Genomic DNA, 230,686 nt, shown 5'->3' on the forward strand with positions numbered 1-230,686 from the left:
TAGGTTAAATCTTCTGCAAAAAGAACTAAAATCCAAGACCACCAAATAAACGGAATATCAAACAAATGAAAGGTGTTATATACTAAATAAAAAATAGCTAATACAAAGGTTTTGCCTATCAAACCGACCAAAACATTTCCTAAACCCATTGCAATGGAAGTAGTGGCATCTTTGTATTCATACTCTTTCATTTTAACTTTTACAGTTAAAATAATCTCTAAGATTACAGTGGCAACAAAAAAGGGGATTGCATAATGAATTAAGTTTGGGAATTCTGGTATTTGCATGTTTTAAATTGATATACACAAACTTAGTAAAAAATGTTTAGTTGCAAGCCTGTAACAGTTGATCTTTAATTTTATCAATTATCAATTATCAATTAACAATTAACAATTATCCATTCACCATCCGCAAATCTTTCAATTTTTTAATCATTTATTGTGTGCTGTTTTTCAATAAAAATTCTTACATTTGCAGCCTTAAAATAATTATAAAACAATTACTTATGAATCATTACGAAACTGTTTTCATTTTGAATCCCGTTTTATCTGATACTCAGATAAAGGAAACAGTACAAAAGTTTAATGACTATTTGGTTTCTAAAGGTGCCGAAATGATTTCAAAGGAAGATTGGGGCTTAAAAAAATTAGCGTATCCAATCCAAAAAAAGAAAAGTGGTTTTTACCACTTATTTGAATTCAAAATAGCTGGAGAAGAGATTTCTTCATTTGAACTTGAGTTTAGAAGAGATGATAGCGTTATGCGTTATTTAACTGTTAAATTAGATAAACATGCTGCTGCTTGGGCTGAAAAGAGAAGTGCACGTGTAAAATCTGCTAAAAAATAAGAGATATGTCATCTATAGACCAACAAGCAAAAGGAAATAAGCAGGGAGAAGTAAGATACTTAACTCCGCTTGACATTGAAACTAAAAAAGAAGCGAAATACTGTCGTTTTAAGAAAAACGGAATGAAGTACATCGATTATAAAGATGCTGACTTCTTAATGTATTTAGTAAATGAGCAAGGTAAAATTTTACCTAGACGTTTAACAGGAACATCATTAAAATATCAACGTAAAGTTGCACAAGCTATCAAACGTTCTCGTCATTTAGCTTTAATGCCATACGTTGGAGATATGTTAAAATAATAAAAGAAGAAGCATTATGGAATTAATATTAAAACAAGACGTAGAAAATGTAGGTTTTAAAGATGATGTTGTAACTGTAAAGAACGGTTATGGTAGAAACTTTTTAATCCCACAAGGACATGCAGTATTGGCGACTTCTTCTGCAAAAAAAGTATTAGCAGAAACGTTAAAGCAACGTGCTTTTAAAGAAGCTAAGATAATTGAAGACGCTACTAAAATAGCAGATACAATTAAAGGATTAGAAATTAAGATTACATCTAAAGTTGGTTCAGGAGACAAATTATTTGGTTCTGTAAACAATGCAGATGTTGCTGAAGCAATTGCAAAAGCAGGAACTGAAATAGACAGAAAGTTTATCAAAGTTGTTGGTGGATCAGTTAAAAGATTAGGTAAATACGAAGCATCTGTAAGATTACACAGAGCTGTAATTGCTGATATTACTTTTGACGTTGTAGCTGCAGAGTAAACAATCTTTTTAAGATATATAAAACCTATCAATTTATTTTGATAGGTTTTTTTATTTTTATATCATATCGAGCAGAGTCGATATATGTAACCTATTTAACTTTCTAACTCAAAATGAAATACAGACAACTTACCAAAGAACAATTTGAATCTTTACATGAAGAATTTGCGCTTTTTTTAGCAACACAAAGTATCGATGTAAAAGAATGGAATCAATTAAAAAAAGAAAAACCACAAGTTGCAGAAGAAGAAATGAATATTTTTTCTGATGTTGTTTGGGATGATGTGTTAACAAAGACAAACTATTTAGAACACTTTTCTAAGCAAAGTGTTAACTTGTTTAAATGTGATGCAGATAAAATTCATAGAATCTTTGTAAAAATAAATAAAGACATCAATCTTTTAGAACAAGAAGGTTTTGAATGGTTATTGTCAAATCCAACGGATGAAGCTGTTGAGTATTTTAACGGAACGAAAAAATATACATCAGAAAGAAATGTTGAACTTTTTGATTTGATCGAAAAAGGAAGCTCCATTTCTAAAGGAGAATTGTTTGAGTATTTTAATCAGTTACTTTCTAAGTAATTTTATCAATTTTTCTGTTCCAGAACTTGCAACATCTTTAATAACAGTAAGATTGTGATATTGATTTTCTGATATTGACGGTTTTGGGTCAATAAAATAAATAGGAATATTCGGTTTTGTATAATTGATTAAACTTGCTGCTGGATACACTTGCATTGAAGTTCCGACAATTACTAAAATATCGGCTTGTAAAGTGATTTCTGCTGCTTTTTCTAACAACGGAACCTCTTCTCCAAACCAAACAATATGTGGTCTTAATTGCGATTTTTCTTCACACAAATCACCCAAAACCAACTCTTTTTTCCAATTATAGATTAACCTAGAATTTTTAGTACTTCGTACTTTTAACAATTCGCCATGCAAATGAATGATGTTTGAACTTCCTGCTCGTTCGTGCAAATCATCTACATTTTGAGTGATGATAGTTAGGTTAAAATTTTGTTCTAATTTTTTTAAATTCAAATGCGCATTGTTGGGTTGTACAGAAAGTAATTTTTTTCTGCGTTGGTTGTAAAAATCTAGAACCAATGCTGGATTGCTGTAAAAACCTTGCAGAGAAGCAACTTCCATGATATCGTGCCCTTCCCACAATCCATCAGCATCTCTAAAGGTTTTAAGTCCGCTTTCTGCAGAAATTCCCGCGCCAGTTAGTACCACTACATTTTTCATCTAACATAAATTTTAAGCTAAAATATGATTTTTAAAATCATTGATTATTTTGTGTGAATTTTCCTTTCTTATAGGAATGATAAGTAAAATGTCCCCTCGAGCGGAGTCGAGAGGTTTTATAATATAGATTTCTCAACTTCACTTTGTTGCGTTCGAAATGACAAATCTAATGTCATTCCGACTGTAACGGAGGAATCTCAAATTAAATTTATCGATTAGGTCTGGAATAACAAATTATTTTATGAATATAATTCATGCGAACCGACAAAATATTTATAGTATGTTTGTATAAAGCATTTTTAAATCTATGATTGATATTGAGTTTTTAAATTATTTAGAAGATTTTGTAAGTGATAAACGTAAAGCAACGTTTCGTAAAGTTTTAGAAAATAGAACGAGACATTTTACGGTGGTTTTAGAAGATATTTATCAGCCACACAATTCTAGCGCAGTAATTAGAAGTTGCGATATTTTTGGAGTTCAAGATGTGCATGTCATTCAGAATAAATATTCGAGTAAAGTTTCACGTCATGTTGCTAAAGGTTCGCAAAAATGGTTGGATATTAAAAAATACAATCAGTCTGCAACAAACACACAAGATTGTTTGGATGCGTTAAGAAATGATGGTTATCAAATTATAGCAACAACGCCACATAACGATTCTTGCGTTTTACACGAATTTGACATCACAAAGAAATCGGCTTTTGTTTTTGGAGTAGAAAAAGAAGGCGTTTCTGAATATACGATGAATCAAGCAGACGGGTTTTTAAAAATTCCGATGGTTGGTTTTACTGAAAGTTTAAACATTTCTGTTGCTGCAGCTATTATTTTACAAGATGTTACTACAAAACTGAGAGCATCAGAAATCGATTGGAAATTATCTGAGAAAGAAAAAGAAACTTTATATGCAGGTTGGATTCAGAAATCTATAAAAAGTATTAAAAAGATTACGGAGCGTTATCAGAGTGAAGAAGAAAAGTAGTTTTATTAATTACTTATTTTAATAATAAGTTCCAAGACCTATTTTTAGTTTAATAATTTCTCCAGATTTCAATACAATTGAATCGCTAAAAGTAAAATATCCAAGATATGTACTTCTAATTTTATATTTTCCTGGTAATAAATTTTTAAATTTAAATACTCCTTTTTCTTTACTGAAACTATGATAATTGTTATTCTTATTTGATAGTTCTATATCTGCTCCTGGTAAACCAAAATTCTCATAAAGTTCATATACTCTTTCAGAAATATTAATTGTAATTGTGTCCATTAATCCAACTCTTTTCATTTTGAAATAATTTCCACTTTTATGATTAGAAATAGTTGCACAACTAAAAAAAAAGATAATTCCAAATAAAAATTGTATTGACTTTTTAATATTTCTCATATTATCTTTTTAAATTAACTTCATACAATTCAATCCATTGTTGTGCAGTCATTTTTCGCACCAATTCGCCAATCAAATCATACGGGATATCGTCCATTTTTTTAAAACGAATGCAACTTTTTCCCATATCTAATTTACGCTTGCAATGTTTTGGATATTCAGCAATAAACCACGCGTATATTTCTGGATCTGCATACAATCCCATATGATACAAAGCCACAAAGTTTTTTTGTGATGCAATATTTAGAAAAGGTAACGGCAAACTTGTATCGCAATGATATCCGCTTGGATATAAAGAATGCGGCACCACATAGCCTGGCATTTTATAATTAATTTCTTCTACAAATCCTTTTGGTAAATTTTGATTGATTACAGCTCTTAATTGGGTTAGAACTTCTTTACGTTCTTCGGGTAATTGGTTGATATAGTCATCAACAGTTTCAGCTTGGAATTGCATTCTATACTTTTTGTTCTAAAGTATAAAAAATGTTTTAAATGTTGATTGTTAGATTTAAACAACATCAAAAAATAATTTATGTATATTTATTGAGCATTTTAACTTAAAAGAATAGAAGATGAAAACCAAACTATTTACCAAGTTCTTTCTTGTTTTAACCTTATTAGCAACAACGCTTGTTGCTCAAGAAAAGGTTGATGAGAAAAAAGATTCAACAAAAGTAGCAACAAAAGAATTGCCACTCGAACCCGAAAGAAATTTAACCTTTAATACCCAACAAGGAACCTGGATGTCTTTAGATGTGCATCCCAACGGAAAAGAAATTATTTTCGATATGATGGGAGATTTGTATACTATTCCTATTTCTGGTGGAAAAGCAACAAGAATTACCCAAGGAATGGCGTATGATGTGCATCCAAGATATAGTCCAGACGGAAATTCTATTGTATTTATTTCTGATAAAAGTGGTTCTGATAACTTGTGGATTCGTGATTTAAAAACTGACGAAGAAACTCAATTGACAAAAGATAGCAATCAAAAACATTTTTCTGCAGATTGGAGTCCAGACGGAGATTATATTTTAGGAGTAAAAGGAAGAAGAAATATAAAACCTTATTTGTATCACAAAGATGGTGGTGCTGGAGCAAAATTAATTACTGCACCTGCAAATTTAAAAGTGATAGATCCTGCTTTTGGCGCTGATGGAAGGTTGATTTATTTTTCATCTAGACGTGGAGCTTGGAATTACAATGCGCAATTACCACAATATCAAATTATGACTTTTGATAGAAATGATGGATCTACAGAAACCATTACTTCTAGATATGGTTCCTCATTTACTCCGGTACTTTCTAAAGACGGAAATTGGTTGGTTTTTGGAAGTAGATTTGAAGATAAAACAGGGTTGATACTTCGTAATTTAAAAAACGGTGAAGAAAAATGGTTGGCATATCCAATTCAAAGAGACGATCAAGAATCTATGGCAACATTGGGTGTTTTACCAGGAATGGATTTTACGCCAGACAGTAAAAATTTAATCACTTCTTACGGTGGAAAGATCTATTCAATTTCTTTAGCATCCAACAAAGCAACTGAGATTCCGTTTAATGTTGATGTAAACATTGAGTTAGGGCCTATGGTTTCTTTTAAGTATCCAATAAGTGATGCTCCGGATGCCTTTGTTACTCAAATTAGAGATGCAGTTCCATCACCAGACGGAAAAATGTTAGCTTTTACAGCGTTAAACAGATTGTATGTGATGGATTTCCCAAATGGAAAACCAAAACGTTTGACAAAAAATGATTTTACAGAAGCACAACCAGCTTGGTCTCCAGATAGTAAAAATTTGGTTTTTACAACTTGGAAACATGGCGAAGGACATTTGTATAAAGTAAATGTTTCTGGTAGAACAAGAGTTCAAAAATTAACAAACGAATCTGGTTTTTATACCAAACCAGCTTGGTCTTATAATTCTGATAGAATTGCCTTCTTAAAAGGAAGTACACAAGGTTTTGAAGATGCTGTTGGCAATTCAAATCCTGTAAATGAAATTGCTTGGATTTCATCAAATGGTGGCGATATAACCGTAATTGATAGAAGAAAAGGAAGAGCAAATATTCATTTTGCTAAAATTAATGATAGAATTTATATGAACCACGGAAGTAAAGGTTTAATTTCTATGCGTTGGGATGGAACTGATGAAAAGGAACATTTAAAATTAACAGGAATTACCACATTTGGTTCTTCGGATGTTTTTGGTGAAGAACACGGAATTTTACCAAGTGAAGTAGAAGGTTGGAGAGAAAACAACAGAGCCTCAAGACCACAAGAAATTAGAATTTCTCCAGACGGAAGAAATGCGTTGGCAAAAATTAATAATGATATTTATTCGGTATTAATTCCAAAGATTGGAAAAACACCGTCAATTTCTTTAGCAAATGCAGATAAAGCTGCTTTTCCAGCTATTAAATTAACCATTATGGGAGGAGAATTTCCGGCTTGGTCTTCAGATAGTAAAAAAGTGCATTGGTCTTTAGGGGCAAGTCATTTTGTCTATGATTTAGAAAAAGGAAAAGCATTTAAAGATAATTTAGAAGCTGAAAAAAAGAAAAAAGAAAAAGAGAAAACGAAAGACAAGGCAAAGGATGATAAAAAAGACAAAAAGCCCAAAGAAACTCCGAAATTTAAAGCAGATGAATACCCTATAAAAGTTGGGTATAAAAAAGCAACTCCAAAAGGAACTATTTTACTAAAAGGAGGAAGAATAATTACCATGAATGGCAATGAGGTAATAGAAAATGGTGATGTTTTAATTGTTAATAATAGAATTCAGAAAGTTGGTGTATCAGGTAGTTTTACAGTTCCAAGAAAGGCAAAAATAATTGATGTTTCTGGAAAAACAATTACTCCAGGTTTTGTAGATACACATGCCCATATGTGGCCAAATTGGGGAGTTCATAAAAATCAAGTTTGGATTTATTCTGCAAATTTAGCTTATGGAGTAACAACAACTAGAGATCCACAAACAGCCACAACAGATGTTTTAACTTATGCTGATATGGTGGATGCTGGAATGATGCATGGGCCAAGAGTGTATAGTACAGGACCAGGACTTGGTTATTGGGCGTATAATATCAAAAGTTTAGAACATGCAAAAGATGTTTTAAAACAATACAGTGAATATTATGATACAAAATACATTAAAATGTATGTTGTTGGTAACAGACAACAGCGTCAGTGGGTAATAATGGCTTCAAAAGAATTAAAGTTAATGCCAACAACAGAAGGTTCTTTAGATTTTAAAATGAATATGACACAATTATTAGATGGTTATCCTGGGCATGAACATTCATTTCCTATTTATCCAATTTATAAAGATGTGATAGAAAGTACAGCATTTTCAAAAATGGCTGTTACTCCAACATTATTAGTTTCTTATGGTGGTCCTTGGGCAGAGAATTATTATTATTCTAGAGAGAATCCTTATCACGATTCAAAAATGCAATATTTTACCCCTTATGAAGAATTGGCAAGTAAATCTAGAAGAAGACCAGGTTGGTTCATGGACGAAGAACATGTGTTTCAAAAGCATGCTGAATTTATGAAAGACTTAGTAGAAGCTGATGGTTTAGCAGGAGTTGGAAGCCACGGTCAATTACAAGGACTTGGTTTTCATTGGGAGCTTTGGTCTGTTGCAAGTGGCGGAATGAAAAACTTAGATGCGTTAAAGGTAGCTACTATTCATGGAGCAAAAGCTTTAGGATTAGATACAGATTTAGGAACTATTCAAGAAGGAAAGGTTGCTGATATTTTAATTATGGATAAAAACCCGTTGGATAATTTAAGAAATACAAATACATTAAAATATGTCATTAAAAACGGTGTTTTATATGATGCAAATACATTAGATGAATTGGCACCAAAGAAAAAGAAAGCTCCGATTTTTCATTGGCAAATAAAAAAACCAGTTAATTTACCTGGAGTTAAAAATTAATCATTGATACAAAGCCTCAGATATCTGAGGCTTTTGTATTTTTAAACTGTTTTTGAAATCAATTATAATTATGGATAAAGTTGAACTATATATCACAAAAAAAGCAAAATGGGAACCAGAATTAGCGCTTCTTAGAAAAACACTTTTATCAACAAAGATGGAAGAAACCATTAAATGGGGAGCGCCAGTTTATACTTATAAAAGTAAAAATATTGTAGGACTAGCGGCTTTTAAAAATTATTGTGGTTTGTGGTTTTTTCAAGGTGGATTGTTAAAAGATACCCACAAAGTTTTAATGAATGCTCAAGAAGGAAAAACAAAAGCCATGTTGCAATGGCGCTTTTATACTTTAGATGAAATACATAGTGATCTAATTAAAGAGTACGTCTTAGAAGCAAAGCAAAATGTTGATGAAGGCAAAGAAATAAAACCGAACAGAGCAAAAAAAGAATTAATTATACCAGAAATTTTACAAAAAGCTTTAGACTCAAGCGAAGCATTTAAATCAAAATTTGAAACGTTTTCTTTAAGTTGTAAAAGGGAATATGCAGATTATATTTCTGAAGCTAAAAAAGAAACAACAAAACAAAATCGCATGGAAAAAATCATCCCGATGATATTGAACAAAGTAGGGTTGCACGATACCTACAAAAAAGGTTAGTTACTTAATTATTACTTTTTCAATTGTAGCGATAGAATCGCAACGTTTTATGTACAGTTGAATGTTTTTTAAATCGCCTTTTCCTGTTATAAGATATTCAGGGCACGGTTGTATTCTTGCTTTAGAAAAATCAACATCAGCATTTTTAAGAATGGTATTTACAGTTACAGAATCTAAATTGTTCTTTGTTAAAACTGCATGTGCATCTGGTGTATATACCTTTTCTCTGATTCGGATTGTTTTAAGCGTCCTAGCATCCATTCCGTAGTCAAAAGAAACCTTTTTTCCAGACCAAATAAAATAGACAACAACTCCTCCAAGAGAAAGTCCAATTAAATAATAAAAAACACGTTTAGGCCAATTCATTTGTAAGTATTTATCGAATGCAAAATTAGCGGTATTTTCTGAATTTATCTAAGAATTACTCTTTTCTTATTAAAGAAAAATTAGACGAATAGGTGGTTGGTTTTCCTTGATATAAAAAGGTAACTGTAAACCAATAATCTGTTGATGGTGCTTTGGTTCCGTTTTTATAATTTCCGTTCCAACCTTCGCCAGATGGTTTTATTTGAGTCACTAATTTTCCATATCGATCATAAATACTGACTAAAGCTTCTGGATGATTTTTTAAATCATAAATATTCCAGGTCTCATTTTGTCCATCATTGTTGGGCGTAAAAAAGGTTGAATGATTGATGACTTTAAATTCAACAATTACTGGATTACTACAAATTCCTGATGTATCTTTTATAGAAACAGTATGTATTCCGTAATCTAAATCGTGAAATAAATTACTTGATTGATAGGAGCCATTATCTATACTATAAAGATAACTTCCAAAACCTTCTTCAATAAAATCGATTCTAATATTTGCTGGTGCAGCAAAAGAACTCGTTAAAAAAGTAACTTTTGCTTCAGGGATTGATGCTTTTACAACAACTTCTGTTGGCTTATAATTACAATCTGCGCCAATATCTGGAGTAAGTTTTGTTGTTTCTACTGTGTACGTTCCTGCTTTAGTAGCTGAATGATTTGGTCCTGTACCAACCAATTGATTATCAAAAAACCAATCGACTCTAAAAATTGCGGGATCTAAACCAGATTGTAATAAAAATGGATCAGTTGTTTGTTTTGTTTTAGAATCAACACAGATAATTCCGCCTTCAATATGCAAATCTAACAAAGGATAAATGGTTAATTCGAATTGTGTTTCATCTGAACAATTTTCATTTCCAATGGCATTTGCGTGCACATAAATTGTTTGTGTACCAACATCTGTAATTGTATATTCTGATGGATTGATTAAATCTACTTTATTTGGCTGACGGTAATAATTAATGACATTTCCAGCCATGGTTAAATTGGGTAAGGTATAACTTCCGCAACTTTCTTCATTTGGATAAACTGGCAGCTGTGGAGTGGTAGAAATAGTAATTGAAAATCGATGCTCGTCGCTACAGAAAAAACGACTCCCATTTTCCATATACACATATACGTTTTGTGTTGTTGTAATTACATCACCAGCACCTAACTGTGTTCCTTGTCCGCCAGATTCTGTAAAATAATTTCCGTTTGTCAAAGCTGGAAGAACATAAGAGTCACAAGCCGCAACATCTGCAGGTTGATCAACTTCTACACCCAAAATAAAAATAGTAAAAAAAGCTTCGTTGTTACAAGCAGTTAAGTCATCATATTCGTTATAAATATAAATTTTTTGTGTTGCTGAAATAACATCTCCTGCAGATAACTGTGTTCCTGTTCCGCCAGATTGAGTAAAATACTTACCATTTGTAATTGTTGGTAAAGTATACGGATTACAACTAAAAACATCTGTAAAGCTATTTACTGGAGGCAACGGTCTAACTTCAACGGTAAAACTTGTTTCATTCGGACAATTTCCATCAAAATTATAAATATAAATTCTTTGCGTAGTAGTGATGACATCACCAGCATTTAATTGTGTTCCATTTCCACCAGATTGTGTAAAGTAATTTCCATTTGTTAGCGCAGGCAAACTCATAGGATTGTCTACACAAGTTATAAAATCTGTTAAAGAATCTACAGGAGGCAATGGGTTTACAGTGATAATTACAGGAATGTCATCTGCACAACCATTGTTTGTTGGTGCATAAAAATAAATGGTTTGCGAAGTTGTAATTATGTCTCCAGCTTCTAATTGAGTTCCTTGTCCGTCAGGTAGTGTAAAATACCCTCCTATTTTTTCATTCGGAATTGTATAACTGCCACAAGCAGATGTATCTTTATATAAACTTGTATCAATAATAGTTACAGTAAAAGAAGTTTCATTTGAACACGTATTTGCGTCCGTATTATAAATGTAAATTTTTTGTGTTGATGAAATTACATCGCCAGCATTTAACTGAGCACCTGTCCCGTTTGTTCCTGTAAAATAATTACCGTTAGTTAGCTTAGGTAACGTGTATGCTAAACAGGTTGTTATATCTGTTGATAAATCAACTAAAGGAAGTGGATGAATAATAATATTAAAAGGGATATCTGTACACTGTACAGCATCAAAATCTGAATAATAATAGATGGTTTGGTTTTTTGTGATTGTTGTTCCTGGAATGATGATTTCTCCTGTTCCGTTTGGACCATTTAGCTCAGTATAAAAAGAACCATACTCTAAAATTGGAACAATAAATTCGCCACAATATTCTGTGTCCATGGTAAACTCTTCTACAATGGTAATTGTAAACTGAGTCTGAATAGCACAACCATTTTCTTCGGCATAAATATATAATTGAGTGGTATTAGAAATGACATCACCAGCATGTAATTGCGTTCCTGTTCCGTTTGATCCTGTGAAATAATTCCCTGATGGTAAGCCCGTTAAAGTATAACTAGAACAAGCAAAAACATTTTTTAAATCAACAACAAATGGAATTGGATTTACTGTAACCGTAAAATCGGTAATATCAAAACAAGAAGTTGATGAGTTTTCTGCTAATCTTGCCCAAATATTAAAAGAAGTAAGGTTTGACGGGAAATTATACTGACTTGAATTTACAATGGCATTGGTGTTATTTTGAGCATCTTCTAAATTGGTAAAAAAGGAAATGGTATGAACTGCAGGATTTAATCCGTTTAAAATTTGCGCATTTACTTGTGAAGTTAAATCTACAGTTGAATTATCACAAACTGAAAAATCTGTTGGTTTTGTAGCAGTAATTGAATTGGTGTTTAATTGAAAACTAATTGTTTGTGTACAAGATTGTGCTGAGTTTGTGTTAGACACTCTTCCGTAAATTGTTGCACCTCCAGCACTTTGATACTTTGTTAATTGATTATTAGGAATCGGAATATTGTTATTTAAATCATTTGATGAGGCAAAATACTGCAAACTATATTTTGCCGGATCTAAACCTAAAGTGTTGATGTTGTTTTGTGTTAAATCAAAAACAGTAGCATCACCATTATCACATTCTACTAAATCTGGTGGATTTATAACAATTAATTCTGTAACCTCAATGCTATCAGAAATGACACAATTTGTGTTTTTATTGGTAACAAACAATTCATAAGTTCCAATTTCATTTGCATTTAAAGTTGGATCTGTAGCTCCAACAATTACAGCATTGTCTTTTTTCCATTCATAGGTATAATCAACTGTGTTTGAAAATTTTGAATCTAAGCTTACCGTTTCTCCAATACAAATTGCAATGTCATCACCCAAATCTAAAAAATTATTAAAACTACCTGCTTCAATAAAAATAGCAGAATCGTATTTTGAATCATTATAATCTCCAATGACCAATTTAATTTTATACGGATTGTTAGGCTTAATTGTTGCAGAAGCATTCATTAGAACTGTATTTCCACGCATATTAATTGCAGAAGTATTTGGATTGTTTACGTTATAGTTTCCAAACAACTGCGGATTTACAGAATTACACGAAGAATTGTATTGATTGTCTCTTATTTCTTTTACAGAAATAGGGTTTCCTGTTGCAGGAACTACAGCTAAGTTAATTTTTTCTCCAGTTACCAAATCGGTTAATATAAATGCAAAAACATCGCTAAAACCACATTGCCATTCGCCATATTCGTTTGATGAAAACAAAAAATTGAAACTAAAATTGGTTGAGGGTGGTACAAAATCAAATTCTAAAAAAGCAACATCTGTAATTGTAGATCCTTGTCCAGATTGACTACTGATTTGTTGTAAATCTGTATCTGAGTTTGTGTTTACTTGACTGTCTAAATTGGTGCCTGTATAATTTCCTTGCGTGTGGGTTGCAATTCCGCTTCTAATTAAAATTCCTTCAGGAATCGGAAAAGTAGAACCATTTTGATTAAAATAAGCAACAGATTTATTGGAAGAAATACCAATATTAGAAACTGCAGCACAAGAACTACCAATAAGTAAGTTTACCAAATCATTTGAAGTTCTAGAGTCATCAACCGTAATTGATTGTCCATAAAAAGGGAAAGAAAGACAAAAAAAGAAAAAGAAAACCAGGTATTTCTTTAGGTTCATATAGTAGTTTGGGTTAAAGAATTAACAGATTGATATCTCTAAAAGGTAAATTAAACCAATCTGCCACTGTTTTACTAGTTAAGATTCCGTGGTAAAAATACATTCCGTTTCGCAAACTTTTATCAAAACGCGCAGCATTTTCGAACCCACCTTCTTCGGCAATACTCAACAAATAAGGCGTAAAAATATTACTGATAGAAACCGACGCAGTTCTTGCATATCTAGACGGAATATTAGGAACACAATAATGTGTAACTCCGTGTGCTACAAAAGTTGGTTCGCTATGCGTTGTTACTTTTGAGGTTTCAAAACATCCGCCACAATCTATGCTTACATCAACAATTAAAGCGCCGTCTTTCATTTGCTCAACCATTTCTTCTGTCACCATAATTGGCGAACGGTTTTTTCCTCGAATGGCGCCAATAGCAATATCGCATCGCATTAACGCTTTAGACAAGGTTTTTGGTTGTATGGTTGATGTATAAATTGGTGTGTTTAAACAATGTTGTAATCTTCTTAATTTGGTAATCGAGTTGTCAAAAACTTTTACGCGAGCTCCTAATCCCAACGCAGAACGTGCAGCAAATTCGCCAACGGTTCCAGCACCAATAATAACAACATCAGTAGGAGGAACGCCGCCAATATTTCCTACTAAAAGTCCGTTTCCGTTATTACTGTTGCTTAGTAATTCTGCAGCAATCAACACAGAAGCAGTTCCTGCAATTTCGCTCAATGATTTTACAATCGGATAAAAACCATGTTCATCTTTTATATAATCAAAAGCAAAAGCGGTAATTCTTTTTTTAGCAAGAGTCTCGAAATATTTTTTTGATTGCGTTTTTAATTGCAATGCAGATAATAAAACACTTTGTGGTTTAATATATTCTATTTCTTGTAATGATGGCGGAGCAACTTTTAAGACAATAGTACAGCCAAAAGCTTCTTCTACATTATAGGCAATTTTTGCACCAGCTTCAGAATATTCACTATCGCTGAAGTTGGCTGCATTTCCTGCGCCTGTTTCTACAACAACTCGATGTCCGTGTGCAGTTAATGCAGCAACAGCATCTGGAGTTAAACATACACGTTTTTCTTCGAAATGTGTTTCTTTTGGTAAACCGATAAACAATTCTCCTTTATGCTTTTTAATTTCTAGCATTTCTTCTTGCGGAAGTAATTCTTCTTTGCTAAACGGAGAATATTGGCTCATATCTAATGTTTTAATTGAATATTTCGAAAGCCATTTTCTAAAACAGAAATATGTATTTCGGTAGACTCTAAAGGTAGTAAATTTTCGATATTCTGTGGCCATTCAATGAAACACCAAGCATCGGAGTAAAAATAATCTTCAATTCCGATATCGTAGGCTTCGTTTTCGTCTTCTATTCTGTAGAAATCAAAATGATACACAATCTCTGCATTTGCAGTGTGATATTCATTTACTAGCGAAAAAGTAGGTGAACTAGCAACATCTTCAATACCTAATTCTTTACAAATTTCTTTGATTAAAGTGGTTTTACCAGCGCCCATTTCTCCGTAAAAAAGTAGTGTTTTACTTTTTGATGTTGCAATGATTTCTTTTGCAATGGCATTCAGTTCAGAAATTGAATAGGTTTTGTTCATATCAACAAAAATAAATATTCTAAAATTTAAATTATGTTTATATTTAAAAAAATGTTTAATTAAGAAATAATAATATGACTTTTTATTAAATCATACCTGTGTCTGCGTGCCGCTCTAAAATTTAGTAATGGAGCAAAAGCAGGAATCCATACTAATCTTGTAAAATATCATCATACCAATCTTTTGATAAATCAAGCCATTGTATATTTTATTTTTCTATCATTTTTTTTAAGCTCATTTTCGGCCTTCAACCGGTTTCTATAGTGATATCATTTTCAAAGTATTAAAAGTCCTTAATTTCAAAATCAAATAAATTTAAGTTATATTACCTTCTTTTTAAGATTTTTTAAACTAATTTTAAAGCCTACCTGAACTTTTCTAAACTATGAATTATTATCAAATAAGCATTCTATTTTTACAAGGATTTTTTGTAGTCTTTGTAATACTTTTATTATTTCGACTTCGAAAAAAATTAGGACTAGGGGTTTTATTTGCTTGCTTGGGTTTATTTCAATTTGTACAAGTATTTCTATCGAGTAGTATTTATGTTTCAGTAACTAATAATTTTTATGTCTCACCAGGTTCTTCAATTTTTTTTACGGCAACTCTTTTTGCCTTACTAATCATTTATATAAAGGAAGATGCAAGTGAAACAAAAAAAGCAACCTTTGCTTTGTTTATTGCAAACATTCTTATGGCTATTATATTAAAAACATTAAGCTGGTATTTTAATAATTCATCAACACTAGACCTTTTAGAAGTTGCACCGCCAGTTTTATATACCAGTACCAAGGTTTTATTAGTTGGTACGGTGGCATTATTTTTAGATTCGTTGTTAATCATCATCATTTTTGAATTTATATCTAGGAAAGTACGCTTTTTATTCTTGCAAATTTGTATCACAATGTTGATTGTACAGTGTTTTGACACGCTGTTTTTTTCATTACTAGCTTTTTGGGGTAAAGAAGGTTTAAATACAATTATAGTATCTGCCCTTATATCTAAAAGTGTTTTTGTCCTCTTTTATAGCGTACTATTTTATCTGTATTTAAGATATTTTGATTTTACGGATAAAGAACTGGTTTTTATTAAAATAAAAGATGTATTTAAACCTTTAAGTTATAAGCAAAAATTTGATACTGCTATAGATGTTATTAAGAAAGCAGAAAAAAATAGGATTGAAGAATTAGAGTTTACGAACATAAAGATTCAAAACACTATAGAACTCTTAGAGAAAAAGGAAAATTCTATAAATGAAGCGAGTAAAATAGCTAAAATTGGCTTTTTAGAAGACGATTTAATAACTGGAAAACGAATTTGGTCTGAAAATTTGTATCAAATTTTTGGCTTTAAGCCTGAAGATAATGTGCCATCAGGAAAAGAAACCTTAGAACTTTTTGATGATGAATCTCGAAAAAAAGCTATAGAAGCTGGTTTGAAACTAGATTCAGAAGGGATTCCAATTGATATTGAGGTAAAAATGACCAACCTAAGAAAAGAAGAGATTTGGTTAAGACTTGTAGTTCATCCAGTATATAACAATCAAAATAAAATTGTTTCAAGAAGAGGTGTAGTTCAAGATATTACAAATTCTAAAAAAGCACAATTTGAGTTAGAAAACTCTAAGCAAAATCTGGAATCTACTTTAGAATTAGTAAGAGAAAATGAATACTCATTAAAAGAAGCCGGTAGAATGGCAAAAATTGGTTACTGGAGATATGATAAGTTAACAGATACCATTTTTTGGTCTGAGGCAATTCATCAAATATATGGTACAGACTTTAAGAAAGGTGTTCCAGACCTTGAAAGAATTCTAAGCGTTTTTAGTGATGAATCTAGAAATAAACTGATCACTTCAACCGTACTTCTTGCAAATGAAGGAATTCCGTTTGAGATCGAATTAGAAATGACTAATTTTAATAATGAGACTCGTTGGATACGAAATATAGGAGAAGCAGTTTATAACGATAAAAATGAAATTATAGGAAGAAGAGGAGTTTCGCAAGATATTACTGAGCAAAAGATTAAACAACACACTTTAGATTTTCAAACTGAAAGATTATATGAATTAAATAGCGCCTTAAATGAGGCTCAAAAATTAAGTCATGTTGGGAGTTGGAAATGGGATATGACAACAGATTCAGCCGAATGGTCTGATGAAATGTATAATATTTACGGAGTTGCTAAAGGAAGTTTTTATCCTTCAAACGAAAATGTTTCTAAAACTATTTTGCCCGAAGATTTATATAAAATGGAACAAGGAATTAATTCTTTGTTAACAAAGAAGAAGTTTGTTCCTTTTGAGTTTAGAATTAAGCGACCATCTGGAGAAATAAGAACCTTATATATTATGGCTCTTGAAAAAAAATCTAAAAAAAGCATCTTCGGAGTAACAAAAGATATTACTGAGCAAAAACAAATTGAAGAGAAAAATTTAATCATAACAGAAAGATATAAAAAACTATTTAACAACTCAACAGCTTCTATTTGGCAAGAAGATTTAAGCTTACTGATAGCAGAAATAGATGAACTTAGAAAGCTTAAAATACCAAATATTAGAATCTATTTAGAACAACATCCTAAAGTGTTATTTTCGCTTATTGATCAAATAAAGGTAAACAAAGTAAATGATACAACTTTAAAAATATTTAAAGCAAATAACCGTCAAGAGTTTTTTGAGAATCTTCAAAATGTATTTGGACCTGGATCAAGTAAAGTATTTGCAAAGTTTATAGAAGCGATATGGAATAATAAGAAAACATTTACTTCAGAAATAAATTATAAAACCCTTAAAGGAGAGGAGTTTGCAGCAGTAATTTCAATTCCAATTCCTCAATCTGCAATAGAACAAAAAACAGTACCAGTTAGTAGTCAAAGTATTCAAAGTATTAAAGCTGCAGAAATTGCCAAAAAAGAATCTTTAGACAAATTAAAAGAAGCGCAGAAATTAGCAAAAATAGGAAGCTGGGTTCTAGCTCCTTCAACGCAAGAAGTAGAATGGTCAGAAGAAACATTTCATATTTTTGGTTTTGAACCAAAGAAGGGTGTGCCCGATTTTGAAACTCAGATTAAAATAATTCATCCAGAAGACAAAGAGCTGGTACTTAATTCTATTCTTCAAGAAAAACCTTTTGAAATTGAACATAGAATTATTCAACCTGATGGTGTCGAAAAATGGATTAGATCTATATGCAAACCTGTTTTAGGAGATGATGGGGAAGTGATTAATTTATCTGGAACTTGCCAAGATATTACTTTGCAAAAAAGAGCAGTAGATAAAATTAAAAAAGCAGATGAAATGTATCGTATATTGACAGATAATTCTAACGACCTTATTTGTTTGCAAGAACCAAATAGTTCGTTTATATATATCAGCCCATCTGTAAAGTCATTGTTGGGTTATGAACAAGCAGATTTTTTAGGTAAGAAAGTTTTTAGTATTGTTCATAAGGACGATATTCAATTGCTAAAAAATGCAATGGAGCAAAAGGTGTTTAAAGGTGTGGATACAAGAGTGTATTCTTTTAGAGTTCGTCATAAAGAAGGACATTTTGTTTGGTTAGAATTTTCATCATCACCAGTTTATAAAGAAGGAAAAATCAGCTATTTTGTAACATCCGCAAGAGATATTACAGAAGGGGTTTTAGCAAAGCAAGAGATACAAGAATACCAAACATCACTTCAAAAAATGACTACCGAATTGACTTTGATTGAAGAAAAGCAGAAAAAAGAAATTGCATTAAACATACACGATCATTTAAGCCAATCTTTAGTGATTTCTAAAATGAGAATTAATGAATTAAAGAAAAACTCAGAATTAAAATCCATTGATGAAGACTTACTTTTTATTGAAAAAAATATTACTGAAGCATTAGAAAATAGTCGTAAGATTACCTACGAACTTTCTCCACCTGTTTTATATCAATTAGGTATTGTTGATGCATTAAATTGGTTGTTTGATGATGTAGAAAATACGCATAAAATTAAGTGTAAATTGAAGAGTAATGAAAGCAATATTAAATTAAGTGATGTAAAATCTATTTTATTATATAGATGTATACAAGAATTGATAAAAAATACTGTAAAATACGCCAAAGCATCTTTGATAACGTTACAACTTGATAAGAATCAACTTGGCATTACCATTCTTCTTACCGATAATGGAGTTGGGTTCAATACGTCAATTTTAAATAATAATAAAAGTTACTCAGGCTCTGGTTTTGGGTTATTTACAGTACAAGAACGAATTCAAAACATTCAAGGAGAATTTACGATACAATCAAAAATAAACAAAGGAACCTCTGTAACTATATTTATTCCTGAATAACGTGTGTAAATATTGTTTTTTTAATGTTGAAGAATATTATTTCGCTTCATAAACTGCACACGGAATAATCATTTCTTCTAAAGAAATTCCGCCATGTTGATAGGTGTTTTTAAAATACTTTACATAATGATTGTAATTGTTCTGATACGCTAAAAACAAATCTTTTTTTGCAAAAATAAACGAGCTATTCATTGCCGTTGTTGGTAAGAAGATATCTTTTGGACTGCGGACAGCATATACATCTTTTTCATTATAACTTAAGCTTCTACCTGTTTTGTAACGCAGATTAGAACTTGCATTTTTATCTCCAATTACTTTGGTAGGATTTTTACAATTAATCGTTCCGTGATCTGTAGTAATAATTAGTTTCTGTCCCAATTTTTGTGCTTTCTGAAGAATGTCTAACAGAGGCGAATTCCGGAACCAACTTTCTGTTAACGATCGATAGGCTTTGTCATCACCTGCCAATTCTTTAATCACTTCCATTTCTGTTTTAGCATGAGAAATCATATCGACAAAATTATAGACAATTACCGTTAAATCGTTTTGCTTGGTTGCGTTGTAATTGTCTGCCAATTCTTTTCCGTTTTTAAGATTGGTAATCTTGTAAAATTCGTGCTGTATTGGTAAGTTTAATCGTTTTATCTGTGCTGATAAAAATTCATTTTCGTACAAGTTTTTTCCACCTTCGTCCGTGTCGTTTTTCCAAAACTCTGGATACATTTTTTCCATTTCAGAAGGCATCATTCCTGAAAATATTGCGTTTCTAGAATATTGTGTTGCTGTTGGTAAAATGCTAAAAAACGAATGTTCTTTTTCTTTCTTAAAATGATTGTTAATGTACGGTTCTAAAATTCTAAATTGATCTAAACGAAGATTGTCAATAACCACTAATAAGGTTCCGTTTTCTGAAGTTTTTAATTCAGGAAACACCACATCTTTTAATAAGGTATGCGAAAAAATGGGTTTGTCATCTGACGTTAAAAAGTCTTCGTAATTCTTTTTGATGAATTTAAAAAACAAAGAATTCGCTTCGTTTTTCTGACTTTCTAAAATACCTAACATTCCGGCGTCGTTAATGTTTTCTAATTCTAATTCCCAATGAACCAACTTTTTATAAATATCAATCCACTCTTCGCACGAATTTACCATGGCTAATTCCATCGAAATTTTTCGAAACTCTTGTTGGTAATTCGAAGTGGTTTTATCAGAAATTAATTTAGAATGATCTAAGTTCTTTTTTAAACTCAGTAAAATCTGATTCGGATTTACAGGTTTTATCAAATAATCAGCAATTTTAGAACCAATGGCTTCTTCCATAATATATTCTTCCTCGCTTTTAGTAATCATTACTACCGGAAGATTTTGTTGCTTTTGTTTGATTTCTGCCAAGGTTTCTAAACCTGTAATTCCTGGCATGTTTTCGTCTAAAAAAACAATATCAAAATTTTGTTCATCAACCAAATCAATCGCATCAGCACCATTGGTACATTTGGTTACATTGTAATTTTTATTTTCTAAAAATAGAATATGAGGTTTTAATAAATCTATCTCATCATCAACCCATAAAATTTCTATTTTTCTCATATGATTTGTTTTTAATAATTGCTAAAATACTTGAATTTGTACTTCTTTTTTTAAGTTCGCTGTTAAATAAAAGTGAATGCTTTTTAGAATTTTATTTCCTTGCAACTAAATATCAATAACAATAGTATATTTGCAGAACAAAATTGTACAGCTTGAAAACTTCAAAAACCAACAAACTCAAAATATTGAACGACCCAATTTACGGTTTTATTACAATTCCGAATAGTTTAATTTTTGATATTATAGAGCATCCTTACTTTCAGCGTTTAAGACGTGTAACGCAAATGGGGTTTTCTAATTTAGTGTATCCAGGCGCAAATCATACGCGTTTTCATCATGCCATTGGTTGTATGCATTTAATGCAAAAAGCAGTGCGAGTTTTGCGTTTTAAAGAAATAGAAATTTCTGAGGATGAAGCCAATGCGTTGTACATCGCAATTTTGTTGCACGATATTGGTCATGGCGCTTTTTCTCATGCATTAGAACATAGTATTGTAAACGGAATTTCTCACGAAGAGATTTCGTTGAAATTTATGAAAAAACTCAACGAAGAATTTGGCGGGAAACTATGTTTGGCAATCGAAATTTTTGAAGGAAAATACAAAAGACGATTTTTCAATCAATTAATATCAAGTCAGTTAGATATTGATCGTTTAGATTATTTAAAAAGAGATAGTTTTTATACAGGCGTTAAGGAAGGAAACATTAGCTCTGATCGGTTAATTGCCATGATGACTGTTTTTAATAACGAATTGGTGATAGAAAAAAAAGGAATTTATTCTGTAGAAAACTTTTTAATTGCTCGCCGTTTGATGTATTGGCAAGTGTATTTGCACAAAACAGGCTTGGTTGCAGAAAATATGTTGGTTAAAATTTTGCAGCGCGCTAAAGAATTAGCGACCCAAAATGTTGCATTACCAGCAACCAAAACAATGCAGTATTTTTTATACAATCAAATTACCAAAGAGAACTTTACAGATGAAACTTTAGCTGTTTTTTCTAAATTAGATGATTATGATGTGTTGTCGGCCATCAAAGAATGGACGAATCATTCTGACAAAGTTTTATCAGAACTGTCTAATATGATTATGAATCGTAATTTGTTAAAAATCAACATTCAAGATCAAAAATTTACAAAAGAAAAAGTAGATAAACAGGTTGAAAAACTGATTTCAAAATTTACTATTGAACCAGAATTTACACATTATTTTGTTTTTGAAGGAACGGTAAGCAATCAAGCATACAACACTAGTAATCCAATAAAAATATTGTCAAAAAATAACAAAACTGTTGATATTGCTTCCGCATCAGATCAATTAAATTTACAAGCACTTACAAAACCAGTAGAAAAATTTTACTTGTGTTATCCTAAGAAAATGTAATTAGCCAAATCCTAAGAAATTTCATACTTTTGCAGATAATGAATTTTACAGCGCAACAAATAGCGGAAATTTTAGAAGGAGACATCGTTGGAAACCCAAATGCTGAAGTCTCTAAACTATCTAAAATTGAAGAAGGAGAAAAAGGTAGCCTTACTTTTTTATCCAATCCAAAATACAATCCATATTTATATACAACAAAAGCTTCTATTACAATTGTTAATAAAAGTTTTTTTCCGGAAAAGGAAACAGAAACCACTTTGATAAAAGTTGAAGATGCATATTCTGCTTTTTCTAAAGTGTTGGAGTTTTACAATGAAGTAAAAAATAACAAAACAGGTAGAGAACAACCTCATTTTATTTCTTCTACAGCAGTAATTGGTTCTAACGAATATATTGGAGCGTTTGCTTATATCGGAGAAAATGTTACAATTGGAGAAAATGTAAAAATTTATCCAAATGTATACATAGGAGATAATGTTGTTGTAGGAAATAATTGCATCCTTTTTTCGGGTGTAAAAATATATTCAGAAAGTCAGATTGGTAACAATTGTGTTATTCATTCTGGAGTTATTATTGGTTCAGACGGATTTGGATTTGCGCCAAATAAAGAAGGCTCTTATAATAAAGTTCCACAAACCGGAAATGTTATTATAGAAGATAATGTTGATATTGGTTCTGCAACCACAATTGATAGAGCTACTTTAGGTTCAACCATTATAAGAAAAGGTGTAAAATTAGACAATCAAATACAAATTGCACATAATGTAGAAATAGGTGAGAATACAGTTATTGCTGCTCAAACAGGAGTTTCAGGTTCTACCAAAATTGGAAAAAATTGTATGATTGGTGGACAAGTTGGTGTTGCAGGTCATATTAAAATTGGAGATAACGTAAAAATTGGTGCTCAATCTGGAGTTACCAAAAACATAAAAGGTAATATCGCTGTTATGGGAACTCCAGCATTTGAATTTTCAAAATTCAATAAATCATATGTTTATTTTAGAAAATTACCAGATTTGGTAAAAACAATACATAATTTAGAAAAAAATATAAACACTCAAAGTGAATAATGATGAGTAACAACCAAAAAACAATAAAAAACGAAGTTAGCCTTTCTGGTGTAGGATTACATACGGGAAATACTGTAAATATGACTTTTAAACCTGCACCAATAAATCATGGTTATGCATTTGCGCGAGTAGATTTAGAAGGCGAGCCCATAATTGCAGCTAAAGCAGAGTTTGTAGTAAATACACAAAGAGGAACTAACCTTGAAAAAAACGGCGTTCAAATTCAGACTTCAGAACATGTGTTAGCAGCTGCTGTTGGTTTAGGAATTGATAACTTATTAATAGAAATTGATGCATCAGAACCTCCAATTATGGATGGATCATCAAAGTTCTTTGTAGAAGCGCTAGAAAAAGCAGGAATAGAAGAACAAGATGCTGCAATAAAAGAATATATCGTTAAAGATATTATTTCTTATAGAGATGAAGTATCTGGAAGCGAAATTATTTTAATGCCTTCAGATAAATATGAAATCACTACAATGGTTGATTTTGGGACTAAAATTTTAGGAACTCAGAATGCTACATTACAACATATTTCAGATTTTAAAGAAGAAATTGCTGCTGCAAGAACCTTCAGTTTTTTACATGAAATTGAAATGCTGTTAGAAAATGATTTAATAAAAGGAGGCGATTTAAACAATGCAATTGTATATGTAGATAAAGAATTATCTGCAGAAACAATGGGTAGGTTAAAAAAAGCTTTTAAGAAAGAAGACATCGCTGTGCAATCTAACGGTATTTTAGACAATTTAAATTTGCATTGGGCAAATGAAGCTGCTCGACATAAACTATTAGATGTAATTGGAGATCTAGCTTTAACAGGAATTAGAATTAGAGGAAAAGTTATTGCAAACAAACCAGGACATTTAGTGAATACACAATTTGCTAAAAAATTGTCTAAAATTATTAAAGCAGAAAAAAGAAATAACGTACCACAGATTGATTTAAATCAACCTCCATTAATGGATATCCATCAAATAATGGACATCCTTCCTCATAGACCACCTTTTTTATTGATTGATAGAATTTTAGAACTTTCTGATAAGCATGTAGTTGGAATGAAGAATGTAACAATGAATGAAAATTTCTTTGTTGGACATTTCCCTGGAGCACCAGTAATGCCAGGAGTTTTACAGGTTGAGGCGATGGCGCAATGTGGTGGAGTTTTAGTGTTAAGTACGGTTCCAGATCCAGAGAATTATTTGACTTATTTCATGAAAATGGATAATGTTAAATTTAAACAAAAAGTATTGCCAGGAGATACATTAATATTTAAATGTGAATTAATTTCGCCTATAAGAAGAGGTATTTGTCATATGCAAGCATATGGTTACGCAAACGGAAAGTTAGTAGTAGAAGCAGAGTTAATGGCGCAAATAGCAAAAAAATAACAACATGAATCAACCTTTAGCATACATACATCCACAGGCAAAAATTGCAAGAAATGTAGTTGTAGAACCATTTACAACAATTAATAATGATGTAGAAATTGGCTCAGGAACATGGATAGGCTCTAATGTAACCATCATGGAAGGAGCAAGAATTGGAAAAAATTGTAGAATTTTTCCTGGATCTGTTATTTCAGCAATACCACAAGATCTTAAATTTGAAGGCGAAGATTCTTTAACAGTAATTGGAGACAATTCTACAATTAGAGAATGTGTAACTATAAATAGAGGAACAAACGACAGAGGTAAAACAGTTGTTGGAGATAATTGTTTAATTATGGCAGCTGCACATATTGCTCATGATTGTATTGTTGGTAACAATGCAATTATTGTAAATGGTGTTTTATTAGGCGGACATGTAGTTGTTGGAGAATATGCCGTTTTAGGTGGTTTATCTGCAATACATCAATTTATTCAAATTGGAGATCATGCAATGATTTCTGGTGGTTCTTTAGTTAGAAAAGACGTTCCACCTTATACAAAAGCAGCAAAAGAACCACTGTCTTATGTCGGAATTAATTCTGTCGGATTAAGAAGAAGAGGTTTTCCTTCATCAAAAATTAAAGAGATTCAAGATATTTACAGAATCTTATATCAAAAAAATTACAATACTACGCAAGCTATCGAAATTATCGAGGCTGAAATGGAAGCAACACCAGAAAGAGACGAAATAATGCTGTTCATAAAAAACTCTCAAAGAGGAATTATGAAAGGGTATACTGCAGGATAAATAATACTAAAAAAAAATATAAATGGCAACAACATCAGATATTAGAAACGGATTATGCATTAGATACAATAATGATATTTATAAAATAATTGAATTTTTACATGTAAAACCAGGTAAAGGTCCAGCATTTGTAAGAACCAAATTAAAAAGTGTAACCAACGGAAAAACCATCGACAATACATTTCCTGCAGGAAGAAAAATAGACGATGTTCGTGTAGAAACACATAAGTTTCAATTTTTATATCATGATGGAGAGTTTTATCACTTTATGAATGAACAAGATTATTCTCAGATTCGTTTATTAGAAGCTGCCCTTGATAACCCAGGGTTAATGAAAGAAGGAGAAATCGTTACCATTATTATCAATTCAGAAGATAATATGCCACTTTCTGTAGAAATGCCAGCTAGTGTAATTCTAGAAGTTACACATACAGAGCCAGGAGTTAAAGGAAACACAGCAACGAATGCAACAAAACCTGCAACAGTTGAAACAGGTGCAATTGTAAATGTACCTTTATTTATAAATGAAGGAGATAAAATCAAGATAGAAACAACAAAAGGATCATATCAAGAGCGTATCAAAGAATAATAACTACAAGCATTAAGCTTTGAACCTAGGCATATTGTTAAAATCAAACAGCCAAATACAAAAAATGAAATTCAACAAACCGCAAACTTTACAACAAATTGCTTCGCTTTTGGAAGTTGATTTTGTAGGAGATAAAAATTTTGAAATCCTTGGAATTAATGAAATTCACGTTGTAGAAAAAGGTGACATTGTTTTTGTTGACCATCCAAAGTATTATGATAAAGCATTAAAATCTGCTGCTACCATTGTTTTAATTAACAAAAGAGTAGATTGCCCTGATGGGAAGGCACTATTAATTTCTGAGGACCCTTTTCGTGATTTTAACAAAATAACAAATCATTTTAATCCTTTTATTGCATCAAAAGTTAGTATTTCTGGTTCAGCAATAATTGGAAAGAATACCATAATTCAACCAAATGCATTTATTGGGAACAACGTGCAAATTGGGGATAATTGTATCATTCACCCAAATGTAACAATTTATGATAATTGTGTTATTGGAAACAATGTAACGATACATGCAAATACGGTTTTGGGCTCTGATGCTTTTTATTATAAAAATAGAGAAACTGGTTTTGACAAATTACTTTCGGGTGGTCGTGTTGTTTTAGAAGATAATGTAGATTTAGGGGCTTCTTGTACTATTGACAAAGGAGTAACCGGAGATACAACTATTAAGAAAGGAACTAAGATAGATAATCACGTCCATATTGGCCACGATACAGTGATCGGCGAAAAATGTTTAATTGCTGCGCAAACAGGAATTGCAGGTTGTACAATTGTAGAAGATGAGGTAACTATTTGGGGGCAAGTTGGTGTAACTAGTGGAATTACAATTGAAAAAGGAACTGTTGTTATGGCCCAAACTGGGGTCACTAGGTCGTTAAAAAAGAATACATATTTCGGAACACCTCCTGTTGAATATCGCCAAAAATTGCGAGAAACGATTTACCTTAAGAATATCACAAACAATCAAAAAAAGTGATTCAAAATTCGTTGTATAACGATATAAAAAGAGTTATTTTTGTGTCGTCTAAAAACAATTGAATTTCAATTGAATATTTAACAAGAGAAAAAACATACAAATGAGCGTTTTAGTAAATAAAGATTCAAAAATTATAGTGCAAGGTTTTACTGGTAGCGAAGGAACTTTTCATGCCGGTCAAATGATTGATTACGGAACTAATGTAGTTGGAGGAGTTACTCCAGGTAAAGGTGGTCAAGAACATTTAGGAAGACCTGTTTTTAATACTGTTGCTGACTCTGTTGATAAAGCAGGAGCAGATACTTCAATTATTTTTGTGCCACCAGCTTTTGCTGCTGATGCAATCATGGAAGCTGCAGATGCAGGAATTAAAGTAATTATCTGTATTACAGAAGGAATTCCTACTGCTGATATGGTAAAAGTAAAAGCATATTTAGAAAATAAAGCATGTACATTAATTGGGCCAAACTGTCCAGGAGTTATTACTCCAGACGAAGCTAAAGTTGGTATTATGCCAGGTTTTATCTTTAAAAAAGGAAGGGTTGGAATTGTTTCTAAATCTGGGACATTAACGTATGAAGCAGCTGATCAAGTTGTAAAGCAAGGATATGGAATTACAACTGCTATTGGTATTGGTGGTGACCCAATTATTGGAACTACAACTAAAGAAGCTGTTGAGTTATTAATGAATGACCCTGAAACAGAAGCAATTGTAATGATTGGAGAAATTGGAGGAAATTTAGAAGCTGATGCTGCAAAGTGGATAAAAGCTGATGGAAATAGAAAACCTGTAGTAGGGTTTATTGCTGGACAAACAGCGCCTGCTGGAAGAACAATGGGGCACGCTGGTGCAATTGTTGGTGGAGCTGATGACACGGCGCAAGCAAAAATGAAAATTTTAGCTGAAAACGGAATTCATGTTGTTGAGTCTCCTGCAAAAATTGGAGAAATGGTTGCAAAGGTTTTAAAAAAATAAATTTAATTACATTACGTATTACATATCATATAAATTCCCGTTGATGCTGAGTAACTTTCAGTTTTACGGGAATTTTCCTTTTTAAAAGAATATAGTAATCTAAAATTTAAAAAAGATAAAGATTAGTATATTTGAATTTAGAATAGAAATCAAACAATATTAAAAAATGAAATTACTAGAAAATAAAACAGCCATAATTACTGGTGCAACAAGAGGAATTGGAAGAGGAATTGCAGTGATGTTTGCACAACAAGGAGCAAATGTTGCATTTACATACAGTTCTTCAGTGGACGCTGCGAATGCATTAGAAAACGAACTAAAAGCATTAGGTGTAAACGCAAAAGGATACCAATCAAATGCTGCTATTTTTGATGCTGCTCAAGAATTGGCTGCTGATGTTTTAAAAGAATTTGGAACCATCGATATTTTAGTAAACAATGCAGGAATTACAAAAGACAACTTGTTAATGCGCATTTCTGAAGCCGATTTTGATAAAGTAATTGAAGTAAACTTAAAATCTGTTTTCAATTTAACCAAAGCGGTAATTCGCCCGATGATGAAACAACGTAACGGTTCTATTATAAATATGAGTTCTGTAGTTGGTTTAAAAGGAAATGCCGGACAAGCAAATTATGCAGCTTCTAAAGCAGGAATAGTTGGGTTTTCTAAATCTGTCGCTTTAGAATTGGGCTCTAGAAATATTAGATCTAACGTAATTGCGCCAGGTTTTATAGAAACAGAAATGACAGGAAAATTAGACGAAGCAACAGTGCAAGGTTGGAGAGATGCCATTCCGTTAAAACGTGGCGGAACGCCAGACGATATTGCAAATGCGTGTGTGTTTTTAGCTTCTGATATGAGTGCTTACATTACCGGACAAACATTATCTGTTGATGGTGGAATGAACTAATAAGAGAGTATCGTAAATTATATAAAACCTGTAATTCTTGTGCTGAATTTATTTCAGCATCAGTTGCAGGTTTTCTTTTTTTAACAAGTTTTTTAAAAGGATAATTGTTAGATTTACGATTCATAATTATATTCTTGCAAACAACAACCATCATATATATTTTAGGAGCTATCCTTTTTAGTGTAGCCTTTTCTGGGTTGCTGTATTTTTACAAATCAAAAGCGTTTCAGAAAATAGATTATGTGCTGTTTTCGTTAAGAACAACAAGTATTTTCTTATTGTTGTTATTGTTGATAAATCCGTCAATAGCGCGACAAGAATTAATGAATGAAAAACCAATGCTGTCTGTTTTGGTTGATAATTCTTTATCCATACAGCATTTTAAAAGTGAAAAAATAGTTACCAATTTTGTGAATCAGATTAAGAACAATTCACAAATCAACAAAAAGTTTGAGGTACAGTTTTTTAAATTTGGAGAAGCAATTAGCATCTTAGATTCTTTATCATTTTTAGAAAGTCAAACCAATATTTACAAAGCAATCAGTAGGGTAGAAGCACTCAATAAAAACACGATTGCTCCAGTAATTTTAATTTCTGACGGAAATCAAACTACAGGAAATTCTTATCCGTTTATCAATACGAAAAAGAATATTTTTCCGTTGATTATTGGTGATACAATTGCTAAAAGTGATGTTAAAATTGCTCAAATCAACGTAAACAAATACAGTTATTTAAAAAATCGTTTTCCGGTAGAAGCACGAATTTTATATAATGGAAATAAAAATGTAAAAACACAGTTTACAATTCAACACAAAGGGAAAATTATTTATAGAAAAAACGTAGCGCTTTCTCCATCAAAAACGGTTGAAACCATTTCTACAACCATTGCATCAACAGAAGAAGGCGTTCAGTATTACAAAGCCTCTGTTGCAAAGATTGAAAATGAAGAAAATGTAGAGAATAATTCCAGTACCTTTTCTGTAGAAGTTTTAAATGAGCAAACAAAAATCTTGTTATTGACATCGGTTTTGCATCCAGATTTGGGAGCAATCAAAAAAGCAATTGAAACCAATAAACAACGTTCTGTAACAATTAGTTCTGTTAAAGATTTTAAAGGGAAATTGGCAGATTATCAATTGGTTATCTTGTATCAGCCAACGGTACAATTTGAAACTGTTTTCAATTCCATTCAAAAAGAAAAAGCAAATTATTTTGTAATAACGGGTTTAAATACCAATTGGAATTTCTTAAACGAAATGCAATCGAATTACTATAAAAATGCGACCAATCAATCAGAAGAATTTGGCGCAATTTTTAATAACGGATTTTTAACGTTTGGACAAAAAGAGATTGGTTTTGAATCTTTTTCGCCTTTAGAGAATGCTTTTGGAAGCATTAATATGACATCAAAATTTGATGCGTTGTTATTTCAAAATATTGCAGGATTTAAAACACAAACGCCTTTATTGGCAACTTTTGAAAGCGATTCGAATAAAAGTGCGGTGTTGTTTGGCGAAGGAATTTGGAAATGGAGAGCAGCAAGTTTTATCAATTCCGGTTCTTTTCAAGATTTTGATGAATTTTTGGCAAATATGGTTCAGTATTTGGCATCAACCAAAAAGCGAGAACGTTTGTCTTTAAAATACGATGCATTGCATCCAGCAAATACACCAATTGTAATAAATGCTTTTTATGTGGATAAAAATTATCAGTTTGATGCAAGAGCAAAACTGAATCTAAAACTCACAAATACTGCAACAAACGTTTCCCAAAATGTTCCTTTTTCTTTGTTAAACAATTCCTTTGAAGCAGTTTTAAACGAGTTGCCTTCTGGAGATTATCGTTTTGAAGTTACGGCGGAAAATCAGCCGATTCGTAAAACCGGACAATTTAAAATCACGACCTATCAAATAGAGGAGCAGTTTACGAATGCCAATCAAAAGGAATTAAAACTGTTGGCAAATAACACAGAAGGGAATGTGTATTATCCTTCAGAAAATCAACAAATAATCAATGATTTACTTGCTGATAAACGTTATGTAACCACTCAAAAAAGCACTATTATACATCAGCAATTGGTAGACTGGAAATTGATTTTAGCATTGAGTATTTTGTTTTTTACAATTGAATGGTTTATCAGAAAATACATTGGTGAAATTTAGTAATTATGATTGAGCATTTTTTTCAATGTCCGTATTGTTGGGAAAACATTTCTATGCTTTTAGATAGTAGTGTATCGCAACAAACCTACGTAGAAGACTGTGAAGTGTGTTGCAATCCAATTCAAATTACTCCAAATTTTGAAGCTGAAATATTAATCAGTTTTGAAGCAATAAATAGTGAACAATAGCATTGCAAATACTTATTATAAAATCTATAAATGCAATTGCAAACACTAGTTTTACCGAAGTAATAGCTCGAGATTTGTACAGCATTTAAAAAAGAATAATTTATGAGATTTCATACTAGAAAATGGATAAAACCAGAAGATTTAAACCCGAACGGAACGTTGTTTGGCGGACGTTTATTGCAGTGGATTGATGAAGAATTAGGGATTTATGCGATCATTCAACTAGAAATTCCCAGAACAGTTACCAAATTTATGTCAGAAATAGATTTTGTAAGTTCAGCAAAGCAAGGTGATATCATAGAAATTGGAATGCAAGTGTTGGCATTTGGAAACTCGTCGATTACTTTAAAATGTGCTGTCAGAAATAAATTAACACATAAAGTGATTATTGAAATTGATAAAATTGTAATGGTTTCTTTAGGTGAAAATGGAAAGCCTTTAAAGCATGGAAAAACTAAAGTAGAATATGTAAAAAATAGATTAAATATGTGATATTTTCTTTAAAATAGTACTATTTTTGTATTGTTAAAATAGAATGGAGCATTGAAAGAATTAAGTATTTTCTTATTAATTTTATTAATGTTTGTACCACCGGTACAAGCACATTTAGATGCAGTTATATTTACAGATACTGTAGAAAATCATCATGTAGATGTTTTAGGAGATTCTCATGAAAATGACCATCATAAAAATGATACAGAAGATAATGAAAATTCAAAACACCATCATCATTGTACTTCTTTAGGTTTTTCTAGTGCAATAATTACTCCTTTTAATACGTGTTGTAATTTAAAAGGAATTACACAAGTAAAAAAACCAAATCATTATTACCAAAAATCTTTTGCTTCTAATTATTTAGAGACACTTCTAGAGCCTCCACAAGTTTAATTTGTTACACCATAAATAAGTTAACCTGATTTTTTTAAAAAATTGGGAGAATTATGATGGCTTCATTTGAGCCATATAATTATTGTATCACGTAAAAACAAATTAAAATGTTAGATAGCATTATAAAATTTTCAATTAAAAATAAATTGATTATTGGTGTGTTTATCCTTGGATTAATTGGTTGGGGAATATACTCCGTTCAGCAATTACCAATAGACGCAGTACCAGATATCACCAATAATCAGGTGCAAATTATTACATCAGCACCATCACAATCTGCGCAAGATATAGAACGTTTAGTTACATTTCCAATAGAATTGACAATGGCAAGTATTCCTAATATAGAAGAAGTTCGTTCTTTTTCTAGGTTTGGATTAAGTGTTGTTACCGTTGTTTTTAAAGACAACGTAGATATTTATTGGGCAAGACAACAAATAAACGAACGCCTTGCGGAAGCTAAAAATCAAATTCCAGCTGGTGTAGGAACACCAACAATGGCTCCTTTAACTTCAGGATTAGGAGAGATTTATCAATATACAATATATGCAGACAAAGGTTTTGAAAGTCAGTTTTCTACCATGGAACTTCGTTCAATTCAAGACTGGATAGTACGCCGTCAATTATTAGGAATTGAAGGTGTTGCAGATGTAAGTAGCTTTGGGGGATTTTTAAAACAATATGAAGTAGCAATTGAACCCGATAAATTACAATCATTAAATGTTAGTATTAATGAGGTATTTGAAGCCTTGACAAAAAACAACCAAAATACAGGTGGGGCTTATATTGATAAAAACCCAAAAGCCTATTTTATTCGTAGTCAAGGATTGATACAAAAGTTAGATGATATAAAAAACATTGTTGTAAAAAGCACATTAAATGGAACTCCAATTTTAATAAAAGATATTGGTGTTGTTCAATTTGGAAGTGCTGTGCGTTATGGTGCGATGACTCGAAATGGAGAAGGAGAAACAGTAGGAGCTATTGTAATGATGCTAAAAGGGGCAAATTCTTCTAAAGTAATTCAAAAAGTAAAAGAACGTATTGCACAAATAGAAAAAAATTTACCAAAAGGCGTAATAATAAAGCCTTTTTTAGACAGAACAAAGTTGGTAGATAAAGCAATACATACAGTTTCAAAAAACTTAATAGAAGGTGCTTTAATAGTAATTTTTATATTGGTATTGTTCTTAGGTAACTTTAGGGCAGGATTAATTGTTGCTTCAGTGATTCCTTTGGCAATGTTATTTGCAATAAGTTTAATGAATCTATTTGGTGTTTCTGGAAATTTAATGAGCTTAGGAGCAATAGATTTTGGGATTATCGTAGATGGTTCTGTAATTATTGTAGAAGCAACATTGCATTATCTCGGATTAAAAAAATCTGGAATAAAGCTTAGTCAAAAACAAATGGATAAAGAAGTATATACTTCTGCATCAAAAATTAGAACTAGTGCAGCTTTCGGAGAAATTATCATTTTAATAGTGTACTTACCAATACTTGCTTTAGTAGGTGTTGAAGGGAAGATGTTTAGACCAATGGCAATTGCAGTAAGTTTTGCAATTTTAGGAGCTTTTATTTTGTCTTTAACCTATGTCCCAATGATGAGCGCATTGTTTTTAAATAAAAAAATGAAACATAAAAAGACGATTTCTGATAAGATAATTGACGCCATTCAGAATATATATTCTCCTGCTTTAAACTATGTGTTGGTAAACAAGAAAAAAGTAATTATAGGTTCTTTAATTATTTTTGGATTTAGTTTGTTTACATTTTCAACAATGGGTTCTGAATTTATTCCGTCTTTAGATGAAGGAGATTTTGCCGTTGAAACACGTGTTTCAACAGGTAGTTCTCTTTCTCATACAATAGAGTCTGTAAACAAAGCATCAAAAATTCTTTTAAAAGAGTTCCCAAACGAAATAAAAGAAATTGTAGGAAAAATAGGTTCTTCAGAAATACCAACAGACCCAATGCCTATAGAAGCGGCCGATTTAATGATTATATTAAAAGAGAGTGATCAATGGGTAAAAGCAGACACTAAAGATCAATTAGCAGAAAAAATGCAACAGCTATTAGATGAAACGATGGTTGGTGTAACTTTTGGGTTTCAACAACCCATTCAAATGCGTTTTAATGAGTTAATGACAGGCGCAAGGCAAGATGTTGTCTTGAAAGTTTATGGAGAGGATCTAGATAAACTAGTACAATATGGAAATCTAATAGCTACTTTGATACCTAATATTGATGGCGCAGAAGATTTGTATGTTGAGAAAATGACGGGATTAAAACAAATTGTAATTGATTATAAGCGTAGTCAATTGGCATTTTATGGTTTAAATGTTTCAGCAGTTAACACAACCATAAACGCTGCATTTGCAGGTCAAATTGCTGGTTCTGTTTATGAAGGAGAAAAACGGTTTGATTTAGTAGTAAGATTGGCAAACAAGAACAGAGAAAGTATAGAAGACATACGTAATCTGTACATTACAACTCCAAACGGAATTCAAATTCCGCTTACAAATGTCGCAGATGTAAGTTTTAAAACAGGACCGAATCAAATTCAAAGAGATGATGCAAAACGCAGAATAACAGTTGGGTTTAATGTTAGAGGTAGAGATGTTGCTAGTATTGTAAATGAATTGAAACAAAAAGTTGATGCAAATGTTCAATTTGATGCTGGTTATTATATTACGTATGGAGGAACTTTTAAGAACTTAGAAGAAGCAAGAACTAGATTATCTATTGCTGTCCCTGTAGCATTATTGCTAATTTTTTTATTATTGTACATTACCTTTAAATCAATAAAACAAAGTATCTTAATTTTTACAGCGATTCCGATGTCAGCAATTGGTGGAATTTTTGCGTTATGGTTAAGAGATATGCCATTTTCAATTTCAGCGGGAATTGGTTTTATAGCTTTGTTTGGTGTGGCTGTTTTAAACGGAATTGTATTAATTGCAGAATTTAATCGATTAAAAAAAGAGGGAGTTGCAAATAGTGTAGAAATTATTAAAAGAGGAACTTCTGTAAGATTACGTCCAGTAATATTAACTGCGCTAGTGGCTTCTTTAGGGTTTTTACCAATGGCTCTTTCTGGATCTGCTGGAGCAGAAGTTCAAAAGCCTTTAGCAACAGTTGTTATTGGAGGGTTGGTTTCTGCCACGCTTTTAACTTTGTTAATTTTACCTGTTTTGTATTCTTTATTTGAAACGATTAAAACTAAAAAAATAATGATTTCTAAAACAGCTACTATTATTGTGCTTCTATTTTGTTCTACTCTGATGTATTCTCAGGAATCAAATAAAAAATTGTCAGAAAAAGAAGTGGTTAACTTGGCAATTAAAAGCTCTGTAGCTTTCAAAAAGTCGAATTTAACTATTCTTAAAAGTGAATTTGGTATTGCTGAATCAATTGATTTAGCTCCTTTGGTAATTAAATTTCAAGATGTTGGAGTTGCAAATGGAGTCTCAGAAAAAGAATGGTCTGTACATCAAAACTTTGGATCTGTTTTATCTCATCTTCAAAATAGAAAATTAGCAAAAGTAAAAAGAGACTTTGCAAAAGCATCTAATAAGATTTCATTAAAAGAAACGATAAGAAATGCCAAAATTTTATATCAAAAATGGCATTATTTATATGCACTCATTTCTTTATTAGAAGAAGAACAATTAAATAGAAAGCAGGTAAATGATATAGCAAATAAGTTATATAAATCTGGTGAAATAGGGGGCTTAGAAAATGATTTAACGGCTTTAGAATCTTTAGGTGTTCAATCTCAAAAAAGTAAAATATATAAACAATTTTTGAACATTGAGAATGAGTTAAAAGAACTGTTACAAATTAATTATGGTATTGTGCCTATATCAAAATTGCCTAAAAGAAAAGAAGTATCACTAGAAAACAATGTAATTTCTACATCTTTTAAATCAGTAATTAATAAAAGCAATCAAATTGCTCAGAAAAAAATAGAGGTGGCAAAATCTTTTTATTTTCCTGAATTAACAGCTGGGTTAGTAAACAGAAAAACAGGAAATACTTCTGGTTTTACTGGCTTTAATATAGGATTAAATATACCGATTTCAATTTGGTCAAAAAGAGCTGTAATTAAAAAGCAACAAATCATTAAAGAAGAAGTTGCTTTTGAAAACACTTCAAAAATAGTAGCGTTGCATAATAATTTTGAAAGTTTAAGAACGCAGGTTACATATTTAAAAGAGGAACTAGAAAATGTAGAAAAAACTAAAAATATAGCTACAACATTTCTAAACAAACTAAAGGTAGCATATCAATCTGGAGAAATTGATGCGTATCAATATAGCCAAAGTTTTAGTGCTTATTTTCAAGTAATGCAAAATTATTTATCACTGATTAACAATTACAATCAAACAGTAATTGCTTACGAATTTTATACAAAAGAATAACAATGAAAAAATATATATACTTATTATTAGCTGTTGCAATCATCAGTTGTAATCCAAAATCTGAAACGAAATCAGATATAAAAGAAGTTGTACAAGAACAACAGAATAAAAACAAAATTCATTTAACAAAAGAGCAATTGGCAACAACAAAAATTAAAGTTGGCGACATACAAAAAATGAATATTAGAGATAAAGTGGCTGTTACTGGGACTATTGAGGTGCCGCCGCAAAGTAAGGTTACTATTTACGCACCCATGGAGGCGTTTGTATTTAAAACAAATTTATTGCCCGGAGATAAAGTAAAAAAAGGACAAATAGTTGCAACTTTAAAGCACCCAAATTTTATCAAATTACAATATGATTTTTTAAAGGCTGTTAATAAAAGTGCCGTTGCAAAAGCTGATTACGATAGAAAAAAGATGTTGTTAGTAAATGAAATAACTTCAAAAAAATCTTTTCAAATTGCTGAAGGAACATACAAATCAGCTAAAAGTCTGGTTGAAAGTTATTCTTCTCAATTAGCAATGATTGGGTTAAATTCTGAAACGGTTTTAAAGAACGGTATACAAGAATACATTTATGTAAAAACACCTATAGAAGGGTATGTTGTTGGCACTAATTTAAATCAAGGAAAGTTCTTATCTACAAATTCAGAAATGATGGAAATCATTGATACGGATCATATGCATGCAGAATTAAATGTTTTTGGTGCAGACATTACTAAGATTAAAAAAGGAAATGACTTCTTTTTTCAAACTTCGGGTGTTGATGTGAATTACCATGGATATATTAAATTAATTAGTCAAAAAGTAGATAATAAAACAAAAACGGTAAATGTTCATGGGCATTTTGAAGAGGATAAAGGCATCTTAAAATCAGGAATGTTTATCAATGCTCAAATACTTGTTGGAGGTAAAGAAGTATATTCGGTTCCAGAAAATGCAATTATAGAAATTGACGAACAACAATTTGTTTTTTTAGCAAAAAGTGATTTGGAATTTATTCCAATTAAGGTTACTACAGGAAATTCAGATAATAATTTTACAGAAATTAAAACGATTAAAGGAAATAAATTTAATGTTCATATTGTAACCGAAGGTGCTCATTTTTTAAAAGAGAAATGGTTGCAAATGACTGGAGGATCAGATGAAGGTCATGGACACTAAAAATTTTAAAGAGCGATTAATTTATTAATCGCTCTTAGTTTATTTTTTTTGCATCTTTTTATCATAAAAAATGTCATCTATCATATCAAATATTAATTATCAAAAACCATAAATAATGATTAAGAATATCATTTTGACCCTATTTTTTTTCGTGTTTGCTCAAACATTAATAGCACAAAACACAGTTACAGTAAAAGTAATTTCTAAAGACCATCAAGAAATAGTTGTCGGAGCGTCTGTATATATTAAAAACACCACCAAAGGAAGCACAACAAATCTAGAAGGAACTGCTACCATTAGTAATATTGAAAGCGGAAAACAAATACTAGTTATTTCTTTTATTGGTTTTGAAACTTTTGAAAAAGTATATACATTTCCTTTAGAAAACAATACCATAACAATTGAATTACATGAAGATGAATCTACTTTAGATACGGTTGAAATTTCATCTACAAGAAGTAAAAGAACCATTGCACAAATACCAACACGAGTAGAAGTCATTTCTGGTGAGGAATTGGGTGAAAAAGCCGTTATGAATTCTGCAAATATTGCTATGTTACTTAGAGAAAGTACAGGAATTCAAATGCAACAAACTTCTGCAAATTCTGCAAATCAAAGTATTAGAATTCAAGGATTAGACGGTAGATTTACACAATTATTAAAAGACGGTTTTCCTTTATTTGGTGGATTTTCTAGTGGGTTGAGTATCATGCAGATTCCGCCATTAGATTTAAAGCAAGTAGAAATAATTAAAGGAAGTTCATCTACATTATACGGAGCAGGCGCAATTGCTGGTTTGGTTAATTTAATTACAAAACAACCAAGATTTGAAAAAGAATTGATGTTTATGTTCGATAAAACTTCTAGAAACGGAAGCACAATTAATGCGTATTATAGTAAAAGGGATTCTATATTTGGAATGTCTTTCTACGGTTCTGGAAACTTACAAAAAGCAACCGATGTAAATGCTGATCACTTTACTGACATTCCAAAAGTGCAAAGCATTAATTTAAGCCCGGCATTTTATTATTATCCAAACGAAAAAGAAAAATGGAGGATTGGGCTAAATGCATTTTTTGAAGATAGAGTAGGTGGAGACATCGATGTAGTTAATGAAAACCCAAACCCGACTCAAAATTTTTTTGAAGAAAATATTTCAAGTAGATATGGAATGCAGATTACTTATAAAAATGAAATATCTGAAGATAAATCCTTTAGTTTTAAAAATAGTTTAAGCTATTTTAAAAGAGATTTAAAATTGGTTAATTATGAGTTTTTAGGACATCAATTTGCCACTTTTACAGAAGTTACTTATAATTTAAATAAAGATGAATCTGATTGGGTTTTTGGTGCTAATTTAATCACCGAAAAATTTACAGAAACTCCATTTTCTACTTTAGACAGAAGTTATGAGCAAAAAACTTTAGGTGGTTTTGCTCAATCTAGCTGGGATTTAGAAGAAAACATTACGCTAGAAACAGGTTTAAGAACAGATTATGTGAACGATTATGGATTGTTTTTTTTACCAAGAGCTTCGTTATTTGTAAAATACAACGAATCTGTGTCTTCTAGATTTGGTGGTGGATTTGGATATAAAATTCCAACTATTTTTACAGAAGAATCTGAAAAACTTGCATTTCAAAATGTATTGGCCATAAATCCAACAGATTTTAAAGCAGAAAATTCTTTTGGTGTAAACGCAGATGTTAATTATAAAACATCAATTTTAAATGATCATGTTTCGGTTTCTTTCAATCAATTATTCTTTTACACACGATTAAAAAACTCCTTATTACTAGAGCAACAAGGAAATGATTATGAGTTTGTTAATGCTTCATCTCCTTTAAATAGCTTTGGATTTGAAACAAATTTAAAATTAAAATACAAAGATTTTATACTCTTTACTAATTATGCTTTTAATAATGTTAGGATAAATAGTCAGCAAAAAGTATTAACTCCAAAACACAGTTTTGGTGGTGTTTTAATGTATGAAGTTCATGATAAATGGCGAATTGGATATGAAGCATATTATAAAAGTTCTCAGGTTAGAAACGACTTATCTACAACTCCAAATTTTTGGACAATGGGCTTAATGGCCATGAGAACTTATAATACAATAAGCTTGTATGCAAATTTTGAAAACTTTACCGATACAAAACAATCTAACTATGAATCTATGGTAAAAGCACCACATAACAATCCGTCTTTAACAGATTTATGGGCTCCAACAGACGGATTTGTATTTAATGCAGGACTATTGATAAAGTTGTAATTTTAGTATCTAGAAGCGTTGGTTTTTAGATGTTTATAAATAGCATAAAAAATGGGACATAACCACAAACACGGGCATCATCATACCACTGAAAATATAAAAACTGCTTTTTTCTTAAACTTAGCGTTTACGATTGTTGAAATTATTGGTGGGTTTTACACAAATAGTTTGGCCATTATGTCTGATGCTGTTCACGATTTAGGCGATAGCTTAAGTTTGGGAATGTCTTGGTATTTTCAAAAATTATCTAATAAAGGAGCAAATAAAAAATACACGTACGGTTACGGTAGGTTTTCTTTATTGGGAGCAATTATCAATTCTATTGTGCTAATTGTTGGTTCATTTTTTATCATATCAGCAGCAATTCCAAGAATTATACATCCAGAAGAAGCAGATGCAACCGGAATGATGTGGTTGGCAATCTTGGGTGTGATTGTAAATGGAGCAGCGGTTTTAAAATTAAAAAAAGGTTCTTCTATAAACGAACGGGTTGTATCTCTTCATTTACTAGAAGACGTTTTAGGGTGGGTAGCTGTACTTATTGCAAGTATAATCATGCAATTTTGGGATGTTCCTATTTTAGACTCAATTTTGTCTCTATTGATTGCTGGTTACGTTTTATTTAACGTGTACAAAAACATTAAAGATGCCTTTAAAATTATTTTACAAGGTGTGCCGAATGAAATTTCTTCGGACGAAATAATACAGCAAATCATTTTAAATATTGATGAAGTTGCAGAAGTTCATGATTGTCATATTTGGACTTTAGACGGAGAGTTTCATATTGCAACAATACACATAAAAATAAAAAGTAAAGGGTTTAGTTGGCAAAAATCAAAAGAAATAAAAGAACAAATAAAAAAACTATTGCACGATAATTTTAATTTAGAGCATGTAACCTTAGAATTAGAATCTATTTCAGAAGATTGTGCTTATAAAGATTGTAATTAAGCAGCTTTATTGTAAATTTGAAATAACTTAAAAAATAAAATTATGAGTAATCAACAATTAGATATTAAATTCCCAAAAGGCGGAATTTTCTTTATAGTAATTGCTGTTGTGGCAATTATTTTTATTTCTAAATCGGCAGTAACAATTGGACCTGGAGAAGGTGGAGTCTTATTTGAGCGTTTTGGGCAAGGTATTAACACTGAAAAAACATATTCAGAAGGTTTTCATGTTGTTGCTCCATGGAATAGAATGATTGTGCTAAAAGTGCGTCAGCAATCTATTTCTAATGAAATGAACGTACTTTCTGTTAACGGATTAGAAGTAAAAGTAAGTGGAACAATCTGGTATGAACCAGAATATGAAAGCTTAGGAAGCTTAATAAAAACAAAAGGAGAAGATTATGAAAGAGAAGTATTAGATCCTGCAATTAATGCTGCAGCAAGAAGTGTTTTTGGACGTTATACTCCAGAACAACTCTATTCTAGTAAGCGAGATGTGATTGAGCAAGAAATATTGGATGAAGTACGAACAGTATTAGAAAAACAATTCCTAAACGTTAAAAAGGTGTTGGTAGAAGATGTTAAATTACCACCAACAATTAGAATTGCTATCGAAACAAAATTAAAACAAGAACAAGAATCGTTAGAATACGAGTTTAGATTAGCAAAAGCGAAGAAAGAAGCAGAGCGTCAAAAAATTGATGCAGAAGGGAAAGCAATTGCAAATAAGATTCTAAGCGCATCTTTAACAGATAAAATTTTACAAGAAAAAGGTATTGATGCAACTCTTAAACTTTCAGAATCTCCAAACAGCAAAGTTATTGTAATTGGATCTGGAAAAAATGGATTGCCTATTATTCTTGGTAACCAATAAATATTTGCAAAGTTGTTCAAATAAACAATGCTTTTATATTTAATTATAAAAATCAGTCTTTTAAGGCTGATTTTTTTTTCTTAAAGATGTGTTAAATACCAATTTTACCTGTAACAAATCTAAAATCCTATCGTCATATAGATGTACATAATATTGAAACAAAACATTCAAAAATATAAAAATGACAACAAGTAATAGTTTAAAAGAAGAAAAAAAGAACCACCAAGTTAGCAGTATAAATTCTAAGAGAGTTTCTTGGAATAACAAAAGAAAATATAACTACAGATACATTACATCTGTATTTTAGTGAAAGTAATTAGTTAGTTTTTAATAGTTGATAAAAGGGTTGCAAATGTAAGTTTGCAACCCTTTTTGAATTCAATCCCTTTTTGTCAAAATTTTTATAGTAAAATTCTAAAATTTTAAAGAAATAATGATAAAAAATACGAATTATCAATTTGTTTAACAGATCAATAATTTCTTGCCATTTTGGTAAAGATTTGGTCTTTTTACAATCAAGCCTTAAATGAATTCAGTAAAAGAATAAGAAGTTGAGAATCAAAAATTTAAGTATTCCGTTGGTATTTCTTAAAGAGGTGTTAAAAACCAATTTTACCTGTAACGAATCAGGTTTTTTATCGTCATATAAGTGTAAGTAAATTGAAATAAAATAATCAAAAAAACAAATACAATGACAACTACCAATAGTTTAAAAGAAGAAAAAAAGAACCAATCAAGTAGTATAAATTCAAAGAGAGTTTCTTGGAATAGCAAAAGAAAATACAACTATAAATACATAACATCTGTATTTTAGTGAAAGTAATTAGTTAGTTTTTAATAGTTGATAAAAGGGTTGCAAATGTAAATTTGCAACCCTTTTTGAATTTTAGTTCTTTCTATTAGGTAAAACATCTCGTTCTATTTTCCCTTTTTTAATGGCTTTGTAATTTTCATAACAATCAAGCACAGCTTCTATCATTTGTAAATCACTTGCTTTTTTAATAAAGTAATCAGAATAATTACAATCTACCAACAACTTTCTCAGCTCTTCTTTATCCATTTGAAGATACTCCATCATTACTTCTCGGTCAAACTTTCCGCTAAGCATTTTTCGCAAATCATCCTCTTTTTTTAACTTTTGAAGTTTTTTTAACTGATTGGGTTTTTTTCCGAATAAATTATAGAGAAAGTCTACAGGCTGAAACAATGCTGCAACGGGAGAATTTAATGTTTGTGATGCTGATTTACCTACTTCGTATGTTTGTGGCAGACCATTAATATGAATTCTCGTAAAACGATCTTTAGGCACTTGTTTTACATCTACTTCTAAAACACCAATCAATTTGGTAGATTTAATAACTACTTCTTTAATCTCATTGGCTTTTTCTAATAAAGAAATTACCAACTCGTTTCCCTTTAATAAATCGTTTGTTACTTTTAATTTAATCGATTGAAATCCTAAGTAAGACACCAAGATAGTGTCGTTTGCTTTTGTGGTAATTTCAAAAAAACCTTTTTCATTGGTAATGGTACCAACAACTGAGTTTAAATTTAAAATATGTGCAGCGCTTAGAGCTTTGTTGTCTTCGGCGTTCACAATCTGACCTTTTAGTTTTGTATTTGTCTGTGAAAACCCTAAAAAAGAAATTCCAACAAATAATAGAAGTAGTATTTTTTTCTGCATGCTACAAAGTTAGCAATTAATCTATTTGGTAGAGTTAATTTTCTGTGAAATAACAAAGTAATTTGTGCACATAACAGGAGTCGAACCTGCACGTTCTTACGAACACAAGCCCCTCAAGCCTGCGCGTCTACCAATTCCGCCATATGTGCAATGTATTGAAACAAAAAAAGTTAAGCAATGCTTAACTTTTTTTTGTGACCGGGCTGGGGCTCGAACCCAGGACCCTCTCCTTAAAAGGGAGATGCTCTACCAACTGAGCTACCAGGTCATGCTTTATTTAAAGCGAGTGCAAATATACTATCTATTGTTTAAAAGATAAAAGAATTTTTATATAAATTTTATCGATATTTGTAATGTTTTAAAGATAGAAGATGAAAATAGTTTTATTAGGGTATATGGGAAGCGGAAAAACGACAATTGGTAAATTTCTGTCGGATAAATTAAATTCCTCTTTTATAGACTTAGATGCGTATATAGAAGAAAAAGAACAAATGTCTATTTCTCAGTTGTTTGCTACAAAAGGAGAAATTTATTTTAGAAAACAAGAAGGAATTTATTTAAAAGAAATATTGGGCTCTAAGTCTAATTCTATTTTAGCCTTGGGAGGAGGAACACCTTGTTACGGAACTAACATGCAAGAAATAAAGAATAGTAAAGCTACAAGTTTTTATTTAAAAGGCAGCATTCCTTTTTTAGCAGAAAGGTTAGAACATGGAAAAAAAACACGTCCGTTAATTGCTGATCTAAAAGATGAAGAGTTGCTAGAATATATCGGAAAGCATTTATTTGAAAGAGCTCCTTTTTATGAGCAGTCAGATTTTAAAATCCGTATAGACACTAAATCTATCGAAGAAATTTATTGTGATATTGCAGTACAATTACATTAAATAAGCAATTGCTTTGTTTTTGGTAAACTCTACCACTACGTGTTCTTGCAAGGTTGTTGAAAGCGAAATTCCTTTATAATCTGCTTTTACCGGATATTTTTTATGATTTCTATTAACTAAAACAGCTGTTTTAAATCGTTTCAACGGAACTTCTAAAAAATGTTTTATTCCGTAAATTAAAGTAGCGCCAGAATTTAAAACATCATCTACCAAAACCAACGGTTTATTTTTATAAACTTCACTCGGAATTGAAGTTTTGATTGGGTTTAGTAGTTTATTCTTATTGATACTTACTTCGCACATCGTAATTGTAATGTCACAAATTTTAGACAATTCTTTTTCTATTTCTTTCGCAAACAAAAAACCATTAGTAGTAATACCTGCTAAAACAATCTCTTTTTCGTTGCTATTGCTCTCTAAAATTTGATAAGCAATTCTTTTTGTTTTATGCTGAATTTGTTGCGATGTTAAAATGATGTTTTTTTCTACTGTCATTAGAGTAATTTATAAAACAAAGATATTAAAATTAACTTTCAGATGGAGTAGAAGCATCATCATAATATCCATCAATATCTCTTCTGTCTTTTTTTGTTGGTCTTCCAGTTCCTTTTTTACGATAATAATCTTTAGAGTATTTAAGCAATTCTGTTTTTTCAAATTCTTCTTTTGGAGTAACATCTTTTCGGTATAAATCAACCAGTTTTGCACCAACTCTATTGGTTGGAATATCTAAAACCTTCATTTTATAATTAATTTGATTCTTTCTAACACCAATTGACTCATTTCCGTACACTTCTTTAGAGGGTTTGCAATTTGCATCATCTATTTTAACATGTCCCTTTTTACAGGCTTCAGAAGCCATATTTCTTGTTTTAAAAACTCGAATACACCACAAATATTTGTCAATTCTCATATAAAAAGTTAAAATTTCATTATTCTCTTTTTACAAAGGTATGAAAATCGTAAATTGCACCCTTAAATTAAGTAGTTAGATGATAAAAATAAAAAACATATTAATAGTAGCAATTGCATCTATTTTAATATATGCCTGTAGTGCTAGTAATCCGTTTATAGATAATTTTGATCACGAAGCCCAAGCTTTGAAAGATAATGATACGTTGGTAAAATATCTATCAAATCATTATTACGATGCTGTTATCGATTCAATCAAACCAATTACAACGGGTAAAACAGCTTTAATTGATGATGCAAAGTTAAAAATTCAAGACATCACCTTTGATGAGATCGATTACAAACTGTATTACTATGTTGTAGAACAAGGTGTGCCAGATCCGGTAAAAGGAAATCCTACTATTATGGATTCTGTTTTAACGAAATACCAAGGAAGACAAATACTAGATTCTGGAGTATCAAGTGTGTTTGAAACACAAACATCTGCTGTATGGTTAACTTTAGATGCTGTAATTAAAGGATGGTCGCATGGTTTTACTCATTTTAAAGGAGGAAAAAACAGCACTACTAATGGACCAATTACATATGATAATACAGGAAAAGGATTTTTATTTATTCCCTCTGGTTTAGCGTATAGAAATTTAGATGGAGGAACAATTCTTCCAAACAGTTGTTTGGTTTTTAGAATTGAATTGTTAGATATTGTTGAAAATACAGATCATGATAATGATGGTTTAGCTTCTTACTTAGAAATTGTAGATGCTTCGGTAGAATCTGACCCAACAAAAGTTGATTCTGACGGTGATTTTGTTCCTAACTATAAAGATGCAGATGATGATAATGATGGTACACCAACGATAAAAGAAGATGCAAATAAAGATGGTGATCCTAGAAACGATTTTAGCGACCCTAACAATCCAACTTTACCAGATTATTTGAATCCAAAAATCAAATAAACAAAAATATAGAACACAAAAAAAGCTCCAGAATTTCTGGAGCTTTTTTTATATAATGATGTTCTTATTTATAACCTGATAGAAACACCAAATATAATTTGATTTGTTCTATTGTCTATAGTAACATTTGTAGTATTGTCTACAAAAATTGCCTCTGAGTCAGAAAAACCTCTTTCCCAACGTACATCAACTCCTAAAGCTCCTAACTCAATTCCAAAACCCATTTGCATTCCTACAGAGAACTTGTCAAATTCATCCGTTGATAAGTCAGAGAAAGTAAAATTATCATCAATAATGTATTGAAAAGAAGGTCCAATAAAAGCGTTTGCAAAGCCTAAAAATTTAGTTCCAATTAGTACAGGAACATCTAATTTTTTAAAATCGTAATCTGTATTTGTTCCTTTGTATAAATATTCACTTTTTACTTGAGTGTACACAATTTCAGGTCTTAAATACAGTCCCAAAACTGGTATTTTTCCACGAAACCAAAGTCCAGCATGAAATCCAGATTTAGATTTTGCTCCGTTTACAACATCATTTCCTGCGCTAGAAAAAGTTACATCGCCGTTATTGTTGTAGTTTACACCTCCTTTGATACCAAAGTTAAGTTGTGCATTTGTAGTTTGACTCAATCCGAAGGCCAAACACAGTATTAAAAGTATTTTTTTCATAATAATAGTTTAATTTCTTTTTATTAACGCATTTATAGCGATTCTGTTATTTTCTTGCGATTACTTTTTCTACAGCAGCTACAATAGATTTGTCTGTTAAGCCATATTTCTCCATCAATTGTGCTGGCGTTCCAGATTCTCCAAAACTATCGTTTACAGCAACAAATTCTTGCGGAGTAGGATTATTAGTTGCCAAACATCTTGCAACACTTTCTCCTAAACCACCATATTTATTATGCTCTTCTGCAGTTACTATACAACCTGTTTTTGCAACCGATTTTAAAATAGCTTCTTCATCCAACGGTTTAATCGTATGAATGTTGATCACTTCTGCACTAATTCCTTTTGCTTCTAATTGTTCCGATGCTTGTAATGCTTCCCAAACTAAATGACCTGTAGCAACAATCGTTACATCGGTACCTTCTGTTAACTGAATTGCTTTACCAATTACAAACTTCTCTTCTTTATAATCTGGCATAAAAATAGGCACTACTGGTCTTCCGAAACGTAAATAAACCGGACCTTCATGATCAGCAATTGCAATAGTTGCAGCTTTGGTTTGATTGTAATCACAGGTATTAATTACCGTCATTCCTGGCAACATTTTCATCAACCCAATATCTTCTAATATTTGATGTGTTGCGCCATCTTCACCTAAAGTTAATCCTGCGTGAGATGCACAAATCTTTACATTTTTATCAGAATACGCAATAGATTGACGAATTTGGTCGTACACTCTTCCGGTAGAAAAGTTGGCGAATGTTCCTGTAAAAGGGATTTTACCACCAATGGTTAACCCTGCAGCAATTCCCATCATGTTTGCTTCTGCAATTCCGATTTGGAAAAAACGTTCTGGATTTTCTTTAATAAACTGATTCATTTTTAAAGAACCAATTAAATCGGCACATAAAGCAACTACGTTAGGATTTGTTCTTCCTAACTCTGTTAAACCATCTCCAAATCCAGATCTGGTATCTTTCTTTTCTGTAAAAGTGTATTTTTTCATCAAAATATATTTGTTGTGTTTAGGCAAAAATAATAATAAAATAGTAGCAAATGCTTACAATTTCATCAATTCTTTATATAACTTTTGAACAGGTAACCCCATTACATTAAAATAACTTCCTTCTATTCTTTCGATACCAATAAAACCAATCCATTCTTGTATTCCGTAGCTTCCAGCTTTGTCATAGGGTTGGTTGTTTTCTATATAATATGTGATTTCTTCAAGTGTCAATTCTTTAAAATACACATTAGTAGTGTCATTAAAAATTGTTTGAAAGTTGTTTCCTTTTAAGCTAACAGAGGTAATTACTTGATGCATTTTGCCAGAAATTTCTTGCAGAATGCTAATCGCATCCTCTTTATCTTTTGGTTTTCCCAACGCTTTGTTATCAAGCCAAACAATGGTATCTGAAGTAATTAAAACATCCTGTTCTTTTAAATTGGTAAAGGGCTTCGATTTTAAATCAGCCAAATAATCGGTAATCTCTGTACCTTGTAATTCGGTTGGATAAACTTCTTCAACTTCTTTCAATTCAATAGTAAACAGAAGGTCTAAGTCTTTTAAAAATTGCTGTCTTCTGGGTGATTTAGAAGCCAATATAATGTTGTAGTTAGCTAGTTTTTCTTTAAGCATAGATTAAAATTTGATAAGCGCCATTGATAAAATTCCAAAAAACATGATTACCTTAACAAGCTCGCTAAGTAATTGAAAGTCTTTGGTGGTTTTAGAAGTAAATAATTTATACAAAAACCAAACAAATGGAAGAATGATAAAAAGAATTGTGTACCAAAATAACAGCGGAATGTGCAACAGTTCTTCTTTTAAAAGTAATAGCACCAATAAAAACACCAAGGAAGAAATTACAAGTGCAACATTCTTAGTTCGGTGTATGCCGATAAGAATAGGTAAGGTTTTCATTTTTAGCGCATAATCTCCTTTGATGTCTTCAATGTCTTTAATGATTTCTCGAATCAATGTCATAAAAAAAGCGAAGATAATATAGACAATAACAGCGATGGTTACCGATATTGAAGCAAAGAAATTAGCGATGGCTTCTAATAAATTAGAAGCTGTATTCGCGTTTTTTACTTCAAAAACAAACACAATACATATGGTAAGCGCCACTAAAAAAGCGGTTACAATATTTCCTATTATAGCGATTCTTTTCAACGATTTAGAATACCAAAACAATAAGATAATAGTACCAATAAAGAAGATTGAATAAGAAATGTTTCCTTTAAGATACGCAGCATACACCCCAAGAGCCAATCCTAAAATTGATAAAACGGAATAGAAGAGTAGTGCTTTTTTCTTAGAAATAGTGTTTCCAACAAAAACTTTCGTTGGTTTATTTATTTTATCGGCTTCAACATCAAAAACATCATTTATAATATATCCGCTAGCGGTAATGCAAAGAACGCTGATGGTTAATAGAATAAATTGAACATCAGAAATAGCGGAAGTAAAAGAATTGATAATTGCGTATTTTGTTAATACCATCGTTAATATAACCATGAGTAGGTTAGGGAAACGAATCAATTTTAAATACCCAATCATTTAAAAGTCTTTTTTAATACGCGCTAAATCACGTTTATTGTCTCGGTCTTTTAGCGTTTCTCTTTTATCGTGTAGCTTTTTACCTTTTGCCAAGGCAATGTTTAGTTTTGCCCATCCTTTATCGGTTAAAAACAACTTAAGCGGAACAATGGTAAGTCCGGTGTTTTTAACTTCTTTTTCTAATTTTTTTAGCTCACGTTTGTTTAAAAGGAGTCTTCGTTCGCTTTTCGGATTGTGATTGTAGAAATTACCATGCGAATATTCTTCAATAAACATATTAATTACAAACAATTCTCCACGATCATTAAACTCACAAAAACTTTCTGTAATTCGTGCTTTGCTTTCTCTGATAGATTTAATTTCTGTTCCTGTTAACTGAATTCCAGCTGTATAGGTGTCCAAGAATTCGTATTCGAAACGCGCTTTTTTATTTTGTATGTTTATTTTTTTCTGCATCAATCTGTACTAAAAATAATTTACTAATCTTAGCAAAGATACATTTTTGATTCAGAAATAGAAGTGTATTTTTGATTTGTAAAGATGTACTATCTTTATCGACTTAGAAAAACAAAAACCATGCGTACCTTTTTATTCTTATTGTTACTTGTATTTGCTTCTTGCAATCAAAAAGAAACTTCTCTTACCGCTCAACAAATTATTGATAAATCAATGATAGTAAGTGGTGCAGATAAAGTATTTAACTCACAAATTGCATTTACTTTTAGAGATAAAGAATACCTGGCACTTAGAAAAAAGAATGGAATCTTTAAACTGTTTAGAGCCTTTAAAGATGAAAAGTTAGGAATGGTTTCTGACGGTGTTTTAAACAATGGGTTTGAAAGACATGTAAATGGACATCTTTTTAAAGTGCCAGACTCTATGGCGGTAAAATACACAAGTTCTGTAAATTCTGTACACTACTTTTCTGTGTTGCCATACGGATTAAACGACAAAGCGGTAAGAAAGAAATTATTACAAGAAACCAGCATTAAAGAAACTCCTTATTATAAAGTGCAGATTACTTTTACTGAAGATGGTGGCGGAGAAGATTTTGAAGATGTCTTTATTTATTGGATTGATAAAACAACGTTTAAGATAGATTATTTAGCGTATAGCTTTCATGTAGATGGTGGCGGAATGCGTTTTAGAGAGGCAACCAATGAAAGGGTTGTAAACGGAATCCGATTTGTTGATTACAACAACTACAAAGCAAAAAATGCTTCAACTAAATTAGAAAATTTAGACAAAGCATTTGAGAATAATGGGTTGAATAAGCTTTCTGAAATCAATCTAGAAAACGTATCGGTTAAAATCTTAAACTAAGCACTTACATTGCTGTTAGATTTAGTAAAACGCTTTTGGTGCGATGAACCTGCTTGCTGGCAGGTCTAGAACTGTATCAATCAATCTTTAACAATACGCTTGTTGCACCATGTTTTGTAACCGTAACAATATACAAGTTGCTATTATTATCATCAGCAATTTCACCGTATTTCTTTTCGCCTAATATGGTATTTGCAAAAGCATTGGTTGTATTGCTATGTCCAACAATTAAAACGTTTTTCCCTTTGGTATTAAACTTAAAACCTTCATCATACATCTTTCTAGGATTGTACATGTATAAACGCAATCCGTTTTTTGTTGCTGTTGGCTGAGCAGTTTCTTTGGTTCTATTATAATTGGTGGTATACACCATGTCTATGTTTGCGGTAGACAAAACTTCTGCCCAACGCTTAGCACGATCTGCCCCTTTTATGGTTAAAAAAGGATCTTTATCGCCCTCAACAGCTCTGTTTTTTTCTGCATGACGGATTAAATAATACGTCGTAACAACGTCGTCTTTTTCTTGAGCAAAATTGGCGAATGTACCCATCGCAAAAACAATAAGTAATAAGTATTTTTTCATGTGATTCTATTTTATAACACGAATATACACAAAAAATAAAACTGAACTCTTTTTAGAAGTTCAGTTTTTAATAATTTAGATATCTTTTGATTTTTCCTGCTTTTTATAGTACTTATTTTTTACAGAATCCATTCTCTTAAATATTTTTTCTATTTCTTTTTGATGCTGCATAAAACTGTTGCTAAAAAAATCGTGTGTATAAAAATCATTCATTTTAAAGGGCGATGTATTAAAGAAACCATTAAAAAACAGCGAATCTAAGGGTTGATTAAACTGAGATTTAAAGTTTTTATGAAACTGATTGAAAATATTTTTTTCTAAAATAGAATCATTTTTAATGTTTGAATAAAAAGAAGTGTAGGTAGAGTCTACACGAATTAAATTTCCATACTTATCAAACTCTTTATTTACGGTAATGTTGGTTTGTGGCTTAATAGTATCTTTCTCTTGTAGATTTTTTTTGTTTTGAATTGTCTGACCTTGGCAACTATAAAAGGCAAAAGTCAATAGATAAATGCATATTTTTTTCATGACTTTAAGGTATTAATTACAATAGGCTGTTTTGTTACAAACAGCCTATTGATGTTACTAGGTAATATTATTTTACTTCTATTAATTGAATAGGCTTAGGTTTTGCTTCCTCTAATTTAGGAATGGTAATTTTAAGTTCTCCGCTTTTATAAATTGCTTCAATCTTATCTCTGTTTACAATTCCTTGTGGTAGCGTAAAGCTTCTTTTAAAAGACCTATAACTATATTCTTTTCTGGTGTAGTTTTCTTTAGTTTCTTCGTTGTTTACTGTTTTTTCCGAAGAAATGGTTAAAACATCATTGTCTAAATCAATTTTAAAATCTTTCTTCTCCATTCCTGGTACTGCTACATCTACAACAAACTCATCTTGTGTTTCTTTAATGTTTACTGCAGGCAATGTAGTATTTGTCTCAGAAAAATTGGTTGTAGACCAATCTCTAAATAAATCATTAAAAAGAGTTGGTACAAAAGGTGCATCGTTTCTTTTTGCTAACATAACTTTACAATTTAAATTAAACATTATTTTTAATATGTATACCTATTGCAAATAAAATACCAACTAAAAAAAGCTGACAAATTTTCAATAATTATTGAAAATTTGTCAGCTTAACTACTGATAGTTAGTGTTTAACCTTTTACCAAGTCACCTTGATTTCTAAAAACCAACTGCTCATCAAAAGCGTCTAGCAAAATCATGCTATCTGTGGTTACTTTGCCTGCTAAAATATCTTTTGATAACTGATTCAGCACTTCTTTTTGTATCACACGCTTTACAGGTCTTGCTCCAAATTCTGGTTGATACCCTTTATTCGCTAAATACGCAATGGCTTCATCGGTTGCATCTAAGGTAATTTCTTGCTTTGCAATGGTTTTCTTCACTAGATCCAATTGTAGTTTTACAATGGCTTGTATGTCTTTCTTTGTTAACGGAGTAAACATTACAATATCATCAATTCTATTGATAAACTCTGGTCGTACCGTTTGCTTTAACAAGCCTAACACTTCTATTTTTGCCAATTCTGTAACCGACTCAATATCTGCTTTCGGATCACTAAATTTATCCATAATAATCTGACTCCCCATATTAGAGGTCATGATAATAATCGTGTTTTTAAAATCGGCAATACGTCCTTTGTTATCCGTTAAGTGACCTTCATCCAATACTTGCAATAAGATATTAAAAGTATCTGGATGCGCTTTTTCAATCTCGTCTAACAACACCACAGAATACGGTTTTCTACGCACTGCTTCTGTCAATTGTCCGCCTTCATCATACCCAACATATCCCGGAGGTGCTCCAATCAATCTACTCACAGCATGACGCTCTTGGTATTCACTCATATCAATTCTGGTCATGGCGTTTTCATCATCAAACAAATAACTGGCCAATGTTTTTGCCAATTCTGTTTTTCCGACTCCTGTAGTTCCTAAGAACAAGAACGATCCAATCGGTTTATTCGGATTCTGCAATCCTGCTCTAGAACGTCTTACTGCATCAGAAACTGCTTCAATGGCTTCTTCTTGTCCAACTACACGTTTGTGCAATTCTGTTTCTAAGCGCAATAACTTTTCGCGTTCAGATTGTAGCATTTTGGTAACCGGTATACCAGTCCATTTTGCAACTACTTCGGCAATATCATCATAGGTTACTTCTTCCTTAATTAAGGTTGTATCCCCTTTTTCTGCTAGTGCAGCTTGTTGTGCTTCTAATTGTTCTTGCAATTCTTTAATGGTTCCGTATCTTATTTCTGCTACTTTACCATAATCGCCGTTACGTTCTGCCTTATCTGCTTCTAGCTTTGCATTTTCTATTGCTGTTTTAGCAGTCTGAATGCTTTCGACAACACTCTTTTCGCTTTGCCATTTGGCATTGATTTCGTTGCGTTCTTCTTTTAGGTTTGCCAAATCAGCATTAAGCGATTTTAATTTTACCTTGTCGTTTTCTCTTTTGATGGCTTCTAGCTCTATCTCTAGTTGCATTACTTTACGATCTAATACATCTAGTTCTTCTGGCTTTGAGTTGATTTCCATGCGCATTTTGGCAGCAGCTTCATCCATTAAATCGATTGCTTTATCTGGTAAAAAACGATTGGTAATATAGCGTTGCGATAGTTCTACCGCACCAATAATAGCATCATCTTTAATACGTACTTTATGGTGAGTTTCGTATTTCTCTTTAATTCCTCTTAAAATAGAAATGGCACTTTCTGTATCGGGCTCATTTACTTGTACTTTTTGAAAACGACGCTCTAAGGCTTTGTCTTTTTCAAAGTATTTTTGATATTCGTCTAGGGTAGTGGCACCAATGGCACGCAATTCGCCACGCGCCAATGCAGGCTTTAATATATTGGCTGCATCCATAGCGCCTTGTCCACCACCAGCACCAACCAACGTGTGTATTTCATCAATAAACAACACAATATCTCCGTCTGCATCTGTTACTTCTTTAATAACCGCTTTTAGGCGTTCTTCAAACTCTCCTTTGTATTTTGCTCCAGCAATTAAAGCTCCCATATCCAACGCAAAGATTTGCTTGTCTTTTAGGTTTTCTGGAATATCACCATCTATAATACGGTGCGCCAATCCTTCTGCAATGGCGGTTTTACCTGTACCAGGTTCTCCTACTAAAATTGGGTTGTTCTTGGTTCTACGAGATAAGATTTGCAACAAACGTCTTATTTCTTCATCTCTACCAATTACAGGGTCTAGCTTGCCATCGCGTGCTAACTGATTTAAGTTCTTCGCATATTTATTAAGCGAATTGTAGTTTTCTTCTGCACTTTGAGAGGTGACGCTTTCACCTTTACGAAGTTCCTTAATGGCCTCTTTCAATCCTTTTTCTGTAAGTCCTTGGTCTTTTAAAATCTGAGCAATGGTGCTTTTAGATTTAAAGATGGCCAAGATAATGTGTTCTATTGAAACATATTCATCTTTCATGCTTTTGGCAATAATAGCTGCCTCTGTTAAGCTTTTAGATGCTTCTCTAGATAATGTAATTTCACCACCTGTAACTTTAGGAAAACTCTCTAACTGCTTGCCTAACAATTGTGTGAGTAAGGCAACATTGCTATTTAGTTTTTTTAATAGAAAAGGCAATACGTTTTCATCCACTTCTATCAGGGCTTTAAAAAGGTGCTCATTTTCTATTTGTTGATGTCCATAACTTTGTGCAATCTGTTGCGCTTGTTGTATGGTTTCTTGTGACTTTATAGTATAATTATTAAAATTCATGGTATGTATGTTTAACTTTTTCAGTTACTTTGTGGCAAATTTAGTACCAATTGAAAATCAGTAAAATTATAAGCCATTTTGTCTATTAATCACTTGGTTTTACTGACTTTATGACCGATTAGAAAGGTTGATTGTAATTCCCCATAACAAAAAAACCAACTACATGAGCTTTTTAAAAAATATTTTTACTACCAACTCTGAAGAAAGTAAAGAAAAAATAAAAAAGAGTACACCTACTGTTCAGTGGATTCCTTTAACAACCATCGCACAGCTAGATGACCTACAGAAAATAGCTAAACAAGATACAGTGCTTATTTTTAAACACTCCACTCGGTGTATTATAAGTAGAATGGTATTAAGACAGTTAGAAAAGGTATTTGACGCCAAGGATGTTGTAGTGCATTTGTATTTTTTAGATTTATTAAATTATAGAGACCTTTCTAACGAAATTGCCGCTAAGTTTCAGGTACCGCACCAATCTCCGCAATTGCTTGTTCTTAAAGAGGGAGTTTTGGTAGGACATGCTTCGCATTATGATATTTTGGAGTTGGAGTACTAGGTTTGTGTTTGAAAAGTTTTAGAAGGAAAAAGGTGCAGTGTGAAAAACTAAAACTGAATAGCTAAAAGCAAGATTCAAGAGAGTTGTAAAGGTGAAAGAGACAAGAGACAAGAGACAAGAGACAAGAGACAAGAGAGTTGCTACTAAACCCTAACTACTAACTACTAAAAACTCAAAACTTATTTTAAAAATTGCAAAGGGACAAAGGCTCTAAGTAGCAATGTATATCAATCTTATTAATTTTAGCTACAATCTTAATCCATCTTACTTATAATTTCAGTAAGAATTTAAAAGGAATGAAATGGCTAAGTGACCAAAGAGTGCAATGGTCTGGATGCGATAGTGAAGTTTTTTTTTAGAATTCTATAATAAGACTAGATTTTTGGTTCTTGGAATTTATCTCGAACGTAGTTGAGAGGTCAGCATTGGAAAAGAAAAAGAACATAAATAATAAACTACTATCAATCTATACCTATTATTTCAGCAAGTTCAATAGCACACCCCCAAGCTACAGTAAACCCTGCACCACCATGGCCGTAATTATGAAAGATATTAGAGAAACCTTTATCAAACTCAAAACGAACAGCACTTCTTTTAGGTCTTAAACCTACAATTTCTTCGATGATCTCAGGTTCTTTTTGCGATAAGCCTTCTTGTAAAAGCCGATTGATAATTAAGTAAGTGTCGTTTATTTCAACATTGGTGTTCCAATCGTTTTCATAATCTGTACCTCCAATTACACAATCTTCACTACGATTAATAACGTAGCTTAATGCTCCTTTTTTAGTGGAATCTGCACAAGACGGAATCTCCATTTTTTTGCAACGCAATATTTGTCCACGCATAGGCTGTAAATCATCATCATTGCATAATTTTTTTGCACCTAAACCAGTGCAATTAATCACCAAGGAATTTACTGCAGATGCTTCTTGAAGACTCACAATCTTTTGTTCTTTAAAAATGCCACCATTTTCACTAAATCTATTGAACAAATACGGTAGATACAACAACGGTTCGGCTAGCGGAACGGTAGAAATAAATGCAGTTTCTATTCCTTTTGGTAATTCGGATACGAGTGCTTTTCTAACGGCATTTTTTGGTAACAGATGTGTCCATTCAGTATTACTGTCTTTGTTATACGCTGTAATAAAAGGAATAAAGGAAACACCATTTCCTGTAACAACATCTAACAGGTATTCTTTATAAGCAAGTGCAGCCCAATTGTTGGTTTTTTCTTTAGGATGTATTTCAAACGGAAACCAAATAGCACCCACTTTACTAGATAAAGTTTTATCAAAACGTTCCTTGGCAATTATGGTAACTTTAAACCCTTTTTCTTGTAGCTTAATGGCTGTGGTTATTCCTACAATACCACAACCAATTACTGTTACAGATTTCATAATTTTATTTCACTTTTTATACCTTTTCCAGGGAAAGTGTTTGTTTGCATTTTACCATTTTCAATAAGAATAGTGCCATTTACAATCACATAATCCATTCCTGATGATTTTACAAAACCATTGCTATAAGTGGCATTGTCTTTTACTTTAGTTACATCAAAAAGCAATACATCTGCATAACACCCTTTTTGAATTCTACCTCTTAATTTCATATCAGGAACTATATTTTCTAGCACTTTAGCTGGCATTAAAGTCATTTTATGGATTGCAGTATTAATACTTATTAATTTTTTTTCGTTCACATATTCTCTAATTGTTTTGCTAAAAGTACCGGATCCTCTTGGATGACCTGCTGGCGAATATCCTCCACCATCACTAGCAATCATAGATACGTTAGAAGCAATTACTTTATCTACCCAACTTTCTTTCATCATATGCACAATAACAGAACCACCTTGTTTTCTGTATTTTTCAAAAGTTTCTGCGGTTAAACGTTCGTTGGTTTTAACCCATTGTAAATCTTCATATGTACAACCTAACCTTTCTTGCCAACCTTCATTAAAAATTGCAGAGCCAATTTCGGTATTTCCTGCAGTGTAAGGATATAGTTCTGTTGTAATGGGAAATCCTAACGCTTGTGCTTTTTCTATTTCTTTCAAGCAAAAATCAATATCTTTTCTTGCCATGCTCGGTAGATGACAAATGTGTAATTGTGTTTTGTTTAGTATGGCATCAGAAATCACTTGCTGAAAAGCAATAGCGCCGCCCTCTCTGACATGAGAAAACACAGGGACTTTAATTTCTCCAGCAAAAGCATACACATCGGCAATTTCTTTTATAGAAGCGTTTGGTAAATAACCAACAGGAATTCCAATACCTATTGCTCCATTATGTAGAGCATTTTTTAGTTTGTTTCTAAGAATAGGAAACTTGCTTTCTGGTAGTTGTTGCTCTGCAACAGGATCTTTTAGTTCTCGGAAAATACTTCTATAAACTCGATCGTTGTTTGCAATTGTTTTGTTTCTGTACGCTAACTGACTTGCAGATGCACCATAATTTAATAAGGAATTTCCTTTTCTAGCTTGGTAAAATTGCGCTAAGGTATCTACACCAATTTCTAATTCTAATGCAGTAGTGACCCCATCAAAAGCTTGGTATTCGTTTTCTTTGTTGGTTTGTCCGTGTGCGTGTAAGTCTATAAAACCAGGAGATAGAATTTTACCTGTTCCATCTATCGTTTTAATTCCTATTAGCTTGTTGTTGCTTATTTCTACAATTTTATCACCAGAAATAGCCACGTTCAATATCTTATCTGTCTTGGTTTCGGGGTCAATAACTCGAGCATTTTCTATGACAATATCATAGGATGTTTTTTTGTTCGAATTACATGAAACAAGAGCAATTAGCATTGCTAAAAATAGATGTCTTTTTAAAATCATTGTTATTTTTTTATGGCTGTAAAGGTTCCGTTAGGTTGATGTAGCACTAAATTTAATTTACCACTGTTCTCTTTAAACTCTGCTTTGTATCCTGCTAATCCTTTGATTGAAAACACTGATTCTTTTATGGGGATCAACGTATATTCTGGCTGTCCGGGTATAGAAAGGGTTAAGTTTTTATTTTTAATAGCGATTTGTACCTCGGTTCCAGAGAGTAGATAACTACCTACATATTTGTTTAAGGTTTTTTTAGTAACGGTTACTTCTTCTAGGCTTCTTTTAAAAACGAGTGGTTTTAACGTAGGTTCTAATTTTAGTTTTACAGACTCGATGTCTCCTAAATCATTGGTTTGAAAGTTGAAATTAAACCCAAAACCGCCTGTAGTTACTTTGTTTTTTTTAACTGCATTTGGTTTGAAAATATCATAATGTACGTGTTTCAAATAGGCTTTTTCTCTTGTGAATTTTGCCCAAAGGGAATCGTTTTTCATTTCAATTTTAAAAGTTCCGTATCCTTTATGGTTATAACTTCCTGTATATTCTGTTAAGCTATGTATTGGTTTGGTGTTGGAAACTTTGTTTTCTTTTTCTTTCTTTTTGTTTCCTCTTAGTTGCCTTTTAGCTTGGTCTATTCTTTTTTGGTAATAGCCAACCCAATCGGTTTCTTTTAGGTTTAAAATTTCATCAGAAATGGCGTTTCTAATTAAAGTAGGTAATAAAGAACCATTTTGATTGGCGAGTACTACAACTCCAATTTTATCGGTAGGGAAAAAAGAAACATTTGCTGTAAATCCATCTATATTTCCGCCATGTTCTAATCTGTAATGCCCTTTGTAAGAAGACGTAAACCAGGCATATCCATAGCTATTTAAATGTTGATCTGGAAATTGTTTGTCAGCGATTCCGCCACCAACTAACATTAAAGGATTGATGGCCTTTTCAACATATTTTTTAGGTAAAACTTGGGAGTTGTTAAATTTTCCCTCATTTAACCAAATCTTTAGCCAGTTTGCCATTTCTTTTGCACTACTATTTATGCTTCCAGCAGGGCTAATTGCTGCAATATTGTAGTAAGGGGTTAATGTGTTGGTTTCAAAATTTTGTAATGAATACCCTTTAGAAATATTAGATTGTTTTTGTAGCTCTTCAATAGTTAAGTTTGAAGTCGACATCTGAAGTGGTTTAAAAAAACGTTCTCGAACATTGTCTTCCCAACTTTTCCCTGTTAATTTTTCTGTAATTAAACCTTGAGCCAAATACATGAAATTATTATAAAACCATTGCTGTCTTATTCCAGTAAATGGTTCTTGATATTTTATACGAGCCAAAAGGCTGTCTTTACTTTCAGAAGGAAATAGATACCAAGAAAAATCATGTCGAGGTAAACCTGTTCGGTGACTTATAATATCTAAAATGGTGATTTTATTGTTTAACTCATCGTTATAAAAATCTAATTTTGGTAAATATTTTCGAGGACTGTCTGTAAATTTTAGGCCTTTTTCTTTTTCCATAATACCAAGTAAACCTACAGTAAATGCTTTTGTAGTTGAGCCAATGGCAAATAAGGTGTTTTCGTCTGCTTTTAATTTTTTATCTAAATCTCTGTATCCAAATCCTTTGGAGTAGATAATTTTATTTCCTTTAACTATTGCAACTGAAAAACCTACAGTTTGAGTCGCTTTTTGTAATTCTTTGAGCTTTTTGTCAAGGCTTTTTTCATTAAGCTTAGTTTGTGCAAAAAAAGTTGTGCTCATAAAAAGAAGCAGGCAGGTAATGTATTTTGTTTGCATATTAAATTTGTTTTACTATAAAGTCCGGCTTGTTGCCAAGGTTTATGTACATGATTTAAGCACTAAATTTAGCAAATAAAATCCGAATGGAAAACCCAAATATTTTTGTAGATAGGCTAGTACAACGCATTAAATTTATAAACCAATCCTTGTTGTGTTACTATTCTTTAGGCTTTGTTATTTTGTTTTTCACCAATCTCATTACAAAGTAGATTGCAGTTATAAAGACAATAAAAAGAACTATTGAAACCACTTCCCCTTTTTTTAAACTGCTCAATAACCAAATAATAGATGCAATACCTATACTTGGAATTATCAATCCACCAGGGACTTTAAATGTTTCTTTAGAGATACTTTTTTTCTTCATTCTTAATTTTATAGTTGCCAAAATAACAAACAGGTAAATAAGAAGTATAGAAGCACTTGCCATTATTGCTAATTGTTTAAACCCGCTTGAAACAGAAAAAATAAATATCATTGCAGCCAAACAAATTATAGACCAATAAGGAGTCGCAAATTTTTGGTGTATTTTACTAAGAAATTTTGGAAATAACCCATCATTAGCACCTGCATATAATACGCGAGGTGTATTTAAAACAATGGAGCTTATCGTACCAAAGCACGAAACAGCAGCGGCAATCAATAGTATCGTACCACCAAAAGAACCCACAATTCTTTCTGCAACTGCTGCTAAAGGTGCGTCTTTAACCGATTCCATTTGTTGTCCGAGAATACCTTGTGTAATTATTTGCAATACCAAATACAAAATAATTACTGATGCACCACCAAACAAAATACCTAAAGGGATAGTTCGTTTCGGATTTTTGATTTCTCCACTTGTACCTAATGCTAATTCAAAACCGACAAAGGCAAAAAATAAAACAAGAGTTGTATTACCAAATGTATTAACTGTAGGTAAATGTTCCCATTGAAAATTATTTGGATTTACAAGACTGAAACCAAAGATAATAATACAAAACAATGGGAGTAATTTTATGATTGTAATCCCTTTTATAAAAGTAATACTTTGTTTTGCTCCACGAATATTTGTCAGCACTAAAGATAAGAGAATTACAAAATATAATGAACCGCGAATCCATAGATTTGCGAACACAGGAAAAAGTACAGCAAGAGAATCAGCAATCACATTCATTAGTGCTGCACCTGCTAAAATACTAAAGCCAAAAACAACCAACCAATTTACTATAAACCCCGCAAAATTACCAAATACAGCAACTACATAAGCATAACTACCTCCAGTATTTGTAATGCGTGTTCCTATCTCTGCATAACAAAGCATTATGGCTGCCATCATAATCCCACAAAATATATAAGCGAAAACACTAAATGCGCCTAGTTCTACACCTACAATTGCAGGTAAAGCAAAAATACCCGCACCAATAGTTATGTTTATAATATTAAGTGATAAGCCTGTTACACTTACCACACGTTTTAATTTTTTTTGATTATTGCTAATGGACATTTTTGTTGAGTTTTATTGCATAAATTAAGTAAGCCAAACCAAGAAGAAGAAGAGTTTATGATGAAGCATATATAGATTTAAGTTTTTAAAGATATTTTTATGTTTGAAGCTAAAAATACTATTATTAAACGAAATAGAAAGGAGGAGAGAAAAAATAATAACGATAAAGAGTTAATTTATATATTGTTCTCTTCCATTGATGAAAAGAACCAAAAATATAAACTTATTTTTAATTTTCTATAACCTTACAACGCGTTTCACGTTACCTGTCAGACTGCAAGCTATTTTGTATACTTCTCTATTTCACATATCTTGAATTATTACAAAAATCAGAAGCATGCAGGTTTTAAATCCAGAATATTAAATAAATGCTTTGTTTTTTTATATATTATCAAAAAGTTTTTTTATTTCGATAAAGATAGATTCCTGCTTTGGCAGGAATGACACTATGATATAAATAGGGTGGAGTATAAAAAAAGGACACTCATAGAGCATCCTTATTATATTGTTTCAATTTGTTGAACACATTACTTCTTAAACGGAATCGCAGGCAATACTTTACCAGTACATTCTCCAAAACCAATTCTACGTTCCTCGTTTTCACAATAAGCACGCATAATAACCGTATCATTATCATTGATAAATTTACGCTCAGAACCGTCGTTTAATTTAATAGGATTTTGACCACGCCAAGACAACTCTAGCATAGAACCATAACTGTCTTTTGTAGGGCCAGAAATAGTACCAGAACCCATCATGTCTCCAGCTTCTACCGGACAACCATTTACAGTATGATGCGCCAATTGTTGCACCATGGTCCAATACATATATTTAAAGTTAGAGTTGGCAACCACCGTTTCTTCTTTTCCTTCTGGTTTAATACCTACTTGCAATTTGATGTCGTAACTCTTCTTACCATCAATTTGTAAATATGGCAAAGGTTTGTGTACTTGCTTCGGATTATCAGTTCTAAAAGGCTCTAAAGCATCCAACGTAACAATCCAAGGAGAAATGGTAGAAGCAAAGTTCTTTCCTAAAAATGGACCTAAAGGTTGGTATTCCCAAGCTTGTATATCTCTTGCCGACCAGTCGTTAAACAAGACCATTCCGAAAATATATTCTTCTGCTTCTTCAATAGAAATACGATCTCCTAAGGTATTAGAATCTGTAGTGATAAACGCCATTTCTAGTTCGAAGTCTAATAATTTAGACGGTCCAAATCCCGGAGTATTGGTTCCTTCAGCAGGTTTCGATTGTCCGTAAGGTCTTCTAATAGGTGTACCAGACGGAATGATAGAAGAACTTCTACCATGATATCCAATAGGTACATGCAACCAGTTTGGCATTAAGGCATTTTCTGGATCACGGAATAAAGTACCTACATTAGTAGCATGTTCTTTGCTTGCATAGAAATCAGTATAATCACCAACTGTAACTGGCAATAACATTTCTACTTCCTCCATTCTAAAAATAATTTCTGCTTTGTGCTCTTTATGATCTCTTAAACCGCTTTTAGTAACGTCAAAGATGTCTGCAATTCTATTGCGCACCAAACGCCAAGTTTTGCGTCCGTCGGCAATAAAATCGTTTAAAGAATCTTGCAAAAAGATATCGTCTGTAAGCGGTATCCCATCAAAATATCCTAATTGATGCAAAGCACCTAAATCGATGGCGTAATCTCCAATTCGTGTTCCGATGGTAATAATATCATCTTTCGTTATAAATACCCCAAATGGGATGTTTTGTATTGGAAAATCTGAATCTTTAGAAACATGTAACCACGATTTTCTGTTGGGATTATTAGCCGTTAATTTCATCTGAATATATATAGTATTAGTTTTTAAACCAATGTTATTAAAATTTTATCAAATATAGCAGAAAGTTGTTAGTTGCAAAATGATTTTTACTACTTTTGATAATCTTTATTAAAACAAACAACAATGCAACTAGATAATCAAATTTTTGACCTAATTCAAGAAGAAAAAGAAAGACAACAAAATGGTTTGGAATTAATTGCTTCAGAAAACTTTGTAAGCGATCAAGTAATGCAAGCCCAAGGCTCAATTTTAACCAATAAATATGCAGAAGGATATCCTGGTAAACGTTATTACGGTGGATGTGAAATTGTAGATATTGTAGAACAAATTGCCATAGACAGAGCCAAAGAATTGTTTGGAGCAGAATATGTAAATGTGCAACCACACTCTGGTAGTCAAGCTAACACAGCAGTATTTGCTGCTTGTTTACAACCTGGTGATACTATTTTAGGATTCGATTTATCGCACGGCGGACATTTAACACACGGTTCTCCAGTAAACTTTTCTGGTAAATTGTACAATCCTGTTTTTTATGGAGTGGATAAAGAAACCGGAAGGATAGATTACAATCATATAGAAGCACAAGCTAAAAAGCACCAACCAAAGTTAATTATTGCGGGCGCTTCTGCCTATTCTAGAGATATGGACTTTGAGCGTTTTAGAAAAATTGCTGATAGTGTTGGAGCTATTTTAATGGCAGATATTTCACATCCTGCGGGATTGATTGCCAAAGGAATTTTAAACGACCCGTTACCACATTGTCATGTTGTTACAACTACAACACACAAAACATTACGTGGGCCAAGAGGAGGAATGATTCTAATTGGTAAAGATTTTGACAATCCGTTTGGAGAAACTTTAAAAAGTGGAAAACCTAAAAAGATGTCTACATTAATTAACTCGGCAGTGTTTCCTGGGAATCAAGGCGGACCGTTAGAACACGTTATTGCAGCCAAAGCAGTTGCATTTGGCGAAGCATTAACAGACGAGTTTTTAGAATACCAATTGCAAGTAAAAGAAAACGCAGCAGCAATGGCAGCAGCATTTGTTGCCAAAGGATATCATATTATCTCTGGAGGAACAGACAATCACATGATGTTGATTGACTTAAGAAACAAAAACATTTCTGGAAAAGATGCCGAAATAGCTTTAGGGAAAGCCGACATTACGGTAAACAAAAACATGGTGCCTTTTGATGATAAAAGCCCGTTTGTAACTTCAGGAATTAGAGTGGGTACACCAGCAGTTACCACAAGAGGTTTAAAAGCCGAAGACATGCAACAAGTTGTTGACTTTATAGATGAAGCCATTCAGAACCACGATAACGATGCCGCTTTAGCAGCAATCGGAGAACGCGTAGAAGAAATGATGTCTGCAAGACGTTTGTTTGTGATGTAAATGATAAGATTGTTTGGTCAATGTTTTGACATTGTTTGGTCAATGCAACCACATTGTCTCCTCGAGCATTAGCGAAATTAAAATACATTTTAATTGAAGGTAGCTAGTGCAACTAGTCGAGAGGTTATAGGTCTCGACTCCGCTCGACCTGACAATCTAATTTATATATAAAAGCAGCCAACTTTGGCTGCTTTTTTGTTTTTTAGTAAAGAACAATAGTTAGTTATATATTTATACTTTTAAAATCACACAACAATGGATACTTATTTAATTGCCACCATACTTATTTTTTTAGCTGCACTATTTGGGTATCTCAATGTCCGCTTTTTAAAACTGCCAAATACTATTGGCTTAATGATGATTACCATTGTATTTACTTTGGGTGTAATTGCATTTAGTTATTTAGATCCTACGTTGTTGAATTTTGAAAAAGAAATGATTTCTAAAATAGATTTTAGAGAATTGTTGTTAGAAGAAATGCTTAGTTTTTTGTTGTTTGCAGGCGCGTTACATACCAACTTTAACCAACTAAAGATACAACGTTGGCCCGTGCTTATGTTTTCTACTTTAGGTGTTTTAGCATCTACTTTTTTAGTAGGAATTAGCATGTATTACGTGTTGCAACTTGTTGGGATGCAAGTAGGTTTTATTTATTGTTTGCTCTTCGGAGCGTTGATTTCTCCAACAGACCCGATTGCGGTACTCGGAATTTTAAAGAAAGCAAATGTTCCTAAGAAACTAGAAACAAAGATAGTTGGCGAGTCTTTATTTAATGATGGCGTTGGAGTGGTAGTGTTCTTAACTATTTTTCAAATCGCTTCTTTTGGAGTAGATAAAATAGAAGTAGTAGATGTTTTACAACTCTTCGGAAAAGAAGTGTTGGGTGGAATCCTTTTGGGAGCTGTTTTAGGTTGGATTACGTACAGATTGTTAAGATCTATAAACGATTATGATATTGAAGTTATTATTACGGTTGCTGCTGTAATGGGCGGAACAGTAATTGCGCAGTATTTGCATTTATCGGCTCCTTTAGCCATGGTAACAGCTGGTTTAATTGTAGGAAATGATACTATTAGAAACGCTGCCATGTCAGAAACTACAGAACATTATGTAGATAAGTTTTGGGAATTATTAGATATTTTACTGAATGCTATTTTGTTTGTAATGATCGGAATGGAAATGCTTGTTTTAGTAGTAGAAGGAGATTATATTATTGCTGGATTGATTGCAATTCCGTTAATATTAGTATGTAGATTCTTATCCTTATTAATTCCGATTAACTTCTTTAGAAAGAAACTAGACTTTGTGCCAAACACCAACTTAATTATGACTTGGGGTGGTTTGCGTGGCGGAATCTCCATCGCTTTAGCTTTAGGATTGACCAATGAAATGCACAGAGATTTATTCTTGGTAATTACCTATATCGTTGTTATCTTCTCAATAATTGTTCAAGGATTAACTGTTGGAAAGTTGGTAAAGAAGTTGAAGGTTTAGTTACTCTTCCGTAGCTCTATCTAATAAGTTTTTGTTTAGATTTTTACTTGTTTTTGCACCCAGTACTTTTATGCGCTCTACTTTTGTGATTAAGTTTCCTTTTCCGGTGAGCTTTTTCATAGAAGTATCATAACTTCCTTGTACTGTTTTTAATTGATTTCCTACTTTGATTAAATCATCCGTAAGATTTACAAACTGGTCGTATAATTTACCTGCTTGCTCTGCAATTGCCAATACATTTTTCTTTTGATTCTCTTGTCGCCACATCGAAGAAACAGTACTTAAGGTTGCCAATAAGGTTGAGGTAGAAACCAATACCACATTTTTATCTAAAGCCTCTAAATACAAGTCGTTGCTGTTGTTTAAAGCTATCATTAAAGCAGGTTCTATAGGTACAAACATTAGTACATAATCTGGTGTGTTGATCTCGTACAAGCTGTCGTATTTTTTACTGCTTAGGTCTTTGATATGTTTTCTAAGACTTTCTAAATGTTTCTTTAAACTGTTATCTTTATCAGTATCTTCTTCAGCACTTGTGTAGGCTTCATACGCCGTTAACGATACTTTAGAATCGATAATTAAATGCCTATCATCTGGTAAGTTGATGATAAAATCGGGCTTTTTTAGTTTCCCTTCATCATCTCTGTATCCGCCTTGTGTTTCAAAATGAATTCCTTTGGTAAGATTTGCTTTCTCTAGCAACATTTCTAACTGTGTTTCTCCCCAATCACCTTGAACTTTAGAATCGCCTTTTAACGCTTTTGTTAGGTTGATGGCTTCTTTGCTCATTTGTAGATTTAAGTCTTTTAATCCACGCAATTGCTCTTTTAGTGCAGAATGCATTCCGATACTTTCTTTTTGAGATTCGGCTACTTTCTTTTCAAATCCATCTATTTTTTCTTTTAAAGGATTTAAAATGCCCTCAATACTTTCTTTATTTTGTTCTTTAAAGGTTTTTGAGTTATCCGTTAAGATTTTGTTTGCTAGGTTTTCAAACTCTTTGGTAAACTTTTCTTGTAGCTTTTCTACATCTTGTTTGTTGAGTTCTAATTTTTCTTTGAGATTGGCATTATCAGTTTTATTCTTGGTGTTTTCTATGGTTAAGTATTCTTTTTCATCTCTCAGTTTTTGCAACTCTTCTCGCAGCTGATTATTTAATTGCTGTTGCATTTTTAAGGCTTCATCATCAGGTTTTCTAGCAGCATTGCTATTGGTTGTTTTATAAAGATAAAATAGGGTTGCAGCTAAACCAATGAGCATCAGTATTTGTAAGGTAATTTCCATAACTTTTGATAGAATCTTTTAAAGATACTAAAATTAAGAGTTTTATATTTGTGTACATAATAATATGTGTTTTATTTGTAAACTTATTGACTCTCTATGATTTCAAAATTTATATTTAGTACTATTTTAGGTTGGAAATTAATCAACAACTTTCCGAAAGAACTTAAAAAATATGTAGTTATTGCTGCGCCACATACAAGTTGGCAAGATTTTCCGATCGGAATTTTAGCAAGAAATACAACAGGAGTCAAAATCAATTTTATAGGTAAAGACTCTTTGTTTAAAGGTCCGTTTGGCTTTATTTTTAGAAGTTTAGGAGGCGCACCAGTAGACAGGTCTAAAAGCAATAATTTGGTGGATGCCATTGTGCAAGTGTTTCAGTCTAAAGAAGAATTTAGATTGGCATTATCGCCAGAAGGAACAAGGCAAAAAATAGCAAAGTGGAAAACTGGTTTTTATTATATAGCCAAAGGGGCAAAAGTTCCTGTTGTTATGGCAACATTAGATTATAAAAACAAGCAAGTAAAGATCTCTGAACCGTATTATATTACAGAGGATATAGAAAAAGATTTCGCCTATTTTCAATCTTTCTTTAGTCCAGATATGGCAAAGAAACCGAAACAATATTAAATAAAAAAACCTGCTAATAAGCAGGTTTTTTTTTAGTCAATCTATATTTAATTATCCTTTATAAAAAGGCAATTTTACCACTTTTGCAGGAATTGCTTTTTTACGCACTTGAATATATATGTCTGTATCTAATTTCGAGTTTTCTTTGGTTACATACCCTAAACCGATTCCTTTTCCTAAAGACGGACTCATAGTACCAGAAGTTACAACGCCAATTGCATTTCCGTCTGCATCAACAATCTCGTAATCTTGTCTTGGAATTCCGCGTTCTAACAATTCAAAAGCAACCAATTTACGAGTTACACCATTTTCTTTTTGCGCTTTTAAAGCATCAGAGTTTACAAAGTCTTTTGTAAATTTTGTAATCCAACCCAAACCAGCTTCTAAAGGAGATGTGGTATCGTTGATGTCATTTCCGTACAAACAATAACCCATTTCTAAACGTAAGGTATCTCTAGCAGCTAAACCAATAGGTTTGATTCCGAAATCAGCACCAGCTTCAAAAACCTTGTTCCATAATTCTTCTGCATCTTCATTTTTAACATATACTTCAAATCCGCCAGAACCTGTATAACCAGTAGCAGAAATAATTACGTTGTCTAATCCTGCAAAATCTGCAATTTGAAACGTGTAAAACTGTATGGTTGATAAATCTACAGAAGTTAGAGATTGCATTGCTTCAACAGCTTTAGGACCTTGAATGGCTAATAAAGACCAGTCATCAGACTTGTTTGTCATGGTAACATTTAAGTCGTTATGAGCAGCAATCCAGTTCCAATCTTTTTCAATATTAGAGGCATTAACCACCAACATATATTCATTATCTGCAATCATGTAAATGATTAAATCATCTACAATACCGCCATCATTATTTGGCATACAGCTATATTGTGCTTTACCAGGTGTTAATTTTGAAGCATCATTTGTAGCAATTTTCTGAATTAAAGCCAGGGCATTTTCTCCTTTTAAAAAGAATTCTCCCATATGACTTACATCAAAAACGCCTACAGCTTTTCTAACCGTTTCGTGTTCTATGTTAATTCCTTCATAAGAAACTGGCATATTATAACCAGCAAAAGGAACGATTTTAGCGTTTAAAGCTTCGTGGATGTGAGTTAGCGCTGTGTTTTTCATTCTAATTGTGTCTATTTTGTTGTTTGTTAATTTTTTTGCTAATGTATTAAAAATGTAGAATTATAGTTCTATATAACAGCGAATAGTTTTTATATAATTCACTAATATTTTGTTAATATTACCTCTTTATTTTTATTCATATTATGAAATAACAGTACATTTGAGAGATCAACTTTAATAAATTATTTAAAATGCATACCAAAAAAACTCTAATAGCACTTTTGCTATTTACTACCACATTTAGTTTTTCTCAAGGAAAAGATTTGCCAAAAGATTTCTTATCAAGTACATTTCACAAAGAAAGAAGAGAAGCTTTACGTGCTAAAATGCCAAAAAACTCTGTTGCAGTTTTCTTTGCAAATCCAACTAGAAATAGAGCAAACGATGTAGATTATGTGTATCATCAAGATCCAAATTTCTATTATTTAACAGGGTATAGAGAACAAAACTCTGTATTGTTAATTTTTTCTGATGAACAACAATCAGAAAAAGGTTCTTATAACGAACTGTTTTACATCCAACGAAGAGATGCAAGAGCAGAAATGTGGAACGGCTATCGATTAGGTATTGAAGGAGTTCAGAAAACACTTGGTTTTAAAGATGTTTTTAATGGAGAAGATTTTGCCAATATTTCAGTTGATTTCTCAAAATTTGATAAAATCATTTTCGAAGACTTTAAAAATGATGTTAGAGATGATAAAAGAAACAAAGCAGATTTATATGATTTAATTGAGACGTTTAAAACGAAAATCTCTTATCAAACGTCTACAAGTAAAATTCCGGCTACAGACAAAAACATAAAATTAGCAACCAATATAGATGTTAAAGCATTGGGTGGCATAATGGCAACTTTACGAGAAGTTAAAACCAAAGAAGAATTGGTATTGCTTAAAAAAGCAGTGCGTATTTCTGCAATGGGACAAGTTGAAATTATGAAAGCAATGCATCCAAAAATGTCTGAAACAGAAGTACAAGGTATTCATGAATTTGTATATAAAAAATATGGAGCAGAATATGAAGGATATCCGTCAATAGTTGGAGCAGGAAATAATGGTTGTATTTTACATTATGGAGAAAACAATAAAATGAATCTGAATAACGATTTGGTTTTAATGGATTTAGGAGCAGAATATCGTGGCTATACAGCAGATGTTACGCGTACAATTCCTGCAAACGGAAAATTTTCTAAAGAACAAAAGTTGATTTACGATTTGGTATATGAAGCTCAAGAAGCTGGTATTGCTCAATATGTAATAGGAGGTAAGATTAGTACACCAGGACAAACGGCTCGTAAAATTATTAATGAAGGTTTGTACAAATTAGGAATCATAAAATCGGTTGATGCAAGACATTTATATTTTCCTCACGGAACATCGCATCATATTGGTTTAGATGTACATGATCCAGGAAATTACACCACTTTTGCAGAAAATATGGTGTTAACAATGGAACCAGGAATTTACATTCCAGAAGGAAGCGATTGTGATCCAAAATGGTGGGGAATTGGAGTTCGAATAGAAGATGACATTTTAGTAACTAAAAATGGTCCCGTTAATTTATCTGCTGATGCTCCAAGAAAATCTGATGAAATTGAAAAAATGATGAAGCAAAAAAGTATCTTCGCAACCTATACATTACCAGATTTAGATAAAGAATAATATGAGTGAAACTCAACCTAATAATCCGTTACACGGAATTAAACTTGCCGATATTTTAGAACATTTACACAACGAATATGGTTGGGAAGAAATGGGAGAACTAATCAATGTAAATTGTTTTCGAAACAATCCAACAATGAAATCGAGTTTAAAGTTTTTAAGAAGAACGCCTTGGGCTAGAGATAAAGTTGAGAAATTGTATTTAGACACTATTAGATAAAATATAAAAAAAACCTTACTAAATTTAGTGAGGTTTTTTTTATTGAATTTTTTCATATTTCAAACCACATCCTTCAATACAATCAAGAAATTTAGGTGTTAAAATAAGATTATTTCCATCATAAGAAATTTTAAATGAATATATAAGATTAGAGTTCAATGAACAAGAATTTGTTAACGTAAGTACATCATTTTCAAATGTATAGTACCCTTCTCTGCAATTTGTTTGGGTTTGTGTTCTTGTAAAAGTTAGATTTTCTGAAAACTCATAAACATAACCATTAGAAACAGAATTCCATGCAGGGTTAGTAACACCATCACTTCCAAAACTCTCTATTAATTTCCATTTACCAATAAAGGTTAATTCGTTTATTTCTTCATTTTTTGTGCAACTTACTAGAAGGAATATAAAAGAGACTAATACTATTTTTTTCATAACTGATTTTTTAAACTGAAGTGAATATAAGCATTATTCTTTAGAATACTCAAAACCAACTCTTTCGTCAGTGGTTTTCCATTGGCAATTTTTTTGATGTTTTCAAACGTAAACACAAAATCGCAACCGGTTTTGTATTCAGAACAACCGTAGGCCGTTTTGCCTTTTAAAACGGTTCCTTTGTTACATTTAGGGCAAGAAATGGTTTCTGTTTGAGAAGAAAGATCACTCGACTCCGCTCGAGATGACACATTGCTGTTAACGGTGCTTTTTTTAGCTTCTAGTTTGAAGTTGAAATTCTCATCAAAACGTATCAAGCCTTCAACTTTTCCTGAATCTGTTGTAAATCCTTTTAGGTTGGTAGTCGAGTTCTTTTCTAATAAACGAATGAGTTGATTTTCTGAAATCTTTTTCCCTAAGAATTCAAACGGCATTAAGAAATCACATGTTTTGTTGTATTCTGAACAACCAAAAGCGGTTGAGCCTTTTAAGAGTGTTCCTTTTTTACACTTTGGACAGGTTTTACCTGTGACTTCTTTCTTGTTTTTTGGTTTCTTTTTAGGAGATTTCTCGACTGTGCTCGAAATGACAGAAGATTCATGAGAGATTCTAATTTTAGAAGTATTAGACCGTACTTCATAAACCAATTCATCCACCATTTTTTTCATGTTGTTGATGAAAGTTCCAGCGTTGAATTCTCCGCGTTCAATTTCTTTCAATCGTTTTTCCCAACGTCCAGTTAACTCGGCAGATTTCAACAATTCATTATCTATTAAATCAATTAATTGAATTCCCGTTTGTGTTGGCAATACCAATTTCTTTTTACGTTCAATATATTTTCTTCGAAATAATGTTTCTATAATACTTGCTCTTGTTGATGGTCTTCCGATTCCGTTTTCTTTCATCAGCTCACGCATTTCATCGTCATCAACTTGTTTACCTGCAGTTTCCATTGCGCGTAGGAGAGAAGCTTCTGTAAAGTTTCTTGGTGGTTTAGTTTCTTTTTCTAAAAATGATGGTTCGTGAGCGCCCTTTTCTCCTTTTACAAAAGAAGGAAGCACAATACTATTTTTACTATCTGTTTTGTCATCTCGAGCGGAGTCGAGAGATCTAGTTTCGAAAACAAAACGCCATCCTTTAGAAATAATTTCTTTTCCTGTAGTTTTAAAAGGAACATCCGCAGCTTTTCCGATTACCGAAGTATTAGAAACATCAGAATCTGGATAAAAAGCTCCAATAAATCTTCTGGTGATGATATCATATACTTGTTGCTGATTGTACTGCAAGTTGGTTTGTATTCCGGTCGGAATAATCGCATGGTGATCGGTTACTTTTCTGTCATCAAAAACCCGTTTCGATTTCTTTATTTTCTTTCCTAAAAGTGGTTGTGTAAGCTGATTGTAATGGGTTAGTTTAGCTAATATTCCTGCAACTTTTGGATATACATCATTTGGTAAAAAAGTAGTATCTACTCTTGGATACGTAACTACTTTCATTTCGTATAACTTCTGAACCATTTTCAGCGTTTCATCCGCAGAAAACCCGAATTTATTATTACAATAGACTTGCAATCCTGTTAAATCAAATAATTTCGGAGCGTATTCTTTTCCTTTTTTCTTGGTTACAGAAACAATTTCGAAATCAGCTTCTTTTACTTTATTTGCTAATACTTGTCCGTCTTCTTGTTTTAAAAAACGTCCATCTTCATAATTAAAAAGTGTGTTTCTGTACGTAGTTTGTAATTCCCAATAAGGCTGTGGCTTAAAGTTTTCAATTTCTTTAAAACGATTGACCAACATTGCCAACGTTGGCGTTTGCACTCTTCCAACAGACAATACTTGTTTGTAACCGCCAAATTTTACGGTGTATAAACGCGTTGCGTTTAAGCCTAATAACCAATCTCCGATGGCTCTTGAAAAGCCAGCATAATACAAATTGTCATATCTTTCTGCTGGATGAAGATTGTTAAATCCTTCTTTGATTGCTTCTTCAGTCAAGGAAGAAATCCAAAGTCGTTGTACTTTTCCTTTGTAATTACATTGATTGATGACCCAACGCTGAATCAATTCTCCTTCTTGACCGGCATCACCACAATTGATGATGACACTTGCTTTGTCAAACAACGATTTTACAATATTGAATTGTTTTTGGATTCCGTCATTGCTCGTTACTTTAGTTTCAAACTTTTCTGGCAACATGGGTAAATTGTTCAAATCCCAACTTTTCCAATGTGGTTTGTAATCTTTTGGTTCTAAAAGTGTACATAAATGTCCAAACGTATACGTTACTGCATAACCGTTTCCTTCAAAATATCCGTCACGTTTTGTATTGGCACCTAGGATGTTAGCAATTTCTTTTGCTACACTTGGTTTCTCTGCAATACATACTTTCATTTGGTTGAATTTTGAAACTGAAAAGTAGTAAAAATCTTGTAGAAAAAATACGTTTCGCGAACGTTATTCTATAACGTTATTCTTTTTTTCGAACCCAATATTGAGTTCTTCCAAAAACAGCAAATCCAAGGTAACCTCTTACTTTTAACATATTATTATCTACTAACTCTAAATAACACTTGTACGTTTTTCCATTTTCTGGATCCATAATCGTTCCGCCATTAAATTCATCTCCATCTTTTTTGATGTTTTCAATGATTACCAAGCCAAGTATTGGTTGCCCTTTTTTTGATCCTTTACAAATATCGCAAACAGCACTTTCTTCACTGGTATAACTTTTAACTATTTTAGCAAAATAACGATCGTTTGTTTTGTAAACTTCAATAACTGCTTTTTTTTCTTTGGTTTTGTCATCAAAGGTTTCCCATTGTCCAACAATTGTTTGCGCATTGACAGTAAGACTTAATGCCATTATAAAAAGGATGCTTAAATATTTCATTTGAGTTGATTTTTAAATTGTTTGTATGTTAGTATTCAATTCTTTTTTTGTCAGAACAGTTAAAGACAACATTAAGAAAATCAATGCTATTAATTCTAAAAATACTCTAAACCAGTGTACATATTCCCAAGTTTCTAATTCAGATTTTAATTGAGTAGGATTAAAACTTGCATTAAAAAACTGTTGATTGATCCCTTTAAAATATATATAAAATAAGGCAATACATGAAAAAGTAAAAACGGTGGATATCAGTGAATATGTTAGTGCATTAGATTTTTTATAAAAACCATAAATACTGATGCTTACAGGAATCAGAGCAGCAATAATAGTAAGTATTGTGTAAAACCTTCCTATTGTCAATCCAAATTGAGAATAGTATTTATAAAATGCTGGTGCAGATAAACTTTTCCAATAAGGAACTAATAAGAAGCCTTCGCTAACTTGACTTCCAAAAAATATGGAGAAAACTGCAATTAAAAAATATCCTAAAGCTCGATTCATATAGTTGTCAATTTAATTTGATGCAAAACTAAATGAACATATTTATTCTAACATGTACATATGTAAAGAAATTAGGATTCTTTCAATTTTCTTCGGATTCTACTCAATTGAGTTGGAGAGATGCTTAAATAAGAAGCGATGTGATATTGTGGAATAATTAACTCGATAGTAGGAAAGCGTTCTCTCATCAATAAATACCTTTTGTCTGCATCAAGTAGCGCCATTTCAATTTCTTTTTGCTCTTTCTCTAAAAAATAAAATTCCGCAATTTTTCTGCCCAATCTTTCTACATCATGAAATTTGTCATACAGTTTTTCGATATCGTTAAAATTGGCAACAAGAATTTCACAATCCGTTAATGCTTGTTGCGCTATTTTGTTTGGTAGTTTGGTGAGTAGAGAAGAGTAGGCACCAATAATTGAAGGAGTAACAAAAAATTGTTTGTTATATTCTTTTCCTTCTTGATTTAAGAAAAAGGCTCTTATGATTCCTTTATTTAGAAAGCCAATTTGTTGAGCATTTTCTCCTTCTTGAACAAAAAAATCATTTTTACGAAGTAGTAATGGCTTGAAGCATTTTTGGAGTTCCTTTAAAGCCTCTTCATTTATTGAACTAATACTATTAATATATGTGTAGAATTCACTCATTTTTAATTGTTGCAACATGTTTGTGTATGGTTTTTTGCGGTCAAGAGTGCGATCTACTTTCCGCCATTGCGGAAAGATAATTAATTCGTGTGGATTTTGGACAAGGAGATTCGGAAGTAATTAAGTATCTACAATGTTAGAAACTGAGCTGGCTTGTTTCTCCATTAATGAATAAATCTCCTTTGATTGCTCAAAATGTCTCTTTCCATGGGTAACAATGATCTCAAATGCCGATTCTAACTTATAAACAATACTTTTGTTTGCAGGTGAAGAGATTATTGTTTGTTTTTCAATCAAATCTTTAGAGTTCTCAATCAATTGATTAAGTTGAAACTGGTGTTCTTTGAATCTATCAAGAATCCCAATAGGTATTTCACTTTTAGTAGGTTCCCAAATTGGAAACGTTTTCATTTTTTTTTCCTATCTGGTTGAACCGCTTTTAAAACAGTTCTTCCAAAAAACGAAACTAAGAATTCAACTTTCGCATAAAACGGAATTTTATAAGTCCTTTTTCGAATAGATTCAATTATTGGGAAATAACTTTTATTAATTACAATTAAATGGTCAATATTTTGCGCTATACTCCAAGTTTCTGAGTTGGGTTTCCAATTCAATTGTTCGATACTTAAATTACCAAAAGCCTCAACAAAATTTTGAGTATTTTCTTTTATTTGTATAGTCCAGTTTTCCATAACAAAGAATTTAATATTTCAGCTTATATATAACTCGTTGAATGTAGGTATTTACGTTTTTATCCTGTTTTATTTCGAGATAACAGATTTTTTTGTCATTACACCAAGCTAAATCAAATTAATTCAAAAATAACTAAGAAAGGTCTATGGTTTCTTGATTTCTTAGAATATCATCAAAAGTTTCTCTTTTACGTATCAAATAATCTTTTCCGTTGTGTACCATTACTTCGGCAGGTTTAAAACGAGAATTGTAATTAGAAGCCATTGAAAAACAATACGCACCAGCATTGTGGAAACACAATACATCTTCTTCTGTAATTTCGTTAATTCTTCTGTTGGTTCCAAACGTATCTGTTTCACAAATATAACCGACAACAGAGTAGTAGCGTTCTCTTCCTTTTGGATTTGAAATGTTTGTAATATGATGATAAGAATCGTACATCATTGGTCTTACTAAATGATTAAAGCCACTGTCAACTCCCGCAAAAACAGTAGAAGTTGTTTGCTTGATCACGTTAACTTTGGCTAAGAAATAACCAGATTCGCTTACCAAAAACTTTCCTGGTTCAAACATCAAGGTCAATTCCTTACCATATTCTACACAAAAATCATTGAATCTTTTTGTTAATTGTTTTCCTAATTGCTGGATGTCTGTAGAAATATCTCCTTCTTTATACGGCACTTTAAATCCGCTTCCAAAATCAATAAAATCTAGATTTTTGAATTGTGCTGCAACATCAAACAGAATTTCTGTTGCGCGTAAAAAAGTATCGATATCTAAAATATCTGAACCTGTGTGCATGTGAATTCCGTTTATACGCATATTGGTATTTTCCATCACACGTTTAATCAAAGGAACTTGATACATCGAAATTCCGAATTTAGAATCGATATGCCCAACAGAAATTTTAGAATTTCCGCCAGCCATCACATGAGGATTGATACGCACACAAACCGGAATTGTTGGATGTTTTTGACCAAACAATTCTAAAATAGAAAGGTTGTCAATATTAATTTGAACGCCCAAAGCAGCAACTTCTTCAATCTCTTCTAAAGAAACGCCGTTAGGCGTAAAGATGATGTTTTCTGGCAATACGCCAGCTGCCAAACCTAATTGAACTTCTTGAACAGAAACCGTATCTAAATTAGAACCTAATTGTTTAAATACTTTTAAAATATTGATATTTGATAGCGCTTTTACTGCATAATTGATCTTTACATTTTTAACCCCAGAAAATGCGTTGGTAATTCTGTTGTATTGCGAAGTAATTTTATCTGTGTCATAAACATATAAAGGACTTCCATATTTTTTTGCTAATTGCAATAAAGAGTTGCTATTCATTTCTGTATTCTAAAATTAAGTTGGTAAATGTAAAAAATAATTACAAACTACTATTCATGTTCTTTAAAATCTAACAATATAATTTATTCTGTTAATTCATTTCGTTATTTCTAACGTTGTTGAAAACCTAAAGGGACTAATTTATTGTAAGACTTCTCGATTTCGTACCACTTCACTCGAAATGACTTTTTGATTGTTATCTCGAGCGGAGTCGAGAGATCTATATTTTATTTAAATTGAACAGCAACTTTCTCTGCAATCTTAACAATTACTTGTGTTGCTTTTATAATTGATTCTACTGGAATATATTCATAACGACCATGAAAATTATGTCCGCCAGCAAAAATATTTGGACAAGGCAATCCTTTAAATGATAATTGAGAACCGTCTGTTCCGCCACGAATTGCTTTAATTAATGGTTTTATCCCTAAGTCTAGCATTGCTTCTTCGGCGATATCTACAATATGCATTACCGGAACTACTTTTTCCTTCATATTGTAATATTGATCTTTTATCTGAACAGAAACCAATTCTTTTCCTAATTTTTGATTGATTGCAGTTGCTATATTTTCAAAATCTGATTTTCGTTTTAAAAACAAATCCATATCATGATCTCTAATAATATATTCTAAGGTGGTTTTTTCTACATTTCCGTGCATATCGTGCAAATGGAAAAACCCTTCGTAATCCGTAGTTTCTTGCGGAATTTCATTTTTTGGTAACGCACTAATAAACTCATTTGCAATCAACATCGAATTGATCATTTTACCTTTTGCATACCCTGGATGTACAATTTTCCCTTCAATAGTTACTACAGCGCCAGCAGCATTAAAATTTTCGTATTCTAATTCTCCAACTTGACTTCCGTCCATTGTATATGCCCATGCTGCACCAAATTTTTCGACATCAAATAAATGGGCGCCTTTACCAACTTCTTCATCTGGTGTAAAACAAATTCTAATATTACCGTGTTTAATTTCTGGATGATTGATCAGATATTCCATCGCAGAAACAATTTCTGTAACGCCCGCTTTATCATCTGCACCAAGCAATGTTGTTCCGTCTGTTGTAATGATCGTCTGACCTTTGTACTGTAATAAATCTTCAAAATAATCTGGAGAAAGTACTATGTTTTCCTTTTCGTTTAAAACGATGTCTTCTCCGTTGTAATTTTCATGAATCTGCGGATTTATATTTGCGCCTGTAAAATCTGGACTTGTATCAATATGTGCAACAAACCCAATAGTCGGGACTTTATAATCGATATTGCTTGGCAAAGTTGCCATGATGTAACAATTATCGTCTAAGGTAACATCATACATTCCAATTTCTTGAAGTTCTTTAACAAGTACTTTGGCTAAATTCCATTGTTTTTTAGTACTCGGAAAAGCAGGATTGTTTGGATCAGATTCTGTGTCTATTTTTACATAACTTATAAATCTGTTGATCATTTTCTCTCTGTTCATCTTCTTATGTTGTTATAATTCTAAGGTGTTTATCAAATTAATTGCTTTACAAAGACGTTCGTTGATGTGAGCATTTCCATAGATTTCTGTTTTGATATGATAAGAATTTATTGAATTTTTATGGATAAATATATTTACTATCTGATACGGGAAATTGCCTTTTTTACCTTTAGAAACAGCGTAAAAAGCATTGTTCTCTAAAAAAGAAAATTGTGCTTTTTTACTATTTACAAGTTGTTGAATAGAATCGTTTGTTGAAATTGATTTTTTAAAAGCAGTATCAAATTTATAATCACTTTTAATATGTGTAATGTCTATTAAAACGCTTTCTGTTAATTGTTTGGTGGTGTCTGCAAAATAAATTGAAGATTGCAAATCGTTGTAAAATAAATTGGTTTTCCAATGTTTGGGAATCTGAATGCTAAACGTTTTTTTTATGTCTGTATTGTGTTCTAAATCACCAGAAAATTTAATGTTTGAGCAAGAAAATTCTTTTGCTAATGCAGAAGATTCATTACACGAAGAAAAAATCAAACAGCACAAGAAAAGTGTAAAAAAAAGTTTCATTTAATACGAAAGAAATTATTTTAAAACCAATTTCCCAATTTTTTCATGACCAGACAACCAAGCCGTATTTTTATCTACAAAATCAATGGTATAATACCCATCTTTGCTAATATCTTTCCAAGTTGTTCCGCCATCATTAGAAAAAGAAACACCAGTTTTTCCAACAGCAATTACTTCTTTTCCTTTTGTGCCAGGAATGTATTTTACACAACTTTTATAATTAGGTGCTTGTCCGTCTGCAACTAAAGTCCACGTTTTTCCACCATCAACAGTAATTGCTTTATTTGCTCTATTTTCTTCCGGTTTAGAGAAATCTCCACCTACAATTATTCCATTATTTTCATCATAAAAATCTACAGAATAAATTCCTTGTGGCCCATTTCCTTGCACAAACGGAGTTTCAATAATTTCCCAAGTTTTTCCTTTGTCGGCCGATTTTAAAACTCTCGCTTTTGTTCCTCCAGTTACTACCCAAATGTTATTTTTATGAAAAGCAATGTTTGTATTACTTGCAGCAAAAGAAGCTTCTCCTTCTTGGACTTCAGGCAAATTAGCACAATCAATTTTTTTCCAAGAATTACCACCATCATTTGTCATAATAATTGATGTACAACCATCAATAGGATCTCCAATAGCAATGCCTGTCTTATCATCTAAAAAAGTCATGGCATCATAAAATACTTTTTCGTGTTCTTCTTTATAAACTACTGTTTTTTCTCCGTCAGAAATTTTATACAACAAGGCAGGATTTGCAACAGATAACGCAAAAACAGCAGAAGTTGTTTTAGCTAAACTTCTAAAATGTGGTACTATAGAATTTTGATATTTTAAATATTCAATATCCCATGTTTTGCCGCCATCATCAGTTAGGCCAATATCTCCACGAGAACCAGCAAATAAGAGTTCATCAGCATTTACAGCAATGATTGCTCTAATACTTGTGCTGTCCATATCAAATTTTTGAATAGAAACGGATTCAAAACTTCTTACTACATATTCTTGTTTACAAGAAAAACTGATAATTGTAAGACACACTAAAAGGATACATTTTTTCATTTTAATATTTTTAAGCCACTAATTTACAATATTGCTTTGTTTAATTGTAAATTAGCAAGAAATTTTTGTCAACTATTTATGTGGTGTTTTAATGAGTTATAATAAAAGAGCATTGGTTATTTCTGGAGGAGGAAGCAAAGGTGCTTTTGCTGGAGGCGTTGCACAATACTTAATTGAAGAGAATAAAAGAAATTATGATATTTTTATTGGAACTTCTACCGGTAGTTTATTGGTTTCTCATTTAGCAATTGGTAAAATAGAAGAGCTTAAAAGCATTTACACCGATGTAAATCAGCATACAATTTTTAGCAATAATCCATTTATTATTAAAAAAAGACATGGAGAAAATGTAATTGCTATAAATCACTTAAATACTGTTTGGAATTTAATTAATGGAAGAAAAACCTTTGGCGAAAGTAAAAACCTTCGAAAATTAATCAAAAAATATATTACCGAAGAGGTATTTTTAAAAATCATCAAAAATGAAACTGAAGTTGTGGTTACAGTATCAAACTTATCGACCAATAAGGTTGAGTATAAAACGCTAAGAGAATGCACCTATAATGATTTTTGTGATTGGATCTGGGCTTCTTGCAATTACATTCCGTTTATGAGTTTATTAGAAAAAAATGGTTGTCAATATGCAGACGGTGGTTTTGGTTGTTTGGTTCCAATAAGAGAAGCTATTTTACGTGGAGCAACAGAAGTAGATGCTATTATTTTAGAAACAGAAGTCACACAAATAAATAGGGTCAAATCTAAAAACCCATTTTCTTTATTGTTTGACACCTTTGATTTTATGTTAGAACAAGTAGAAAGACATAATATTACCATTGGTAAATTAACAGCAAAACAACATAATGTGAAGTTGAATTTATATTATACACCAACAGTATTAACAACAAATTCTTTGATTTTTGATAAAAAGTTAATGACCAAATGGTGGCAATCTGGTTTTGAATATGCCAAATTTAAAGATGAAGGGTTAATGAATGAATACAGACCGGATTTATTAGAAGCAAAATCATAATTATAATTAATTGTATCGTAAAAATGAAAAAAATTACTCAAATTTTTGTATTGATAACTTGCTTGTTTTGTATTAATGCTTTTTCTCAGTTTAAAGAAATTGATTTAGAAGGAAAATGGACCGACAAAGAGTTACAGGTAGAATATAGTTTTTCTAAGAATGCAAAAGCATATTTTTCTCAAATGGGATATGGAATGTCAGTTTCTTACAAAGTAGATTTTTCTCAATCTCCTTTTTGGATAGATTTTACCTTAGAACGTGCCGGTAAAGAAATAAAGATACCAGGTTTGTTAAGGGTTGTAAATAAAGATACTATTTGGATAGAGCAATTTCCACCTTCATCAAATCATCCAACTAAATTTTCTAATGACTTTGCTTCTAGAGCAAGAAGTATTCATGTTTTAGTTCGGAAAAAAACTTAGTTTGTATTCGGTAAATCTTGTTCTATAAAAACGCCAACATCATTAATTTGTTGATTGCGTACAGAATTGTATAAAAAATCAAAATTATTAGGATTGCACATTGCAGGAGGATTTGGAGGGAATCCGTTTATTAAACTAATTACTTCATTTAATAGCGGATCTGAAGTTTCTCCTAAGCTTCCTAAGTTTAAAATATTTTCTTGGTTACAAATTCTTAATTCTGGAGTAAAACCACTTGCATAAGTTTCATCATTTGTGTTTAAAAACTCTAGCACTATGGGCTGTATTGCAACAGTATGATTTGTGCTTTTGCCAGTTGAATTGTAATCAATGGAATTGTATAGAGTAATAGCGCCAGTATTATCTCCGTTTGTTGTATTGCTATTGATAATATGAACATTTATATACCCTTTTAAACTATTGATTAACAATTCTACAGAAGAAGAACTACCGTTTAAAATAATGTATACATCTGTTAATCCTAAGCTATTAATTGGAGTAGAAGCATTTAGTTTATTTGTAAATTTTGTAATTAAAGAATCTGCCTGATGCTGCTCAAACCATGATTGGGCTTTGTTGTTCCAGCGGTTTTTTATGAATGGCTGACTTGTAAATTGTCCTGTCATCATACTTGCAATTTGGGTGATATTTTTAACAAAGCTTCCGCCGCCAACATTGTAGCGTAGATCAAAAATCAACTCATTAACTCCTTGATTTTTAAACTGTAAAAATGCAGTATTTAAATCGTTGATATAATTGCTAGAAAAATCGTTGTTATACAATAAATAGCCAATAGTATTTCCTCCGCTTGAAAAATTTTTAGCCATAAAAACCGGAGTATGTGTGTATGCCATTTTAGTTAACGCTACTTTTGTATTGTTTGACGTAACAGTTGTTCCATCAAAATTTGCCATATTTAACTCGAATGTAGAATTTGTTCCTTCTAATAAAGAACGATAGTTGCTTCTTGTTAATTGAGCATCATCTACAGCATGGAAAAAATCACCTCTAGCAATCTTTTTTGTGGAAGCATTAGAACCTGGTAAAATATACTGTACAAATCCAAGTACTTTATCTGCACTTCCTGGTTCGGCAATGATTCCGTATTCAACTCCATTTGTTGTTGAAGTTCTTATTCTTGGTGGCGCTATTAAATTATAATCGTTTCGTAAAGTAGATTTGTTATCAGCAGTTGGTTGGTTTTGTAAAACATTTATAAAAAGTTCGTTTGGTGTAGCAAATTCTCTTAAATAGCTATTTAATTCAGGTTGATTGTTAAAACGTCTGTCTGCTAAATCCGAAATTTGATCTTGATGTAAATAATAAGCATTCATTGCTTTCCAAATAAAATCATTGATTTCTACATCAGCCGGAATTTCATCTTCTTTAGTACAATTATATAAAGTCAAAGACAGGCAAAAAAAAAGAAGTAACTTGTAGAGGTTTTTCATCGAAGCAGCGTTTAATAAAGCTATTGTTTAAGTAACGCAATTTAGAGAATTATAGTACATTTAAAAAATAGATGTAACAAAATTAATTGTGCATCGTCATAATGGTGTAGAAGCAATTAAAAGAAACGTTTTTGCACAAATAATTATAACAAACTAATGAATCAATCAGACTTTTTAAAATCTGTTTTACCTTTTAAAGACAAAGTCTTTCGTTTAGCCAAAAGGCTTTTAGTGTCAACTGAAGAAGCAGAAGATGCAACACAAGAACTGTATTTTAAGTTATGGAAAAATAGAGCAAAAATAGCTGAATATAAAAATGTTGAAGCGTTTGCAATGACAATGACTAAAAATTATTGTTTTGATAGACTAAAATCTAAACAAGCATCAAATTTAACATTGGTTCATAGTAATTATAAAGAAAAAGATACTTCTTTAGATAAAAAAATGGAGTATCGAGATAGTGTTAACCAAGTACATAGGCTTATAGAGAAGTTGCCAGAACAGCAAAAGTTAGTAATTCAATTAAGAGACGTTGAAGAGTACGATTTTGAAGAGATCGGAAAAATGTTAGACTTAAAACCAACAGCTGTCAGAGTAGCATTATCTAGAGCAAGAAAAACAATAAGAGAAGAACTAATAAAACAACACAATTATGGAATTATCTAAAATAGAACAGTTGTTAGAAAAATACCTAAATGCAGAAACTACTTTGCAAGAAGAAACTACATTAAAAAACTATTTTTCATCAGGTAATGTAGCTTCACATTTGCAAGAGTATGAATCGATGTTTGGTTATTTTGCCATCAGTAAAGCAGAAACATCTGTAAAACCAATCCAGTTAAATACTAAAAAAACGAATTGGAAATGGTTGTCAGTAGCTGCGTCAGTTGCCTTACTATTTAGTGTATATATAGGAAATAGTTATGTGCAAGAGCAAAAAGCGAAAGCGCAATTTGCTCAAGTAAAAGAAGCGTTAAAAATGATCTCTACAAACTTAAACAAAGGAAATGAAGCTGTTGCAAGTTTGTATGTGTATGAAGACGCTGTAAATAAAATATTTAAAACCAAGTAAATTAAAGTAATAAGTAAACAAGAGAAATCATGAAAAAAATAATCGTATTAATAGCGCTAGTAATAGCACCAGCAGTAAGTTTTGGACAATCTATGTTTGATAAATTAGAAAATATGGACGAAGTATCTTCTTTTATTGTAAATAAAGATGCATTCCAATTATTGCAAAAATTTGGAGGAGATTTTGGAGGAGATAAAGAAGCAGTAGAAGTTTTTAAATTGATTGAAAGCCTAAATGAATTAAAAGTTTTCAAAGCAAATAGTCCAGAAGTTGCAAAAACAATGGAATCTATGGTGGTTTCTGCAGTAAAAAAATCAAATTTAATAGAATTGATGAGAATAAAAGATAAAGATGCTAGAGTTAGAATTTATGTAAAAACAGGAAGCAATAAAGACTATGTTAGCGAAGTGCTAATGTTTGTTAACGGAGCTAGCAGAGTTACAGACGGTAATGCAGAGTCTGTTGTAGTATCGTTAACCGGAAAGATTGATGTTAATAAATTAGCTAGCATTGCAAATCAATTTTCTAATGATGGAAAGAAGTCTAACTAGTTATTTAGATTCATCAAAAAAATCACTTAAAACAAAAACAATGAAAAAAATAACAACCCTAATAGTAGCTTTTATTTTAGTTTTTTCTTTTACATCTTGTAAAGAAGAGTCTTTACAAAGCTATTTAGTTAAAAGCCAAGAAAAATCTGGATTTATCACTTTTGATGTTCCGGCAAGTATTTTGCAAATAAAATCTGACAATGTCTCTGAAGCAACAAAAACAACATTAAAAAGTATTAAAAAGATTAATGTTGTTGCAATTCCCTTTAAAGAAAACGCCACTGAGGTTGAAGCCGAAAAAGCACAATTAGATAAAATCTTAAAAGGAAAAGAGTATAAGAGTTTGATGAGATTTACCGAGAAAAACATGAAAATAAGTTTGTATTATACGGGTGAGTCGGATGCTATTGATGAGCTTATAGCTTTTGGTTACGGAGCAAAACAAGGAGTTGGAGTTGCAAGAATTTTAGGAGACAACATGAATCCTTCTAATATTATGAAAATGATAAACGAAGTTAAGTTTGATGCAGACGGAATCAATCTAGATCAATTCAAAGTGTTGTTTAAATAAGAACCATAATAATTTTATAGAAAAGCTCAGCATCTAAGTAAGATGCTGAGCTTTTCTTTTTTAACGAGCCATTAACAAGGAAACACCTTAAATTTCTTACTTTTGAAGTCTTAAAAAGAATCGTTATTTATGAAGTTTCAAAAAATCACTTTTTTAATTTGTTTTTTCTTTATTGCTGTTTTTTCTGCGCAAGTAGAAGCGCAATCAGTGTATAGAAAAGAGAAAGATAAAGTACACGCATTGCAACATACAAAGCTTAATGTTTCTTTAGATTTTAAAAAGAAAGAATTAAATGGTGAAGCTTGGCTTACATTAAAACCCTATTTCTATGCGACTGATAAAGTTATATTAGATGCAAAGGCGATGATTATTCACAGCATTCAATTAAATAATAAAGATGTAGGCTATAATTACGACGGAGAAAAGATTATTGTAGAATTACCAAAAGCATACACAAAAGAAGAAAGCTTTACACTTTATATAAAATACACCGCAAGACCAGAAAAAGTTCAGCAAAAAGGAAGTACTGCAATTACACAAGCAAAAGGTTTATACTTTATCAATGCTGATGGATTAGATACCTCAAAACCTACACAAGTTTGGACGCAAGGAGAAACAGAAGCGAGTAGTTGCTGGTTTCCAACGATTGATAGCCCAAATCAAAAAACATCGCAAGAGTTAGCAATTACAGTTCCTAGTAAATTTAAAACCTTATCAAACGGAATATTAGAAAGTCAAATTGAAAATCCGAACGGAACAAGGACAGATTATTGGAATTTTAAACAAAAACACGCGCCTTATTTATTCTTTTTAGGTGTTGGCGAATTTGAGATTATTAAAGATTCTTACAAGAACATTCCGGTTGAATATTATATAGAAAAAAAATACGCTCCATATGCAAAAGACATTTTTGGATTAACTCCAGAAATGATGGCGTTTTTCTCAAAAATTACTGGTGTAGAATATCCCTGGAGTAAATACAGTCAGTTTGTTGGACGAGATTATATAAGTGGTGCCATGGAAAATACTACCGCTGTAATCCATGGAGAAAATGCAAATCAAATGCCAGGACAACTGATAGATGAAAATGTACAAGAAAACACGATTGCACATGAATTATTTCATCATTGGTTTGGCAATTTAGTTACTGCAGAAAGTTGGAGTAATTTAACACTAAATGAATCTTTTGCCAATTATAGCGAGTATTTATGGAGAGAACACAAATACGGAAAAGACAATGCAAATGCGCATTTATTAGAAAGTGTAGAAGCATATAAACAAGGAGAAAATTTCGACAAGCATTTGGTTCGTTATTTTTACAATGACAAAGAAGATATGTTTGATGCGGTGAGTTATAATAAAGGCGGCGCAATTTTACACATGTTAAGAAACTATGTTGGCGATGAAGCTTTTTTTGCAGGTTTAAATTTATATCTAACAGAAAATAAATACAAAAGTGCAGAAGTGCATCAATTGCGCTTGGTTTTTGAAAAAGTTACAGGAAAAGATTTAAATTGGTTTTTTAATCAATGGTATTTTTCTGGCGGACATCCAAAAATCCAAGTTTCGTACGATTATAACACGCTAGAAAAAAAAGTGACTGTAAATTTTTATCAAACAGAAGGTGAGTTTCAGTTTCCGATTGCAATTGATATAATAGAAAACGGTAAAGTAACTCGCGAAAAAGTTTTTGTTGATGGCAAAGATGCGTCATTTACTTTTAGCTATTCTAAAACGCCAGAAAATATTCTTGTGAATGCAGACGGAGTTTTGTTGGCAGATTTTACAGAAGCAAAAACAACAAGTCAATATTTAAATCAGTTGCAATACACTACAAATTATGGGCATAAAAAAGAAGCAATTTTAGCAATCGCAAAGCTACAAGACGATAAAAATGTTTTCGAAGCAATTTCAAACGCCATAGATGATCCATTTTACAAGATTAGAATTTTAGCGATAGAGAATATCGATTTGTTTGATAAGTCTTCTAAAAGAGCTGTAATTGATAAAATTAAAAAAACTGCTTTGAACGATAAAAAAACATTGGTTAGAGCGGCTGCTATTGAAACCTTAGGAAAATTAACTGACCCAGGAAATTTACCAATATTTCAAGAAGCCTTAAAAAGTAAATCGTACAGCGTTTTAGGAAAAACCTTAGTTGCAATTTATTATATCGACAAAGCTTTAGCGATAAAGCTCTCTAAGGAATTGCCAAATGATGTTAGAAAGATCATTGCAACACCTTTGACAAGGATATTTATTGAGGAAAATGATGAAACCGAATTAGAATTTATCGCTCAGAATGTATTGTCTGGAATGTTTTTAAGCAACGATACAAGAATACAAGAGTTGTATAAAAGAGCCTATGATAAAATTGCAAAGAGTAATAACACAAAGGCAATTGAGAATTTAGTTGATGATATTGTTGCTAAAGGAATTCAGTTTAAACAATTTAATTTTGATAAAACTGCAGTAAACCTATTGTTGCAATTGGTTGAAATTCAAAAAAACAGCGGAGTTTCAAATAGAAACAAACACATTCAAATTATACGAATTGGTATGGCAAAGCTAGTCAACTAATAAAATATCAAACTATAAATTAAAAAGCCTTTAGATATTCTAAAGGCTTTATTTTTTGTATTCTTCAAAAGTTCCGTCAGTATAAAAAAGAACAATTCGTTGTATTTTCTTTTCTGTATCAGAATTGATTGTCTGTTTTTCATCAAAAGAAAGCGTAGGAGCGAGGCTACTTGTTTTTTCTTCTGCTTGTTTCGGAAAAGTACCTTTACCGTTTAACAACCAATAAATATCTACATCTTTAAAAGTATTCGTCACTTTTAAAATAAAATCTAAACTTGGTTTGTTTCTCCCGGAAATAATATGAGAGATGCTAGAACGTTGTACATCAATTTTATCTGCGAATAATGATGCAGTTAAACGATGGTAATCCATCACTTTTTTTAGTCTTGTTGTAAAATCACTTGTGTTTACCATTGTAAATTATAGATTGTTTTACAAATGTAAAACAATCTAATTGATTAACCTTACAATCATTTAAGATAATTTAAAATAATTTAAAATTTATATTTTACATATAAATAAAAGGTTTATTTAATGATATTTAACTAACTGTATATTAGTACATTAATGAGTTAATATAGAAAATATTTATATTAATGAAACTGAGATTCAGCTTTGTAATACAACACGGAGGTTTTGTTTAAATGTGGATTACATTTGTATCAATAAAAACAAAAAATGTGAGTTACAATTGTAACATTACATCAGTTTACTTTTGTAAAAAAAATAAGGAAGAACCTAAAATTGAATTTGTATTTTTGTCAGATACTTTTATCAATGGAAATTATAAATCCACATATCTTAAAAACAATTTATAGCTCTAATAAGGAGACTGCTCTTTTTGGGAAATGGATTCATGATGCACATATTTCTCCGTTATTATCAAAATTATCAGATAAACTTGCTGTTTCTATAATTGGGAATTCAGAGAATAAAGTTCCAATTCGTTCTGTACAAGTTGGTTCTGGCGCAAAAAAGATTCTTATTTGGACACAAATGCACGGAAATGAAAGCACTGGAACAAAGGCTTTATTCGACTTTTTTAATTGTATTGTTAGTTCTACAAATCCTGTTTTTAAAGCGATTTTAGAGAAGTGTACCATTTTATGTATTCCGATGTTAAATCCAGATGGATCGTTAAACTACACGCGTGTAAATGCCAATAATATAGATTTAAATAGAGATGCAGTAGATCAAAAAGCTAAAGAAAGTAAGTTGTTGCGAAGTGTTTTAGAAAGTTTTCAACCAGACTATTGTTTTAATTTACACGATCAAAGAACCATTTTTGGAGTAGAAGGTACTCAAAACCCTGCAACCATATCGTTTTTAGCACCATCCGAAGAAGTAACAAGAAAACTAACAGAAGGTAGAAAATTAACGATGAATGTGATTGTAGCAATGAATATGTTGTTGCAAAAAGTAATTCCGAACCATGTTGGTAGATATACAGACGAGTTTTATCCAACTGCAACAGGAGATAACTTTCAGAAATTAGGATTCAACACCATCTTAATTGAGGCTGGACATTTTCCTGATGATTATGACAGAGAAGAAGCTAGGAAATTCAACTTTTATGCGCTTGTACAAGGAATACATCATATTGCTACAGCAACTGATTATAGCGAGTATTTACCTTATTTTGATATCCCAAACAATCAAAAAAACTTTTTTGATATTATTGAACTTACAAAAAACACTACAACAGGAAAAGCCTATCAATTTGTAGATAAAATTGAAGACAACAAACTTGTTTCAGATATTGTCTTAGAAAAAGAAGGTGATCTCAGCGCTTATCTCGGGCATGCAATGAAATAGTTTTTTTATGTATTTTTTTTATCATTATTACTCTTATTTTAAATATAATTCATATTTTTGGCATATTAATTGAATAATATTTAAAAAATAATGAAAAAGTTTGTTTTAGATGAGATTGATCATCAAATACTAGATGTGCTAATTGAAAATGCCAGAACTCCGTTTACAGACATTGCTAAAAAGCTATTAGTTTCTGCAGGAACAATTCACGTTCGTGTTAAGAAAATGGAAGATGAAGGCATCATTCAAGGATCAACATTAACACTTAATTACGAAAAAATGGGCTATTCTTTTATTGCTCATGTTGGCGTATTTCTTGAAAAAACATCCATGACTCAAAGTGTTATTAAAGAATTAAGCAACATACCAAATGTTACTGTAGCGTATGTAACTGCTGGTAAATACAATATTTTTTGTAAAGTAAGAGCCAAAGACACAAACGATGCTAAAGACATTATTTATATGATTGATGATATTGATGGTGTAAATAGAACAGAAACAATGATTTCATTAGAAGAAAGCATCAACGATAAAAAAAGAATGATGCATGCTATTTTTAAAGAACTGTAAACTTCAATAATATATATTGAAATCCTTATCAATTATTGATAAGGATTTTTTATTTTATAATAATTACTAAATTCATTTTATGACTCATATTTCAAAGCTACCCAATTTAGAAACCACTATTTTTACAACAATGGGCAATTTATCAAATAAACACAACGCCATAAATTTAGCTCAAGGTTTTCCAAATTTTAAAAGCGATCAAAAACTAATTAATTTGGTTGCAAAAGCAATGAATGCTGGTTACAACCAATATGCACCAATGCTTGGTGTGTTAAAATTAAGGGAAGCGATTGCGCAAAAATTTGATGTTTTATATCAATCTACGTACAATCCAGAAAACGAAATCGTAATTACTGCTGGAGCAACGCAAGCAATATTTTCAATAATTACGGCATTTATTAATACTTCGGATGAAGTTATCATGTTTAAACCTGCGTATGATTGTTATGAGCCAGCAATTCAATTGAACGGAGGAAAAGTCGTTTCCATGCAACTGAATTATCCAAATTATAAAGTAGATTGGAATGAAGTAAGAAATGCAATTTCTGATAAAACGAAAATGATCATCATCAACACACCACAAAATCCTTGTGGAACTGTTTTTTCTAAAGAAGACATGCAACAGCTAGAGCTGATAACAAACAACACAAATATTATTGTTTTAAGTGATGAAGTTTATGAACACATGGTTTTTGACGGATTAAAACATCAAAGTGCTTGTTTATTTCCGCAATTAAAAGAACGGACTTTTATAACCGCATCTTTCGGAAAAACATTTCATAATACAGGTTGGAAAATGGGCTATTGTTGTGGTCCAAAAGAACTCATGAAAGAGTTTTTAAAAGTGCATCAATTTAATGTGTTTTGTGTAAATCATCCAATGCAGATTGCTTTAGCTGAGTATATTGCTATAGCTAATAACTACAAGCAATTAGACTTGTTTTACGAGCAAAAAAGAAACCTCTTTCTAGAAGCCATTAAAGACTCTAACTTTACGTTTACTCCATCTAAAGCGACCTATTTTCAAGTATTAAATTACAGCAACATTACTAATGCTAATGATGTTGAATTTGCAAAGAAACTAACGATAGAATTTGGAATTGCATCCATTCCTGTTTCAGTTTTTAACACCGATAAATTAGATGAAAAAGTACTGCGTTTCTGTTTTGCTAAAAAAGATGAAACCTTGCTAAAAGCAGCAGAAATTTTAAATAAATTATAATCGTATTACTATTAAAATAATGCATTGTACTTCGCTTTTTATTTTTAAATTCGCAACTACAACTAACTAAATGATTACATGATTGCTCAAATTAATTACTCAAACACTTCCTTAGAAACTGCTCAACTTATCGATTTATATACTTCGATGTTAAAACCAAGATTGATAGAGGAGAAGATGCTGATTTTATTACGTCAAGGTAAAATCTCTAAATGGTTTTCTGGAATTGGCCAAGAAGCCATTTCTGTAGGTGTAGCTTCTGCATTAAACAAAGACGAATATATTTTACCAATGCACAGAAATTTAGGCGTGTTTACAACTAGAGAAATTCCGTTGTATCGCTTATTCTCTCAATGGCAAGGAAAAGCAAACGGATTTACAAAAGGGAGAGATCGTAGTTTTCATTTTGGAACACAAGCTTACCATATTGTAGGCATGATTTCGCATTTAGGTCCGCAATTTGGAGTTGCAGACGGAATTGCATTGGCACATAAAATTAGAAATGAGCAAAAAGTGTGTGCTGTGTTTACTGGTGATGGCGGAACAAGTGAAGGCGATTTTCATGAAGCGTTAAATGTTGCTTCTGTTTGGAATTTACCCGTGTTGTTTTGTGTAGAGAATAATGGTTACGGACTTTCAACACCATCTTCAGAGCAGTTTAATTGTGAAAACATTGCTGACAAAGGTATTGGTTACGGAATGGAAAGTCATATTATAGACGGAAATAATATTGTAGAAGTCTATACAAAGGTTTCTGAATTGGCAGAAAGTGTTCGTGCAAATCCAAGACCCATTTTATTAGAGTTTAAAACCTTTAGAATGCGTGGTCATGAGGAGGCGAGCGGCACAAAATATGTTCCTCAAGAATTAATGGATACATGGGCAGCAAAAGATCCGCTAGAAAATTTTAAAGACTATTTAAAAGCAGAAAAGCTACTAACAGAACAAGAGGATGCACAGTTTAAAGAAGACATGCTTCATGAAATAAACGAACATTTGCAATTGGCTTTTGACGAACCAACAATTACAGTAGATTTAGAAACAGAACTAAATGATGTATATAAAGACTTTCAATCAGAAATCATCAATCCATCCACAGAAACCAAAAAGATTCGTTTAATTGATGCTATTTCTGACGGATTGAGACAATCGATGGAACAACACGATAATTTGGTAATTATGGGACAAGATGTTGCTGAATATGGCGGCGTTTTTAAAATAACAGACGGATTTGTAGCGCAATTCGGAAAAGACAGAGTTAGAAACACACCCATTTGTGAATCTGCAATTGTTGCTGCAGCCTATGGCTTGTCTATCAATGGAATGAAAGCTGTGATGGAAATGCAATTTGCAGATTTTGTGTCTTCAGGATTCAACCCGATTGTAAACTTATTAGCAAAATCACATTATCGTTGGAGCGAACACGCAGATGTTGTGGTAAGAATGCCTTGTGGTGCAGGCGTTGGAGCAGGACCATTTCATAGTCAAACCAACGAAGCGTGGTTTACCAAAACACCAGGTTTAAAAGTGTTGTATCCAGCATTTCCTGCCGATGCAAAAGGCTTGTTAATTGCTGCAATTAATGATCCAAACCCGGTATTGTTTTTTGAACACAAAGCATTGTATCGTTCTGTATATCAAGAAGTGCCAGAGAATTATTATACGCTTCCTATTGGAAAAGCGGCTAACTTAAAAGAAGGAAACGACATTACCATTATAAGCTACGGAGCGGGAGTACATTGGGCCTTAGAAACTTTAGAGAAACATCCAACAATTTCTGCAGATCTCATCGATTTAAGAACCCTACAACCGCTAGATGTCGAAACCATTTATGCATCCGTAAGGAAAACAGGAAAAGCAATTGTGTTGCAAGAAGATTCGTTGTTTGGCGGAATCGCAAGTGATTTGTCTGCTTTGATTACCGAAAATTGTTTTGATAGTTTAGATGCTGCAGTAAAACGTGTTGGAAGTTTAGAAACTCCAATTCCGTTTGAAAAGGATCTAGAAAAGCAATACTTGGCTAAAAACCGTTTTGAAGCTGAGTTAAAAGAATTGCTAGCGTATTAATTGCTAGATTTATTCATTCTTTGTAATTGAATGTTTGGGTAAGAACTGTATCAATAAGAAAGAACACAAACCGCAAATAAAGAACCCAATAAATAAAGGCAAGGCCGTTTCTATTACATAACTACCAATAAAGGTTGCAATTGGTACTGCCATAATGGTAGATACAAATCCGTTTATAGCAGAACCAACTCCGGCAATATGACCGACAGGTTGCATGGCTAAAGCACGTAGGTTTCCGAATAAAAATCCGATAGCAAAAAACTCTAATCCACAGAAAATTAAAAAGACTGTAATGCTTGGATTGATATCATTGTTAAAATAAATAATTGCGTAGAGTAGTGGCACTAGTGTAAACATTAGTGTAAAGACTTTTACCAAATTATACATGCCAAAACGCATTACAAAGGTTCCGTTTAAAAAGGTAGCAAAGCCAACGGCAATTGCCAATCCTGCGAAAATGTATGGAAACTCTTCTTTAAAATGATATTGCTCTTGAAAGATATGCTGTGACGCTGATAAATACACCATAAAAGAACCTGTTATAAAGCCAGAAACTAAGGTAAAAGTAACTGCTTGTTTGTGCTTGATAAATTCTTTTGCGCCATCTATAAAGAGGCGAACTCTAAATTTTGTTCTCTTTTCTACAGGCAATGTTTCTGGCTGCCTTTTCCATAACCAAATCATAATAGCAACACCAATAATTAACTGACTGATAAAAATGGCTTTCCAACCATATGCATCCAAAATAAGTTTACCGATTGCAGGTGCCACTACAGGAACCAAAATAAAAAGAACAACTACAAATGACATGATTTTAGCCATGTAATTTCCGCTAAAACTATCTCTAATCATTGCAATACTAATGGTTCTTGGTGCCGCTAAGCCAATCCCTTGTAAAACTCTACCTACTACCATGGTTTCTAAATTGGCGGCAGATACACAGATAAAACTAGCAATGACAAAGAGCGTAAAACCCATATAAATAACAGGTTTTCTACCTAAACTATCAGAAATAGGACCAAAGATTAATTGTCCGAAGCCCAATCCTAAGAAAATCATAGTAACTAATAATTGATTGTCTGTAGTATTGTGGATTCCGATAGAAATTCCGATTTGCTCTAATGCTGGTAATAATGCATCGATAGATAAGGCTACAATAGACATTAACGAAGCCATTAAGGCAATAAATTCTATTTTAGATCTTTGTTTATTTTGCATTCTGCAAATCTACCGTTAAGAATTTGTATTTTGGTTGTTTAAAAATAAAATATGTCTATTGAGAGATTAGTAAATGATATTGGCGGAATTGATATTTACCTTTTAGATCAAATTTTAAAGGGACGATATGAAGCAGAGGCAGTAATTTTAGATGCCGGTTGTGGGACAGGACGCAATTTAAAATGGTTTTATAAGCATGTGTATGAATTGTATGGAGTTGATACTAACTCTAGTAGTTTACAAGTTGCAAAAGAGAAGTATCCAAAGATATCTGACCAATTGTCTGTGCAAAACTTAGATGTGTTAAATTTTAAAGACCATCTGTTTGATCATGTTATTTGTAGTGCTGTATTGCATTTTGCACAACATACACAGCATTTTTTAAATATGTTTTCTGAACTGGTGCGTGTGTTAAAACCAGGCGGGAGTTTGTTTGTTAGAATGACCTCTAAAGAGAGTATTGAAAACTTTGTAACACCAATTGCCGATGGCGTATATCTTTTGCCAGATACAACCAAACGGTTTTTACTAACAGACAGTTTATTGGACCAACTTTTAGATTTGCATCCTTTGCAATTAGTAGCGCCCAAGAAGTATGTAAATGTGGATAATACACGCTGTATGAGTACTTTGGTATTTGTAAAAAAGAATCCTAAAAACTAGAGAAATTCTATAAAAGATCCTATTTGAATACAGTAACTTTGCACTTTTAAAAGCAGTATAAAATGAAGAAAGAGTTTTTTAACTACACATTTATTGTAATCGGTTGTGCAATCATGGCGTTTGGCGTAGTAGGTTTTTTGAGTCCGAATGACATCACTATGGGCGGAACAGGAGGGTTGGCAATAATTTTTGACAGTGTTTTTAAATCTTCGATCGGAATTTTATTTATGATGATTAACATTCCGTTATTGTTAGTAAGTGTGAAATACTTAGGAAAATACTTTGCATTAAAAAGTGCGATAGCCATTATATTAATTGGGATTTTTATTGATGTTTTATCAGAATTTATTGGATTAGGAGCGTTGAGCGAAATACCAATCTTGGCTACTTTGTATGGCGGAATTGCAGTTGGAGTTGGAATCGGTTTTATTTTTAAAGGTGGTGGATCTGCTGGAGGCGGAACGATTATCGCTAGAATTGTAACCTCAAAAACGTCTTTAAAAACCGGAACGGTTATTTTAATGCTAGATTCTGCTGTTGTTATTGCAGCTGGAATTGTGTTTAATAGTGTTGAATTGGCTTTGTGGAGTATGATAAGTATTTTTACAACTACTAAGATGATTGATATTGTTTTAACAGGAAGGCCAAACGATCGTATTGTGCATATTTCTTCGTGCAATAATTTAGATGCCATCGGTATTTTAATAAAAGAGCGCATTGGTGTAAACGGAACTTTGGTAAAAGGAAACAATCTAAGTTTAAGCGAAAAGAAAGACATGATTTTTGTAGCAGTTCCTATCAATAGATTGGAAACCTTAAAGCAACTTATTTTTGAGAATGATAAGAGCGCTAAAATGGTGGTAATGGATGCTTCAGAACTGTTAGGAACGAAGTTCTTAAAATAATCAGGTATTTTATTGTTATTTAACTTGCTAGAGTGTGTGTGTAGAAAATTACTATTTAACATAATGTAAATTATAGAACAAATATGTAATTCTTTCTTTAAAGCTGTATTGTGGCGATTTATGTATTGTTATAGCTATTATAGTATTTGTTTTTTGTTTGTTTTTATTCTATTGAAAGGAAATCTTATTTTGAAAACTTGACACTCTTTTATATGAAATATCTGAGGTGCACATACTATGGCTTTGACATGGCTTTGACATGGCTTTGCTATGGCTTTGCTATGAAGTATCAATTTATTAATTTATGTAGTAAAGATTTAACAGTTTGCAGTTCTTAATTATCAGTAAATAATTATTAATGATTGGTTACAAATCTTTGTTTATGTTCATTTTGTCTTGAAACAAAACGAACCAAAAGTTCAAGACTTGAATCTTCGGCGGTCAATTTTGTTTTCGATGCCTAAAAGAAAAGAACTCGCTTAGCTCAGACAGCTTTTCTTTTTAAACGGCATTTTCAAACAATTGACACTCGCCTGCCAGATTCTATGACGGTGGAGTTTGTAACTACATTTATTACTTGTACTGGATTTTTAAACTGAAGGCACTCGCCTACCAGATTCTATGGTGCTTTAGATAGTAGCTTTAATTATGCTTTGAAATTCTTGTGAAATTTTAACTGCTTAAGAAACTTTATTACTAAACCCCTAAAATATTTACGCTCATTTCTCCTATTGTTTTAACCAAAATTTTATGAGGACAAGTAAAATATCGAGATTCTATTTTACATAATATTAAACGTCATTCTTCCCATACCACACTAATAACATTGTTATATGCTGGCGTTATTATACAAAATTCATAAAAATTGAAGTCATTATCATTCTCATATTTATTCAATTCTAACCAAGTGGATTTCCATATAGGTTGTTTGGATTTTTCTTTTGTATGAATTTTACCCTTTTCAAAAAACTCCATTGCTACAGAATCTTCTGGTGGTGATAATTTAGTACAATCTGTAATGTAATGTGGAAAGTCATTATTTCGCATCCAATATTTTACTCTTTTATTATATGAGTGGAATAAACAAATTGGGTGATCACCTAATTCTAAATATTTAAACGCAACTGAAGTAAGACTAGTTTTAAAATAACTAGATAAATCTCTTAATAGTTTTGGTGAAAATTTTTTGCCTTTTTGTTTTTCATAAAAAATTATACTAGGCATTAAAAGTTCAGAGGCAAATTGATTTGCCTCATACTCTACTCTACCATTTCTAGCTTGTTTCTCCTTATTGTTGAACCAAGACATAGTTGCTTCATTATCATTATGTATATCAATTCCTTTATGCATAACTAAATGCCCTATTTCGTGAGCAATTGTGAATCTTCTTTTTTCTTCAAAAGGAATACCATTATTAATTTCAATAATCGTATTTTTTTTTCCAAATATGATACGTCCATCAGAATTGGTCATTGGTTTATGGACAATAGTACCACCTAAACCGCTAGCAAATAAATCTAATGGGAAATCTATTAAATCATCAAATCCATTATCACGTAATAAATCTCTTGCACATGCAGAACCCTTTGTATATTTAATCAGTTTCTCCATCCAATTCGTCCATCAAATCCACTAAATTTTTACCTTTAATTATTTCCTTTATTTCTTCTTCTGTCAACTTATCCAAATTTCTGAATTGCACTGAAAGCTCTTTGGCTTCAATTATTTTTTTTAAAGAAGCAATTGGTTTATCAATATTCTTTTCAATAGCATCTTGAAATTTAGCAACAATAGTTTCTAATAAATAATCCGTTTTTTCTTTTACTATGATGGCTTTATTCATAAACTTAATTCTCTTTGAGAATTTAGATATTTTCTCATCTTCTTGTAATACATCTACACCATCATCTTTCAAAGATTCTTTAATAATATCAACATCTAGATTTAAATAGAATTCTGTGATACCTTTATCTATGTTATTCTTTATTTTGCTCATGATTTTTTTTGTAAAATGTTTTTACGCCTTTTTTGTAAACGTTTTAAGGCATTGTAAATGGTGGTAACATCTAATTCAAGAAAATCAGCAATTTCTTGAGGTTTGAATATTTCATCACACCAACACTCGAAAATTAATATTTCTAGGTCAGTTGCTTCTGAAGCATTTAGTTTTTTTAAAAAGTCCTTTTTTTCAGTTTTATAATCGATTTTTTGTGTAGTTGTATCTTCAAAACCAATTTCATCTGAAATTACAGGAATATCTAGTATATACGATTCATCAATGATTTCTTCATCAGGTGTATTTTTACGTCTTTTTTGTTTTTCAATTGAAGCATAAATATCACTTTTAAGTGATCCAAAAACGAATCCTTCAAAATCAATTTCATTTTTATCCCAATTTCTAACACCTGAAAGAGCTTTTTCAAACACAGCAAATACAAAGTCTAACGGTTCTAGACCATCGTAGTTTTTTTTATTATATCCTAATTTGCTAATAGTAAATGCTTGCATTCTTCTTATCAAGCTGTCTATATCACAATTTTTAAGGACTTCAGATATTTCATTGTTAATTTTTAACATAGAAGCGCTTTCTATTTATTATATGCTCATAGGTTTTATTTTTTTTCCATGAAATGGCAAATTATGAAATATTATGAGCATAGTACTTATAGATAGCATTAATAATTTTAAAAAAAAACAAAAAATGGCTAGAAATAAACCTATTGGAGACAACGCTAGAAAAGGAGCAGTAAAACAGCGCTCGCAAGTGCTAAACCCTAAAACGAATCTTTATGTAAAACGAGATACAGAAACTGGAAAGTTTATGGATGTAAAAACATCTGGAGGTAAATTTAAAGGAATTAGAAAAGAAAAATAATAATTAAAATGATAAATAAAAATTTAAAATTATGGTAGAAAATAGTAATAATGAGAAAGCCCCAGGGCAAAACAAAGAGTTTACAATTTATGTTAACGCAGCTCCAGAAAAATGGATAGGTAAAACCATTTCATTTGATCAAGTAACTAAACTTGCTTTCCCAAAACCACCTTATCCTAATACAGAGTATCAAGTTGTATATGCTGATGCTCAAGGAAATAAAGATGGAACATTAGCGGAAGGACAAGATGTAAAAATTAAAGAAGGAACTCAATTCGATGTCACAGCAACTGATAAATCATAGTGATGACCTTCAAAGGTTACAGAAATTGAATCTGGTAATGGATATTAAGAATGATTTCTTGTTTATTCACAGGATACCTTATTTAACATCTTCCAAAGAAGTAAAGTATGGTATCTTGGTTTCCAGACTACAACGAGCAGGTCACAGGACGCAACCAAATCCAGAACACACTACTTATTTTCAGGGCGAAATGCCTTGTAAATTGGATGGAAAACCATTTAATATTGTTGCTAATCCTAACAAACAAGTTCTAGCGGATGGTTTTGAAGTAAATTTTCACTTTTCAAGTAAACCTAAACCTCATGGTTACAGTGATTATTATCATAAAATGACAACTTACATTAATATGATAACAGCACCTGCTAAAGTTATAGATGAAAATGCAAGTGAAATAGGTGCGCCTTTAGATATTAGTGAAGAAGAAACGGTATTTAATTATGCTGATACTAACTCAAATAAACCTGAGTTAAAAGAGCTTACAAAAAAATTTGAAAATCAAAAAATTGGAATTATTGGTCTTGGAGGTACAGGTTCTTATATTTTGGACTTGGTTTCTAAAGTTCCTGTACAGGAAATACATATTTTTGATGGAGATTGGTATTATAATAATAATGCATTTCGATCTCCTAGTGCAGCTTCCATAGATGATTTAATAATCCCAAAGAGAAAGGTGGATTACTACAATTCAATTTATTCCCGAATGCACAAAGGAATTATTAGCCACCCATATTATTTAAAAGAGGATAAATTTTTTGAGTTACTTAACTTTACATTTATTTTTATTAGCATAGATAAGGGTGACATTAAGAAGAAGATAATAGAGTTTTTAGAGTTAAATAATATACCTTTTATAGATTCAGGCATTGGTGTTGATTACAAAAATGGAGCATTAACTGGGCTTGTACGAAGTACAACAGGAACAAAAGGTAATTATAAACATTTTTGGAATAGTCCTTATATCTCATATCAAGATAATCCAGATAACGAATATAAAAATATTCAAACAGCAGAATTGAACTTATTAAATGCTGGTTTTTCCGTAATGAAGTGGAAAAAACTTTATGGTTTTTATCATGATCTTACAAATGAGCACAATATGTTTTATAGAATAAATGCTAACAAAATTCAGAATGATGAGACTGGAACATAGATTTGTAGAATTCATACCGAAAGAACTTGAAAATAACGTATTATACATTTCAATTAGGTTTCGAACAGCCATTCATAAATGTGCTTGTGGTTGTGGAATAAAAACAGTGACACCTCTTTCTCCCACGGATTGGAAATTGATTTTTAATGGAAAATCAGTTTCTCTAGATCCATCAATCGGGAACTGGAGTTTTCCTTGTCAGTCGCATTATTGGATATATAAAAACAAGATTGAATGGGCTCAAAAATGGAGTAGAGAAAAAATAGAAAAAGGTAAAGAGGAAAGTAAAAACATAAAAAAGGAATATTACAATGGTTTTGGTTGTTTAAAAAAATCTAAAGATAGTTCTAAACTAAAAAAGCTTTGGAGGAAATTTACTTGGTTATTTGATAAATAGTACCTTGAAAATATTGAATTAAGTCTTTGCAAGAGACTACTCTATCTTCAGTTTCTTGATAATATTTTCAAGTGCTTTTGTTTGATTTTCAGTTAACTTACCTTTTCTCTGACAACTTTGTTTCAAGGAATTAATAAAATTTGTGTCAAACCATGAATTATTTTCAGCCCATTTTAAAACCAAATTAATTCTTGAGAAGTTTGAATTAGATTCGTAACTAGTAAAATCAATTAATTTTTGATTAATTTTTTTACGTATTTCTAGTTGTTTATAAGAAAATTTACGTTTTTTAAGTGTGTCTAAATAAAATTTATATTCAAAGTCAGATAATACTTTTTTATCAAATAGATATTCGAGTACTTCTGGACTCATACTTTTCGTTGAGTCTTCTTTTAATCGCTTAATTGATGTGAAAATCTTATTCCCTTCGTCTATTCCTAAAAATTTATTCACACAACAATTTCCAACTTCTGCTTGTCTATTATTTACATTGTTTTTTAAAACACAAACATTCTTTATTGGATAATGCCCACAAAGACATCTTTGCAATTCATCACTATAATAAGCATATTCAAAACTCCATTCATTTTTCGCGCTATCCCAGTAACCTGACTCACTTAATTTTATTATTTCTTTTGTTAATTTGAAGTGCATTCAATTAATATTCGATTAGAAGCTTATTCCACTAAAGTTAATGATCTTTGCACAACAATGTTTTCATAATATTCAGTGTAATTACTATTATCCTGATATGTTGCAAAAATGTTGTCTGCCATTATGTTTGCAGTATTTTCATTATTAGCATATAAAAATGTTTGTAACAAAACAACAAGATTTTCATCAATAATTGCAACAATTTTTAATTCATATTTGTTCATCACTTTAAGGTATTTTATATTTCTTAAATATACAAATTTCTTATAATTAACCTATTACGGAATCCTATAATTGATTGAAAATTAGAGAGAATAATTCCATTTCAGACACATTATGCTCTATGTCGGTTAAGATTGTGACTTGTTTTTGAGAGATTGCCGCGTCGTTCCTCCTCGCAATGACTAGTGGGTGAGATTGCTTCGGTCCTACTTCCCTGGCAATGATTAGTTGTGAGATACTAAAACACTGAAATAAATTCAGCGTAAACAAGTTCAGCATAAAAAAAGAGACAACCCCTTTCGAGGTTGCCTCCTACTTACTACTAAATAAGGCTTCTTACTACCTTATCTTTTTAATGCCCAAAGGCATTTGTTTGTACTATGCACTAGCCAACAGTACTTATGCTCATTGCATTAGCACTAGAGAGCTCGTACAACTCTGTATTTATTTGTTGGTAAAATAGAATACCTGTGGCTACGACTACACCAACAGTGTCTGGTAATGGAGCTGCGAAGCCCAAATCTACAGTTAAGGTAGTATCTGCACCAACGTCACCGCCAATAGGTATTGCATCAGAATACTGAATGCCACTCACTTTGTTTTCTGTGGGTGCTACGGGTTCGTACTTTTTTAGTTCTGCTACAAATTGATAATTGCTTAACACTGTAGTGGCTAAAATTAGTTTGAAATGTGTAGCACCTTCTGGAGCTCTAAGAAAGTTAGATGTGTTGAAATCTGGTATTACCCATGTGGTAATACTTCTGTTAACATCTAAGGTTGGCGCTGTGTATTCTGGATAAAATACCGTGCTTAGTGGTATTTTTTTGTTGAATTGAAAGCCTTCTACAACTGCTTTGTTTGGAAGAATTTCGAATTCGCGCTGCCCTCTTACACCAGCACCTAAAGAATTTAGTTTTTTAAAAACGCCTGTAAGCCTACCTGTAAGAGTAGTGTCTTTGATGTTTTTAATAATGGAACCAAATCCTTGTCTGAGTGCTTTACCTACTGTTCAGATGCGCCAAACTCTGACATGTTTTCTCGTGTACGTTTAAAATTAGGATCGTTATCAATCCTGCTTTTATCTATACCTCCTGTAGTTTTAACGATGTCTTTTCCACCGCTTTCGTAAAATGTAAGTCCACCTAATGAACCTTTTAACTTGATAAAGCCTTTTTGCTTTGCCATAATAATTTTTGATTTGTGATTGTTATGCCCAACAACGCACAGCATACTGTTAGCTATAAAAGCATAACAATCTGATTAAATAAAAATGGATTGCGCAAGCGCAAAACCCTTGATCATCATCGGCCTAATGATTTTAGGTAAAGTAGGTAAGAAATTACATAGCAATTGTAAGTGATACAAATTTAATAAAAAAATATTAAATGATGTAATTTGTTTGAATATGAGGTTGTTAGGGTTTGGTTTTTAGTTTAAAGTTGGAGTATTCTTTTCTGTCTTTTTTCTTCCTTTACTTTTTTCCATTGCTGAAAAAAGTAACAAAAAAATCTAGTCTTATTATAATTTTATTGAATTCTAAAAAGAAATTCCACTATCGTGTCCAGACCGTTGCACTCTTTGGACACTTAGCCGTTTCATTCCTTTTGAATTCTTACTAAAATTATAAGTATGACAGTTTAAGATTCTAACTTTAATTTGTGATTTTTAAACTGAAGACGCTCGCCTGCCAGATTCTATGACGGTTTAAGATTGTAACTTTTTTTACTTTTACTTCTTTCATTTTTCCTTGATGAAAAACGAAACAAAAAATCAAGACTCACTTTTCTTTTTTTTGAATTTTACTTTCTATTTCACTAACGAATCCAGACCGCAAGCTCTTTGGATTCTTGCCGTTTCATAGAAATTAAATTCTTACAAAAAACAAAATAGGTCGGTTTAGATTGTAACTACATTTATTACTTGTACTGGGTTTTTAAACTGAAGGCACTTGCCTAGTAGATTCTATGACGGTGGAGATTGTAATATCTTGAGTTTTTACAAAAATTAAAAGTATGTCGAGCTTCCTTTAGATGATGTCTTTAGTAAAAAATGTTAAGGCAAGCTTTGGAATCTTACTAAAATTATAAGTATGACTGTTTAGATTGTAACTACATTGGTTAAAAGAAATTATTGACATGATTCTTAAAGCAAGTGTTAAAAAGTAAAAACCAAATGTTCTACAAAGACAAATAAATACATTTAATTGTATCTTTGTGGTTATATATTATATTTAGTTACTTCGTTAATTTCTATGCCTTTTAAAAAATTACATTCCGATTTAAAAGAGATGTTAGCATCTCTAGAAATGACAACACCTACTCCTTTTCAGAGTACTAGCATTCCTGTTATAAAAAGTGGTACCAATACCTTTTGCACAGCTCCAAAAGAGAGTGGAAAAACAACAGCGCTTATCCTTACTACATTGCAAAAACTAAAATGTGAGGCCGTTGGAAATGCCCCAAGAGCTATCGTTTTGGTAGAAAATACTGAAAAAGCATCAGAATTGTACGAAGGTTTTTTAAATTATATTAAATACAATTCTTTACGCGTTTATTTTGGCGACGAAAAACTTCATATTGATGTGCTTAAATCAGAAATATTTGAAGGTGTAGACATCCTTATTTGCACACCTAAAACCTTAAATAAGTTGCTTTTATTAGAAGGTTTAAATACAACTCAGTTAAAGATATTTAGTATAGATGATGCTGATTTCTTAGCAGAAAAAATGGCTTACGCTGCTTTGATGTCAATTGTACCCAGCATTCAAAAATGCCAGTTTGTAATCTACTCAGAAAAAATGCACCCAATTCTAAAACGTTTTGAGTCCAATTTTATGCAATACTCAAAAAAAGTAGCTCTATAGGTTTTTACTGATCTCTACTTTCTAATTGCTAGAATCTCACAACAAAAAATGAATACATGACGATACCTAAATTACATTATATATCACAAGGCAGTTCTTCAAAAGAACAATTAGAAAACATCCAAAAAGCTTGTACTTCTGGTGCAGAAATGGTGCTACTAGATTTACAAAATGTGTCGGATAAAAAGCTTTTAGAAGTAGCTACAGCAGCAAGAGAAATTACAGCTCATTTTCAAACTAGATTGCTACTAAAAGGGAACTATAAAATTGCAAAAACAGTAAAAGCAGATGGTGTGCATCTTGAAAACACTGACGTCTGCCCTACTGTTGTAAGAAAGCATGTATTTACATGGCAACTTATTGGCGCAACTGCAAATACCTTGCAAGACTGCGAAACCTTACTAGAAAAAGAAGTGGATTATATTCGTTTAAGTCCGTTTAGACAAACAGAAACCAAAGACGATACAATAACCGTTTTAGGTGTAAACGGATATACTTTAATTACAGAAGCTTTACAAACGGAAACTCCAATTATTGGTTTTGGAGGAATTACCACAGCAGATGTTACAGATATTTTAGCAACTGGAGTTTCTGGAATTGCTGTAGCAGACGCTATTACTCAAAATTTTGATAGTATTAAAGTGTTTAATCAATTGTTAAAGGCTTCAGCTACAGAAGAGCAACGGCATGCGTTTTAAGTATTATTCTTTTCTTTTTTTATAAGATTGCACATGTCTTTTTAGCCAACCTTTAGTGGTTAGATTTGTAATAATGTTTTTACGTTTATTTTTGTTTTTAAATGCTAAAACAATTTGACGTGGATAATTATAGATGCGATAACTATAGTATGTAACTAATTTTTCTATTCTATACAGATTCTTATGCATTGAAAATTGATACCGCAACATTAAAAAGTTTAAAAAAAGAGATTTTTTATATAATGGCACTTCTGTTTTAAAGAATTTGTGCATCGATTTAAGATAGAGGTTTTTTAAATAATAATTGTGTTTGTAGTTTTGTAAAGTGCTTTGCACTTCTGGTTTAAAAGACAATAAGAAGCAATCGTATACCTGTCTTAGTAAAATTAAGCCACTATTATAACTATTGTCGTTTACTTGTGCATTAAGCATATTATGTAACGCTTGATGAGCATAAGAAGGCACGTAATAATTGGCTATTTTTTGTTTGTTAGAAAAGATTAGGTCGCTGCTAAGTTTAGAGGCGTGCTTATTATCTAAAACATTCCAATGTATTTCTAGAGCTCCAATAAAATCTTTATGTATTAACCTTGCATAATGTCTTGATTTAATAAGTAAACCTTCTTCGTACAATCTGACATAGCCTGCTGCTTTTAATATTTTAGCTACCTTTTTTACCTGATCTTGAGCCACTAAAAAATCGATATCGCTCACCATTCGTTCGCCTATATCTAGATATAACCCTTCTAAAATATGTGCCATTCCTTTTAAAAACACGAATTTAATTTTGTGTTTATCTAGGATGCTGACTAAATGATCTACTTGTTTTATAAGCGCCTCATTCCGTTGCTTATTGGCATTAGATATTTGTTCAAAATAAGCTTCTAGACCTTCTGGTAATACCGTTAATAATTGCGCCTGTTTAAGATTGTAGTATAAAGCTGGTACAACCACCTGATTAGAACTGAATTTTACAACTTTATCCCAATCTACATATCCAGATGCTATTAGCTTTAAAACCTCTTTTCTCCTTTCGGGATACTTTACCAACGACAAGCAGCTACCTGTAAAATACAATGTCTGTTTATACGTCATCTTTGTAAAGGTTTTTTACACAGCTGTACATTGCTTCGTTATCAGAATACGTTAAAGAGTAACATGTAAGCCCTGCAAACCAATCTATAAAAAGTTGTGCGTTTTTTGATACTGGTGATAACCAAGAATCTGGAATGAGTTGTTCAAAGGCATCTTCGCTATTGAGTTTACTTAATTTTATGTTGGAATCTTTTTGATATTTTACAAACACCAGTTTATTACAAGGTAAATGCGTTTGAAATGGATTTTCTAGTTTAGGTGCTACCAAATATCTTACAGATTTATTGATGTACTTTAAGTCGATTTGAGGGGCATCTTTTAATTGCGGAAACAAAGGGTTTAGCGTTTCTAAAGCTTTTTCTTTTATAGAGATTGCTGCAGGAAAATAATGTACCTGTTGCGTACTGGCTTCAACTGGAACAAAATCATCTGCAAAAAGTGTATATCCTTGTGCTACTAACAACGCCGCTAGCGTGCTTTTTCCGTTACCAGAATCGCCTAAAAATAGAATGTTTTGATGTCCGTCGCTTATAGCGGATGCATGAAAAACCCCTAACCAATCTGACTCTGACTTGTTGTACAGTTTTTCGACTAACTTCATAGAGAATTTTCCTTGAAAATAGTGCGCATTCTCTTCAGACCAAGAATCTACAAAATTACCATTCACATTTAAAACAATTTTGTCATCTTTAAAAAACACTTCAAAATGATGTTGGTGGCTGGTATTTGTATTCGTTTCTAAATGTGTAAACTTAGGATGAATTAAAAAAGCGAGCCTTTCTGTTTGATAAGACACTTTAAAGCAGGTATTGTTGATGTTGTAATATTTTATGGTTTTAGGTACAACGGATGTCTCTAAAATGCTATTCACTTGAGTAGTGTTATTTTTTGAAACGTTTAATTGTTTTATTAAGCCTACAACCGACTTTAAGAGTATTTCTGCATCTTGCTTTGATAGATTAAAGTGATCTGTTATCCAATTACTCAGCTGCAATTGGTTTGGGTCTTTAAAATAATGTTTTATTATTTGCGCAGTTTTATGAGCTACCAATACATACGTATTGCTGTTTTTAAACCAAACAATACTTTTGTCTTTTAATGGTTTTACTAATAAATCTTGAAGTTTACTCATGATTTTAAGTGGTTATTGTAAAATAATCTTTATTCTTTAAAAAAAAATATTACACCAATAAATTGATGTAATATTTTAATTTGTCTATCATTTAAAAAAAAGTTATCCCCCAAACCCAGGACCTCCTGGACCTCCAGATTGTGCTTGTGCCTTTTTAGGATTTAGTATTATAAAAGTAGATAAAGCTGTTATAGCCATATATTTAGCTACTTTTTTGACAGCTTCATTTCTTGTGATAAGTTCTTCTGAAGTACCAATCTCATTGGTTACTGCATTTTTCTGTTTCTTGTTATCCATTTTTTGTTCTTTGAAATTAGTACCACAGTATTTTTTTACTAAAAGGTTTGTTGTCTATATTGAATTTTACAAAATAAATACCTGTAGACATTATTGGTACATTGATATCTTGTTCATTTCCTTTTTGTAATTTTGTGGTGTAAACCATACGACCTAAACTGTCAAATATGTTAATTGAACCTTTTTCTGCAACCGTACCATAAAGTCTTATGTTTTGTTGCTCAGGTGAAGTTACCAATGTGTATTGTGAAGCTAAATAATCATCAATAGCCAATGTACTGTTTACTTTGGTGTGAAGGAAAAAGCGCCCTGTACCTGATGAACTTGTACTAAAATTTACTGTATACGATTTATCTGTATTGTTAATTTCTGAAACTGTGTTTAACAATTTATCTTCTAAAAATACCTTTTTACCTGTAGGTAAATCTGTTGCAGTAGCTTTAAAAGTTATTTGTGTACCAGCGTTTGCATCAATTCCTATTGGGATAACAGTAGTGTTATAGTTTGTGTCTGGTACTGCCTGTAAAGCAAATTTCACACCATTGTCTTGTACCAAGTGTGTATAAAGATTAAAATTAGCAGCGCCTACAGCATTAAGTTGACCGGCATCATAACCAGGGTCTAGGCCTAAAGTAGTGCCACTGATGTATTTAATATCTGTACCTCTTACAGTTCCAACATTATTATCTATAGTAAGGTTTATTGTGGGTATAGCCGATATAGCCGCTTTTTGAAAATTATTTGCTGATTGGTGTGTACGCATATTATTTAAAAAGCCAACTGAAGCCCCACCTGTTTTAGATTTGACAAAGAAAGCTTGACCAGGAGCTAAAGAAAATGATCCAGTACCTTGATTAACAACATCGTAAGAACTATTAGTTGGATTCCATATATACATCGATACATATGATGGATCTAAACTTGCACTATTTTGTGTTAAAAAATTATCTGTTGCATGAGCACTCGCATTCCCAAAAACGGAAGAAGGAAATGGGTTGCCAATTAAGTTCCATCCAGTTACATTCTCAGTTAAGTTAAAGCCTATCGGACCATCATTTATAAGTCCAGTAAAACCAACTTTCCCATTACCATTCATTAAGATTTCATACCCTTTGGCTTCCACAAATGCAGTTGCTGGAGCTGGATTAGACCCATCTGTAGTATAATTTTTCCAAGTACTTACTCCGTTTGCTGGAAAAGCATTATCATAAGTGGCTAAACTATATTTCACACCACTTTGTGTCATACTTGCCCCATGAGCAGTTATAAAAGAAGCTATTGTCCCTCCGCCACTGCTCAATGGAGTGCTTATTAAATGCCAATCTCCCCCAGTAAGATACCGTTGGTATGACGCTATAGCTCCAGTATAAGAACCAACAATAACTGAGCCGCTATTGGAAGCATCAGAATCTATTATCAATCCACCGCCATTATTAAATAAATTGTTTGTTATCGTTAATGTCCCTGTAGGGACAATATTTAAAGTACCACCACCATTAATTGTCATACTTAGAGCAACAGCTCCTGGGGTATTTAAAGTACATGTCAAACCACCTGAGATAACAACATTATGACCAGCCGTTGGGACTTGTCCTAGGTTCCAATTAGCTGGTACTTCCCAAGCACCATTCTGAATAAAGATGTTTGTTTGAGCAAAGCCAAAAGTGCTTATAAAAAGTAAAACTAAGAGAGTAATTTTGTGTTTCATATTTTAAAGTTAGTTTAAATTGATATCTTTTTCGAGTTTGTTTTTATAACAAACATAGACATTAAAATGATACGTAGTAGAATTTGTGAAGTAAAGGCGCTTTTTTGGGATATACATTTAACAGTTGACTGTCAACAATTAACAATGAACAATTAGCCGTTCGTTGGTAACATAAAGTTTCTTTTTTTTTCATTGCTGACCTTTTTCTTAGTTTTACTAGCTACCATCAATCAAAAGACATTTTGATTTTGCTAATGCTTAAAGGTGACGCCAAAAATGACGAGTAAGATTGTGCTTTGCTTTATGAGATTTCTCCTATTGTAGAAATGACAGTTGTTTAGCTACAATGAACAGTTATCAGTTAGGAGTTCGTAATTAATTAGTAGTAAATCTATGCTCTATTCTCTTAAACATAACGCTTACTGGAGTTATCAGTGAAACAAGGAACAATTAGCTGTTGTTATTTTGAAAAGTATAGATTTTATTGAGCAATTAAATTAAAAGCAATTTTAATTCCTTGTATGATCATTCCTGTACCAATAATTGCAATGATTAATCCCATAATCTTACCAATTACTGAAATGACATTATGCCCTACTATTTTTACAATAAAATCGCTTAACCTAAAGGTAAAATAGGTCAATAAACTCATAGACCCAAAAATAGCAATTACTAAGAAGATTTGTAATGGTGATACATTAGATACAAAATTCATTGCTGTTACAATGGTTCCTGGTCCTGCTAAAATTGGAATTGCCAATGGAGAAATTGCAATATCTTCATCTGTATGAACATTTTTAATGCTTTTTACATTCGATTGTTTGGATTGTAGCATTTCAAAGCCTATAAAAAAAATTAAAACTCCGCCTGTAATTTTAAATGCAGGAATGCTAATATTAAATAACTCAAAAATATATTTCCCTAAAAGAACAAAAAAAGCAACAATGATAAAAGCTGTTAAATTAGCCTTTTTATTAATGTTCCTCTTTGTTTTTTTGTTCATTCCTTGAGTTAATGAAACAAAAACCGTCATGTTTGAGATCGGGTTTGTGATTGCAAAAAATGCAGTAAACACAGTAATAGAGAAGGTTATTAAATTATCCATTTGTTAATGAGTTATGAATCTAGTGCTTTTTAATGTGCAAAATTAAGTGATTAATTGTGAAGTTTTGTGTTTTTGTTTTTTTTCTTTACTAACCTCTTTCTTAGTTTCATTAGCTCTCTTCAATCAACATGTATTTTTATTTGGTAATGCCCTAGCAGACACAACAAAAATCTAGTCACTAATCTTCGGCAGTCAATTATTTTTTTTTTGATATAAAACGAAACAAAATATCAAGACTCACTTTACTTTTTTTTTGAATTTTATTTTCTATTCCACTCACAAATTCAGTCCGAAAGCTCTTTTGATTCTTACCTTTCGGTAGAAATTAAATGCTTATAAAAAACTAAATATGCCAGGATTGATTGTAACTTTAATTTATAATATTCAATCTATTAACAGTCGCATACTATATTCTATGACAAGGTTTATTTAGTAGTTAGGTGTATGTAGTAATCCTCTTGTATCTTGTCTTTTTAAACCACTTTTCAATAAAAGTATACTTGTGTTATCAATTTTATTGATTGTTGTATTTATAAATAATAATCAAAAAAAGAATGAACGTTCATTTTTAATATATCTTTGTGCAAGAAATAAAAACAACATGGCACAACTTCAAAAAAGTATAGACAAGCGAAATGCACTTATAAAAGCAACAATTGAGCTGGTTAATAATAGTGGTTTTCATGCAACACCGATGAGTAAAATAGCAAAAATGGCAAACGTTTCTCCTGCAACTATTTACTTGTACTTTGAAAACAAACAAGACTTAGTTAACAAAACTTATATAGATGTAAAAGCTGCCTATACAGATTACGCCTTTGCAACGTATACAGAAAATATGTCTGTAACAGAAGGCTTTGAAATTATTTGGAAACGAATTGCAGATTTTAAACTCAAAGAGTGCGAAAACGCAATGTTTTTAGCACAATGTGACAATACTCCAATTATTGATGAAGACAGTAGACAAGAAGGAATTAAACATTTACAACCCCTACTCGATCTTTGGGCTCGTGGAAAAAAAGAAGGCATTATAAAGCCTATTTCTGATTACTTATTGTATGCCTATGCTATAAATCCTTTATCATTTTTAATGATGTCAGAAAAAAGAGGTGCTTTTAAATTAGACAATACTCTTTTAGAAGAAGCGTATCAAGCTGCTTGGAGCAGTATTAAATCTTGTAAATAAATTAGAATATTAAATTATACATAAACAATAAAAGTAAAAATAAATAGATGGAATTATTAGATAAACTGAACTGGAGATATGCTGCAAAAGCAATGAATGGAGATAAAGTAGCAGAGGAAAAAATAGAACGAATTTTAGAAGCTGCACGTTTAGCTCCAACCTCAAGTGGTTTACAACCTTTTGAGATTATTGTGATTAAAAATCAAGAAATCAAAGAAAAAATTAAACCTGTAGCTTGGAATCAATCTGTAATTACAGACTGTTCTCACCTATTGGTTTTTGCTGCTTGGGATACTTATACAGCAGATAGAATTAACTATATGTTTGATTTGACAAACGAGATTCGTGGATTTAAAAACGAAGGATGGGAAAATTACCGTCAGATGTTGTTAAGTGCTTATCCACAAAAAGAGGCAGAAGAAAACTTTAATCATGCTGCAAAGCAAGCGTATATCGCATTTTCAGCCGCTATTATTGCTGCTGCTTACGAAGGTGTTGATGCAACACCGTTAGAAGGATTTAATCCTGCTGCAGTAGATGAAATTTTAGGACTGCGAGAAAAAGGATTGCGTAGTGCGGTTTTATTGCCAATTGGATACAGAAAGGAAGATGCAGATTGGTTGGTTAAACTAACGAAAGTAAGAAAGCCAATGAAGGATTTAGTGACTGTAATTGAATAATTAAAAAGAAAAACATGAATAATTTTGAATTTAAAAATCCGACTAAAATTATTTTCGGAAAAAATACCATAGAAAAATTAGAAAGTGAAATTCCGAAAGATGCCAAAGTGTTGCTATTGTATGGTGGCGGAAGTATCAAGAAAAATGGCATTTACGAACAAGTACAATCCGCTTTAGCTAACCGAGAATTTATGGAGTTTGGAGGCATTCCTGCAAATCCTGAATATGAAGTGTTATTAGATGCTTTAAAAGTGATTAAAGCCGAAAAGATTACGTATTTATTAGCCGTTGGTGGTGGTTCTGTAATAGATGGAACGAAATTTTTATCGGCTGCAGCGTTGTTTGAAGGCGATACTCCTTGGGATATTTTAAGCAAACATATTAGAACCGAAAAAGGAATGCCATTTGGTACGGTTTTAACGTTACCAGCAACCGGTTCTGAAATGAATTCTGGCGCAGTGATTACAAGAGCAGCAACCAGAGAGAAATTTGCAATGGGCGGACCAGGATTGTTTCCTGAGTTTTCTATTTTAGATCCTCAAGTGATTGCTTCTATTCCACAACGTCAATTAGCAAACGGGTTGACCGATGCTTTTACACATGTTTTAGAACAATACATGACCTACCCAATTGGTGCATTATTGCAAGATCGTTTTGCAGAAAGTATCTTACAAACCATTATAGAGGTGGCTCCAACCGTTTTAAAAGATCCAACAGATTACAAAGCGGCTTCTAATTTTATGTGGAGTTGCACGATGGCTTTAAACGGGTTGATACAAAAAGGAGTTCCAACAGATTGGGCCGTTCATGCTATTGGACATGAGCTGACTGCCTTATTTGGAATTGATCATGCGCGTACGTTAGCAATCATTGCTCCTAGCCATTACAATTATAATTTTGAAGCTAAAAAAGAAAAATTAGCACAATATGGCGAACGTGTTTGGAACATTACTGAAGGAAGTATCGAAAATAAAGCTTATGCAGCTATTGAAAAAACAGTTTCATTTTTCCACGAATTAGGCATCGATACAAAGTTGTCAGAATATACGGAAAACTACGAAGGAACTGCAGAAGAAATAGCCAAACGTTTTACAGATCGTGGTTGGTTAGGTTTGGGAGAGCACCAATCGTTATCGCCAGATAAGGTAGAAAAGATTGTAAAAATGGCGTACTAATTTAAAAATATGTTGAGTGGTTTATAAAAAAGGTATCAATTATCAGTGAACAATTATCAATTATTAGTTATCAGTTTACAGTTGCAGTTTTCAATTATTATTAGTTGTCATTCCGAAATGAGGTACGATTGAGGAATCTTATGACTTCTACTCTATTTTTTTAAAATTTCTCCTTTGATCGAAATGAAAGTTAAATCAACTAAAAATTGTTTCGCTTAGTGCGTAGTAAATTGCCATGATTGCAGAGAAAACAGCAGATCCTACAAAACGCCATTGCAGCTTAAATCGGTTTTGAATGATGTAATTCGCGATAAAAGAAATTGGGATGTTTACCAAAAACGACCAAAACGCTATTTCTAAAAGATTGAAATTAATGGCATGTAGCTGTCCAGAAAATAATTTAATAAACAACAAATGCCTTGCAATCCATAATGGATTGAAATAAACAATTGCTAATAATGTTTTTGTTAAAGTAGCTTTGATACCTTTTAAAGCCTGTGTTCTTTTTACAATCCAATCAAAATAATTAGGAATTTCAAAAGCGTAAAATGTAGCGCCAATAAACATCATTCCTAGCAAACGAGATAAAGCAAATTCATCTAGCAACAATGCAGCAATGGTATCTCCAGCACTATAAATAAGTGCGCCTTTAAGTATGTTTGATTTTTTATAATGCAGTGCGATAAGACAGTTATTTTTTGGAATATAAATTCATTAACACTTTTTCTGGAGTCATGGGTGAATGGAACTTTAAATCATAATTTGGATTGAATGCTTTGATGGCGTTTTGAAGCGCAAAATAAGCTCCAATTCCATACATTAAAGGCGGTTCTCCTACAGCTTTCGATTTTAAAATGGCCATTTCGTTTCCTTCTGTTTCAGCATGAATTACTTCTACATTTTTAGGAACAGAAAAAATATCAGGAACTTTATAAGTAGAAAGTGCATTTGATAATAACTTTCCTTCCTTATTATACGCAATTTCTTCCATGGTCATCCAACCTATTCCTTGAATTAAAGCGCCTTCTATTTGCCCTAAGTCAATTCCTTTGCTCATGCTTTTTCCGTAATCGTGTACAATTTTAACCGAATCAAATTCGTAGGTACCACGCGTACAATCTACTGTTGTGGTAATAATTGCGGTTCCGTATACATGATATGCAAATGGATGTCCTTTTTCTTTGGTTTTATCAAAATGAATTTCAGGTGTTGCGTAATGTGCATTTTCTGTTAATGCCACACGTTTTAACATGGCTTTGCTGATGAGTTCTGTCCAAGTTAACGTTGATTTTTTACCTTTTACATTCACGAATTCATCTTTTAAGATGATGTCTTTTTTAGAAACGGCTAAATCTTCTGAAGCCACTATTATCAATCTTTCTAACAGCGCATTACACGCCATTAAAGTTGCTTTTCCGTTTAAATCTGCCGTAGAGCTTGCCGCAGATGGTGATGTATTTGCAACTCGAGTGGTATTGGTAGTTTCTATTTTAATTTTATCTATCGGAATGGAAAATACATCGGCTGCAATTTGCATCATTTTGGTATTTACACCTTGTCCCATTTCCACAGCAGCAGTACTAATACCAACACTTCCATCTAAATAAATATGCACCAACGCTCGAGCATGATTCATGGGTGTGTTCGTAAATGAAATTCCAAAAGTAATCGGCATAAAAGCAATTCCTTTTTTGAATGCTTTGTTTTTTTTGTTGAAATCTTCGACTTCTTGCTCTAAAGCTTCACTATTAAATATTTTTTTAGCTGAATTCCAAGTATTCTTGGCTTCTACTTTCTTTGCGATTTGTCCGTAGGAAAAGGTATCGTTTTCATCCAGTAAATTGGCTTCCTGAATTTGTCTTGCACTTACACCAATTTCATTGGCTGCTTTTGCAATGGCAGATTCTATAACAAACATTCCTTGCGGGCCACCAAAACCACGAAACGCTGTATTTGGAGGTAAGTTGGTTTTACAACTGATTACAGTTGTGCTTACGTTTGGTACATAATAACTATTGGTTGCATGAAATAAGGTTCTTTCTGCAATTGCAGGAGATAAATCTGCTGCTGCACCAGAGTTTTGTAGAAATTCTGTTTGATATGCACGTATTTTTAAATCTTTAGTTAAGCCAATTTTATAAGTACTTTCATACGGATGACGTTTTCCTGTCATGCGTAAATCATCATGGCGATTTAGAATTAATTTTACAGATTGATTCAAATGAAACGTAGCCAAAGCCGCCATTACAGCCCAAGGAGTTGCTTGATCTTCTTTACCTCCAAATCCGCCACCAAGTCGTGTTACATCCACTTCAATTTTGTGCATGGAAACACCTAACACTCTTGCTGTAATTGCTTGTACAGAAGTTGGACCTTGTGTAGAAGATGTAATTTTTATATTTCCGTTTTCTAAAGGTTCTGCATACGCGCCTTGTGCTTCAATATATAAATGTTCTTGACCATTTGAAAAGGTTTCACCTTCAAAAACATAGTCGCACTCTGCAAATGCTTTTTCGGGATCACCCAAGCTAAAAGATCTTGGTGCATTGATAAAACTTCCTTTTTCTTTTGCCTCTTTTGCTGTTGTAATTACCGGAAGTTCTTCTATTTCTATTGTGATTAAACTTCTTGCTTTTCTAGCAATAAATTCTGATGTAGCTACAATCAATGCAATTGGCATTCCCCAAAAATGGACTTCCTCTTCTGCAAATAAAGGTTCATCAGGAATAATTCCGCCAATCTGATTTTCACCAGGGACATCTTTATACGTAAAAATACGCTCTACTCCTTCTAGTGCTTCCGCTTTAGAAAAATCGACACTTTTTATTTTCCCGTGTGCTTTTGGAGAGTCAAAAACAACAGCGTGAAAGGTTCCTTGTCTGATATTAACATCATCAACATATAAAGATTCTCCACGAACATGTGTATACGAATCTAAGTTTTTGATGCTTTGTTTTAAACTAGCTGCAACAGCATCTAATTTTGAATCTAAAACGGTATTTGATTTGTTTTTATGCATGCTGAACAACATCTTTTAAAGTGAATTGCATTGGAAATAACTCCGTAAAATGCGCAATACATAATTGTCTTGCTAACAAACGTTTGTAATCGCTTGTACCACGCACATCACTAATTGGAGCGATTTCTTTTTGAAGAATTTCGTTGGCATCAATAACGGTTTCCACAGACAATTGTTTTCCTTTTAAAAAAGCCGAAGTTTTTTGTAGGTATTTCGGAATTGCAGCCACGCCACCAATCGAAATATGTGCTTCTGAAACAACATTCTTTTCTACAGAAATATGTATGGCAGAATTAACGCTTGCAATGTCTAAATGTCTGCGTTTAGATACTTTTTCAAAATTAAAAAAGGATTGTTTTGTTGGTGTTTTAAATCGAATTTCTTTCAACAATTCTCCTTCTTGTAAATCAAATTTTTTATAATCTTGATAGAAGTTTTTAAGCGCAATTGTGCGTTCTTCACTCTTTGAATTAACGATTGTAATATCACTATTCAAAGCTAAAAAGAAAATCGACATGTCGCCAATTGGCGAAGCATTTACAAAGTTTCCGCCCAAAGAAGCCATGTTTCTAATTTGTTCAGATGAAACCAATTTTAAGTGTTTTCTTAAGTTCGGAAACAACCTATTTAATTCAGAATGATTCCACAAATCTGAAACTGTTGCATTAGTTCCGATAACACATGTTCCGTTTTCAATAGAAATTTCTTTTAGATATTCTTTTTCAGCAATCAAATGAACGTTATTTTCAATTAAATTATCTGCCTGTTGCACATATAAATCCGTTCCGCCAGCAACTACTTTTCCTTTAGGTTGCTTTAAACTGTTCTTTTCAATCTCTTTTAAACGTTTTGGAATTGTAGTAAAGTACTCAGGAATAAATTCGTTTTCAATCAGCCATTCAAAAGAAGTTGTTGCTTCGTCTTGAAATTTATCAACCACTTGATGTGCTGCTTTTTCAATCGCTTTATAGCCAGTACATCTACAAATATTTCCGCTGATTGCGTCTAATGCAGTATTGTAATTTTTATCAGAATTTGACAAAGCAAAACCTGTTAGTGCAACCACAAAACCCGGTGTGCAAAATCCGCATTGCGTAGCATAATTTGCTTTCATTGCTTCTTGAGTTGCGGTTAATTTGTTTTGCAAGTTTATGCCTTCTACCGTAACAATATGTTTGCCATGCGCATTTCCTAAAGGAGAAATACACGAGGTGATGCTTTGGTATTGCATTACATCCTTTTTTAAGCTTCCAACTAAAATAGTACAAGCACCACAATCGCCTTCTCTACAACCAATTTTAGTTCCTGTAAGTCGTTGTTGATAGCGAACAAAATCCAATAAGGTCATTCCTGCTTTTTCTGAAGTTTGTATGGTTTTGTTATTTAAGATGAAAGTTATCATGTAAAAGGTTTCAAAGGTTCTCGATACATCACGCCCAAAAGCGTAACACTCGAACTAACATTAGATCTAATTTAATATTCAGTTTTATCTTCTTTTGCTGCCCATTCTTGAAATGGTTTTAACGCAACCTCGTGCGCTAATTGTTCAAATGGAATGCTTCGTTCTGCATAAGGCAACGGAATTTCTTTGTAAATAAATTCATCATCAAAACCAATATTTGCAGCATCAACCTGATTGCATCCATAATACACTTTGTCTGGTCGTGCCCAATAAATTGCGCCTAAACACATCGGACAAGGTTCGCAAGAAGTATAAATTTCGCAACCCTCTAATTGAAAAGAATCTAAATTTTTACAAGCATCTCTAATGGCAGTAACTTCTGCATGTGCCGTTGGATCGTTAGTAGATGTTACTTTGTTGTTTCCTCTTCCTATGATTTTTCCATCTTTTACGATCACACAACCAAAAGGGCCACCTTCATTATTGTTCATTCCTTTTAAAGCTGCATTTACAGCTTCTATCATAAATTTTTCTTTACACATTCTAAAAAATATTTTTGTGAAAAATACAAATCATTTGAAGTAGTACGATGAAAATATCTGTTTATTTATGAACAATACTTGATTATGTGGCTTGTATCCATTTTAAGAACAAGCTATAAAATTTGAATAGTTGATAGTCAGTAAAATAAACGTGTTTATTAAACTTCTTTTCTTAGGATTTCTAAAGGCGGACTTTTTAAAACGCTTCTAATATTGCTCAAACCGATTAATAAAACTAATAGCGTAATTCCTGGTAGAAAAACTAAAAATGGAATAGCAGACGGAATAAACGGTTCTTCAAATAAAAAGAGTGCTAATAACTGACTGCTAATTAAAGAGAGTGAAATACCGACTGCACTACCTAACATTCCTAAATACACATATTCTAATGCAGTAATTTGTAGAATTTGTTTGCTTTTTGCCCCTAATGTTCGCAATAAAACGCTTTCTTTAATTCGTTGGTATTTGCTATTTCTAACAGACCCAATTAAAACAATTATTCCTGTAAGAATACTAAAGAATGCCATAAAATTAATAATCCAAGCTATTTTATCTAGAATGTCTTCAATGATTGTGAAAATTTGACGTAAATCTAATATGGATATGTTTGGGAATTGCTTTACCAAATCTCGTTGTAAATCCGCAGAACTTGCTTCATCAGGCACAAAGGTTGTTAACACACTAAATTGTGGCGCGTTTTCTAAAACTCCAGCAGGAAAAACAATAGAAAAATTTAATTGAGCGCGTCCCCAATCTACTTTTCTGACGCTTCCAACATTGGTTTCCATTAAAACTCCTTGTACATTAAAAATAACTTTATCACCTATTTTTAAATTGGCATCTCTTGCAATATTATCTGCAATAGAAATTAAAATAGGTTCGCCTTGTTTAACTTCCTTACTCCAACTTCCTTCTAATAATTCTTCAGAAGGAATTAATTCACTTCGATAGGTAACTCTAAATTCATGATTTAAAATCCATCTTTTTCCTCTGTTAGAAGTGCTATCTTTACGAAGATTGTTTACCAATTCATCTTTAATTTGATGCATGCGCATTGTTACAATTGGAATGTTATTTATAACTTCTAAACCCTTAGGAATAATGGTATTTACAACAGCTTCTCTTTGATTAGTTTGCACATCCATTAAAATAATATTGGGATCTTTTGTGCTATTTTCTATGGATGTTTTTGCTAATAAAATGTCTTTGGTAAAGTACAATGTACTGATTAGAAAAGTTCCCAAACCGATGGCTAAAATCAACACCATTGTCTGGTTGTTTGGACGATATAAATTTAATAAACTTTGACGTTTGGTAAATCCCCAACTCGTTGGAAAGAACTTTTTAATAGCCATCATAAAAAGGCTAGCAATTCCTGCCATAATAGCAAACGTAATTAAAATTCCAACTGTAAAAATGAGTCCGTTAAATGCATCTTTTAACAACCAAAATGAAAACAAAAAGATGAACAATACAATTGCCAATAACGTAAATAGTCTTGCTTTTCTTGGCTTTACTAAATTTTCGTCCGTTCCTCGTAACACTTCAAGTGGAGAAACATACCAAGTTCCTAATAATGGTAATAAAGCGAATAAAACGGACATTAAAATTCCTAATGTTATTCCGATAATTAAGGGTTGAACAGTAATTGCTATTTCAACATCAAAAGGTAAAAATCCTTGTAAAATATACGGAAAAGCATATTGCAAACCAATTCCGATACTGGCACCTAAAATCCCTCCGATAAGTCCAATGCCAACAATTTGTAATAAGTAAATTAAGAATGTTTGTTTTCTTGTAGCCCCTAAACACTTTAGCACAGCTACATTTTTTAATTTTTCTTTGATATAAATATGTACAGAACTTGCAATTCCGACACAGCCCAATAAAAGGGCAATAAAAGCAGCTAAGTTTAGAAATCTACTCACATTGTCATACCTTCTTCCTAAACGTTCACTTGTGCTTGTATGCGTATCTAGATCCGCTTTTTCTTCATCTAAAATAGGATCTAATTTCTTGTCTAACAACACCAAGTCCATTGTTGGTGGCGCCACAAAAAAGTATTGATATTCTTTTCTGCTTCCAACTTGTAATAATTCAGTTTGATCAATAAAACGAAAGGGAATCAAAATTGGAGGCGCAACAGAAGTAGAAATTGCTGTGCTACCAGGAATTGATTTTAAAGCTCCAGTAATAGGAAAAGTTAGTTTTCCTAATTTTACAGAATCACCAGGTTTTAAATTGTATTGTAACATTAAAGTAGCATCGACTAATGCTCCGCCTAATTGTTGATATTGTGAAGCAGCACTAGCAGGTTCTGTATCTAAAGTTCCGTAAAAAGGAAAATTACCTTCAATAGCGCGTACTTTTACGAGTTTTGTACCGTCATTTTTTGGGAACGCAGCCATAGAAACAAAATTGACTTCTGAAGCGCCAACATTTAAAGAATCTATAATTGCTTGTACTTTTTTTGAAGGAAGTTGTCTGCTATCAATAATAAAATCAGCGCCCATTAATGCTTTCGACTGATTTTTAATATTTTGTTTTAAGTTGTCACTAAATAATTGAATGGAAACTACTGCTGCAATACCCAAAATAATGGATGCCATAAAAAGCATCAATCTAGAAAGACTTGCTTTTCCGTCTCTCCAAGCCATTTTAAACAGCCATTGTACCGAAGTTTTTGAAGATTTCTTACTCATTAAACAGCAATTGTTTTTTCGTTAGATACTATCTTCCCTCCTTTTAATCTCAATATTTGTTGGGTTCTATTTGCCAATTCTAAATCGTGTGTGATGATTACTAAAGTAGTTCCGGCTTCTTTATTCAATTGAAAAAGCAACTGAATTACTTTTTCTCCTGTTTCTTCATCTAAATTCCCTGTAGGTTCATCAGCAAATAAAATAGAAGGTTTGTTTGAGAAAGCTCTTGCCAACGCTACTCTTTGCTGTTCTCCACCAGATAATTGTGATGGATAATGATGAGAACGATCTGCCAAACCAACTTTTTCTAATAATTCCATTCCAGTTTTAGAAGCATTTTTTGCTCCTTGTAATTCTAACGGAACAATAATGTTTTCTAAAGCTGTTAATGTTGGTAGCAATTGAAAATTCTGAAAGATAAATCCGACTTCTTTATTGCGTAATAACGCACGTTCATCTTCATCTAAATCTTGTAAATTGCTTCCGCACAATTCAATTTTTCCTTTACTTGGATGATCTAAACCAGCACATAAACCAAGCAAGGTAGTTTTACCACTTCCTGAAGGACCAACAATAGAAAAAATACTTCCTTTTTCTACGTCAAAAGAAATATTGCTTAATACTGTTAATTTTTTAGAACCACTTGTATAAGTTTTCTCTAGTTCATCAATCTTTAATATCTTTGTCATTGTACTTATTTAATATATATGTTACCAAGAAATGCTAAAACTGAAAAATAGACAAATGATTTTAAATTTGAATACTACTATGAAGAAGATTTTCTTAAAGTTTTGTTATTTTTCATTTTTACTGATGTTACTCTCTTGCGGAGCAGACACTTCCAAAAAAGAAAACAAAACTACAAAAACATCTACTGAAACAGATACTAAGATTGATGAAAAAAATGACACAAAACGCATTGTGTTTTTTGGTGATAGTTTAACTGCAGGATATGGTTTAGATGATATAAATGATGCTTTTCCTGGAGTGATTCAAACAAAAATTGATTCACTTTCTTTAGGATATACAGTAGTAAACTCTGGTGTTAGTGGAGAAACTACTTCTGGAGGGAAAAATAGAATCAACTGGATTTTAAATCAACAAATTGATATTTTTGTATTAGAATTAGGTGCAAATGATGGTTTGCGTGGCGTTCCTTTAAAAGAAACTAAAGAAAACCTACAAGCTATTATTGATGCAGTTTTACAAAAAAATCCTGCAACTAAAATTATTTTAGCAGGAATGCAATTGCCTCCAAATATGGGACAAGATTATACAACAGAGTTTAAAATTATTTTCCCTGAATTGGCTAAAAAAAATAAACTGTACTTAGTACCTTTTTTATTGAAAGATGTTGGTGGAATTCCAACGTTAAATCAAGGTGATGGTATTCATCCAACTGTAGAAGGTCAGAAAATATTAGCTACTAATGTTTGGGAAGTTTTAGAGCCTTTAGTTAATTTATAATTTAAATAACACTCACTCTTACTTTTTTCTTTTTTAAACGTGTATTATTTAACTTCTCAACCAAAGCATCAGCAATTGTTAATGGTACAGCAACAAAAGCACAATCTTGTTTCAAGTCAATAGTTCCTAATTGATCGTTGTTGATTTCACCTTGTTTAAAGAACAATCCAGCAATATCTCCTTTAGAAATTTTATCTTTTCTCCCGCCAGAAATAAATAAAGTTGTCCAATATTGAGGTTTTCTTTTTCCGGTTGTAGACAATTTTTCAACTTTAGCATTTTCTATAAACTCAGGAAAAACTTCTCGATCTCCTTTTATCAAATATGCTGTTCCTTTAGCTTCTACTCTAGCTGTTCTACCGTTTCTATGTGTATATTCTTCAAAAGCATCTGGAGTTTCATAATGAATTACATATTTCATTTCAGGAATATCAATTCCTCTTGAAGCTAAATCACTCGCCACTAAAATAGAAACACTTCCGTTTCTTAATTTTATCAACGCACGTTCTCTATCTATTTGCTCCATACCAGCATGAAAACAGGTATGTGCAATTTTCTTTTTATCTAAAAAAGCACTAATATCTTCAATGCTATCTTTTTTATTACAAAACACAATTCCAGGTTCATTTCCTAAATGATTTAGCAAATCAACCAAGGTATTGTGTTTGTTTTTAGATGGTGAAAGAATGGTTTTTATCACCAGTTTTGAAGGTGCTTTTTCTTTGATATAATTCAACGTTACTGCATTGTCCATTCTGAAATAACTTGGAATCGAAGCTCCTTTTGTTGCAGAAGTTAACACGCGTTTTGTAATATTTGGTAAATGACTGATGATGTTCCTCATGTCTCCACCAGCGCCAACTTCAAAAGAAATATCATACTCATCTATCACCAATGTTTTTATTTCTTGTGTTGTAAAACGAGCTTGTTCAAAATGATCTGACAATCTACCTGGAGTTCCAATTAAAATAGCAGGCGTATGTTTTAATTCTGTTTTGTCTTTAGCAATCGTTCTTCCACCATAAATAGCATTGGCTTTGTAACCAGAACCAATATTTCTAATAACTTGTTCTATTTGAATCGCCAATTCTCTAGAAGGTACAATAATTAAAGCTTGTACTTCTTTACTTTCTGGATCTAACTGCGCTAATAAAGGCAATAAAAAAGCGAGTGTTTTTCCTGTTCCTGTTGGAGATAATAACATGGTATTCGCATTGTTATTAATTGTTTCCAATGCCTCTTCTTGCATCGGATTTAAACTGTATATTTTTAACTTATCAAGAATGTCTTGTTGGTCTTTAATGTTATTTGCCATGTCTATTTCTTCTTTTTCTTTTTAGTTTCCTCTGATTTTGAAGTTCCTGAATTGGTTTGTGCTACATAATTTGCCAATATTTTTTCTATCAATTCTTCTTTTGTCAAATGATGAAATATCGTTCTTACTTCTTTTCTAAACTCTTCAGAAATAGAACGATTTGGTTTGGTCTTAAATATTTTCTTTGCCCACAACAAGCCATTATTTTCTTCAATACTTTGCGCATCAGCTTTTTTAAACTCTTTAAAAACAATGCCTAGTTCTTTTTCAAAACCAGCAATATCAGCAACTTCTTCTTGCTGTAAAATCGTTAAAGAAAGTCCGGTTGCTCCTGCTCTTGCAGTACGTCCGCTTCTATGAACATAAGCATCAAAAGTATCAGGTAAATGATAATTAATGACATAAGAAATGTCTTTGACATCAATTCCTCTTGCTGCTAAATCTGTTGCCACTAAAATATCAATAAAACCTTCTCTAAATTGCCCCATAATTCGATCTCGAATACCTTGAGTTAAACTTCCATGAATAGCTCCAGATGAAAATTTATTGATGGCTAAGTTCTTCGCTAATTTATTTACGGCAGCTTTTGTTTTACAAAAAATGATGCCTCGTTTTCCTACTTTAGAATTTAAGAAATGTAACAACACATCTAATTTTTCTATCGGTGCTACAACCACATATTGATGATCGATTCCTTGATGTCCAACAGTTGCCATATCAGCTTCTATTTGAACAACGTGTTTTGACATGTAATTCTGAACCAATTGTTTAATGGTTCCTGGCATTGTAGCCGTAAACAATAACGTTCTTCTAGATTTCGGAATTTCTTTAATAATTGCATCCAACCCTTCTTTTAAAGCACTCACCATTTCATCGGCTTCATCTAAAATGAAGTAAGAGATGCTTTTAATGTCAATTGCTTTACGCTCTACCAAATCAGCTAAACGACCAGGAGTTGCAACTACGATATGTGTGGTACTTTTTAAACGTTCTATTTGAGGCTTAATCGGAATTCCACCACAAACAGTTGCAATAGAAATTGCTGGCAAACGTGTAGAAAAAGAGACTAAATTTGTATAAATCTGTTGTCCTAATTCTCTTGTTGGAGCTAAGATTACAGCTTGAATATTAGTTTTTTCAACATCAATCAATTGCAATAATGGCAAACCAAATGCAGCAGTTTTTCCGGTTCCTGTTTTTGCCAAAGCAACTACATCTTCTTTTTGATGTAAAATAACCGGAATTGTTTTTTCTTGAATATCTGTTGGAGTAGAAATCTGTAAATCAGACAAACTTTGTATTAGCTGATCATGTATTCCTAGATCGGAAAAACGTTTAGACATAAAATAATAATTTTTGCAAAGGTAATCATACCGTTGTTGGGAATTAGAAAAATAGGTGTATTAATATTGTCTTATTTCTATTTGAAATATCAGCATAAAAAAAAGTCCATCATTGCTGATGGACTTTTATAAAACTTGAAGTATATGTTTTAGCTCACTTTTACGTTCACTGCATTTAGTCCTTTGTTTCCTTCTTGTAAATCAAATTCAACGCTGTCGCCTTCACGAATTTCGTCGATTAATCCAGAAATATGTACAAAATGATCTTTGTCTACTCCTTCTTCTGTGATAAATCCAAATCCTTTAGACTCATTGAAAAATTTTACTGTTCCTTTACTCATTGTAATGTAATTAAATTTATAATACTTATTGAACTGCAAAGGTGACGACATTTTTTAGACATTCAACATATTTATCGACTTATTATTTTTTATTTACTAAAATGATTACCAAATCTTAATTCTTTCTTCCGGAATCTTATAGTTTTTATCACCAGGTTTTACGTTGAATGTCTCGTAAAATGGCGTAAAATTCATTAACGGACCATTAACGCGCCAGATTGGTGGCGAATGTGAATTTGTTTTTATATAATTACGCAAATAAGCATCACGTGTCTTTACTCTCCAAATTCTTGCAATCGACATAAAAAACCGTTCATCTGGAGTAAAACCTTGAATTTTAGTGTTTCCTTTTCCTTGTTCGGTAAGTTTAAATGCATCATAAGCAATAGAGATTCCGCCATTATCAGCCGTATTTTCTCCAACAGTCAAAGCGCCATTTATATGATCTCCGTCTAAAACAGTAAATGAACTATAGCGATCAATCATTTGTTGTGTTTTCGCTTTAAACTTTGTGTAGTCTTCTTCTGTCCACCAATTTTTTACATTTCCATCTTTATCAAACTGTGCTCCTTGATCATCAAAAGCATGCGTTAATTCATGTCCGATTACCATTCCAATTCCTCCGTAATTTACAGCATCATCTGCTGTAACATCAAAATACGGAAATTGTAATATTCCTGCAGGAAAAACAATTTCATTTAAAGGCGGATTGTAATATGCAGTTACGGTTGAAGGTGTTGTTCCCCAGCGATCTAAATTTGGTGCTTTGTTTAATTGAGCTGCTTGGTATTGATATTGGTCCTTTTTTAAAGCGACCACATTTTCAAAATATGTTCCTTTTTCAATTTTCACATTGTATTCTCTCCACACATCTGGATATCCAATTTTTTTGGTAATTGCGTATAGTTTTTCTTTTGCTTGTTGTTTAGTAACATCGCTCATCCAATCTAATTCATTGATTCTGCTTTCAAATGCTTTTTGCAAGTTGTTTACCAAATCTAATACACGTTTTTTAGCATCTTCATTAAAATATCGCTTTACATATAATTGTCCGAGTGCAAAACCTAATTGTCTGTCTACTTTTTGAACCATTAATTGTGCACGAGTTTTCTGAGTTGTTTGACCGTATAAAACTTTTGCATATTCAAAATTAGCATCTTCAAAAGGTTTGCTTAAAATATCAGCGTAGTTCGCTAAAGTACTTGCTTTTAGATAGGCTTTCCATTCTGAAATGGGAATAGAAACTAATAATTTATTCAGTTCATCATAATATGCTGGCTGTTTGATATCAACTTCATCAACTTTTAGATTTAACTGTTTCAATAATTTTGACCAGCCAATATTTGGTTGATTTTTATTGAGCGTAGCAACTTTCATTTTGTTGTAGTTGGCTTTTACATTTCTACGTTCAATTCTTGTTTTATGGGATGCTGCCAATTTCTTTTCAATATCATATACAATCGCTGCATTTTTATCAGCATTTTTAGTTTCTGATAATGTAAAAAGCGTTGACAAATATTTCTTGTATGCGTTCTGAATAGCAACAGTTATAGAGTCTGATTTAAAATAATAATCACGATCTGGTAATCCTAATCCTGCTTGACCAAAATGTAAGATATTAAGCTTACTGTTTTCATTATCTGGCGAAACATTCATGCCAATAATAGCATAATTCCCTGAAGTTATTTCTTCAGTAACAAAAGCCATTAAAGAAGAAACGTTATTAATATTATCAATGCTATTTAAAATAGGTTTTATTGGCAGAAAACCAAGTTTATTAATAGTTTTTGTATCCATTCCAGAGCTATAAAAGTTGCCTACTTTTTGTTCGATACTTCCCTCCTTTTGGTTTGTTGAAGAAACTTCTGTTAAAATGTTTTCTAATAATTTTTTCTGCGGAATGTTTAAGAAACTATACGAACCAATCCCAACTTGATCTTCTGCAATCACAGCTTTGTCTAGCCATTTTTTATTTACATGTTCAAAGAAGTTATCTCCTGGTTTTATAGATTCTGTGATTCCGTCAAAATCAATTTTACTGTTTACTGTTTTTTCGGTATTGCAAGAAGCAAATACCAACAAAAACAACGAAATATAAAGTGTTTTTTTCATAAATTTGAGTGTAGTTTTCACAAATATATGAAATAATAGTTCGCTGAAACAGAACTTAAAGGGCATAAAAAAAGCAACTTTTTAAAGTTGCTTTTACCTTATTTAAGTAATTGTAAGTACCTAATACTACTTTTTTTGTTTCACTTTTACAGCGTTCATTCCTTTTAAACCTCTTTCTAGTTCAAAAGTAACTTTGTCGTTTTCTGCGATTTCATCGATTAAACCACTAACGTGTGTAAAGTATTTTTCTTGGTTGTCAGTATCTAAAATAAAACCATATCCTTTAGAAGAATCAAAAAATGAAACTTTTCCGTTTCTAATCGGATCTTCTGCTTCACCTTCTTCTTTTTTAGGAATTCCTAAAATGATATCTTCTAACTCAACCTCCACTTTTAAAGTTGGATCAGGCGGAGTATCAGTTAAATTACCATTATGATCTACGTAAGCAAACTCAATTCCAGAAGTACCATTTTCTTTTGCATCAGCTTTACGAGCTTCCATTTTCTTTCTTTTGTCTTCACGTTTTTTTAAACGTTTTTTTTCTTTTTCACTCTTATTATATGTCTGTTGCGATTTTGCCATTCGTACTGTAAATTATTAAAGTCTTATTTTAAATTATTATGCAAATATATCTATTTTACAGTTAATAATAGAAAAATTAAATAAGCAATTTATTTGCTCTACCAAACTCTCTTTCAAAAAAAACTAATTTCTAAGTTCATTTTTTAGTGTATGAAACTGATTTGTTAATTCTTTGAATCTGTTTTTTGCATCTTGCCCCGGAATTTGATCTGCACTACTAATCATGTTTAGTAAGAACGAGATTTGCGAAACTAACATTTGCTGTGGATACGCACCTGAAGCATTTTTTAATTGTTTTAATGCTGCATTTACTTTGTTTAATCTAGCTGATTTTTTTCCTTGTAAAGTGGTTGCTTCTTTTTCTAACGTATCTTGAAATTGTCTGGCTTCAGAAAGTAAATCCATTACTTTTTGTTGCATTGCAAGTTGATTAACAATATCTGCTTTTGTAATTCCTTCTTTTATTACTCTTGGATCCATTACAATTTCAAACGATTGTTCAAACGATTTTCCGTTTACTGTTAATTTTGCAGTATAAATTCCTGGAGCAACCATTGGTCCGTTTTTAAAGCTTCTATTTTTGTTTGATGACCAAACTCCTTTTTGCTGTAAGTTCCAGTTAAAACGATTGATTCCTGGAGTTGTTTCTAACCTGCTATCAACATAAACAAAAGTCTGACTTAAATTCATATCTTCTACAATGGTTGTTTTAGCAATTAAGTTTTTATCACTAACAATTAATGCAACTGTTTTTTTATTTGCATCTAAAATTTCTAATTGAATTGGAGATTTGTTTCCTTTCGGAATATAATAATCAATCATTACACTAGTTCCTGGATATTGTACAATCCCTTCAGATCTATATCCTCGAGAACGATATCGTATGGTTGTGTCTGGTTTAAATAACCAAGGAGAAGATTTTAAACTATTGATTTCTTTTTGTCTTAAAGGAGTAATATTGTCTAAGATCCAAAAACCTCTTCCCATGGTACTTAAAATTAAATCTCCTCTAAATATTTTAAGATCTGTAATTGGTGTAACTGGCAGATTTTGTTGAAATTTCTCCCATGATTTTCCGTCATTAAAAGAAACAAACATTCCGAATTCTGTACCAGCATATAACAATCCTGCTCTTACTGGATCTTCTCGTAAAACTTTACTTGTAAAATCATCTGGAATTCCGTTTGAAATTGTCGAAATCAACTCCCAAGTTCTTCCATAATTTTCAGTTTTATAAAAATACGGTTTATCATCGCCCAATAAATGTCTATCAACAGCAATGTAAGCTTTTGCAGGATTAAATTGTGATGGTTCAACAGATTCTACTCTACCACCTTTAGGTAATTTTTTTGGTGTTACATTTTTCCATGATTTTCCGCCATTTTGAGTAACAGAAACCACTCCATCATTAGAACCCACCCAAATTAAACCTTCTTTTAATTTCGATTCTCTAATCGAATACACCGTACTATAATATTCTTCTCCGGTAATATCTCTTGTAATTGGACTTCCAGAATTTACTTGTTTGTCTTTTTCAAAAGCAGTTAAATCTGGAGAAATCGTTTCCCATATTTTTCCATCTGTCATTGTTTTGTGAATATACTGAGAACCATGATACACCACATTTGGATTGTGTGGAGAAACATGAATTGGAGCCACACGTTGAAAACGATATTTTAAATCTTTTGGATTGTGTCCGTATATATAAGAAGCACCAACAGTATACTTTTTCTCTGTTCCGGTTAATTTATTAAAAACTCCAAAATTCCCTTTACAGTTTGCATAGACAATGTTGTGATTTCCTGGTTTTGGAACAACAGGACCCGTTTCACATCCACCAACACTTATGCCCCAACCTCTTCTAGAGATTACAGTTGCAGACGGAGGTAAACTCGGTATGGCAACGGTAGAATTGTCTTGTTGACCAGCATATAACCAATATGGATATTGATCATCTACTTCTACTTGATATAATTCTGCTGTTGGTTGATTGTATTGAGTTGACCATGTTTTTCCTCCATTATGAGAAACATTAGCGCCACCATCATTTGCTTGAATTAATAAATTTGGATTGTTTGGGTTGATCCAGATATCGTGATTATCTCCGTGAGGAACCGACATTCTTTTCCAACTTTTACCGCCATCAATCGATTTTAATAAGGGATTTGCATTTGAATAGACAATATCTGGGTTTGTAGGGTCTAATTCAATATTGGTATAATAAAAAGGTCTGTTTACCAAACCTTTATTGTCAGAAACTTGTACAAATGATTTTCCTTGATCTACAGACTTATACAATCCGCCTTCTTTTCCTGGAGCTTCAATTACTGCATATAAAATACTTGAATCTACGGCAGAAACAGCTAAATCAATTTTACCAATTAAACCTTTTGGCAAACCATTTTCTAATTTCACCCAATCTTTTCCTCCATTGATAGACTTATAGATTCCGCCTTCATCATTTGTTCCACCAGAAATGATTGTCCAAGGCTTACGTTGCCCTTTCCAAGCTGCAGCATACACAATATTAGGATTACTTGGTAATAATTCTAAATCAGCAAAACCTACTTCATCAGAAATAAATAATACTTTTTCCCAATGCTTTCCACCATCAATTGTTTTATAAATTCCACGTTCATTGTTATTTTTAAAAGCATTACCGATAGCAGCAACCCAAACAATATTATGATTTGTTGGGTCAATTTCTACAGCACCAATTTGCCCAGTTTCTCTTAAACCAATATGTTCCCAAGTTTTACCAGCGTTTATCGATTTATAAACTCCTTTTCCAGAAATTACATTGCTTCGTAAACCATCAGAACCAGTACCAACATACACAATGTTTGGATCGTTTACAGCAACTTCAATAGCTCCGATTGATGGTGTTGCAAAAAATCCGTCAGAAACATTATTCCAAGAAACTCCATAATCATCAGATTTCCAAACGCCACCACCAGTTGCTCCTAAATAAAAAGTTCCAGGCAACATCGGTGTTCCGGTTACAGCAGTAACTCTTCCTCCTCTTTCTGGACCCACAGTTCTGTATGTTAAAGCACTAAAATCTTGTGCTATTAATGTAAAAGGAGCAATTAAAAATAAAAATAAGCGAATTGAAAAGGACTGTGATTTCATTAGTTTGGTAGTTTTAAAAGTAAATACGTTTCTATCGTAAATATATAAATTGATTTTTTAAATTTATTATTGATGTGTTATTTTAACTCAAAATAGGCTTGTTGTAGTTTTTTTGTGATTGTTCCTATCTCGTCATTTTTATAGAAAGAATGATTATTCATTTGTCTTATGGCAGCAATTTGAGTTGATGTTCCTGTTAAAAAAGCTTCATCCATTTTTGAAAGATCAGAAAACTGAATTCCTTTTTCTACAACCTTTAAATTAAGTTTTCTACATAAATCAAGCACAATTTGACGTGTAATTCCGTTTAGAATAAACTCATTTGCTGGGTGTGTAAATACAACATTGTCTTTAACAAAAAACACATTACAATGCGATGCTTCTGTGATAATTCCGTCTCTTACAAAAACCGTTTCAAAACAATTTTTTTCCATTGCAAAATCATTGGCCATAACATTTCCTAAAAGCGAAGTCATTTTAATATCACACTTTTCCCATCTGTAATCGTTTGTTGTAACAACAGAAGCGTTTATCAAATTGATATCTGGTAATTTCTTAGGCACAACATACATCATTACAGTTGGAGTAACATTTTTTGGATAGGCATGTGTTCTTGGTGCAGTTCCTCTTGTAACTTGAATGTACAGCAAACAATCTTCATTTTGCAATTCTGATGCAGTTAATAATTTAGGTATTTCATCAGTTAACGAAGTTGCATCAAATTGAATATTGATTTTATCTACACAAAACTGCAATCTTTTGATGTGTTCATCGCCATAAAAAAACCGTCCGTTAATCTGAACCATCACTTCATAAATACCGTCACCAAACAAAAAACCTCTGTCGAACACAGATATTTTTGCAGATTTGGCATCTACAATTTCACCGTTTACATATACTTTTTTTGGGTACAGATTCATAAGAAAATACTTCTATAAATTGAGAAGTGAAAGTTAGGAATATAAATCTTTCTAAGAAAATTTTAATTTTATTAAAATTATAAGCTTACGTTAAAATTAGCATCTTTTTTCCCTTAGAACATTTTTTGATTTAACTTTACTCGAATATAATTAAAACTAACTCAAAATGAATTTCAATCATTCTAAAAAAGCAACATTACTTTCATTGTTGTTATTATTTGTCTTTTCGTTACATAGTACTGCGCAAGACAAATTAAAAAAGATGCCTGGATATGAACAGTATCAAAAAATGGCACCAAAACTATTTAGTTCTGTAAAAAGAGCGCCAACTTCTGTTGTTTGGGCAAAAGACGGTAAAACATTTACCTATGTAGAAAACGGAATGCAACTTACGTACGATGTACGAAAAAAGAAAGTTGTTGCATCAGAAAAAGCACAAAGACCACAACGTTTTAGAAGAGGAAACAGACCAGCACGTGGAAGACAATATGCTTCAGCGCTTTCTCCGGACAAGAAACTTAAAGCATTTACCAAAGACAGAAATATGTACATCAGTAATGCTGATGGATCAAATGTACAAGCAATTACTACGAAAGGAAATGATGAAAATCAAATTAAATTCGGAATCGCAACTTGGGTTTATGGAGAGGAATTAGGTCAGAATACAGCTATGTGGTGGTCTCCTAATTCTAAAAAAGTAGCTTTTTATCGCTTTGAAGAAAAAGACGCAAAGAAATATTATGTATTGTACAATCAAACAAAAATACAAGATTCTGTTGAGGTTGAAGCATATCCTAAAGTTGGTGCTAAAAATTTACCAGTAGACTTATTGGTGTATGATTTAGAAACTAAAAAAACGGTTACCTTAAATGTTAGAAAAGGAAAACCATATAACGATGGTGCTTTAGGAACGTATTTATACGGAATGAAATGGTCGCCAGACGGAAAAGAATTGTTGTATCATTCTACAAACCGTAAGCAAGACATCATGGAATTTAGTGCTGGAAACGCAACAACCGGAGAAACTAGAGTAATTGTAAGAGAAGAATGGTTGCCGAGTTTTACAAAAAACACTCCAGAAATGTATGAACTAGCTGATGGAAAACATTTTATTTGGGCTTCAGAAAGAAATGGTTTTAACAACTACTACCTATATAATTATGATGGAACTTTAGTGAATACTTTAACGAATCATAATTTTGAAGTTTCTCGATTGGTGAAGGTTGATGAAAAAAAGAAACAAGTATATTATTATGCTCGTAGTGGAGAAAATCACATGAAAATGCAATTGCATCGTGTAAATCTTAACGGAACAAAAGATGTGCGTTTAACAGATCCTAAGTTCAACCATAGCGCAATTATTTCTCCAGACGGAAAGTATTTTGTGGATGTTGCACAAACACACAACATGCCTCCTTTTGTAAATTTAATGAACTCGAGAGGTAAAAAGATTTCTGAAATTGCTAAAAGCGATATGACAGAATTTAAACAATTAGGTTTTAAAACTGTTGAAGTATTTACATTTACTTCTGCTGATGGTGAAACAGAATTACACGGAATGATTCACTTTCCTTCTAATTTTGATCCAAATAAAAAATATCCAGTCATCTTAGCAAATTATGGCGGACCTGCAACAAACGCTTTTAGAGAATCATTTACTTATCCAAGTTCTATTACAGAGTATGGATTTATCGTTTTAAATATTGATGGAAGAAATGTTCGTGGAAGAGGAAAACGTTTGTTAGATACATTATATGGAAACTTAGGTATCGTAGAAATGGACGATTTTGCTGAAGGAATAAAATCATTGTACAATCGTTCTTATATTGATAAAAACCGAGTTGGTGTGTACGGAACTTCTTATGGAGGAACAACAGCAGCAACAAGTTTATTAAGACATCCAGATGTGTATCATGTTGCAGTTGCAAATTCTGCTGTAACAGATTGGAGAAATTATGACAACGTGTACACAGAACGTTATATGAACCTAATCACTAACAACAAAAAAGGATATGATGCTTCTAGTATTATGAATTATGCAAAGGATTTAAAAGGAGAATTAATGATTTTCTTTGGAACAAATGATAACAATGTGCATCCAGCAAACTCTTTACAATTGATACAAGCGTTGCAAAAAGCTGGTAAAAGTTTTGAAGTTCAAATTGGTCCAGATAAAGGACATACTGCTTTAGGAAGAGATAGAATGATGGAATTCTTTATTCAACATTTAGTATTGAAATAAAAAGATATTGATTCTACAAATAAAAAGCTCCTAATTTCTTAGGAGCTTTTTTTGTGCTGTTTATTTTTTAATTTTTCATCAACTCGTATCCTTGTTTGATTCCCTTTTCTATTGCTGGAACTCCACGTTCCATCCAAGTTGGTTTTGCTGTATCTTTTAAATAATAGTCAAAGAATTGCGCCATTCTAATATTAAAATCTTTTCTGTTTTGCATTTTTAATGGCCAATGACGAGCGCCATTATAGTTTAATAACCATGTTGGTTTCCCTAAACGTCTTAACGCAGTAAAATACTCTATTCCTTGATACCATGGCACATGCCCATCTTTATCATTATGCATTATTAGAATTGGAGTGTTCACTTTATCCATATTGTATATTGGTGAATTTTCTATATAACGCATTGGATATTCCCATGGAGTTCCTCCTATTCTACTTTGTGTGTGTTCGTATTGAAATTGTCTGCTTAAACCTGAATCCCATCTAATTCCGCCATAAGCAGAAATCATATTTACTACTGGTGCTCCAGATTCAATAGCTGCAAAAATATCTGTTTTTGTTGCTAAATGAGCTACTTGATATCCACCCCAACTATGACCTTGTGCTCCAATTTTATCTTTGTCAATAAAACCTTTATCAATTAAAGAAGTAATTCCAGGAATTACTGCATTGTAAGCAGATTCTCCAGGATAACCATCTCTATATACAATATCTGGATTAAAAATTATGTAACCTCTACTTGTATAAAAGCTGTAATTAATACTTGATCTTCCTGGTGATGGTGCTCTGTGATTATGCAATCCGTCAGAACTTCGTTCGTAGAAGTTTACCAACATTGGGTATTTTTTGTTTGGATCAAAATTTTCTGGTTTTACCAATAATCCTTTCAACGCTTTTCCTTCTAAAGAAGTAAATTCGTGCAATTCAATAGTACCCCAATTGTATTCTTTTTGTTGTGGATTTGCATCACTCACAAGGGTTTGTTTTTTAAAGCTCAAATCAGAAACACGAAGGTTTGGAAACTCAATAAAAGATTGACGTGTAAATAATACAGTGTTGTTCTCTTTAGCTTTTATTGGGTTCGAATATCTAAAAGGACCATCTAACAATTGCTTTCCTCTGTTTCTTTTAGGATTAAACTCGAAGTATCCACTATTTTTTGTTTCTTCGTTAAACGTTGTCAATAACCATTTTTTAGACTCGTCTATAAACTCTTCTTCTCTGTCTAATCTTGCATAACGGTACACCGTTTTTGTTGCTCTACCATTTGTTAGCTTTGAACTTTGACCAGTAGTTGGGTTAAATTTAAAGATGTCATATCTATCGTAAATCAATATTGCCTCATCATCTTTTGTCCAACCTGCCATTCCGTAAGATCTTGGATGATTTGGGGTGTCATTTAATTCGTTATAAAACACTTTTCCTTTGGTAAAATCTAATCTTGTGTTCTTTGCAATATTATATGCAAACCAAGTGCTATCAACCGTGTTATATCCGTATGCGAATTTTCCTTTCGGACTTAAACGAGCGCCGCCAGCAACTTCTGTAAGTATTTTATTAACCTTTCCTGTAGCAGAATTTACAATTGCATAATCACTTGCTCTCATCCCTGTCCATTGACTTTCTAACATGTATGGCGTTGGATTAGAAATCAATACATTTTCAGAATTTCCTTCATTTCCAATTGTTGCATTTGGATACTCTGTAGTTGCCAATTGCACCACTTTATTCGAATTTAAATGCAAAGCTGCTGTGTACGATTTTCTTTTATCGTTATTAACCTGAATCTCTTGAACGGTATATAGCCTAGGAGAATCGTAAGCCCAAACTTCTACATTTACAATTTCGTCTTTTAATAAGGTGGTGTCTTTTACAATTGGTTGAGTTGCCAATCCGAAGTACATTTTAGAATTGTCTTTAGAAAAACTAATTCTTCCATTAGATGAAATTTTATACCCTTTAGCAGCAGCATTCTGAGCAGTAACTTCAGTTGCTTTTGCGTTTCCATTCCAAACATACAATTGATGCGGTCTTACCAATGCTTTTGTTGTATCAGCATCCACTACAAAGGCTAATTTGTTACCAGCATCATTCATTGCTAATTGATAATATTTTGTTGCATTTGCTGCAGAAAACACTTCTGTTTGCTTGTTATTGTCTAAATTTAATATAGAGACTCCTCCATTTTCATCAGCAGTTTCTCCAGTTGATACATACGCCAAACTTTTACCTTCTTTAGCAAATGAATACGAAGTAACATATTTAATCGTATCTTCTTTTTGTGTTGCTAAATTTCTGATGACCAAATGATATCCGTTTTTAGCACTTACTTTTTTAACCTTCTTAGGTTTTTCTTTCTTATCTGTTTTTTTAGCAGCGTCTTTTGATGCTGGCTTTTTAATATCTTCTAATAAATAAGCTACATAACCAGCCCATTTTTGCGGAACTTTATATGATTTTACATTCGCTATTTTAGTTAAAGATTTATTTGAAAGATTATAAATTGCCAAGGTGTCTTTTGGCATTTTATCTTTTTTTACCTTTCTTCTTTGCATTTCTGTAATGCTATCTTTCCATGCAGTTATTGTAAAAATTGCATTTTTAGAATCGTAAGTAAATTGTCCGCCTTCTACTCTATCATACTTAAAAATTGCGCTCGCTTTTTCATCTTTTATTTTTAGAAATCTGTCTTTTTCTCCTCTTTCTAAAGAATACAAGATAAACTTTCCATTGTTAGAAATAGACTGACTTCTTATGGTGTTCCAAATATCAAAATCTGGATGATCTAAAACTTTTTTCTGTGCACTTACCGATATGGTAAGTAAAAAAAAGATACTGTAAAGTGTTGTTCTCATTTGGTTTGTATTTAATTTATAGTTGTTATTTTTTATGATTGAATCCGTAAAATAATTGTCCGAAAAACCCTTTTGGGAAATCTTCTTCATCAGGAAAACCTAATTCTATGGTTCCGCTATCTTCAGGAACATAATTGGTTTTAAAGAGATAATCCCAAATACTTAAGCTAATTCCGAAATTAATTCCGTTGGGTTTATGTTCTGGTAAAACTTTAATGTGATGATATAGATGCATCACTGGATTGTTGAAAATGTATTTTAAAAATCCCCAAGTAATTTTAATGTTAGAGTGATTCAAATGTCCGATTGATATGGCAACAAAATGCACAATAAAGGCTTGTTCTGGCTCAAAACCACCAAGCAGCATTACGCCGATGGTTTTTAACGGTTTGTACAAAATATTTTCCATCCAATGGTAACGCAAATGCGCTGCAAAGCCCATTTCTTTTACAGAATGATGTACTTTATGAAACTGCCATAAAAACTCGTATTTATGTAATAAAACATGTGTAAACCATTGTACAAAATCAAGAATGATAAAGAATATTAAAAGTGCTGCCCAGGTTGGTAAACTCTTTAAATCTATAACTGCTAAACTTTTTAAAGTGATTCCGAAATTTTGAAAAACGAGTTCAAAAACTGTGTAAAAACCTGCAATAACGATAGAAAAAACAAAGAAATTGAAGAACATGTAAAATGCATCTAACCAAAAATCTTTTCTAATAATTGCTTGATTTTTACGCCAAGGAAAAACAATTTCTAAAGACCAAACAATCAATGAAATTAAAATCAATCCCCAAAAATAGTTGGTGTACCACGGCACTTCAAAAAGGATGGATTTATAAGTCCAATCTACAGAACCCAAAAAGGCATTTTTAAAAGCAGTAAAGTATTTTTCCATCAATTATAATTAAATAGACTTTAAAGATATTAAACTCTATTTAATTTTCTGATGATTCTCTTGCTTTCTTACTAGAATTTATAAAGTACACACCAAATAACAACACAATTGCAGCAATAATTGATTGTAGTGTAATATTCTCATCCAACACATACCAACCTAAAATTAAAGCAATTAAGGGGTTTACATAAGAAGAAGTGGCTACTTTTTCTGGAGAAACTTTTTTTAACAAAAAATTAAAAGATGTAAACGCTACGATGCTTCCAAAAACAATTAACAATACCATTGAATTGATGGTTGTACTGTTCCATAATAAAGGTGATTTCCATGCTTCTCCTAACAGTAAACTAAATCCAGATAATAAAATTCCGGCTGTTAGCATTTGGTACCCAGAGTTTACAAAATAACTCGAGTGCATATCAGCTTTAGAAACAAAAATACTTGCAGAAGCCCAACTAATAATACAGGTAGCTATCATAAAAATTCCAAGCAAGCTATTTTCTCCGTTTGTTACTTCTTGTTGGCTAACCAATAAATAGATTCCAATGATTCCTAAGAAAACACCTAATAAAGACTTTTTGTGTATTTTTTGTCCGTAAAATACTCGCATTAAAATTAATACAACCAACGGAAGAGAGGAAGCTTCTAGCGCTGCAAAACTACTATCAACAAACTTTAAAGCCCATACAAAAATTCCGTTTCCGTATGCTAAAAATAAAAATCCCGCAAGTAGGTTGTTAAGCAATTGCCTTTTTGTAATCTTTAAAGGAAGTTTTAAAAATTTAGCAATGATGAGCATTAAAGCTCCTGCAAAAGTAAAACGTGTAGACGATAAAAATAAAGGTGAAATTTCTTGAACTGCAATTTTATTTAGCAAATACGTTGAACCCCAAATAACATAAATAGCAAAAAATGCTAAAACAATTAATATTGTTTCTTTTGATAGTTTCATAGCACCATTTTTATACCATAACTATTGAATGCCTATTCTGCTGGTCTTCCGTGAATTTCTTCAAACATTTCATCAAAATTTGCTCTTAAATGCAACCTTAGTTTTACTCTGTAATCGTTTTTTAACCAATCCATAAAGTTGTTGGTGCTTTTGCTAATACATTTTGTATAACGCTGTAATCTAAAATCAATGTCATCACCTAATTTCTTAGCTAAATCTAATGCATCATACACATCTTCACTATTTTCGACACACATTTTTGCATGATGTAATAACGATTTTTCTAACACTACTTTTGTTGATTCTCTATTTTTCATCGAATCTAAATAGGTTTGCTTAACATCAAAGGTAATATCTTTAGAATTTGCAAATTCTGCCCTTAATGCTTCTGGCATATTATAAGAAAATGTTTCTTCTAACTCTTCATCATTCAATAATTTCTCTAAATAGAAATTTGGAGATCTAAAGATTTGTTGCCAATCTAAATCTGCTCCCCAAGGACCAAATCTGTGAAAGTTATTTCCTAAATCTATGATATTAAAATGCGATTTATTTTTTAATATTCTAGATCCTCTACCAATCATTTGGTAGTATAAAGTCAACGATTTTGTTGCTCTGTTTAAAATGATAGATTCTACCGTTGGCTCATCAAAACCTGTGGTTAAAATACTTACAGAAGTTAAAATAGCATTTGGTGTTTTCTTAAACCATCTTAAAATAAAGGCTCTTTCTTTTTTTGTTGCTGTATTGTCTAAATGCGCAATTGGGTAACCAGCAGCTTTAAACGTTTCGTAAACGTGAATAGAAGTGTTAATTCCGTTATTAAAAATCAATGTTTTTTTGCCTTTTGATCGTTCTTCATATGCTTGTAATAATTTACCAAGCATCATGGTGTTTGAATACAAATCTTCTGATGACTTTACCGTATAATCTCCGTTAGAACCAACTACTAAAGAGGTTAATCCTACATTATATGAATAGGTTTTTGCTTGTGCTAAAAACTCGTTTTCTATTAAAGACTCTATCGTTTCGCCAACAATTAATTCATCGTAATTGTCTTTCATTGGCAATTTAATATTCGAACTTAACGGCGTTGCAGTAACTCCGAGAATAAACGATTTATCAAAAAACTTAAACAACTTTGTAAACGAATTGTAATGCGCTTCATCAATAATGACCAAACCGATATCAGAAATATCAAGTTTGTCATCATTTAACCGATTGTTTAATGTTTCTACCATGGCTACAAAACAAGAATAATTAGATTGATCGTCTAATTTTGCTGTGCTGTCAATAACTTTATTATCTACACCAAACTCCGTTAACATAGAAGAAGTTTGCTTGCACAACTCAATTCTATGTGTCATTACCAACACTTTCTTTTGATGATGTTTTAAATATTGACGCACCATTTCAGAGAAAATCACTGTTTTTCCTCCTCCAGTTGGTAATTGGTATAGTAAATGATAATCTTCTGGAGCGCTTTCAAAAAGTTTGAAAATTTTATTAATTGCTCCTTTTTGATAACTATATAAATCTTTACCAGTTTTACGTTCTTCTGTTTCTGTAGTTGCAATAATTTCTGACATTTGTTCTGTTTAGTGAAAGTTGCAAAAGTACGTTGTTTTTAAGGTTTTTAACGAATAAATTAGCAAAAAAAAATCTGTTAAATTTTACGAAACATGTTATAATTTTCTAATTACCAATATATTAACTATCTTGTAACACTATTAACAATAAAAATTTTACCTATGTCAGAATCAACTAACAAACCAAATACAGCATTTTGGGTTATTGCAATAGTTGCATTAATCTGGAATTTAATGGGTGTTATGGCTTATTTAACAAGAGCTTTTATCACCGAAGAAATGATTGCTGCCTTACCACCAGAAGCGCAAGCAGAATTTTTAATTGAATATCCAGCTTGGTACACAGCTGCTTTTGCTTTAGCTGTTTTTGGAGGAGCCTTAGGTGCATTATTTCTTTTATTAAAGAAAAAATTTGCAACCTCTTTCTTTTTAGTTTCTGCTCTTGGAGCAATTACTCAGTATGTATACTTGTTTATGAATGTTGAAATGAAAGATCTAGTAATGCCAATTATGATTATAGTCGTTTGTTTATTCTTAGTTTGGTATGCTAAAGATGCTGCTAAAAAAGGTTTTATCTCATAAAAAAAGAACCTTTTAAACATCACAAAGAATCGCTTAAGCAATTAAGCGGTTTTTTTTATTCAAAAAGCAACGTTAAAAACTCGGCAACACAAGCTGGTTTTTCTTCTCCTTCAATTTCTATCGTACAGGAAAAACTGACTTTAACCCCATGTTTATGATCTTCAATATTTTTCACGGTACTTTTTAAACGCAAGTTACTATTTACAGGAACTGGATTCATAAACCGAACGGAATTCAATCCATAATTTAAACCCAATTTAATACTATCAACTTGTATTAAATCTTCTAAAAATTTAGACAACAAAGCAACCGACATAAATCCGTGTGCAATGGTACTTTTAAAAGGCGATTCTCTTTTAGCTCGCTCAACATCAACATGAACCCATTGCGTATCTAAAGTAGCATTTGCAAAGTCATTAATCATTTCTTGAGAAACTGTAATCCAATCAGAAGTTGGTAACTCTTTGCCAATCATTTCTTTAAATTCTGATATGTTTTTAAAAACCAATGCTTTCATTTTTAATATAGTTTAAATTGATGTTGTGAAGATAAAATTAATCTACAAATAAATAATTTTTAAAATAAATGATTAGCTTAGTCGAAAAATTATAAAACATGAAACAACTATCACTTTTATTTTTATTTATTAGTCTGACAATCAGCGGACAAAATAATCCACAATGGATGCGTTATTCATCCATTTCACCAAACGGAACTCAAATTGCTTTTACCTACAAAGGAGATTTGTATAAAGTGGCTGCTTCTGGTGGCGATGCTGTACAATTGACTTTTCATAAAGCACATGATTATATGCCAGTATGGAGCAAAGATGGCTCTAAAATCGCTTTTGCTTCTAACCGTTACGGAAACTTTGATGTGTTTGTAATGGCTGCAAATGGTGGCGATGCAACGCGTCTTACTTTTCATTCTGCAAACGAATCACCTTATTCTTTTTCATCCAACAATAAAGAAGTGATTTTTGGTGCGCAACGTCAAGATGATGTCAAACACAGACAATATCCAACGGGTTCTCAACCAGAATTATATAGCGTTCCAGTTAAAGGCGGAAAAGTAACTCAGATTTTTACTGTTCCGGCAGAATATGTGCAAATATCCAAAAATGGGAACACCATGGTGTATCACGATAAAAAAGGTGGAGAAAATGAATTTAGAAAACACCATACTTCTTCGATAACTAGAGATATTTGGACCTACGATACCAAAACAAAAACACATAAAATGATGACTACTTTTAACGGCGAAGACAGACAACCTGTTTTTAGTGCTGATGAAAAAAGTATTTATTATTTAAGTGAAAAAAGTGGCACATTTAATGTACACAAACTTTCATTAAACAATCCAAGTCAGACAGAACAAATCACTAATTTTAAGTTACATCCAGTACGTTTTTTAAGTGTTGGTAACGGCGTAATTTCTTTTGGGTTTGATGGCGAAATCTACACCATGAAAGAAGGCGAAAAACCATCAAAAGTACACGTAAAAATTACCACTCAAAATATAAACAATAGCGATAAGTTTATTTCTATCAATGGCGGAATTAACGAAATGGCTATTTCTCCGAATGGAAAAGAAATTGCATTTATTGCTCGCGGAGAAGTTTTTGTAACTTCTGTAGATAAATCGTTTACAAAAAGATTGACCAATACTCCAGAAAATGAGCGTTTTGTAACTTGGGGACCAGAAGGTAAATCGGTTGTTTATAGTAGCGAGCGTAATGGTAAATGGAACATTTATAAAACGGAAAAATTAAGAGACGAAGAGCCTTTCTTTTACGCAGCAACTTTGGTAAAAGAATCTGTAGTTATAGAAAATAAACACGATAATTACCTAGCTCAATATTCTCCAGACGGAAAACAATTGGCTTTTATTGAAGGACGAAGAACTTTAAAAGTAAGAGACTTAAAATCAAAGAAAGAAACCACCTTACTTACACCAAAGGATTTATTTACTATGGGAGATGGTGATCAAAATTTTACTTGGAGTCCAGATAGTAAATGGTTGTTGGTAGATTGGAGTAAAACACTAAGTAATGGAGAAGTTTTATTGATGGCAGCAGATGGTTCTAAAAGAGTCAACTTAAACGAAAGTGGGTATTACGATTACAATCCGAAATGGGTAAATGACGGTAAACAAATGATTTGGTTTAGCAATAGAAACGGATTAAAATCATACGCAACAAGTGGTCAATCTCAAAGTGATGTGTACAGCATGTATTTTACTCAAGATGCTTGGGATGAAGCTAATTTAAATGATGAAGATTACAAATTAATGCTTGCATTAAAAGAAGAAGCTAAAAAAGCCAAAGAAAAAGCAGATAAAGAGAAAAAAGACGATAAAAAGTCTAAAGACAAAGAGAAGAAAGATGCTAAAAAGAAAGGTCCTACTCCACTAACCTTTGATTGGGATTCTATGAAAGACCAAACAAAAAGATTGACCATACATTCTTCTAGTTTAGGCGATGCTGTTTTATCTAAAAAAGGAGATGTATTATATTATTTATCTAGGTTTGAAGGAAGAGCAAATCTTTGGAGCACAAACTTAAGAACTAGAGCAACCAAAATGGTTTTAAAACTAAATATTGGTGGCGGTAGTTTGCAATGGGATAAAGAAATGAAAAACTTATACTTATTAAGTAGTGGTAGAATTTCTAAAATAGATCCTAAAGCTGGAAAACAAACACCTGTGAAAATTAACGGCGAAATGAAATTTGATGAAGCTGCAGAAAGAGTTGCCATGTTTAATCATGTTTGGATTCGTACAAAAGCTGTTTTTTACGAGCCTACTTTTCATGGTGTAAACTGGAACCTAATGAAAAAAGAATACCAAAAATACTTGCCACATATTGGCAATGCATTTGAGTTTTCGGAAATGGTATCAGAAATGTTAGGAGAATTAAATGTTTCTCATGCTGGTGCTGGATTTAGAGGCGAACCAATGACTAATTCAGATGCTACGGCTTCTTTAGGGATTTTTATGAATTACAATCATAAAGGAGACGGAATTTTAATTGATGAAATTATCAAAGGCGGTCCTTTAGACAAGGCAAAGTTTAATATTAGAGCCGGAATGGTGATTGAAAAAATTAATGGAGAAACCGTTGATAAAGATCAAGATGTTGCTAAATATTTAAACCGAATGAGTGGTAAATTTATGCTGTTAGAAGTGTTAGATCCACGAACTAAGAAAACACAAACAATTACGGTAAAACCTATTTCAATTGGCGCAGAAAACAGATTGTTATATGACCGTTGGGTAAAAATCAATGAAAAACAAGTTGACAAAGAAAGCAATGGGCAATTAGGTTATGTGCATATTCCTGGAATGAGCGATGGTCCTTACAGAAGTATTTATCAAGATATGATGGGGAAATTTTCTGATCGTAAAGGTGTAATTATCGATACGCGTTTTAATGGCGGTGGAGATTTAGTTGCAGATTTAGCAATGTTCTTTACTGGTGTTCCTTTTATAAGTTATGAAACAGCTGCAAAAGTTGTGGGTGGAGAACCAACTTCTCGTTGGACAAAACCGACTCTTTCTATTTTTAATGAAAGCATGTATTCAGACGGACATTGTTATGCTTCTGGTTATACAGATTTAAAAATTGGAAAAACAGTTGGAATGCCAGTTCCTGGAACCTGTAGTTTTGCTGGTTGGGAAGGATTGCCAAATGGTTCGTATTGGGGAGTTGTTCCTGTGAGTGCAAAAAACAAAGCGGGAGAATGGATGGAAAACAATCAAACAAATCCTTTAATTCAGGTGAAAAATATGCCTGGCGTTATTGATAACGGGAGAGATCAACAATTAGAGCGTTCTATTAGAGAATTGCTAAAAGATGTAAACTAAAAAAGAGGAGTCTTATGTTTTGTCAGGTCGAGCGGAGTCGAGACCTACTTTAAGGCTTCAAATTGTATAGTTCTCGACTCCACTCGAACAGACATTAAAATTATAAAAATAAAAAAGCGAAGCTAATGCTTCGCTTTTTTTATGAGGTTTTACCAAACAAATCGTCTTTGATTTTTGGTAGTTGTAATTTAAATTTTACCGCTAATAAACGAATAAAAATAACTGTTAATATGGTCGCAAAAAACTGAATGCTTTCTGGCGCATTAAAATGATTTGTCAACAAGAAAACTGTTCCACCCGCCAAACAAGCAGAAGCATAAATTTCTTTTTTAAAGATCAACGGAACTTCGTTTGTTAAGACATCTCTTATAACTCCGCCAATTACAGAAGAAACCATTCCCATAACCACAGCAATAAAAGGATGTAAATGATAAGACAATCCTTTTTGAACTCCTAACATTGTAAAAACGCCAATTCCGATGGTATCAAACAAAAATAGAGTTTTGCTCAACGGCGCTATTTTACTTTTAAATAAAAAGGTAAAAACCACTGCTGCCATAATCGTCCAGATATAATTTAAATCTGCAATCCAGTTAATTGGATGTGCGTTGATTAAAACATCACGTGTCATTCCGCCTCCAACTGCAGTTACAAAAGCAATGATAATCACGCCAAATAAATCGAATTTTTTATCAGAAGCAACCAAAGCTCCAGAAATTGCAAAGGCAAATGTACCGATGATATCTAAAACGTAAATCAAGTCCATTTTAAAATGAAATTTCCGTGAATTTGATGCCTAAATCTTTCTGAATTTTATGAATTTCTTCCAATTCATATGGCAAAATAAAGGCCAAAGAAAATCCGGTTTTACCAGCTCTAGCAGTTCTTCCACTTCTGTGTGTGTAGTATTCTAATTGATCTGGTAATTGATGATGCAATACAAAAGCCAAGTTGTTTACATCGATGCCACGTGCAGAAACATCCGTAGAAATTAAACATTGAATGCTTCCGTTTTTAAACGCACGCATTGCTTTGTCTCTTTCTTTTTGTTGCATGTTTCCTTCTAAGGCTTCTACCGCAAAACCTTCTTCTTTTAACTGATGTGTTAAGTTTTGTGTTCCGGCTTTTGTTCTACAGAAAATAATTCCTCTGTCGTTGGGCCTTTTTTCTAAAAAAGCAACAATCAATTCGGTTTTTTCTTTGATGGTTGTTTTGATGTATTGATGCGTAATGTTTTCATTGACCAAACTATTTGGATTTACAGAAACACGTACCGCATCTGGACTCATATATTTTTTGATGATTTTTTGTATTTCATCTGGCATCGTTGCAGAAAATAACCACACATTTCCTGTTCCGCTTGTATATTTTAAAATCCTATTTAAATCTTGTTTAAAACCCATGCTTAGCATTTCATCGGCTTCATCTAAAACCACATTCTTTACGTTTTTAAGATTCACATCTCCACGTTCAATCAAATCGATCAATCTTCCTGGAGTAGCAACAATAACGTGTGTGGTTCTTTTTAGGTTGTTAATTTGTCTGTCAATTTTTTCTCCGCCATACACAGCTTCCACAAAAATCTTGTCATCAACATATTTGGTGTATTTAAAAAGATGCTTTTTTATTTGTTGTACCAATTCTCTTGTTGGCGATAAAATCAACGCTTGTACAGCATCATTTTTAGGATCAATTTTATGCAAAATCGGCAATCCAAAAGCAGCTGTTTTTCCTGTTCCGGTTTGTGCCAATCCAACAAAATCTACATCAGAATTTAATAAAACTGGAATTGTTTTTTCTTGAATATCTGTAGGAACAGTAATCTTTAATTCTTTCAATGATTCGATAAAATCTTTACGAACTCCTAAATCTTTAAATGTTGACATAACTTGCTATTTTGAAAGTGCAAATGTACGTATATTTCTATGTTTGTAAGACTTTTAAAACACTTTCTGTAATTCTTGCAGGCTTAAGTGTTTCTGCATGTAACATACACCAAATGGTTTGCGCTTTTACCAATAATTTGTTGCCTTTTAATATTTCTACATGACGCACAGAAGTTACTCCTTTGGTTTCGCCAACCCACGTTTTAAAAGTAATTTTATCACCCAACAACGCCTGACCTTTATAATCAATTTCGTGTCTGGTAACTACCCAAACAAAATGTAAATCTGGACTATTTTTTGTTAAATCGTTCCAATGTTTGGTAGAAATATCTTGAATCCATTGTACATACACCACATTATTTACGTGATTTAGTGTATCAATTTCATCTTTGGTTACCATGTGATGATAGGTAAATATACTTGACTGTTGCGACATTAGTTTTTGTTTAAAGACAAAGGTACAAGAACCCTTTAGAAAAAGAAATTATCGAATTAAAAAATAAACAAGCTTTGTTGGTTTTATAAGGCCTACCTTATAAGAAAAAACAATGTCGATAGAACGAAGAGTGCAGTTGGTAGAAAAACTTTTTCAGCAACTAGAGCAAGAAACTAATTCGTTTAAAGAAGTATCTGGACTCGGTTGTGTTGCTGGTTGCGGAAGATGTTGTACCTATCCAACGGTAGAAGCTTCGCCTTTAGAATTTTTACCTTGGGCTTTTCATTTGTTTTTAAATGATGAAGCAGAAAGCACCTTGTTATTATTAAACAAAACCACTTCATCAACTTGTATGATTTATGCACCTTTAACCGGAATCGGAAAAGGAAGTTGTAGCAATTACAAATACCGAGGTTTAATTTGTCGTCTTTTTGGTTTTGCTGCCAATACAGATAAATACGGAAAATTACGCTTGGCAACTTGTAAAATTATCAAAGAAGGTCAGGCTGAAAACTATACTTCTACTGCCCAAGCCATTACAAAAGGATTGCATGTGCCCGTTTTTACAGAATATTATATGCAATTAAATCAAATAGATTTTTTCTTAGGCAACAACATGTTGCCCATCAACAAAGCGCTTAAAATGGCGTTAGAAGAAGTGTTGCAATATTATGCATATCGTCCATCGCCAGATGTTGAAAAAAATTGTGGTTAAATAAATGGCTCATAATTATTTAGTAACTTAGTGCTTGCTTTTAGTACTAATGAATAAAAGAAAATACATAAACATGAAAAAAAAACAAGGACAAGCAATGGCAATCGGAATTGGATTTGGTGTTGCAATCGGAGTGGTTTTAGATAATCTTGGACTTTGGATTCCTTTAGGTCTCGTATTTGGTTTGGTAATTGGACGCAGATTAGAGCAAAAAGAGAATGAAAAAAAAGAAGAATAACTAAAAACACATTCTATGAAGCTTTTAAAAAACAAAAAACTAGTACTCATTGCTATACTCCTATTTCTTCTACTTCTTATCTATTTAGAACTGGCTGTTGGCATTTTTGGTTCTCCTTTTGCGGGGAGTTAACGCAACTTTTTTGAACAGGTATTTATACCTGTTTTTACTATATTTGTAAACAGTTGCGGAAAACCGCAAGGTTATCTGACTCTCTTTTAGTAAATTAGCTTATTAAAAAATAACGATAAACAAAAACTGAATACAACCAATTTGTCTTAAAGAATCAAAGAATTTTTGTAGCAACTTAATAAGATGATCGTAAACTTAAATACATAATATTTGAAAAAGCTTTACACAACAGAAAAATATAAAAGACGAAATGATACTCGAGCAAAAAAATCTTTAAAAAGAAAATTAGCATTTAAAGAATATAAGCGACAAAAAAACATTTCTGAACTAGGGCTTAGTAAACCACAGCTTCATCATAAAAGAAAGTTTGAAGAGCCTTATAAGGATTACATTAAAATTCATGCGCCAGCTAAACTATCTTTTATTAATAATTCAAATGAAGTTGTAAAGTTTATAGACAAATTAAAGAAACATTATGACTTAAAGAATAAAGTTTTTGTCATTTTAGAAGATGTTATTGAAATAAGTTATGATGCCATTGTTGTCCTTCTATCTATAATGGTAAAGTTCAAAGCTAATAAAATTAAATTTAATGGTGATTTCCCTAAAAACCCAGAGGCTAGAAAAATTTTAGAGGAATCACAATTTTTAAAATATTTGTTTAAACAATTTAAAGATTCTGACAGGTATAGTTTAGGGCAAAAAAGCTCAATTCATACACATGCATGGAAAGATGTAGATTCTGAATTAAGTAGTGAACTGATTAGAAATGCTAGTAAAACCATTTGGGGTGAAGAAAGAAGGTGTCAAGGAGTACAAAGGACACTTATTGAATTAATGCTAAACACAAATAACCATGCTGACGATTCAAAAAAAGGTGAAAAACATTGGTGGATATCTGTTCACCATGATGAGAAAAATGAAAAAGTTAGTTTTGCTTTTATTGATTTTGGAGTTGGTGTTTTTACAAGCTTAAACAACAAACGTAGTAGTAGTAAATTTTATGGTGTTTTAGCTAAGGTAAAAGAGAGATACAAGTATGGGAACAATGCTGAGTTATTGAGCTTAATATTAGATGGTTCAGTCCATAAAACAGCGACAAATAAGCCTTACCACGGTAAAGGATTACCAGGAATTAACATGGCCTTAAATAGAAATCAAATAAGTAATTTAAATATCATAACTAATAATGTTCATGCAAATGTTTCTAATTCGGATTTTAAATTAATGTCTAACTCATTTAGTGGAACATTTGTATATTGGGAAGTAAATAAAAAAAACAAAAGTAGTCATGGAATCAATAGAAATTAAAATTGCTAAAGATTTTAGCTTCACTCCAGGGCCTCGTTATATAGACGAAGGGAAGAACTCAGGAGAGAAATTTAGAAAAGAAGTACTATATCCAAAATTTAAAGAAGCAATTGAAACAAATAAAAAGGTTATAGTTGATCTAGACGGAACTGCTGGTTATGGTACTTCTTTTTTAGAAGAATCATTCGGTGGATTAATTAGAATTAATAAATTGTCTTACAAAGAAATACTTAAAGTTTTAACAATTATTACAGAAGAAGAAGATTACTTAGAAGATGATGTTTATGAATATTTAAATGATGCACATGAAGAATCTGCTAAATAATATCCTAAAAACTGTATTTTGTTTATTATTAATTATTATAGGAATTCTTATTGGAAAGTTTTACAATTTCCCATATTTTGAAATATCAAAAAGTATTGACCTTACAAACCTTTTCTCAATTTCAGTTACTGTTGGTTTAGCAATAATTATTACAGTATATTTTGATAAAAGGAAAAATGATAATCGCGTAGAAAAAGATCTTATACTTAAACGAGTAGATAATATATATGAGATTACAAATAAACTTCAAAAAGAATCAGTTTCTGGAACTATTCCTTATACAGAGGCAGCTTCCTCGATTAAAAGAATCAATACATCTTTAATGTCAATATACAAAACTGTTGAGAAATGTCAATTTTCAATCAAGGATGATATCAAAAAAAATTTAAAAACTGCAATTAGTGATTTGAGAGATAAGCTAACTGATACTCCAAAAATAAGTGAAGAATTAATTCAAAATTCTGAGCTACCCATTGAAGTAAAAGATGGAATAATTCATTTTAATAAACAACGAATTAACCAAATTGAATCTAAATTTGATGTAATTAAGGATTGTTTATTTGAACTCGAGATTAGAATAAATAAAAAATAAATCTAGTTATCGTTATCAAATAGAATAAATTATTAACCTTAATCTACTAATAAATAGCGCTAGAAAATACTATAAACAAATCTCAATCATGAACAACTTTAAAACCAGTATTGTCCTTTTCTTGTTAATAGGATTTTCTATCAATAGTGTTGCACAAATAACCAATGCCGAACGCATGTTGTCGGAAATTAGAAATGAAGGGTTTAACAATTCTAAAGTCATGAAAAGCTTAAGTGAGTTTACCGATATTTACGGGCAACGACTTACAGGAACAAGAAATTACTACAAAGCTGCACAATGGGTTTCTAACGAAATGAAACAAATTGGCTTGCAAAATGTACGTTTCGAAAATTATTGTTCAGATTGTCGCGGTTGGGACGTCAACACCTTTAATGTAGAAATGGTGGCACCAAATTATATGAGTATTTCTGCCTATCCGTTAACGATGTCAAGAAGTACAAATGGTACGGTTTCTGGTGAAATCATCAGCATTGAAAGTTTTGGAAACATGAACAACATAAAAAGCGAATTTTCTGGAAAATTAAAAGGAAAAATAGTGCTGTTAGGAAGAGTACCAAAAAGAAAGTCGTTAACAGACAACATAGAAATTAGACTTTCTGAGGAGCAACTTAAAAAAATGGATGAAAAAGTTGCTGCGAAAGTAAAAGTAACGCCGTTACCAGAATTGTTTGAAGGTTGGAAAACCTCAGATAAAAGCGATGAAGCTTTCTTACGCTTTTTAGAAGCAGAAGGCGCTTTGGCGGTATTAACAACACGTTCTATGTATCTAGGAACGTTGCATCCTGGCGGAACGTATTATTTTAGAAATGGCGATTTAAAAACATTGCCATACTTTACAATTATGCCAGAACATTTTGGCAGAATGTACCGAATGCTAAAACTAAATACAATACCAACAGTGCGTTTAAATTTGCAAACTGAGTTTTATGACGAACCACAAAACAACGTAAATATTATTGGAGAAATTCCAGGAAACGATTCCAAATTAAAACATGAAAGCATTATGTTAGGAGCACATTTTGATTCTTGGCATGCTGCAACTGGCGCAACGGATAACGGTGCAAATTCTATTGTGTTGGTTGAAGCGATGCGTATTTTAAAGAAGATTGGATATCAACCAAAAAGAACGATTAAAATCGGACTTTGGGGCGGCGAAGAACAAGCCTTTTTAGGTTCGGCTGCCTTTGCTAAAAAGCACTTTGGCAACTTAAATGAAAAACCAAATGCCAATTCTAAAAAAGTATCTGCGTATTTGAATTTAGACAATGGCGCTGGAGCCATCAGAGGAATTTATTTACAGAACAATGAAATGGCAAGACCCGTTTTCGAAAAAGTTTTTGCACCCATTGCAAACATCACTTCTGGAGCAATTACCATAGAAAATACACTTTCTACAGATCACGAAACATTTGATCATTATAACATTCCGTCTTTTCAATTTATACAAGATGAGTTGGCGTACAACACTACAACGCATCACACCAATCTTGATTTTTTAGAATATGTTTTTGAAGAAGATATTATGAAAAATGCAGTAATTTTAGCGTGGACCATTTATTCGTTGGATAACATGAATGCAAAAGTTCCAAGAAAGAAAAAATAATGTTATTTCTAAATGTCAGTTCGAGTGGTTTTCTGTCAATTCGAGCCTTGCCTGCGGCAGGCAGGCGGAGTCGAGAATAAAGAAAGTTGTATCGAAAACAGGTTTGAAAACAAAAATGTTGTTTTCGATACATCACGCCAAAAAAGCGTGACACTCGAACTGACAATTTTCTACAGATTTAACAACTTAGATTAAATCAACGATTCACCATTTAAATTAGTGGTTAACACATCAGAAAACAAATTAAAAAACGGACGTAACGCTTTGTAGCTGTTATCTACTTCCTCTAAAAAATTTGGAGCAAATACTTCTGCATCCGTAAAATTTCTGACAGCGATGTATCCTTTTTTACGCAACAAATCTACATCTGGATGTTCTTTGTCAAAACCACGTGGCGCAGATTTTAATTCTTCGCCATCAAATTTTCCGCCAAAATAATTTTGATACTTTTTATCGTTTAAAATTTCTCTAAACTCCGTTGCATCGAGTTCAATTTCTTTCCGAATTCTAAATAAATCTTCTTTGTTGGGTTGCCAAAATCCGCCCGCTAAAAAACTTTCTCCTGGTCGTATTCTTAAATAATATCCGCCACGCAACGCTGCTCCCGCTCTAGAAAATGAACCTGCAAAATGAGGTTTGTAGGGCGTTTTGTCTTTAGAAAAACGGACATCTCTATAAATTCTAAAGAGCTTAAACTGATCTATTTCATCGTGTTTTTCTAGGTTTTCACGTATTTTTCCGTAAAAATCTTTTGCATGATTTTGATGTGTTTTAAACACCTCTTTTCGTTCGGTAAACCATTCTCTATTATTGTTTTCTTTTAAATCTGATAAAAATTGAAAGGCTGATTTGTCGAATTGCATACAGTGTTTTTTAGAAAGGTTCAATTTACAAAAAGATATTGAAAATAGTATTGTATTTTCGATGCTGAATGGAAGTATCATCAAAAAAAATACAACAACAGTACACAGGTTTTCTGCAAACACATCGTTTATGGAAAAATGATGTTGTGTACGGTTTGCAACAATTTGAAATTGAGCAAAAAGAAGTTGCTTTTAATTTAGCCATTAATACAAGACTCCGATTAGGAAAATATATAGAACGCTTTGTTTCATTTCAGTTACAACAAGAAAAAGCGATACAACTTTTGGCTGAAAACATTCAAATTCAGCGCGGAAAAATTACGTTGGGCGAGTTGGATTGTTTGCTTTTAAAAAATGATAAACCCATTCATTTAGAAGTGATTTATAAGTTTTATGTATACGATACTTCTGTAGGGAATTCTGAAATTGAACATTGTATTGGCCCAAACAGAAAAGATTCTTTGGTTCAGAAAATCACCAAACTAAAAGACAAACAATTGCCTCTGCTCTACTCGTCTGAATGCGAATCGTATTTAGAAGAACTTGGTTTAGAATCATCAGAAATTGAACAACAAGTGTATTTTAAAGCGCAATTATTTGTTCCGTTTACACAACAAGATGTTCAGTTAAAGGTTTTAAATTCTGATTGTATTGTTGGGTTTTACATCAACCAGAAAGAATTACAACTCTTTACAGATTGTAAGTTTTACTTTCCGACTAAAAAGAATTGGCTAATCAAACCACACACGCAAGTTGATTGGCAACACTATTCTTCTTTTGAAAAAGAAGTTTCTGAAATACTCAACAAAGAAACGTCTCCGCTTTGCTGGATGAAACATCCAAACGGAGAAATTTCTAAATTCTTTATGGTTTGGTGGCTGGCACAGCCAATTTAAGTATTGATTTATTTTTATCAATAGCCTTTCTTTGGATTCCTGCCTTCTCAGGAATGACATTTAGAATGAAAAATTTATTTCTCTCTTCCTTTTAAAACATCGACAACATCTTTTAATTGAAATCCTTTTGCTTGTAGTAATAATAAATAGTGAAATAACAAATCTGCACTTTCATTTAAAAACAAGTCGTTATTGTTGTCTTTTGCTTCAATAATTACTTCTACGGCTTCTTCTCCAACCTTTTGCGCTACTTTATTGATGCCTTCACTAAACAGCGAAGCAACATAAGAATTGCTTGTATCAGCATCCTGAATTCTGTTTTCAATGGTTTTTTCCAACTTAGAAATAAATCCAAAGTTCTCTTGATTGGATTCGCTCCAACACGTATCTGAACCTTTGTGACATGTTGGTCCAGTTGGATTTACAGAAATTAGCAACGTGTCCTTATCACAATCTAATTTGATATCTACAACATTCAACACATTTCCGCTTTCTTCTCCTTTTGTCCATAATCGGTTTTTAGTTCTTGAAAAGAATGTTACTAATTTTGTTTCATTCGTTTTGTTGAAAGCTTCTTCATTCATATACCCCAACATCAATACGTTTTTTGTAGTTGCATCTTGAATGATGGCTGGAACTAATCCGTCGTTGTTTTTATTAAAATTGATATTCATAATTTTTAGTTTTTGCTACAAATTCACAAAATATTGATTCGTGAATTTATGGCTGTTTTACAATCTTACCGGAATATCATTCCGACGTAATTCTTTTTTTAATTCGTTAATTTCTATTTCTTTAAAGTGAAAAACACTTGCTGCCAATGCTGCATCTACTTTCCCTTTGATAAATGCATCCGTAAAATGTTGCATGGTTCCTGCGCCACCAGAAGCAATAATCGGAATATTTACCAAGCTTGATAATTGCGCCAAGGCTTCGTTTGCGAATCCGTCTTTTGTTCCGTCATTTTCCATCGACGTAAATAATATTTCTCCTGCGCCACGTTGTTCCACTTCTTTTGCCCAATCAAATAAACTGAGTTCTGTTGCTACTTTTCCACCAACCAAATGTACTTTCCAAGTTCCTTCTATTCTTTTTGCATCAATTGCAACAGTAATACATTGACTTCCAAATTTCCGCGCCAACTCATTGATTAATTGTGGATTTTTTACTGCGGATGAATTGATAGAAACTTTATCTGCGCCAGCATTTAATAGTACAGAAACATCATCAACGCTTGAGATTCCGCCACCAACAGTAAACGGAATATTTACTTGTTCCGCCACTTTCAACACCAATTCAATCAATGTTTTTCGTTTTTCTTCTGTGGCAGAAATGTCTAAAAACACCAATTCATCGGCGCCATTTTCTGCGTATATTTTTGCCAGTTCAACGGGATCACCAGCATCTCGCAAGTTCACAAAATTGACACCTTTTACTGTTCTTCCGTTTTTGATGTCTAAACACGGAATGATTCTTTTTGTTAACATTGTTATAGCTTTTGGCTTTTGGCTTTTGGTTTTTGGCAATTAGCTAAAGGCTAACGGCTAAAAACTAAAGGCTATTTGTTTAATATAAAATTTTCCAATTGTTTTAAAGAGATTCTATTTTCATAAATTGCTTTTCCGATGATGACGCCTTCGCAGCCTAGTTCTGCTAATTTGGGTAATTCATCAAAGGTTGAAATTCCGCCTGAAGCGATTAGTTTTAAATCACTTGTCACCTTGAGCGCAGTCGAAAGGTCTTTTTGAGATTTCTCGACTGCGCTCGAAATGACACATTCGTTTATTATTCTAGAATATATTTCAAAACTTGGTCCTTGTAACATCCCGTCTTTAGAAATATCTGTACAAATTACATACTGAATTCCTTTTTGCTGATATTCTTTTACAAACGGAATCAACTCTAAAGAGCTTTCTTCTTGCCAACCATTTGTTGCAATCTTTCCGCCTATATGATCAGGATAAAAATCGGCACCTAAAATGATAGTATTGCTTCCATATTTAGTTATCCATTTTTCAAATAACTCAGGATTTTTTACGGCGATACTTCCGCCTGTAATTTGATTTGCTCCAGAATTAAAAGCAATTTCTACATCTTCATCAGATTTTAAACCGCCACCAAAATCGATTTTTAAATTGGTTTTTGACGCGATGTTTTCTAACACTTTATAATTGATAATTTGACTTGCTTTTGCGCCATCTAAATCCACTAAATGCAAATACTCAATACCTGCTTGCTCAAATTCTTTGGCAACTTCTAACGGATTTTCATTGTATATTTTTTTGGTGTTATAATCACCTTTTGACAATCGGACGCATTTTCCGTCGATGATGTCTATTGCTGGTATGATTCTCATTTTTTAGCTTTTGGCTTTTGGCTATTAGCAAATGGCTAACAGCTAAAAGTTATTTTTATAATTTAATAAAATTTTTCAAAATTTGTTCTCCTATTACGCCACTTTTTTCTGGATGAAATTGTACACCGTAAAAGTTTTCTTTTTGTAAAGCAGCAGCATATTCCATTTCATAATTGATGGTTGCGATTGCTTCATCGCAATTTTCTGCATAAAAACTATGCACCAAATACATGAATTCCTTTTCTTTAATTCCAGTAAATAATTCTGATTTCAAATCAGAAATGGTGTTCCAGCCCATTTGCGGAACTTTTACTTTTGATGAAAAGCGCTTTACTTTGGTGTTAAAAATCCCCAATCCTTTGGTGTTTCCTTCTTCTGTTGATGTACACATCAATTGCATTCCTAAACAGATTCCTAAAACAGGTTGTTTTAACGTCGGAATTAATGCATCCAATCCACTTTTTTTTAACATGTTCATCGCAGAGCTTGCTTCTCCAACTCCAGGAAATATTACTTTATCAGCAGTTTTAATTTCATCAATATTGTTTGATAAAATAACATCTAAACCCAATCTTTTGAAGGCAAACTGAATGCTTTTTATATTTCCTGCTCCGTAATCTATGATTATGATTTTCATTTTTTAGCTTTTGGCTTTTGGCTATTAGCAAATGGCTAACAACTAAAAGCTATTTTATAACATTCCTTTTGTAGATGGCAATACCATTTTATCTGCATCTCTTTTTACCGCTACTTTTATTGCTTTTGCAAAGGCTTTAAAAATGGCTTCAATTTTGTGATGTTCGTTTTTTCCTTCTGCTTTGATATTTAAGTTACATTTTGCACCATCTGTAAACGATTTAAAGAAGTGATAAAACATTTCTGTGGGCATTTTGCCAATCATTTCTCTTTTAAAATCGGCATCCCAAACCAACCAATTTCTTCCACCAAAATCGATGGCAACTTGTGCCAAACAATCGTCCATTGGCAAACAAAAACCATAACGCTCAATTCCCAATTTGTTTGCCAACGCTTTGTTGAATACTTCTCCTAAAGCTATTGCGGTATCTTCGATGGTATGGTGTTCATCAACTTCTAAATCGCCTTGCACTTGAATGTTCAAATCCATTTGTCCGTGACGCGCAATTTGGTCTAACATATGGTCAAAAAAAGCAATTCCGGTAGCAATAGTGCCTTTTCCAGTTCCGTCTAAATTAACATCGATTTTTATCTTTGTTTCGTTGGTATTTCTTTCTATCGATGCTGTTCTTTCTGATAACTTTAAAAATTCGTAAACGGCTTTCCAACTGTCCGTTTTTAAAGCTTGAGTTTCGTTTTTGTAGTTCAATGTTTGATCAGCAGTGATTAAAATTCCCTTTGCCTTTAAATTCTCTGCCAATTCCATATCCGTTAAACGATCTCCGATAACAAATGAGTTTTCTAAATCGTAATTCCCGGTCAAATACGTCGTTAACAAACCAGTTCTAGGTTTTCTATTTGGCGAATTTTCTTCAGGAAAACTATTGTCGATTAAAATATCATTAAAAACAATTCCTTCATTTTTAAACGCTTGAATCACTTTGTTTTGTGCTGGCCAAAAAGTCTCTTCCGGAAAAGAAACTGTTCCCAAACCATCTTGATTGGTGACCATCACCAACACAAAATCCAATTCTTCCGCAATACGACTCAACCATCTAAAAACGCCTGGATAGAATTCTAATTTCTCTAAACTGTCTAATTGATAATCGATTGGTGGTTCTATGGCCAATGTGCCATCTCTGTCTATAAATAGTACTTTTTTCATTTTTTTATTATTTGTTGTCATTTCGAAATGAGCTTTTTTGCGATTGAGAAATCTCATTAAATTCATTCTTCTCTTTGTGAGATTCCTCCTCGTTCCTCGTTCGGAATGACATTCATTTATTTTTACTACAAGGTTTCAAAAATCCTTGTCCTTGTAGGTATTTTATAACTCTTTAAAAATTGTTATCAATGCTTTATTTTCAGCTTTGGTACCAACAGTAATACGCAAACAATTTTCACACAAAGGCTCCTTGGTTCTATTACGAATTACAATTCCGTTGCTAATTAATTGCTGATATCTTTTGGTTGCATCGTCTACTTGTATCAATATAAAATTTGTCTCTGATGGATATATTTTTTCAATAAAATCAATAGATTTCAATTCTTTTTCGAGTTGAACTCTTTCGTTTTTAATTTGTATAATTTCATTTTGAACAACATCAAAATCTAACAATCTACTGATGGCTTTTTGTTGTGATAATTCATTCACATTATACGGCGGTTTTATCTTGTTTAAAACTGAGATAACTTCTTGAGAAGCATAACAAACTCCCAACCTAATTCCCGCCATTCCGTATGCTTTTGATAAAGTTTGCGTAATCACTAAATTTGGAAATTGTTTTAATTTATTTAACCAACTTTCTTGTTCAGAAAAATCGATATACGCTTCGTCAATTACCACCAAACCGTTGAATTTAAATAATAATTCCTCAACAGCTTCTTCAGAAAAACTATTTCCGGTTGGATTATTGGGTGAACATAAAAACAAGAGCTTTGTGTTTTCATCAACTTCCTTTAAAATTTGTGCAACTTTGGGTTGAAAAGCTGCTGATAAAACAACTTTTTTATTTTCAACTGCGTTGATATTTGCTAACACAGTATACATTCCGTACGTCGGTGGTAATGTGACAATGTTGTCTTTACTCGGTTCACAAAAAGCTCTAAAAAGCAAATCCAACACTTCGTCACTTCCATTTCCTAAAAGGATGTTTTTAGCATCAATTTTTTTTAAGTTTGACAGCAATTCTTTCACCGAATTTTGCTGCGGATCTGGATAGCGATTTACGCCATTTGCAAACGGATTTTCATTGGCGTCTAAGAAAATCATTTCTTTAGATGCTGTGTCTTTATATTCGTCTCTTGCAGATGAATAAGCGTTTAGAGATTTGATGTTTTCTCTAATGAGATTGTTGATGTTGAAATTTGTTTTCATTTTATATTTATGCTGTCACATCGAGTGAATTTATGACGTCAGGAATAAATTTGTATCGAGATGCTATTATCATTTGTTCTCGATACAATTTCTCGTTCCTCGAAATCACTCGAACTGACATTTATATTTATTTTATATTTTTTAACCGAATCGAAACCGCATTTTTATGCGCTTGCAATCCTTCAGCTGTTGCCATAACTTCAATCGATTTCCCAATGTTTTGCAATCCTTCTTTTGATATTTTTTGATAGGTAATACTCTTTAAAAAACTATCTAAATTCACTCCAGAATACGCTTTTGAAAATCCGTTTGTGGGTAGCGTATGATTCGTTCCAGAAGCATAATCTCCAGCGCTTTCTGGTGTATAATTTCCAATAAAAACCGAACCAGCATTTTCTATGGAATCAATAAAAAAATCGTTATTTCTAGTAGCAATAATTAAATGCTCTGGCGCATATTCATTGATAAGATTTAATGCTGATTTTTCATCTTCCAATAAAATGGCTTTCGAATTCTCTAACGCTTTTGTTGCAATTTCTTTTCTTGGTAACTCTTTGAGTTGTTTTTGTATTTCATGCTGAACGGATTCAATCAATTCAACGGAATCCGAAACCAAAATAACTTGACTGTCAATTCCGTGTTCTGCTTGACTCAACAAATCTGAAGCAACAAAACAAGCATTTGCAGCATCATCTGCAACAACCAGTAACTCGCTTGGTCCTGCTGGCATATCTATCGCAACACCATATTTTGTAGCAATTTGTTTGGCAACCGTTACAAACTGATTTCCTGGTCCAAATATTTTAGACACTTTCGGGATACTTTCTGTTCCAAATGTCATCGCAGCAATGGCTTGAATTCCGCCTACTTTAAAAATCTTCGTAACTCCACAAAGAGTTGCAGCATATACAATTGCTGGATTGATATTACCATTTTTATCAGGTGGAGAACACAAGACAATTTCTTTGCAACCTGCAATTTGAGCCGGAATTGCCAACATTAAAACCGTAGAAAATAAAGGCGCTGTTCCGCCAGGAATATACAAACCAACTTTTGAAATTGGCTTTTTTTCTTGCCAACATTGTACTCCGATGGTAGTTTCTACTACTACTTTTTCCGTTTTTTGAGCAGCGTGAAATTTTTCAATATTTGTTTTGGCAACGTTTATTGCTTCTTTCAGTTCTGATGAAACTTCTAAAATCGCTTTTTCAATTTCTTCATCAGAAACTATAGTATTACCTAAAGAAACTCCATCGAACTTGTTTGTGTATTTTTCGATTGCAATATCTCCATTTTCTTGCACATCTAAAAAAACTTGATTTACAATTTCTTCAATATCAGCAACCGATTTGGTTGATCTTTGTAAGATTGAATTCCAATCTTTTTTTGGTGGATTGTTTATCAATTTCATTACAGTACCATTTTTTCTATTGGACACACTAAAATTCCCTCTGCTCCTTTTTCTTTTAACACATCAATAATTTCCCAAAATTGATTCTTATCAATTACCGAGTGTACAGAGCTCCAGCCTTCTGTTGCCAATGGTAAAACAGTCGGACTTTTCATTCCGGGTAACACAGCAATGATTTCTGATAGTTTTTCATTCGGAGCGTTCAATAAGACATATTTAGAGTTTCGTCCTTTTAAAACTGCTTTAATTCTAAATTGTAATTTGTTCAAGACTTGTTGATTTTCTTTAGAAATTAATGGAGAAACAGCCAAAACCGCTTCCGATTTTAACAACACTTCTACTTCTTTTAAATTGTTTTTAAAAAGTGTACTTCCACTTGATACAATATCACAAATTCCGTCTGCCAATCCAATATTCGGAGCAATCTCTACAGAACCATTAATGATGTGTAATTGCGTATCAACTCCTTTATCAAGCAAGTATTTTTTTACCGTATTCGGGTAGGATGTGGCAATTTTTTTATTGTTGAAATAATTGATTCCATTATAGGTTTCACTTTTAGGAATTGCCAAAGAAACTTTGCATTTAGAAAACCCTAATTTTTCTGCTATGTTGATGTCTTCTCCTTTTTCAATCAGTACATTTTCACCGATAATGGCAATGTCTACTACTCCATCTCTAAGATATTGTGGTATATCTCCGTTTCTTAAATAAAAAACCTCTAGTGGAAAATTACTTGAAATTGCTTTTAATTGATCTTTTCCGTTGTCGATTGAGATTCCGCAATCTTTTAAAATTTGTAAGGAATCTTCGTTTAATCTTCCTGATTTTTGAATGGCTATTCTTAGTTTACTCATTGTTTTTGAAATTTGTTTGAGTAAATCAAAAGGAAAAATCTGTGTAAGAAAAAACCCATTTGATGTACTCAAACGGGTTTAAAATATATGTTGAATTTATTCAATACACTTTCACTTCGCTTGAGTCGAATTATGAAAATGATGATGATGGTTTTGAATAAATGTCATGTCGTTGTTTTTAACACTGCAAATATTGTAATTTTATTTTTTAATATACAAATGATTTCTGCATTTTTTTTAAAAAACCGTGGCAACTAATTTAAAAGCCTTATACTATAAGAAAACAAAACAATTTATGATTGAAACAAAAGTTTTTAATGTAGTACACAAACCAACGCCATCAGAAAAAACAGAAATAATAAATTTTCTCTATGAACATCTCGAAGAATATGGTGACTCTAAAAAGGACATTCAAAAAGCAATCGACTATTCGATAAATGAGTGTATTTCTTTTGGAGGATTTACCATGTTAATTTTAGAGGATGATCAAATTGCTGGAGTTACAGTTATTAACGAAACCGGAATGGGCGGTTATATTCCAGAAAACATTCTTGTTTACATTGCTACACATAAAGATTTTAGAGGAAAAGGACTCGGAAAAATGTTAATGCTAAATGCTATTGATTATGCAAAAGGAGACATCGCATTGCATGTAGAAGCAAACAATCCTGCTATAAAACTGTATGAAAAACTTGGCTTTACCAACCCGTATTTAGAAATGAGGTTAAAGAAATAAACTATGGCTGAACTTATAATTCACACAAAGAAAATTCAAGGAAATATTAAATATTTAAGTGCTTATTTTAAAGCGCATCATATTACTTGGAGTTTAATTACAAAGGTTTTTTCAGGAGATAAAGAATTTTTGAAACATGTGCTTACTGATGAAATTATCCAAAAAATAGATTCTATAGGAGATTCTAGATTAACGAGCTTGAAAAATTTAAAAGCTGTGAATCCAAAAATGCAAACCATTTATATCAAGCCTCCAGCAAAGATATATGCAGATGATATTATACAATATGCTACGATTTCTCTAAACAGTTCTTTTACAACTATTGTAGCGTTAAATGAAGCCGCTAAAAAAGCCAATACCATTCATCAAATAATTATTATGGTAGAACTTGGAGAGTTGAGAGAAGGTGTAAAAAGAGTTGAATTAATGAGTTTTTATGAAAAAGTATTTCAGCTTTCTCATATTGAAGTTGTAGGCGTTGGATCTAATTTAGGGTGTATGTATGGCGTTGAACCCACGTATGATAAATTGTTGCAACTATCGCTTTATAAAGAGATGATTTCAGCAAAATTCAATAGAGAATTAAAATATGTTTCTGGCGGCACTTCAATTACATTGCCTTTGGTTGAGAGTAAAACAATTCCGAAAGACATCAATCACTTTCGAGTTGGTGAAGCTGTTTTTTTTGGAACGAGTCCGTTAAATAATAAACAATTTAAAGCGCTTTCTACAGAAACCTTCGAATTTAATGCGAACATTATTGAGTTGGAAGAAAAAAACATCGTTCCAGAAGGAGTTATAAGTGATGGAAGTATTGGGCATTCTGCCGATTTTAATGCAAAGGATACCAGCGAAACCTCTACCAAAGCAATTCTTGATTTTGGGATTATAGATGTTGACAAAGAAGACCTAGATCCAATTGATGAAAATTTAAAATTTGTTGGAATTACTTCGGATATGTTGGTTGTTGATATCGGAAATAACAAAACCAAAGACGGAAAAAAGAAATATAGTATTGGAGATAAAATTCCGTTTAAACCCAATTATATGGCAGTAGCAAGATTGTTGAACTCAAAATTTATTGACAAAAAATTTGACTAAAACTACTTTTTCTCATCGCTAGAATTATTACGATTCTAATGGGATTTCTGGTAATTTATTTTTAAAACTGGGTGCATTGTCTCTGTAAGAAATTACTTTCTTTTTAGAAACCGTTACCAATACATCTTCGTTTAAAGTAAATAAAGTTCCGACTCTAAAAGATTCCATAAGCAAAATTTCCAATTCAGAAATTGCTTCCTTTAAAGAAAACTGTTTGTACGTATTATCAGTAGCATAGCGGTATTTGAATTGAAAAACTTCTTTTCCGTCAATTTCAAACAAGCGTAAATACACATTTAATAAACCATTACTTTTTATGATGGGCTTGCTCAACGTTAATTTTACGAATTCATCATTTATAACGCTATTGCGTAATGTTTCAAAAAAAACTTTAAAATCACTCATACTGCAAAGATAAATTGTTTAAACCAAAAAAACGTCACTAAAAAGTGACGTTTTTTTTATGAGATACTGAAACAGGTTCAGTATAAAATTATGCTTTAAAATTTATTTTACGCATACGTAAACTTAATGGAGTAACTTCTAAATACTCATCCGCTTTGATGTATTCCATATTTTCTTCTAAAGAAAAATCAACTTTCGGTGCAATTTTCATCGCATCATCAGTACCAGACTTACGCATGTTAGTCAATTGCTTTCCTTTGATTAAGTTTACAGCCATATCTTCTGACTTCGAATTTTCTCCAATTACTTGACCTACATAAATCTCTTGATTTACATCAATAAAGAAACGCCCTCTGTCTTGTAAACGGTTTAACGCATATGCAGTTGCTTTACCAGCTGCAGAAGAAACGATGGCTCCTTTGATATCTTCTGTAAAATCACCTTTATAAGGTCCGTATTCGCTAAATCTATGGTTGATAATTGCTGTACCAGCAGTTGCTGTTAAAATTTTATTTCTTAAACCAATCAATCCACGAGATGGAATAGAAAATTCTAAGTGTTGTAAATCTCCTTTAGGTTCCATAATTAATAAGTCACCTTTACGTAAAGAAACCAAGTTTACTGCTTTAGAAGCAGCTTCTTCAGGTACATCAATAGACAATGTTTCCATTGGCTCGTGTTTCTTTCCATCAATTTCTTTGATAATTACTTGTGGTCTTCCCACTTGTAATTCATATCCTTCTCTACGCATGGTTTCAATCAAAACTGATAAGTGTAAAACTCCACGTCCAAATACATTAAACTTGTCTTCAGAATCAGTCGTTTCAACTTTTAACGCTAAGTTTTTCTCTAATTCTTTGAACAGTCTGTCACGTATATGACGAGAAGTCACATATTTACCTTCTTTACCGAAGAAAGGAGAATTGTTAATGGTAAACAACATACTCATGGTAGGCTGATCAATTTCTGTTCTTGGTAATGCTTCTGGATTTTCTAAATCTGCGATGGTATCACCAATTTCAAATCCTTCAATTCCTGTAATTGCACAAATATCTCCACAAGGCACTTTATCTACTTGAATTTTACCCATTCCTTCGAATACGTGCAACTCTTTAATTCTTACTTTTTTAGTAGAGCCATCCGCTTTACATAACATGTAATCTTTACCAGCTTCTAAATCTCCACGGAAAATACGTCCGATAGCAATTCTTCCTGTAAAAGAAGAAAAATCTAATGAAGTAATTTGCATTTGTGGTGTTCCTGGGTTGTATTTTGTTTCTGGAATAGATTCTACAACTGCATCTAATAAATCAATAATATTATCTTTTGGCTGTTGCCAATCTGTACTCATCCAACCATTTTTTGCTGAACCATAAATAGTAACAAAATCTAATTGCTCTTCTGTTGCTTCTAATGCAAACATTAAATCGAATACTTTCTCATGAACTAAATCTGGAGTACAGTTTTCTTTGTCTACTTTATTTACAACTACAATTGGAGTTAACCCCAATTCTAATGCTTTACCTAATACAAAACGAGTTTGTGGCATTGGACCTTCAAAAGCATCAACCAATAATAACACACCGTCTGCCATTTTTAATACACGTTCTACTTCACCACCAAAATCGGCGTGACCAGGAGTGTCAATTACATTGATTTTTACACCTTTATAATTAACAGATACGTTTTTAGAAAGAATTGTAATTCCTCTTTCACGCTCTAAATCGTTATTATCTAATAATAAATCTGTACGTTCTTTACGATCGTCTAAGATTTTAGCTTGATCTATAATTTTATCTACCAAGGTTGTTTTTCCGTGATCGACGTGGGCTATAATAGCGATATTTCTAATTGATTGCATACTTACTTCTTAAATTTCGTGCAAAAGTAGTGTTTTTTGGTTGAATATAAAGAAGTTAAAAGTTGAATTCTTTTGAATTATTTTAAGTCGATATCAATTGAATCATCCTCTCTAAAAGCACTAGGCAAAATATCTGGAATCAATTTTATTAAAAGTGGTAATAATAATGCTCCGCCAGGAAGCATAAAAACAGCCAAAGCCGGAATGCTTTTACAAATATCTATCAATTGTTTTTTTACCTTTCCTTTTTCTTCTGAAGTAAGTTTTTTGTGCGTAGATTTTGTTAATAGTGAAAGTAACTCTTTGCTTTCCTGAATCTCTTTAGCAAGTCGTTTTTTATTTTTATAAATATTAACTTTTATTTCTTGAATGGTTGTACTCACTATAATTTTCTACGTTTTTTCTCTGTTTTAATTAAATTGAGCTCTCTACTTGTTTGTCCGGCTACAGAAGTATTTTCTTCTGCTCTTCTAATTAAGTATGGCATTACATCTCTAACGGGACCAAAAGGAACATATTTTGCAACATTATATCCTTCGTTTGCTAAATTAAAACTGATATGATCGCTCATTCCATATAACTGTCCAAACCAAACACCTTTATCATTTAACTCGATGTTGTGTTTTTTAATTAAATCCATCAATAAAAAAGAACTTTCTTCGTTATGAGTTCCTGCAAACAATGCCATCTTTGGATGTTCCATCATATACACAATAGCAGCATTGTAATTCTCATCCGTCGCTAACTTATCTGCACAAATTGGAGATTCATAGCCTTTTTCTTCTGCTCTTTCCCGTTCTTTTTCCATATACGCACCACGAACAATTTTCATCCCGATATAAAATCCTTTTTGATGCGCTTTTTGATGCAATTCTTTTAAATAAGCGAGTCTATCATGACGATACATTTGTAAAGTACTAAAAACGATGGCTTTTTTGGTATTGTAAATTTCCATCAATTCTTCAATTAAATGATCAGCTGCATCTTGCATCCAACTTTCTTCGGCATCAATTAACAACGGAACATCTTTTGCTACTGCAACTTTACAAACTGCGTGATAACGTTCTACAACACGCAACCATTCCGATTTTTCATCAACAGTTAAAGCTTCTCCTTCAGTAATTTTTTGATACAACGCAAAACGTCCAAATCCGGTTGGTTTAAAAACAGCAAAGGGAATTGATTCTTTTTCTTCACAGAAATCAAGTATACGAAGTATTTTATCTAAGGTTTTATCAAATTCTTCTTCGCTTTCTTTTCCTTCAACAGAATAATCTAAAACAGAACTCACTTTCTTGGTATACATATTATCTATGTTTGGCATACAATCTTCTTCTGTAACACCACCACAAAAGTGATCGAAAACAGTTGAGCGTATTAAACCTTCTACAGGCAAATGTGCTTTTAAAGCAAAATTTGTCACCGCAGTACCGATTCGAACCATTGGTTGGTTCTGTATCATTTTAAATAAAAAATAAGCGCGTTCTAATTGAGAATCAGATTTTAAAGAAAATGCTACTTCCGTATTTTCAAAAAGTTTCATAGATAAACAGTTGTAATTTATGTTAACAAAGATAGTTTTAATGTATAAATATTTCATTTTTTTCTGCTTAATTTGCAACTACAATCAGCAAGTAATGAAATCAATTAAGTCAACAACGTATTTTGTTCATTTTCAGGAAAATGGATATTCAGAATTAAACACATTAATAGCTTCTAATTCGTATTCTTCTATATTTATTTTGGTTGATGAGAATACACACGAATATTGTTATGGAAAATTTATTCCAAATTTAGTTACAAATTCCCCGATTGAACTCATAGAAATTGAATCTGGAGAAATTCATAAAAACTTAGAAACGTGTACTGGAGTTTGGAATGTGTTGACCGAATTAAATGCTGATCGTAAAAGTTTACTGATTACCTTAGGTGGCGGAGTGATTACCGATTTAGGAGGTTTTGTAGCTGCAACTTTTAAACGCGGAATCGATTTTGTAAATATTCCGACAACTTTATTAAGTATGGTTGATGCTTCTGTAGGGGGAAAAACGGGCGTTGATTTGGGCGTGTTGAAAAATCAGATTGGTTTGTTTGCAAATCCAGAAATGGTACTTGTAGATACAAACTATTTAGAAACCGTTTCTGCCAGAGAGATTAGATCTGGAACAGCAGAAATCATCAAGTACGGATTGACCTACGATGTTAGTTTGTACAATACAATTAAAGATTCAGAAAACTTAGATATCACGGAGTTAATTCATCGTTCTATAGCAATTAAAAACGAAGTTGTTTTAGAAGATCCAAAAGAACAAAACTTACGTAAAATTTTAAATTTTGGTCATACCATTGGTCACGCCATAGAATCGTATTTTTTAGAATCTGAAAAGAAAGAAAATTTAACACACGGAGAAGCAATTGCCATTGGAATGGTTGCTGAATCTTTTATTTCTTCAGAATTACTTGGGTTTCCTAAAAACGAAGTAGAAAACATCAAACAAGTTATTGTAAATATTTACGGAAAAACTGAAATTTTTGAAGAAGATTTTAACGGAATTCTAGAATATCTTAAACACGATAAAAAGAATGTTGGCGGACAAGTTAATTTTGTATTATTAACGGATTTAGAACACACAAAAATAGATTGTAAAGTTGCTACAGAACTAATTATTAGAAGTATAGAGTTTTACAATTCTTAACACATTATGCATTTTGATACAATTCAGAAGAATGATACATGCACGTAACTCTTAACTCACTTTTACTCTAAGCGATTCATAAATTTCCTCATACACTGGTAAGATATTCTTGATAGAAAACTTCTTGGTATGTTCTTTTGCGTTTTGTATAAATTGCAATAAAGTAGCATCGTCTTTTACAATTTTTAAGACATTTTTTGCCATGTCTTCCACATCTCCAACATCGCTTAAATAACCAGTAACTCCATGTACATTTACTTCTGGTAAACCTCCAGAATTTGCAGAAACAACAGCTGTACCAGCTGCCATTGCTTCTAAAGCGGCCAATCCAAAACTTTCTGTTTTAGAAGGCAACAAAAACACATCTGTATAGCATAATATTTCTGCAACTTCAGAACTGTTTCCTAAGAACAATACATCTTTTTTAATGCCTAATCTTTTTACCAATAACTCGGCAGCTCTTCTTTCTGGTCCATCACCTACCATTAACAATTTAGACGGAACTGTTCTGTGCACAATTTCAAAAGTTTTGATAACATCTTCAATTCTTTTTACGGGTCTAAAATTACTAACATGGGTAAATATCCGTTCGTTTGGTTTTGCCAATGCAATTCGCTGACATTCTTGTTCATGTGCTTTGTCATATTTATCCGTATCTATAAAGTTATGGATAACATGAATGTCTTTTTTAATCTTAAAGAGTCGTAATGTATCTTCTTTTAAACTCTTAGAAACCGTAGTTACAACATCCGAATTATTGATGCTAAATTCTACTGCGGTTTTATAGGTTGGGTGACTACCAACCAATGTAATATCCGTTCCGTGTAAAGTAGTTACCACTTTGATGTCGATCCCTTTTTCTTTTAACATCTGTTTTGCCATATAAGCAGCGTAGGCATGTGGAATTGCGTAATGAACATGTAATACTTCCAATTGATGTTTCTCTACAACTTCTACCATTTTTGATGACAAAGCTAACTCATAAGGTTGGTATTGAAACAATGGATATTCCTCAATTACTACTTCGTGAAAATGTAAATTGTGAGAAATAAAATCTAATCTAACGGGTAAATTATAAGTTATAAAATGAACTTCATGTCCATTATCTGCCAATGCCATTCCTAATTCTGTTGCAACCACTCCACTTCCTCCAAAAGTTGGATAACAAACAATACCTATTTTCATATTAATAATTGAAAGATTAAATGATTTAAAAAATTAAAGCTACAAAAACTTCAACTTCTTAGTTGTAAAGGTAAAACTATTCTTACATTTTAATCCTAAATAAAAACATAAAAATTAAATCATTCAATTTTTGAATTTTTGAATACTACTAATAATCTCCTAATGTTTCTGGATTCTGAGCCAACGCATTTTCTAATTGCTCATCATTTGGAGCTTTTCCGTGCCAAGCATGAGTTCCCATCATAAAGTCAACACCGTTCCCCATTTCTGTATATAATAAAATACACACTGGTTTTTGGTTGCCTGTTCTCGATTTTGCTTCTGCTAACCCTGCTAAGATTGATGCAATGTCGTTTCCTTTTTTAATTTCTAAAACATCCCAACCAAAAGCTTCAAATTTTGCTTTGATACTTCCCATTGGCAATACATCATCTGTTGCTCCATCAATTTGCTTTCCGTTTAAATCTACCGTAGCAATTAAATTGTCAACTTTCTTTCCTGAAGCATACATTGCAGATTCCCAAATTTGTCCTTCTTGCAATTCTCCATCACCATGTAAGGTATACACTAAATGCGAATCGTTGTTTAATTTCTTTGCTTCTGCAGCTCCAATACCAACACTCATACCTTGTCCTAAAGAACCAGAAGCAATTCTAATTCCTTCTAAACCTTCGTGTGTTGTTGGATGTCCTTGTAAACGCGAATTTAATTTTCTAAAAGTAGCTAATTCTTCTACTTTAAAGAATCCTGTGTGCGCCAAAACGCTGTAAAAAACTGGAGAAATATGTCCGTTTGATAAAAAGAACAGATCTTCATTAATTCCGTCCATTTTAAAATCAGTAGAATAATCCATTACTTCTTGATATAAGCAAGTAATAAATTCTGCACATCCTAAAGAACCTCCTGGATGACCTGAATTTACGGCATGAACCATGCGTAAAATATCTCTTCTAACTTGTTGTGTAAAAATTTCTAAGCGTTGTACTGTTGTAGACATGTGTGTTTTGTTTGTTGCATACAAAAGTACTTTTTTAAATACGATTTGGCAATGGCATTATTAAGTTTTTTATTCACAATCAAGTCTTCTATAGATGAGAAATAAAAAAGGGCACAATTCACACTTTCTCTTTTTCATGTAGCAAGTTTTCCCTTAAAGGAGTGTTTATTGAATTATGAACCCTTTCTAATTATTAGCAAATTAAAAAAGTTATCCTAAGTACACAATAAACAGTAGGCTGTTTTCATGAATGTCGTGCTGTTTTACCTTAGAATTTGGGAAAATCCGTCTCCTTATTAGAAGACTATTAAAATATCTTTTTATTTTTACATAAAAAATCCATGAAAAAGAACCCTCCAATTTTCTTTATCTGCTTACTAATACTCTATTTGATCAATATAGATACTGTTACTTCTCAAATAAAAACGGAAAAGGATTCTTTAAGGTCTTATACATTTAGTGAATTAACAGAAAAATTTTATGGAACCAAACAGGATTCATTAAAAGCTGTCTTCTATGCAAAGTATTATATAGAAAAAGCCAAACTAAAAAATGACACAATAAAACTAGGATATGGAAACTATTATTTAAGTGATATAACTAAGGATTCAACTTATCTTTTTAATTATTGGAACAATATTATAAAAAAAACAAAAAACAGCAATAACAAGTTATATCCAGCAATTTCATACTTAGAGTTAGGAGATTTTTATTTTCATAAAGGAAATATAGAGGCTGCATTGATAAAATATTTGCTTATGCAAAAATCTATTGAAGCAAATAAAAATGATAGTTTAAAAGCTATTTCTATTTATAGATTGGGCATGATGAAACACTATAATAAAAATTATGTTGAAGCAATTAAACTATATAAAAATTCATTAAGAATTTATAAAGAAAAAGAGATTAAGTTTGTTAATCGAAACAACTATAGTTCAATTTTATTAAGTTTGACGAGCGCTTTTAACTCTTTAAAACTATATGATTCTTCACTTTATTATAACAACAAAACTTTTTTACTTGCCAATAAGTACAAAGACCAAATAATTAAAGGTTACGCAAATAACAATAACGGTTTTATTATGTACAAAATGAACGAACCTACTTTAGCTATTATTTTTTTAAACAAATCTTTAAAGTTTATAAAGCAAGACGAAAATTATTCTATGCTTTCTAACTCTTATAGTTTATTAGGAAATTCTTATAACAAACTTAAAGACAACAGCAACGCGTTAAAATTTTATTTAAAAGTTGATTCTTTGTTTTTTACTAACAAGAATTATTATAAAAGTCAAAAACCAGCCTATAAGTTTTTAATTTCTTATTATAAAGAAAAGAATAATGATAAAAAACAGCTAGAATACATCAACAAATACATTGAAGTGGATAGTGTCTTAAATGCCAGAGCAAAAAATGTTGCACGAAACCTAACTTACAATTACGACATTCCAAATCTACTTGAAGAAAGAAAACATATTGAGAATCGTTTAAAAGGACGTTTATCTTCAACAAAAAAATGGATCCTTGGTATTGCTTCTATGACATTGATTTTACTACTCATTTTAATCCAACAAATCAAAAAAAGAAAACTCTATAAAATGCGTTTTCAACAGTTGATCAATTCACCTACATTAGGTTCTGAGACACTCCAAAAGGAGATTCCAAAGAATGAACAACTCTTCTCTAAAGCCATATTTCAAAGTATTTCAACACATTTAGATGAATTTGAGAAGCAGCAAAAATTTCTTTCTTCAGAAATCACTCTGCATAGTTTAGCTAAGACTTTCGAAACCAATTCTAAATACTTATCGCAATTTATCAATCAACAAAAAGAACAATCTTTTAATAATTACTTGAATCGATTGCGTATCAATTTTACTATTGAAAAGTTAAAAACTGATGCTCGATTTCGAAAATATAGTATCAAAGCCATTGCAAATGAAGTTGGTTTTAATACTCCTGAGTCTTTCTCAAAAGCTTTTTACAAAAACACAAAAATTAAACCTTCATACTTTATAAAAGAACTAGATAAAAAATAGTTTTCGTTACAAATGAGTTTGCCTATGTTTTCTGCTTCTTTTTCTTTGCTGAAGGAAACAACACATTGTTTAAGATTAATCTATAACCTGGTGAAGTTCTATGTAAATCCAATTCCGTTTTAGGATCTCCTACTCTGTGTTGATAATCTTCAGGATCGTGTCCGCCATAAAACGTAAACATTCCTTTTCCTTTGGTACCGTGAATATAACGTGCTTCTCTGTTTACTTTATTTTCTCCCATCACTAAAACTGTTGGTTTTACGGTATTTCGATCAAAAGAAGTCGTTTGCCCCATAAAACCTTTTATCAATTGTGTGTGGTTTTGCGTTAACATCGTCGGAACGGGATCCCATTTTGCAGAATATTCTTGTAGATAAAAATAATCTGATGTTTTTGGAATTCTACGTTTTCGTGTCATATCTATGGATGAAAACTCATACGTTGTTGGATTTCTTACCAGCGTATAATTCTCGAACGCAAAAGTTTTTGAAAAATCTATTTTAGATTGATAATTGGGTTCTGATGGATCTCCATCAAACATGGTTTCAGCAATATCAACGCCTTCGGCAGATAAGGCAATGTCAAAACTATCGGTTGCAGAACACATTGCAAACATAAATCCGCCGCCAACAACATAATCTCTAATCTTTTTTGAAACTGCTAATTTTTCTTCAGAAACTTTGTCGAAACCTAATTTCTTTGCCAAGGCTTCAGCTTGTTTTTTTCTTTCAATATACCAAGGTTCTGATCTAAAAGAACCGTAAAATCGTCCGTATTGTCCTGTAAAATCTTCGTGATGCAAATGCAACCATTCGTACAACAATAGCTTGTCATTCAACACTTCTTCATCGTAAATAACATCAAACGGAATCTCAGCATATTTTAACACCATGGTTACGGCATCGTCCCAAGGCATTTTATCTTTCGGAGAATACACTGCAATTTTTGGCGCTTTTTCTAAGGTAACTGCTTCTTGATTTTTAGACGGAGAAGAAATATCTTGTAAAATGAGTTGTGCTTTTGCATCCGAAATTACTTGATAGGAAACGCCTCTAATTTTACATTCTTTGACAATCGCTTCATTATTTTCTATTAAAAATGCGCCGCCATCATAATTTAACAACCATTTTGCTTTGACACCGTTTTGTAAGGAATAAAAAACAATTCCGTAGGCTTTTAAATGATTTTTCTGATTTTCTCCACTCATTGGAATGTAAATGAATTGTGCCCAAAGCGAATTGGAAATCAATAAAAAAGCGAGTATGGAAAGAAGTTTTTTCAATTAGAATACTTTAAATAATTATAATTGTCATTTCGAGCTTGCCGAGAAATCTGTTTATGAGGTTCCTCCACTTCGGTCGGAATGACAAATAATGGCATGTTCAAATTGTCGAAGCACTAAAATACACAATTACGTTGAAGCAATTGTGTATTACATATAATTTATGAATTATTTAATAAACTAAATGGTATTTTGAGCGAAATAAAATGAAGCCGAAAAATCTTTTAATGAGATCTCTCCACTACGGTCGAGATGACAATTTTAAAACGGTACATCTCCATCTCCATCATCTTCAATACCAAAAGCATCTTTTGGGCTGATAAATTGATCTGGAGAAACAGAATTCATACTCGATTGGAATTCAGAACTAAAGCCTTCTTCTAAATCAGAGAATTTTGCCAAATGTCCAGTAAACTTTAAACGGATATTTTCCAATCCACCATTTCTGTGTTTTGCCACGATAAATTCTCCTTGTCCTTCACATGGCGTATGATCATCATCGTCCCATTCTGTTAGCCCATAATATTCTGGTCTAAAAATAAACGATACAATATCTGCATCTTGTTCAATGGCACCAGATTCACGTAAATCAGAAAGCAACGGTCTTTTAGAACCACCACGTGTTTCAACCGCACGTGATAATTGTGATAATGCAATTACCGGAACTGCCAATTCTTTTGCCAATGCTTTTAAGTTTCTAGAAATGGTAGAAATTTCTTGTTCTCTATTTCCGCCACCTTTTCCGGCAGAACCACCAGCTGTCATTAATTGTAAATAATCAATTATAATAATTTTTACGCCGTGTTGCGAAACCAAACGTCTTGCTTTTGCACGTAAATCAAAAATAGATAACGATGGTGTATCATCAATAAAAATTGGTGCATCAGATAACTTTTTCACTTTTACGTTTAGTTGTTCCCATTCGTGCGCTTCTAGATTCCCTTTACGTAGTTTTTCTGAGGTTAAACCCGTTTCAGAAGAAATCATACGGGTAATTAATTGTACAGAAGACATCTCTAAAGAAAATAATGCAACAGGATGACCGAAATCTATCGCCATATTCTTTGCCATAGAAATTACAAAAGCTGTTTTTCCCATACCAGGACGCGCAGCAATAATAATTAAATCGGAAGGTTGCCAACCAGATGTCAACGCATCTAACTTTGTAAATCCGGTTTCTAAACCGCTCATTCCTTCTTGATTAGAAATATCTTGAATTTTCTTTAAGGCTTGTTTTACTAAATCTCCAGCGTCTTCAGAACCTTTCTTTAAGTTTCCTTGGGTAACTTCAAATAATTTTCCTTCGGCCAAATCTAATAAGTCAAAAACATCAACTGTTTCGTCATAGGCTGTTTCTATAATATCACTCGAAATAGAAATTAATTTACGCTGAATGTATTTTTGTAAAATGATACGAGCGTGGTATTCGATATGTGCAGAAGAAGCAACTTTTTGTGTTAAATTGATGAGGTAGAAATCGCCACCAACCAACTCTAACTTGCCTTCTTTTCTAAGTTGTTGAGAAACCGTTAATAAATCTGTAGGTTCAGAATTTTGAAACAAGGCATAAATTGCAGCGTAAATTTCTTGGTGTTTTTTATCATAAAAAGCATCTGGATGCAAAATATCAATCACATCGTCAATTCCTTTTTTATCAATCATCATTGCACCCAACACTGCAATTTCTAAATCCAATGCTTGTGGTGGTATTTTCCCTTTTTCTAAGCTAATAATTCTTGCTTTATCTACCTTTTTACCCTGTAAAGATTTTGTTTCCTCCATAACAACAAATGTAGTTTTTTAGGTTGATACTTTTAAACTGAAATTTCATTTTCTTTATGCACATTTTTTGTTCACTAAAATGTTATTAACCTGTTAACAACACCTCAAGATTCAATTATTTATCTATTTTTAATGTAAGATTTAAGGTAATCAATTTTTCAACTTGTCTGTTCGAGCGGAGTCGAGAGGTTGTAAATAGTTCTCGACTCCGCTCGAACAGACAATGCGTTTTTTATTTTATCTGATTAACTTTGAGACTTTACAACTCTGTACTTTTGTTCTTTCTTTGCAATTCTTTAACTTTTAGAATCAATCCAAAAGGCCTATTTTTGAAACGATGAAAAACAAAAAGTTAACCGTTTATCTTTCTTATTTACTTGTGTTTCAAATTGTATTTGTACAATTGATTCGCCACTATCCAAGTTTTGTTGAACATTACTATTCAAACGGAATTTATCTTTTTACGAGTACCTTCTTTCGAATTCTTTTTGGTTGGATTCCTTTTTCCTTTGGTGATTTGGTGATTGGTTTTTTAGTTTTTGTTTCCTTCCGATTTATCTATCGCTTATTTAAAGATAAATTTAAAAATATAAAGCAAAAATCGTTCCAAGCAATTGCTTTTATTTCAATTTTATATTCTTGTTTTTATTGGTTTTGGGGATTCAATTATTTTAGAGAACCGTTGGCAAAAAGCTTAGGGTATCATCAAACAACATACACAACCGAGCAGTTAACCGAAGTTTCTAAAAACATCATTCAGCACTTAAACGATACGCAGTTTTTAATCACAAAAAACGATTCTGTAAAAGTTGTAAATCCATATTCTCAAAAAGAAATGTATCAAAAAGCGCTTTCTGGATATGCTAATTTAGCGAATACTTTTCCGCAATTTGAATATCAATATGCATCTATTAAAAGTTCGTTGATGAGCTTATTGCAAACCTATAACGGAACCTCTGGATATTTTAATCCGTTTACAGGAGAAGCGCAAGTAAATGATCGAATTCCATTAACCGGTTATCCAACAACGGTTTGTCACGAAATGGCACATCAATTGGGAATTGCAGCAGAAAACGAAGCCAATTTTGTGGGGTATTTAGCAGCCTTATCTAATGAGGATGTGTATTTTAAATACGCAGCTTACAGAATGGCGTTCAGCTATTTAATTTCAGAAGTTAGAAAACGTGATAAAGAACTTTTTAACACATTGATAAATTCTGTAAACAAAGGGGTTTTAATTGATTTTAAAGAAAGTTCAGCGTTTTGGGATGAATATCAAAATCCGATTGAACCATTGATTAAGAAAGGCTATAACTCATATTTAAAGGCCAATAATCAAGCTAACGGAATACAATCTTACAATTATGTGGTCGATTTAATTATCAGTTATGCTAACCAATCAAAATAAGGTTGATAGTCTTAAAATTTTGTTAAAGTGCTTTTAATTACAACTTAACAATTTTCTTCTCAATAAATTTATAAACTAAAACAAACTTAACTAATGAAAAAAACACTACTTCTATTTTTGTTTTTGTCAACTTTGGTTGTACAAGCTCAAGAATATTTCCCAACAAACTCTGGTGTTAAGACTACAAAAAACACAACTGTAGCTTTTACCAATGCAAAAATTTATGTGACACCTACACAAATTATCAACAAAGGGACTTTGCTTGTAAAAGATGGTAAAGTTGTTTCTGTTGGTAAAAATGTGAGAATTCCTAATGGAGCTAAAACTGTAGATCTATCAGGAAAGACAATGTATCCTTCTTTTATAGAAGTGTATTCTAATTTCGGAATTAAAAATCCGACTCCGCCAAGAAGTTCTAGCAATGTTAGACAATACGAAGCTGGCAGAAAAGGGTATTATTGGAATGATCATATCAGACCAGAAACCGATGCTTTTGACAATTTTTCTTTCGATACAAAAAAAGCAAATGATTTATTAAAAGCTGGATTCGGAGTTGTAAATACACATTTACAAGACGGAATTATTCGTGGTAACGGAGTTTTAGTTGCTTTAAATGCAAACTCTACTGACGCTTTTAGAATTCTTGACACAAAATCTGCTCAATATTTTTCTTTTAGAAAAAGTAGAATGTCAAGACAAGCATATCCAACTTCATTTATGGGTTCAACGTCTTTATTAAGACAAGTTTATATGGATGCAAAATGGTACGAAGCCGGAAATGCTACAAACAAAGACATGTCTTTAGAAGCATTGATTGCAAACAGAAACTTAACTCAAATTTTTGATGCTGGTCAAAACAACTTAAATGCCATTAGAGCAGATAAAGTTGGTGATGAAAGCGGCGTTCAATACAGTTTTGTAGGTTCTGGTTACGAATATGAAGATATTGATGAAATTAAGAACATGAATGCAACCATGATTGTTCCTGTAAATTTCCGTAATGCTTACGATGTTTCAAATCCATATTTGGCAAATCAACTAGAATTAAATGATATGCGTAGATGGAATCAAGAACCGTCTAACTTAGCGGTTTTAGCAAAAAACAATGTAAACTTTACAATTACAACACACACGTTAAAATCTGTTGCAAGTTTTCAGAAAAACATTCAGAAGGCAATTCAATATGGGTTAGACGAAACAAAAGCATTGGAAGCATTAACAACGATTCCTGCAAAATTATTAGGAAAATCATCTGAAATAGGAACTTTAAAAAATGGTAGTTATGCAAACTTTTTAATTACTTCGGGCCCCATTTTCGACGCTTCAACAAAAATTTATGAAAACTGGGTACAAGGAGATAAACATGTAATTACCGATATGAATGTTGTTGACGCAAGTGGAGATTACACCTTATCTTATAATAACAAAAACTTAAACTTATCTATTTCTGGAACTAAAGGAACTTTAAAAAGTGGATCAACAAGTTTAAAATCTAAATTTTCTTTTAAAGACAATTGGGTTTCTATCACTTTAAACAACCAAAGTGATGCTTCTAAATTTACGCGTTTTGTTGGATCTTTAGATGAAAGTCAAAATAGATTTTCTGGAACTGTAGTTGATGAATACGGAAATGAATCTTCTTGGACAGCAATCAAAAAGAAAGATGCAAAAAAGAAATCATCAAAGAAGAAAAATTCTAAAACTACTACTCCATTTGTAGTTCCTGTAACCTATCCAAATGTTGGTTACGGATTTACTTCTAAACCAAAGCAAGAAACTATTTTGTTTAAAAATGCAACTGTTTGGACAAGTGAAAAAGAAGGTATCTTAAAAAACACCGATGTTTTATTAAAAGACGGAAAAATCGCTCAAATTGGTAAAAACCTTAGAGCTCGTGGTGCAAGAGTTGTAGATGCAACGGGCAAACATTTAACTGCTGGTATTATTGATGAACATACACATATTGCTTTGTCTTCTTCTAACGAATCTGGACATAATTCTGTTGCAGAAGTTACAATGGAAGATGCAATAAATCCTTCGGACATGAATATTTACAGAAATTTATCTGGTGGAGTAACCACTGCGCAATTATTACATGGTTCTGCAAATCCGATTGGAGGAAGATCTGCAATTGTAAAATTAAAGTGGGGAGAAACAGCAGATAATATGGTGTATAAAAATGCCCCTAAATTTATCAAATTTGCTTTAGGAGAAAATGTAAAACAATCTCGTTCTACAAACGGAACACGTTTTCCTCAAACTAGAATGGGAGTTGAACAAGTTTATATCGATTATTTTCAAAGAGCTAAAGAATATGATGCGTTAAAGAAAAGTGGTAAACCGTACAGAAAAGATTTAGAATTAGAAACATTAGCAGAAATTTTAAATAAAGAACGTTTTATTACCTGTCACTCTTATGTACAATCAGAAATTAATATGCTGATGAAAGTTGCAGACAAATTCAACTTTAACATCAATACATTTACACATATTTTAGAAGGTTATAAAGTTGCTGATAAAATGAAAGATCATGGTGTTGGTGCTTCTACTTTTTCAGATTGGTGGGCTTATAAATATGAAGTAAATGATGCAATTCCGTTTAACGCTGCAATTATGCACAACGTTGGTATTACAGTTGCAATCAATTCTGATGATAGAGAAATGTCTAGACGTTTAAATCAAGAAGCTGCAAAAACCATTAAATATGGTGGAATGACAGAATTAGAAGCGTGGAAAATGGTCACTATAAATCCTGCAAAATTATTGCATTTAGATGATAGAGTTGGTAGTATTAAAGTAGGTAAAGATGCAGATGTTGTTTTATGGACAGATCATCCAATGTCTATTTATGCAAAAGCACAAACTACTATTATAGAAGGACGCGTTTATTTTGACATCGATCAAGATTTGGCTAAAAGAGCTGCTATCAAAAAAGAACGTAGCTTGTTAATGAACATGATGCTTAATGAAAAGAATAATGGCGGAAAAGTTCAAGCTCCTAGAAAAAACGTGAAAAGAGTTTTGTATTGTGAAACTGAAGAAACTGAATTAAAATAAGAAAATTATGAAAAAACAAATTATATATAGTGTACTATTTTTCTTACTAATAGGAAATAGTTTTGCACAGCAAACTCCAGCTTCTAAACAAACTACTGCTTTTTCTATTGAAGGAGCAACAGCACATTTAGGAGACGGAACTGTAATAGATGATGCTCTTATTATGTTTGCAGACGGAAAAATAACTTTTGTAGGTTCTGCAAAAATGAAGATCGCAAGGCAAGGAACTATTATAAACGCACAAGGAAAGCATGTGTATCCAGGCTTTATTGCTGCAAATACAACTTTAGGATTAGGAGAAATTGATGCCGTAAAAGCATCTATTGATGACCGCGAAATAGGAACAATGAATCCGCATATTAGAAGTTTAATTGCTTACAATGCAGAATCTAAGGTTGTTGAAAGTATGCGACCAAACGGAGTTTTAATGGGACAAATTACACCTCGTGGCGGAATTATTTCTGGAACTTCATCTGTTGTTCAGTTTGATGCTTGGAACTGGGAAGATGCAGCCTTAAAAGTTGATGATGGTATTCATGTAAATTGGCCAAACAGCATTACTTTTGGTAGATGGTGGTTAGGTGAAGATGCTGGAGCAAAAATTAGCAAAACATATGCTAAATCTATTGAAGATTTTGAAGAATATGTAAACGATGCAAAAATCTATTTAAAAGGAAGTAAATCTCCTAAAAACTTAGAGTTTGAAGCTCTAGAAGGTTTGTTAAATGGTTCTAAAAAACTATATGTTCATACAAGTGGAGAAAGAGAAATTATTGATGCAGTTCGTTTTGCAAATAAATTCAATTTTAAATTGGTCATTGTTGGCGGAGACGAAGCATACAAAGTTGGAGACTTATTAGTGAAAAACAATGTGCCAGTAATTGTAGAAAGAGCACATAGAATTCCGAATGGAGATGATTCTGATTATGATTTTTCATACAAATTAGCGAAGTTATTATTAGACAAAGGCGTTACTGTTGCTGTTGGTATGGACGGAAGCATGGAACGTATGAATACTCGTAATTTACCTTTTTATGTTGGAACGTATGCAGCATACGGAATCGACAAAGAAGTTGCCTTGAAAATGATTACTTCTAATTCTGCAAAAATTTTAGGAATAGATGATAAAGTAGGTACTTTAGCTGTTGGCAAAGATGCAACACTATTTATTTCTGAAGGCGATGCTTTAGATATGCGAGGTAATATTATTAATGATGCATTTATTCAAGGCAGAAAGCTGAGTTTAGAAACACATCAAACAACACTTTGGAAACGGTATTCCAATAAGTACAAAAATCAATAATTCCCCAAAATATCTTAGAAAACTCTGAAGAAATTCAGAGTTTTTTTTTGTGTAAAATATTTTTATTACTTTAGTTGCTAGTATATTAACTAAAAACTTTACATATGAAAAAGAATTACCTATTAACTTTTGCTGTTCTATTGTCACTTGGCTTTATCACTTTTACAGCAATAACCGAACTTAAAGCACCAGACGTAGAAGAAGTTTATGGAGGGAGAATTAATTATATCAACGGATATAAAATTCACGCAGATTCTACTAGAATATTGATTGCTACAGAAAGTGCAAACTCCGTTTTTTATGCTGATATGTACACAACAAATTCTGGTACTCCTTCTGCCACCAAGTTTAAGCTGGTGCCAAGTTTAGATAATACACAAAACTTTGGATCAAGAATTAATAATATTCAAATACATGAACCCTCAGAACAATTTGTTTTTATCAATGAAAATAACGATCTATATTCTACAACAATTGGTGCAACTGCAGCCACTAATACAGGAATAAGTGGTGTTGGAGACATTTTAATTAACGGAGATTATACATTTGCAGCTGGAGCTAGCAATATGCATTTTGGTTCTTTAGACGCTGCTGGTTCTTATACAACAGGAACTGGATCTCCGATAAGTTTTCCTACATTTTCTGATTTGTTTTATCTTAATATAGATGCAACTTCAAAATTAGTCTATGCATTTGGCAAAGGTGCTACTCCAAAATTATATGTTTCTACTGATATGTATGATGCATTTAATGCAACAACGACATTTACAGACATATCACCAACATTAACAAGTCCTTCAGTAACATGGACTGCATTTGGAATTGCTCCAGACGGACGCTTTTTTCTTAGTGGTAATAATGGTTCAACAAAATTTATTGCGTATTCTGATGATAACGGAACCACTTGGAGCGAATTTGATACTACAATTACTGGAGTTTCTGCAACTAATTTTAGTTTTTCGGGAACAGCAAGTAGTTATTATGTTTTAACAGCAACTATGTTTAGCAATAATAAAGGTGTTAGTGGAACTTGGGCTAAATTTGGAACAACATCACATTATACGCATCCTAATGATGGAGCTGTATTTGTAGATCCAAATAATAGCAATATTTTTTATGCAACGTCAGATCAAGGATTGGGAATTTCTTTTGATAAAGGAATAAACGTATCTAGTGCAGATGATGGCATTGAAGCTGTTCAAGTAAATGATATGGAAATGACAGCAGATAAGACTACTGGGTGGATTGCTTCTAAATCTGGAGTAAGAAAAGTAACAACTTATACCACTACGCCATCATGGACCAATGCAATGTTTCCTACTGGTGACGGATCTGGATATCATTCTATAGCAATGAAACCTTCTGATGACAATACTGCCTATGCAGGAAATGTTAGAATTTATAAAACAACAGATAGTGGCACAAACTGGTCAAGAGTTTTTACGCCTGAAAGTGCTCCTTATAATTTTCCAAGTGTAGGAACCATGGCAAAAGCAATAACCATTTGCCCGTATAATGAAAATATTGTATTTGCTGGTTTTGAAATTAAAGATGCTGATAAAGGTGGGTTGTTTATTTCTGAAGATGCCGGAGTTACTTGGACGCAACAATTATTACATTCTAGCAGTTCTGCAAATGATGTAGATGTTAGAGATATTGTTTTTACTCAAGAATCTGGTGTTATCACAGCCTATGTTGGCGTTGATTACGATTTAAGTTCTCCGACCGGAAGAAGTATCTACAAAGTAACAAAAGGAAGTTCTAGTTGGACAGTTACGCGAGATATGGACGCTGCAACAACAAGCACAGGAACAACCATTGTTGTTACCATCAATGATTTAGACTATGAATCTACAAATAACACAGTGTATGCAACAGGAACAGATGCAGGAACTAATCACCCTGTAAGCTATTACAAACCATTAAGTGGAACTGGAAAATGGACTGTTAATACAACTTCTGGGTTTCCTTTTGTTGCAGGAAAAGAAGGAAAAGCAACAACTTATGGTATAGACACATTGTATTGTGCAGTAGATAATGAGATATATTATTTAGCAAAAACAGCATCAGCTTGGGCAAAAGGATATACCTATCCAAATGGAACAAGAATTAATTTTTTATATTATGATGATTTACTTGTTGGTACAGATACAGGTTTGTATTCTCAGATTGGCCCAGGAAATAAAACTGCAAGTGTAGATGAAAATAGTATTGGTAAATTCTCATTATATCCGAATCCAATTGCACCAAATGAAGTAATGACAATCAATTATTCTACAGATATAAAAGATTTATCTATAAAGCTATTTACAGTTCACGGTCAGTTAATCAATGATTATAAAGGAAATATTATCAGTAAAAATAGTTCAGAAATCAAATATAAAATACCGAAGTTAAAACCCGGAATTTATCTTTTAAAACTGTTTGATGCAAATAAAGGTTTAAGTACTAAAAAAATAGTCATCAAATAATTTAATTATTGGAATTAAAAAATCCCGAAGTTATTACTTCGGGATTTTTTATTTTACTTTATCGCACTTATAGTAGTTTTTACCAACATCTTCTTTGCCAAATCGTATTTTAGTAATGTCTACAAAAAGTTCTTTGTTTGCTTTAACATACGTTGATAATACTTTAGATTCTGTTCCTTCACCCTCTATTACAACTCTATTTCTACTTTCTCTTGCCGATCTAATATTCTTTATTTGAGCTGTACTGATGGCTTTATAATTAAAATAAATGTTGGCATTGTACCTGTTTTTAAATTGAATTTCCCATTTACGAGCTCTACGAGACATGTCGTATTTCCCCATTTTTACTTTATAGCTAATTCCTCTTAAACATTTTGTGTTTTGCCAATCACTCCAAACACTTTGATTATCAGAAGTAGTTGTAAAAGCCGTTACACCAATCATTACAAACATAATAATTGATAAAAAAATCCCTCTTTTTTTCATCATTTTATTGTATTATTATTCACATTCTAAAATTATGAAAAAAAAACGACTTGGTTTTTAAAGCGAAATAGATACATTTGTTTACTATGAAATACATTGAAAGTCTTCAAAACTCTACCATAAAAAGCATCTTAAAATTGCAAGAAAAATCTCGTGAACGTAAAAAATCTGGGTTCTTTGTAATTGAAGGAAAAAGAGAGGTTTCTTTAGCAATTAAAGGGCGTTATACCATTACAATCCTTTTGTTTTGTGATGACTTTATTGCTGAAAACGAATTAAATAATTATGCAACAACAGAAACAGAAATCATTTCAGTTTCTAAAGAGGTATATCAAAAAATTGCCTACCGTAATTCAACAGAAGGAATTATTGCACTTGCAAAAACGAAAGACTTTTCATTAGAAAACATTCAATTCTCCACTTCTACTCCATTAATTTTAATAGCAGAAGCTCCAGAAAAACCTGGAAATATCGGAGCTCTTTTAAGAACTGCTGACGCTGCAAATTTAGATGCTGTTTTTATTGCAAATCCAAAGACGGATATGTACAATCCAAATATCATTCGTTCAAGTGTTGGTGGTTTGTTTACCAATCAGATTGCAACAGGAACATCCGAAGAAATTATTGCTTTTTTAAGTGAGAATAACATAAATTCATTTGCTACAACTTTGCAAAATTCTAATGACTATCACAATGAAGATTATACAAATGCAACGGCAATTATTGTAGGAACTGAAGATGCTGGTTTGTCTGAAGCATTTAGAATGGCTGCAACGCAGAACATTAATATACCTATGCAAGGAGAAATTGATTCCATGAATGTTTCTGTCGCTGCTGCAATTGTGCTGTTTGAAGCCAAACGTCAACGAAACTTTAATTAGAAAAATATGAAACGTAAATTACGATATTGGATCATTGCTGTATTTTCAATTGCTATTGGTTTATATCCTCTAATTTATTTGATTATTGATATGGATCAACAAGGTTTACTAAGTTCTAAACCAGAGACTATTACTACAAATTTACTTTGGAGAATTGCATTTTTTATTCATATTTATTTAGGTGGAATTTCTTTATTAGTTGGTTGGTCTCAATTTTCGAAACGTATTCGAGGTAACCGCTTAACATTACATCGTTTATTAGGAAAAATATATGTAGTAACCGTTTTAGTTAGTGCAATTGCTGGCTTTTACGTGGCTTTATTTGCTAATGGCGGAATTGTATCTCAACTCGGTTTTTCTTTCTTAGCAATAGGTTGGTTTTATACAACTTTAAATGGCTACACAACCATTAAAAAGAAAAATATAGAAGCACACAGAAAATGGATGATTCGCAGTTATGCTTTTACTTTAGCCGCTGTTACCTTAAGATTGTGGTTGCCAACCTTACCAAATATTTTAGGAATTCCTTTTAGTGAAGCTTATATCATTATTTCATGGTTGTGTTGGGTTCCTAATATTATTTTTGCAGAAATTTATATTCGAAAAGCAATCATATAATTTGTGTTTTTTAGTAACTAAATCTTGTATCTAATTGCTTTAATTACAATAATAATTTTTACCTTTACTTTTAACGAAAAAAAAGCGAATAAACCCTCATCATGAAAAAAATTGCAATAATTGTTTGTTTTTTAATGTCTTTTAGTGTCATGTCACAAACAGATTTTAGAAAAGGATACATAATCAATAGTCAAGGCGAAAAAATTAACGGATTTATAAATTACAAAGAAAGTTCTTCTATTTATGAGTATTGTGAATTTAAAACAACTTTAGATGGTCAAATTAAAGAATACTATCCAAATTCTATAAGAGGATATGGCTTTGAAAATGATAAGTTTTTTGCTTCAAAAAACATAAGTATTGAAGCTAATCAAACAGAAAATAAATTTTTAGAAGTTATTCTTTTTGGTATTGCTACGCTTTACAAAGCAACAGGAACTTATTATCTTGAAAAAGAAGGACTTCTTAAAGAATTAAATAATGATGTTATAGAATATACGCAAAATAATAACGTATTTAGAAGGCCCTCAAAAAAGTATATTGGTATCTTAAAAGTATTCTTAAATGATTGTCCAAAAGTAAAATCAAAAATTGATGCTACGGGTTATGGTGAAAAAAGTTTAGAAGCTATAGTTCGCAAGTATAACGAATGTAAAGGACAAAAAAGTGTTGTCTATAAAGAGGATAAACCTTGGTTTAAAGCTAATTTTGGAGCTTCCATTGGAATTAGTTCTTCAAGCTTAAACTACGACCATAAATCTACTGAGGTACTTTACTTTACGGAAAAATCTAATTCTAGTTTCTCTTATTTGTTTGGTGGTTTTGCTGAATTAAATTCTCCTAGAATTTCTGAAAAAATATCGTTTTATACTGGTATCTTCTTTTCTACAAATAATTTTAATACAAACATGTTAAGCTCTAATAGTAGTTTTAATTATATTAGTGAAGTGAGAACTACTTTAAAACAATTGAAAATTCCAATTGGAGTTCGCTATACTTTTCCAGAGCGAAATTTTACACCTTATGTTACTTTTGGTGTTTCAAGTTATACCAACATTAGCTCGTCTACCAATTGGATTAGAGAAAGTGAAATTAATAATGTAGTAAGCATTTCTAACAAAAAATATGAAACTGGTAGTTTAGCAGTTGGTTACTTTGCTAGTATAGGTTTTAAGAAAAAAGTATCAGAAAAACTACAAGGTTTTATTGATGTTGTTTACGAAAATTCTACAATGAGCAATAGTCGTAAAGTATTAGATCCCTATGTCGGTGCATCAACCGGAATTAGTGATTATCAAAACTCAATGTCTAGTTTACAAGTATTAATTGGAATAAGATTTTAAAAATGAAAAAGAAAAACATACAATCCTTAGCAATTATCTTTTTTAGTGTACTTTTTTTAATTCAGTGTACAGAAAATGATATTTTAGAAAGAAGTTACCCAACTATAGAAACGCTACAAGTAACTGATATTTCTGAAAATGGAGTAAAATTAAATGCAACGATTAACAATATAAATCAGTATGATATTATAGAATATGGTTTTGTTTGGTCTGTAAGAACATTTCCTGATATTAATATTTCTGATAAAAAAATAATATCCTCTAACTTGACTTCCGGTGGTTTTTCTGCAACGATAACAACCACATTGGTAAATGGCAATAGGTATTACGTAAGGTCTTTTGTAAAAACAAAAGATTACTTAGTTTATGGCAATCAAAAAGAGTTTATGAGTTTTGGTAGTAGTGCAGCACTTATTCTTAGCTTAGAACCAAATTCAGGCGTTTGGGGAGATACTATTCAGATAAAGGGGAAAAACTTTAGTTATGTAAACTCAAACAATAAAATTACTTTTAAAGATAAAGTAGCTAGTGTAATTAAAAGCAACGATTCTATTATTACTGCAGTTGTACCAGAAGGAGTTAATAGTAAGGAAGTTACTGTAGGTTTAGAAATTGCCAACAGAGAAACTTATGCTGCAACTAAATTTATAATTAAATCTCCAGCAATAACCTCTATTGCTCCATTAACAGCAACTTTTGGAGAAGAAATAACAATTACAGGAGATAATTTTGGAATTAAACCAGAATATAACAAAGTATATTTTGGAGATGTTTTAGCAGAAGTTTCGGCTTCAAACAAGAATAGTATTAAAGTTATTGTCCCCAATACTATAAAAAATAGTTCTGAAGAAATTAAAGTTCAAGGGTTTAATGATTTTATCATTTATCCAACTAAATTTAACCTCAAAGGACCTCAAATTACTAATACAAATTTAAATGTTTTTATAAAAACAGAAACTCAAATAGAAGCAAAATATTTTCACCCAAATAAAGATAAAAACAAAATTACTTTTGAAGGAGTTGATACAGAAGTCGTTTCTGTTAACACAAATTCATTAACAGTTAAAGTTCCTTCTGGACCATATCCAAATAGAACTGCAAAGATAAAGTTAGAAGTTTTAGATCAATCAACTGAGTATATTTTAGATGTAAATATATTAGATAAATGGTTATTCATAAATAATGATTCTCCTTTTTACAATTATTATTCTCTTAAATCTAACACCGTCGTAGTAGAAAATAATGCATATATGTTTGGAATGGATTTATTAGATGGAAAATACAATTTTTTTACATTTAATGGTACCACAAAAAAATGGAGTAAAGTTGATTCTCCTATACATTTCAATAATCATACAGTATACGTTTCACTAGAAGTTGTTGATAAGAAAATTTACTTATATACTTCTGAAGGGGGTAATGATGAAAACTTCATGGAATATGATACTCAACAAAATACATGGAAAACTAAAAGTAAATATTATGAAGATAGAAGTAAGTCTGAAATTTTAGGACTTACTCATTTTACACTAAATAATGAAGTATATTTAGGGTTTGGTAAACAAAATTTTTCAAATTCTTATAATACAAACTTAGAAAAATACAATCCTCAAACTGATACTTGGTCAGTTGTGAGTACAAATGTTGATTTAAAAAAGAACAGACCAACTACTTTTGTAATTGATAATAAAGCTTATGTTATTGGTGGATCAGAAGACAATAACGATAAAAGTTCATGGTCATATGATGCAAACTCAAATACCTGGACTCAAATTGCAGATTTTCCGTATTCTATTGTAAATTCTACTAGTTATGTCTTAAATGGTAAAGGATATGTAATTGCATTACAAAAAGTTGATGGTTCAATTATTAATGAGATTTGGGAATATAGTCCAGCAAATAATTTATGGAATAAAGTTGATGATTTTTTTAATGAAATTAATTTTATACATATGTTTTCATTCTCATTAAACAATAAAGTGTATGTAGGTGGTGGTAAAAGTTTAAACACATATAATTTTTCTAGAAACTTATATGAGTATAAACCAGATTAAATGACACCTTCTACTCTATTTTACATCTTAATCGCAATTTTAATCATCAATTTTATCGTTGATAAAATACTAGACACCTTAAACACAAAACATTTTGATGATGCAATTCCGGCTGAATTAGCAGATGTCTATGAAAAAGAGGAATATGAAAAATCGCAAGCATATAAAAAAACGAATGCGAAATTTTCTAACATCACAGGAATCTTTTCTTTAACACTTACACTTGCTTTTTTCTTTTTAGACGGATTTCAATTTGTAGATGAATTGGCAAGAAGTTACAGTTCAAATGCTATTGTAATTGCATTGATTTTCTTCGGAATTATTATCATCGGTTCAGATATTATAAACACTCCTTTTTCGTATTACAAAACCTTTGTGATTGAAGAAAAATTTGGCTTCAACAAAACCACTAAAAAAACATTTATTGTTGATAAAATTAAAGGATTATTGATGACTGCACTACTTGGTGGCGGAATTTTAGCGTTAATTATTTGGTTTAATCAGTTTGCAGGAACTAGTTTTTGGATGTATGCTTGGGCTTTGGTCGCAATTTTTTCTTTGTTTATGAATCTATTTTATGCCAAATTAATTGTGCCGTTATTTAATAAACAAACTCCGTTAGAAGAAGGAGAATTAAAAACTGCTATAGAAAAATATGCAACCAAAGTTGGATTTACATTAAAAAATGTTTTTGTAATTGATGGCTCTAAACGTTCTACAAAAGCAAATGCTTATTTCTCTGGGTTTGGTTCTCAAAAAAGAATTACGTTATACGATACATTGATAAATGATTTAGAAATCGATGAAATTGTTGCCGTTTTAGCTCACGAAGTTGGTCATTACAAACGCAAACACATCATTTTTAACTTGATTACTTCTACTCTATTGACCGGATTTACTTTGTGGTTGCTATCTTTATTTGTGAGCTTACCAATTTTTTCTGAAGCTTTAAATATTTCTAATCCAAGTTTTCATATTGGTTTAATTGTATTCGGAATTTTATATTCGCCTATCTCAGAAATTACAGGTTTGTTAATGAATATTATTTCTAGAAAGTTTGAATATCAAGCAGATAATTATGCCAAAGAAACATTTGCAGCAAAACCTTTAATTACTTCATTAAAAAAATTATCAAAAAATAGTTTGAGTAATTTAACTCCGCATCCAGCCTATGTATTTATGCATTACTCACACCCAACCTTACTAAAAAGAGTTCAAAACTTAAATAAATAATTCTTCTCATCAAAAAAGCAAAAAAACTTTGCGCAATTCATTATTTGTTTTACTTTTAAATGATGATGTATAAGGCAACCATAGAAGAAGAAAATAAAGAGATTTCTAAGCGATATAAAGATCTCTTAAAAGGAACGTATCAAACTTTATCTGCACAAGATAAGAAGATCATTCGTTCTGCTTTTGAATTAGCCGTAGAAGCACATTCGGACCAACGTAGAAAAACTGGTGAACCTTATATTTATCATCCAATCGCAGTTGCAAAAATTGTTGCTTATGAAATTGGTTTAGGAGCAATTTCTATTGCTGCTGCCTTATTGCATGATGTTGTAGAGGATACATATTATACTATTGAGGATATTGAGCGATTGTTTGGTCAGAAAATTGCTCGTATTGTTAGCGGTTTGACAAAAATTTCTCGCCTTAATAAAAGTCAAGATGCTTCTATTCAAGCAGAGAATTTTAGAAAAATGCTGTTGACTTTAAATGATGATGTTCGTGTGATTCTAATAAAAATTGCAGATCGTTTGCACAACATGCAAACGATGGATTCTATGCCAGAATACAAGCAGGTAAAGATTGCATCAGAAACCTTATATATTTATGCTCCTTTAGCACATAGATTGGGCTTGTACAATATAAAAACAGAACTCGAGGATTTAGGCTTAAAGTATACAGAACCAGAAGTGTATGCAGATATTTTAAGTAAAATAAAAGACAGCAAAGAAGAGCAACAAAAATATATAGAAACTTTTGAAGCCATTTTAAATGAAGGACTGCAAAAAGAAGATTTTGATTATCAAATAAAAGGAAGAAGCAAATCTATTTTTTCTATCCGTAGAAAAATGAAAATGCAAAATGTTTCTTTTGATGAGGTCTATGATAAATTTGCAATCCGTATTATTTTCAAACCTGTTTCTAATGACGAAAAATTTGATGCTTGGAAAATTTATTCGATTGTTACAGACTTTTTTAAACCAAACCCTTCTCGTTTAAGAGATTGGATTTCTCAGCCAAAATCTACCGGGTATGAAGCATTACACATCACTGTTATTGGTCCTGATAGTAAATGGGTAGAAGTACAAATTCGTTCAGAAAGAATGGATGAAATTGCCGAAAAGGGATATGCTGCTCATTTCAAATATAAACAAGGAGAAGTAAAAGAAAACGGTTTAGAAACTTGGCTAAATAAGCTAAAAGAAACTTTAGAAAATCAAAGTGCAAATGCAGTAGATTTTGTAGAAGATTTTAAATTAAACTTGTATTCTAAAGAGATTTTTGTTTTTACCCCTAAAGGAGATTTAAAATCATTACCAAAAGGTGCATCAGCTTTAGATTTTGCCTTTTCAGTTCATACAGATGTCGGATTAAAATGTAGAGGTGCAAAAGTAAACGGAAAATTAGTTCCTTTAAGTCACGAATTAAAAAGTGGCGATCATGTAGAGGTACAAACTGCATCAGTTAATAAACCAAATGTGAGATGGTTAGATTTTGTAATGACTGCAAGAGCAAGAACTAAAATTAAAGCTGCACTTAAAGAAGAAGAGAAGAAAATTGCTGAAGAAGGTAAAGCTATTTTAACACGAAAATTACGCCATTTAAAAATAACCCTAAACGATCGTGTTGTCAATGAAATGGCTTCTTATTTTTCATTAAAAACGAGTTTCGATTTATTTTACAGGATTGGAAATGGTGCAATTGACAATCAACAATTAAAAGCATTTGCAAGTCAAAAAAATAATGCATTTATAAGTTTTTTTAAGAATAGGTTAAAACGCGCTCCAAATAAAGAAAATATTGATAAAGAAGAAATCACAAACAAATATGATGCGCTAGTATTTGGAAATGAAGATGAAAAATTAGACTATACACTTTCTAAGTGTTGCAACCCGATTCCTGGCGATAAAGTTTTTGGCTTTTTAACCATTAACGACGGAATAAAAGTTCATAAAAAAGATTGTCCGAATGCAATATCTATGCAGTCAAATTATGCATATAGAGTTTTAAAAGCAACTTGGATAGACTCTTCTAAACAAGAGTTTAAAGCTATCTTAAAAGTTAGTGGTAGCGATAAAAAAGGAATTGTAAACAACTTAACCCGTATCATTTCTAATACAATGGATGTATATATACACAACATAAATATCTCGGGAGATCATGGTGTTTTTGAAGGGAAATTATCTATTAGTGTTAAAAATAAAACCCAGTTAACCAAGTTAATTGCAAGTATAAAAAAAGTAGAAGGAATACAAAAAGTAGAGCGTGTTAATACAATGTAGATATTAGTTGTATAAAAAGATAAATTATATTGATAAATAAGCTTAAATTTGTTGCTTCGATAAATTCAGAAAAATGGGTGCAAATGATAATCAAGACATTGTAAAAAATGTTTTTACTACATTTTTAGAATCTAAAAAACATAGAAAAACTCCAGAAAGATATGCCATCCTTCAAGAAATCTATGATTTAGAAGAACATTTTGATATAGAGTCTTTATATATCAATATGAAAAACAAAAATTATCGAGTTTCTAGAGCCACTTTATACAATACAATCGATTTATTATTAGAATGTGGATTGGTTAGAAAACACCAATTTGGTGGTCAAAGTATGGCACATTACGAAAAAAGTTATTTTGACAAACAACACGATCATGTAATTTTAACAGATACTGGAGAAGTAAAAGAATTTTGTGATCCAAGAATTCAGATTATTAAAAAAACAATTGAAGAAGTTTTTGATATAGATATTCATAATCACTCTCTTTATTTTTACGGCACAAAAAAACAAACTAAATAAACAAAACAACAACACACATAACAACAACTAATGGCAGTAGATTTATTATTAGGATTGCAATGGGGCGACGAAGGAAAAGGAAAAATTGTAGATGTTCTTACTTCTAAATACGATATCATTGCAAGATTTCAAGGAGGTCCAAACGCTGGACACACGTTAATTTTTGATGGATTTAAACATGTTTTACATACAATTCCATCTGGAATCTTTCATAAAACAGCATTAAATGTTGTTGGAAATGGTGTGGTAATAGATCCTGTAATCTTTAAAAAAGAATTAGAAAACCTTGACAAACATCAAATTGATTATACATCAAGATTATTAATTTCTAGAAAAGCACATTTAATTTTACCTACGCACAGGTTGTTAGATGCAGCATCAGAAACTTCTAAAGGAAAAGCTAAAATTGGCTCTACCTTAAAAGGAATTGGTCCAACATACATGGATAAAACTGGAAGAAACGGAATGCGTGTTGGAGATTTAGAGTTAGATAATTGGAAAGAAAAATATGATGCTTTAACAGAAAAGCATTTAAAAATGTTAGAATTCTTTGATGTTCAAATCGAATATGATTTAAAAGAATTAGAAGCTGAATTTTGTAAAGGAATTGACAAACTAAGAACTTTACAATTTATAGATAGCGAAGAGTTTTTAAATCAAGCTATAAAAGACAAAAAAACAATCTTAGCAGAAGGCGCTCAAGGTTCATTGTTAGATATAGATTTTGGAACCTATCCGTTTGTAACTTCATCAAACACAACTGCTGCTGGTGCTTGTACTGGTTTAGGAGTTGCTCCAAACAAAATTGGAGATGTATTCGGAATTTTTAAAGCATACACAACCCGTGTTGGTTCTGGCCCTTTTCCGACTGAATTATTTGATAAAGACGGAGAAAAAATGGCAAAAGTTGGGCATGAATTTGGTGCCACAACTGGAAGACCAAGACGTTGTGGATGGCTAGATTTAGTTGCTTTAAAATATGCTGTAGATGTAAACGGAGTTACGCAATTAATGATGATGAAAGGCGATGTTCTTTCTGGTTTTAACACATTAAAAATTTGTACTTCTTATAATTATAAAGGAAAAGAAATCTTTCATTTTCCTTATAATATTGACCCTGAAAATGTCTCTGTAAATTATACAGAATTTAAAGGTTGGAAAGATGATTTAACTAAAATGACAAGTGCAGATCAATTGCCGCAAAACTTAATAGATTTTGTTGCTTTTATTGAGAAAGAAACCGGGGTTCCAGTTACTATTGTTTCCGTTGGACCAGATAGAAAACAAACGATTACGAGGTAAGTATTACTACATAAATATATTAAAAAGCATCTTTCAATAATTGAAAGATGCTTTTTTTTTGGAATCAATTTGTTAAAGATTCTCTATCTCAATACCTAATAAAACAAGCTTCTTCTGCTCTATCTTTAGTGCATTTAAAAGTGATTCCTTACAAGCTACAAAAGATTGTTTTTGAGCTAAAAATAAGTCATGATAATATCGAATACCTTCATCTAAATTATTTTTAAACTTTAATAAATATCGCAACTCTTTTTTATCAATTGTTGTTTTTACTGTTTCAATTTTTTCTTGTAAATGTGTAATATAAAGTGATAGTTCTTTTATAAATACGTTAGGTCTGTCAGTTCTGGTTAAGACATTTTTTCTACCATAAATATGATCTGTAATGTTTCGTAAGCTCATCACTTTATCATAATACGCCATATTTGGACCAGGACATACAGAAACTCCATCTCCAGTTTTCTTTGTACTCATCTCATTTAAAATTAATGTAGAAGTGCTTAAACCAACACAAATACAAGATTTTTCTATAATTTTAAGATGCTTTTGTTCTTTTTCTTTTGATGAAATTTCTAAAGCATCTAATTCTTTTAATTTTAAATATTGATATTCTCTAGATGCAGTACACAAACCAGTTTCTTTAAACTCATTATTTAAAGCTATAAATTTATTCGGACACGAGCTCCCTGGTCTGCCTTTATCAATAAATTGTTGCTTTTCAAAATCTTTTGTGTTTCCTTTTAATGTGTTAAACGGAACTCCTAATGGCGATGTATTACTCAAGTACAAATCATCTTCTTTTGCTTTTGCTAATTTTTCTATCGTTTTTTCATCAACACTTGTTGCTTCTGGAACCAATAAAAACGGACTTCCCCAACCAACAGAATCAAGCTTAAAATGATTCATCAAAAAAGTATGTTCTTCTTCTGTACCAACTCCACCTTGCGTTGTTATTTTTAAATTTAAATCTGTTCTTGGTATTTTTTTATTTTCAAGTTTTAGGGCAGCAAAAACCAATTCTTGAATTTGACTTTTTAACTCAAATCTTTTTTCTTTAAATTCTTTTAAAACGGGTCCAAGTAAAAATCCGTCAGTTGCAAAAGCATGACCACCACAATTTAATCCAGATTCAATTCTGTATTCTGAAACCCATAATCCTTTTTTAGCTAAAAATTTTCCTTGGATAAAAGCAGATCTGTAATCACTTACCTTTAAAATGATTTTCTTTTTAATATTTCCGTTTTCATCCGGAAAAAAATCATCAAAATGACTGATATACGAATACAATCTCGGGTTCATTCCTGCAGAAAGCACTAATGATGAAGTTAATTTACTATTAGAATATCCTCTTAAAGCTGCGTGTGCATCGTTATATTCTATGGGTAATAATTCTTTATTTAAATAATTTCCTTTATCAACTTTGGTCATGATATTTACATCAATACTTCCCATTGTTAAATTTTTATTAACCCAATCTTTTAGCTTAAAAAAATCTACTCCATCTTCGGTTAGTTTTACAAAATCTTTTTTCAGAGAAGAATATTCTGGTAACATCTGAATGTACTCTTTTAAAGCTTTGCTTTTTTCTGAAGTGATATTTTTTAGTTGATTAAATTTTTTTTCGGTTTGTTCATGAATTAAGTTTAAATAAGAAGTAATTCTCTTTGCTCTAAAATCATCCACTTTATCAGATATTTCTTTATAAGGAACTTCAAATTTTATACTATAAAATTTTCGTAATTTTTCTAGTAAAATATCATCAACCAAAGAAATAACAGAATCAATACCGTATTGTGCTACTTTTAAAGGTGAATCTATTGTAAATCCTATTCCCATTACAGGAATATGAAATGAATGAGTGTTTTTCATTATTTAAAAAATATTAGTATTATTATTTTTAATATAAAAAACCTCTTTTTGATGTACATCTTAAAGAGGCTTTTCCGTTAACTAAAAAAATTAATTTGATGCATAAAACGTTGGTTTAAATGTTAGCATAAACCAAGTCCATGAATTATTTTTATTGCTTAAACCACCTTTTAATACTTCTAAAGAAGTGGTTCCAAACATTTGTGAATACCCAGCATTAAACTGAATATTATCTGCTACTTTATATCCTAAAGTAAAATCGATTTCTGTACCAAGACTGCTATTCATTTTTGTAGTTCCGTTATAAATATTGGCAGCAGATTTAAAAATATGCGGAACTAATTTTGCTGTAAATTTATCTTTTGAATAAGAAACAGTTGCATGGATATCAATTAATCCAACAGAATTTATATGATTTCCAACATAAAAATAATCCATCCAACCATTAAATTTATGGTTTGTTCCAAATATTGGGTTAAACGATTTTAAATCTGTACTTGAATCGTTTGTGTCTTTACCTGATAAGTATTCAAAACCAAGTCCTAAATTAAATTTTTTTGTAGTTTTTACATTGATATTAGCCGAATAATAGCTTGCAGAAATTGGCGTACTCATTACTTTTCCAGTTTGTAAAAAAGCAGATACGTCTAATGAAAGGCTGTTCTTTTTGTAAGTTATTCTTGGCCCAAAAGTTTGAGAATAACTAACAACGGTATCGTTATTTACATCTAAATGTTCAATTCCATTATTTAAAGCCAAAATACTGATTCCGAAATTGTTTAGTTCGGTATGATACCATACATATTGAAATGCTTTATATCCTGCAACATTACTGTACATACTTTTTACTCCAGCTTGTGAATCATTATTTAATGCAAATCCGATATCTAATTTACCATTATTTGAAGTTTTAAACTTAGCGATAATTGCATCGTGACTTCTACCTTGTTGTGCCCAGCCAACATTCCCGAAAATTCTACTATTGTCATAAACAATCTCTTGTCTTCCTAACTTTAAATCAAAATAATCTGACATAGAAAATTGCGCCCAAGCTTCATGAAATGAATTTAAATTATCTTGTGCAGATAAGGTTCCAACATCTCCCCAAACACGAACATTTTGTAAAGAAATTTTAACTTTAAAATTATCTTGTTGATAATTTAAATTCAACCTTGTTCTCTGAGAGATAAAACTTGCCCCTTCTTCTCCTAGTTTAAGCAAAGTTTTATACCCTTTTTTATTTTCAAATCTTGGTCTTAATTCTGCTGATAAATCAACTTGTTGTGCAGATAACGGCAAAGCAAACACTGTTATCATTAGTAATGAAAAAATTAATTTTCTCATAATATGTTTTTTTATGTTATACAATTTAAATAAAAGACAGTTTTATCTTTTATTTTGTAAAGTTACAGTAGATTCAAAGTTAAAAAACTGATAAATGTCAAGTTTTAAAATTTAATTAGAATTAATAAAAGAGTACGATTCCTGAAAAAAGCAGAAGGTATATTATGATTGAAGCTTTCCAAAAAACATGTGCGTTTTTCATTTCCATAAAATAAAACGAAACAGCTAGAAATTTTAATACAGAGATTAAAATAATGAGTTCTGCAGAATAGTTTTCACTCACGAAAGAAGTAGAAAAAAAGACTACTGTTACTGTAGAAAGAAGCAGTAAAATCCAGGCTATAAAAAGTTTTTTTTTCGTCATTTTAAAAAATTAAATAGATTATTGGAAATAATAATAACCAGATTAAATCGCACATATGCCAAAAGGCAGCACTTGCTTCAAAATCATCTAAATTAGTTTGTTCTTTTTTCTTGCTTAAATCTCTATCAACAATAACTAAAATAACCAAACCAACGATAACATGAATTACATGAAACAGCGTTAACATCCAATAAAAAGTAAAGAAAGTATTGTAATCTATTGTAAGCCCGGCGGCTATTTTTGCATTGTATTCAATTGTTTTTAAAATTAAAAATAACAATCCGCCAAGCATTGTCAGTTTTAAATACAACGATGATTTTTTAGCGTTTCCTTCCTTTAGATAACGAACAGATAAAGCCATAAAAAAACCACTAGTAATTAAAAACAATGTATTAATTGTTCCGAAAGTTGTGTTTAATAACAATCTTGAATTATGAAAAACTTCTGGCTCAGCTTGGCTATAAACCGCCATTGCAATTAATGCCATTCCAAAAGTTAGCAATTCTAAAAAAATAACTATCCACATTAAAATTCCTCCTGGAGGATAATAGATGCTCTTAATAAGATTTTTATTCATTATTGAAATTAATTAATTTTAAGATTGATTTTTAATTTTTTCATACAATTGCACAAGAGATTTTAATAATTCAACTGGCGTTGTAAGAATTTGATAATGATTTTGTCCAAACATTTGTGGCAAATAATATTTTGCCTGCGCTTCTATTGCCAATGCATACGAATTGATATTGCGTTCATTTAGTTCTCGTAATGCTTGTTTTACATCATTAACACCGTATTTTCCTTCGTATTTATCGTAATCGTTTGGTTTTCCGTCAGAAATTAAAATAACCCATTTATTTTTGGTGCTTCTTTTATCTAATAAAGCGCCAGAATGTCTTAACGCAGCTCCAATTCTGGTATAACCACTTGGTTCTACAGCTCCAACTTTAAATTTTGCACGATTCCAATCTTCATCAAAATCTTTAACCGTAATATACGTTGAATGGTTTCTCGTTTTAGAATAAAAACAATCGATAGAAAAATCGATATTGTATTCATCTAAAATTTCGCCGAATAAAATAGATACTTGCTTTTCTACATCAATAACTCTATTTCCGTTTGCATAACCATCGCTAGACAAACTAACATCTAGCAGCAATAAAATGGAAATGTCTTTTTCTTTTTTTCTTTTTGATAAATATATTTTTTCGGTTGGCGTTTGTCTTGATTGTACATCAACAAATAAATCGGTTAATGCATCTAAATCAAACTCTTCACCTTGTGTTTGTCTGCGTTGTTGTTGATATCTATTATTAACGCTGCTTAGCATTTTTCGCAATCCCATTAAAGTTGAACTGTTTTCTGAGATTGTTTTTTTATAATAGTTTACATCCGTTTTTAAGATTGATTTTGGATATACTTTACAGAAATTGTCTTTGTATCTTCTTTTAGAATAATCCCATTCATCGTAGGTAATAAAATATCCAGAACTATCACTTTCTGCACTTTCAGAAACTGTTGTGTTTTCTATAAAATCTGCTTGATATACAGAATGTGCTGTGTCATCTACACGAACTGTATATTTCATATTTAAATCTTCCAACGCGTTAGAATGTTCATCTAATTCGTCTTCGCCATCAAAGTCTTTAAAGTTTCCACCAAATTCTTCAGCAGTTTCTACTTTTTCAAATTGATGCTGTAAAACTGTATCATCTTGTTGTTTTTGATCTATTTGAACAGAAATAATTTCTTCTACTGCATTGGCTTTTAAAATAGTTTCAATCTTCTCTTCTTTTGCTTTTTTTACTTTGTCTGTAAAGTTTTTAAGTTTTTTGTTTTCTGCAACTTCTAAACTGTTTCGCATCCATTTTCCGTAAATGAAACTGTAATCCGCAGGAATTTTAGTCGTTTCTTTTTCTTTACAATAAGTAATAAAACTGCTGTAATAATCCTCTGTAATTGGAAATTGATCGAAAAGTTCTTTTAAGATTAAAGCTGAAGTTACTTGTGCTTTTTCTTGAGATTCTAATAATTCGTGTTCTTGATTATCATTCCAATTGAAATCTCCATTTTTTTGAATTGACAAATACAAAACTCTAAACAAATAGAAAGAAACATTTTGTTCTATAGATTTAAAAAAATCGATTTGTTTAGGCAGAAAAAAGTTATCATTTTTATAACCGCCTTCGCGTTCTGCTTCATAAATCTCTATTGATTTACCAGTTACAGCTCTTGCAAATAAAGTTAATCGAGGTTTTAATTCATCTAGCTTTGCAGCATATTGTTTGCTTTTTTCTTTTGCTTTTTTTCTTCTTTTAAAATAATAAGCAAATTTTGTAAAGAGATATTCGTCTGGTTCAAACTCAAACATGGTATTCTTTTTATGATCTCAATATTAAGTTTTACAATAACGAAGTTATTAAAACTGTAAACTAAGATTGTATACTGACAATTTTATATCATTAAGTCACACAAATCGTTCAATGCTGCCACAACTTCAATATCATCCGTTAAAGGCTCTACAACTGCAACGTGAACGGCTAATCTTTTTGGCAAACCAGAAGCTATTAATTTTGCTGCATCAACCAATAAACGTGTAGAAACTGTTTCCGTTAATCCTAATTCTGTAAGGTTTCTAATTTTTGTTGCTATTTGCACTAACTTTTTTGCATCCAATTCAGAAATTGGAGTTTCATTCGTTAAGATTTCTATTTCTGTTTTATCTGTTGGATATGCAAAAGAAACCGCTACAAAACGTTGCCTTGTAGATGGTTTTAATTCTTTAAATCCTTTTTGATATCCAGGATTAAATGAGGCAACCAACATAAAATCTTCATGTGCTTTTACAGTAATTCCTAATTTATCAATAAACAATTCTCTTCGATGATCTGTTAAAGAATGGATTGCAACGATTACGTCTGGTCTTGCTTCAGCAATTTCATCTAAATATAAAATAGCACCACTTTTTACAGCAATTGTTAAAGGACCGTCTAACCAAACAGTTTCTGCTCCTTTAATAATATATCTACCAATTAAATCTGTTGATGATGTTTCTTCATGGCAACTAACTGTTATCAATTGTTTGTCTAATTGATGTGCCATAAATTCAATAAATCTCGACTTTCCTGTTCCTGTTGGGCCTTTTAATAAAATAGGTAATTTTTGTTTATAAGAATGCTCAAAAACTTCAATTTCTTTTCCTAAAGGTTTATAATAAGGACTTTTTTTTACTTCATGAATAGTCTTTTCCATAGTCAAAGCTTCTGTACTCATAGTTCGTTATTTACCAGCCGTTTCTATAATTTGTGCAATTGTTTCTTTGTTATCAACTCCTAAACCTTCTTGTTGATGCACCAATTCTCCTTTAGGATTAAAGACACTTATAATGTTAGAATGCGAAAAATCTAAGGGAGAAATCTCTTTGTATTTTACAGCTAATACATTTGCAAATTCTCTAACTCCACTGTCGGTTCCTTGTAAAAAAGTATAATTATTGGTATCCATAAAATTTTCTTTTGCAAACTCTTTTAAACGAGTTGGTGTATCATTTTCTGGATCTATACTGACAAAAACATATTGTACATCATTGGTAAATTTTTCTGGAATTTCTTTGGCAATATTTCGCATGTCTGCAACCAATCTAGGACAAGCTGCTTTACATGTTGTATATACCATAACCATTACCAATGTTTTCCCTTTTAATTCTTTTAACTCAATGCTTTTAGCATCTTGGGTATTCCATTTTGATGTTAAATTAAAAATAGAGGTTTCAGAAATTTCGTTTGCATCAGCAAGTACTTTTGTAGTTGTAGCAATGGGTTTTAAATCCATTTTACAAATTGGGCAACTTCCTTCTTTGTGATAAATTTTTTCACCTTCACATTTCATCGGGCATTGATATTCTATTTTAGCTGATTCTTTTTTTTCTGATTCTTTACAAGATCCAAATGAAATAATTGCTAATACTAATATTATAAGAGGTTTTGTAATTTTCATTGTATTGTTTTTTTAACATCTTTTACACATCTAAAACCTAAGTTTTTCATGGTGTACTTAGCTTTTAAGCTACCACGAATTGCGTACCGCATAAAAGCTGCATAATTCATTAAATCTGTTGCATTAACAGCTGCACTTCCACAAAATAGATCGCTATCTTTATCTACATCTTTTCTAGATTCTCCAGTAATTAATACAGAATTAAAATCGGATGTCCATTCCCATACCAATCCATGTAAATCATAAACTTTCCAATAGTTTTTAAAGGTAGAACCAACTACATTTTCAAATGTTTTTGGTTTTTCGTACCACCCTAAAATAAACTTATTATAAGATTCTGTTCTCCTTGCATCTGGTACTTTTTTATCTGCCATTGCTACATACTCCCATTCATCTACTGTTGGCAATCTTTTTCCTTGAATTTCGCAATAATTTTTTGCAGCAAACCAAGATACGTCTGTTACGGGTGATTTTAATTTTTGATTTTCACCAATTTCGGTATCATTTTTCCAGCTCTTTAAATATCTTTTATCTGCAAAAAGACTAATCACTTTAGATTTTCTCCATCTAGGATTTTCTTTTACAAACTTTAAATACTCTTCATTTGTAACAGGATAAACATCCATTTGAAAATCTGAAATGGTTACCTTTGCTGAGTCTCTTCCATATAAAGGAATATATTTACCACCTTTTATTGATACCATTTCAGATTGACAACTTGCTAAATAAGAATTTAGAAATAGTAGTCCGCAAATTGTCAATCTTAAAATAGTTTTCATTTGTTTAATTATTTAATTTTATTAACTCTACTTACAGTTACATTAGTCTTGTTGTTACCCCAAGAATTATAAATGTAAGTCATAACATCTGCAATTTCTACATCCGTAATATTTTGTGCAGTCATTACACTATTGTATTTCTGCCCATTTACAGTAATTTCTCCTGTTAAACCATGTTTTACAATTCCAATTGCTCTATCAACATCAGCATTTAAGTAATCAGACTTTGCTAAAGGAGGAAACGCATTTGGAATTCCTTGCCCTTCACTTTGGTGACAAGCAAAACATGTGTTCATGTAAATTTGTTTCCCATCAGACATTTTTTGTGCAAGTGTTTTTTCTTTAGTGCTAACAACTTTTTTCTTTGTGTCTTTTGGCATAGATTGAATAGAACCACCTTCCGGTAAGTAAATTCCTTCTTGTTTTATACCAGAATACAATTTTTTATTTTCTTCACCACTTACTTTTAACATTCCTAAAGCACCTTTATTAAATGCTCTAAAAATAGCGTGATCTACTAAAATAAGTGTTCCAGGAACATCTACTTTAAAGTCAACAATTGCAGCGCCACCGGCAGGTATTGAAGTTGTTTGAACATTTTTGTTGATTAAATCTCCTCCTTCAACATGTACATTGTCAAAAATTTCTCCAATTACGTGAAAAGATGATGTTAAATTTGGACCACCATTACCAACATATAAACGAACGGTTTCACCAACATTTGCAGTAATTGCATTATCACCTGTCAAAGCTCCAACTTTACCGTTAAACACAACATAATCTGCATCTTCTTTTACTGCTTTTTTCATATCAAAAGCTTGCAACCCTCTTTCTCCGTTATCTCCACTTGTATAAAAATCACCCTGCATTACGTAGTATTCTTTATCTACTGGAGGTAATCCTCCTTCTGGTTCAACTAAAATTAAACCATACATTCCGTTTGCAATATGCATTCCAACTGGTGCCGTTGCACAGTGGTACACATACAAACCTGGATTTAACGTTTTAAAAGAGAATGTTTTTTCGTGTCCTGGTGCAACGAAAGAAGATTCTGCTCCTCCTCCTGGTCCAGTTACAGCATGCAAATCTATATTGTGCGGCAATTTATTATCTGGATGATTTGATAATGTAAACTCTACTTCATCTCCGACTCTTGTTCTAATAAAACTTCCCGGAACAGATCCTCCGAAAGTCCAATATACATAAGATACACCATTTGCCATTTCGCCTACCTTTTCAACAATTTCCATGTTTACTAATAATTTTTTTGCAGGTCTATCTCCAACTGGAGCAGGTACAAATGGCGGAGCAGTTAAATCTGCTTTCATTGTCCCACTTATTGGAATTGTTGTTGCATCTACCGTTTTTTTACTGTTGTCATTATCGCCACAACTTGTTAATAACACACTTGCTATTACGATAAGACTTAATGATTTAAATAATTTCATTGTTTTAAATTTAAAGTTAATTTTGATTGATATTAATTATGATTAATTTATTATAATAGATATTTTAATTAGTTACAGATATACTTTAGCGTAAATTATTCAATTTCTAATGCTTCGTCTGTTGGTTTTCCATGTTTGTAAAAATCTACGATGTACAAAATGATTCCTGTTGTAAATAAGGATGCACATAACATTAATACCACAAAGTGGATGCTAATTTCATTTTGAACTGTCATAAAATCTAACTTCATTTTTCGTTCTAAATATACTTGTGCAACACCAGCAACACCAAATGCAACTGTCATTCCAATCATTCCAATATTAGACATCCAGAATGCCATTCTCCCTCTTGTTGTTTCATACAATTTTCTACCAGTCATGTTTGGTAATGCATAACTAATAATTGCAAAAACAATCATTCCGTATGCTCCCCAGAAGGCTAAATGTCCATGCATTGCAGTCACCAACGTTCCGTGTGTATATAAATTTGTTTGTGGCAATGTATGCGCAAAACCTAATAAGCCTGCTCCAATAAACGATACAATAGCAGCTCCTAAGGTCCAGTATAATGCTAATTTATTTGGATGTTTCTTCTCTCCTTTTCTGTACATGTTTACAGCAAATAGTGCCATAGCTAAGAAAGCTAAAGGTTCTAATGCAGAGAATACACCACCAACAATTAACCAAATATCATTTACACCAATATAGTAATAATGGTGACCAGTCCCTAATACTCCAGATAAGAAAGTTAATCCTACAATTACGTATAGCCATTTTTCAATTACTTCTCTATCTACTCCAGTTAATTTGATTAATAAAAAGGATAATATACCACCCATGATTAATTCCCAAACACCTTCAACCCAAAGGTGAACAACCCACCATCTAAAGAATGAATCTGTTACTTGACTATCAAATGGTAACATTCCTGGTAAATACAGTAACGCTGCAAATAATAATCCCATAGAGAGCACCAATGCGGTTGTAGTTCTTCTTTTTCCTTTAAATAACGTGATTAAAATGATTCCTAAAAATAATAACACATTTACAACTACTAAATAATCTAAAGGTCTTGGAATTTCTAAAAACTTTCTTCCTTCCCAAATATTAAAGTGAAATCCAACAATAGATACAACACCTACTATAGCTAAACTAATTAATTGAACATACGCCAGCTTTACGCTTACTAATTCTCTTTGTGCTTCTTCTGGAATAATATAATAGGCTGCTCCCATAAATCCTGATAACAACCAAACTACTAATAAGTTTGTGTGTACTGCTCTTGCAGTGTTAAAAGGGATAAAATCATGTAAATTATCCATTCCAATTCGTGCAAATCCCATGATAAATCCATAGGTGATTTGTAATACTAATAAGAGCATTGATAATGCAAAAAACCAATACGCTACTTTTTGTGATTTATATTTCATAATGCGCTGTTTTATTTATTTTTACCTTTTGATAATGGAGAAATTTTTCTATCAACACCAACTACTTCTCCAAATCCGTTTAAATCAATATTTCCAATCCATTTAAAAAATGCTACCATGTCTTCTGCTTCCTGTTCAGACATTTTATAAGCAACCATTTTTCTTCCATTTGGCTGCCATGGAACTGGAGACATTAAAATACTTTTAATAACGTCTTCTCCGGCGCCATTATACTTTTCATTTAACCTATCAATTACTTTGGTTAATTCTGGGGCATAATATGCGCCTTCTCCTAAAATGGTATGACATCCCATGCAGTTGTTTACTTCCCAGATTTCTTTACCTCTAACAACAGAATCGGTTATATCTCCATAGTTTGACTGATCATTGCTTTTTGAAAATGAATAAATAGTCAGTCCTATAAAAATTAGAAATGTGACTAATGTTCCTCCAAGAAAGAATGCTTTAGCTTGTTTTTTTGATAACATAATTAGTTGAATTTAATTAATAAAAGACCTTTTTATCTTTTACTAAGCAAATTTAGTACATTCGATAAGTTAAAAACATGATAATTGTCACAAAAAGCAAAAAAATTTAAGAAAATATTAACACAAAAAACAAAGACTGCTCAAAGCTAAAATCATTATAATTTTATGCTCTAAACAGTCTTATCAACCAAAAAAAAGTTAACGAATATTTTACTTAAGGGTTCTAAAATATTCTAATATAGCTCTTGCTTCTTCTTCTTTAATATTTTGATCTGCCATCGGTACTCCGTTAAATTGAGCTAACAATTCTTTTGCTATTGGATCTTTAGCGGTCATTTCTTGTGGGTTCATTATCATATTCATAATCCATTCTGGCGAACGTTTTTCCATAATTCCGGTCGGATTTGGCCCAATAAACTTTCTGTCTGTTCTATGACAAGCAGAACATTTATTTTTAAATATTTGCTGCCCTTTATCCGCCAATGATGCATCAACTGAACTTCCTAATGTAACAGATTTAATTGGTCCTATCCCTTTATTATTCATGTCGATAGTACCAACGACCTTTTCTTTTTTTACAATTTTCTTTTCTGGTGCTTTTTTAACTGCTGCTTTTTTTACAGTTTTAGTTTTAACCGGTTGTTTTTTTTCATCATTTCCACAACTTGCCAATACTCCGATTGCTAAAATTGCTATTATAATTTTAAGTTTCATTTTTTATATTTAAATTATGGTACAAAATTATTACTTTTAAAGCATTAAAACATGATAAAAGTCATAAAAAAGGACTAAATTGTCTTTATTTTTGCAACCTAAAGTTTAATATGTTGACAGCGCCTCTTCTTAAAGTTAAAATTTACAGCAAAATTGCTTTATTATATCTTTTTATTGCTGCTTTTTTAGGAATTTTTTTAAGATTATTTTACGTTACAAATATTAATGCAACCTATAAATACATCGTCCATACGCACTCTCATATTGCATTGTTGGGTTGGGTTTATATAGCATTAACAACACTTATTTATCATTTCGGTATAGATAAAGTGAAGGCAAAAAAATACAATCTTATTTTTTGGAGTACGCAAATTACCATTATTGGAATGTTGGTTTCCTTTCCCTTTATTGGTTATGCTTTGTATTCTATTATTTTTTCTACCTTGTTTTTAATTTGTTCTTACTGGTTTTACTTTTTCTTTAAAAAAAATCACACACTTCACCTTAAAAGTATTTCCTATAAATTTATTTCAACGTCGTTATTATTAATGGTAATTTCAACAATTGGGCCTTGGGCGTTGGGAGCAATAATGAATACACTTGGGCCAACATCAACTTGGTATAAAAACGCCATCTATTTCTATTTGCATTTTCAATATAATGGTTGGTTTATCTTTTGTTTGATTGGTGTTTTTTATTTTCTACTTGAAAAATCGGAAATTTCGTTTTCTATAAAAGCAGCTAATCAATTTTATAACCTGATGCTTATAAGTTGTTTGCTTACGCTGTGTTTATCCTTTTTATGGATGAATCCGTCATCTATTATTTATATAATAGCAATTTTAGGAGCTATTTTACAATGGATAGCATTTGGGGTTTTCTACAAGCAAGTAAATGAAATTAAAACCGAATTAAAGGAGCTTTTAAAACCACAACTTTACGCACTTTTAAAGCTAGCTTTTGTTTTAATTTTGATTAAAGTAAGTTTGCAAGCATGTACTGCAATTCCTTATTTTTCTGAGCTGACAACAATAATTTTAGATTTTGTGATTGGATATTTACACTTAACTTTTTTAGGCGTTGTAACTTTATCAACACTTGTTTTTCTAAGGTTTTATAAGTTGATAGCACTCCCAAAAATATGGATAAGTATGTATATTCTTGGCTTTGTTTTATCAGAAATACTCATCTTTTACAAAGGTTTTTCTGCTTGGCAACAACTGTATTTACTCGATCATTATTTTACTTATTTGGTAATTTGTAGCGCTTTAATGCCGTTAGGGATTCTTGGTATATTGTTAAAATCGAGCTTTACTTCTTCCACTCAGCAAGAATCTCTGTAGCAAATGCCTCAGATTGATCAAACGTTTCTGTAATATGCTTAAATGTTGTTCTAGGATTTATCAAACACATTCTTAAAACCACCTGATTTTGCAATATGGTTGTTACCAATAATGCTTCTTTAGATTTCGTAATTCTTGCCGATATTTCTTGATTTAATTTGTCTAATTCTGGTTCTGATAAATGTAAACCAATCGGATTGTATCTGTAATTAATAATGGCTAAAGTTGCTGGAGAAATAACTTCCCAGTTTTTACTTTTTCGTAATAAATCTTCAGTTTGTTCTGCCAAATCAATACTATAGGTAACCGCTTTTTTAAAGGTGTCTAAACCATACGTTTTGATTGACATATAAAACTTTAACGCTCTAAAACGTCTCGTTAATTGAATTCCGTAATCGTAAAAATTAATTTCAGATTCGTTCCCTTCAATATCTCGTAAATACTCAGGTTTTTCTGAAAAAGTATTGCTTAACCAAGACGAGTCTTTTACCAATAAACATCCTATCTCGTAAGGTTGATAAAACCATTTGTGTGGATCAACTGTTAACGAATCTGCGCGTTCAATTCCGCGTAAAATTCTGCTTCCTTTTTTAGATAAAATTGCTGCGCCACCATATGCTCCATCAACATGCATCCAAAGATTTTCTTTCTCACAAATATCTGCAATTTCGTCTAACGGATCTACAGTTCCTGTGTTTGTTGTTCCTGCTGATGCGATAATACAAAATGGTTGATTTCCTTCTAAACGGTCTTTAGCAATCGCATTTTTAAGCTTATTAAAACTTATTTTAAATTCTAGATCTGTCGGAATTATTCTAATTTGTTCTTTTTTAAATCCCAGTACACGAATTGCTTTAATATTTGAGGAATGCGCTTGATCTGATAAATAAATAATGGCTTTTGAAAAATCGTCGCCACATTTTATTCTTCTTGCAGTAACCAAGGCTGTTAAATTTGCCATCGAACCACCGCTAGTGAAAATTCCACCACCTTTTTGTACAGGAAAATCAAACATTTTTAACAACCAATTCATCGTAACAATTTCCAATTCTGCTGCAGCCGGAGAAACAATCCATCCACCAGAAAAAACATTAAATCCAGTTGCCAACGTATCGGCCAAAGTGCTGATATAATTACTTGGTCCAGGAACAAAAGAAAATGATTTTGGATGCGTTGTTAAATTACTATGCGGAATTACATTTTGCATTACAAAATCCAACACTTCATCTGCTGGCATTGCCTCATTTGGTGCTTCTTGCAAAAAAAGAGTGTCCATTTGTGCTCGTGTACCCGAAGTTACTGGTTTTTGAGTTTCAATGGTGTCGTAATGTTCAGCAATAATGTCTATAATTTTATAGCCATACGCTTTCATTTCTTCTTTTGTTAAATCAAATGGCGCTTTCATGGAGTTCTTATTTTTTGCAAAAATACGTCAACTTCTACGTATTTATAGAATAAAATGAAGAATCTTTTATCAAAAAAATAATAAAAATGAATCTAATTAAATTTCACTTTTCTTTAATAAGAAGCCGTAATCTTTTCACTATTTTTGTTAAAAATTTGATTTCTCTTGAAAAAAATTATTCTATTCTTTTTAGTATTTACTTCTTTTGCTAGTTTTTCTCAGGAAGCTAAAAAGATTAAAATTATGTATGCTGGTGTTAGTACTGCGGATGAAGAAAAATTTCCAGGAGCTACTATTTTAACAAGAGATGCAGATCGATTGGTAGAAATTTATCATGATGGAATTATTCTTACTTGTGATAAAGCATTGTACTACAAAAAGTTAAATTTTTTTAAAGCTTTTAGTAATGTTTTAATCAAGCAAGGCGATACCATTACACAAACAAGTAATTATGTTGATTATAATGGAAATACAAAAAAAGCATTGTCTTGGGGAAATGTAGTGTTGAAAGATCCCAAAATGACTTTAAAAACGGATACCTTGCATTTTGATAGACAAAAGCAATTGTTGTTTTATAAAAACCACGCCATTATACAAGACGAAACCAATGTTCTTAAAAGTAAAATAGGAAATTACTTTTTAAAAAATAAAAAGTTTACTGCAACAACTAAAGTAACGGTAACAAATCCAGAACATGTGTTAGAATCGAATCATTTAGATTATTATACAGATTCAGCCATAGCCTATTTATATGGACCATCAACCATAAAGGGAAAAGACAATACGATTTATACCGAAAAAGGATTTTACAATACCAAATCAGAGATTTCTCATTTTGTAAAAAATTCTAAAATTTATTTTACAGATAAAACCATAGAAGGCGATAGTTTGTATTATGATAAATTTAAAGGTTTTGCTTCTGCAACTGATAATATCAAGTTTATAGACACCATTCAAAACTTTATTGCAAAAGGAAATTATGCAGAATTTTTTGAGCTAAAAGATTCTGTTTTTATTGTGGATAAAGCTGTAGCGATTTCTTTGATGGAAAAAGATTCGCTCTACATTCATGGAGATACGTTGTTGGTTACAGGAAAGCCAGAAAAGAGAATTATGCGAATTTATAACGATGTGAAAATCTTTAAAACGGACTTGCAAGGAAAAGCAGATTCTATTCACATGAATCAAACAACAGGTTTAACCAGGCTATTTAGAAACCCTATATTATGGTCAGGAAAAAACCAAATTACAGGTGATAGTATTCAGCTTTTAAACAATAAAGAAACTGACAAATTAGATTCTTTAAAAATTTTAAACAATGCGTTAATTATTCAATTAGATACGATTATTGATGGCGTTTCTACCTACAATCAAATTAAAGGAAGAAATATGTTTGGTAAATTTATTGACGGAAAACTCAAGTATTTTTTAGTGGAAGGAAACGCAGAAGTTGTTTTTTACAACAGAAACGAAGCAGGGATTTTAGAAACCATTACCAAACAAGAATGTAGTTCTATTGAGTTTACGTTAGACGAAACCAACAATATAGAATCTGTAAAATATATTAAGAAACCTGAAGGAACTTCGTATCCACCAAAAGATTTACCAGAAAATGCCAGAAAATTAAAAGGATTTATTTGGCGAGAAGATGAACAACCAAAAACAATGGAAGATATATTTGTGGTTGGAGATAAAATTCCAAGAAGAAAGGAAATCAACATTTCTAAGGTTTTAAAAAAGAAAGAATAAAATGAAATCTGATTTTTTAACATATCAAGCACAAACCTCTCCTCACCCACTTGCTTTAGAAATTTCTCACGCAAAAGGAAGTTATGTGTATGATACAAATAACAAATCGTATTTAGATTTTATCGCTGGTGTTTCTGCAAATACCTTGGGACATAATCACCCTATAATTTCAGAAGCCATTAAAAATCAAGTGGATGCTTATACGCATGTAATGGTGTATGGCGAATTTGTTCAGAAACCACAAGTGGAATTATGTAAAGCGTTAGCAACTACCATTCCGACTAAAAATTGCGCTGTTTATTTAACCAATTCTGGAACAGAAGCAACAGAAGGCGCATTAAAATTAGCAAAACGATTTACTGGAAGATCAGAAATTATTGCTGCAAAAAATGGGTATCACGGAAATACACAAGGTGCCATGAGCGTTTGTGGTGCAGAAGAACAAAACCAAGCTTTTAGACCTTTGATTCCTGGAATTAAATTCATCGAGTTTAATCTGGAAGAAGATTTACAAAAGATTACAAAAAATACTGCTGCTGTTATTTTAGAAACCATTCAAGGTGGCGCAGGTTTTATAGAACCAACAAATAATTATTTGCAAAAAGTAAAAATTAAATGCGATGAAGTTGGCGCGTTGTTAATTTTAGATGAAATTCAAACTGGAATTGGACGCACAGGAACATTTTGGGGATTTGAAAATTATAAGGTTGTTCCGGATATCATTATCACTGGAAAAGGTTTGGGTGGCGGAATGCCAATTGGTGCTTTTATTGCGTCACAAGAAATGATGAATTGCTTAAAAGAAAACCCGAAGTTAGGGCACATTACTACTTTTGGCGGACATCCAGTAATTGCTGCTGCAGGTTTGGCAACAATTACAGAACTAAACAATTCAAATCTAATTGAAGAAACGCTCAGAAAAGAACAATTAATTAGAAAGCATTTACAACACCCAGCAATTAAAGAAATCAGAGGAAAAGGAATGATGTTAGCTGCAATTGTAGCAACACCAGAAATCGCTTCTAAAATCATTTTAAAATGTTTAGACAAGGGTTTACTCCTGTTTTGGTTGTTGTTTGAAGGAAAAGCCATTAGAATAACTCCTCCATTAACTATTTCTGACGAGGAAATTAAAAAAGGTTGTGCAATTATTATTGATGCTGTTGAAGAAGTGGTTTAGTTTTAAAAAAATGAAAAAAAATAACATTTTTCTTATCACTATACTTATTATATGTTCTTGTCAAAAGAACAATAAAAAAGATACAACTATTTTAGAAAAAAGTAATACTTCTTTCGTCCAAAAAAATATTAATTGTGATAGCATCTGGAAATCTTGGTCTCAACTTCAATCTAAAAAAGATAGTATTATTCAAAAGATTATAAATCAGAATAAAAAATCTTTATCATTTGAAAACATTAGTTTATTATATGCTTTAAAAGAAAATAAAGATTCTCTATTAAAGTTTAAACAACCTCTTTCTGCTGTTTTTAAAGATTTAGCTCCTGAACCATTTATTATTTCTAATTATCAATGGAAGAAAATTGGAGAGGGCTATATTAATTATTATCCTGAAAGTAAACTATTAAATAAAGTAGAAACTAATGATTCAAATGAATTTCTTGGTGAATCAAGAAAGTACTATAAGAACATACTTAATAAAGTAAATAAAAATGAAAGAGAAATTTTTGTTATAGGTCAAAATAAAACTTCAACAGCTTTAGTTACAATCCTGGGTAAACAAAACAGTGAATGTGAACCTTATGTGTTTTACAATTTTATTACAGCTAATAAATATTCAATCACAAATCCACTCGTGGTTAGTCCTTATAATATTAATGTAGAATTTGGAAATTGGAGTAATATTGACTCTCTAATAAAAGATAATATAATTAATAAATGTAGCGACTGTCTTAACTCATATGATAAAAATAAAACTTTTGCTAAGTTAAAAGGAACAAAAAATGTTTTTTTTTCGTTTAACAATCCTACACCAAATAGAGATGATTCTTATACTCCGAGTAGATCACTTTTTTATATTACTGAGGATAATAAAATAGTTAATCTTTGGTCTGATTCAATAGATTTGTTTGGATGTAGCTGTTTGTAAATTTTTTTTCACTCTCTTCTTAAATTTTTCTTAGAATTTAACAACTACTTCTTAAAGTATGTTAAATGCTGTTAAGTTACTGCCAAAACCCATTTCTCAATGCAACCTTTTCGTTTTCTGTTGGTCTATATTGATATAACATTAATTTAAAACCACATATAAAATGAAAAATTTAAAAACAATTATCGCTGTAGTAGCAATCAGTATTTCTTCAGTAGTTTCTGTAACTGCAAACACAAACACAGAGCCAACTTCTAAAGATTCAAAAACCATTTTAAGAACAGAAATTATATCCTTATTAGGAAATCATTCATACGATTTATCAGACAAAACATTAGAAGCGCAAGTTTCTGTGATGTTGAATAATAAAAACGAATTGGTGGTTGTTTCTGTAAATTCTAACAGTGAAACAGTTACCAATTATGTAAAGTCAAAATTGAATTATAAAAAATTAACTGTAAAAGGAATTACAAAAGGAACCGTTTATAGAATTCCATTAAAAATGATTCAGTCTAGTTAGTTTGGTTTAGATTGATTGATTCTAAAAGCTTCCAATTTCTTGGAAGCTTTTTTAGTTTAATAAATCATCTAATATTTTTCTTGTTGATGTTGAGTTCCAATCTGCTGCTCCCCTTTTTTTAACAATAATTTTTTTATTTTTATCTAAAATAAATGTAGCAGGAATCGACGAGCTTTCTAACTCATTAGGAGAAAGTGTTATTTGGTTGTATGTAGGGAAATCAAAATTTTTCTTTGTGTAAAATTTAGAAACCGTTTGCCAATCTTCATTGGTTACAAAGAGAAACGTTACGTCGTCTTTATAATCATCATATAAATTTTGCATGCTTGGCATTTCTGCAATACATGGCGCACACCAAGTTGCCCAAAAATTGACAAATACAACCTTATTTTCTAGTTCTTTTAAATTGATATTTTCGGTATTCAATCCTTTTAATTGCCAGTTTGTATTTTTGATTTGCTGTTGATTTTCTGTTTTAATTTCTGATGGAGAAAAAGAAATCAACCTGATAAAATATACCTTTGTTGGCGGATAAATCATCAATCCGATTATTATCACAAAAGCAATATTTGTAATATGTTTTTTAGTTATTTTCATATAGATATAAAGATATTACTTTCTGTCGGTTCAAAATAAAAACCTTACTAATAAAAGTTAAGTATGGTAAAATGTTTAAATTTGAAAAAAAAACATGAAAAAGCATATTCTCTCTTTACTACTTTTAACATTTATTTTTAATTCTTGTATTGCTTTTGTAAATGATTTTGTTTTAGAAGATACTTCGTTTAATTTTGATTTAACCAATTACACAGAAACAACTTGGAATGAAGGAACCTTATATGTTGGAGCAAAAAATTTACAAGGAGATTTTATTGCTACCGATTCTGTAAAATATATTCCAATTCCTTCTAATATTTCTCCAGTTGATTCTTATACAGAAGATAATTATAGTTCTAATGGAAAACATCAAGGATATCATTATTATAAAATAAACAATTTACAATATGTTACAATTCCTTATCCAATAATTAGTTACGGTTCTTTACATATTGATAAAGATAAACTTACTGCAATTTCGTCGACATTTGGATTTGTTTTTAAACTTTCTGACGGACAAGAAGCATACCTAGAAGCTTACGATATTAACAAAGGAATTGATAAAAGCAGACTTTATATAAATTTTTATATTAAAAGTACAGGAATTACTGGCAAAATTAGAAACAATAATAACAACGATGATGATTATTAATTAACTTTATAAATTGTATAAAAAATGCTCCTAAATTTTAGGAGCATTTTTTATTGTGTATCAATTAGAAAACGAATTATGCAGCATTTTCTTTTTTGATTAAATTTAATGCAGAACCTTCATTGTACCAATCAATTTGTCCTTGATTGTACGTGTGATTTGTAACAATAATGTCTTTCGTTCCATCTGCATGAACAACTTCTAGCGTTAAAGGTTTCCCTGGAGCGAACTCATTTAAATCTATAAAGTTAAACGTATCATCTTCTTGAATTAAGTCGTAATCGTTTTCATTAGCAAATGTTAAACCTAACATTCCTTGCTTTTTTAAGTTGGTTTCGTGGATTCTTGCGAAAGATTTTACTAAAACTGCGGCAACACCTAAATGTCTTGGCTGCATTGCTGCGTGTTCTCTAGAAGAACCTTCACCATAATTATGATCTCCAACTACAATTGATTTGATTCCTGCTTTTTTATACGCTCTTTGTGTTGCTGGAACTGCATCATATTCTCCAGTTAATTGATTCTTAACAAAGTTTGTCTTTTGATTGAACGCATTAACCGCCCCAATTAAAGTGTTGTTTGCAATATTGTCTAAATGTCCTCTAAATCGCAACCATGGGCCAGCCATAGAAATATGATCTGTAGTACATTTTCCGAATGCTTTTATCAATAACTTCACTCCTTTTAAATCATTTCCTAACGGAGTAAAAGGCGCTAATAATTGTAAACGCTCAGAATCTTCTTTAACGGCAATCTTTACATGACTTCCGTCTTCTTCTGGCGCTAAATACCCATCATCTTTAACTTCAAAACCTTTTGGAGGTAATTCCCATCCTGTTGGTTCATCTAGCATTACTTCCTCTCCATTTTCATTGATTAGAAAATCTGTCATCGGATTAAAATCTAAACGTCCTGCAATTGTTACTGCAGCAACCATTTCTGGTGAAGCAACAAATGCGTGTGTATTTGGATTTCCGTCTGCACGTTTTGCAAAGTTTCTATTAAAAGAATGAATAATTGAGTTTTTTGGTGCGTTTGCTGGATCGCTATATCTAGCCCATTGACCAATACAGGGTCCACAAGCATTCGTAAATATTTTAGCATCAAGTTTTTCAAAAACACCTAAAATTCCGTCTCTATCTGCAGTATATCTTACTTTTTCAGAACCAGGGTTAATTCCGAATTCAGCTTTTGTTTTTAAACCTTTGTCAATTGCCTGTTGCGCAATAGAAGCTGCTCTCGATAAATCTTCATAAGAAGAGTTTGTACAAGAACCAATCAATCCCCATTCAACTTGTAATGGCCAATCATTTGTCGTTGCTTTTTCTGTCATGTCTTTACCTACTTTTGTAGATAAATCTGGTGTAAAAGGTCCGTTTAATAATGGACTTAATTCTGATAAATTAATTTCAATTACTTGATCAAAATACTGCTCAGGATTTGCATATACTTCTGCATCACCCGTTAAATAATCTTTTACTTTATTTGCTGCATCAGCAACATCATCTCTATCTGTAGCACGTAAATAACGCTCCATAGATTCATCATAACCAAACGTAGAAGTTGTTGCTCCTATTTCTGCTCCCATATTACAAATAGTTCCTTTTCCTGTACAAGACATTCCTGTTGCTCCAGGTCCAAAATATTCTACAATTGCTCCTGTTCCTCCTTTTACAGTTAAAATATCAGCAACTTTTAAGATGACATCTTTTGGCGCTGTCCAACCAGATAATTTTCCTGTTAATTTTACTCCAATTAATTTAGGAAATTTTAATTCCCAGGCCATTCCTGCCATTACATCAACTGCATCTGCTCCACCAACTCCAATTGCAACCATTCCTAATCCACCAGCATTTACTGTGTGAGAATCGGTTCCAATCATCATTCCGCCAGGAAATGCATAATTTTCTAATACTACTTGATGAATAATTCCTGCTCCAGGTTTCCAAAAACCTAAACCGTATTTATTTGATACTGATTCTAAGAAATTAAAAACTTCGTTACTTGTATTTAATGCCGATTGTAAATCTGTATTTGCTCCATTTTTAGCTTGTATTAAATGATCACAGTGTGTAGTAGTAGGAACTGCAACCTTAGATTTACCTGCTTGCATAAATTGCAATAAAGCCATTTGCGCAGTTGCATCTTGTAATGCAATTCTATCTGGCGCAAAATTTACATAATCTTTTCCTCTTACAAACGCCTTATTTGGTGTTCCATCCCAAAGATGTGAGTATAAAATTTTCTCTGCTAGTGTTAGTGGTTTACCAGTAATTTCTCGAGCAGTATCTACTCTTTCAACTACTTTTGAATAAACCGATTTTATCATTTCAATATCAAAAGCCATAGGTAGTAATTGTTTTATTTTCGTATTGCAAAAATACGATTTTATAATGAGATTACATAATAAACAGTAGTATCGTCAAATTATTACAAAATAGATAATTTAATGCGTTCAAATTATCATATACAAAAATTGATTTTCAAAAAATAGCGCAATTTTATCATATTGATAATGAAGAAAATAATAAAGCAGGCCTATAAGCCGAATCCTGTTTCCGTAATAAAACGAAATCTTATCATTTATCTAGTTCTAAAATTACTCTTAGAATCTATCTGTCCACCCCTTGGAATCGAACGAGTAGTTCTCAATCTCCAATATACGTGACATTGCACCGCATAGAGTTTACCTGGTTTCACTACAGCCGAACTGTACTTGCTTTCTGTTGCACTTGTCCTCAGCTTACGCTGGACGGATGTTATCCGCTATGCTACTCTTTGGTGTCCGGACTTTCCTCTTTATTCCGAACTTGATTCGGAACCTTTAAAAATATTACTATAATAAAAAGGTACTGAAACTAGTTCAGTACAAAGCGATAAGATTGGCCTGCTATATTATTCTACAAAAGTACAAATAAAAAAACCCACTTAATTTCTTAAGTGGGAAAATTGCTATGAAAAAGAAATTATTAGTTTTAACACTAATAATAGTTCAAATATAACGATATTTTTTGAATTACAATGTAACTTTTGTTACATAAACATATCTTTTACCTTTTCAAAGAAAGATTTGTCTGAAGTATTAGGGTTTGGAGCGAAGTTTTCATCGTTTTGCATGTCTTCAAAAAACTTTCGTTGCTCTTTGTTTAATTCTTGTGGAGTCCAAACATTAATATGTATTAAAAAGTCTCCATTTCCATAACGTTCAATACTTGGCAACCCTTTTCCTTTAAGCCTTAAAATTTTTCCTGATTGTGTACCAGCATCAATTTTAATTTTTACTTTACCTGTTACAGTTGCTATTTCTTTACTAATCCCGAGAACTGCTTCTGAAAAACTAATATATAAATCGTAATGAATATTGGTTCCTTCTCTTTTTAATGTATCATGATGAATCTCTTCAATCAGCACCAATAAATCTCCAGAAACTGAATTCTTACCTGGAGCTTCATTCCCTTTTCCTGCAACTTTTAATTGCACACCTTCTGTTACTCCAGCTGGAATTTGAATTGATACCGTTTCTTCCTTTACAACCAATCCATCTGCATCAGAACCACTTGGGCGTTTGTCAATACTTTGTCCGGCACCTTGACACGTAGGACAAGTTGCTGCTGTTTGCATTCTTCCTAAAATAGTATTGGTAACTCTAGTAACTTGACCTGATCCGTTGCAAGTAGAACATGTAGAATATGTTACTCCTTCGGCCTGAACTTTTCTACGTACTTTTACTTTTTTCTCAACTCCTTCAGCAATTTCTTTCAAAGTTAGTTTTACACGAATTCGCATATTACTTCCTTTAACTCTAGCTTGTCTTTGGCCACCGCCTCCGAATCCGCCACCAAAACCACCACCAAAAATATCTCCAAACTGACTGAAAATATCTTCCATGTTCATTCCGCCACCACCAAAGCCACCACCGCCTTGTCCTCCTTCAAATGCTTGGTGTCCATATTGATCATAGCGTGCTTTTTTGTTTTCGTCGCTTAAAACTTCATAAGCTTCAGCAGCTTCTTTAAACTTTGCTTCTGCAGTTGCATCATCTGGATTTTTATCTGGATGATACTTAATCGCCATCTTTCGATATGCTTTTTTAATTTCTGCCGCCGAAGCTGATTTGCTTATTCCTAATATTTCGTAAAAATCTTTTTTTGCCATAATATTCAATGATCAGTTACCAATGATCAATGATCACTGTTAATTGTAAATTGTTTTTATTGTCCGATAACTACTTTTGGGAAACGAATAATTTTATCTCCTAACTTATATCCGTTTTCTACACAGTCAATAACTTTTCCTTTTAATTTTTCTGTCGGAGCAGGAATTTGGGTAATTGCTTCATGAATATCTGCATCAAAAGCGTCACCTTTCTTTACCTCTATCAATGTCAACCCTTTTTGTTCTAAGGTTTTTCTCAATTTATCATTGATCAATTGCATTCCTTTTAACAATTCTTTGTCTTTTGCTTTTTTGATTTCTGCCAAACCTCTGTCAAAATCATCCATCACTGGCAGTAAACTTGTCATTAAATCTTGACCTGCCGTTTTAAACAACTCTATTCTTTCTCTAGTGGTTCTTTTTTTATAGTTTTCAAATTCAGCAAACAAACGCAAATATTTATCTTTCTCTATTTGAATGATTTCTTCTGCTGTTGGCTCTTTTACTTCTACTTCTTGATTTCCTTCAACTTGTGCCTCTGCTTCGTTATTTAAAATATCTTCTTCTTTCTTATTATTTTCTGTACTCATTTTGTAGTAATCGTTAAATTGTTACAATTTATTGGCAATAATTTTGCCAATAAAAAAATAGTGCCAAACTGACACTATTTGTTATTAAATGATACTGAAACAAAATTCAGTATTAATCTTCTATTCTTTCAATTTTAGCTCCAATTGATTTTAAGCGTTCTTCAATATTTTCGTAGCCTCTATCAATTTGCTCAATATTATTAATAATTGATGTTCCTTTTGCCGATAAAGCTGCAATTAATAATGAAATTCCTGCTCTAATATCTGGTGATGTCATTTTAGTCGCTTTTAATTGCGATTTATGATCATGACCAATAACAACAGCTCTGTGTGGATCAGATAAAATAACTTTTGCGCCCATGTCGATCAATTTATCCACAAAGAACAAGCGGCTTTCAAACATTTTTTGATGAATCAAAACGGTTCCTTTCGCTTGCGTTGCAATGACCAAAACAATGCTTAATAAATCTGGTGTAAAACCTGGCCAAGGCGCATCTGAAACTGTCAGCACAGAACCATCTATATAATTCTGAATTTCGTAGCTTTCTTGTGCAGGAATGTAAATATCGTCTCCTTTTCTTTCTAGTTGGATCCCTAATTTTCTAAAAACATTTGGAATTTGTCCTAAATCTTTCCAGCTAACATCTTTGATGGTTAATTCTGATTGTGTCATCACTGCCACACCAATCCAACTACCAATTTCTATCATGTCTGGTAATACTCTATGACGACAACCTTTTAAGTCTTTAACACCTTCTATTGTTAGTAGATTTGAAGCAACACCAGAAATTCTTGCTCCCATAGAATTCAACATTTTACATAATTGTTGAATGTATGGTTCGCATGCAGCGTTGTATATTGTTGTTGTTCCTGTAGCCAAAACCGAAGCCATTAAAATATTTGCTGTTCCGGTTACAGAAGCTTCGTCTAACAACATTTCTGTCCCATACAATTCGTCTGCTTCTACTCCGTAGAAATATTCTTCTCTATTGTATCTAAATTTCGCTCCTAATCTTATGAATCCTTCAAAATGAGTATCTAATCTTCTACGTCCTATTTTATCTCCACCAGGTCTTGGAATGTATCCTTTTCCGAAACGAGCTAATAAGGGACCAACAATCATAATTGAACCTCTTAAAGAACTTCCGTCTCTTTTAAATTCTGCAGATTCTAAATATTCTAGATTGATTTCATCTGCTTGAAAACAATAAGAGTTTGGCGCCAATTTTTCTATCTTAACCCCTAATTCTCCTAAAATAAAAATTAATTTATTGACATCTAAAATATCAGGAATATTATCTATAACAACTTTTTCTGGAGTTAATAATACAGCACAAATAATTTGTAAGGCTTCATTTTTTGCTCCTTGTGGAGTAATTGTACCATTTAATTTGTGACCACCTTCAATTTTAAATGATGCCATATTTATTTCTTTCTATTGTTGTTATTGTTATTTGTTCTGTTGGTTTTATTTGATTTGTAATTTTTTGAGTTGGTTTTCCCTTGTTGAGAAGTTCTCTTTCTAAGTAAGTTTTTACTTTCTGTAAGTACTTCTTCAGAATCTCTTAAATCAATTTCACCATCTGACAACTCAAATAAATGTTTAAAAATCACCGCATCATCAACCGTGTCTTTATTCCAATTTAAATAACATTTTTTCATGTGATTGGCAATTGCATACACCAATGCTTCTCTTTTCTCTCCTTCTTCCCAAGAAAGCGCAACATCAATCATCTCTTGAATATTATTACCGTAATAACGATATCTTGATGCAGATTTTGGGTATGGCAACGATTCTGGTTTTTCTTGCAATTCTTCTTTTGACGGTTTTTCGTAAGGTGAATCTGCGTCTAAATCAAAACTTGACATGATAAACAATTGATCCCATAATTTGTGTTTAAAATCTGGAACATCACGCAAATGTGGTTGCAAGTTTCCCATAACATCAACAATTGCTTTGGCCATTACATTTCTTTCTTCTTTATCTTCTAAAGCTACGCAATGATCTACTAATTTTTGGATATGTCTGCCGTATTCTGGTATAATCATTAACGGTCTTTCTGAGTTGTATTCTAGTTCGAATTCCATTCTAAAGTTTATTGAAATATATAGCTGTAACGCTTTTTATCTCTGTTTGTTTTTGAAGTATCTTAAAGCTTGCAAATTAAGGATTAATTTTAAGTAATCAAAAATTAATAATCAGCTATTTTATCCGATTACTTTTAACTTGGCAAACTGCAATAATAATTTTTTCTTTCCTACTGTTCCGAATTTAATTTCTGCTTTTTTATTTGGGCCATTTCCTTCTAAATTCAATACTTCTCCAGCGCCAAATCTATTGTGTTCTACTAATGTTCCAACTGTAATATTGGCATCAAAAAGATTGGTGTTTTCTGAAGTGGTATTCGGTATTTTTTTTAATTTTTTAGGCGGAATAAATGGTTCTTCTTTTTTTGCTTTGAATTCCTTTTTTTTACGCTGAATGGGTTTTTGAAAACGAATGGTTTTCGATGGCGTATCAAATAAACTTGCATCTACAAATCGATTTACAGACGGTTCTTGTTTTTTAGGAGTTAAATATTCTAAAAAGCTTTCTTCAATTTCTTCTAAAAACCTACTCGGTTCTGCATCGGTTAATTTTCCCCAGCGATAACGAGTTTGAGCATAACTCAAATACGCCTGATGTTCTGCTCTAGTCAATGCTACATAAAACAATCTACGCTCTTCTTCTAGTTCGCTCCTTGTGTTCATGCTCATTCCTGAAGGAAATAAATTTTCTTCTAAACCAACTATATACACATACGGATATTCCAATCCTTTAGATTGATGAATCGTCATCATAGAAACTCTTGGTGTATCGTCTTTTTTATCAGAATCAAAATCCGTAGCCAAAGCAACATCTTCTAGGAATGATGTTAATGAAGCATCTTCTCCTGTTTCTATTTTATCCGTGATAAAATCTTTTATTCCGTTTAATAATTCTTGAACATTTTCTACTTTACTGACCGCTTCTGGCGTTCCGTCTTTTTCTAAATCTTTGATCAAACGAACTTGCTTTACTACAACATCTGCAATTTCAAAAGCATTTTTTGTTTGCGATTCTATTTGCAAACGCAAAATCATGTTTACAAAATCTTGCAATTTATTTTTTGTCCCAGCATTTATTTTTAAATCGACTTTATCAATATGTTTTAGAATTTCAAAAATTGATTTTTTATAATGATTTGCTGCAATCGTTAACTTATCAATTGTTGTTTGCCCAATCCCTCTTGCAGGATAATTGATCACTCTTTTGAATGCTTCTTCATCGTTTGGGTTGATTAACATGCGTAAATACGACAGTAAATCTTTGATTTCTTTTCGTTGATAAAATGAAATTCCGCCATAAATTTTGTACTTAATATCTTTTTTACGCAATGCATCTTCCATTGCTCTCGATTGTGAGTTGGTTCTGTACAAAATAGCAAATGCATCTGCAGTTAACTGCTTGTTCATCATATTTTCCCATACAGATTGCGCTACAAAACGTCCTTCTTCACCATCAGAAATAGTACGCATTACTTTTATCTTTTCTCCTTCATCATTAGATGTCCAAACTACTTTGTCTAAACGTGTTTTATTCTTTTCGATGACTGAATTCGCTGCATTCACAATATTCTTCGTAGAACGATAATTCTGTTCTAATTTAAAGGTTCTAACTTCTGGATAATCTTTTTGAAAATTTAAGATATTATTGATGTTTGCACCACGGAAACTATATATACTTTGCGAATCATCTCCAACTACACAAATGTTCTGAAAACGATCTGCCAACGCTCTTACAATTAAATATTGCGAATGATTGGTATCTTGATACTCATCTACCATGATATATCTAAATCGGTCTTGATATTTCGCTAATGAATCTGGAAAACGCGCTAATAACTCATTGGTTCTTAATAATAAATCATCAAAGTCCATGGCACCAGATTTAAAACATCGCGCCACATATTCTTTATAAATATCACCCACTTTTGGTCTGCTTGCATGCAAATCAGCTTCAACCAAATCTGAATTGTTAAAATAGGCGTTTACCGTTATCAAACTATTTTTTAAAGACGATATTCTACCTAATATTTGCTTTGGCTTGTATCGGTCTTTATCCAATTGCATTTCTTTGATAATAGCAGCAATTAAACGAACAGAATCTTGTGTGTCGTAAATAGTAAAGTTTGATGGAAATCCTAATTTATCTGCTTCAGAACGTAAAATCCGAGCAAAAACAGAATGGAAAGTTCCCATCCAAAGATTTTTGGATTCGCTTGCACCGACAACACCAGCAATACGTTCTTTCATTTCTCTAGCCGCTTTATTAGTAAAGGTTAGCGATAAAATATTAAACGGATCTACGCCTTGTTGCATTAAATGCGCAATGCGATAGGTTAACACACGCGTTTTACCAGAACCAGCACCAGCAATAATAATCATGGGCCCGTCTTTTTGTAAAACCGCATCTTTTTGAGCAGGATTTAAAGAATCTAAATAGTTTGACAATTGAAAAATTTTAAAGCGTAAATTTAGGCAATGTTCATCGATTTTATTTATTAGATTCATAAAATTATAAATACATTTACAACATTAAATTTTTTATCATGAAAAAATATATCATTTTACTTGTGTTTACAATACTTTCGACTGTTGTTTTCTCACAAAATAATAGGGCTAAAGGAAAAATAATTAAAAACTTCGGAGAAACTTTTAAAGTTGATAATCCAGATATAAAAACAGATACTTCTGCCGAATTAAAAGTAATTTTTGATGTTTCTGCTACTTCATCAAGCAATAATGTCATCAACAAAAACATTGTTACTGCTGCTCGATTTTTAAATATGCATGCAAATGCAGGGATGAAACCCAATCAATTAAAGGTTGCCATTACAATACACGGTAGTGCCTGGAAAGATGTTTTAAGTGATGAAGCCTACAAAAAGAAGTTTGGTGTTGTAAATCCAAACACGCAACTTATCAAAGAATTGAGCAATGCTGGCGTAGATGTTATCATTTGTGGACAAACAGCAAATTTCAGAGAAATGGATAGAACTATTGTGAATCCAGAAGTTAAGTTTGCACTTTCCGCGATGACAGCTTTATTACAATACCAGAATAACGGGTACAAATTCATAAAATTTTAATTGATGGATTTTAGTTTTTTAGAAGTAATCGGAGTTGTTTTACTAATCGGAGTTATTGGATTTTATTTTTTTAAAGCTCAGTTAAAATCACAAAATGGTCAACATAAAGTTGAATTGTTTGCAGAGAGAAAAAAAGACGCTTTGCCTATAAAGTTGCAAGCATACGAAAGAATGTTATTGTTTTGCGAGCGAATAAATCCAATAAAAATGTTGGTGAGAGTAAAACCAAAATCTGATGTTGTAGAAGATTACTTATTCCTTTTATTGCAGAACATTGAACAAGAATTTGAACACAATTTGGTGCAACAGTTATATATTTCTGATGAATGTTGGAATGTTATCATCACTTCTAAAAGCGCAATTATCAACAAGTTGAAGCAAGTTGCATCAACGAGTGAAAACACGCAAGAGTTTAGAGAAAAAATGATGATCGTTTATCAAAATACCGCGCCTGCAACAGATACAGCAATTGCTTATCTAAAAAAAGATATTCAAAAAATTATCTAATAAAAAAGCTCTAAATTTCTTTAGAGCTTTTTTTATTCTGATTAAATAAGTGCTTAAAATTGTAAACGAATTCCGAATTTATAATTTCTTCCTCTGGTTGTATAACCAATAGTTTCTTCATAATCTTCATTAAATAAATTCGTCAACGAGCCAAAAAATATAACTTTACCATTTAGCAATCTATAATTTGCATTAATATCTAACAATTGATACGTTGGCAATTGCTTTTCAACAGTTGTAAATGTTGTAGCATCGTAATATCTTCCTGTTCTTTCGCCAACATTTTTATAAGCTAAAGATACAAACAGATTCTCTGAAGGTTTATAATCTATTTGCGCTGTAATTTTATTTTTTGGAAGATAATCTGCTTCTGCATCTTTATCGGTGTACGTATAGCCAATTGCAAAATTAACTTCCGAAATTGGTTTTAACTCAATTATCGACTCAATTCCTTTTGCTTGTATTGTAACATTTGAATTGCCATACTGTCCCCAAGGAGCAACAGAAAGTCCTTGAAAGATAATCGCATTATTTTCTGTTCTGTTAAAATAAACCACATTAAATTCTAACCATTTTTTATAAGTAGATTCAAAGCCAAACTCAGCTGTATTACTAGTTTCTGGCTCTAAATTTGTATTTCCGTACACAGAAAATAACTGATATAAACTTGGCGCAATAAAAGCAGTACTATAAGAGGTTAGCACTTTTAATGAAGTGTCATCCGAAGTAAAAAGTCGCAACGACGGATTGATGTGATATACCAAATGATTTCCGTAATTACTATGCTTATTTAATCTTCCACCTGTATTTATTGTCAAATCAAAATCCGTGGTAAACACAACAGCTCCATAGACATCTAACGTATTAAAATTAGCAACATCTTCGTCTATATTTCCCCAAGGAGAATTTGTTTGATTAAAGTGTTTTTGATAATTAATACCAGAGATTAGTTGTGTTTTTGAATTGATATCCCATTTATTTATCACTTCAATATTGGTAGAATTCCCTTCAAAAGTATCGTCATACAAAATTCTTTTTACCCTGTTTAATGAAGCAGTAGCGACTAGATTTCCGTTTCTATACTTATAATTTGGTTGTATACCAATTCGCAGTTGTTTTTGAGTAGCTTCACTTGTTTTAGAATCACTATTTGTGCCAGCGTCAAAACTATATTCTAAGTTATCGATGTTAAAAAACGTTGCAATATTTAGTTTATCAGAAAATGCATAACCTAATTTTACCAAACCATTTTCACTGTAAAATGGGTCTGTTGAAAATTCTTGGCTTGTATTGCTTTTTGCTGCTGAAAGTCCATCGACACCCGTAAAACTTAAGGAAGCTAAATAATTAAAATTATCAATTGTACCTCTAACTGTTGCCGTTTGATTTTTATCCAACAAGCCATTACTTTTTGAAATTGCCGAATTGTTTGTTCCCAAGCTCACTTGGTAAGTGCCTGAAATTGCATTTGTTGACGCTTTTTTTAAGACGATATTAATTACACCCGTTGCAGCTCCAGAACCATACATTGTGCTCGATGCTCCTTTCATAACTTCAATAGATTCAATTTGATTTAAACTTAGCAAACGCAAATCATACTCCAAACTAATTCCTGTTGGATCTGTTAGTGGAACACCATCAATTAATACCAACACTTGTCTATTTCTTCCTCCTCTAATATAAGTTCCTTTGACTTCTCCTAAAACAGAATTTGAACCTTTAATTTCTATTCCAGGAATTGCATTTAGCAATTCTAACACTGTTCTACCAGCATTATTTCGAATTTCTTCTAGAGTGATTTTATGAATCACCTTCCCTACTTTTTCCTTTTTTAACTTGAACTTTGTTGCAGAAATTACAACCTCTTCTAATTCAATTTCTTTTTCTTTTGATTTTTGCGAATACGCTGTTGTGCCAACTAGAATGAAAGTTAGCAAACCAACAATACTTAATTGTTTGTTCATTACTAATGATTTAATTTAACAAATAAATCAGGAAATTTTGTACGAAATGAATTGTACAAAAACTTTTATCCCGAAAGTTTTTACTCAGTGATTATGGCAGGTCTCCTGGCTCGCGTCTTGTAATTTACCTTCCCATTTTATGCTGATTAAATTTTCAACATTTTTAACAGTGGTTTAAAGAATAATTACAAGCATTCTTTCTAAAAGAACGAAGCTTACAGTTGCGGGAACAGCTTTGGGATAACAATATAAATTGTGGCACCAAATTCCCTTTTAATTCATCAACTAATTTATAAAGTTGATAAAACCAAATTTCGCAACAAATGTAACTCATTTATCATCATTAGTGAAATTTTATTCACAACAATTTTGTAACCTTGCAGTTCAAATTATGTACACATGAAATTTTTAGTTAGAGTATTTGTTTTATCATTAATTTTAGTCAATTGTAAAGAAAAAAACAGTTCTGAAATAGCAAATTTAAAAGTTAAACAATCAGAGAAGATAAAGTACGCTAAAGGCTTTGATATTGAATATCTTAATGATTATAAAAAACTAATCATAAAATCACCATATCAGAATTCAAAAGAACAATTTGAGTACATTTTAAGCAACTCCACAAACAAGGAAATTGCATCAATTAAAGGAACTAAAATCACAACTCCAGTTCAGCAAGTTGTGGTAACTTCTACTACGCATATTCCGATGTTAGAATTGCTTGGTGTAGAAACTTCTTTGATTGGTTTTCCGCATACAAAATACATTTCATCAACCAAAACAAGAAAATTAATTGCTGCTAATTTGGTCAAAGAAATTGGCGTAAAAGATGCTTTAAATACAGAAATTTTATTGGACTTAAATCCTGATGTTGTTATCGGATACAGCATGACAAAAACCAACAAGTCTTTAAATTTAATTGAAAAATCAGGAATTCCGGTTGTGTTAAACGGAGATTGGCTAGAAGATACTCCGCTTGGAAGAGCAGAATGGATTAAATTCTTTGGTGTTTTGTACAACAAAGAAAAAGAAGCCGACAGTATTTTTAATGTAATTGAAGCCAACTATAAAGCTGCTAAAGAACTCGCTAATAAAACTACTAA

At 31.8% G+C, this 230,686-nt stretch carries 206 protein-coding genes, 2 tRNA genes, 1 other RNA gene and 1 riboswitch (2 of these 210 running past the window's edge); of the genes, 93 read left to right on the plus strand and 116 right to left on the minus strand.

Going from position 1 to position 230,686, the window contains the following annotated elements; all coding sequences use genetic code 11:
* Positions 1-287, minus strand: the 5' end (the start) of a protein-coding gene (locus ACEWL1_RS07115) for a sterol desaturase family protein (protein ID WP_409232602.1). The gene continues 607 nt to the left of window position 1, outside the view; the window shows 287 of its 894 coding nt (coding positions 1-287); the start codon lies at positions 285-287; the stop codon falls past the left edge of the window.
* Positions 288-505: 218 nt separating this feature from the next.
* On the opposite strand from ACEWL1_RS07115, the gene rpsF reads away from it, so the two are divergent.
* From rpsF to ACEWL1_RS07135, 4 genes are all read left to right on the plus strand, one after another.
* A complete protein-coding gene (rpsF, locus tag ACEWL1_RS07120; RefSeq protein ID WP_409232603.1) occupies positions 506-847 on the plus strand; it encodes a 30S ribosomal protein S6 in 342 nt (113 codons plus the stop codon).
* 5 nt (positions 848-852) lie between these two features.
* Complete coding sequence (gene rpsR / locus ACEWL1_RS07125) at positions 853-1,149, plus strand: 30S ribosomal protein S18 (protein WP_409232604.1); 297 nt, start codon at positions 853-855, stop codon at positions 1,147-1,149.
* Between the two features lie 16 nt (positions 1,150-1,165).
* Complete coding sequence (gene rplI, locus ACEWL1_RS07130) at positions 1,166-1,615, plus strand: 50S ribosomal protein L9 (protein WP_409232605.1); 450 nt, start codon at positions 1,166-1,168, stop codon at positions 1,613-1,615.
* A gap of 113 nt (positions 1,616-1,728) precedes the next feature.
* Complete coding sequence (locus ACEWL1_RS07135) at positions 1,729-2,199, plus strand: DUF6495 family protein (RefSeq protein ID WP_409232606.1); 471 nt, start codon at positions 1,729-1,731, stop codon at positions 2,197-2,199.
* Here ACEWL1_RS07135 and ACEWL1_RS07140 read toward each other — a convergent pair.
* Positions 2,185-2,868, minus strand: coding sequence for an SIR2 family NAD-dependent protein deacylase (locus ACEWL1_RS07140; RefSeq protein WP_409232607.1), 684 nt, complete (start codon positions 2,866-2,868; stop codon positions 2,185-2,187). The genes ACEWL1_RS07135 and ACEWL1_RS07140 overlap by 15 nt on opposite strands.
* 307 nt (positions 2,869-3,175) lie before the next feature.
* Here ACEWL1_RS07140 and ACEWL1_RS07145 point away from each other — a divergent pair, with 307 nt between their 5' ends.
* On the plus strand, positions 3,176-3,850 hold the full coding sequence (locus ACEWL1_RS07145) for a TrmH family RNA methyltransferase (RefSeq protein ID WP_409232608.1): 675 nt from the start codon (positions 3,176-3,178) through the stop codon (positions 3,848-3,850).
* Positions 3,851-3,868: 18 nt separating this feature from the next.
* Here ACEWL1_RS07145 and ACEWL1_RS07150 read toward each other — a convergent pair whose 3' ends face one another.
* Positions 3,869-4,255 (minus strand): peptidase associated/transthyretin-like domain-containing protein, encoded by a 387-nt coding sequence (locus tag ACEWL1_RS07150; RefSeq protein WP_409232609.1) that lies wholly within the window; start codon positions 4,253-4,255, stop codon positions 3,869-3,871.
* 1 nt (position 4,256) lies between these two features.
* Positions 4,257-4,712, minus strand: a complete 456-nt coding sequence (locus tag ACEWL1_RS07155) for a DUF1801 domain-containing protein (RefSeq protein WP_409232610.1) — start codon at positions 4,710-4,712, stop codon at positions 4,257-4,259.
* A 118-nt stretch (positions 4,713-4,830) separates the two neighbouring features.
* Between ACEWL1_RS07155 and ACEWL1_RS07160 the strand changes: the two genes are divergently transcribed.
* The gene (locus ACEWL1_RS07160) at positions 4,831-8,205 is read left to right on the plus strand and encodes an amidohydrolase family protein (protein ID WP_409232611.1); all 3,375 of its coding nucleotides are present in this window, start codon (positions 4,831-4,833) and stop codon (positions 8,203-8,205) included.
* 70 nt (positions 8,206-8,275) lie between these two features.
* The gene (locus tag ACEWL1_RS07165; protein ID WP_409232612.1) at positions 8,276-8,866 is read left to right on the plus strand and encodes a YdeI/OmpD-associated family protein; all 591 of its coding nucleotides are present in this window, start codon (positions 8,276-8,278) and stop codon (positions 8,864-8,866) included.
* On the opposite strand, the gene ACEWL1_RS07170 is transcribed toward ACEWL1_RS07165, so the two are convergent.
* The 4 genes from ACEWL1_RS07170 to tsaE are packed head-to-tail and all read right to left on the minus strand — an operon-like array spanning position 8,867 to position 14,990.
* Positions 8,867-9,232, minus strand: coding sequence for a DUF4258 domain-containing protein (locus ACEWL1_RS07170; RefSeq protein ID WP_409232613.1), 366 nt, complete (start codon positions 9,230-9,232; stop codon positions 8,867-8,869).
* 55 nt (positions 9,233-9,287) lie between these two features.
* Positions 9,288-13,367 carry a T9SS type B sorting domain-containing protein gene (locus tag ACEWL1_RS07175; protein ID WP_409232614.1) on the minus strand — a complete coding sequence of 1,360 codons (4,080 nt, stop codon included), beginning with the start codon at positions 13,365-13,367 and terminating at the stop codon, positions 9,288-9,290.
* 13 nt (positions 13,368-13,380) lie between these two features.
* Positions 13,381-14,577, minus strand: a complete 1,197-nt coding sequence (locus ACEWL1_RS07180; RefSeq protein ID WP_409232615.1) for an alanine dehydrogenase — start codon at positions 14,575-14,577, stop codon at positions 13,381-13,383.
* 2 nt (positions 14,578-14,579) lie between these two features.
* On the minus strand, positions 14,580-14,990 hold the full coding sequence (gene tsaE, locus ACEWL1_RS07185; protein WP_409232616.1) for a tRNA (adenosine(37)-N6)-threonylcarbamoyltransferase complex ATPase subunit type 1 TsaE: 411 nt from the start codon (positions 14,988-14,990) through the stop codon (positions 14,580-14,582).
* A 385-nt stretch (positions 14,991-15,375) separates the two neighbouring features.
* On the opposite strand from tsaE, the gene ACEWL1_RS07190 reads away from it, so the two are divergent.
* On the plus strand, positions 15,376-19,317 hold the full coding sequence (locus tag ACEWL1_RS07190) for a PAS domain-containing protein (RefSeq protein ID WP_409232617.1): 3,942 nt from the start codon (positions 15,376-15,378) through the stop codon (positions 19,315-19,317).
* Between the two features lie 36 nt (positions 19,318-19,353).
* On the opposite strand, the gene porX is transcribed toward ACEWL1_RS07190, so the two are convergent.
* Complete coding sequence (gene porX, locus ACEWL1_RS07195) at positions 19,354-20,904, minus strand: T9SS response regulator signal transducer PorX (RefSeq protein WP_409232618.1); 1,551 nt, start codon at positions 20,902-20,904, stop codon at positions 19,354-19,356.
* A 152-nt stretch (positions 20,905-21,056) separates the two neighbouring features.
* On the opposite strand from porX, the gene ACEWL1_RS07200 reads away from it, so the two are divergent.
* The 17 genes from ACEWL1_RS07200 (at position 21,057) to ACEWL1_RS07280 (ending at position 41,915) form a co-directional block, all read left to right on the plus strand.
* Entirely contained in the window at positions 21,057-22,286 is a 1,230-nt protein-coding gene (locus ACEWL1_RS07200) for an HD domain-containing protein (RefSeq protein WP_409232619.1), read from the plus strand.
* Positions 22,287-22,324: 38 nt separating this feature from the next.
* Positions 22,325-23,356: a UDP-3-O-(3-hydroxymyristoyl)glucosamine N-acyltransferase gene (lpxD, locus tag ACEWL1_RS07205; protein WP_409232620.1), complete on the plus strand. Its 1,032-nt coding sequence runs from the start codon at positions 22,325-22,327 to the stop codon at positions 23,354-23,356.
* Between the two features lie 2 nt (positions 23,357-23,358).
* Positions 23,359-24,747, plus strand: coding sequence for a bifunctional UDP-3-O-[3-hydroxymyristoyl] N-acetylglucosamine deacetylase/3-hydroxyacyl-ACP dehydratase (locus ACEWL1_RS07210; RefSeq protein ID WP_409232621.1), 1,389 nt, complete (start codon positions 23,359-23,361; stop codon positions 24,745-24,747).
* 4 nt (positions 24,748-24,751) lie between these two features.
* Positions 24,752-25,534 (plus strand): acyl-ACP--UDP-N-acetylglucosamine O-acyltransferase, encoded by a 783-nt coding sequence (gene lpxA, locus ACEWL1_RS07215; RefSeq protein WP_409232622.1) that lies wholly within the window; start codon positions 24,752-24,754, stop codon positions 25,532-25,534.
* Positions 25,535-25,556: 22 nt separating this feature from the next.
* A complete protein-coding gene (efp, locus tag ACEWL1_RS07220) occupies positions 25,557-26,123 on the plus strand; it encodes an elongation factor P (protein WP_409232623.1) in 567 nt (188 codons plus the stop codon).
* 64 nt (positions 26,124-26,187) lie between these two features.
* The gene (locus ACEWL1_RS07225; protein WP_409232624.1) at positions 26,188-27,108 is read left to right on the plus strand and encodes a UDP-3-O-(3-hydroxymyristoyl)glucosamine N-acyltransferase; all 921 of its coding nucleotides are present in this window, start codon (positions 26,188-26,190) and stop codon (positions 27,106-27,108) included.
* Between the two features lie 100 nt (positions 27,109-27,208).
* Positions 27,209-28,084 (plus strand): succinate--CoA ligase subunit alpha, encoded by an 876-nt coding sequence (gene sucD / locus ACEWL1_RS07230; protein ID WP_409232625.1) that lies wholly within the window; start codon positions 27,209-27,211, stop codon positions 28,082-28,084.
* Between the two features lie 166 nt (positions 28,085-28,250).
* On the plus strand, positions 28,251-28,994 hold the full coding sequence (gene fabG, locus ACEWL1_RS07235) for a 3-oxoacyl-[acyl-carrier-protein] reductase (protein ID WP_409232626.1): 744 nt from the start codon (positions 28,251-28,253) through the stop codon (positions 28,992-28,994).
* 134 nt (positions 28,995-29,128) lie between these two features.
* Positions 29,129-31,156, plus strand: coding sequence for a VWA domain-containing protein (locus tag ACEWL1_RS07240; RefSeq protein WP_409232627.1), 2,028 nt, complete (start codon positions 29,129-29,131; stop codon positions 31,154-31,156).
* A gap of 5 nt (positions 31,157-31,161) precedes the next feature.
* On the plus strand, positions 31,162-31,344 hold the full coding sequence (locus ACEWL1_RS07245) for a CPXCG motif-containing cysteine-rich protein (RefSeq protein WP_409232628.1): 183 nt from the start codon (positions 31,162-31,164) through the stop codon (positions 31,342-31,344).
* Between the two features lie 102 nt (positions 31,345-31,446).
* The gene (locus ACEWL1_RS07250; protein ID WP_409232629.1) at positions 31,447-31,836 is read left to right on the plus strand and encodes an acyl-CoA thioesterase; all 390 of its coding nucleotides are present in this window, start codon (positions 31,447-31,449) and stop codon (positions 31,834-31,836) included.
* A 51-nt stretch (positions 31,837-31,887) separates the two neighbouring features.
* On the plus strand, positions 31,888-32,232 hold the full coding sequence (locus ACEWL1_RS07255) for a hypothetical protein (protein WP_409232630.1): 345 nt from the start codon (positions 31,888-31,890) through the stop codon (positions 32,230-32,232).
* Between the two features lie 107 nt (positions 32,233-32,339).
* Entirely contained in the window at positions 32,340-36,653 is a 4,314-nt protein-coding gene (locus tag ACEWL1_RS07260; protein ID WP_409232631.1) for a CusA/CzcA family heavy metal efflux RND transporter, read from the plus strand.
* A gap of 2 nt (positions 36,654-36,655) precedes the next feature.
* Positions 36,656-37,819, plus strand: coding sequence for an efflux RND transporter periplasmic adaptor subunit (locus tag ACEWL1_RS07265; RefSeq protein ID WP_409232632.1), 1,164 nt, complete (start codon positions 36,656-36,658; stop codon positions 37,817-37,819).
* Positions 37,820-37,934: 115 nt separating this feature from the next.
* Positions 37,935-40,091: a TonB-dependent receptor gene (locus ACEWL1_RS07270; RefSeq protein ID WP_409232633.1), complete on the plus strand. Its 2,157-nt coding sequence runs from the start codon at positions 37,935-37,937 to the stop codon at positions 40,089-40,091.
* A gap of 51 nt (positions 40,092-40,142) precedes the next feature.
* Entirely contained in the window at positions 40,143-41,042 is a 900-nt protein-coding gene (locus ACEWL1_RS07275; RefSeq protein ID WP_409232634.1) for a cation diffusion facilitator family transporter, read from the plus strand.
* 42 nt (positions 41,043-41,084) lie between these two features.
* Positions 41,085-41,915, plus strand: coding sequence for a prohibitin family protein (locus ACEWL1_RS07280; protein ID WP_409232635.1), 831 nt, complete (start codon positions 41,085-41,087; stop codon positions 41,913-41,915).
* Between the two features lie 886 nt (positions 41,916-42,801).
* Here ACEWL1_RS07280 and ACEWL1_RS07285 read toward each other — a convergent pair.
* The 3 genes from ACEWL1_RS07285 to ACEWL1_RS07295 form a co-directional block, all read right to left on the minus strand.
* The gene (locus ACEWL1_RS07285) at positions 42,802-43,599 is read right to left on the minus strand and encodes a carboxypeptidase-like regulatory domain-containing protein (protein WP_409232636.1); all 798 of its coding nucleotides are present in this window, start codon (positions 43,597-43,599) and stop codon (positions 42,802-42,804) included.
* 65 nt (positions 43,600-43,664) lie between these two features.
* Positions 43,665-43,748, minus strand: a tRNA-Leu gene (locus ACEWL1_RS07290).
* A gap of 46 nt (positions 43,749-43,794) precedes the next feature.
* A tRNA-Lys gene (locus tag ACEWL1_RS07295) sits at positions 43,795-43,867 on the minus strand.
* A 103-nt stretch (positions 43,868-43,970) separates the two neighbouring features.
* On the opposite strand from ACEWL1_RS07295, the gene ACEWL1_RS07300 reads away from it, so the two are divergent.
* Positions 43,971-44,486 (plus strand): shikimate kinase, encoded by a 516-nt coding sequence (locus ACEWL1_RS07300; RefSeq protein WP_409232637.1) that lies wholly within the window; start codon positions 43,971-43,973, stop codon positions 44,484-44,486.
* On the opposite strand, the gene ACEWL1_RS07305 is transcribed toward ACEWL1_RS07300, so the two are convergent.
* Together ACEWL1_RS07305 and ACEWL1_RS07310 are read right to left on the minus strand one after the other, a co-directional pair.
* Entirely contained in the window at positions 44,478-44,981 is a 504-nt protein-coding gene (locus ACEWL1_RS07305; protein ID WP_409232638.1) for a phosphoribosyltransferase family protein, read from the minus strand. The two genes, ACEWL1_RS07300 and ACEWL1_RS07305, sit on opposite strands and share 9 nt — an antisense overlap.
* Before the next feature lie 31 nt (positions 44,982-45,012).
* A complete protein-coding gene (locus ACEWL1_RS07310) occupies positions 45,013-45,399 on the minus strand; it encodes an RNA-binding S4 domain-containing protein (protein WP_409232639.1) in 387 nt (128 codons plus the stop codon).
* A gap of 79 nt (positions 45,400-45,478) precedes the next feature.
* Between ACEWL1_RS07310 and ACEWL1_RS07315 the strand changes: the two genes are divergently transcribed.
* Positions 45,479-46,354: an FKBP-type peptidyl-prolyl cis-trans isomerase gene (locus ACEWL1_RS07315; RefSeq protein WP_409232640.1), complete on the plus strand. Its 876-nt coding sequence runs from the start codon at positions 45,479-45,481 to the stop codon at positions 46,352-46,354.
* 68 nt (positions 46,355-46,422) lie between these two features.
* Here ACEWL1_RS07315 and ACEWL1_RS07320 read toward each other — a convergent pair whose 3' ends face one another.
* Genes ACEWL1_RS07320 through smpB form a run of 5 tightly spaced genes read right to left on the minus strand, consistent with a single transcriptional unit; the run spans position 46,423 to position 50,044 of the window.
* Complete coding sequence (locus ACEWL1_RS07320; RefSeq protein ID WP_409232641.1) at positions 46,423-47,025, minus strand: outer membrane beta-barrel protein; 603 nt, start codon at positions 47,023-47,025, stop codon at positions 46,423-46,425.
* 46 nt (positions 47,026-47,071) lie between these two features.
* Positions 47,072-48,031: a transketolase family protein gene (locus ACEWL1_RS07325; protein WP_409232642.1), complete on the minus strand. Its 960-nt coding sequence runs from the start codon at positions 48,029-48,031 to the stop codon at positions 47,072-47,074.
* Between the two features lie 54 nt (positions 48,032-48,085).
* Positions 48,086-48,664 carry a Maf family nucleotide pyrophosphatase gene (locus tag ACEWL1_RS07330; RefSeq protein ID WP_409232643.1) on the minus strand — a complete coding sequence of 193 codons (579 nt, stop codon included), beginning with the start codon at positions 48,662-48,664 and terminating at the stop codon, positions 48,086-48,088.
* 3 nt (positions 48,665-48,667) lie between these two features.
* Positions 48,668-49,588, minus strand: a complete 921-nt coding sequence (locus tag ACEWL1_RS07335) for a geranylgeranylglycerol-phosphate geranylgeranyltransferase (RefSeq protein WP_409232644.1) — start codon at positions 49,586-49,588, stop codon at positions 48,668-48,670.
* Complete coding sequence (gene smpB / locus ACEWL1_RS07340) at positions 49,589-50,044, minus strand: SsrA-binding protein SmpB (RefSeq protein WP_409232645.1); 456 nt, start codon at positions 50,042-50,044, stop codon at positions 49,589-49,591. It abuts the gene before it with no gap.
* Between the two features lie 120 nt (positions 50,045-50,164).
* On the opposite strand from smpB, the gene ACEWL1_RS07345 reads away from it, so the two are divergent.
* A complete protein-coding gene (locus ACEWL1_RS07345) occupies positions 50,165-50,911 on the plus strand; it encodes a DUF6503 family protein (RefSeq protein ID WP_409232646.1) in 747 nt (248 codons plus the stop codon).
* Between the two features lie 76 nt (positions 50,912-50,987).
* Here the strand turns inward: ACEWL1_RS07345 and ACEWL1_RS07350 are convergent, their stop codons facing one another.
* The 4 genes from ACEWL1_RS07350 to clpB all read right to left on the minus strand — a co-directional run bounded on the left by ACEWL1_RS07350 (position 50,988) and on the right by clpB (position 55,256).
* Complete coding sequence (locus tag ACEWL1_RS07350) at positions 50,988-51,494, minus strand: SixA phosphatase family protein (protein WP_409232647.1); 507 nt, start codon at positions 51,492-51,494, stop codon at positions 50,988-50,990.
* Positions 51,495-51,569: 75 nt separating this feature from the next.
* The gene (locus tag ACEWL1_RS07355) at positions 51,570-52,025 is read right to left on the minus strand and encodes a hypothetical protein (protein ID WP_409232648.1); all 456 of its coding nucleotides are present in this window, start codon (positions 52,023-52,025) and stop codon (positions 51,570-51,572) included.
* A 67-nt stretch (positions 52,026-52,092) separates the two neighbouring features.
* Positions 52,093-52,521, minus strand: a complete 429-nt coding sequence (locus ACEWL1_RS07360; protein WP_409232649.1) for an Hsp20/alpha crystallin family protein — start codon at positions 52,519-52,521, stop codon at positions 52,093-52,095.
* Positions 52,522-52,652: 131 nt separating this feature from the next.
* The gene (gene clpB, locus ACEWL1_RS07365) at positions 52,653-55,256 is read right to left on the minus strand and encodes an ATP-dependent chaperone ClpB (RefSeq protein ID WP_409232650.1); all 2,604 of its coding nucleotides are present in this window, start codon (positions 55,254-55,256) and stop codon (positions 52,653-52,655) included.
* 163 nt (positions 55,257-55,419) lie between these two features.
* On the opposite strand from clpB, the gene ytxJ reads away from it, so the two are divergent.
* Positions 55,420-55,815 (plus strand): bacillithiol system redox-active protein YtxJ, encoded by a 396-nt coding sequence (ytxJ, locus tag ACEWL1_RS07370; protein ID WP_409232651.1) that lies wholly within the window; start codon positions 55,420-55,422, stop codon positions 55,813-55,815.
* Positions 55,816-56,276: 461 nt separating this feature from the next.
* Here the strand turns inward: ytxJ and ACEWL1_RS07375 are convergent, their stop codons facing one another.
* From ACEWL1_RS07375 to fahA, 5 genes are all read right to left on the minus strand, one after another.
* Positions 56,277-57,215 (minus strand): FAD-dependent oxidoreductase, encoded by a 939-nt coding sequence (locus ACEWL1_RS07375; RefSeq protein ID WP_409232652.1) that lies wholly within the window; start codon positions 57,213-57,215, stop codon positions 56,277-56,279.
* The gene (locus tag ACEWL1_RS07380) at positions 57,212-58,654 is read right to left on the minus strand and encodes an amidohydrolase family protein (RefSeq protein WP_409232653.1); all 1,443 of its coding nucleotides are present in this window, start codon (positions 58,652-58,654) and stop codon (positions 57,212-57,214) included. Before ACEWL1_RS07380 ends, ACEWL1_RS07375 begins: the two co-directional genes overlap by 4 nt.
* 2 nt (positions 58,655-58,656) lie before the next feature.
* The gene (locus ACEWL1_RS07385) at positions 58,657-60,444 is read right to left on the minus strand and encodes a serine hydrolase (RefSeq protein WP_409232654.1); all 1,788 of its coding nucleotides are present in this window, start codon (positions 60,442-60,444) and stop codon (positions 58,657-58,659) included.
* A 160-nt stretch (positions 60,445-60,604) separates the two neighbouring features.
* The gene (locus ACEWL1_RS07390; RefSeq protein ID WP_409232655.1) at positions 60,605-61,927 is read right to left on the minus strand and encodes an APC family permease; all 1,323 of its coding nucleotides are present in this window, start codon (positions 61,925-61,927) and stop codon (positions 60,605-60,607) included.
* Between the two features lie 527 nt (positions 61,928-62,454).
* Positions 62,455-63,744, minus strand: a complete 1,290-nt coding sequence (gene fahA / locus ACEWL1_RS07395; RefSeq protein ID WP_409232656.1) for a fumarylacetoacetase — start codon at positions 63,742-63,744, stop codon at positions 62,455-62,457.
* Positions 63,745-63,867: 123 nt separating this feature from the next.
* Between fahA and glyA the strand changes: the two genes are divergently transcribed.
* Positions 63,868-65,142 (plus strand): serine hydroxymethyltransferase, encoded by a 1,275-nt coding sequence (gene glyA / locus ACEWL1_RS07400; protein WP_409232657.1) that lies wholly within the window; start codon positions 63,868-63,870, stop codon positions 65,140-65,142.
* Positions 65,143-65,397: 255 nt separating this feature from the next.
* Positions 65,398-66,636, plus strand: coding sequence for a cation:proton antiporter (locus tag ACEWL1_RS07405; RefSeq protein WP_409232658.1), 1,239 nt, complete (start codon positions 65,398-65,400; stop codon positions 66,634-66,636).
* Here the strand turns inward: ACEWL1_RS07405 and ACEWL1_RS07410 are convergent, their stop codons facing one another.
* Entirely contained in the window at positions 66,637-67,920 is a 1,284-nt protein-coding gene (locus tag ACEWL1_RS07410; RefSeq protein ID WP_409232659.1) for a DNA recombination protein RmuC, read from the minus strand.
* A 96-nt stretch (positions 67,921-68,016) separates the two neighbouring features.
* Between ACEWL1_RS07410 and ACEWL1_RS07415 the strand changes: the two genes are divergently transcribed.
* Positions 68,017-68,550 carry a 1-acyl-sn-glycerol-3-phosphate acyltransferase gene (locus ACEWL1_RS07415; RefSeq protein WP_409232660.1) on the plus strand — a complete coding sequence of 178 codons (534 nt, stop codon included), beginning with the start codon at positions 68,017-68,019 and terminating at the stop codon, positions 68,548-68,550.
* 51 nt (positions 68,551-68,601) lie between these two features.
* Here the strand turns inward: ACEWL1_RS07415 and gcvT are convergent, their stop codons facing one another.
* Entirely contained in the window at positions 68,602-69,684 is a 1,083-nt protein-coding gene (gcvT, locus tag ACEWL1_RS07420) for a glycine cleavage system aminomethyltransferase GcvT (protein WP_409232661.1), read from the minus strand.
* A 191-nt stretch (positions 69,685-69,875) separates the two neighbouring features.
* Here gcvT and ACEWL1_RS07425 point away from each other — a divergent pair, with 191 nt between their 5' ends.
* Together ACEWL1_RS07425 and ACEWL1_RS07430 are read left to right on the plus strand one after the other, a co-directional pair.
* Positions 69,876-71,342: an aminopeptidase P N-terminal domain-containing protein gene (locus ACEWL1_RS07425; RefSeq protein ID WP_409232662.1), complete on the plus strand. Its 1,467-nt coding sequence runs from the start codon at positions 69,876-69,878 to the stop codon at positions 71,340-71,342.
* Between the two features lies 1 nt (position 71,343).
* Positions 71,344-71,562: a VF530 family protein gene (locus ACEWL1_RS07430; protein ID WP_409232663.1), complete on the plus strand. Its 219-nt coding sequence runs from the start codon at positions 71,344-71,346 to the stop codon at positions 71,560-71,562.
* Positions 71,563-71,601: 39 nt separating this feature from the next.
* Here the strand turns inward: ACEWL1_RS07430 and ACEWL1_RS07435 are convergent, their stop codons facing one another.
* The 11 genes from ACEWL1_RS07435 to ACEWL1_RS07485 form a co-directional block, all read right to left on the minus strand.
* Positions 71,602-71,997, minus strand: a complete 396-nt coding sequence (locus ACEWL1_RS07435; RefSeq protein ID WP_409232664.1) for a lipocalin family protein — start codon at positions 71,995-71,997, stop codon at positions 71,602-71,604.
* Positions 71,994-74,390, minus strand: coding sequence for a type IA DNA topoisomerase (locus tag ACEWL1_RS07440; protein ID WP_409232665.1), 2,397 nt, complete (start codon positions 74,388-74,390; stop codon positions 71,994-71,996). The genes ACEWL1_RS07435 and ACEWL1_RS07440 overlap by 4 nt, the downstream gene beginning before the upstream one ends.
* 76 nt (positions 74,391-74,466) lie before the next feature.
* A complete protein-coding gene (locus ACEWL1_RS07445) occupies positions 74,467-74,889 on the minus strand; it encodes a DUF2147 domain-containing protein (RefSeq protein WP_409232666.1) in 423 nt (140 codons plus the stop codon).
* Between the two features lie 12 nt (positions 74,890-74,901).
* Complete coding sequence (locus ACEWL1_RS07450; RefSeq protein ID WP_409232667.1) at positions 74,902-75,390, minus strand: hypothetical protein; 489 nt, start codon at positions 75,388-75,390, stop codon at positions 74,902-74,904.
* A 71-nt stretch (positions 75,391-75,461) separates the two neighbouring features.
* A complete protein-coding gene (locus ACEWL1_RS07455) occupies positions 75,462-76,037 on the minus strand; it encodes a Crp/Fnr family transcriptional regulator (RefSeq protein ID WP_409232668.1) in 576 nt (191 codons plus the stop codon).
* Positions 76,038-76,157: 120 nt separating this feature from the next.
* Positions 76,158-76,448: a hypothetical protein gene (locus ACEWL1_RS07460; protein ID WP_409232669.1), complete on the minus strand. Its 291-nt coding sequence runs from the start codon at positions 76,446-76,448 to the stop codon at positions 76,158-76,160.
* Positions 76,445-76,729 (minus strand): DinB family protein, encoded by a 285-nt coding sequence (locus ACEWL1_RS07465; RefSeq protein WP_409232670.1) that lies wholly within the window; start codon positions 76,727-76,729, stop codon positions 76,445-76,447. The genes ACEWL1_RS07460 and ACEWL1_RS07465 overlap by 4 nt, the downstream gene beginning before the upstream one ends.
* A gap of 133 nt (positions 76,730-76,862) precedes the next feature.
* Entirely contained in the window at positions 76,863-78,071 is a 1,209-nt protein-coding gene (gene lysA, locus ACEWL1_RS07470; protein WP_409232671.1) for a diaminopimelate decarboxylase, read from the minus strand.
* A gap of 227 nt (positions 78,072-78,298) precedes the next feature.
* Entirely contained in the window at positions 78,299-79,537 is a 1,239-nt protein-coding gene (gene pepT, locus ACEWL1_RS07475; RefSeq protein ID WP_409232672.1) for a peptidase T, read from the minus strand.
* 12 nt (positions 79,538-79,549) lie between these two features.
* Positions 79,550-80,104, minus strand: coding sequence for a hypothetical protein (locus ACEWL1_RS07480; protein WP_409232673.1), 555 nt, complete (start codon positions 80,102-80,104; stop codon positions 79,550-79,552).
* A gap of 15 nt (positions 80,105-80,119) precedes the next feature.
* Positions 80,120-81,160 (minus strand): WD40/YVTN/BNR-like repeat-containing protein, encoded by a 1,041-nt coding sequence (locus tag ACEWL1_RS07485; RefSeq protein ID WP_409232674.1) that lies wholly within the window; start codon positions 81,158-81,160, stop codon positions 80,120-80,122.
* A gap of 91 nt (positions 81,161-81,251) precedes the next feature.
* Between ACEWL1_RS07485 and ACEWL1_RS07490 the strand changes: the two genes are divergently transcribed.
* Together ACEWL1_RS07490 and ACEWL1_RS07495 are read left to right on the plus strand one after the other, a co-directional pair.
* A complete protein-coding gene (locus ACEWL1_RS07490) occupies positions 81,252-82,190 on the plus strand; it encodes a patatin-like phospholipase family protein (RefSeq protein ID WP_409232675.1) in 939 nt (312 codons plus the stop codon).
* 23 nt (positions 82,191-82,213) lie between these two features.
* Positions 82,214-82,612, plus strand: coding sequence for a hypothetical protein (locus ACEWL1_RS07495; RefSeq protein ID WP_409232676.1), 399 nt, complete (start codon positions 82,214-82,216; stop codon positions 82,610-82,612).
* On the opposite strand, the gene ACEWL1_RS07500 is transcribed toward ACEWL1_RS07495, so the two are convergent.
* On the minus strand, positions 82,609-84,063 hold the full coding sequence (locus tag ACEWL1_RS07500; RefSeq protein WP_409232677.1) for a S41 family peptidase: 1,455 nt from the start codon (positions 84,061-84,063) through the stop codon (positions 82,609-82,611). The genes ACEWL1_RS07495 and ACEWL1_RS07500 overlap by 4 nt on opposite strands.
* Before the next feature lie 156 nt (positions 84,064-84,219).
* On the opposite strand from ACEWL1_RS07500, the gene ACEWL1_RS07505 reads away from it, so the two are divergent.
* From ACEWL1_RS07505 to ACEWL1_RS07525, 5 genes are all read left to right on the plus strand, one after another.
* Positions 84,220-84,729, plus strand: a complete 510-nt coding sequence (locus ACEWL1_RS07505; protein WP_409232678.1) for an RNA polymerase sigma factor — start codon at positions 84,220-84,222, stop codon at positions 84,727-84,729.
* The gene (locus ACEWL1_RS07510; RefSeq protein ID WP_409232679.1) at positions 84,716-85,135 is read left to right on the plus strand and encodes a hypothetical protein; all 420 of its coding nucleotides are present in this window, start codon (positions 84,716-84,718) and stop codon (positions 85,133-85,135) included. Before ACEWL1_RS07505 ends, ACEWL1_RS07510 begins: the two co-directional genes overlap by 14 nt.
* 29 nt (positions 85,136-85,164) lie before the next feature.
* Positions 85,165-85,686, plus strand: coding sequence for a DUF4252 domain-containing protein (locus tag ACEWL1_RS07515; protein ID WP_409232680.1), 522 nt, complete (start codon positions 85,165-85,167; stop codon positions 85,684-85,686).
* Between the two features lie 40 nt (positions 85,687-85,726).
* Positions 85,727-86,257, plus strand: coding sequence for a DUF4252 domain-containing protein (locus tag ACEWL1_RS07520; RefSeq protein ID WP_409232681.1), 531 nt, complete (start codon positions 85,727-85,729; stop codon positions 86,255-86,257).
* 129 nt (positions 86,258-86,386) lie between these two features.
* Positions 86,387-88,837 (plus strand): M1 family aminopeptidase, encoded by a 2,451-nt coding sequence (locus ACEWL1_RS07525; RefSeq protein ID WP_409232682.1) that lies wholly within the window; start codon positions 86,387-86,389, stop codon positions 88,835-88,837.
* Between the two features lie 48 nt (positions 88,838-88,885).
* Here the strand turns inward: ACEWL1_RS07525 and ACEWL1_RS07530 are convergent, their stop codons facing one another.
* Positions 88,886-89,251: a helix-turn-helix domain-containing protein gene (locus tag ACEWL1_RS07530; RefSeq protein WP_409232683.1), complete on the minus strand. Its 366-nt coding sequence runs from the start codon at positions 89,249-89,251 to the stop codon at positions 88,886-88,888.
* Between the two features lie 363 nt (positions 89,252-89,614).
* Between ACEWL1_RS07530 and ACEWL1_RS07535 the strand changes: the two genes are divergently transcribed.
* From ACEWL1_RS07535 to ACEWL1_RS07550, 4 genes are all read left to right on the plus strand, one after another.
* Positions 89,615-90,652 carry a M14 family zinc carboxypeptidase gene (locus ACEWL1_RS07535; protein WP_409232684.1) on the plus strand — a complete coding sequence of 346 codons (1,038 nt, stop codon included), beginning with the start codon at positions 89,615-89,617 and terminating at the stop codon, positions 90,650-90,652.
* 90 nt (positions 90,653-90,742) lie between these two features.
* Positions 90,743-91,222: an Lrp/AsnC family transcriptional regulator gene (locus ACEWL1_RS07540; RefSeq protein WP_409232685.1), complete on the plus strand. Its 480-nt coding sequence runs from the start codon at positions 90,743-90,745 to the stop codon at positions 91,220-91,222.
* Between the two features lie 79 nt (positions 91,223-91,301).
* The gene (locus tag ACEWL1_RS07545) at positions 91,302-92,444 is read left to right on the plus strand and encodes a methionine aminotransferase (RefSeq protein WP_409232686.1); all 1,143 of its coding nucleotides are present in this window, start codon (positions 91,302-91,304) and stop codon (positions 92,442-92,444) included.
* Positions 92,445-92,522: 78 nt separating this feature from the next.
* Complete coding sequence (locus ACEWL1_RS07550) at positions 92,523-94,511, plus strand: alpha-ketoacid dehydrogenase subunit alpha/beta (protein ID WP_409232687.1); 1,989 nt, start codon at positions 92,523-92,525, stop codon at positions 94,509-94,511.
* Positions 94,512-94,520: 9 nt separating this feature from the next.
* Here ACEWL1_RS07550 and ACEWL1_RS07555 read toward each other — a convergent pair whose 3' ends face one another.
* The gene (locus ACEWL1_RS07555; protein WP_409232688.1) at positions 94,521-95,729 is read right to left on the minus strand and encodes a multidrug effflux MFS transporter; all 1,209 of its coding nucleotides are present in this window, start codon (positions 95,727-95,729) and stop codon (positions 94,521-94,523) included.
* Positions 95,730-95,780: 51 nt separating this feature from the next.
* Between ACEWL1_RS07555 and ACEWL1_RS07560 the strand changes: the two genes are divergently transcribed.
* Entirely contained in the window at positions 95,781-96,392 is a 612-nt protein-coding gene (locus ACEWL1_RS07560; RefSeq protein WP_409232689.1) for a class I SAM-dependent methyltransferase, read from the plus strand.
* Between the two features lie 62 nt (positions 96,393-96,454).
* Complete coding sequence (locus ACEWL1_RS07565; RefSeq protein ID WP_409232690.1) at positions 96,455-97,297, plus strand: YitT family protein; 843 nt, start codon at positions 96,455-96,457, stop codon at positions 97,295-97,297.
* 798 nt (positions 97,298-98,095) lie between these two features.
* Here ACEWL1_RS07565 and ACEWL1_RS07570 read toward each other — a convergent pair.
* The 3 genes from ACEWL1_RS07570 to ACEWL1_RS07580 are packed head-to-tail and all read right to left on the minus strand — an operon-like array spanning position 98,096 to position 99,874.
* On the minus strand, positions 98,096-98,908 hold the full coding sequence (locus ACEWL1_RS07570) for an ImmA/IrrE family metallo-endopeptidase (protein ID WP_409232691.1): 813 nt from the start codon (positions 98,906-98,908) through the stop codon (positions 98,096-98,098).
* Complete coding sequence (locus ACEWL1_RS07575) at positions 98,892-99,293, minus strand: hypothetical protein (protein ID WP_409232692.1); 402 nt, start codon at positions 99,291-99,293, stop codon at positions 98,892-98,894. The genes ACEWL1_RS07570 and ACEWL1_RS07575 overlap by 17 nt, the downstream gene beginning before the upstream one ends.
* Positions 99,290-99,874, minus strand: coding sequence for a hypothetical protein (locus ACEWL1_RS07580; RefSeq protein ID WP_409232693.1), 585 nt, complete (start codon positions 99,872-99,874; stop codon positions 99,290-99,292). The genes ACEWL1_RS07575 and ACEWL1_RS07580 overlap by 4 nt, the downstream gene beginning before the upstream one ends.
* A gap of 124 nt (positions 99,875-99,998) precedes the next feature.
* On the opposite strand from ACEWL1_RS07580, the gene ACEWL1_RS07585 reads away from it, so the two are divergent.
* The 4 genes from ACEWL1_RS07585 to ACEWL1_RS07600 are packed head-to-tail and all read left to right on the plus strand — an operon-like array spanning position 99,999 to position 102,023.
* Positions 99,999-100,172, plus strand: coding sequence for a hypothetical protein (locus ACEWL1_RS07585; RefSeq protein ID WP_409232694.1), 174 nt, complete (start codon positions 99,999-100,001; stop codon positions 100,170-100,172).
* A gap of 31 nt (positions 100,173-100,203) precedes the next feature.
* On the plus strand, positions 100,204-100,476 hold the full coding sequence (locus ACEWL1_RS07590) for a multiubiquitin domain-containing protein (protein WP_409232695.1): 273 nt from the start codon (positions 100,204-100,206) through the stop codon (positions 100,474-100,476).
* Positions 100,451-101,626, plus strand: a complete 1,176-nt coding sequence (locus ACEWL1_RS07595; RefSeq protein WP_409232696.1) for a ThiF family adenylyltransferase — start codon at positions 100,451-100,453, stop codon at positions 101,624-101,626. Before ACEWL1_RS07590 ends, ACEWL1_RS07595 begins: the two co-directional genes overlap by 26 nt.
* Positions 101,607-102,023 (plus strand): DUF6527 family protein, encoded by a 417-nt coding sequence (locus ACEWL1_RS07600; protein WP_409232697.1) that lies wholly within the window; start codon positions 101,607-101,609, stop codon positions 102,021-102,023. The genes ACEWL1_RS07595 and ACEWL1_RS07600 overlap by 20 nt, the downstream gene beginning before the upstream one ends.
* Positions 102,024-102,059: 36 nt before the next feature.
* On the opposite strand, the gene ACEWL1_RS07605 is transcribed toward ACEWL1_RS07600, so the two are convergent.
* The 3 genes from ACEWL1_RS07605 to ACEWL1_RS07615 all read right to left on the minus strand — a co-directional run bounded on the left by ACEWL1_RS07605 (position 102,060) and on the right by ACEWL1_RS07615 (position 103,563).
* Positions 102,060-102,677, minus strand: a complete 618-nt coding sequence (locus ACEWL1_RS07605) for a hypothetical protein (protein WP_409232698.1) — start codon at positions 102,675-102,677, stop codon at positions 102,060-102,062.
* A 23-nt stretch (positions 102,678-102,700) separates the two neighbouring features.
* Complete coding sequence (locus ACEWL1_RS07610) at positions 102,701-102,904, minus strand: hypothetical protein (RefSeq protein ID WP_409232699.1); 204 nt, start codon at positions 102,902-102,904, stop codon at positions 102,701-102,703.
* Positions 102,905-103,284: 380 nt separating this feature from the next.
* Positions 103,285-103,563 carry a hypothetical protein gene (locus tag ACEWL1_RS07615; protein ID WP_409232700.1) on the minus strand — a complete coding sequence of 93 codons (279 nt, stop codon included), beginning with the start codon at positions 103,561-103,563 and terminating at the stop codon, positions 103,285-103,287.
* A gap of 4 nt (positions 103,564-103,567) precedes the next feature.
* On the opposite strand from ACEWL1_RS07615, the gene ACEWL1_RS07620 reads away from it, so the two are divergent.
* Positions 103,568-103,699, plus strand: a complete 132-nt coding sequence (locus ACEWL1_RS07620) for a hypothetical protein (RefSeq protein WP_409232701.1) — start codon at positions 103,568-103,570, stop codon at positions 103,697-103,699.
* Positions 103,700-103,901: 202 nt separating this feature from the next.
* On the opposite strand, the gene ACEWL1_RS07625 is transcribed toward ACEWL1_RS07620, so the two are convergent.
* Positions 103,902-104,084, minus strand: coding sequence for a hypothetical protein (locus tag ACEWL1_RS07625; protein WP_409232702.1), 183 nt, complete (start codon positions 104,082-104,084; stop codon positions 103,902-103,904).
* Between the two features lie 1,102 nt (positions 104,085-105,186).
* On the opposite strand from ACEWL1_RS07625, the gene ACEWL1_RS07630 reads away from it, so the two are divergent.
* Positions 105,187-105,762 carry a DEAD/DEAH box helicase gene (locus tag ACEWL1_RS07630; protein WP_409232703.1) on the plus strand — a complete coding sequence of 192 codons (576 nt, stop codon included), beginning with the start codon at positions 105,187-105,189 and terminating at the stop codon, positions 105,760-105,762.
* 56 nt (positions 105,763-105,818) lie between these two features.
* Positions 105,819-106,460: a thiamine phosphate synthase gene (locus ACEWL1_RS07635; protein WP_409232704.1), complete on the plus strand. Its 642-nt coding sequence runs from the start codon at positions 105,819-105,821 to the stop codon at positions 106,458-106,460.
* A 3-nt stretch (positions 106,461-106,463) separates the two neighbouring features.
* On the opposite strand, the gene ACEWL1_RS07640 is transcribed toward ACEWL1_RS07635, so the two are convergent.
* From ACEWL1_RS07640 to ACEWL1_RS07660, 5 genes are all read right to left on the minus strand, one after another.
* Positions 106,464-107,555, minus strand: coding sequence for a nucleotidyltransferase family protein (locus tag ACEWL1_RS07640; RefSeq protein WP_409232705.1), 1,092 nt, complete (start codon positions 107,553-107,555; stop codon positions 106,464-106,466).
* Positions 107,545-108,687 (minus strand): hypothetical protein, encoded by a 1,143-nt coding sequence (locus ACEWL1_RS07645; RefSeq protein WP_409232706.1) that lies wholly within the window; start codon positions 108,685-108,687, stop codon positions 107,545-107,547. Before ACEWL1_RS07645 ends, ACEWL1_RS07640 begins: the two co-directional genes overlap by 11 nt.
* Positions 108,688-108,789: 102 nt before the next feature.
* The gene (locus ACEWL1_RS07650) at positions 108,790-108,984 is read right to left on the minus strand and encodes a hypothetical protein (RefSeq protein ID WP_409232707.1); all 195 of its coding nucleotides are present in this window, start codon (positions 108,982-108,984) and stop codon (positions 108,790-108,792) included.
* A 16-nt stretch (positions 108,985-109,000) separates the two neighbouring features.
* Positions 109,001-110,533, minus strand: a complete 1,533-nt coding sequence (locus tag ACEWL1_RS07655) for a T9SS type A sorting domain-containing protein (protein WP_409232708.1) — start codon at positions 110,531-110,533, stop codon at positions 109,001-109,003.
* 640 nt (positions 110,534-111,173) lie between these two features.
* Positions 111,174-111,797 carry a MarC family protein gene (locus ACEWL1_RS07660; RefSeq protein WP_409232709.1) on the minus strand — a complete coding sequence of 208 codons (624 nt, stop codon included), beginning with the start codon at positions 111,795-111,797 and terminating at the stop codon, positions 111,174-111,176.
* Between the two features lie 601 nt (positions 111,798-112,398).
* On the opposite strand from ACEWL1_RS07660, the gene ACEWL1_RS07665 reads away from it, so the two are divergent.
* Genes ACEWL1_RS07665 through ACEWL1_RS07675 form a run of 3 tightly spaced genes read left to right on the plus strand, consistent with a single transcriptional unit; the run spans position 112,399 to position 114,838 of the window.
* Positions 112,399-112,983 (plus strand): TetR/AcrR family transcriptional regulator, encoded by a 585-nt coding sequence (locus ACEWL1_RS07665; RefSeq protein ID WP_409232710.1) that lies wholly within the window; start codon positions 112,399-112,401, stop codon positions 112,981-112,983.
* A 47-nt stretch (positions 112,984-113,030) separates the two neighbouring features.
* Entirely contained in the window at positions 113,031-113,663 is a 633-nt protein-coding gene (locus ACEWL1_RS07670; protein WP_409232711.1) for a nitroreductase family protein, read from the plus strand.
* A 14-nt stretch (positions 113,664-113,677) separates the two neighbouring features.
* The gene (locus tag ACEWL1_RS07675; protein WP_409232712.1) at positions 113,678-114,838 is read left to right on the plus strand and encodes an iron-containing alcohol dehydrogenase; all 1,161 of its coding nucleotides are present in this window, start codon (positions 113,678-113,680) and stop codon (positions 114,836-114,838) included.
* A 195-nt stretch (positions 114,839-115,033) separates the two neighbouring features.
* On the opposite strand, the gene ACEWL1_RS07680 is transcribed toward ACEWL1_RS07675, so the two are convergent.
* The 6 genes from ACEWL1_RS07680 to ACEWL1_RS07705 form a co-directional block, all read right to left on the minus strand.
* On the minus strand, positions 115,034-115,447 hold the full coding sequence (locus ACEWL1_RS07680; protein WP_409232713.1) for a hypothetical protein: 414 nt from the start codon (positions 115,445-115,447) through the stop codon (positions 115,034-115,036).
* Between the two features lie 82 nt (positions 115,448-115,529).
* A complete protein-coding gene (locus ACEWL1_RS07685) occupies positions 115,530-117,857 on the minus strand; it encodes a xanthine dehydrogenase molybdopterin binding subunit (protein WP_409232714.1) in 2,328 nt (775 codons plus the stop codon).
* Complete coding sequence (locus ACEWL1_RS07690; protein ID WP_409232715.1) at positions 117,850-119,259, minus strand: FAD binding domain-containing protein; 1,410 nt, start codon at positions 119,257-119,259, stop codon at positions 117,850-117,852. The genes ACEWL1_RS07685 and ACEWL1_RS07690 overlap by 8 nt, the downstream gene beginning before the upstream one ends.
* Positions 119,260-119,330: 71 nt before the next feature.
* Positions 119,331-119,801, minus strand: coding sequence for a nucleoside deaminase (locus ACEWL1_RS07695; RefSeq protein WP_409232716.1), 471 nt, complete (start codon positions 119,799-119,801; stop codon positions 119,331-119,333).
* Positions 119,802-119,959: 158 nt separating this feature from the next.
* Positions 119,960-122,503 carry an ABC transporter permease gene (locus tag ACEWL1_RS07700; RefSeq protein WP_409232717.1) on the minus strand — a complete coding sequence of 848 codons (2,544 nt, stop codon included), beginning with the start codon at positions 122,501-122,503 and terminating at the stop codon, positions 119,960-119,962.
* On the minus strand, positions 122,503-123,192 hold the full coding sequence (locus tag ACEWL1_RS07705) for an ABC transporter ATP-binding protein (RefSeq protein ID WP_409232718.1): 690 nt from the start codon (positions 123,190-123,192) through the stop codon (positions 122,503-122,505). The genes ACEWL1_RS07700 and ACEWL1_RS07705 overlap by 1 nt, the downstream gene beginning before the upstream one ends.
* Before the next feature lie 79 nt (positions 123,193-123,271).
* Between ACEWL1_RS07705 and ACEWL1_RS07710 the strand changes: the two genes are divergently transcribed.
* A complete protein-coding gene (locus ACEWL1_RS07710; protein WP_409232719.1) occupies positions 123,272-123,970 on the plus strand; it encodes an arylesterase in 699 nt (232 codons plus the stop codon).
* A 1-nt stretch (position 123,971) separates the two neighbouring features.
* On the opposite strand, the gene ACEWL1_RS07715 is transcribed toward ACEWL1_RS07710, so the two are convergent.
* The 7 genes from ACEWL1_RS07715 to ACEWL1_RS07745 form a co-directional block, all read right to left on the minus strand.
* Positions 123,972-125,285 (minus strand): DEAD/DEAH box helicase, encoded by a 1,314-nt coding sequence (locus tag ACEWL1_RS07715; protein WP_409232720.1) that lies wholly within the window; start codon positions 125,283-125,285, stop codon positions 123,972-123,974.
* Between the two features lie 2 nt (positions 125,286-125,287).
* Positions 125,288-126,628: a DEAD/DEAH box helicase gene (locus ACEWL1_RS07720; RefSeq protein ID WP_409232721.1), complete on the minus strand. Its 1,341-nt coding sequence runs from the start codon at positions 126,626-126,628 to the stop codon at positions 125,288-125,290.
* A gap of 149 nt (positions 126,629-126,777) precedes the next feature.
* Positions 126,778-126,969, minus strand: a complete 192-nt coding sequence (locus ACEWL1_RS07725) for a cold-shock protein (RefSeq protein ID WP_409232722.1) — start codon at positions 126,967-126,969, stop codon at positions 126,778-126,780.
* A 105-nt stretch (positions 126,970-127,074) separates the two neighbouring features.
* Complete coding sequence (locus tag ACEWL1_RS07730; protein WP_409232723.1) at positions 127,075-129,081, minus strand: M13 family metallopeptidase; 2,007 nt, start codon at positions 129,079-129,081, stop codon at positions 127,075-127,077.
* Positions 129,082-129,207: 126 nt separating this feature from the next.
* Positions 129,208-129,663: a cold-shock protein gene (locus ACEWL1_RS07735; protein WP_301400284.1), complete on the minus strand. Its 456-nt coding sequence runs from the start codon at positions 129,661-129,663 to the stop codon at positions 129,208-129,210.
* 123 nt (positions 129,664-129,786) lie between these two features.
* The gene (locus tag ACEWL1_RS07740) at positions 129,787-132,795 is read right to left on the minus strand and encodes a WD40/YVTN/BNR-like repeat-containing protein (protein ID WP_409232724.1); all 3,009 of its coding nucleotides are present in this window, start codon (positions 132,793-132,795) and stop codon (positions 129,787-129,789) included.
* 77 nt (positions 132,796-132,872) lie between these two features.
* Positions 132,873-133,715, minus strand: a complete 843-nt coding sequence (locus tag ACEWL1_RS07745; RefSeq protein WP_409232725.1) for an aminotransferase class IV — start codon at positions 133,713-133,715, stop codon at positions 132,873-132,875.
* Between the two features lie 166 nt (positions 133,716-133,881).
* On the opposite strand from ACEWL1_RS07745, the gene ACEWL1_RS07750 reads away from it, so the two are divergent.
* Positions 133,882-135,957, plus strand: a complete 2,076-nt coding sequence (locus ACEWL1_RS07750; protein WP_409232726.1) for a S9 family peptidase — start codon at positions 133,882-133,884, stop codon at positions 135,955-135,957.
* Positions 135,958-136,024: 67 nt separating this feature from the next.
* On the opposite strand, the gene ACEWL1_RS07755 is transcribed toward ACEWL1_RS07750, so the two are convergent.
* The 4 genes from ACEWL1_RS07755 to ACEWL1_RS07770 are packed head-to-tail and all read right to left on the minus strand — an operon-like array spanning position 136,025 to position 142,253.
* Positions 136,025-138,811 (minus strand): alpha/beta hydrolase family protein, encoded by a 2,787-nt coding sequence (locus ACEWL1_RS07755; protein ID WP_409232727.1) that lies wholly within the window; start codon positions 138,809-138,811, stop codon positions 136,025-136,027.
* A 25-nt stretch (positions 138,812-138,836) separates the two neighbouring features.
* Positions 138,837-139,712: a sterol desaturase family protein gene (locus tag ACEWL1_RS07760; protein ID WP_409232728.1), complete on the minus strand. Its 876-nt coding sequence runs from the start codon at positions 139,710-139,712 to the stop codon at positions 138,837-138,839.
* Between the two features lie 40 nt (positions 139,713-139,752).
* On the minus strand, positions 139,753-140,664 hold the full coding sequence (locus ACEWL1_RS07765; RefSeq protein ID WP_409232729.1) for an EamA family transporter: 912 nt from the start codon (positions 140,662-140,664) through the stop codon (positions 139,753-139,755).
* Between the two features lie 32 nt (positions 140,665-140,696).
* Positions 140,697-142,253: a DEAD/DEAH box helicase gene (locus ACEWL1_RS07770; RefSeq protein WP_409232730.1), complete on the minus strand. Its 1,557-nt coding sequence runs from the start codon at positions 142,251-142,253 to the stop codon at positions 140,697-140,699.
* Between the two features lie 162 nt (positions 142,254-142,415).
* Between ACEWL1_RS07770 and ACEWL1_RS07775 the strand changes: the two genes are divergently transcribed.
* Positions 142,416-142,835, plus strand: a complete 420-nt coding sequence (locus ACEWL1_RS07775) for a hypothetical protein (protein WP_409232731.1) — start codon at positions 142,416-142,418, stop codon at positions 142,833-142,835.
* A gap of 55 nt (positions 142,836-142,890) precedes the next feature.
* Here the strand turns inward: ACEWL1_RS07775 and ACEWL1_RS07780 are convergent, their stop codons facing one another.
* Positions 142,891-143,352: a MaoC family dehydratase gene (locus ACEWL1_RS07780; RefSeq protein WP_409232732.1), complete on the minus strand. Its 462-nt coding sequence runs from the start codon at positions 143,350-143,352 to the stop codon at positions 142,891-142,893.
* Between the two features lie 98 nt (positions 143,353-143,450).
* Between ACEWL1_RS07780 and ACEWL1_RS07785 the strand changes: the two genes are divergently transcribed.
* On the plus strand, positions 143,451-146,699 hold the full coding sequence (locus ACEWL1_RS07785; RefSeq protein WP_409232733.1) for a S41 family peptidase: 3,249 nt from the start codon (positions 143,451-143,453) through the stop codon (positions 146,697-146,699).
* Positions 146,700-146,838: 139 nt separating this feature from the next.
* Here the strand turns inward: ACEWL1_RS07785 and ACEWL1_RS07790 are convergent, their stop codons facing one another.
* Genes ACEWL1_RS07790 through ACEWL1_RS07800 form a run of 3 tightly spaced genes read right to left on the minus strand, consistent with a single transcriptional unit; the run spans position 146,839 to position 149,021 of the window.
* Positions 146,839-147,465 (minus strand): trimeric intracellular cation channel family protein, encoded by a 627-nt coding sequence (locus ACEWL1_RS07790; RefSeq protein ID WP_409232734.1) that lies wholly within the window; start codon positions 147,463-147,465, stop codon positions 146,839-146,841.
* 1 nt (position 147,466) lies between these two features.
* Positions 147,467-148,585, minus strand: a complete 1,119-nt coding sequence (locus tag ACEWL1_RS07795; RefSeq protein WP_409232735.1) for a DEAD/DEAH box helicase — start codon at positions 148,583-148,585, stop codon at positions 147,467-147,469.
* 37 nt (positions 148,586-148,622) lie between these two features.
* Positions 148,623-149,021: an acyl-CoA thioesterase gene (locus ACEWL1_RS07800; RefSeq protein ID WP_409232736.1), complete on the minus strand. Its 399-nt coding sequence runs from the start codon at positions 149,019-149,021 to the stop codon at positions 148,623-148,625.
* A 112-nt stretch (positions 149,022-149,133) separates the two neighbouring features.
* Between ACEWL1_RS07800 and ACEWL1_RS07805 the strand changes: the two genes are divergently transcribed.
* From ACEWL1_RS07805 to ACEWL1_RS07830, 6 genes are all read left to right on the plus strand, one after another.
* Positions 149,134-149,736 carry a YkgJ family cysteine cluster protein gene (locus tag ACEWL1_RS07805; RefSeq protein WP_409232737.1) on the plus strand — a complete coding sequence of 201 codons (603 nt, stop codon included), beginning with the start codon at positions 149,134-149,136 and terminating at the stop codon, positions 149,734-149,736.
* A gap of 73 nt (positions 149,737-149,809) precedes the next feature.
* On the plus strand, positions 149,810-149,974 hold the full coding sequence (locus ACEWL1_RS07810) for a hypothetical protein (RefSeq protein ID WP_409232738.1): 165 nt from the start codon (positions 149,810-149,812) through the stop codon (positions 149,972-149,974).
* 342 nt (positions 149,975-150,316) lie between these two features.
* The gene (locus ACEWL1_RS07815; RefSeq protein WP_409232739.1) at positions 150,317-151,417 is read left to right on the plus strand and encodes a hypothetical protein; all 1,101 of its coding nucleotides are present in this window, start codon (positions 150,317-150,319) and stop codon (positions 151,415-151,417) included.
* On the plus strand, positions 151,398-151,742 hold the full coding sequence (locus ACEWL1_RS07820) for an STAS-like domain-containing protein (RefSeq protein ID WP_409232740.1): 345 nt from the start codon (positions 151,398-151,400) through the stop codon (positions 151,740-151,742). Before ACEWL1_RS07815 ends, ACEWL1_RS07820 begins: the two co-directional genes overlap by 20 nt.
* On the plus strand, positions 151,723-152,334 hold the full coding sequence (locus ACEWL1_RS07825; protein ID WP_409232741.1) for a hypothetical protein: 612 nt from the start codon (positions 151,723-151,725) through the stop codon (positions 152,332-152,334). Before ACEWL1_RS07820 ends, ACEWL1_RS07825 begins: the two co-directional genes overlap by 20 nt.
* A gap of 88 nt (positions 152,335-152,422) precedes the next feature.
* The gene (locus ACEWL1_RS07830) at positions 152,423-153,958 is read left to right on the plus strand and encodes a M28 family peptidase (protein WP_409232742.1); all 1,536 of its coding nucleotides are present in this window, start codon (positions 152,423-152,425) and stop codon (positions 153,956-153,958) included.
* 191 nt (positions 153,959-154,149) lie between these two features.
* Here ACEWL1_RS07830 and ACEWL1_RS07835 read toward each other — a convergent pair whose 3' ends face one another.
* Positions 154,150-154,821 (minus strand): DUF2461 domain-containing protein, encoded by a 672-nt coding sequence (locus ACEWL1_RS07835; RefSeq protein ID WP_409232743.1) that lies wholly within the window; start codon positions 154,819-154,821, stop codon positions 154,150-154,152.
* Between the two features lie 68 nt (positions 154,822-154,889).
* Between ACEWL1_RS07835 and ACEWL1_RS07840 the strand changes: the two genes are divergently transcribed.
* Complete coding sequence (locus tag ACEWL1_RS07840; protein ID WP_409232744.1) at positions 154,890-155,717, plus strand: DUF1853 family protein; 828 nt, start codon at positions 154,890-154,892, stop codon at positions 155,715-155,717.
* A gap of 74 nt (positions 155,718-155,791) precedes the next feature.
* Here the strand turns inward: ACEWL1_RS07840 and hisIE are convergent, their stop codons facing one another.
* From hisIE to hisG, 8 genes are all read right to left on the minus strand, one after another.
* Positions 155,792-156,391: a bifunctional phosphoribosyl-AMP cyclohydrolase/phosphoribosyl-ATP diphosphatase HisIE gene (gene hisIE / locus ACEWL1_RS07845; RefSeq protein WP_409232745.1), complete on the minus strand. Its 600-nt coding sequence runs from the start codon at positions 156,389-156,391 to the stop codon at positions 155,792-155,794.
* Between the two features lie 57 nt (positions 156,392-156,448).
* Entirely contained in the window at positions 156,449-157,204 is a 756-nt protein-coding gene (gene hisF, locus ACEWL1_RS07850) for an imidazole glycerol phosphate synthase subunit HisF (RefSeq protein WP_409232746.1), read from the minus strand.
* A 71-nt stretch (positions 157,205-157,275) separates the two neighbouring features.
* Positions 157,276-158,073: a 1-(5-phosphoribosyl)-5-[(5-phosphoribosylamino)methylideneamino]imidazole-4-carboxamide isomerase gene (locus ACEWL1_RS07855; RefSeq protein WP_409232747.1), complete on the minus strand. Its 798-nt coding sequence runs from the start codon at positions 158,071-158,073 to the stop codon at positions 157,276-157,278.
* A 55-nt stretch (positions 158,074-158,128) separates the two neighbouring features.
* Positions 158,129-158,710 (minus strand): imidazole glycerol phosphate synthase subunit HisH, encoded by a 582-nt coding sequence (gene hisH, locus ACEWL1_RS07860; RefSeq protein ID WP_409232748.1) that lies wholly within the window; start codon positions 158,708-158,710, stop codon positions 158,129-158,131.
* Positions 158,711-158,764: 54 nt separating this feature from the next.
* Positions 158,765-159,874, minus strand: coding sequence for a bifunctional histidinol-phosphatase/imidazoleglycerol-phosphate dehydratase HisB (hisB, locus tag ACEWL1_RS07865; RefSeq protein ID WP_409232749.1), 1,110 nt, complete (start codon positions 159,872-159,874; stop codon positions 158,765-158,767).
* 162 nt (positions 159,875-160,036) lie between these two features.
* Complete coding sequence (hisC, locus tag ACEWL1_RS07870) at positions 160,037-161,086, minus strand: histidinol-phosphate transaminase (RefSeq protein ID WP_409232750.1); 1,050 nt, start codon at positions 161,084-161,086, stop codon at positions 160,037-160,039.
* Between the two features lie 127 nt (positions 161,087-161,213).
* Positions 161,214-162,497, minus strand: a complete 1,284-nt coding sequence (gene hisD / locus ACEWL1_RS07875; protein ID WP_409232751.1) for a histidinol dehydrogenase — start codon at positions 162,495-162,497, stop codon at positions 161,214-161,216.
* Positions 162,497-163,354 (minus strand): ATP phosphoribosyltransferase, encoded by an 858-nt coding sequence (gene hisG / locus ACEWL1_RS07880; RefSeq protein WP_409232752.1) that lies wholly within the window; start codon positions 163,352-163,354, stop codon positions 162,497-162,499. The genes hisD and hisG overlap by 1 nt, the downstream gene beginning before the upstream one ends.
* A gap of 295 nt (positions 163,355-163,649) precedes the next feature.
* On the opposite strand from hisG, the gene ACEWL1_RS07885 reads away from it, so the two are divergent.
* A complete protein-coding gene (locus ACEWL1_RS07885; protein ID WP_409232753.1) occupies positions 163,650-164,090 on the plus strand; it encodes a GNAT family N-acetyltransferase in 441 nt (146 codons plus the stop codon).
* Positions 164,091-164,093: 3 nt separating this feature from the next.
* On the plus strand, positions 164,094-165,191 hold the full coding sequence (locus ACEWL1_RS07890) for an alanine racemase (protein WP_409232754.1): 1,098 nt from the start codon (positions 164,094-164,096) through the stop codon (positions 165,189-165,191).
* Positions 165,192-165,218: 27 nt separating this feature from the next.
* Here ACEWL1_RS07890 and ACEWL1_RS07895 read toward each other — a convergent pair whose 3' ends face one another.
* The 4 genes from ACEWL1_RS07895 to ACEWL1_RS07910 form a co-directional block, all read right to left on the minus strand.
* On the minus strand, positions 165,219-165,596 hold the full coding sequence (locus ACEWL1_RS07895) for a hypothetical protein (RefSeq protein ID WP_409232755.1): 378 nt from the start codon (positions 165,594-165,596) through the stop codon (positions 165,219-165,221).
* Positions 165,597-165,684: 88 nt separating this feature from the next.
* Positions 165,685-167,457: a translational GTPase TypA gene (typA, locus tag ACEWL1_RS07900; protein ID WP_409232756.1), complete on the minus strand. Its 1,773-nt coding sequence runs from the start codon at positions 167,455-167,457 to the stop codon at positions 165,685-165,687.
* A 77-nt stretch (positions 167,458-167,534) separates the two neighbouring features.
* Entirely contained in the window at positions 167,535-167,840 is a 306-nt protein-coding gene (locus ACEWL1_RS07905) for an LETM1 domain-containing protein (protein ID WP_409232757.1), read from the minus strand.
* Positions 167,840-169,000, minus strand: a complete 1,161-nt coding sequence (locus ACEWL1_RS07910; RefSeq protein WP_409232758.1) for a proline dehydrogenase family protein — start codon at positions 168,998-169,000, stop codon at positions 167,840-167,842. Before ACEWL1_RS07910 ends, ACEWL1_RS07905 begins: the two co-directional genes overlap by 1 nt.
* Before the next feature lie 94 nt (positions 169,001-169,094).
* Between ACEWL1_RS07910 and aroB the strand changes: the two genes are divergently transcribed.
* Positions 169,095-170,153 (plus strand): 3-dehydroquinate synthase, encoded by a 1,059-nt coding sequence (gene aroB / locus ACEWL1_RS07915; protein ID WP_409232759.1) that lies wholly within the window; start codon positions 169,095-169,097, stop codon positions 170,151-170,153.
* Positions 170,154-170,204: 51 nt separating this feature from the next.
* Here the strand turns inward: aroB and bshA are convergent, their stop codons facing one another.
* Together bshA and ACEWL1_RS07925 are read right to left on the minus strand one after the other, a co-directional pair.
* A complete protein-coding gene (bshA, locus tag ACEWL1_RS07920; protein ID WP_409232760.1) occupies positions 170,205-171,338 on the minus strand; it encodes an N-acetyl-alpha-D-glucosaminyl L-malate synthase BshA in 1,134 nt (377 codons plus the stop codon).
* A gap of 148 nt (positions 171,339-171,486) precedes the next feature.
* Positions 171,487-172,335, minus strand: a complete 849-nt coding sequence (locus tag ACEWL1_RS07925; RefSeq protein WP_409232761.1) for a transketolase — start codon at positions 172,333-172,335, stop codon at positions 171,487-171,489.
* 341 nt (positions 172,336-172,676) lie between these two features.
* On the opposite strand from ACEWL1_RS07925, the gene ACEWL1_RS07930 reads away from it, so the two are divergent.
* Positions 172,677-174,374 carry a helix-turn-helix domain-containing protein gene (locus tag ACEWL1_RS07930; RefSeq protein WP_409232762.1) on the plus strand — a complete coding sequence of 566 codons (1,698 nt, stop codon included), beginning with the start codon at positions 172,677-172,679 and terminating at the stop codon, positions 174,372-174,374.
* A gap of 22 nt (positions 174,375-174,396) precedes the next feature.
* On the opposite strand, the gene ACEWL1_RS07935 is transcribed toward ACEWL1_RS07930, so the two are convergent.
* Both ACEWL1_RS07935 and dnaB read right to left on the minus strand, forming a co-directional pair.
* On the minus strand, positions 174,397-175,581 hold the full coding sequence (locus ACEWL1_RS07935; protein WP_409233041.1) for an asparagine synthetase B: 1,185 nt from the start codon (positions 175,579-175,581) through the stop codon (positions 174,397-174,399).
* A gap of 336 nt (positions 175,582-175,917) precedes the next feature.
* The gene (gene dnaB / locus ACEWL1_RS07940) at positions 175,918-177,438 is read right to left on the minus strand and encodes a replicative DNA helicase (protein ID WP_409232763.1); all 1,521 of its coding nucleotides are present in this window, start codon (positions 177,436-177,438) and stop codon (positions 175,918-175,920) included.
* Between the two features lie 337 nt (positions 177,439-177,775).
* Between dnaB and ACEWL1_RS07945 the strand changes: the two genes are divergently transcribed.
* From ACEWL1_RS07945 to ACEWL1_RS07960, 4 genes are all read left to right on the plus strand, one after another.
* The gene (locus ACEWL1_RS07945; RefSeq protein ID WP_409232764.1) at positions 177,776-178,846 is read left to right on the plus strand and encodes a DUF3810 domain-containing protein; all 1,071 of its coding nucleotides are present in this window, start codon (positions 177,776-177,778) and stop codon (positions 178,844-178,846) included.
* A 93-nt stretch (positions 178,847-178,939) separates the two neighbouring features.
* A complete protein-coding gene (locus ACEWL1_RS07950) occupies positions 178,940-181,903 on the plus strand; it encodes an amidohydrolase family protein (RefSeq protein ID WP_409232765.1) in 2,964 nt (987 codons plus the stop codon).
* A gap of 7 nt (positions 181,904-181,910) precedes the next feature.
* Positions 181,911-183,206 carry an amidohydrolase family protein gene (locus ACEWL1_RS07955; RefSeq protein WP_409232766.1) on the plus strand — a complete coding sequence of 432 codons (1,296 nt, stop codon included), beginning with the start codon at positions 181,911-181,913 and terminating at the stop codon, positions 183,204-183,206.
* Between the two features lie 104 nt (positions 183,207-183,310).
* Positions 183,311-185,677, plus strand: coding sequence for a T9SS type A sorting domain-containing protein (locus ACEWL1_RS07960; protein ID WP_409232767.1), 2,367 nt, complete (start codon positions 183,311-183,313; stop codon positions 185,675-185,677).
* 48 nt (positions 185,678-185,725) lie between these two features.
* Here the strand turns inward: ACEWL1_RS07960 and ACEWL1_RS07965 are convergent, their stop codons facing one another.
* A complete protein-coding gene (locus ACEWL1_RS07965; RefSeq protein WP_409232768.1) occupies positions 185,726-186,166 on the minus strand; it encodes a hypothetical protein in 441 nt (146 codons plus the stop codon).
* An 83-nt stretch (positions 186,167-186,249) separates the two neighbouring features.
* On the opposite strand from ACEWL1_RS07965, the gene ACEWL1_RS07970 reads away from it, so the two are divergent.
* From ACEWL1_RS07970 to ACEWL1_RS08005, 8 genes are all read left to right on the plus strand, one after another.
* Positions 186,250-187,044: a TrmH family RNA methyltransferase gene (locus tag ACEWL1_RS07970; RefSeq protein WP_409232769.1), complete on the plus strand. Its 795-nt coding sequence runs from the start codon at positions 186,250-186,252 to the stop codon at positions 187,042-187,044.
* Positions 187,045-187,050: 6 nt separating this feature from the next.
* Complete coding sequence (locus tag ACEWL1_RS07975; RefSeq protein ID WP_409232770.1) at positions 187,051-187,662, plus strand: DUF2306 domain-containing protein; 612 nt, start codon at positions 187,051-187,053, stop codon at positions 187,660-187,662.
* Between the two features lie 101 nt (positions 187,663-187,763).
* A complete protein-coding gene (locus tag ACEWL1_RS07980; RefSeq protein WP_409232771.1) occupies positions 187,764-189,005 on the plus strand; it encodes a hypothetical protein in 1,242 nt (413 codons plus the stop codon).
* Positions 189,006-189,007: 2 nt separating this feature from the next.
* On the plus strand, positions 189,008-191,059 hold the full coding sequence (locus tag ACEWL1_RS07985) for an IPT/TIG domain-containing protein (protein WP_409232772.1): 2,052 nt from the start codon (positions 189,008-189,010) through the stop codon (positions 191,057-191,059).
* Positions 191,060-192,292, plus strand: coding sequence for a M48 family metallopeptidase (locus ACEWL1_RS07990; RefSeq protein WP_409232773.1), 1,233 nt, complete (start codon positions 191,060-191,062; stop codon positions 192,290-192,292).
* Between the two features lie 62 nt (positions 192,293-192,354).
* On the plus strand, positions 192,355-194,571 hold the full coding sequence (locus ACEWL1_RS07995) for a RelA/SpoT family protein (protein WP_409233042.1): 2,217 nt from the start codon (positions 192,355-192,357) through the stop codon (positions 194,569-194,571).
* Between the two features lie 73 nt (positions 194,572-194,644).
* On the plus strand, positions 194,645-195,091 hold the full coding sequence (locus ACEWL1_RS08000; protein ID WP_409232774.1) for a Fur family transcriptional regulator: 447 nt from the start codon (positions 194,645-194,647) through the stop codon (positions 195,089-195,091).
* Between the two features lie 30 nt (positions 195,092-195,121).
* The gene (locus ACEWL1_RS08005; protein WP_409232775.1) at positions 195,122-196,393 is read left to right on the plus strand and encodes an adenylosuccinate synthase; all 1,272 of its coding nucleotides are present in this window, start codon (positions 195,122-195,124) and stop codon (positions 196,391-196,393) included.
* Between the two features lie 72 nt (positions 196,394-196,465).
* Here ACEWL1_RS08005 and ACEWL1_RS08010 read toward each other — a convergent pair whose 3' ends face one another.
* From ACEWL1_RS08010 to ACEWL1_RS08060, 11 genes are all read right to left on the minus strand, one after another.
* The gene (locus tag ACEWL1_RS08010; protein WP_409232776.1) at positions 196,466-198,262 is read right to left on the minus strand and encodes a hypothetical protein; all 1,797 of its coding nucleotides are present in this window, start codon (positions 198,260-198,262) and stop codon (positions 196,466-196,468) included.
* A gap of 90 nt (positions 198,263-198,352) precedes the next feature.
* Complete coding sequence (locus tag ACEWL1_RS08015; protein ID WP_409232777.1) at positions 198,353-199,606, minus strand: alginate export family protein; 1,254 nt, start codon at positions 199,604-199,606, stop codon at positions 198,353-198,355.
* A 365-nt stretch (positions 199,607-199,971) separates the two neighbouring features.
* A complete protein-coding gene (locus ACEWL1_RS08020) occupies positions 199,972-200,547 on the minus strand; it encodes a cytochrome c oxidase subunit 3 (protein ID WP_409232778.1) in 576 nt (191 codons plus the stop codon).
* An 18-nt stretch (positions 200,548-200,565) separates the two neighbouring features.
* Complete coding sequence (locus tag ACEWL1_RS08025) at positions 200,566-202,341, minus strand: nitric oxide reductase activation protein NorD (protein ID WP_409232779.1); 1,776 nt, start codon at positions 202,339-202,341, stop codon at positions 200,566-200,568.
* A gap of 83 nt (positions 202,342-202,424) precedes the next feature.
* Positions 202,425-203,243 carry a CbbQ/NirQ/NorQ/GpvN family protein gene (locus ACEWL1_RS08030; protein WP_409232780.1) on the minus strand — a complete coding sequence of 273 codons (819 nt, stop codon included), beginning with the start codon at positions 203,241-203,243 and terminating at the stop codon, positions 202,425-202,427.
* Between the two features lie 6 nt (positions 203,244-203,249).
* Entirely contained in the window at positions 203,250-203,966 is a 717-nt protein-coding gene (locus ACEWL1_RS08035; RefSeq protein WP_409232781.1) for an SCO family protein, read from the minus strand.
* Positions 203,963-204,745, minus strand: coding sequence for a formylglycine-generating enzyme family protein (locus tag ACEWL1_RS08040; protein ID WP_409232782.1), 783 nt, complete (start codon positions 204,743-204,745; stop codon positions 203,963-203,965). The genes ACEWL1_RS08035 and ACEWL1_RS08040 overlap by 4 nt, the downstream gene beginning before the upstream one ends.
* Before the next feature lie 8 nt (positions 204,746-204,753).
* Positions 204,754-206,193, minus strand: a complete 1,440-nt coding sequence (gene nirK, locus ACEWL1_RS08045) for a copper-containing nitrite reductase (protein ID WP_409232783.1) — start codon at positions 206,191-206,193, stop codon at positions 204,754-204,756.
* Positions 206,194-206,288: 95 nt separating this feature from the next.
* On the minus strand, positions 206,289-207,623 hold the full coding sequence (locus tag ACEWL1_RS08050; RefSeq protein WP_409232784.1) for a cbb3-type cytochrome c oxidase subunit I: 1,335 nt from the start codon (positions 207,621-207,623) through the stop codon (positions 206,289-206,291).
* An 11-nt stretch (positions 207,624-207,634) separates the two neighbouring features.
* Positions 207,635-208,111 carry a c-type cytochrome gene (locus tag ACEWL1_RS08055; protein ID WP_409232785.1) on the minus strand — a complete coding sequence of 159 codons (477 nt, stop codon included), beginning with the start codon at positions 208,109-208,111 and terminating at the stop codon, positions 207,635-207,637.
* A 210-nt stretch (positions 208,112-208,321) separates the two neighbouring features.
* On the minus strand, positions 208,322-208,825 hold the full coding sequence (locus tag ACEWL1_RS08060; protein WP_409232786.1) for a c-type cytochrome: 504 nt from the start codon (positions 208,823-208,825) through the stop codon (positions 208,322-208,324).
* A gap of 110 nt (positions 208,826-208,935) precedes the next feature.
* On the opposite strand from ACEWL1_RS08060, the gene ACEWL1_RS08065 reads away from it, so the two are divergent.
* The gene (locus tag ACEWL1_RS08065) at positions 208,936-210,168 is read left to right on the plus strand and encodes a hypothetical protein (protein ID WP_409232787.1); all 1,233 of its coding nucleotides are present in this window, start codon (positions 208,936-208,938) and stop codon (positions 210,166-210,168) included.
* On the opposite strand, the gene ACEWL1_RS08070 is transcribed toward ACEWL1_RS08065, so the two are convergent.
* Entirely contained in the window at positions 210,137-211,573 is a 1,437-nt protein-coding gene (locus tag ACEWL1_RS08070; RefSeq protein WP_409232788.1) for a pyridoxal phosphate-dependent decarboxylase family protein, read from the minus strand. The genes ACEWL1_RS08065 and ACEWL1_RS08070 overlap by 32 nt on opposite strands.
* A 165-nt stretch (positions 211,574-211,738) precedes the next feature.
* On the opposite strand from ACEWL1_RS08070, the gene ACEWL1_RS08075 reads away from it, so the two are divergent.
* The 4 genes from ACEWL1_RS08075 (at position 211,739) to ACEWL1_RS08090 (ending at position 215,950) form a co-directional block, all read left to right on the plus strand.
* Complete coding sequence (locus ACEWL1_RS08075; protein WP_409232789.1) at positions 211,739-213,322, plus strand: OstA-like protein; 1,584 nt, start codon at positions 211,739-211,741, stop codon at positions 213,320-213,322.
* A gap of 1 nt (position 213,323) precedes the next feature.
* Positions 213,324-214,502 carry an aspartate aminotransferase family protein gene (locus ACEWL1_RS08080; protein ID WP_409232790.1) on the plus strand — a complete coding sequence of 393 codons (1,179 nt, stop codon included), beginning with the start codon at positions 213,324-213,326 and terminating at the stop codon, positions 214,500-214,502.
* 10 nt (positions 214,503-214,512) lie between these two features.
* On the plus strand, positions 214,513-215,430 hold the full coding sequence (locus ACEWL1_RS08085; RefSeq protein WP_409232791.1) for a hypothetical protein: 918 nt from the start codon (positions 214,513-214,515) through the stop codon (positions 215,428-215,430).
* A 163-nt stretch (positions 215,431-215,593) separates the two neighbouring features.
* Positions 215,594-215,950, plus strand: coding sequence for a hypothetical protein (locus ACEWL1_RS08090; RefSeq protein WP_409232792.1), 357 nt, complete (start codon positions 215,594-215,596; stop codon positions 215,948-215,950).
* Positions 215,951-216,001: 51 nt separating this feature from the next.
* Here the strand turns inward: ACEWL1_RS08090 and ACEWL1_RS08095 are convergent, their stop codons facing one another.
* Entirely contained in the window at positions 216,002-216,547 is a 546-nt protein-coding gene (locus ACEWL1_RS08095; RefSeq protein WP_409232793.1) for a TlpA family protein disulfide reductase, read from the minus strand.
* Positions 216,548-216,641: 94 nt separating this feature from the next.
* Between ACEWL1_RS08095 and ACEWL1_RS08100 the strand changes: the two genes are divergently transcribed.
* Entirely contained in the window at positions 216,642-217,199 is a 558-nt protein-coding gene (locus ACEWL1_RS08100) for a hypothetical protein (protein ID WP_409232794.1), read from the plus strand.
* 76 nt (positions 217,200-217,275) lie between these two features.
* On the opposite strand, the gene ACEWL1_RS08105 is transcribed toward ACEWL1_RS08100, so the two are convergent.
* The 7 genes from ACEWL1_RS08105 to ACEWL1_RS08135 form a co-directional block, all read right to left on the minus strand.
* The gene (locus tag ACEWL1_RS08105; RefSeq protein WP_409232795.1) at positions 217,276-219,546 is read right to left on the minus strand and encodes an aconitate hydratase; all 2,271 of its coding nucleotides are present in this window, start codon (positions 219,544-219,546) and stop codon (positions 217,276-217,278) included.
* A 178-nt stretch (positions 219,547-219,724) separates the two neighbouring features.
* Positions 219,725-220,025, minus strand: an RNA gene (gene rnpB, locus ACEWL1_RS08110) — RNase P RNA component class A.
* A gap of 207 nt (positions 220,026-220,232) precedes the next feature.
* Entirely contained in the window at positions 220,233-221,354 is a 1,122-nt protein-coding gene (gene dnaJ / locus ACEWL1_RS08115; protein ID WP_409232796.1) for a molecular chaperone DnaJ, read from the minus strand.
* Positions 221,355-221,410: 56 nt separating this feature from the next.
* Positions 221,411-221,944, minus strand: a complete 534-nt coding sequence (locus ACEWL1_RS08120) for a nucleotide exchange factor GrpE (protein ID WP_409232797.1) — start codon at positions 221,942-221,944, stop codon at positions 221,411-221,413.
* Between the two features lie 112 nt (positions 221,945-222,056).
* A complete protein-coding gene (gene murA / locus ACEWL1_RS08125; RefSeq protein WP_409232798.1) occupies positions 222,057-223,367 on the minus strand; it encodes a UDP-N-acetylglucosamine 1-carboxyvinyltransferase in 1,311 nt (436 codons plus the stop codon).
* A 2-nt stretch (positions 223,368-223,369) separates the two neighbouring features.
* Positions 223,370-224,032 carry a DUF4290 domain-containing protein gene (locus ACEWL1_RS08130; protein ID WP_409232799.1) on the minus strand — a complete coding sequence of 221 codons (663 nt, stop codon included), beginning with the start codon at positions 224,030-224,032 and terminating at the stop codon, positions 223,370-223,372.
* 120 nt (positions 224,033-224,152) lie between these two features.
* Positions 224,153-226,477 (minus strand): ATP-dependent helicase, encoded by a 2,325-nt coding sequence (locus ACEWL1_RS08135; RefSeq protein WP_409232800.1) that lies wholly within the window; start codon positions 226,475-226,477, stop codon positions 224,153-224,155.
* Positions 226,478-226,575: 98 nt separating this feature from the next.
* Between ACEWL1_RS08135 and ACEWL1_RS08140 the strand changes: the two genes are divergently transcribed.
* Entirely contained in the window at positions 226,576-227,115 is a 540-nt protein-coding gene (locus tag ACEWL1_RS08140) for a DsrE family protein (RefSeq protein WP_409232801.1), read from the plus strand.
* A gap of 3 nt (positions 227,116-227,118) precedes the next feature.
* The gene (locus ACEWL1_RS08145) at positions 227,119-227,622 is read left to right on the plus strand and encodes a DUF7935 family protein (protein WP_409232802.1); all 504 of its coding nucleotides are present in this window, start codon (positions 227,119-227,121) and stop codon (positions 227,620-227,622) included.
* 53 nt (positions 227,623-227,675) lie between these two features.
* On the opposite strand, the gene ACEWL1_RS08150 is transcribed toward ACEWL1_RS08145, so the two are convergent.
* Complete coding sequence (locus ACEWL1_RS08150) at positions 227,676-229,586, minus strand: TonB-dependent receptor plug domain-containing protein (protein WP_409232803.1); 1,911 nt, start codon at positions 229,584-229,586, stop codon at positions 227,676-227,678.
* A gap of 78 nt (positions 229,587-229,664) precedes the next feature.
* Positions 229,665-229,913: riboswitch (cobalamin riboswitch) on the minus strand.
* A gap of 72 nt (positions 229,914-229,985) precedes the next feature.
* Between ACEWL1_RS08150 and ACEWL1_RS08155 the strand changes: the two genes are divergently transcribed.
* Positions 229,986-230,686, plus strand: partial view of an ABC transporter substrate-binding protein gene (locus ACEWL1_RS08155; protein ID WP_409232804.1) — the 5' portion only. 436 nt of this gene lie beyond the right edge of the window; only the first 701 of its 1,137 coding nucleotides appear in the window; its start codon is at positions 229,986-229,988; its stop codon lies beyond the right edge, outside the window.

It is taken from the genome of Polaribacter gochangensis, assembly GCF_046224025.1.
GTDB classification, from domain to species: Bacteria; Bacteroidota; Bacteroidia; order Flavobacteriales; family Flavobacteriaceae; genus Polaribacter; species Polaribacter gochangensis.

What these genes read in the sequence shown, in the direction of transcription:
- rpsF (WP_409232603.1), top strand. Translation starts at nt 506, where the DNA reads ATGAATCATTACGAAACTGTTTTCATTTTGAATCCCGTTTTATCTGAT.
- rpsR (WP_409232604.1), top strand. Translation starts at nt 853, where the DNA reads ATGTCATCTATAGACCAACAAGCAAAAGGAAATAAGCAGGGAGAAGTA.
- rplI (WP_409232605.1), top strand. Translation starts at nt 1,166, where the DNA reads ATGGAATTAATATTAAAACAAGACGTAGAAAATGTAGGTTTTAAAGAT.
- ACEWL1_RS07135 (WP_409232606.1), top strand. Translation starts at nt 1,729, where the DNA reads ATGAAATACAGACAACTTACCAAAGAACAATTTGAATCTTTACATGAA.
- ACEWL1_RS07140 (WP_409232607.1), bottom strand. Translation starts at nt 2,868, where the DNA reads ATGAAAAATGTAGTGGTACTAACTGGCGCGGGAATTTCTGCAGAAAGC.
- ACEWL1_RS07145 (WP_409232608.1), top strand. Translation starts at nt 3,176, where the DNA reads ATGATTGATATTGAGTTTTTAAATTATTTAGAAGATTTTGTAAGTGAT.
- ACEWL1_RS07150 (WP_409232609.1), bottom strand. Translation starts at nt 4,255, where the DNA reads ATGAGAAATATTAAAAAGTCAATACAATTTTTATTTGGAATTATCTTT.
- ACEWL1_RS07155 (WP_409232610.1), bottom strand. Translation starts at nt 4,712, where the DNA reads ATGCAATTCCAAGCTGAAACTGTTGATGACTATATCAACCAATTACCC.
- ACEWL1_RS07160 (WP_409232611.1), top strand. Translation starts at nt 4,831, where the DNA reads ATGAAAACCAAACTATTTACCAAGTTCTTTCTTGTTTTAACCTTATTA.
- ACEWL1_RS07165 (WP_409232612.1), top strand. Translation starts at nt 8,276, where the DNA reads ATGGATAAAGTTGAACTATATATCACAAAAAAAGCAAAATGGGAACCA.
- ACEWL1_RS07170 (WP_409232613.1), bottom strand. Translation starts at nt 9,232, where the DNA reads ATGAATTGGCCTAAACGTGTTTTTTATTATTTAATTGGACTTTCTCTT.
- ACEWL1_RS07175 (WP_409232614.1), bottom strand. Translation starts at nt 13,367, where the DNA reads ATGAACCTAAAGAAATACCTGGTTTTCTTTTTCTTTTTTTGTCTTTCT.
- ACEWL1_RS07180 (WP_409232615.1), bottom strand. Translation starts at nt 14,577, where the DNA reads ATGAGCCAATATTCTCCGTTTAGCAAAGAAGAATTACTTCCGCAAGAA.
- tsaE (WP_409232616.1), bottom strand. Translation starts at nt 14,990, where the DNA reads ATGAACAAAACCTATTCAATTTCTGAACTGAATGCCATTGCAAAAGAA.
- ACEWL1_RS07190 (WP_409232617.1), top strand. Translation starts at nt 15,376, where the DNA reads ATGAATTATTATCAAATAAGCATTCTATTTTTACAAGGATTTTTTGTA.
- porX (WP_409232618.1), bottom strand. Translation starts at nt 20,904, where the DNA reads ATGAGAAAAATAGAAATTTTATGGGTTGATGATGAGATAGATTTATTA.
- lpxD (WP_409232620.1), top strand. Translation starts at nt 22,325, where the DNA reads ATGAATTTTACAGCGCAACAAATAGCGGAAATTTTAGAAGGAGACATC.
- ACEWL1_RS07210 (WP_409232621.1), top strand. Translation starts at nt 23,359, where the DNA reads ATGAGTAACAACCAAAAAACAATAAAAAACGAAGTTAGCCTTTCTGGT.
- lpxA (WP_409232622.1), top strand. Translation starts at nt 24,752, where the DNA reads ATGAATCAACCTTTAGCATACATACATCCACAGGCAAAAATTGCAAGA.
- efp (WP_409232623.1), top strand. Translation starts at nt 25,557, where the DNA reads ATGGCAACAACATCAGATATTAGAAACGGATTATGCATTAGATACAAT.
- ACEWL1_RS07225 (WP_409232624.1), top strand. Translation starts at nt 26,188, where the DNA reads ATGAAATTCAACAAACCGCAAACTTTACAACAAATTGCTTCGCTTTTG.
- sucD (WP_409232625.1), top strand. Translation starts at nt 27,209, where the DNA reads ATGAGCGTTTTAGTAAATAAAGATTCAAAAATTATAGTGCAAGGTTTT.
- fabG (WP_409232626.1), top strand. Translation starts at nt 28,251, where the DNA reads ATGAAATTACTAGAAAATAAAACAGCCATAATTACTGGTGCAACAAGA.
- ACEWL1_RS07245 (WP_409232628.1), top strand. Translation starts at nt 31,162, where the DNA reads ATGATTGAGCATTTTTTTCAATGTCCGTATTGTTGGGAAAACATTTCT.
- ACEWL1_RS07250 (WP_409232629.1), top strand. Translation starts at nt 31,447, where the DNA reads ATGAGATTTCATACTAGAAAATGGATAAAACCAGAAGATTTAAACCCG.
- ACEWL1_RS07260 (WP_409232631.1), top strand. Translation starts at nt 32,340, where the DNA reads ATGTTAGATAGCATTATAAAATTTTCAATTAAAAATAAATTGATTATT.
- ACEWL1_RS07265 (WP_409232632.1), top strand. Translation starts at nt 36,656, where the DNA reads ATGAAAAAATATATATACTTATTATTAGCTGTTGCAATCATCAGTTGT.
- ACEWL1_RS07270 (WP_409232633.1), top strand. Translation starts at nt 37,935, where the DNA reads ATGATTAAGAATATCATTTTGACCCTATTTTTTTTCGTGTTTGCTCAA.
- ACEWL1_RS07275 (WP_409232634.1), top strand. Translation starts at nt 40,143, where the DNA reads ATGGGACATAACCACAAACACGGGCATCATCATACCACTGAAAATATA.
- ACEWL1_RS07280 (WP_409232635.1), top strand. Translation starts at nt 41,085, where the DNA reads ATGAGTAATCAACAATTAGATATTAAATTCCCAAAAGGCGGAATTTTC.
- ACEWL1_RS07285 (WP_409232636.1), bottom strand. Translation starts at nt 43,599, where the DNA reads ATGCAGAAAAAAATACTACTTCTATTATTTGTTGGAATTTCTTTTTTA.
- ACEWL1_RS07300 (WP_409232637.1), top strand. Translation starts at nt 43,971, where the DNA reads ATGAAAATAGTTTTATTAGGGTATATGGGAAGCGGAAAAACGACAATT.
- ACEWL1_RS07305 (WP_409232638.1), bottom strand. Translation starts at nt 44,981, where the DNA reads ATGACAGTAGAAAAAAACATCATTTTAACATCGCAACAAATTCAGCAT.
- ACEWL1_RS07310 (WP_409232639.1), bottom strand. Translation starts at nt 45,399, where the DNA reads ATGAGAATTGACAAATATTTGTGGTGTATTCGAGTTTTTAAAACAAGA.
- ACEWL1_RS07315 (WP_409232640.1), top strand. Translation starts at nt 45,479, where the DNA reads ATGATAAAAATAAAAAACATATTAATAGTAGCAATTGCATCTATTTTA.
- ACEWL1_RS07320 (WP_409232641.1), bottom strand. Translation starts at nt 47,025, where the DNA reads ATGAAAAAAATACTTTTAATACTGTGTTTGGCCTTCGGATTGAGTCAA.
- ACEWL1_RS07325 (WP_409232642.1), bottom strand. Translation starts at nt 48,031, where the DNA reads ATGAAAAAATACACTTTTACAGAAAAGAAAGATACCAGATCTGGATTT.
- ACEWL1_RS07330 (WP_409232643.1), bottom strand. Translation starts at nt 48,664, where the DNA reads ATGCTTAAAGAAAAACTAGCTAACTACAACATTATATTGGCTTCTAAA.
- ACEWL1_RS07335 (WP_409232644.1), bottom strand. Translation starts at nt 49,588, where the DNA reads ATGATTGGGTATTTAAAATTGATTCGTTTCCCTAACCTACTCATGGTT.
- smpB (WP_409232645.1), bottom strand. Translation starts at nt 50,044, where the DNA reads ATGCAGAAAAAAATAAACATACAAAATAAAAAAGCGCGTTTCGAATAC.
- ACEWL1_RS07345 (WP_409232646.1), top strand. Translation starts at nt 50,165, where the DNA reads ATGCGTACCTTTTTATTCTTATTGTTACTTGTATTTGCTTCTTGCAAT.
- ACEWL1_RS07350 (WP_409232647.1), bottom strand. Translation starts at nt 51,494, where the DNA reads ATGAAAAAATACTTATTACTTATTGTTTTTGCGATGGGTACATTCGCC.
- ACEWL1_RS07355 (WP_409232648.1), bottom strand. Translation starts at nt 52,025, where the DNA reads ATGAAAAAAATATGCATTTATCTATTGACTTTTGCCTTTTATAGTTGC.
- ACEWL1_RS07360 (WP_409232649.1), bottom strand. Translation starts at nt 52,521, where the DNA reads ATGTTAGCAAAAAGAAACGATGCACCTTTTGTACCAACTCTTTTTAAT.
- clpB (WP_409232650.1), bottom strand. Translation starts at nt 55,256, where the DNA reads ATGAATTTTAATAATTATACTATAAAGTCACAAGAAACCATACAACAA.
- ytxJ (WP_409232651.1), top strand. Translation starts at nt 55,420, where the DNA reads ATGAGCTTTTTAAAAAATATTTTTACTACCAACTCTGAAGAAAGTAAA.
- ACEWL1_RS07375 (WP_409232652.1), bottom strand. Translation starts at nt 57,215, where the DNA reads ATGAAATCTGTAACAGTAATTGGTTGTGGTATTGTAGGAATAACCACA.
- ACEWL1_RS07380 (WP_409232653.1), bottom strand. Translation starts at nt 58,654, where the DNA reads ATGATTTTAAAAAGACATCTATTTTTAGCAATGCTAATTGCTCTTGTT.
- ACEWL1_RS07385 (WP_409232654.1), bottom strand. Translation starts at nt 60,444, where the DNA reads ATGCAAACAAAATACATTACCTGCCTGCTTCTTTTTATGAGCACAACT.
- ACEWL1_RS07390 (WP_409232655.1), bottom strand. Translation starts at nt 61,927, where the DNA reads ATGTCCATTAGCAATAATCAAAAAAAATTAAAACGTGTGGTAAGTGTA.
- fahA (WP_409232656.1), bottom strand. Translation starts at nt 63,744, where the DNA reads ATGAAATTAACGGCTAATAATCCCAACAGAAAATCGTGGTTACATGTT.
- glyA (WP_409232657.1), top strand. Translation starts at nt 63,868, where the DNA reads ATGCAACTAGATAATCAAATTTTTGACCTAATTCAAGAAGAAAAAGAA.
- ACEWL1_RS07405 (WP_409232658.1), top strand. Translation starts at nt 65,398, where the DNA reads ATGGATACTTATTTAATTGCCACCATACTTATTTTTTTAGCTGCACTA.
- ACEWL1_RS07410 (WP_409232659.1), bottom strand. Translation starts at nt 67,920, where the DNA reads ATGGAAATTACCTTACAAATACTGATGCTCATTGGTTTAGCTGCAACC.
- ACEWL1_RS07415 (WP_409232660.1), top strand. Translation starts at nt 68,017, where the DNA reads ATGATTTCAAAATTTATATTTAGTACTATTTTAGGTTGGAAATTAATC.
- gcvT (WP_409232661.1), bottom strand. Translation starts at nt 69,684, where the DNA reads ATGAAAAACACAGCGCTAACTCACATCCACGAAGCTTTAAACGCTAAA.
- ACEWL1_RS07425 (WP_409232662.1), top strand. Translation starts at nt 69,876, where the DNA reads ATGCATACCAAAAAAACTCTAATAGCACTTTTGCTATTTACTACCACA.
- ACEWL1_RS07430 (WP_409232663.1), top strand. Translation starts at nt 71,344, where the DNA reads ATGAGTGAAACTCAACCTAATAATCCGTTACACGGAATTAAACTTGCC.
- ACEWL1_RS07435 (WP_409232664.1), bottom strand. Translation starts at nt 71,997, where the DNA reads ATGAAAAAAATAGTATTAGTCTCTTTTATATTCCTTCTAGTAAGTTGC.
- ACEWL1_RS07440 (WP_409232665.1), bottom strand. Translation starts at nt 74,390, where the DNA reads ATGAAAGTATGTATTGCAGAGAAACCAAGTGTAGCAAAAGAAATTGCT.
- ACEWL1_RS07445 (WP_409232666.1), bottom strand. Translation starts at nt 74,889, where the DNA reads ATGAAATATTTAAGCATCCTTTTTATAATGGCATTAAGTCTTACTGTC.
- ACEWL1_RS07450 (WP_409232667.1), bottom strand. Translation starts at nt 75,390, where the DNA reads ATGAATCGAGCTTTAGGATATTTTTTAATTGCAGTTTTCTCCATATTT.
- ACEWL1_RS07455 (WP_409232668.1), bottom strand. Translation starts at nt 76,037, where the DNA reads ATGAGTGAATTCTACACATATATTAATAGTATTAGTTCAATAAATGAA.
- ACEWL1_RS07460 (WP_409232669.1), bottom strand. Translation starts at nt 76,448, where the DNA reads ATGAAAACGTTTCCAATTTGGGAACCTACTAAAAGTGAAATACCTATT.
- ACEWL1_RS07465 (WP_409232670.1), bottom strand. Translation starts at nt 76,729, where the DNA reads ATGGAAAACTGGACTATACAAATAAAAGAAAATACTCAAAATTTTGTT.
- lysA (WP_409232671.1), bottom strand. Translation starts at nt 78,071, where the DNA reads ATGAATAGCAACTCTTTATTGCAATTAGCAAAAAAATATGGAAGTCCT.
- pepT (WP_409232672.1), bottom strand. Translation starts at nt 79,537, where the DNA reads ATGAACAGAGAGAAAATGATCAACAGATTTATAAGTTATGTAAAAATA.
- ACEWL1_RS07480 (WP_409232673.1), bottom strand. Translation starts at nt 80,104, where the DNA reads ATGAAACTTTTTTTTACACTTTTCTTGTGCTGTTTGATTTTTTCTTCG.
- ACEWL1_RS07485 (WP_409232674.1), bottom strand. Translation starts at nt 81,160, where the DNA reads ATGAAAAAATGTATCCTTTTAGTGTGTCTTACAATTATCAGTTTTTCT.
- ACEWL1_RS07490 (WP_409232675.1), top strand. Translation starts at nt 81,252, where the DNA reads ATGAGTTATAATAAAAGAGCATTGGTTATTTCTGGAGGAGGAAGCAAA.
- ACEWL1_RS07495 (WP_409232676.1), top strand. Translation starts at nt 82,214, where the DNA reads ATGAAAAAAATTACTCAAATTTTTGTATTGATAACTTGCTTGTTTTGT.
- ACEWL1_RS07500 (WP_409232677.1), bottom strand. Translation starts at nt 84,063, where the DNA reads ATGAAAAACCTCTACAAGTTACTTCTTTTTTTTTGCCTGTCTTTGACT.
- ACEWL1_RS07505 (WP_409232678.1), top strand. Translation starts at nt 84,220, where the DNA reads ATGAATCAATCAGACTTTTTAAAATCTGTTTTACCTTTTAAAGACAAA.
- ACEWL1_RS07510 (WP_409232679.1), top strand. Translation starts at nt 84,716, where the DNA reads ATGGAATTATCTAAAATAGAACAGTTGTTAGAAAAATACCTAAATGCA.
- ACEWL1_RS07515 (WP_409232680.1), top strand. Translation starts at nt 85,165, where the DNA reads ATGAAAAAAATAATCGTATTAATAGCGCTAGTAATAGCACCAGCAGTA.
- ACEWL1_RS07520 (WP_409232681.1), top strand. Translation starts at nt 85,727, where the DNA reads ATGAAAAAAATAACAACCCTAATAGTAGCTTTTATTTTAGTTTTTTCT.
- ACEWL1_RS07525 (WP_409232682.1), top strand. Translation starts at nt 86,387, where the DNA reads ATGAAGTTTCAAAAAATCACTTTTTTAATTTGTTTTTTCTTTATTGCT.
- ACEWL1_RS07530 (WP_409232683.1), bottom strand. Translation starts at nt 89,251, where the DNA reads ATGGTAAACACAAGTGATTTTACAACAAGACTAAAAAAAGTGATGGAT.
- ACEWL1_RS07535 (WP_409232684.1), top strand. Translation starts at nt 89,615, where the DNA reads ATGGAAATTATAAATCCACATATCTTAAAAACAATTTATAGCTCTAAT.
- ACEWL1_RS07540 (WP_409232685.1), top strand. Translation starts at nt 90,743, where the DNA reads ATGAAAAAGTTTGTTTTAGATGAGATTGATCATCAAATACTAGATGTG.
- ACEWL1_RS07545 (WP_409232686.1), top strand. Translation starts at nt 91,302, where the DNA reads ATGACTCATATTTCAAAGCTACCCAATTTAGAAACCACTATTTTTACA.
- ACEWL1_RS07550 (WP_409232687.1), top strand. Translation starts at nt 92,523, where the DNA reads ATGATTGCTCAAATTAATTACTCAAACACTTCCTTAGAAACTGCTCAA.
- ACEWL1_RS07555 (WP_409232688.1), bottom strand. Translation starts at nt 95,729, where the DNA reads ATGCAAAATAAACAAAGATCTAAAATAGAATTTATTGCCTTAATGGCT.
- ACEWL1_RS07560 (WP_409232689.1), top strand. Translation starts at nt 95,781, where the DNA reads ATGTCTATTGAGAGATTAGTAAATGATATTGGCGGAATTGATATTTAC.
- ACEWL1_RS07565 (WP_409232690.1), top strand. Translation starts at nt 96,455, where the DNA reads ATGAAGAAAGAGTTTTTTAACTACACATTTATTGTAATCGGTTGTGCA.
- ACEWL1_RS07570 (WP_409232691.1), bottom strand. Translation starts at nt 98,908, where the DNA reads ATGGAGAAACTGATTAAATATACAAAGGGTTCTGCATGTGCAAGAGAT.
- ACEWL1_RS07575 (WP_409232692.1), bottom strand. Translation starts at nt 99,293, where the DNA reads ATGAGCAAAATAAAGAATAACATAGATAAAGGTATCACAGAATTCTAT.
- ACEWL1_RS07580 (WP_409232693.1), bottom strand. Translation starts at nt 99,874, where the DNA reads ATGTTAAAAATTAACAATGAAATATCTGAAGTCCTTAAAAATTGTGAT.
- ACEWL1_RS07585 (WP_409232694.1), top strand. Translation starts at nt 99,999, where the DNA reads ATGGCTAGAAATAAACCTATTGGAGACAACGCTAGAAAAGGAGCAGTA.
- ACEWL1_RS07590 (WP_409232695.1), top strand. Translation starts at nt 100,204, where the DNA reads ATGGTAGAAAATAGTAATAATGAGAAAGCCCCAGGGCAAAACAAAGAG.
- ACEWL1_RS07595 (WP_409232696.1), top strand. Translation starts at nt 100,451, where the DNA reads ATGTCACAGCAACTGATAAATCATAGTGATGACCTTCAAAGGTTACAG.
- ACEWL1_RS07600 (WP_409232697.1), top strand. Translation starts at nt 101,607, where the DNA reads ATGATGAGACTGGAACATAGATTTGTAGAATTCATACCGAAAGAACTT.
- ACEWL1_RS07605 (WP_409232698.1), bottom strand. Translation starts at nt 102,677, where the DNA reads ATGCACTTCAAATTAACAAAAGAAATAATAAAATTAAGTGAGTCAGGT.
- ACEWL1_RS07625 (WP_409232702.1), bottom strand. Translation starts at nt 104,084, where the DNA reads ATGGCAAAGCAAAAAGGCTTTATCAAGTTAAAAGGTTCATTAGGTGGA.
- ACEWL1_RS07630 (WP_409232703.1), top strand. Translation starts at nt 105,187, where the DNA reads ATGTTAGCATCTCTAGAAATGACAACACCTACTCCTTTTCAGAGTACT.
- ACEWL1_RS07635 (WP_409232704.1), top strand. Translation starts at nt 105,819, where the DNA reads ATGACGATACCTAAATTACATTATATATCACAAGGCAGTTCTTCAAAA.
- ACEWL1_RS07640 (WP_409232705.1), bottom strand. Translation starts at nt 107,555, where the DNA reads ATGACGTATAAACAGACATTGTATTTTACAGGTAGCTGCTTGTCGTTG.
- ACEWL1_RS07645 (WP_409232706.1), bottom strand. Translation starts at nt 108,687, where the DNA reads ATGAGTAAACTTCAAGATTTATTAGTAAAACCATTAAAAGACAAAAGT.
- ACEWL1_RS07650 (WP_409232707.1), bottom strand. Translation starts at nt 108,984, where the DNA reads ATGGATAACAAGAAACAGAAAAATGCAGTAACCAATGAGATTGGTACT.
- ACEWL1_RS07660 (WP_409232709.1), bottom strand. Translation starts at nt 111,797, where the DNA reads ATGGATAATTTAATAACCTTCTCTATTACTGTGTTTACTGCATTTTTT.
- ACEWL1_RS07665 (WP_409232710.1), top strand. Translation starts at nt 112,399, where the DNA reads ATGGCACAACTTCAAAAAAGTATAGACAAGCGAAATGCACTTATAAAA.
- ACEWL1_RS07670 (WP_409232711.1), top strand. Translation starts at nt 113,031, where the DNA reads ATGGAATTATTAGATAAACTGAACTGGAGATATGCTGCAAAAGCAATG.
- ACEWL1_RS07675 (WP_409232712.1), top strand. Translation starts at nt 113,678, where the DNA reads ATGAATAATTTTGAATTTAAAAATCCGACTAAAATTATTTTCGGAAAA.
- ACEWL1_RS07685 (WP_409232714.1), bottom strand. Translation starts at nt 117,857, where the DNA reads ATGCATAAAAACAAATCAAATACCGTTTTAGATTCAAAATTAGATGCT.
- ACEWL1_RS07690 (WP_409232715.1), bottom strand. Translation starts at nt 119,259, where the DNA reads ATGATAACTTTCATCTTAAATAACAAAACCATACAAACTTCAGAAAAA.
- ACEWL1_RS07695 (WP_409232716.1), bottom strand. Translation starts at nt 119,801, where the DNA reads ATGTGTAAAGAAAAATTTATGATAGAAGCTGTAAATGCAGCTTTAAAA.
- ACEWL1_RS07700 (WP_409232717.1), bottom strand. Translation starts at nt 122,503, where the DNA reads ATGAGTAAGAAATCTTCAAAAACTTCGGTACAATGGCTGTTTAAAATG.
- ACEWL1_RS07705 (WP_409232718.1), bottom strand. Translation starts at nt 123,192, where the DNA reads ATGACAAAGATATTAAAGATTGATGAACTAGAGAAAACTTATACAAGT.
- ACEWL1_RS07710 (WP_409232719.1), top strand. Translation starts at nt 123,272, where the DNA reads ATGAAGAAGATTTTCTTAAAGTTTTGTTATTTTTCATTTTTACTGATG.
- ACEWL1_RS07715 (WP_409232720.1), bottom strand. Translation starts at nt 125,285, where the DNA reads ATGGCAAATAACATTAAAGACCAACAAGACATTCTTGATAAGTTAAAA.
- ACEWL1_RS07720 (WP_409232721.1), bottom strand. Translation starts at nt 126,628, where the DNA reads ATGTCTAAACGTTTTTCCGATCTAGGAATACATGATCAGCTAATACAA.
- ACEWL1_RS07725 (WP_409232722.1), bottom strand. Translation starts at nt 126,969, where the DNA reads ATGAGTAAAGGAACAGTAAAATTTTTCAATGAGTCTAAAGGATTTGGA.
- ACEWL1_RS07730 (WP_409232723.1), bottom strand. Translation starts at nt 129,081, where the DNA reads ATGAAAAAAACACTTTATATTTCGTTGTTTTTGTTGGTATTTGCTTCT.
- ACEWL1_RS07735 (WP_301400284.1), bottom strand. Translation starts at nt 129,663, where the DNA reads ATGGCAAAATCGCAACAGACATATAATAAGAGTGAAAAAGAAAAAAAA.
- ACEWL1_RS07740 (WP_409232724.1), bottom strand. Translation starts at nt 132,795, where the DNA reads ATGAAATCACAGTCCTTTTCAATTCGCTTATTTTTATTTTTAATTGCT.
- ACEWL1_RS07745 (WP_409232725.1), bottom strand. Translation starts at nt 133,715, where the DNA reads ATGAATCTGTACCCAAAAAAAGTATATGTAAACGGTGAAATTGTAGAT.
- ACEWL1_RS07750 (WP_409232726.1), top strand. Translation starts at nt 133,882, where the DNA reads ATGAATTTCAATCATTCTAAAAAAGCAACATTACTTTCATTGTTGTTA.
- ACEWL1_RS07755 (WP_409232727.1), bottom strand. Translation starts at nt 138,811, where the DNA reads ATGAGAACAACACTTTACAGTATCTTTTTTTTACTTACCATATCGGTA.
- ACEWL1_RS07760 (WP_409232728.1), bottom strand. Translation starts at nt 139,712, where the DNA reads ATGGAAAAATACTTTACTGCTTTTAAAAATGCCTTTTTGGGTTCTGTA.
- ACEWL1_RS07765 (WP_409232729.1), bottom strand. Translation starts at nt 140,664, where the DNA reads ATGAAACTATCAAAAGAAACAATATTAATTGTTTTAGCATTTTTTGCT.
- ACEWL1_RS07770 (WP_409232730.1), bottom strand. Translation starts at nt 142,253, where the DNA reads ATGTCAGAAATTATTGCAACTACAGAAACAGAAGAACGTAAAACTGGT.
- ACEWL1_RS07775 (WP_409232731.1), top strand. Translation starts at nt 142,416, where the DNA reads ATGTCAGAATCAACTAACAAACCAAATACAGCATTTTGGGTTATTGCA.
- ACEWL1_RS07780 (WP_409232732.1), bottom strand. Translation starts at nt 143,352, where the DNA reads ATGAAAGCATTGGTTTTTAAAAACATATCAGAATTTAAAGAAATGATT.
- ACEWL1_RS07785 (WP_409232733.1), top strand. Translation starts at nt 143,451, where the DNA reads ATGAAACAACTATCACTTTTATTTTTATTTATTAGTCTGACAATCAGC.
- ACEWL1_RS07790 (WP_409232734.1), bottom strand. Translation starts at nt 147,465, where the DNA reads ATGGACTTGATTTACGTTTTAGATATCATCGGTACATTTGCCTTTGCA.
- ACEWL1_RS07795 (WP_409232735.1), bottom strand. Translation starts at nt 148,585, where the DNA reads ATGTCAACATTTAAAGATTTAGGAGTTCGTAAAGATTTTATCGAATCA.
- ACEWL1_RS07800 (WP_409232736.1), bottom strand. Translation starts at nt 149,021, where the DNA reads ATGTCGCAACAGTCAAGTATATTTACCTATCATCACATGGTAACCAAA.
- ACEWL1_RS07805 (WP_409232737.1), top strand. Translation starts at nt 149,134, where the DNA reads ATGTCGATAGAACGAAGAGTGCAGTTGGTAGAAAAACTTTTTCAGCAA.
- ACEWL1_RS07810 (WP_409232738.1), top strand. Translation starts at nt 149,810, where the DNA reads ATGAAAAAAAAACAAGGACAAGCAATGGCAATCGGAATTGGATTTGGT.
- ACEWL1_RS07820 (WP_409232740.1), top strand. Translation starts at nt 151,398, where the DNA reads ATGGAATCAATAGAAATTAAAATTGCTAAAGATTTTAGCTTCACTCCA.
- ACEWL1_RS07825 (WP_409232741.1), top strand. Translation starts at nt 151,723, where the DNA reads ATGAAGAATCTGCTAAATAATATCCTAAAAACTGTATTTTGTTTATTA.
- ACEWL1_RS07830 (WP_409232742.1), top strand. Translation starts at nt 152,423, where the DNA reads ATGAACAACTTTAAAACCAGTATTGTCCTTTTCTTGTTAATAGGATTT.
- ACEWL1_RS07835 (WP_409232743.1), bottom strand. Translation starts at nt 154,821, where the DNA reads ATGCAATTCGACAAATCAGCCTTTCAATTTTTATCAGATTTAAAAGAA.
- ACEWL1_RS07840 (WP_409232744.1), top strand. Translation starts at nt 154,890, where the DNA reads ATGGAAGTATCATCAAAAAAAATACAACAACAGTACACAGGTTTTCTG.
- hisIE (WP_409232745.1), bottom strand. Translation starts at nt 156,391, where the DNA reads ATGAATATCAATTTTAATAAAAACAACGACGGATTAGTTCCAGCCATC.
- hisF (WP_409232746.1), bottom strand. Translation starts at nt 157,204, where the DNA reads ATGTTAACAAAAAGAATCATTCCGTGTTTAGACATCAAAAACGGAAGA.
- ACEWL1_RS07855 (WP_409232747.1), bottom strand. Translation starts at nt 158,073, where the DNA reads ATGAGAATCATACCAGCAATAGACATCATCGACGGAAAATGCGTCCGA.
- hisH (WP_409232748.1), bottom strand. Translation starts at nt 158,710, where the DNA reads ATGAAAATCATAATCATAGATTACGGAGCAGGAAATATAAAAAGCATT.
- hisB (WP_409232749.1), bottom strand. Translation starts at nt 159,874, where the DNA reads ATGAAAAAAGTACTATTTATAGACAGAGATGGCACATTGGCCATAGAA.
- hisC (WP_409232750.1), bottom strand. Translation starts at nt 161,086, where the DNA reads ATGAAAACAAATTTCAACATCAACAATCTCATTAGAGAAAACATCAAA.
- hisD (WP_409232751.1), bottom strand. Translation starts at nt 162,497, where the DNA reads ATGAAATTGATAAACAATCCACCAAAAAAAGATTGGAATTCAATCTTA.
- hisG (WP_409232752.1), bottom strand. Translation starts at nt 163,354, where the DNA reads ATGAGTAAACTAAGAATAGCCATTCAAAAATCAGGAAGATTAAACGAA.
- ACEWL1_RS07885 (WP_409232753.1), top strand. Translation starts at nt 163,650, where the DNA reads ATGATTGAAACAAAAGTTTTTAATGTAGTACACAAACCAACGCCATCA.
- ACEWL1_RS07890 (WP_409232754.1), top strand. Translation starts at nt 164,094, where the DNA reads ATGGCTGAACTTATAATTCACACAAAGAAAATTCAAGGAAATATTAAA.
- ACEWL1_RS07895 (WP_409232755.1), bottom strand. Translation starts at nt 165,596, where the DNA reads ATGAGTGATTTTAAAGTTTTTTTTGAAACATTACGCAATAGCGTTATA.
- typA (WP_409232756.1), bottom strand. Translation starts at nt 167,457, where the DNA reads ATGCAATCAATTAGAAATATCGCTATTATAGCCCACGTCGATCACGGA.
- ACEWL1_RS07910 (WP_409232758.1), bottom strand. Translation starts at nt 169,000, where the DNA reads ATGAAACTTTTTGAAAATACGGAAGTAGCATTTTCTTTAAAATCTGAT.
- aroB (WP_409232759.1), top strand. Translation starts at nt 169,095, where the DNA reads ATGAAATCAATTAAGTCAACAACGTATTTTGTTCATTTTCAGGAAAAT.
- bshA (WP_409232760.1), bottom strand. Translation starts at nt 171,338, where the DNA reads ATGAAAATAGGTATTGTTTGTTATCCAACTTTTGGAGGAAGTGGAGTG.
- ACEWL1_RS07925 (WP_409232761.1), bottom strand. Translation starts at nt 172,335, where the DNA reads ATGTCTACAACAGTACAACGCTTAGAAATTTTTACACAACAAGTTAGA.
- ACEWL1_RS07930 (WP_409232762.1), top strand. Translation starts at nt 172,677, where the DNA reads ATGAAAAAGAACCCTCCAATTTTCTTTATCTGCTTACTAATACTCTAT.
- ACEWL1_RS07935 (WP_409233041.1), bottom strand. Translation starts at nt 175,581, where the DNA reads ATGAGTGGAGAAAATCAGAAAAATCATTTAAAAGCCTACGGAATTGTT.
- dnaB (WP_409232763.1), bottom strand. Translation starts at nt 177,438, where the DNA reads ATGGAGGAAACAAAATCTTTACAGGGTAAAAAGGTAGATAAAGCAAGA.
- ACEWL1_RS07945 (WP_409232764.1), top strand. Translation starts at nt 177,776, where the DNA reads ATGAAAAACAAAAAGTTAACCGTTTATCTTTCTTATTTACTTGTGTTT.
- ACEWL1_RS07950 (WP_409232765.1), top strand. Translation starts at nt 178,940, where the DNA reads ATGAAAAAAACACTACTTCTATTTTTGTTTTTGTCAACTTTGGTTGTA.
- ACEWL1_RS07955 (WP_409232766.1), top strand. Translation starts at nt 181,911, where the DNA reads ATGAAAAAACAAATTATATATAGTGTACTATTTTTCTTACTAATAGGA.
- ACEWL1_RS07960 (WP_409232767.1), top strand. Translation starts at nt 183,311, where the DNA reads ATGAAAAAGAATTACCTATTAACTTTTGCTGTTCTATTGTCACTTGGC.
- ACEWL1_RS07965 (WP_409232768.1), bottom strand. Translation starts at nt 186,166, where the DNA reads ATGATGAAAAAAAGAGGGATTTTTTTATCAATTATTATGTTTGTAATG.
- ACEWL1_RS07970 (WP_409232769.1), top strand. Translation starts at nt 186,250, where the DNA reads ATGAAATACATTGAAAGTCTTCAAAACTCTACCATAAAAAGCATCTTA.
- ACEWL1_RS07975 (WP_409232770.1), top strand. Translation starts at nt 187,051, where the DNA reads ATGAAACGTAAATTACGATATTGGATCATTGCTGTATTTTCAATTGCT.
- ACEWL1_RS07980 (WP_409232771.1), top strand. Translation starts at nt 187,764, where the DNA reads ATGAAAAAAATTGCAATAATTGTTTGTTTTTTAATGTCTTTTAGTGTC.
- ACEWL1_RS07985 (WP_409232772.1), top strand. Translation starts at nt 189,008, where the DNA reads ATGAAAAAGAAAAACATACAATCCTTAGCAATTATCTTTTTTAGTGTA.
- ACEWL1_RS07990 (WP_409232773.1), top strand. Translation starts at nt 191,060, where the DNA reads ATGACACCTTCTACTCTATTTTACATCTTAATCGCAATTTTAATCATC.
- ACEWL1_RS07995 (WP_409233042.1), top strand. Translation starts at nt 192,355, where the DNA reads ATGATGTATAAGGCAACCATAGAAGAAGAAAATAAAGAGATTTCTAAG.
- ACEWL1_RS08000 (WP_409232774.1), top strand. Translation starts at nt 194,645, where the DNA reads ATGGGTGCAAATGATAATCAAGACATTGTAAAAAATGTTTTTACTACA.
- ACEWL1_RS08005 (WP_409232775.1), top strand. Translation starts at nt 195,122, where the DNA reads ATGGCAGTAGATTTATTATTAGGATTGCAATGGGGCGACGAAGGAAAA.
- ACEWL1_RS08010 (WP_409232776.1), bottom strand. Translation starts at nt 198,262, where the DNA reads ATGAAAAACACTCATTCATTTCATATTCCTGTAATGGGAATAGGATTT.
- ACEWL1_RS08015 (WP_409232777.1), bottom strand. Translation starts at nt 199,606, where the DNA reads ATGAGAAAATTAATTTTTTCATTACTAATGATAACAGTGTTTGCTTTG.
- ACEWL1_RS08020 (WP_409232778.1), bottom strand. Translation starts at nt 200,547, where the DNA reads ATGAATAAAAATCTTATTAAGAGCATCTATTATCCTCCAGGAGGAATT.
- ACEWL1_RS08025 (WP_409232779.1), bottom strand. Translation starts at nt 202,341, where the DNA reads ATGTTTGAGTTTGAACCAGACGAATATCTCTTTACAAAATTTGCTTAT.
- ACEWL1_RS08030 (WP_409232780.1), bottom strand. Translation starts at nt 203,243, where the DNA reads ATGAGTACAGAAGCTTTGACTATGGAAAAGACTATTCATGAAGTAAAA.
- ACEWL1_RS08035 (WP_409232781.1), bottom strand. Translation starts at nt 203,966, where the DNA reads ATGAAAATTACAAAACCTCTTATAATATTAGTATTAGCAATTATTTCA.
- ACEWL1_RS08040 (WP_409232782.1), bottom strand. Translation starts at nt 204,745, where the DNA reads ATGAAAACTATTTTAAGATTGACAATTTGCGGACTACTATTTCTAAAT.
- nirK (WP_409232783.1), bottom strand. Translation starts at nt 206,193, where the DNA reads ATGAAATTATTTAAATCATTAAGTCTTATCGTAATAGCAAGTGTGTTA.
- ACEWL1_RS08050 (WP_409232784.1), bottom strand. Translation starts at nt 207,623, where the DNA reads ATGAAATATAAATCACAAAAAGTAGCGTATTGGTTTTTTGCATTATCA.
- ACEWL1_RS08055 (WP_409232785.1), bottom strand. Translation starts at nt 208,111, where the DNA reads ATGTTATCAAAAAAACAAGCTAAAGCATTCTTTCTTGGAGGAACATTA.
- ACEWL1_RS08060 (WP_409232786.1), bottom strand. Translation starts at nt 208,825, where the DNA reads ATGAAACTTAAAATTATAATAGCAATTTTAGCAATCGGAGTATTGGCA.
- ACEWL1_RS08065 (WP_409232787.1), top strand. Translation starts at nt 208,936, where the DNA reads ATGTTGACAGCGCCTCTTCTTAAAGTTAAAATTTACAGCAAAATTGCT.
- ACEWL1_RS08070 (WP_409232788.1), bottom strand. Translation starts at nt 211,573, where the DNA reads ATGAAAGCGCCATTTGATTTAACAAAAGAAGAAATGAAAGCGTATGGC.
- ACEWL1_RS08080 (WP_409232790.1), top strand. Translation starts at nt 213,324, where the DNA reads ATGAAATCTGATTTTTTAACATATCAAGCACAAACCTCTCCTCACCCA.
- ACEWL1_RS08085 (WP_409232791.1), top strand. Translation starts at nt 214,513, where the DNA reads ATGAAAAAAAATAACATTTTTCTTATCACTATACTTATTATATGTTCT.
- ACEWL1_RS08090 (WP_409232792.1), top strand. Translation starts at nt 215,594, where the DNA reads ATGAAAAATTTAAAAACAATTATCGCTGTAGTAGCAATCAGTATTTCT.
- ACEWL1_RS08095 (WP_409232793.1), bottom strand. Translation starts at nt 216,547, where the DNA reads ATGAAAATAACTAAAAAACATATTACAAATATTGCTTTTGTGATAATA.
- ACEWL1_RS08100 (WP_409232794.1), top strand. Translation starts at nt 216,642, where the DNA reads ATGAAAAAGCATATTCTCTCTTTACTACTTTTAACATTTATTTTTAAT.
- ACEWL1_RS08105 (WP_409232795.1), bottom strand. Translation starts at nt 219,546, where the DNA reads ATGGCTTTTGATATTGAAATGATAAAATCGGTTTATTCAAAAGTAGTT.
- dnaJ (WP_409232796.1), bottom strand. Translation starts at nt 221,354, where the DNA reads ATGGCAAAAAAAGATTTTTACGAAATATTAGGAATAAGCAAATCAGCT.
- ACEWL1_RS08120 (WP_409232797.1), bottom strand. Translation starts at nt 221,944, where the DNA reads ATGAGTACAGAAAATAATAAGAAAGAAGAAGATATTTTAAATAACGAA.
- murA (WP_409232798.1), bottom strand. Translation starts at nt 223,367, where the DNA reads ATGGCATCATTTAAAATTGAAGGTGGTCACAAATTAAATGGTACAATT.
- ACEWL1_RS08130 (WP_409232799.1), bottom strand. Translation starts at nt 224,032, where the DNA reads ATGGAATTCGAACTAGAATACAACTCAGAAAGACCGTTAATGATTATA.
- ACEWL1_RS08140 (WP_409232801.1), top strand. Translation starts at nt 226,576, where the DNA reads ATGAAAAAATATATCATTTTACTTGTGTTTACAATACTTTCGACTGTT.
- ACEWL1_RS08145 (WP_409232802.1), top strand. Translation starts at nt 227,119, where the DNA reads ATGGATTTTAGTTTTTTAGAAGTAATCGGAGTTGTTTTACTAATCGGA.
- ACEWL1_RS08150 (WP_409232803.1), bottom strand. Translation starts at nt 229,586, where the DNA reads ATGAACAAACAATTAAGTATTGTTGGTTTGCTAACTTTCATTCTAGTT.